The following is a 226,856-nucleotide window of genomic DNA, read 5'->3' as shown; positions in this document are numbered from 1 at the left end:
GCGAACACCAGGGTGTTGCGCGGCATCGGGAAACGGGAGAAGGCCTCCCGGGGCACCCCGGAGAGCGTGTACAGGGTGTACGACTCGCCGAACTGGTTGATCAGGTTGTAGAAGAAGGCGCCGAACGCCGCCCCGACGGCCGTGGTCGCCGCGTCGGTGGCCTCCTGCACGAGCTGGTCGATGTCGAGCTGCGCGGTCAGCCGCCGGCCCACGGACTGCAGGGCGTCGATCACGGCGGCCTCGGTGCGCAGCGCCGCGACGGCGCTGCGCAGCCCGCCGGTCGCGGTGACCACCGCCTCGGCCGCGACCAGGTGGGTGCGGTCGACCGGGACCCGGGTGATCAGCGCCGTCCCACCGCCGGCGCCCTCACGGTCGGCGACGACGAGCCCGGCCGTCGCCCCCGGGACCAGCGCGGCGAGCTGCGCGTCGTCGGGCACCAGGACACCCGAGCCGTCCGCGGCGGGCAGGCCGGCGAGCCGGTCCGGGCCGAGCGCCACCCGCTCGACGGGCACCCGCTCCCCGTCCGGCGCGGTGAACACCCTGGCGAGCGCCGTCAGCAGGGCGTCCGCGTCGGGCCCCGGGCCGTCGGTGCCGGGCGGCGTCGCGGTCATCCCGGCGTCACCGGGCGGCGAGGGCGTCGGCGAGGGTCGCGTGGATCGCGAGCTCGTCGGTGAGGCGGGTCAGCTCCAGCGGACGCAGGACGAGCCGCCCGGTCGCCACGACGCGGACCGTGATCTCGCCGTCGAGCTGCCGGTGGGTGCGGACGAGCTCGGCCATGCCGGAGGAGGCCAGGAACGTCACCGCCGTCAGGTCGAGCACCAGCAGGGCCGGACGCAGCCGGGTGGCCCGCTCGACGGTCCGCCGCACCGCCGGCGCGAGCGCGAGGTCGAGGGCCCCGGACACCGCCAGGACGATGCCCTCGGGCACCTGATCGAGGGCCACCGAGCCCGCAGGCTCGTCCTCGAACGGGTCCCCGTCCACCGATCCGCGCCCGGTCATGGCGTCATCCTCCCGTGAAGTGTCGACGCGCCGACACCGGCTCCGGCCGAGGGATCGCGCCCGCGGCCGAGGTGACGATGTGCACCTTTCCCGCGACCTGGTGTGCACCTCGGCCCGCGGTGGCGCACGGTGTCGGACGGCACGGTGTCGGACGGACGTGACCGGCAGACGTCCAGCGGAGACAGGAGCATCGGGTGGACGACGAGGCGATCGTGCTGGCCGCGCCGCTCGTCCGGACCGACCCGCACCGCCCCGACACCGAGACCTGGCTGGGCCGTCCGGTGCCCGAGGGCTACACCGACATGATCGACCAGGTCCGGGAGCTCCTCGACCGCCTCGCCGGGGCCGCCCCGAGCGCCGAGGTCGTGCGGTCCACGACGAAGACCGTCGCGGAGCTGGGCGCCGCCCTGGCCGCCTACGAGGTCGACGAGCCCGACCAGCTCTCCGGACGGCTCGGATCCGCCCCCGGCCGCGCGCAGGTGGCCGGTCCCGCGCTGCACGTGGACGAGGTCGACGACGAGCGGATGACCGGGCGGGTCCGGTTCGGCCGGCACTTCCTGGGCAGCAACGGCGTCGTCCACGGCGGCGCGATCCCCTACCTGTTCGACGACCTGCTCGGCCGGCTCGCCCTCGGCGGGGGACGCCCGCGCTCCCGGACCGCCTACCTGCACGTCGACTACCGCTCCGTCGCCCCGATCGACACCGAGCTGCGCGTCGCGGCCTCCTTCGACCGCGCGGAGGGGCGCAAGCACTTCCTGCGCGGCACGCTCCACGACGGCGACCGCCTGTGCGCGGAGGCCACGGCCCTCTTCGTCGCGCTCACTCCGGGTCAGACCTGACCCACCCGACGTCGGCGCGGACGCTCCCGGAGACGTAGAACGCGGGCGCCGTCACCGACGTCCCGCACGACGGGCAGCGCCGACGCTCGCGGCGCCCGCCGTCGACCAGGAAGCCCGGTGGGAACCGACGGATGCGACCTCGGCACCACTCACCCGGGCAGATCAGATCCTGGTGCCACACCAGGTGCTCGCCGTCCGCCATGACCGCCGAGTCTCACCGGTCCGCGAGGACCTCCGGAGCGCCTCGACGGCAATTACTTCCCGCATGCCGTCCCGACGATCTCGCCGCCCGTGCGACTGCTCCCCCGACTGCCCCGCCACGGGGTCGTGACGGCCCAGCGGTATCGCCCACTCGCGGCGTCACCCCGGCGACCGGCGCAATTCGTGGGGAATCCGCGCCGACCAGCACCGCCGCCTCGGTCGGACTCGTTGTGCCTGGAGACCGGCCGGGTTGCAGACGGACGACCCGGGCCGGCTCCTCGCACGCTCCCCCGGTATCGGAGAAACCTGTGATCATCCTCGGCATCATCCTCATCGTCGTGGGCTACGTGGCCCCCGTCCCGAGCATCATCGCCACCATCGGCTGGATCCTCCTGGTCGTCGGCCTGATCCTCACCCTGCTCGGCGCCGTCGGGCGCCCCGTCGGACGCAAGACCTACTTCTAGGCACTCCCGGGGACCCGCCGGCGGCCGCTCGCTCGAGGGCCGCCGGCGGGTCGCCCCGGAGTGGGCACGCGGTGGTGTGCCTACGGTGGTGCGGACACCCCGTACCGAGAGGACACCCATGGCGACAGCGTCCGGCTCGGTCGGGGCCCACCTGGCGACCCGGCTCGTCCAGCTCGGCGTCGGCCACCTGTTCGGCCTCCCCGGGGACTTCAACCTGGCGCTCCTCGACGAGATGCTGCCGGTACCCGGGCTGGAGTGGGTCGGGTCGACGAACGAGCTCAACGCCTCGTACACCGCCGACGGCTACGCGCGCGTCGGGCGCCGGGTCGGGGCATTCGTCACCACCTACGGCGTCGGGGAGCTCTCCGCGGTCAACGGCGTCGCGGGCAGCTACGCCGAGGACGTCCCCGTCGTCCACGTCGTCGGGATGCCCTCGCGCGCCGCCATGGCCGCCGGCGCCCCGCTGCACCACACCTTCCTCGACGGCGACTTCCGCCGCTTCGAGCGCGTGTTCCGCGAGGTGACCGCGGCCCAGACCGTGCTCGAGCCCCACGACGCCGTCGCCGAGATCGACCGGGTCCTGCGGGTGGCCCTCGAGACGAGCAAGCCGGTGTACATCGGGGTGCCCGCCGACGTGGCCACGGCCGCCCCGGGCGCCGGTGCGGTCGAGCCGCTGGTCGCCCCGGCCGGCGACCCGGCCGGCCTCGCACAGTTCCGCGCCGGGCTGGCGGCGCACCTGCAGGGCCACGACGACGTCTGCGTCCTGGCCGGTCCGCGCGTGCACCGCCGGGGCCTCGAGCACGTCGTCGCCGGGCTCGCCGAGCTGCCCGGGGTCCGGGTCGCCTCGCAGTCCGGGTCGAAGGCGCTCGTCGACGAGGAGCACCGCGCCAGCCTGGGCACCTACCTCGGCGCCACCACCCGCTCCGACGCCGCCCGCGCCGCCGTCGACGAGGCCCGGCTCCTGGTCATGGCCGGCACGGTCCACAGCGACTTCACGACGGGGTTCTTCACCCACCGCTACGACCGCGAGGCCGCCGTGGAGCTCGCGGTCGACCACGCCCGGATCGGGCGCGCCGTGTACCCCCGCGTACGCCTCGAGGACTCGCTGCAGGTCCTCCACGAGCTCGTCGAGGCGGCGGGGTTCCCGCCGGCGCCCCCGGTCGAGCTCGCCCCGTCCGGCCACGACGTGCCGGACGCGGACGACGAGCCGCTCGACCACGCCCGCTTCTGGAGCCGGGTGCAGGGCTGGATCGCCCCCCGCACCACCCTCATCGCCGAAGCGGGCACCGCCTTCTACGGCGCCCTCGACCTGTCCCTGCCCCCCGAGTCCGACCTGCTCGGCAGCCCGGTCTGGTCGTCGATCGGCTTCACGCTGCCGGCCACGCTCGGCGCCGCGCTCGCGCGCCCCGACCGACGTCCCGTGCTCGTGATCGGTGACGGCTCGGCGCAGCTCACCGCGCAGGAGCTCGGGACGCTCTACGCCCGCGCGCCGGACGCGATCGTGCTCCTGCTCAACAACGACGGCTACACCGTCGAGCGCGCCATCCAGAGCCCGGACGCCGTCTACCAGGACATCACCGCGTGGGACTGGACCCGTCTGCCCGCCGCCCTGGGTGCCCCGGACGTGCACGCGGTGTGTGCCCGGACCGTCGGCGAGCTCCGTGCCGCCCTCGACCACGCCGGGACGCCGGGTACCGCGGCGTTCATCGAGGTCGTCCTGCCGCCGAAGGACGCGCCCCGTCTCCTGCTCGAGCTGGCCCGGGGCCTGTCGGCCACCGGCCGGGCGGCCTTCGAGACGTCCTGACCCCGAGCATGGGCCCGGTCAGCATCGGCCCCGTCAGCCTCGGATCGACGGGCCGTGGTTGCCGCTCCCGGAACGCCGCACTCTCGAGTCACACCCCCGAGAGCCCAGGAGCGATCCCATGCCACGCACACACCCCGACATCACCGTCCCCGACCTGACGGGCAGGCGCGCCGTCGTGACGGGAGCGAGCGACGGCGTCGGCCTCGGCATCGCCGCACGGCTCGCCGCCGCCGGCGCCGAGGTGGTCCTGCCCGTGCGGAACCCCCGGAAGGGCGAGGCGGCGCTCGCCGCGATCGCGGACCGGACGCCGGGGGCGGACGTCTCGCTGCGCACCCTCGACCTGTCCTCGCTCGCCTCGGTCGCCGACCTCGGCGCATCGCTGCGCGAGGAGGGCCTGCCGATCCACATCCTGATCAACAACGCCGGCGTCATGACCCCTCCGGACCGCCAGAGCACCGCCGACGGGTTCGAGCTGCAGTTCGGCACCAACCACCTCGGGCACGTCGCGCTGGTGGCCCACCTGATGCCGCTGCTGCGTGCCGGGCAGGCCCGCGTGACCTCGCAGATCAGCGTCGCGGCCCGCTCCGGCACGATCAACTGGCAGGACCTGGACTGGGAGCGCTCCTACGACGGGATGCGCGCCTACAGCCAGTCGAAGATCGCGTTCGGGCTCTTCGGCCTCGAGCTCGACCGGCGCAGCCGGGCGAACGGCTGGGGCATCACCAGCAACCTATCGCACCCCGGCATCGCGCCGACGAACCTGCTCTCCGCCCGCAGCGAGGTCGGCCGCGACCGCCCCACCCTGGGGCGGCGGGTCATCGGCGCCCTCTCCGCGCGCGGCATCCTCGTCGGCACCGCCGAGTCGGCGGGCCTCCCCGCGCTCCACGCGGCCACGTCCCCCGAGGCCGGTGGCGGGCTGTTCTACGGGCCGGGCGGCCCCGGGAACCTCGGGGGCGCGCCCGCGGAGCAGAAGCTCTACCCGCCGCTGCGCAGCGCCGAGGAGGCCGAGCGTGTCTGGACGGTCTCCGAGGAGCTGGCTCGGGTGGGCCTGATGACCGGGTGACGGCGAGCGCTCTCGTCCCGCCGGACGTCCGTGCTCAGTGTCCGACGAGACGCCGGCGGTTGCCCGACACGGACTGGTGCACGGGGGCGAGGACCTTGCCCACGAACTGCGCGGTGTCCCGCGGCGGGTTCACCACCGCGGCGTATCCCGCCCGGCCGAACGCGCTCGCCTTCTCGGTGACCATCCGCTGCAGCTCACGGCGCTCCTTGGCGTTCGGGGGCCACCCGCCCAGCACGAGCTGCGCGGTCCGGTAGGAGATGACGATCGGGGTCGAGACCGTGATCTCGACCAGCTGCATCCACGGGCGCAGCCACCCCGACCCGGACGTCGTGCTCGTGGTGTTCATCCTGTCCACGGTACGGACGGGGCGCCGGGACGCCCGCCGACCGTGCGGTCCGTGCCCGTCAGCGCGCGGACGGCGCGGGCGTCCGCGCACGTCAGGGCGGCCGCGGCCAGGTCGCGGGCGGTTTCGAGGTCGACCGCCCGGACGGCCTCCTTGACCGTGGCGGCGGCGCCCGGGGCGACGCTGAGCTCGCGGACCCCGAGGCCGACCAGGATCGGGACGGCGGCCTCGTCGCCGGCGAGTTCGCCGCACACCGCGACCAGCACGTCGTCCCCGGCCCCGTCCACCGTGGCCGCGATCAGCGCGAGCACCCCGGGGTCGAGGGCGTCGGCGAGGGCGGCGAGCTGGTCGTTGCCCCGCTCGGCGGCGAGCGTGTACTGGGTGAGGTCGTTGGTGCCGATCGAGAAGAAGTCGACGTGCGGGGCGAACGCGGCGGCCTTGAGCGCCGCGGCCGGGACCTCGACCATGATCCCGACCCGCAGGTCGGCCGGACGCCCCCGGCCCACGGCCTCGACGGCCTCGACCAGGGCCCGGCGGGCCGCGGTGAGCTCCTCGATCGCCGCGATCATCGGGAACATGACGTCGACGGGGTGGTCGTGGGCGACCCGCACGATCGCCGTCAGCTGGTCGGCGAGGATCCGCGGGCGGGCCAGCGCCAGGCGGATGCCGCGGACCCCGAGGAACGGGTTGGCCTCGGGCGCAACGGGCAGGTAGTCCAGCGGCTTGTCGCCGCCGACGTCGAGGGTGCGCAGCGTGATCCGCCGGCCGTCCATGGCCTCCGCGATCGCGCGGTAGGACGCCTCCTGCTCGTCGACGGTCGGGGCCTCCCGCCGGTCGAGGAACCCGAACTCGGTGCGCACCAGCCCGGCGAGGTCGGCCCCGTGGGCGGCCCGGGCGTCGGCAGGAGACCCGAGGTTGGCGCCGACGAGCACGGTGGTCCCGTCGCGGGTGACGGCCGGTTCGTGCGCCCGGCGCCGCGCGTCGTCGCGGCGCCGGTCGAACGCCGCGGCCCGGTCGCGGAAGGCGGCCAGCGTGGGTTCGTCGGGGTCCACGACGACCTCGCCGGTACCCCCGTCCACGACGAGGAGCGCGGCCTCGCCGGCCCGGGCGGCGAGCGCGGCGCCGACCCCGACGACGGCGGGCACGCCGCGGGCGCGCAGCAGGATCGCGGCGTGCGCGGTGGGGCTGCTGCCGGCGAGGACGACCGCGGGCGTGCGCGCCGGGTCGAGCGCGGCGGCGTCGGCGGGGGTCAGGTCGTCGGCGACGAGGATCCCGTCCGGCGCGGTGTCCTGCTCCTCGGTGCCGCCGAGGGCGCGCAGCACCCGATCGCGCACGTCGCGCACATCGGCGGCGCGGGCGCGCAGGTACTCGTCCGCGGCGGCCGCGAACCCCCGCTCCACCTCGTCGAGGGCGTCCGCCCAGGCGCGCGCGGCGTCGGCGCCGCCGTCGATGCGGGCGGCGGCGTCGTCGAGCAGGTCGGGATCGTCGAGCAGCAGCACCTGGGCGTCGAAGATGGCGGCCTCGGCCTCGCCGATCTCGCGGGCGGCGGTGTCGCGGACGCCTCGCAGCTGGTCGCGGGCCCGGGTCCGCGCCTCGTCCAGGCGGCCGCGCTGCTCGTCCGGGGTGCCGGGCCGGGCGTCGGGGACGGTGACGGCGGCACGGCGCGCGATCCGCACGGGCCCGATCCCGATGCCGGGCGAGGCCGGGATCGGTCGGTGGCCGGTCCGGTTCTCGACGTCGTCCGGGGTCGGGGGCGGGGCCGGTGGCGGGCCCGCCTCGCCGAACCCGTCCTCCGCGAGCCCGAGGACCCGGCGCAGCGCCTCCGCCGCGTCGCCGCCCCGGGCCCGCACTTCGACCTCGTGGCCGTGCAGGGCGCCCAGGGTCGCGACCTTCGACAGGCTCGCCGCGGACACCTCCGGCCCGTCGAGCGTGACGTTGCGCAGCCGCACCTCGGCGTCGAGACCGTGCAGGGCCCGCACCAGCTGCGCCGCGGGCCGGGCGTGGAGCCCGTGCGGCATCGCGACGGTGAAGGACCCGCGCTCGTCGTCGCTGGACGGCGCGGTGCCGGCGGGCTCGTGCGGGGACGGGGACGGGGACGGGCCGAGATGGGCCGCCTTGGCCTCCAGGGCGTCGCCCGCCTCGGCGGCGACGGTCGCGGCCGGGGCGCCCCCGGCCGCGCTGACCGAGGCCAGCACGAGGCCCTCGACCAGCGGGGCGGGGGTGAGCACCACGCGCTCGCGGACGTCGTCGTCGACCATCTCGAGGGCCAGCTCGGCGGAGAGCACCGCGCTGCCCATGTCCATGAGCACGACCACCCCGTCGCCCTGGTCGGCGCGGGCGACGGCCTCGCTGATGGCGATCGCGTCGGTGCCGAAGCCGCCGCCGTCGAGGCCGGCGGCGATCTCGATCGGACCACGGCCGTCCTGCAGCATCTCCCCCGCCAGCGCCACCGCCGCCTCCGCGAGGGCCCGGCTGTGGGACACGACGACGATCCCGACGGTCACGCACCCTCCGCGGCGGCCTCGTCGGTCGCGCTGGCGGCCGCGGCGACCAGCAGGGCGGCCGACGTCGCGCCCGGGTCCTGGTGGCCCACGCTGCGCTCCCCGAGGTAGCTCGCGCGGCCCTTGCGGGCGGTCATCGGCGTGGTCGCGTCGCGCCCAGCGTCGGCGGCCCTCGACGCGGCGCGCAGGGCGGCCCTCAGGGGTTCGCCGTCGCCCAGCGAGGCGTCGAGCGCGTCCAGGGCCGGCCCGAGCGCGTCGTAGAGGGTCTTGTCGCCGAGCTCGGTCTTCCCGCGCGCGACCAGCCCCTCGACGCCCGCCCGCAGGGCCTTGGCGAACGTCTCGGGCCCCAGGGTGGTCTCGCCGCCGACGGCCGACGCCATGCGCAGGAACAACGTCCCGTACAGCGGCCCGCTCGTGCCGCCGACCGTGCGGATCAGCACCATGCCGGTCTGCTTGAACAGCGCCGCGGGGTCGGCGGGCGGCGTCGCGGCGAGCCCGTCGACGACCGCGGCCATCCCGCGGTGCATGTTCGCCCCGTGGTCGGCGTCGCCGATCGCGGCGTCGAGGGACGTGAGCTCCTCCTGGTGCTCGGCGACGGACGCGGCGTAGATCCGCAACCACCGCTCGAGGCCGTCGACGTCGAGACCCGCCATCACATCCCCCATCGCAGGCCGGAGGTGGCCACCGGCGCGTCCCAGAGCCGCAGCAGCTCGTCGTCGAGCTGCGTGATGCTGACCGAGCACCCGGCCATGTCCAGGCTGGTGACGTAGGGCCCGACCAGGGTGCGGACCGGGACGACGCCGGCCTTGTCCAGCAGGGCGGTGATCTCGCCGTACATCAGGTACAGCTCGAGCAGCGGTGTCGCGCCCGTGCCGTTGACGAACACGAGCACGCCGCCCCCACCGGTGAAGTCGCGGTCCGCGAGCACGGGGTCGACCAGCATCTGGGCGATCTCGCGCGCGGGCGCGAGCGGGACACGACGCCGGCCCGGCTCGCCGTGGATGCCGATCCCGATCTCGATCTCGTCGTCGGGGAGGTCGAAGGTGGGGCTGCCCTTGGCCGGGACGGTGCAGGACGTCAGAGCCATCCCCATGCTGCGGGAGTTGTCGTTGACGCGGCGGGCCAGGTCGGCGAGCTCGGAGAGGCTGCGCCCCTGCTCGGCGGCGGCGCCGACGATCTTCTCGACGGCGATGGCGGCACCGGTCCCGCGTCGCCCGGCGGTGAAGAGGCTGTCCTCGACGGCGACGTCGTCGTTCATCACCACGGCCTCGACCGTCGTGTCGGTCTCCGCGGCGGCGAGCTCGGCGGCCATGTCGAAGTTCATGACGTCGCCGGTGTAGTTCCAGACGAGGTGCAGCACGCCGGCGCCGCCGTCGATCTTCTTGGTGGCCTCGGCCATCTGGTCGGGCACGGGCGAGGTGAAGACCTCGCCGGCGCAGACCGCGTCGAGCATCCCGGGGCCGATGAACCCGGCATGCGCGGGCTCGTGGCCGCTGCCCCCGCCGGAGAGCAGCCCGACCTTGCCCGACACGGGCGCGTCGGCGCGGTAGATGATCCGGTTCTCGTGGTCGACACGCAGCTCGGGATGAGCGCGGTCCAGCCCGCGCAGGGACTCCGCGACGAGGTCGGCCGGGTCGTTGAGAAGCTTCTTCATGATTCGACTCCTGACGTAGAGCGCCGGGCCGACGATGGTCGTTCCGCCAGGTCCGGGCAAGGGTCCGGACGGCCGAGACGATCAGCGATCGGCCCGGGCGAGCCACCACGCCACGACATCTCTCTTGGTGTAGCCGACCGGTCGCGCGACGTCACCGGCTCCGGGGTCGTCCGGCGCGTCCATCGCCCGCCGCAGGCCGTCGGCCAGGCTCGCCACGTCGCCCGGGGTCGTGAGGGTGACGAGCGGGTGCCCGCGCAGGTCGTCGGCGAGGCCCGTCTCCGTCGTCGTCACCACGTGGCAGCCGTGCGTCAGCCCCTCCACCAGCGGCAGCCCGATCTGCTCGCGCCACCCCCGGAGCCGGACCGACGGCATGGCGACCACGGCGCTGGAGCGCAGGAGCGCGTGCACGACCTCCCGGGGCGGGCGCCGCCGGATCGACACCCCGGCCGGCAGGTCCGGCTCGCCCTCCCCGGCGGGGTCGCACACCACCATCCGCCAGCCCTGCTCGACCGCGCCCGCGCGTTCCCAGGCCTCCATGAGCACGGGGAACCCCTTGCGCGCGCCGGGGGCGCCCAGGACCAGGACGGTGCGGTCGCGGGGCGTCCCGGCCGGGGGCCCGCACACGCGGCAAGCGTCGAGCCGGGGCGTCAGGACGGTGTGACGCGCGCGTCGCAGCGACCACCCGAACGCCCGTCGATAGTTCTCCGCCGCGCCGGTCGTCCCGAAGACCACCGCGTCGAGCAGCAGCAGGGAGAGGCCGAGCCCGACGGTGGCGACCCGGGTCGCCGCCGCCCCCAGCACGGGCCGGCCGTCGAGGGACCGGAAGCTCAGCCGCTCTCGCGCGTCGAGGTTCTCGATGGCGTAGGTGGCGATCCGCACACGGCGCCGGCCCGGATGCACCGCGCGCAGCACCTTGACCAGGACGACGGAACGCAGGGCCCGGACCCACTCCCCGACCCACAGTGGCTCGGCGACCTCGAGGAGCTCCAGCTCGGGGTCCCGCACGGCCCGCAGCAACGCCGACCAGCTGAAGGGACGCACGTCCGGGTGCGCCAGCAGGGCGGGGTCGGCGTCCCCGAGCTCCGAGGTGACGAGCAGCACCTGGCCCGCCGGCATCTCCTCCACGACCGAGCTCCGCAGGTTCGGGACGATCCGCAGCGTCTGCACCGCAGCTGGTACCCCGCCGGCGCCGGACCAATCCGGCTGTCCGAGATGACGCCGTGGGCCGTCGAGGAGCTCGCCGTCGCGGGGTGAGCGTCGCGGGGTGAGCGTCGCGCGGTGAGCTCCGGCATGGCCCGCCGTGGCCCCTCACTGCGCTACCGTCGCTCCCTGCCCGGCCGCCGAGGACGGAGGCGCTGTGTCGCGGACGGGATGGCTCGGGGAGCGCGGCGCAGGCAGGTGGCGGCGCGTGGCCGTGGCGGCCGTGCTGCTGCTCGGGCTGGTGATCGAGGCGACCCACCAGATCACGACCGGCAACCACGCACCGGACCACACGATCGTCGACGTCTGGCTCCCTTCCGGACTCATCCTCGCCTCGAGTGCGGTCTGCGTGTGGGGCGCGCGCCACCGGCGGACGAGCCCGTCACGTCACGCGTGGTGGTGCTTCGCCGCGGCGCTGCTGCTCTTCGCCCTTGCGGAGATCCTGTGGGGGGCGCTGTACGGCGACGGCGGCGACGTGCCCACCCCGAACATCACCGACGCGCTCTACCTCGGGACCTACCCGCTGTTCATGGCGGGGCTCGTCCTGATGGTCCGGGCCCGGGTCACCGACGTCCCCTGGCACCGGTGGCTCGACGGCTTCGTCCTGGTGCTCCTCGTCGCGACCCCCGGCGTCCTGCTCGTGATCGTCCCGGTGCTGCAGAACGCCCCGATCGATCCCGCCGGGCAGTTCGTGAGCGTCGCCTATCCCCTCGGCGACGTGCTGCTCATCGGGGCGCTGCTCGGCACGCTCCCGCTGATGTCGTGGCGTCTGTACGGCAGCTGGCCGTGGGTCGGCCTCGGGCTCGTGTGCCTCACCGTCGCCGACTCCGCCTACAGCCTCACCGCCGCCGACGTCCTCGCCCACCGCGGCCCCTACGACTTCCTCTGGAGCGCCGGAGCCCTCGCGTTCGCCGTCGGCGCCACCCGGTTGCCCGGCCACCCGCGCCCGTCGCGGGAGATCACCGGCTGGCCCGCGATCGCCCTTCCGCTGTTCGCCCAGGCGGTCGCCGTCGCCACCCAGGTCTACGGGTGGTTCCGGCCGCTGCCCCCCGCCGAACGGCTGCTGACCATCGCCGTGCTGGTCCTCGGCATCGCCCAGATCATCGTGTCCCGCCCCCGCCCCCGGCCCCGCCCCCGGCCCCGGTCGTCGGACGAGACGGACGAGACGACCGGGGCGGGCCGCGACGGTGACTGATCAGGGCAGCATGCGTCGCTACGCGGCCTCGACCTTCGGCATGATGTCGTTCTTGATCCGCTTGAGGTCGTCGAGCGTCTTCGCCACCGGCACGTCGGTGAAGGGCGGCCAGATCAGCGGCATCGTCAGGCCGGCCTCCTTGTAGGCTTTGAGCCGGTCGGTGAGCTGCTTCTCGGTGCCCACCAGCAGGTTGGACGCGACGCCGTTGTCGGTCTGGTCGGTCTCCTCGTCGGTGATGACCGTCCAGATCATGCTGCAGATCTCGAGGTCCTTCGAGCGCTTCGGGCTCCCGATCTCCTCGAACTGCTGGTCGATGGCCGTGAGCCACTTCCCGAGGCTGTCCGGCGAGTCCTGGATGCCGATGAACCCGTCGAGGTCGTACTTCGAGATGCGCTTCGCCGCCCGCAGCGGGTCCTTGAGCCCGCTCATGAACATCGGCGGGCGCGGCTGCTGCAGGGGCTTCGCCCCGAAGCCGCAGCGGTCGAAGTCGGCGAACTCGCCGTGGTACTCGAAGTGCTCGTTGCCCCAGATGCCCTGCAGCACCTCGATCGTCTCGCGGACGTGCTTGTGCCGCTTCGGGAAGATGTGCGCGGCGCTCGCGGCCGCGAACTCCTCGGGCATCCACCCGGCTCCGAGGCCGACGTTCAGGCGGCCTCCGGCGAGGTGGTCGATGGTCGCGAGCTCCGCGGCGAGCACCCCGGGCGCGCGGAACGGGGTGTCGATGATGCTCATCCCGATGCGCACCGTCGACGTCTTCGCCGCGAGCCACGGGATCAGCGGGAAGCCCTGGAAGAAGCCTCCCGTCGAGGCCACGGGGAGGGCGTTGGGGAGCCCGTCCATCATGCCGAACGAGTACTGGAGCTCCCCACGGTCCGAGGCCTCCGGGACGACGATCCGGTCGAGCGTCCAGACGGAGTCGAACGCGAGCTCCTCGGCGAGGTCGGTCAGGTCCTCGAGCTCCTTGATGGTGACCTCGGTACGGAAGTTCGGCAGGTAGAGAGCGAGCTTCATCGGGGACGGTCTCCTTGCCCTCGGAGCGACGTGGATCACAGTGGCCGACGATGACGCTCCCGCACCTCCTGATCCAGGGCAAGCGTTGCGTCCAACCGGAGCACCTCCCGCGACACCGGCCCGGCTGGCATGATCCGCACTCCGATGACCACGACCTCCCGCCGTCCCGGGACCTTCGCCGAGCTCTGGCTGCGCGCCGTCGCCCGGCACGCCGACCGCCCGTTCCTCGTGTTCCGCAGCGAGGACGGCGAGATCGACACGTGGACCTACGACGAGTTCGACGGCCTCGTCCGCGACACCATGGCGCTGCTCGCAGCGCACGGCGTCGGCCGCGGGGACGCCGTGCACCTGTGCCTGCGCAACTGCCCCGGGTTCATCGCGCTCTGGCTCGCCACCACCGAGCTCGGGGCCTGGATGGTGCCCGTGGACCCGGCCTCGACGAGCCGCGACGTCGAGACCCAGGTCGCCCGCGTACGCCCGAAGATGGGCTTCTGCGCGAGGTCGCGGAAGGACATCTACCTCGCCGGCACGGAGGGCGCGGGCCTGCGGAGCATCGCCCTCGAGGAGACCGCCGCGGACGTGCGTCCGGGCGGGCGCCTGCGGGCCGGGGACGGCCGGACCGCCGAGGTGGAGGCCGTGGAGCCGGACACCCGGCTCGCCGTCATGTTCACCTCCGGCACGACGTCGCAGCCCAAGGGCGTCGTGCTGACCCAGGCCAACTACCGCCACGTCGCCGCGGGCATGGCCGACGCCGCGGACCTCGGTACCGAGAACCGGTGGCTGGTCACCCTGCCGCTGTTCCACGCGAACGCGCAGTTCTACTGCTTCGCCCCGGCGATCGAGGTCGGCGCCTCCGTCGCCCTCACCGCGACGTTCTCGGCGAGCCGGTGGGTCGCCACGGCGACCGAGCTCGGCGCCACCCACGCCAGCCTGTTCGCCGCGCCCGTGCGCATGATCCTGGCGCGGACCCCGGAGGGCACCCCGCCCGCCCGGCTGCGCCACGTCTGGTTCGCCCAGAGCCTGGGCCGGGACCACCACCGCGAGTTCTCCGAGCTCGTCGGCACCCTGCCGCGCCAGGTCTACGGGATGACCGAGACGACCACGGTCGTCACCGCCGACCGCGGCGATCCGCCGAGCCACGAGCTGATCGGGGAGCCGGTGCCCGGCCGCCGGGTCCGCCTCGTCGACCCGTCCACCCACGCCGACGTCGAGCCGGGCTCGCCCGGGATGATCATCGTGGCGGGCGAGCGGGGCGTCGACCTGTTCGCGGAGTACCTCGACGACCCCGCGGTCACCGACCGCACGTTCACGACCGACGCGGACGGCGTGACCTGGCTGGTCACCGGCGACCTCGCGGTGCAGGTCGACAGCCCGTCGTCAGGCCCCGGCGCGCTCCGGTTCGTCGGACGCGCCGACGACGTCATCAAGGTCGCCGGGGAGAACGTCAGCCTCACCGAGATCGAGGCGGTCCTCGCCCAGGCCCCGGGCGTGCTCGAGGTCGCGGTGGTCGCCCGCGCCGACGCGGTCCGCGACCAGGTGCCCGTCGCCTATGTCGTCGCCCGCGACCCGCACCGCGCCCCGACCGTCGACGAGCTCGCCACCTGGGCCGCCGGTCAGCTCACGCCGCAGGCCCGGCCGCGCGAGTGGCACCTCATCGACGGCCTGCCCCGCACCAGCGTCGGCAAGGTGCGCCGCTTCAAGATCGGCACCGACGACGCCTGAGCGGCGAATCTGCCGACGCCGGGCGTTTGTTGCTTTCCCGGTGCACCCCTCGGTGTGATGTGGGCCTCGCCCATGACCCTCGGGAGGTCGTCGATGGCCGACACCATGAAGGCGCTCGCATTCCTGGGCAGCGGGAAGGTCGGGCTCGTCGAACGTCCGATCCCCACCGCCGGGCCCGGTGATGCGGTCGTCCGGACGACGAAGGCACTCATCTGCACCTCCGACGTCCACACCGTCGCCGGGCTGCTGCCGGTCCCCGAGGGACGCCTGCTCGGGCACGAGAGCGTCGGCGTGGTCCACGAGATCGGCGAGGGCGTCACGTCGGTGCAGGTGGGCGACCGGGTCGCGGTCAACGCCGTCACCCCGGACGGCACGTGCGACAACTGCCAGGCCGGCTACACGTCGCAGTGCGGCGGCCCGCTCGGCGGCTACCGCTTCACCGTCCAGAAGGACGGCAACATGGCGGAGTACTTCCACGTCAACGACGCCGACTACAACCTCGCCCCGATCCCCGAGGGCCTCGCCGACGAGGTCGCGGTCTACGCCTGCGACATGCTCTCCACGGGGCTCATCGGCTCCGAGAACGCCAACATCCCGGTCGGCGGCTCCGTGGCGATCTTCGCCCAGGGCGCGGTGGGCCTCTCCGCGACGCTCGGCGCCAAGCTCCGGGGCGCCGGGCTGGTGATCACCGTCGAGGGCCTGGCGAACCGGCAGGCCGTGTCCCGGCAGTTCGGCGCCGACGTGGTGATCGACCCGGCGTCGGGCAACGTGGCCGAGCAGATCATCGAGATGACGAACGGCGGGGCGGACTCCACGGTGGAGGCCCTGGGCCACCAGGCCACCTTCGAGGGCGCGCTCTACGCGACGCGCCCCGGCGGGACGCTGTCGAACGTCGGGTACCACGGGGAGTCCGGCCCGACGGTCGTCATGCCGCTCGACGCGTGGGGCCTGGGCATGGCCGGCAAGAAGATCGTCACCGACCTGTGCCCCGGCGGTCGCCTGCGCATGGAGCGGCTGATGCGCCTGCTCTCCAACGGCAAGATCGACCCCACGCCGATGACCACCCACCAGATGGGCATCGACGACGTCGAGGAGGCCTTCGACATGATGACCCACAAGCGCGACGGCATCATCAAGCCGCTGATCACCTTCTGATCACCCCTCCGTCCCCCGGTCGGCCGGGCCGCCGCCCGGCGGCCGGGGGGCGTCGAGCCGGAAGCCGACGCCCACCAGGCGGACCACGAGGGCGGCGGCGGCGCCGACCAGCGTCCACACCAGGCCGCCGACGCCCGCCCGCGCGGCCAGCACGACGACCGCGGCGCCCAGCATCGCCGGGATCGCGTAGAGCTCGCTGCTCAGGACGCTGGGGACGCGGCGCACGAGGACGTCGCGGATCGTGCCCCCGCCCGCCGCGGTGATCGTGCCGAGCAGGATCGCCTGCCCGGTCCCCGCACCGTGGACGAGGGCCGTCGTCGCGCCCGTCACGGCGAACAGGCTCAGCCCGAGCGCGTCGAAGACCGTGATCGGCAGGCTGAGGCGCTCGAGCTGCCCGGCCGCCGCGAACGCGACCAGCCCGCCCGCGGTGGCCACCACGAGGTAGCGCCAGTCGCTGAACGTCGCCGGGGGCAGCGCGCCGAGCAGGACGTCGCGCAGGATGCCGCCGCCCAGGGCGGTGATCATCCCGAGCGTCACCACCCCCACGATGTCGAGGCGCGCGAACCGGATTCCGGTGAACGCGCCGTTCAGGGCGAACGCGAACGTCCCGGCGAGGTCCAGGACCAGCGCGGTCGTGACGGCTGCGGGCGATCCGGTCATGGTCCCGTCACTGCCCCATCAGTGCCCCCGGAACGCCTCGGCCAGCCACCAGGACGGGCCGTCGGAGGTCACCTTCGCGTCGAGCAGCAGCGGGCGGTCGCGAGGGCCGGCGAGCCACTCCCCCACGATCGCGAGGTCCGCGCCCGACCGGACCACGGTCGCGTCGCACCCGTAGCCGCGGGCGATCGCGGCGAGGTCGGTGTCGGGGAAGCGCACGGTCCCGTGGTCGGCGTCGGCGAAGTGGTGGAACTCGGCGCCGTAGCCCGCGTCGTCGTAGACCACGACGACCATCCCCAGCCTCAGCCGCACGGCCGTCTCGAGCTCGGCGATCCCCATGAGGAATCCGCCGTCGCCGCACGCCGCGACGGCGAGGCGGTCCGGACGGGCCAGCGCGGCCCCGAGGCCGGTGGCGAGGCCCAGCCCGATCGACTGGAAGGCCTGGGTGAAGCAGAAGCCGGCCGCGTCGGGGACGGCGAGGTAGCCCGCCGGGTAGCCCATGAAGTTGCCGGAGTCCACGGCGACGGTGCGCTCGGCGGGCAGCCGCTCGTCGAGCGCCGTCGACAGGGTCCGCGGGTCGATGCGGTCCGACCCCGCGACGTCCGCGGGCGCCGCGTGCCGGCCGTCGGAGGCCAGGCGTTCGGCGACGGCGTCGGTCCGGTACCCCGCCGAGGTCCCGACGTGCTCCCGCACGTCGCGGGCGGTCACGGCGACGTCGCCGAGCACGCCCAGGTCGACGGGGCGCTGCGCCCCGAGCGCGTCGGCGGTGTCGTCGACCTGCACCAGCGTGGCGTCGCCGAGCAGCGCCCCGTGCCGGGTGGTCCACATCGTCAGTGAGGCGCCCCAGGCGACGACGAGGTCGGCGCCGGTGATCAGCTCGGCGGCCGGCGGGGTGGAGAAGCCGCCGGAGATGCCGAGCGACCACGGGTGGCCGGCGAAGAGCCCGTGCGCCACCGCGGACGTCGCGAGCAGCGCACCGCAGGCGTCGGCGAGCGTCTCGAGCTCCGCGCGGGCCTGCCGTGCGCCGCGCCCGGCGACGAACACCGGGCGCTGCGCGCCGTCGAGCAGCGCGGCGAGCTCGGCCACCGCGCCGGGGTCGGGGCGGGGCGGGCGCCAGGTCGTGCGCGCCGGGGCGGGTGCCGGGTCCGCGGTCGCGGCCTGCACGTCGAGGGGCAGGTTGAGCACGACGGTGCGGCGCTGGTCGCGGCAGGTGCCGTAGGCGCGGACGACGTCCGCGGCCGCCGACGCCGGCGAGTGCACCCGCTCCGCGACGGCGCCGACGGAGCGCGCCACGGCGTCCTGGTCGATGCGGAAGTTCGACCGCACGGCCGCGCCGGCGGTCTCGGCCGCGAGCACCAGCAGCGGCGTGCGGCTCTTCGCCGCCTCGGCGATGCCGGTCAGCGCGTTGGTCAGCCCGCAGCCCTGGTGCAGGGTGACGACGGCGACCTCCCCCGAGGTCCGGGCGTAGGCGTCGGCCATCGTCGCCGCGCCGCCCTCGTGGCGGGCGGCCACGTACGGGACGCCGGCCGCGCGCAGCGCGTTGGTGACGTGGAAGTTCCCGCTGCCGACGACGCCGAACGCGTGCCCGACGCCCAGCTCCGCCAGCAGCGCGCCGATCTGGTCGGCGACCGTCACGCCTCCACCAGCGCCAGCACGCGCGTGGGGCTCCCCGACCCGCCGACGATCGGCAGCGGGCACACCACGAGCACCGCGCCGGTGGCGGGCAGCCGGCCGAGGTTGCGCAGGCTCGTGAGGCCCCACTTGTGCGCGCCCATGAGGAAGTGGTGGCACGCGAACGGCGGGTCGAAGCCGCCCGCGGCCCCCGCGTCGGTGCCCACGGTCTCGACGCCGAACCCGGCCAGCGGCGACTCCTGCGCGATCCAGCGCGCGCATTCGGCGGACACCCCCGGGGTGTGCGGGCCGGCCTCGTCGGCGTTCATGAACGCGTCCTGCGTCCCGCCGCGGGCATCCCACCCGGTGCGGTAGAGCAGCCACCCGCCCTCGGGCAGCGGGCCGTGCTCGGCCTGCCAGGCCTCGATGTGGGCGACCTCGAGCAGGAAGTCGGGGTCCCCCTCGACCTCTCGGCTCATGTCGATGACGACGACCGGTGCGACGAGCAGCCCCATCGGCGCCTGCGAGACGTCGACGCCGTCCCGGCCGGTGACCCAGTGGTTGGGGGCGTCGAGGTGGGTGCCGGTGTGCTCGCCGGTGTGGATGTCGTTCCAGTACCAGGCGGGGCCGCGGTCGTCGTAGCGCGAGAGCTCCTCGAGCCGGAACCGTGAGGTGTTCGCGAACGGCGCGGGCAGCTCGAGGATCGGCGTCGACTCCTGCAGCGGCGTCGTGAGGTCGATGACCTCGACGCTCCCGGAGCGGGTCGCGGTCACCAGGGCGGACAGGACGGACACGGGGTCTCCTCGGTGGGGCGTGCGGGGGCTCGGTGGATACGGCTCAGTAGATGCGGCGCAGGCGCGCGGCCAGCGGACGACCGTCGGGATCCAGCACCCTGCGGTACGCGGGACCCGTGATCCAGCGTTGCCGCCAGGTCTGGTCGACCTGCTCGTGCCCGGGGGCGTGGCGACGGAGGCGCCCGGGCGGTCGCGCACCGAGCGCCCCGCCGACGTGCCACGCGTCGAGCGCGGCGACCCGGTCGCGCACGGTGCGCGCGGCGGCGTCGGGGTCGAGCAGGACGGCGTCGTCGGACTCGAGGTGCTCGCACATCAGCTCGAGGCGCAGCCGGCGGGCGAAGCCCCGGGCCCCGTCGCCCAGGCCCCCCGGGTCCTCGGGGGCACGCCCGTCGCGCTCGGAGTCGAGGATCGCGGCCGCCAGCTCGGAGTCGTGGGTCCAGGACCGGGTGTTGAAGTTGTTGCTCCCGACCGTGGCCCAGACGTCGTCGACGACGCAGATCTTGGCGTGCACGTAGACCGGGCGCGCCTCGTCGTTCTCGACGTCGAGGATCTGCACGCGGTCGCCGCCCGCCTCGTGGACCATCGCGATCGCCTCGCGCTGCCCGACCGACGCCGGGGTCGGGCCGTCGTCGCGGTCGGGACGCGGGACGACGGCGATGAGGTGCAGCTGCGGGGCCCGGCGCAGCGCGGCGGCGAACACGCGCGCGACGTCGGCCGACCACAGGTACTGGTCCTCGACGTAGATCAGCCGCTGCGCCCGGCCCAGCACCTTGATGAACGCGCGGGCGAGGCTGCGCTCGCCGCGGGGGGCGAACGGGTGCGCGGGCCGCCGCTGCGGATAGGTGCGCAGGATCTGGATCGCGCACCCTCCGGCCCGCGGCGGGTCCGGCGCCGGGCCCGGGAGCGACGATCCCCGCCGGGGCAGGCCGTGGAGGAGGTCGGGGACGACGTGCCACGGCAGCCGGGCCAGCGGCGCGGGGTCGTCCCACCGCTCGGCGATGACGTCGTGCAGGTCCCGGACGACCGGTCCGCGCAGCTCCACCTGGGCGTCGTGGCGGGGGCTGCGGGTGTACTCGTCGCCGGACGCCGCCGACTGCGGGTCGCCGCGGTGGACGATGTCGTCGCGGGCGCCCAGGACGAGGTCGATGCCGCCGACGTAGGCGACGTCGTCGTCCGGGTCGCGGTGCCGGAGGACGACGATCTTCTGGTGGTGGCTGCCGAGCGGCCGGATCCGCTGGTCGAGCAGCACCTCGCCGCCGGCGGCGAGCACCGCCGCGGCGAGCCGGCGGTTCTGCGCGACGTGGTAGCCGAACACCTCGAGGTGCGAGCGCCACAGCAGCCCGCGCACCCGGGCCCCGCGGCGCGCCGCGCCCGTGAGGACCTCGGCCACCGTCGGTCCGCCGTCGCCGAGCTCCTGGTCGCCGTCGCCGCGCCAGCCGGCGAACAGCACCAGGTCGCCGTCGCCGGTCGCCGCCACGCGCTCGGTGAGCGCGCGGTAGTAGGCGCTCCCGTGCACCCGCAGGTGCACGGCGTTGCCCTCGGTCCAGGCCCGCAACCGGGTCGCCGGGTTGTCGCGCTCGGCACGCGTGAGGAACCAGTCCTCGATCCGCGGCGCGCCGCGCCTCGGGCCGATCCCCAGCGCCTCGCACAGCCCGGGCAGCAGCTCCTCGCCGTTCGGGGCCTCGACGACGGGCGGGCTGCCGTCGCCACCGGCGGACCGCCGGTCGTCGCCGAGATCGACGAGCCGGCGCAGCGCGATCACCGCGACCCGCCCCGGGTGGTCGCGGGCGAGGTCGGCGAAGAGCTGGGGGTCGTGGCCGGCGTCGTCACCCACGAGCACGAAGGTGGTGTCCGGGTGCCGGGTCAGCAGCCGCTCGAGCACGGCGCGCTTGCTCTCCAGGCCCGCGCCGAAGAACCAGCCCGTGAAGATGCCGCGCCCGGCCATCAGCACCGTGCCCGGCGGGTAGTGGTCGTGGCGCAGGATCCGCCGCAGCGGGCGGGCGAGCCGGATCGGCAGGGCCGTCAGGAAGAAGACGGAGCCCCCGGCCCCGCCCTCGACCAGCGTCCGCAGCACGCGCTGCATGCCGAGCTGCGAGCGGCGGTCCTGCGGGCCCCGGGTCGCCAGCGCACGCAGCCGGCCCCACTGCCGACGCAGCGGCGCGATCCGCAGGATGCCGTCGATGTCGTAGACCACTGCGAAGGTCGGCCCGGTGGTCACCGTGCGCATCGTCGCGGGCGGGCGGGCCGAGGACAAGCGTTGTCAGGCCCTCGCCGCGATCAGCCAGCAGGCGGCGGTGAAGGCCACCTCGTCCCCCCGGACGAACGGGGCAAGGGCCGGGCGGACGCGGTCGGCGACGCGGGCCCTGGTCGCCTCGTCCTGCCCGGCCAGCGCCCGGCCGACCGGGCCCATGAGGGTGAGGTAGGCCTCCAGCTCGCTCGCGGGGAAGGTGCACTCGCGGTCGACCGGCTCGACGGTGACCTCGCCCCACCCGGCGCCGCGGAGCATCGTCGCCGTGCGCTCCCCGTCGGCGAGGCCGAACTGGCCCGGGGCCCCGGGGACGGGCACGGGCACGTCGAGCAGGCCGGCGGCCGCCTCCGGCGCCGCGGTCATGAAGGGGTTCTCCCCGGGGGCACGCCAGACGATCGCGCGCAGCGCGCCGCCGGGGGACGCCGCCGCGCGCAGGTTGGCGAACGCCGCCGGGGGGTCGTCGAAGAACATCACCCCGAACCGCGAGGCGACCACGCGCGGACCGGGACCGAAGTCGTGACGCTGCGCGTCGGCGGCGACGAAGGGCACCTCCAGACCCGCGCGCGACACCCGCTCGCGGGCCGCGGTCAGCATGGGCTCGGAGACGTCCACCCCCGTCACGGCCGTCCCCGGGCCGAGCCGGCGCGCGAGGGCGAGGGTCGTGGCGCCCGTGCCGCACCCGACGTCGACCACCGAAGGGACGCCGGGCGCGGCGTCGGCGACGCGGTCGACCAGGAGCTCCTCCAGCGGGACGTACATGGCGTCGAGCACGTCCTGCAGACGCACCCACGCCCCGCCGGGTCCGTTCCACTGCGCCGCCTGCTCCGTCCCCATCCGCCCGCCTCCCGTCGCCGTGGGACGTGACCCTGCCGCGACGGCGCGATCTCCGCACCTGGTCCCCGCCCCGGCGGCTGGTCCGGGCCCGCGTGCTGGTGGACGCTGGGGTCCGTGGGCACGGAGCTGGGTCCCTATCGCCTGGGCCCGGTGCTGGGCAGGGGCGGGATGGGCGAGGTGTACCGGGCGTGGGACACGCGCCGCGGGCGCTGGGTGGCGCTCAAGCTGCTCAGCCCCCCGTTCGGCGCCGACCCGGCCTACCGGCGCCGGTTCCGGCGCGAGGCGGAGGCCGCGGCGGACCTGCGCGAGCCGCACGTCGTGCCGGTGCACGACTTCGGGGAGATCGACGGCCAGCTGTTCCTCGACATGCGCCTCATCGACGGCACCGATCTCGGCTCCGTCCTGGTCGAGGGCCCGCTGGCTCCCCCGCGCGCGGTCGACCTCATCACGCAGGTCGCCGCCGCGCTCGACGCCGCCCACGCCGCCGGACTGATCCACCGTGACGTCAAGCCGTCGAACGTGCTGGTGGGGCCGGGCGACTTCGCCCACCTGGCCGACTTCGGCATCGCCCGCTCCACGGGATCGGAGACCGCCGAGGGCTCGGTGATCGGGACGATGGCCTACATGGCCCCCGAGCGGCTGCGGGCCGAGCCCGCCGACGCGCGCTCCGACGTCTACTCCCTCGCCTGCCTGCTGCACGAGTGCCTCACCGGCTCGCCGCCCTTCGTCGCCGATGACCCGTCCGCGCTCGTCGACGCCCACCTGCGCCTGCCCCCGCCCGCCCTGACCGACGACACGATCCCGCCGGCGCTGCGACGCGTCATCGCCCGCGGCATGGCGAAGGAGCCCGGGGACCGGCCGGCCGGCGCCGGGGCGTTCGCCGCGGAGGCGAGGGCGGCCCTGCACGCGCGGACGACCGCGCGGCTCACCCCGGCCGCCCCGTCGGGCCGGCTCGTCCGCGGGTGGCGTCGATGGTGGCCGCGCCTCTCCGGCCGGTGGGGTCGGCGGATCCTCGGCCTGGCGCTCGCGGTCCTGCTCCTCGTCGTGGGGATCGCCGCGGTGCGCCGCTACGTCGGCGACGGGATCTCCATCGGGTACAGCCCGGTCGCGGTGGCCTTCAGCGCCGACGGCGGGGACGCCTTCATCGCCAACGCGGGCGACCGGTTCGTCTCGGTGTTCGACACCGGCCGGCGCGTCCGGGTCGGCGAGATCCTGCTCGAGGGCGACACCGTGGGCGCCGTCGCCGATCCCGCGGGCGAGCAGCTGTTCGTCACCACCTCCCGCGGCGACCGGCACGCCCTCTCCGTGATCGACATGCGCACCTCCGCCGTCGTCTCCGGCGTCGCCCTCCCCCGGCCCCCGGTCGCCGTGCCGGTGGTGAACGCCCGCCGGACGACGGCCTTCGTCCCGACGCCCCGGGGCATCGACGTCGTCGACCTGCGGGGACGGGGCGTCGTGGGCACCCTCAACCGGACGGCCACCGGGCTCGCGCCGAGCGCGGACGGCGCCCGCCTGCTCACCGTGGACGACCGCCGCGCGACCGCCGAGGTCGTCGACGTCGCCAGCCGCTCGACGGTGACGTCGATCCCGCTCGAGGCGCCGGCACGCAGCGCGGTCGCGTCGCCCGACGGCGCGACGGTCTACCTGGGCAGCGCGGACCCGCGGCACGCCCTGACCGTCATCGACCCCGGCGCGGGAGCCGTCGTCGACTCCGTGGCGCTGCCGGGTCCCGTCTCGGCGCTGACCGTCTCCCGCGACGGCCGCCGCACGTTCCTCGCCCTGGCCCCCGCCGACCGGCCGGTGCTCGCCGCCGTCGACACCGACGACCTCCGACCCCAGGTCGGCTGGTTCATGGAGGAGTTCACCGGCCGGGTCGCGCTCGCCGCCTCGCCGGACCGCCGGGAGGTCTACATCGTCAACACCGACCTCGGGACGTTGACCATCGACGACGTCACGCGCCGGCCGTGATCGCCGGAGGGGGTGAGCACCGGCGGGGTGACGTAGGACTGTTTGCGTTGTCGTTAGCGGTGCTATGGACTGGCGGTCATGCTCCGTGACAGCCGGGGTGGTTCCGTGACGGTGCCGCCGGTCGAGGACCCGCCAGAGGCTCCTCCCCGCCGCTGGCTCGTCCCCGTGCTGAGCGTGCTGTTCGTGCCGATCTACGCGTCCGGGTTCCTCGCCGGGAAGATCGCCACCGCGCACATGGCGGTGCCGACGGTGCTGCTGTGGCGGTTCCTCATCGCGCTGGCCGTGGTGCTCGTCGCCGTCGTCGTGATGCGGCCGGCGATGCCGCGCGGGCGGGCGTGGGTGCACCTCGTGGTCACCGCCCTGCTGCTGCAGGTCGGCCAGTTCAGCTTCGTCTACACCGGCCTCGCCGAGGGCGTCCCGGCCGGCGTCTCCAGCCTCATCCTCGGGATGGCGCCCCTGCTGGTCGGGCTGCTGACGCCGCTGGTGCTGGCCACGCGCCTCGGTGCGGCGCCCGTCGTCGGCCTGCTGATCGGGGCCTGCGGGGTCTACATCGTCCTGTCCGACCAGCTCGGCGGGGCGCTCGGCTCGGCGGTCGTGCTCCCGGTGCTCGGGATGCTCTCGATGGCCGCCGGCACGCTCTACCAGAAGCGGTTCAACGACGGCACGCCCGTCGCGACGAGCGTGGCCGTGCAGATGGCGGCGTCGCTGGTCGTGACCGTGGCCGCGATGCCCTTCCTCGGCGTCGGCTGGCTGCCCACCGACGCGGCCGGGTGGTGGGTGTCGCTCTGGCTCGGCGTCGTGAACTCGGCCGGCGCGTTCGCGCTCATGTTCCTGCTGCTGCAGTGGCGCTCGACGGTGCACGTGAGCGCCCTGCTCAACCTGGTGCCGGCGACGGTCGCGCTCGCCGCCGTGCCGATCCTGGGCGAGCCCCTGACCGTGAACGCCGTCATCGGGCTCGTCGTCGCCCTCGTCGGCATGTACGTGGGCCTCGGGCTCCTCGGCCGGCGGCGCCGAGCAGAATCCCTGCCATGAGGCGAGTGGTCTGCCGTGCCTTCGGGCCCGTCGAGGACCTCGAGACCGTCGAGGAATCCGACCCGGTGCCGGGGCCGGGCGAGGTGCTCGTGGAGGTCGAGGCCGCGGGGGTCGGCTTCGTCGACGCCCTGATCGTCCGGGGCGGCTACCAGCTGCGGCCCGACCTGCCGTTCACCCCGGGCACGACCCTGTGCGGCCGCGTGGCCGGCGTGGGGGCGGATGTCGGCAGCACCGCCGTCGGCAGCCCCGCCGTCGGCAGCCCCGCCGTCGGCCATCGTGTCGCGGCACTGGTCATGGACTTCGGGGCCCACACCTCGCACGTGACGCTGCCCGCCGGTCGAGTCGCCGCCGTCCCCGACGGCGTCGACCCCGCGATCGCGGCGACGGCTCTGGAGAGCTACAGCACGCTGCTGTTCGCGGTGACCCACCGCGTCCCCGTCGAGCCGGGCGACCACGTCGTCGTCCTGGGCGCGGGCGGCGGCATCGGGCTCGCGGCGGTCGACGTCGCCCGCAGCCGGGGCGCCCACGTCGTCGCGGTCGCCTCGAGCGAGGAGAAGCAGCGGGCCGCGCTCGCCGCGGGCGCCGAGCACGCCGTCGGGTACGAGGACCTCAAGAACGAGATCCGGCGCCTCACCGGGGGTGGCGCGCACCTGGTCGTCGACCCCGTCGGCGGCGCCGCCTCCGAGTCGGCCCTGCGCGCCCTGCGGCCCTACGGACGGTTCGCCGTCCTCGGTTTCACCTCCGGCGAGATCCCGAAGCTGCCCGCCAACGTCGTGCTGATCGGCAACCACGCGGTGGTCGGCGTGGACTGGGGCGACTGGGCGCGCACCGATCCCGACGCCGCCACCGCGCTGGTCGCCGACCTCCTCGCCCGGGTCGCCCGCGGCGAGCTCCGTCCGCCGCGCCCCGCGCTCCGGCGGCTCGACGAGGCCGGCGACGCGCTCGCCCTCTTCGCCCGGCGGGCCGTCACGGGGAAGATCGCTCTGGTGCCCGGCTGAGCGGGGCGTGCACATCCTGAGCCGATGTTGACGGTCGTCGCGCCACCTCACGACGATGCGCGGAGGCGACGACCTCATGACCTCGCCGACGACTCGAAGGAGCCCGCCGTGATCGTGATCAACATCGTCATGCCGATCCGTCCCGAGAAGACGGACGAGTGGCTGGCCCTCGCCGACTCCTACGCCAAGGACGTCAACTCCGAGGAGGGCTGCCTGTTCTTCAAGTTCTCCCGCAGCCTCACCGACGAGAACGAGTACGTCTGCATCGAGGGCTTCCGGGACGCCGACGCCGGCGCGACCCACGTCCAGCAGCCCTACGTGAAGCAGTTCTTCGACGCCGCCCCCGACCTCGTGTCGGCGCAGCCGCAGATCCTCTACATCGACACGCCCCACGACGGCTTCGGCCCGATGGGCGAGATCCAGCCCCGGTGAACCGTCGGTCCGCCCGGGGGCGTCACCGCGAGCCCTCGGCCGACATCGGCGCCACCACGGCGCGGAAGGTGTCGTCCGGGTCGACACGCCGCTTGACCTCAGCGAGCCGGTCGAGGTCGGTCTCCGAGTAGGCCGAGCGCACCTGCTCCTCGGTGACGTCGGGCCCGGCGAGGAAGTTCAGGCAGGCGCCGCCGGTTCCCCACGGCGCCACGGCCGCGTGCAGGCGGGCGAGCGCGGCGCGCAGGGCGTCCACACCGTCGTCGGTCACGGCCCCGCCGGAATAGAGGCAGAACCCGGCGTCGCGCCGCCCCAGGGCGCTCGGGACCGCACCGGGGCGTGCGGTCGCGCCACCGAGATGACGCAGCTCGACGAGGTAGGGCGCGTGCGCGTCGGGGCCGGCGAGCGCGAGCAACGTGTCGACGGTCCCGGTGTCGAGGGTGCGCAGCATCGAGTTCCGGGCGTGGAAGGCCACCGGCGCGGTGGGCTCGGCGTGGATCGTGCCGACCTCCCCGTACGGCATCACGCGGACGGTGTCGGTCAGCGGGCCGAGCGCACGGAACGGGGCGACCCACCGCTCGCCGTCGGCCGCGTCGCCGGTGAAGACGAACCGCACGTGGCTGACGTAGCGCCCGCGCAGCTCGTCGGGCAGGAACGGGAGATCCGGCATGCGGATCAGGAGGATCGACGACCCCATCTCCTCCGGCACCGTCCGGGTCCACTCGGCGTAGGCGTGCAGGACCTCAGCGGTCCTCTCCGTGGCGAAGTGCATGCCTCCGCCGTAGAGCCGGCGCACGGGATGGAGGGCGATCTCGAGGGCGACCACGACGCCGAACCGACCCTTCCCACCGCCACGCAGTGCCCAGAACAGCTCGGTGTCGGCGGTGGGGTTGGCCTCAGCCGTCACGCGCCGCAGGTGGCCGTCCGCGGTGACGATCTCCAGCGCACGGACGTGGTCGACGGCGTACCCGAACTGCCGACTCATGAGGGCGACCCCGCCACCGAGGTTTTACGAGACGACACCGACGTCCGGCGCCGAGCCGTTCAGGGGCGCCAGACCGTGCTCGGCGGCCGCGGCCACCAGGGCGCCCGAGCGGACGCCGGCCTCGACCCGGGCGGTCCGCGCCACCGGGTCCACCTCGATGCCGGTCATGCGCGAGGTGGTGATCAGGAGGGTGTCGTCGTCCGCGGGCACCGTGGGGCCGTGTCCGGTGGCCTGCACGGTGACGGCCAGGCCGTGCGCGGTCGCCCAGCGGACGGAGGCCACGACGTCGGCGACCCCCGCCGCGCCCACGATCAGCGCCGGGCGCTGGTCCACGGAGAGGTTGTAGCCACGCCGTTCGGCGTCGTAGCCCGCGTCGTCGGGGGCGAGGACCGGGCCCGCGGTCGCCGGTCGGGTGAGAGTGCGCATGGGAAGGACACTGCTCCCGGCGACGTGCGGGAACAACGACACAGCACGCACCGGCCGATAACGTGGACATGATGGAAAAGCGCGAGATCGAGATCTTTCTGGCGCTGTCCGAGGAGCTGCACTTCGGTCGCACGGCGGCCCGGCTGTTCGTGTCCCAGGCGCGGGTGAGCCAGACGATCGCGGCGCTCGAGCGCCGTTTCGGGGTCCGCCTGTTCGAGCGGACCAGCCGCCGTGTCGCGCTCACGCGGGTGGGCCGTCAGCTGGCGGCCGACGTCCGCGCCGGCCACGAGCGGATCCTCGCCGGGATCGCCACCGCCGTCGAGGCCGGACGGGGCGTCGACACCGTCGTCACCGTCGGGCTCGAGGCGCCCGCGGTTGCCGACCTCGCCGGCGAGGCGCTCGACCGTGTGCTGCGACGTCGTCCCGGCGTCGATCTCCGCTTCGTGGAGGCCGACTTCGCCGACCCGCTCGCGACACTGCTCCGTGGCGAGATCGACGTCCTGATCACCAACAGCCCGGTCGACGAGCCCGGCGTCGTGGCCGGTCCCGTCGTCGCGCAGGAGCCCGCGGTGCTCGCCGTCCCGGCGGGCCACCTCCTCGCCAACCGGTCCACCGTCTCCCTCGACGACCTCGGCGGACAGGTCGTCCTCCGGGCGGGGCGGCGCCCACCGCCCTACTGGCTGGACCCTCCCCGGGACTGGCTCACGGGATCCGGCGAGCCGGTGCGACGCGGCCCCGCGTTCGCCACGTTCCAGGACCTGTTCGGTGCCGTCGCGCGGGGCGAGGGCGTCTGCCCGGTCGCGGCGCACGCGGAGGACTACTTCTCGCGCCCGACCATCGTCTTCGTGCCGTTCGAGCCCGGCTCGCCCCCCGTGACCTGGTGTGCCGCCTGGCGGAGCGGGTCCACGAGCTACTCCGACGCGGGGCCGACCTGACTGATCGGGGCGGCAGGGGTGTGGTCGTCCGCGGAGCCCGGGTCCTGGAACACCAGGACCAGGCCGAGGACGCCGGCCGCGATCGCGAGGACCGCGCCGACGCGGTCCTTCGTGGAGGTCGCGACCGAGGGGATCACCGGCCCCTCGCGGGCGTACCCCCGCTCCGCCCGGAGCCAGGCGGCGAGGCGGGACGGCTGCGTGGACCAGGGCATGGGGTCCGCCCCGTCGACCCGGGTCGCGGCCCGGCGGGCGTTGCTCGTGCGGCGCTCGACGACGGCGGCGACCGCGTAGGCCACGGCCAGCGGGAAGAGCGCGACGGTCAGCAGGTCGAGCGGGGCGGCGACCACGCGGACCAGCCCCGCCAGCAGGCAGGCGGCCGAGATGACGACGCCGCCCTTCCAGCTCCTCAGCCAGGTGAGCACCCCGGATCACCCGCGGATCGCGTCGACCGCGGTCCACACCGCGAGCCCGACCATGATCGCGGCCGCCACGCGGGTCACCCACTTCACCGGGATGTAGCGGCGGACGCGCTCCCCGCCCCACACCGCGAGCGCGGAGACGACCCAGAGCCCGAGCAGGGCACCGATGCCGACGGCGACCGGGTCGCCGTACCGCGCGACCAGCGACGCGGCGACGATCTGCGACGGGTCAGCGAACTCCGAGAGCACCGTGATCCCGAAAGCGGTCAGGACCACGCTCCACGCCGTCCGCGGCGTCTCCTTCAGCGTGATCTCGTCGTCGTCATCGTCGTCCTCCTCGCCCTCGCGCCAGATCAGGAACGCCCCGACGAGGAAGATCAGGGCGAGGACGGCCTCGAGGGGCCGTTCGGGCAGCAGCGCCAGGAGGCTGCCGGCCGCGATCGCGACCCCGACGTGCACGAGCATCCCGGCGCAGACACCCACGAGCACCCACCGCGCCGGGAGGCGGCTGGCGAGCACGAGCGTGACCAGTCCGCTGGTGTCCGCCACCTCCGCCAGGAACACGAGCCCGAAGGTGATGGCAGCCACAGACACCGGGGGATCATCCAGTCCCGACGGCCCCGACCACAACCACCCCGGCCTTCCCGCGGGGCCACGCCCCGACAGGCGCGCTCCGCCGATGAGGAGAATGGTTGTAGCGACAACCACTTCACCGACCAAAGGACACCGATGACGGACGCCGGTCCCCGCCCCCTGCTGCAGATCATCGTCGCGAGCACCCGCCCCGGGCGGGTCGGTGAGCCGATCGCGCAGTGGTTCGCGTCGTACGCACGGCAGTACGAGGGGTTCGACGTCGAGATCGTCGACCTCGCCGACGTCGACCTGCCGATGTTCGCCGAGCCGGAGCACCCGCGGTTCGCGCGCTACGCCCTCGACTCGACGAAGGCCTTCAGCGCCACGATCGCCCGCGCCGACGCCTTCGCGATCGTCCACCCCGAGTACAACCACAGCTACAACGCCGCGCTGAAGAACGCGCTCGACCACCTCAACCAGGAGTGGGCGGGCAAGCCGGTCGCGCTGCTCGGCTACGGCGGCGTGGCGGCGGGTGCGCGGGCCACCGAGGCGCTCTGGCCGGTGCTGGTCGCCCTGCGCATGGTGCCGGTCGCGGCCACCGTGCCGATCCCGTTCGCCAGCAAGTTCGTCTCCGGCGAGGGCGACGCGCGGACCTTCACCCCGCCCGAGGAGACCGAGGCCGGCGCCAAGGCGGCCCTCGACGGCCTGGCCGGGTGGCTCGAGACCCTGGGGCTGCGCGGCACCCGCTGATCATCTCGTCCGGCGCCGGACGGCCCGCTTCTCCATGATGGTGCTGATCGCCCTCGCGGCCGGCACGGGCGCCCTGTTCGCCGTGCACGTCACCAGCAACACGTTCTGGCTGCTGCAGTCCCTGCTCGGCCAGTCGGTGCGGGGCGCGCTCAAGACCGTGTCGGTCGGGGTGTCCGTCGCCTCGGTCGTCGGGCTCGGGATGACGCTCGCGCTCAGCACCGTGCTGTAGCTCAGAGCGCCAGCCCCAGCCCCGCGGCGCCGAGCCCGGCGAGCACCGAGGCGACGACGTTGAACACCGCCGAGCTCCACGCGCCCTGCTCGGCGAGGCGGACGGTCTCGTAGCCGAGCGTGGACCACGTGCTCAGGGCCCCGCAGAAGCCGGTGCCGACCAGCACCGCCACCGCGGGCGGGCTGCCACCGGCCACCAGCCCCAGGACGAACGAGGCGACGACGTTGACCGTGAACGTCCCCCACGGGAAGCCGGTGCCGTGGGTGGACTGCAGCCACCGGTCGGTGAGGTAGCGAGCCGGGGCGCCGACGGCGGCGCCGAGGACGACCAGCAGGCCGGCGGTGGCGGTCACGCGCGGGCCGCCAGCCCGACGGCGCGGCGGGTGACCGTCAGTCCGAGCACGACCGCCACCAGGGCGGCGACGACGGTCAGGGCGAGGTAGAGGGCGGCCATCGGGAGGTGGGCGCCGCCGACGAGCTGCTGGGCCTCGACGGCGTAGCTGGAGAACGTCGTGAACCCGCCGAGGACGCCGGCGCCGAGGAACGGCCGCAGCATCGGGTGGGACTCGCGGGCCTCGGTGACGAGCACCACCAGCACGCCGATGAGCAGGCACCCGCCGACGTTGATCGCGAACGTCGTCGCCGGGAAGCCACCGGGCGGGGCGGGCCACGCGGACTCGAGAGCCCATCGGGCCAGAGCACCGAGCGCGCCGCCGGCCGCGACCGCGCCGGTGATCGCCACCTGGCTGCGCAGCACGTCGTCTCCCCCCGTCGTCGAACCCCGTCGTCGAACCCCGTCGTCGAACCCCGTCGTCGAACCCCGTCGTCGAACGCGGTACCGGCCGATGTCTAGTTTCGTCCGGTGCCGCCCAACATGGCGATCATGGTGCACGGGACGGTCGCCGTCCTCGGATCGGCCGCCGCCCTGGCCGCCCTGGCCGGTGTCGCGACGGCGAGCCCGCTGATGGCGCTCAACGCCGTCGGGTTCGTCGGCACCGGGGCGCTGTCGTCCGCCGCGGTCTTCTACTCGGTGGCGCTGCTGCGGATCGGGCTGAACAGCGCCCGGAAGGCCGCGACCACGCTGATCGCGGTGCTCGCCGGCTCCGCGGGGTTCATGACCCTCGTCCTCGTGCTGCTCCTCACCGAGGCGAGGTTCCGCGACGAGGCGTCACGCTTCGGGCTCCACTCGGTGGCGGGCATCGGCGTGCTGCTCGTGCTCGCCACGGCCCTCGCGGTCACCTGGCACGAGCGGTAGCCGGGCGGCGGATCAGGGCCACGGTCTCGCGCACGGCCATGACCAGTGCGAAGGCCGCGAAGACCAGACCGAGCACCACCGTGTCCAGCGCCAGACCCAGCAGTGCCCCGGCCACGACCCCGGGCGCCGACGTCAGGCCCAGCAGCCAGCCCCAGCGGGCGGACGCCGTGCCCTGGCGGATGTGCACCCAGGACCCGACGATCGAGTTGGGGATGAACATCAGCAGCGACGTCCCGGCCGCGACGTGCAGCTCGACCCCGAACAGCAGCACCATCGCCGGGACGGCGAGCAGCCCGCCGCCGAGGCCCATCGCGCCCGACCAGGCGCCGATGACGATCCCGACGACGAGGGTCGCCGGGACGACGAACCACAGGTCGGCGAGCAGGCCGGCCGGCAGCAGGGCGTGGGTCAGCAGCGGGAGCCCGAGCGCGTCCACCGAGAACTTGGCGGCCGTCAGCACCAGGATCACGACCAGCAGGACCCGCAGCAGCCGCTCCGACGCGCGGGCCAGGAGGCGCGGCCCGATGAGGGCCCCGAGGGTGCCGCCGACCAGCATCCCGGTGCCGATGCGCAGGTCGACCGCGCCGCCACCGAGCGCGTAGGCGGCGGAGCCGGCCACACAGACGCCGATGTTCGCGATCGTCGACGTGCCGTGCACGCGGGCCCGGGACATCGCCGTGAAGCGGTCGAGCCCCGCGACGAACAGCACCCCGCCGCCGCCGCCGATCAGGCCACCGACGACCCCGCCGACCACCCCGATGGCCGCGATCCCGCCGCGGGAGCCGCCCTCGGTCGGCTCGTCCCGCCGCGTCCGCACGGCTGTCACTGTCGCCGATGGCGACGGTGAGGGCCAGCTCGGTCCGCGGTGGGGACGGCCCTGTCGATCGGTACCGTCCGACCTGTCGATCCCGCCGGGGTCCGTTCGTGGGGAGGCATGAGCATCGACATCGAGTACCTGCCGCCCGCCCGCACCCTGCTCACCGGCCTGGCGATGGTGGAGTCGGCCCGCTGGCACGACGGGCGGCTCTGGTTCGCGCACTGGGGCGTGGGCGAGGTCGTGGCCGTCGACCTCGAGGGCAACGCCGAGGTGATGGCGCCCGGGCCGGCCTCCATGGGCTGGTCGATCGACTGGCTGCCCGACGGCCGCCTGGTCACCACGGGCGAGTCGGTCACCATGCGCGAGCCGGGAGGGCCGGCCACGACGCTGCGCGACCACGGCGCGAACGAGGTCGTCGTCGACCAGCGCGGCCACGTCTACGTCAACGGTGCCGACTTCGACTTCGCCGGCGGCGCGGCCCCGGAGCCCGGCTGGATCGACCTCGTCGCGCCGGACGGCTCGTCCCGCCGGGTCGCCGAGGACATCCAGTTCCCCAACGGCATGGTCGTGACACCGGACGGCGCCACGCTCGTGGTGTCCGAGTCGTTCGCGGGCCGGCTGTCCGCGTTCGACATCGGCGACGACGGCAGCCTCACCGGCCGGCGCGTGTGGCCCGACGGCATCGGCGTCGACGCCGAGGGGGCGGTCTGGGCCCAGACCGCCGACACGTTCGCCCACTCGCAGCGGCCGGACGCGCCCGGCGGGGCCTGCGTCCGCGTGCTCGACGGCGGGGAGATCACCCACCGGATCGACACCGAGCTGCCCTGCTTCTCGTGCGTCCTCGGCGGCCCGCAGGGCCGACACCTCTTCCTGCTCTGCAACGAGTTCGAGGGCATCGACAAGCTCGTCGAGGTCCAGGGCCGGCGGTCGTCCCGGATCCTCGTCACCGAGGTGCCGGCGATCAGCCCGGACGGGCGTGATCGATGATCGCCTCGAAGTCGACGCCGCGCAGCGTCCCGTAGCCGGGGCCCCATCCGGTGCCGAGCCGCGAGGTGACGAACGCGTCGGCGACGGCGGTCGGCGCGTGCTCGACGAGCAGCGCGGCCTGTGCCGCGAGCGCGAGCCGGGTGACCAGGTAGCGCGTGGTGTCCTCGGGCTCGTTCACCAGCTCCTCGATGTCGGCGAGGGCACCGGCGAGCAGCGGGTGTTCGGCGGCGGCCGGCCGGATGTCGTCGAGCACCGGCTCGAGCGCCTTCGGCTCGCGGGCCAGGACGCGTCCGACGTCCATGACCATCATGTTCGAGGTGCCCTCCCAGATCGCGTTGAGCGGCGCCTCGCGGTAGTACCGCGGCAGCGGGTGCTCCTCGATGTAGGCGTTGCCGCCGATGGACTGCATCACCTCCTCGGTGACCCCCGAGACCCGCCGGCAGTTCCAGAACTTGGCGACGGGCGTGAGCAGGCGGCTCACGAGCTGCTCGGACACGTCGTCCTGGTGGTCCTCGGCGCGCGCCACCCGGAACCCGAGGTGCGCCGCGCCCGCCCACTCCAGGGCCAGGTCGGCGAGCACGGGCGCCTGGATCGGCAGCTGCGAGAGCGGGGCGCCGAAGGCGGTGCGGTGATCGTTGAAGTGCAGGGCCTGGGAGAGCGCCGCGCGCATCAGGCCCGCGGACCCGACCGCGAAGTCCAGCCGGGTGTACTCGGCCGAGGACAGGATCGTCCGCACGCCCTTGCCCTCCTCGCCGACCAGGATCGCCTCGGCGTCGTGGTACTCGATCTCCGAGGAGGCGTTGGCGCGGTTGCCGAGCTTGTCCTTGAGCCGGTTGACCCGGATCCCGTTGAGGCTCCCGTCGGCGCGCCGCCGCGGGATGAGCAGGCAGGACACCCCGCCCTCGGTCTGCGCCACGGTGAGGTAGCAGTCGGCCATCGGGACCGAGGCGAACCACTTGTGCCCGTTGACCAGGTAGGTCTCCCCCGTCCCGCGCCGGCCCACCGGGCGGGCGACGGTGACGTTGGCCCGCAGGTCGGAGCCGCCGTGCTTCTCGGTCATGAAGTAGCCGATGGTGGCCGCGGACTTCGCGGTGACCGGCACGTCCGCGGGGTCGTAGCCCTCGACGACCACCTTCTCCGCCCACGGCGCGAGCTCGGGCCGGCTGCGCAGGATCGGGATCGACGCGTAGGCCATGCCCGTCGGGCACGCGGTGGACCCGTCGACCTGGTTCCAGAGGTACGACAGCACCGCGCGCGCCGAGTGCGCCCCCGGCTCGACCGCGGTCCACGCCAGCGAGTGCACCCCGGAGCCGAAGGCCAGCGACATCAGGTCGTGGTAGCTCGGATGGAAGTCGACGTCGAAGACCTCACGGCCCAGCCGGTCCAGCGGACGCAGCTCCGGGGTGTGGCGCTGGGCCTTGCGCGCGGTCTCGAGCACCGCCGGGTCCCAGACGCGCGACCCGAGGGCGGAGGCGCGCTCGCGGACCCACGGCGCGTACCGCTCGACGACCCCGGACGCGATCGCGTCGCCGGCGAAGGCGTCGACCCCGTGGAGGTCCGGGACCAGGTTGTCGTCGGGGATGGGGCGCGCACGGGAGAACGGGGTCTCGTCGACGAGGGTCACGGGGCCATCTGAGCCGCGGTTCACCACCCTCGTCAATCGCCGACCTGCGACCGGGGCTGCGACTCGGACCCGCCCGGCTCAGCGCCGGTCGAGGCCGTCGAGCAGCGGGATCAGCGCCGCGGCGAAGCGGTCCGGTTCGCCGAGCAGGGCCAGGTGGCGGGCGCCGGGGATCTCCTCGATCAGGGAGGTGCGCAGGCGCGCGGCGGTGGCCTGCGCTCGCTCAAGGATGTCGATCATGCTCGGCTGGCCCTCGGCGCGGTGCCGACGAGACAGCCGACCGCAGGCGGCAGCAGGGGGCACACCGCCGACCCTGCACGCACAGCCCACCGCTCTGCGCGGACAGGACATTCCGCCCGGACTCCCGCTGCCAGGTTGGGACGACCTGCTCGTCCTCGCGACGGCCTGAGAAAGGGACCCCGTCATGACGCACGCCGCCCGCCCGGCCCCCGACACCATCGTCCTCGTCCACGGCTTCTGGGTGACCCCACGCTCCTGGGAGCAGTGGATCGCCCACTACGAGGCCAAGGGCTACCGGGTGATCGCCCCGGCCTACCCCGGCTTCGAGGTCGAGGTCGAGGCCCTCAACGCCGATCCCTCGCCGGTCGAGGCGCTCACCGTCCCCGCGATCGTCGAGCACTTCGAATCGGTCCTGCGCGGGCTGGAGAGCCCGCCGATCATCATCGGGCACTCGGCGGGCGGGGCGTTCACCCAGATCCTGCTCGACCACGGGTTCGGGGCCGCCGGCATCGCGCTGAACTCGGCGCCCACCGAGGGCGTGCCGATCATCCCGCTCACCCAGGCCAGGGCCACGTTCCCGGTGCTCAAGAACCCGGCCAACCGGCACCGGGCGATCCGCTACGACTTCGAGCACTGGAACTACGCCTTCACCAACACCTTCCCCGAGGCCGAGGCCCGTGCGCTCTACGAGCGCTACGCGGTTCCGGTGTCCGGCGGCATCATCTTCGAGAGCGCGCTGGCCAACCTGACCCCGGGCCACAGCGGGACGTGGGTGAACTACCACAACGAGGACCGGGCGCCGCTGCTGTTCGTCGCCGGCAGCGAGGACAACATCATGCCGCCGAAGATCCAGTGGTCGAACGCCGGGCACTACAAGGGCGAGAAGACGATCACCGAGGTGGTCGAGTTCGGCAGCAAGCCCCACCTCCTGCCCGCCGCGCCCGGCTGGGAGGAGATCGCCGACTACGCCCTGGCCTGGGCCCTGCGCCACGCGACGACCCCGCCCGCGATCGTGCCCGCGCCGGCGGCCCCGGCCGAGCCGATGACCGTCTGACCCGCCCGCCCACGACCACGCGACGTGCCCACCGGTGTGCACGTCGTGGTGGTCGTTGACCCCGCCGTCCCGGGGGCCGACGCTGAACGGGACGACCCACGACACCGGGGAGCACCGTGCTCGTTCCCGAGCGGGCCACGAACGCCCCGGAGATCGCGCTGGTCCTCCCCACCGGCGACCCGGAGTCGTGCGCCCTCGTCCTCGTCGACCCGTCCGCGCCCTCCGTCGTCGGCCGACCCGCCGGCGCCCCGGGCGCCCTGCACGTCGACCTCGACGAGCTCGGCCTGCCCCTGCACGTCGTCCGGGCGGCCGCGGGCGAGCTGCGGTCCAGCCCGCTCTACCCCCTCGTCCGGGACCACGTCGTCCGCGTGACCACCCGGACGTGGGCGCTCGCCGACGGTGCCGCCGCCGCGGACCTCGGCCGGGCCTCGGTGCGGCTGGTGCGCGCCCTCGTCCTCTCCGCCGCCGAGCAGGCCCGGGCATTCGACGAGGAGGCGCCGGCGTCGACGGCGGACCGGGTCGACGCCTACGTGCGCACCCACCTCCGCGACCCCGACCTCGCTCCCGCGGAGATCGCCGCCGAGAACGGCATCTCGGTCCGCGCCCTCTACAGGATCTTCGAGGAGCGCGGCGTCGGCCTCGAGCGATCGATCATCCAGCGGCGACTGGAGGGCGCCCGGACCGACCTCGCGGCCCCCGGCCGTCGCCACCACTCGATCGCCACCGTGGCCCGCACCTGGGGCTTCGACAACCCGAGCTTCTTCTCGCGGCGCTTCCGCGCGGCGTTCGGCCTCACGCCCCGGCAGTGGCGGGACGGGACCGGCGCACCCACTCCGACGGCGTGAGCCCGTAGGCGCTGCGGAACCGTCGGCCGAAGTGACCGGCGTCGACGAACCCCCACCGGCGGGCCACGGCGAAGATCGTGACGTCGGACGGCAGGAACGTCAGCTCCCGGCGGACGCGTTCCAGCCGCTCCCGCAGGATCCACGCGGCGAGGGTCTCCTCCCGGTCGCCCCACACGGTGTAGAGCGTGCGGAGCGAGACGTGGTGCGCCGACGCGACGCGTGCCGGCGTGAGGTCGCGATCGCCCAGGTGGGCCCGGACGTGGGCGACCACCCGCGCGCGCAGCGTCTCCCCCAGGACCTCCCGTTCCCGGTGCCGGGCAACGGAGGCGACCAGGGCCCGGGTCAGGTCGGCCGTCGCCGCGCCCAGGTCCGCGGCCACGACGGGGCTCGCCGCGAGCTCGTCGATCGCGCCCGACATGTGCACGAGATGCGCCCGGACCAGGGGCAGCAGCTCGCTGTCGGCCAGCCGGGGGACGGCGGCCCGCACGACGTCGACGCCCAGGCCGAGGTCGGCGTGGGAGATGTGCGCGACGATCGAGCTCATGCGCGACCCGGCGTGGGAGAACGCGTACGGGCTGGTGAAGTCGACGAGCACCACGCCGTCGCGGCCCAGCCGCTGGTCGGTGCCGTGCGCCGAGTACGTGCACCCGCTGCGCGCCAGCGCGATCCCGACGAGCTCGGGAGCGTCGCGGCGCACGTCGCGCGCCGTCCGGGTCAGCGTCAACGCCGTGCCCACGGTGCGCAGGACCCCGGCGCTGCCGAGCTGCCACGCCTCGGCGCGGACGTCCACGGACTCGGCCGGCGCCTTCATCTCGACCCGACGTCGGACGCCGCTGCGGGCGATCACCTCCTGCACCAGCTCGGCCCGCTCGCCCGGTGGGTGGGCGGTGGACTCCAGGACGAGGGTCATGCCCGCTCCCTCCCGAGAGGCACACGCCCTTGTGACGCCCCGTCACCGACGACTCGTTCCGACAGGTGAGCATAGGGACGACACGGGCGAGTCGGAAGCACCGACGGTGACCTCGGGTCAGCGGACGGGCTGCGACCCGTCCTCGGCCTTCGGCACGAGCACCTCGCCCTCGAGGCCGTCGGGATCACGGAAGAACATGCTGAAGGCGGCGCCGAAGTCGTTGACCGTGCCGTCGGAGGCGCCTCGGGCCATCAGCCGCTCACGGATGGTCGCGAACGCCGGGTAGGACGCGGCGTGGAGCCCGAAGTGGTCCAGGCGTCCGCGGTGCCACATCGGCGTCTGTCGGTCGGCCTCGTCGCTGCTCGGCACGGTGAAGACGTTGAGCTCGGTGTGCGGCCCGATCCGCATCACCGTCATCGTCTCCTCGCCGTCCTGGCCGTGCGCGCGGGTGGGCCCGATCTCGGCGTCGAACACCGCCGCGTAGAACTCCCCCAGCCGCGCGGGGTCGTGGGTCAGGCACGCGATGTGGTCCACCCCGCGAAGAAGCACGTCGATCATCCCTTTCGTCACCGATCGTCCCCGGAGCAGGGCGTCGCGGCGGCTGGTGCGGAGCCGCGCCGAGCTGCCAGCATCCTCTCGTGGAGTCCGTGCAGGCCGGGTGCGCTCCGACCACGGGTCGTGCATGACGTCGGGCGAGCCGCCGTGGTTCACGCTCCCGGTCTCCCGCTGGTCGGCCCGGGCCGCCGTGGCGGGCCTCCAGGCCAGGGCGGGGGCCACGCGCCACGAGCTGATCCTGGCGGCCGCCCGCCGCTTCGCCTCCCAGGGCTACCACGCGACGTCGCTCGTCCAGGTGGTCGAGGACTGCGGCCGCACCAAGGGCGCGCTGTTCTTCCACTTCGGTTCCAAGAGCGCCCTCGGCTGGGCGGTCGTGGACGAGGTCCACGCCTCGTGGGAGGACCTCACCGAGCGCATCGCCGCCCGGCACCTCGATCCCCTGCAGACCCTGCTCGTCGTCTACGACGCACAGATCGCCCGCCTGATGCACGACCCCGTCGTCCAGGGCGGGGTGCGCGTGATGCGCGAGGACCCGGGCATGCAGGCCGACCGGCACAAGTGGGTCGAGGGCTGGCGGGCCGAGAGCGAGGTCCTGCTCGCGCGGGCCCGGGCCGACGGGCTGCTCACCGCCGACACCGACCCGGCGGCGGTCAGCACCACGCTGCTCGGCACCGTCGTCGGGCACCACTACCTCGCCGAGGCCCAGCCCGACGGCCCCACGACCTGGGAGCGCATGACCACGACGTGGGTCGGGCTCCTCCCGACCATCGCGGTGCACCCCTGGGTCGCGCGCTGGTCGGCCTCCGGCTGGTCGCAGCGGCCCGCGCCGACGGCCAAACCCTACGAGCGGGCCCGACGGGAGGGTGTGTCCGACGCGGGGCCGTGATCCCGGACACCGTGACCTCGGCGGGCGATCGGGGAGAGCGCCGTAGGGTCCTCGACGTGACGACCGGGGCGACGTGGGGCGATGTCTTCACGTCGTTGACCGATCGGTCCCACCTCGTCGTCGGTGAGGGCCTCTCGGCCATGATCGACGAGGCCGTCCGGCCCCTCGGGCTCCACGCCGACGTGCTGCTGATCGACCTCGGTCAGCGGGTGCTCACCTCGGTGCGGGTGGACCCCCCGGCGCCGCAGTCGGTGGACGGGACCCTCGCCGGGCGTGCGTTCCAGTACGGCGAGTTCGTCGCCGGCTTCAGCGACGACGGTCGCCGGATGCTGTGGGTCCCGATGCTCGACGGCACGGAGCGGGCCGGGGTGGTGAGCCTGGAGCTCGGGCCCGAGGTGGTCGACGACCTCGAGTTCCGCCGCCGGTGCTGGACCCTGTCCGGCCTGATGGGGCACATCGCGATCGCCAAGCTGCCCTACAGCGACCGCATCCGTCGCATCCGCGCCCCCCGACCGCTCACGGTGGCCGCCGAGCTCCTCTGGCAGCTGGTCCCGCCACGCACCTTCGCCACCGACAACGTCTGCGTCACGGCGCTGCTCGAGCCCTACGACCGGGTCGCGGGCGACGGCTACGACTACGTCGTGGACCTCGACACCGCCTACGTCGCGGTGTTCGACGGTGTCGGGCACGACCTCGCCGCGGGCAGTGCGACCGCCCTGGCGGTCAGCGCGATCCGCAACGCCCGCCGCCGGGGCGTCACCGACCTCGCGGCGCTCGCCGTCGAGGCCGACGTCCAGATGCAGGCGGCCGGGGTGCTCCCGCGGTTCGTGACCGCGATCCTGGCCCGGCTGGACCTGCGCACCGGCGAGCTGCGCTACCTCGTCGCCGGCCACCCCCACCCCCTGTTGCTGCGTCACGGGCACCTCGTCGGCGCGTTCGAGGCGACACCGCGGCCGCCGCTGGGGGTCGGCGAGCACGCCGCCCCGGTGGAGGAGGCCGTGGAGTGGCTCGAGCCCGGCGACCGGGTGGTCTTCTACTCCGACGGGATCACCGAGGCGCGCGGCGCCGACGGACGGTTCTTCGGCGAGCGTCGGCTGGTCGACCTCAGCGAACGCGCGGAGCTCGACGAGGTCTCGGCGCCCGAGACCCTGCGACGGCTCGCCGCCGCGGTCCTCGAGCACCAGGGCGGGCTGCTGCAGGACGATGCCACCCTGCTGATGGTGGACTGGTCGGCCACGGCGCACGAGCGCCTGCTGCCCTCGGTCGCCCGGGACGTCACGGCGTCGACCCCGCCGTCGCAGCGAGCGGAGAAGGTCCGGTCCGGCGCGGCCGGGGGCTTCCGCTCCCCCACGGCGTGAGTCAGAGGTAGCGGGTCAGGGCGAGGCTGGTACCCCACGGGCCGGCCTCGATGGCGACGTCGTCGACCAGCTCCCGCATCATGGTGAGCCCCCGGCCCCGGTGGCCGGTCTGGGCCTCCTCGAGCTGCCAGGACCCGTCGTCGGCGACGGTGATGACCAGCCGGTCGTCGGCCTGGGACGCGGTGAGCGTCATGGTGCCGGCGGCGTGACCGCTGGAGTAGGCGTGGTCGCAGCAGTTCTCGAGCGCCTCCGACGCGGCCAGGACGAGGTCCTCGATCACGTCCGCGTCGAGGTCGTCCCCGCCGAGCCACTGCGCGAGACGCCGCCGGAGCAGACGGACGTGGCCCCCCTGCGCCGACGTACTGACCTGCAGGGTGTCGGGCCATCGGGCGACGGCGGCGGCGCCGTGGGCGTCCGGGTTCGGCATGGTGCGTCCTGGGTGCCCGATCCGCGACGGGCCAACCCACCGATTCCGTGACGCATTCCTGAGAATGGCGGCCCTCCGCGTCACGGACGATCCTCGATGCACTCCAGAATGGTCACGATGCGATAGTGAACGCCATTCCTTGCTGGCGATTCTTGCCTGTGCTAAACCGAGCCGGGCCGTCCAGCCGCGGGCGGTCCATCATCGACAGAAGGGATCGTGGAGCCGGGATGAGCAGGTTCAACGGTGGCCGTCACGTTCTACCCGAGCCGGAGCAGCCGGCCGGGGTGGTCACCGCCCTCGGGATCGACGAACAATCCGAACCCTTCGAGCCGGTCCGTCCGACGGCCGCGCCCGAGGGAGCCCCGAATGTCGTGGTCGTGGTCCTCGACGATCTGGGGTTCGGCAGTTCCAGCGCCTTCGGGGGACCCTGTGACATGCCGACGGCCGATCGGCTGGCCGCCGACGGGCTGCGCTACACCCGCTTCCACGTGACCGCGCTGTGCTCGCCGACGCGCCAGGCGCTGATGACCGGGCGCAACCACCACTCGGTCGGCATGGGCGGCACCACCGAGATGGCCACGTCGGCCCCCGGGTACTCCGGCTTCCGCCCGCGCAGCGCGGCGACGATGGCCCGGACCCTGCAGGGCAACGGGTACTCGACGGCCGCGTTCGGCAAGTGGCACCAGACCCCGCCGTCGGAGATCAGCCCCGTCGGCCCGTTCGACCGCTGGCCCACCGGCGAGGGCTTCGACCACTTCTACGGCTTCATGGCCTGCGAGATGAACCACTGGTACCCCCTGCTCTACCAGGGCACCACGCCGGTCGAGCCCACCCGGCGGCCGGAGGAGGGCTACCACCTCTCCGAGGACCTCGTCGACCACGCCGTCGACTGGGTGCGCACCCAGCGCACCCTGACCCCGGACCGCCCCTTCTTCACCTACCTCGCCTTCGGCGCATCGCACGCGCCGCTGCACGTCCGGCCCGAGTGGCGGGACCGCTACCGCGGGCGGTTCGACCACGGCTGGGACCGGCAGCGCGAGCTGACGCTGGCCCGGCAGAAGGAGCTCGGGGTGATCCCCCAGGACGCCGAGCTCGCCCCGTGGGTCGAGGAGGTGCCGCACTGGGAAGAGCTCAGCGACGACCAGCGCGCGCTGGGGGCGCGGTTCATGGAGACCTTCGCCGGGTTCACCGAGCACGCCGACGCCGAGCTCGGGCGCTTCGTCGAGGAGCTGGACCAGCTCGGCGAGCTCGACAACACGATGATCGTCTACCTGATCGGCGACAACGGCGCCTCGGGCGAGGGCGGTCTCGAGGGCACGCTCAACGAGCATCGCCTCGGGCACGGGCTCGTCGACGACCCCACCGAGATGATCGGGCGCATCGACGAGATCGGCGGCGTCACGAGCTACCCGATCGCCCCGGTGGGCTGGGCGCTGGCGCAGAACACCCCGTTCCAGTGGACCAAGCAGGTGGCGTCCCACTTCGGCGGCACCCGCGACGGGCTGGTGATCCACTGGCCCCGGGGCATCACCGACGGCGGCGGCCTGCGCCACCAGTTCCACCACGTCATCGACGTGCTCCCGACCGTCCTGGACTGCGCGGGCATCCCCGCCCCGGTGTCGGTGGACGGGGTGACGCAGAAGCCCATCGAGGGCACGAGCATGCGGTACACGTTCGACGACGCCGCAGCGCCCGACCGCCGCCGGACCCAGTACTTCGAGATGTGCGGCAACCGCGGCATCTACCACGAGGGGTGGACCGCGGTGACCCGGCACGGCGTCCCGTGGGACATGGTGCCGAAGGCCGGGAAGTCGTTCCGCGACGACGTCTGGGAGCTCTACGACACCACCACCGACTGGAGCCAGGCCCACGACCTCGCCGCTCGCCACCCGGACAAGCTCGCCTCCCTGCGCGAGCTGTTCCTGATCGAGGCGGCGAAGTACCAGGTCTTCCCGCTGGACAACCGCGTCACCGAGCGGGAGAACCCGCGGATCGCGGGGCGGCTCGACCTGCTCGGCGACCGCCGCTCGGTGACCTACCACGGGCGGACGCGACGGCTGATCGAGGAGACGACGCCGAACATCAAGAACCGCTCCCACACGGTCATCGCCGACGTCGACACCGACGGCGCGCTGACCGACGGAGTGATCGTCGCCCAGGGCGGGCGCTTCGGGGGCTGGGCGCTCTACTGCCTGGGCGGGCGCGCCTGCTACGTCTACAACTACTTCGGGACCACGAGCCACGTCCTGCGCGCCGAGGACCCGATGCCCGCCGGGCGCCACGAGGTCCGGATGGACTTCCAGTACGACGGCGGCGGCCTCGGCCGCGGCGGTGTCGTCGTGCTCAGCGTGGACGACGTGAAGGTCGCCCACGGCACGGTGGACGCCACCATCCCGTACTACTTCTCGTTCGACGAGACCTTCGACGTCGGCGTCGACCTCGGGACGCCGGTGGGCACCGACTACCCGGTCGTCGGCAACGCGTTCACGGGCACGGTGCACACGGTGCGCATCGAGCTCGGGGACCCCGGCGACGAGGAAGGGACCTCCGAGCACGGGGGGCTCTACCGGCGGGTGATGGCCGCCCAGTGAGAGGTCAGGTGGCGCAGCGGAACCCGAGGTTCCCCGAGCTGGACTCCGGGGTGTTCGACGACCGCGCCGCCACCCGGAAGCGGTAGCAGTACGAGTCGTGGCAGAGGTACGAGCCGCCGCGCATCACCCGGCTCACGCCCTCCGCCGGCCCGACCGGGTCGGCGGAGGGCGACTCCCGGTAGGTGTCCGGGGAGAACCAGTCGGCGCACCACTCCCAGACGTTGCCCACCATCTGCCAGAGCCCGTGACCGTTGGGCCGGTAGGTCTTCACGGGCGCGGTCGTCAGGTAGCCGTCCTCCTCGGTGTTCTGGGTGGGGAAGCGGCCCTGCCAGATGTTCAGCGGCCAGCGACCGCGGGGCCGGAGCTCGTCGCCCCAGGGGAAGCGGGCGCCCTCGAGCCCGCCGCGCGCGGCGTACTCCCACTCCGCCTCGGTGGGCAGCCGCTTGCCCGCCCACGCGCAGTAGGCCTGCGCGTCGTTCCAGGACACGTGCACCACCGGGTGGTTGGCGCGGTCGCCCACCGACGAGCCCGGGCCCTCCGGTCGCCGCCAGCAGGCGCCCCGCACGCCGAGCCACCACCCGGCGCCGTCGACGCTGGTCAGGACGTCGGAGCGATCCCCCTCGAAGGCCAGGTGGAACACCGCCGACGACCCCCAGCGCTCCGCGTCGGTGACGTAGGAGGTGTCCTTGACGAACGTCGCGAACGCGGCGTTGGTGACCGCGGTGGCGTCGAGCCCGAACGGCGCCAGGGTGACCTCGTGCACCGGGTGCTCGCCGTCGTCGACGTAGCCCTCACCGAAGTGGTCGCCCATGGCGAAGCGCCCACCGGGCAGGGCCACCTGCCCCCGTGTGCTCACGCCCCGAGACTAGAGGTGGCCGGTGTTGAGGGGCTCGTCGCGACCACGCAGAGCCAGCCACGTCACCACGGCCATGAGGGCGGCGGCGACGCCGAGCACGGCGAGGGCGGGCTGGAGGCCGCCGACACCGACCCCGATGCCCGCGATGACCAGCGGGGCGAGGAACTCGCCGAGGAACAGCGACCCGGTCCACAGCCCCGTGCCCCGGCCGCGCTGCTCGAACGAGAGCCGGTTGACCGCCCAGGTCAGCAGGGTCGGCAGCAGCATGCCGGTGCCGAAGCCGGTGATCACGGCGCCGAGAGTGACGACGACGAGGGAGGTCGTGGCGAAGACGACGACCAGGCCGACGGCGGACAGGCCGAACGCGGTCGGCAGCAGGACCCGGGGCGAGAGCCGGGAGATCCGGCCGAACACGATGGCGCCGGCGGCCGTCGCCAGCGACATGACGGCGCTGATGCCGCCGATGACGGCGGTGGAGGTGACCCCGAGGCCGTTGAGGACGAACGAGAGCTCGACGATCAGCGCGTAGAAGACGGCGCCGCCGAACAGCGTCACCAGGCACGGCGCGGCCAGCAGCCGCCACGGCACGCCCGCGAGCCGGGCGCCGGTCCGGGCATCGGCGGCGGGACGGGCCGGCTGCCAGAGGAACCGCGCCATCGGGACGACGAGCAGGATCGCCGCGAAGTACAGCCAGAACGGCGTACGCCAGCCCGCGGCGCCGAGCGCTCCGCCGAGCCCGAGGAAGACCGTGGCGGAGAGGGTCGCGACCAGCGTCTGCAGCCCGAGGTAGCGGCTGCGCTGCTCGCCCGACCAGTAGTCGCCGATCAGCGTCGTCGCGCAGGTCATGATCGCGGCTTCGCAGACGCCGACCAGGACGCGGCTGCCGAGGATCGCGCCGAGCGAGCCGAGGTACAGCGGTGCGGTACCGAAGATCGTGTAGCCGACCATCGCGACGAGCAGCAGGCGCTTGCGGTCGAAGCGGTCGGCGATCGCGCCCGCGAACGGCGCCATCAGGCCGATGATCAGCGCGGGCACGGTGAGCACGATCGGGACGAGCACCTCGACGCCCGCCACCGCGGCGAACTCGGCCTGGATCTGCGGCAGGACCGGGGCGATGAGGACCGCGCCGAGCACGGACATGCAGCTCGCCGCGAGCAGCAGGATCAGCTGCGCGCGGCCGGCGGGACGGCCCGTGGCGGGGTCGACGACCGCGTCTCCCGCGATTTCGGCGGCCCCCGGGACGGGCGGCGTGGTGGGACTGGTGGTCATGGGTGGTTGGCTCCTCGGCCCTGAGGTGGCGCGACCGTTCGTGCTGGTCGGCGGGTTGCGGTGGCCGTCAGGGTGACGACGCTCTCAGGGGGCGAGGAAGCCCGAAGACCTGATGACGGGTATCGGGGCTGCCGATACTCGTGTCAGACCGTCTCGTGCCGGAGACGGTCGCGGACGCGGCCGAAGACGGTGCGCAGCCACTGGTGGCCGGTGTCGCGCTCGTAGACCGGGTGCCACCAGAGCGCCTCGACCAGCGGCGTCACCGGGAACGGGCACGGCAGGATCCGGACGTCCGCGGCGGCGGCGAGCCGGGCCGCGAGGCGCTGCTGGACGAGCGCGAAGCGGTCGGTGCCGGCCACGAGGAACGGCAATGCGAGGAAGCTCTCCGAGACCGCCACGACCCGCGGCTCGATGCCGACCATGTGGAGCTGCTTGACCGCGGGGGTGAACCGGGTGGGCTCGCGGTAGGTGACGGCCATCGGCAGCGTGTGCAGGTGCTCGAGGGTGAACGTGTCCCCCACGACCTCGTTCCCCGCGCCGACCATGCAGACCCACTGGTCGTCGTAGAGGTCCTGGTGGGGCAGGTCGGTGAGGTAGCCGTGCGGCAGCAGCAGGCCGTCGACCGCGCGGAGGCTCTCGGGCGCGGCGTCGACGGTCTCGGTGCGCATCTGCTGGAACCGCAGGCACACCGACGGCGCCTCCGCGGCGAGCAGCTCGCTCAGCGGCCCGCCCAGCACCGTGGCCGCGTAGTCGGAGACGACGACGGTGAACTCGCGGTCGGACACGGCCGGGTCGAACTCGGGCTGACCGGCGAAGACCCGCTCGAGGACACCCACTGCGCCGGTGACGCGCTCGACGAGGTCGGTGGCGAGCGGCGTGAGCTCGTAGCTGTTGCCGACGCGGGTCAGCAGCTCGTCGTCGAAGTGCCGCCGCAGCCGCGACAGGGCCGTGCTCAGGGTGGGCTGGCTCAGCCCGAGGCCGGCCGCCGCCCGGGTGACCGACCGCTCGCGGAGCAGCGCGTCGAGGGACACGAGCAAATTCAGGTCGAGGTTCTGCAACGCGACGCTGCGCCGCGCCCTCACCGCTCGCCCATCGGAAATCGCCATACCCCGCATCGCCAGGTTCGTGTTCCCGGATAGTGCTCGGGTCCCGCACGGTGAGGCAACACACACCGAGTCCTCGGGAGGGACCAGCAGTGCCGACTGAGCCGACCGGCGGCGACACCCGCGCCATCCTCGCGGCGGGCCTCGACCCGGCGAAGCCCGAGGACGCCATCGCCGCCACCGTCGCCCGCGTCTCGAACTGGGGCCGCTGGGGTGCCGACGACGTTCTGGGCACCCTGAACCTCCTCGACGACGCCAAGCGCGTCGAGGGCGCACGCCTCGTCCGCCGGGGTGCGGCGTTCTCGCTGTCGCAGCCGTTCGACATGGACGGGCCGCAGCGTGGGTGGCGGCGGCGCACCAACCCCGTGCACACGATGCTCGACACCGGTCGCGAGGCCCTCGACGGCGAGTTCCCGCACGGGCTCGGCGGCGCCGACGACGTCATCGCCATGCCGCTGCAGTGCTCGACCCAGTGGGACGGGCTCGGGCACATCTTCGACCACGGCCACGCCTGGAACGGCCGCGCCGCCGCGGACGTCGTCACCAGCGCGGGCGACCGCGTCACCGGTATCGAGACCGCCGCCGACCGCCTCGCCGGGCGCGGGGTGCTGCTCGACGTCGGCCGTGCCCTCGGCCCCACCACGGGCGCGGGCGCCGGCGAGCTGCCCGACGGCTTCGCGATCACCACCGAGCACCTCGAGCGGACCATCGCCGCCCAGGGCGTCACGGTCGGGCGCGGCGACATCGTCTGCGTGCGCACCGGCCAGTACGCGCGCACCCGCCGCGAGGGCTGGGGCACCTACGCCGGTGGGCCCGCCCCGGGCCTGTCGTTCACCACCGCCGATTGGCTGCACGACACCGAGATCGCGGCGATCGCCACCGACACCTGGGGCTTCGAGGTCCGGCCCAACGAGTTCGACGTCGCCTTCCAGCCCCTGCACCAGATCGCGATCCCGCACCTCGGGCTGTTCATCGGCGAGATGTGGGACCTCGAGGCACTGGCCGCCGACTGCGCGCCAGGAGGAGCAGGGGCCGGCGTCTACGACTTCTGGCTCACCGCCGCACCCCTGCGCATCACCGGGGCCGTCGGCTCCCCCCTCAACCCGCTCGCCGTCAAGTAGGAGGACCTCATGGCTGCGGTCCGATCCGTGCTCGTGGTCGGCGGCGGTGCCGCCGGCTGCGCCACGGCCATCCAGCTCGCCCGCGCCGGCGTCGCCGTCGACCTCGTCGAGGTCAAGAACGACGTCACGGCGGTGGGCTCGGGCATCACGCTGCAGGGCAATGCGCTGCGCGTGTTGCGCGATCTGGGCGTGTACGACCACGTGGCCGCCGTCGGCTACGGGTTCGACACCCTCGGATTGCGCGCGCCCGACGACACGGTGCTCGTCGAGATGCCGGACGCGAAGACGGGCGGTCCGGACCTGCCCGCCACCGTCGGCGCCCGGCGCGCCGATCTGGCGCGCGTGCTCGTCGGCCGCGCCCAGGAGGTGGGCGCGAAGCTGCGCTTCGGCACCACCGTCGAGACCCTCGCGCAGGACGGCGCCGGCGTCGACGTCGCGTTCTCCGACGGCAGCACCGGGCGCTACGACCTCGTCGTCGGCGCCGACGGCGTCCGGTCGCACGTGCGGTCGCTGATCGGGGTCGAGGTGGACGTCGCCCCGCTCGGGATGGGCATCTGGCGGGTGTTCACGCCCCGTCCGGCCGGCATCGAGCGGACCGACCTCTACTACCACGGCGCCTGCTACATCGCGGGGTACTGCCCGACGGGCGAGGACAGCATCTACGCCTACCTCGTCGAGGACGCGCAGGACCGTTCGGGGCTCTCGCCCGAGGAGCAGCTCGAGGTCATGCGCGGGCTCGCCGCGCAGTACCACGGGCCGTGGGACGACATCCGCGCGCTGATGACCGACGCCGCGCGCGTCAACTACACCTGGTTCGAGTGGCACGTCCTCGACCGACCGTGGCACCGCGGGCGCGTCGTGCTGATCGGCGACGCCGCGCACTCCTGCCCGCCCACCCTCGCCCAGGGCGCCGCCCAGGCCCTCGAGGACGCCGCCGTGCTCGCCGAGGTGCTCCTGGACGCCGACCGCCTCGACGGCTCGGTGCTCGACACCTTCACCGACCGCCGCCTCCCCCGCGCCCGCACCGTCGTCGAGAACTCCGTGCAGCTCTCGCGCTGGTTGCTCGACCACGTCACTGACGCCGACGTCCCCGGCCTCATGGGCCGCACCGCCGCGCTGCTCTCGCAGCGCCCTTGACAGGAGCGACATGGACCGCCTCATCACCCACCTCCGCCACGTCGACCTCGGCGTGCCCGACTTCGACCGCCAGCTCGCCTTCTACACCGACCTGTGGAAGCTCTCCCCGGAGACCACCGACACCGGGATCGCGTTCCTCGCCGCCGAGGGCTCGCCGGAGCAGTACCAGGTGCGCCTGCGCGCCGACGCCGAGAAGCGCGTCGACCTCATCGCCTTCGGGGCCGAGTCGGCCGCCGACGTCGACGCCCTGGCCGAGAAGCTGGGGCGCGAGGGCGTCACCCTCGTCAGCACCCCCGACAAGCTGCAGACCCCCGGCGGCGGCTACGGCTTCCGCTTCTTCGACCTCGAGGGCCGCACCGTCGAGGTGTCCTCGGACGTCGCGGTCCGTCAGCACCGCCGCGTCGAGGAGGGCGAGTCGGTGCCGGTGAAGCTCTCCCACGTCGTCATCAACTCGCCGCAGCCCGAGGCGCTCGTGGCCTGGTACGACCGCCACCTCGACTTCAAGCTCTCCGACACCCTGTACTCGCCGCACATGGGCGAGATGATGTGGTTCCTGCGCTGCAACCCCCAGCACCACTCGCTCGCGATCGCGCGCTGCCCGCACGTCTCGCTGCACCACGCCTCGTTCGAGCTGCGCGGCATCGACGAGTACATGCGCGGCACCGGCCGGCTGCTGCGGGCCGGGGTCGAGAAGGTGTGGGGTCCCGGGCGCCACATGGCCGGGAACAACACCTTCTCCTACTTCCTCGACCCGCAGGGCAACACCGTCGAGTACACGACGGAGCTGGAGAACCTCGACGAGGACACCTGGCACCCGAGCCTGCACGACTTCACCGACCCGATGGTCTCCGACCAGTGGGGCACCGCGAACCCGATGAGCGAGTTCGTCGCGAAGAAGTCGTTCAACGACCCCGACCGCGGCGTCTTCGTCGCGCCGCCGGTCTGATGCGCGTCGCTTCGGTGCTGCACGACGGCGTCGTGCGTGTGGGCGTCGTGCAGGGCGACGGGGTGCACCTCCTCGACCGCCCCGTCACCGTGCTCGACCTGCTGCGCTCCGGCGAGCTGACGGCGGCCGGGCGGGACGCGCTGCGCTCCCGCCCGGTCGCGCTCCGGGACGTGCGCCTGCTGGCGCCGCTCGAGCCGCCGACGGTGCGCGACTTCGTCGCGTTCGAGGAGCACGTCGAGGGCGTTCGCAAGTCGATCGACGGCGTGGGCGGCGTCGTGCCCGAGTGGTACGAGGCGCCGACGTTCTACTTCACCAACCCCTACGCGGTGATCGGACCGGACGACGACGTCCCGGTCCCGCCGGGGAGCGCGGTGCTCGACTTCGAGCTCGAGGTGGCCGCGGTGATCGGCCGCGAGGGCCGCCACCTGTCCCCGGAGCGGGCGCGCGAGCACATCGCCGGCTACACGATCTTCAACGACTGGTCCGCGCGCGACCTCCAGGCCCGCGAGATGAAGGTCAACCTGGGCCCGGCCAAGGGCAAGGACACCGCGACGACCCTCGGCCCGTGGCTGGTCACGGCCGACGAGCTCGAGCCCTACCGCGACGCCGACGGCTTCCTCGCGCTCGCCATGACCGCCGAGGTCAACGGCCGTGTCGTGGGCCGCGACCTGCTCTCGAACATGGGCTGGCCGTTCGAGGACCTGATCGCCTACGCGTCCCGGGGCACCCTCGTGCGCCCCGGCGACGTCCTGGGCTCGGGCACCTGCGGCAACGGCGGCTGCCTCGCCGAGCTCTGGGGCCGCGGCACCTCGCGAGACGATCTCCCGCCCCTGCAGCCCGGCGACGTCGTCACCCTGACCGTCGAGGGCCTGGGCACGATCGCCAACCGCGTCGTGCCGGGCGTCGAGCCGATCCCGGTCCCCGCCGCCCGCCCGCGCCCCCGCACCCGCCCGGTTGCGCCGGTCGGGTCATGACGAGTGTCAGCGGCGTGGCGCCGCAGACGTTGAGTGTCCGTCAAGACGAGCACGCCGATAGGGCCACGCAGACGACGGCGCGCACCATGATCGTCACCGGCGCCGCGCAGGGCATGGGCGCGGCGCTGGTGGCCCGGCTCGGCGCGGATCACCGCGTCGTCGGGCTCGACGTGCAGCCCGGCGACGGCGACGACGGGGCCGTCGAGCACCGCCGCTTCGACGTCGCGTCCCCCGACGACTGGGCCGCCCTGGCCGGCGATCTCGATCGCGTCGACGGGCTGGTCCTCAACGCCGGCACGACCTGGCGGGCCCGGCTCGGCGAGGTCGCCCTCGCCGACTGGGACCACGTGCAGGCCGTCAACACGACGGGCGCGCTGCTCGGCATCCAGGCCCTCGCGCCGCTGATGTCGCCCGGGGCGTCGATCGTGCTCGTCGGCTCCGTCGCGGGGCTGACCGGCCACTATCCGGTGGCCTACACGACCAGCAAGTGGGCGCTGCGCGGGCTCGCGAAGGCCGCGTGCCTGGAGCTCGGACCGCGCGGCATCCGCGTCAACGTCGTGCACCCCGGCTACATCGAGACCCCGATGACGGCCTCCGCGTCGCCCGCGTTCCGCGACGCCAACGTCGCCGAGACCCCGCTGGGGCGCACCGGCACCGTCGACGAGGTCGCCGCGCTCGTCGCGTTCCTGCTCTCCGACGCCGCCTCGTTCATCACCGGCGCCGAGATCCCCGTCGACGGCGGGATGACCGCCCATGGTGGCGTCAAGTCGATCTCCGACGCGCTGCGCTGACCCCGAATCCCGAGAGGACCCCGAAGTGTTCGAGTACTTCCCCGGCAACTACGTCTGGAACCTGGGCGTCGTCGCCACGCTCAACAGCGGCGGGCTCATCGACGAGGTCGACCGCGCGTGCCGCCCCATCAAGGAGGCCGCGGCCCAGGGTGAGGACGCCGGTACGCCGGACTTCCTGCGCGCCTGGACCGCGCTGACCGACCAGCTCGTCGGCCAGGCCGAGGAGGCCGAGAAGGCCGGGCACACCCGGACCGCCGGGCAGCTCTACTCCCGCGCCACCAACTACCTGTGCCAGGCCGAGCGGATGCTCGCCCATTCCGACGAGAACCGGGTCCCCACCTACCGCCGCGTGCTCGAGCTGGCGCAGAAGGCCTTCGACCTGCAGGACACGCGCATCACCCGCGTCGCGATCCCCTACGAGGGCACCACGCTGCCGGCGTACTTCAGCGCGGCCCCGGCGACCGACGCGGGGCCCGCGCCGGTGATCATCCTGGTCAACGGGCTCGACTCGGCCAAGGAGCACATGTACAGCTCCGGGCACTGGGCCGAGCTCGCCGCCCGCGGCATCTCCTGCCTCATGCTCGACCAGCCCGGCACCGGCGAGGCGCTGCGCCTGCAGGGCCTGACCGCGCGGATCGACACCGAGGTGTGGGCCGGCGCGGCCGTCGACTTCCTCGAGGCCCGCGACGACGTCGACGCCGACCGGATCGGCATCGTCGGCTGGTCGCTCGGTGGCTACTTCGCCCCTCGCGCCGCCGCGTTCGAGAAGCGCCTCGCCCTCTGCGTCGCCTGGGGCGCCAACCACAACTGGGGCGCGGTGCAGCGCCGGCGCCTCGAGCGCGAGGGCGAGCGGCCGGTGCCGCACTACTGGGAGCACGTGCTCTGGGTGTGGGGACACGACGACCTCGAGACGTTCATCGAGTTCGCCGACGGCGTGCACCTCGACGGCGTGGTCGAGCACATCACCGTCCCGTTCCTCGTCGCGCACGGCGAGAACGACCGGCAGATCCCGCTCGAGTACGCGCACCGCTCCCACGAGCAGGCGGTCAACAGCCCCCGGCGCGAGCTGCGGGTCTTCACCCCCGAGGAGGGCGCGACCGAGCACATCGGGCTCGACCACCTCCCGCACGTCAGCACCGTCGTCGCCGACTGGGTGGCCGACGTCTTCGCCGACCTCCTCACGCGGTCGCGGTCGTGAACACCGGCCACCCGATCTCGGTGCGCCACGCGGCGGGGTCGGCGGTGTCGCGGGGCCCCACCAGGTAGGTCTCGTGCACGGGGCCGTCGACGAGCAGGGCGTGCTCGGCGAGGTGGGCGCCGAGCGCGCCGTAGGTGACGTCGATGTCGTCGTGCGGGCCGGGGTGCACCGTGAGCGCGAGCTCGCGGGCCGGGAGGTCGACCGGGTGCACGCGCCCGGCCCGGACGTCGCGGTCGGTCGGGACGAACACCGTCGCGCGGCCCGCGCCGTCGGTGAACAGGGCGTTGTCGTAGTGCCCGGCCGGTGGGCCGGTCGCCCGGGCGCCGGCCGCATCGACCGCCGCCTCGATCTCGGCCATCGCCGCGGAGTACCAGTCCAGCACCCCGTCGAGACCGACATGGCCGACGACGGCCGTCACCCGACGGGCCGGCTCGCGACGGTGCTCCACCGGCAGGGGCCGCGGCTCGGCCGTGAGCAGGCGTTGCAACGCGCCGACGGCCTCGGTGGTGGCCGCGAGGCGCTGCTGGAGCCGGGCGAGGTGGTCGGTGATGAGCGTCGCGCGCTCGTCGACGTCCGCGGCGAGCAGGCGGGCGATCTCGCGGACCGGCATGTCCAGGTCGCGGAACCGGCGGATGACCTGCGCGGTGGGGACCTGGTCGGTGGAGTAGTAGCGGTACCCCGAGTGCGGGTCCACCTGGTCGGGCTCCAGCAGCCCGTCCTCGTGGTAACGGCGCAGCGTCTTCACGCTCAGGTGGGTCACCGTGGCGAACTCGCCGATGCTCAACAACGCGGTCACACGAGGAGCCTGGACCCTCCCCCGGGGGGAGAAGCCAGCGTGGTCGTCATGACCACCATCGACACCCGGATCGCGCACTACTTCGACCGCGCCGCCGACCCCGACCTCGAGGCCTACTTCGCGCAGTTCGCCGACGACGCCGTCGTCGAGGACGAGGGGCGGCTCCACCACGGCATCGACGCCGTCCGCGCGTGGCGGACCTCGGTGCCGGACGTGACCTACCGCGTCCTGACGATCGAGCCGGACGGCGACGGGCACCGGGCCCTCGCCGAGATCGCGGGTGACTTCCCCGGCAGCCCGGTCACCCTCGCCTTCGGCTTCGTCCTCACCGGCGACCGGATCCAGGAGCTGACGATCCGCCCGGTAGACGACTGAGGGCGTGTCGGGGTCGTCACGACGGGGAAGGTGCCCCACCCTCCGGGACGTTGACCACGACCATGGTCCCGACACTCCTCGCGCCGGACACCACCGTCGTCCTGAACAACGGCCTGCGCATGCCCCAGCTCGGCTTCGGGGTCTCCGAGGCCCGCGACGCCGAGGCGTCGGTCTCCGAGGCCCTCGAGCAGGGCTACCGCAGCATCGACACCGCCGCGGTCTACGGCAACGAGGAGGGCGTCGGCCGCGCGATCGCGGCGTCGGGCATCCCGCGCGACGAGCTGTTCGTCACCACCAAGGTGTGGCGCGGCCACGAGGGGTGCGCGCACGCCCGGGACTGCGCCGCCGGGAGCCTGGAGCGGCTCGGCCTGGACTTCGTCGACCTCCACCTCGTGCACTGGCCGACGGACGTGCTCGCCGAGAGCGTGCAGACCTGGGACGGGATGGAGCAGCTGCTCGCCGAGGGACGCACCCGGGCCATCGGTGTCTCCAACTTCCGCCCGGGCCACCTGCGGCGCCTGCTCGACCTCGGCGGCACCGTGCCCGCCGTCAACCAGATCGAGCTGCACCCGCACCTGCAGCAGCACGAGCTGCGCGCCCTGCACGCCGCCCTCGGCATCACCACCGAGGCCTGGAGCCCGCTGGGACGCGGCGCCGTCCTCGACGAGCCGACCCTCGTGGCCGTCGCCGACCGACTCGGGCGCACGCCGGCCCAGGTCGTGCTGCGCTGGCACCTCCAGCAGGGCACGGTCGTGATCCCGAAGTCCGACAGCCCCGAGCGCATCGCCGGGAACCACGCCCTCTTCGACTTCGCGTTGACCGACGAGGACATGCTGGCGATCGCCGACCTGCACGTCGCCGACGGCGGCGGGCGCATCGGGCCGGTCGCCGACGATCCGACCGGGGCCTGATCACGCCGCGGGCCGGGTCCGGCCGATGAGCGACGGGAAGCGGCGCGCCGCCACCGCGGCGTCACGGGACGCGCGCGGGCGAGCAGCACAAGCCCCGCGACCCCGACGGGCACGTTGACCAGGAACCCCCAGCGCCACCCCACGAGCTCCCCGCAGAGCCCCCCGACGAGCGGGCCGACCGTCGCGAAGCCCTGACCGACCCCGGTGTAGACGGCGAGCGCCCCGGCCCGCCGATCGTCGGGGTAGACCTCCGCGAGCACCGCGAGCCCCGCCGGCATCAGCAGCGCCGCCGCACCGCCGGCGATCCCCCGCCAGACGATGATCTCCGTGCCCGACCCCGAGAGCCCGATCCCGGCCGAGGCGATCGTGAAGCCGACCATGCCGATCGAGAACGCCCGCGCGGCACCCAGTGCGTCGCAGAGCCGACCGCCCAGGGGCAGCAGGACGGCCAGCGTGGCCAGGTAGATCCCGACGATCCAGGCCTGCGTCGCCGGCCCGACGTCCAGGTCGGTGCGGATGCTCGGCAGCAGGACCCCGACGATGCTGGAGTCCAGCACCAGCATCACCATCGCCGACGTCGTGGCGATCAGCGTGGCCCGCACGCCGGGGATCATCCACGCCGGAAGGATCCCGGAGGAGCGCCGGTCAGCGGCAGATGCAGCCGCGGTCCCAGCCGTGGTCGTGGGTGGCCGCACAGAACCGGCGGCCCAGCGCGTCGTGCTCCGACCAGGTGTGCGGGCAGGCGGAGCACGAGGGTTCGCCCGTCCCGTCCAGCACCTGGTCGATGGGATCCTGGACGACCGGGGCCTCGTGAGTGCCCATGGCGTGCCCTTCTCGAGCGGCTGGAGTGGCTCCGGACGCGAGAGGCGACAGCCCCGGCGGAGCAGGTACCGGACCTCGGCGACGCTACGCCGTGCCGTGGGGTGCGCGTAGGCTGAGGTCACTGACGGAGTTGGCCCCGGCACCCGGCGAGCCCCGTTCCCCTCCTGGTGGTCGGAGCTCCCATGGCGTCAGTCGGTCCGAACGTCGACGGTGATGTCCCTCCCGAGCGCATCCTCAAGAGCCATGAGGCCGAGGTCGCCGCGCACCACCTGGCCCGCCGCCGCGCCGTGCCCGTGATCGCCGGGCGCGCCATCGACGCCGACGACTGCCGCGAGCTGCTCCACATGCTGGGGCTCGCCGACGTGGCCGGGCTGCCGTCGATCGAGATCCCGCCGCGCCGCTGAGCCTCGTCACTCGAGGAAGCGCGCCCGGTACCGCGTCGCGACGACGAGCAGCGCCAGCTCGGCCACCACGGCGACCACCACGAGCTCCGCGTCGAGGTAGCCCAGCGCCACGTTGACGCCGGCGAGCGCCACGACGAGCCCGATCCGGCAGAGGCGGATGCCCGCGCGATCGCGACCGATCACCAGTGCCACCGCCGCGACCAGCAGCAGGACGCCGACGACGGCCTCGCCCGCCGAGGCGACGACGAGCATCGGCGGCCGAGTGCCCGGCGGCACCACCTGGTCGTCGAGGACGATCTGCGTGTCCGGGTGGCTGCTCCACAGGGCGACGAGCACGACGAGGCCGACCAGCGAGAGCAGGCCGAGCAGCGCCGAGCCCGCGGCGAGCGCGATCCGGTGCAGCCAGCGCGGAACGAGCGTCGCCTCCGCCCGGGCGAGGCCCGCGACCCAGGTGCGGGACCGGCTCGGCGCCTCCTCGAGCGGGGCGGCCTCGACGACCGGGCGCAGCGCCGCGGCGTAGGCGACGAGGTCGCGCCGTGACGTGTCGGCCTCCAGCGACGCGAGGTCGCGGAGCAGCGCGGCACGGTCGTGCGGGCGCAGGGCGCCGTCGGCGAGGTCCTTCGACCGGACGGCCACCGAGTAGGCGAGTGCCCGGGGCCGGTCGAGGCGGGCGTGGCGCGTCACCGTCGCCAGCCCGAGCACACCCAGGAAGACCACGTAGATGATCGGCGCCGCCAGCGGCGTGAAGTAGTCGTTCTGACGGGTGATGAACTTCCCGACCTCGTCGACGAAGAGCCCGGAGCCGACGCCGACGAGGACCGCGGTGGCCGGCGGCACCCAGCGGTTGCTCCACATCAGGGCGGCGAGCCCGCCGAGCAGCAGGAGCAGCCCGCCCCAGAGGGCGTGGGCGAGGTGGTAGGTCGCCCCGCCGATCTGGGGGTAGCCGGTGAGCGCGAGGTAGAGGCGGGTGACCACCACCGTGACCCCGAAGGCGACGGCCACCAGCCGGACGTTGCGGGCGGCGTCCTCCCGCGGCACGGGACCGCGGAGCCGGCGACGCGCGGGTACCCCGTCACCGGTCGACGCGGCCACCGCGGTCGTGGTCATGGATCACGACCGTAGTGACTCCGGGCGCACCGCGGGGGACGCCCGGCGCTCCGCCCGCCGGGGCGATTGCGAGCGCTCCACCGCGCAGGGGACCCTGTACGTGTGGGCGAACACCCGACGCACCTGGCACTCGACGACCTCGGCGTGGCCCGGGACCTCCCCCGGCCCGGCGGCAAGGACCAGATCCAAGGCGTCCCCTACCGACCGATCCAGTTCCTCGACGACGACCTCCCGACCGCCCTCGAGCGCTCGGCGACCTGGTTGCGGGAGGCCGAGCAGTGGCTCGGTGAGCCCCTCGACGTCATCGCCGTGCACCTCGACTACGACGACGCCAAGGGCTCGCCGTACTACGACCTCAAGCTCCTCTGCAACGAGGAGGACCTGGCGGGCGTGCCGATCGCGATGCGCAAGCGCGACAACCACACGGGGTAGGGCACACCGGCTAGCGGCTCCGGAGCCCGGACGCCTCCACCTGCCCGACGAAGTACCGCACCGACTCGGGCCGGGCGGTGACGCTGAAGTCCAGGTGGTCGGGCGCCTCCCGCCCGGGGAGGGCGCGCACGCCCGGGGCCAGCTCGTCGAACTCGACGCGCAGGGTGCCGGCGCCGACCGTGCCGACCTCGCGCAGCGCGGCGATCGGGAACTCCATGCGTCCGGAGTGCTCGCCGTCGAACGTCACCGCCATCGACGTCACGCACAGTAGGCCGCGGTCGGTGGTGTGGGGCTCGGTGATGACGGCGCTGAGGACGGCGCGGACCGAGGTCGTCTCCGGCACGGCGGCGAGCGCCTCCGCGAGGTGGCGCTTCGACCGGAGGCGCTCGGCGTCCTTGGCGTGCATGCCGTTCAGTGCCCGGCGCAGGTCCTCGCGCTCGGGCAGCGGCACGGGCGGGGTGCGGGAGAAGAGACCCATGGCGTGGACCCTAGGGACCAACGACGGGATTCTGAACGGACTCTTCCGCCGCGCGTCCGGCCCAACTCCGGTGGTGACCGTCTGAACCCTCCTGATCAGGGCATCTCGATCACATGGGTGCCGACGACACGGTCAAGAACCGCTCGAAGCAGGTCAAGGGGAAGGCCAAGGAGGTCACGGGCAAGGCCACCGGCAACAAGAAGCTCGAGCGGAGCGGCCAGAAGGACATGGTCGTCGGCGAGGTCAAGGAACGCGGCAACTCCTGACCGGCACCATCTGACCGGCCATCCGGGCGCCGCCTGACGGCGACCCGCCCTCGCCCCCATGATGGGGGGCGTGGCCACGCGGACGCAGGACACCGAGGTGATCCTCCGCCTGCCGTGCCTCGGTCCCGAGCCGATGCCGCTGACGCACGCGACGGCTGCTGTCGTCGGGTACGCCCGCGCCCGGCGCTGGCTGCGCTTCCGCTCGCCCGGTACCCCGGAGGGCCGGTGGGTCGAGGTGCCGGCGTTCGGCTGGGCACGGTTCGACGCGCGCCCCGCGAGCGGGGGGCTCGACGCCGACATCCTGCTCGCCGAGGGCCTTCACGGACGCCTCGACCAGGCCGGCTGGCACGCCGTGCACGACACCCTCGCGGGGATCGGCGGGCTCGTCGACGCCCTCGTCGCCCGGGCCGGCGGACGCCCGTTCTGGGAGCTGTCCGACGAGGAGCTCTCGGTGCTCGGCGAGCCCGGCACCGTCGGGGCGTATCTGCGCCGGATCGGGCAGGACTCGGGCGCGCACGCCGGGCACGTGCTGGCCGCCCTGCACCACCGGCACCCCGAGCTCGTCCCGCACCTGACCCGGACCACCCGCCGCGCGCTGCTCCCCCATCTCGAGGAGGGCGACAGCGGCGTCGAGGCCGTGGTGCGACGGGACCTGCGCGCCAACGCGGACGCGTTCGCCGCGCTGGAGGACGCCGTGGCGGCGGCGACGGGCGACGCCCGTCCGACCCGCCTGCGCCTGCACGACGTGCTGCTCTGGCTGTCGACGACGCTGCGCCTCGCGCACGCCGTCGCGGCCGGGGACCGGCTGCTCAGCGCGGCCGGCGATCCCGACTGCAGGTCGTGAGCGCCTCCAGCAGCGGAGCGAGGCGGCGGCCCTCGGCGGAGAGCGCGTACTCGGTGCGCGGTGGGCGCGCGTCGAGCACCCGCCGTTCGAGCAGCCCCGCCTCCTCGAGGTCGGCCAGGCGCGCCGCGAGCGTCGCGGGCGGCACCTGGCCGAGGGCCTGCTCGAACTCCGAGAACCGGACCGCACCGAGGTGCGCGGCGTAGAGCACCGAGAGCGACCAGCGTCGCTCCAGCAGTGCCGTCAGCGCGCGCACCTCGGGCGGTACCGGCTCCCGTGAGCACATGTCAGGCGGCCACCTCGAGGCTCTGCGGCACGGGCTCCAGGGCCACGTCGAGGACCTCACTGATCGTCATCGACGGGTGGAACTCCAGCTGCGCGGCCACGTCGGCGGGGACGTCGTCGAGGTCGGCGCGGTTGCGCTCCGGGACGACGATCTGCGTCAGGCCCGCCGCGTGCGCGGCCAGCACCTTCTGCTTCACCCCGCCGATCGGCAGGACCCGGCCCTGCAGCGTGAGCTCACCGGTCATCGCGACCGTGTGCCGCACCGGGCGTCCGGTCAGCAGCGACACCAGCGCCGTGGCCATGGTGACGCCGGCCGACGGGCCGTCCTTCGGGGTCGCGCCCGCGGGAACGTGCACGTGGAACGACCGTCCCGAGAACGCGTCCTCGGCGATGCCCAGCTCCGCGGCGTGCGAGCGCACCCACGACAGGGCGATCCGGGCCGACTCCTTCATGACGTCACCGAGCTGACCGGTGAGGATCAGGCCCTCCTCGCCCGCCATCCCGGCGGCCTCGATGAAGAGGACGTCACCGCCCGCGCCGGTCACGGCCATGCCGGTCGCGACGCCGGGGACCGCGGTCCGCTCGACGGCCTCGGTGAAGACCCGCTGCCGGCCGAGGTGCTTGCGCACGACCTCGGTGTCGACGACGACCTTCGGCGACCCCGACGCCACCTCGGTGGCGATCTTGCGGGTCAGCTTCCCGAGCGCCCGGTCGAGCTGCCGCACGCCGGACTCGCGGGTGTACTCGGACACCACGAGGCGCAGCGCGGACTCGTCGGCGCTCACGTCCCCGTCGACACCGCCCGTGAGGCCGGCGCTCGTGATCTGCCGCGGGAGCAGGTGGTCCCGGGCGATGGCGACCTTCTCCTCGACGGTGTAGCCGTCGAAGGAGATGACCTCCATGCGGTCGAGCAGCGGACCCGGGATGGTGTCCAACTGGTTGGCCGTCGCCAGGAACACGACCTGCGAGAGGTCGATCTCGACGTCGAGGTAGTGGTCGCGGAACGCGTGGTTCTGCGCCGGGTCGAGCACCTCGAGCAGCGCGGCGGACGGGTCGCCGCGCCAGTCGGCGCCGACCTTGTCCACCTCGTCGAGCAGGATCACCGGGTTCATCGTGCCCGCGTCGCGCAGGGCCCGCACCAGGCGGCCCGGCAGGGCGCCGACGTAGGTGCGGCGGTGACCGCGGATCTCGGCCTCGTCGCGGACGCCGCCGAGCGACATCCGGACGAACTCGCGGCCCATCGCGCGGGCCACGGACTCGCCGATCGAGGTCTTGCCGGTGCCGGGGGGACCGACGAGCGTCAGGATGGTCCCCTGGCCAGAGTTCGACCCGAGCCGGTCGGCCTCGACGCCGCGGTCGCGGCGCAGCTTGCGGACGGCCAGGTACTCGACGATGCGGTCCTTGACGTCCTCGAGGCCGGTGTGGTCGGCGTCGAGCACGGTGCGGGCCGCGGCCGGGTCGAGCTGCTCCTCGGAGACCTTCGACCACGGCAGGGCCAGCAGCCAGTCGAGGTAGGTCCGGATCATCGAGGACTCGCCGGACTGCTCGCCGCTGCGCTCGAGGCGGGCCAGCTCGCGCTCGGCCTGCTCGCGCACGGGGTCGGGCATCCCGGCCTCGGCGATCTTCGCGCGGTAGTCGTCCCCGCCGCCGGACTCGTCGCCCTCGCCGAGCTCCTTGCGGATGGACTCCAGCTGGCGGCGCAGCACGTACTCGCGCTGCTGCTTCGCCGCACCGGACTCGACGTCCTCGCGCAGCGTCTTGCGCACCTGCAGCTCGGCGAGCCGCTCGCGCTGCAGGCGCAGGGCCAGCTCCAGGCGCTCACGCACGTCGAGCGTCTCGAGCAGGGACACCTTCTCGTCGTAGGGGGTCTCGGGCGCCCAGCCGGCGGTGTCGGCCAGCGCGCCGGGCTCGTCGATGCCGCGCAGGAACGTCGACACGCGGCCGTCGTCACCACGCAGCTCGAGGATCTCCTCGACCACCACGCGGTACGTGCTCTCCAACTCGCGGATCCGGCCGTCGCGGTCCGTGCTGTCCTGGTACGGCGCCACGTCGACGCGCAGGTGACCTGCCTCGTCGGTGTTGCCCGTCCCGGCCCGGCCGCGGTGCACTCCGGTGAGCTGCACGGCGGTCACGCCGTTCGGGAGTCGGGTGCGGCCCGTGACGTCGGCGACCGTGCCCACCGTGGCGAAGCGACCCTCGTGGCGCGGGACGAGCAGGACCTGCTCGCCCTCCTCGGCACCGACCTCGGCGGCCGGGACCACGACGGTCATGCCCGGGAAGATCACGTTGTCGTCGACGGGGACCAGCAGCAGCTCGGTCATTCTCGTCACCCCATCACTCGTACTGATAGCAGCTACAAGTGTTGAAGTGGCTACGGTATTCCGGGCGCGTGCCCTCAGCCGAGCGCCGGCACGACGCCTGCCTTCTGCAACCAGCCGAGCCAGTCGCCGTGGTGCCAGATCTCGATCGGCGTGCCGTCCCGCCAGGCGATGAGGTGGCAGCCGGTGGCTTCTGTGGCCGCACCCGTGGGCGGCCCCGGCAGGAGCCCCGAGTCGCCGGTGAGCGTCCCGCGGCACGACCAGCGGTGGGCGCTGCGGTCGTCGGCGTCGAACGCGTCCTGGACCGTCAGCGAGAAGTCCGGGAAGGCGGCGTGGAAGGCGGACATGAACTGCTTCAGTCCGGCCCGGTCCATGTCGGGGAACGGGGCCAGGTGGTACACGACGTCGGCGGGCAGCAGCTCGTCGACGACGTCCACGTCGCCCGTCTCCCACACCTCGCCGAAGCGTTCGAACGTCGTGGCCGTGTCCGTCATGTCGCCCCTCCTGCCCGGTCACCTGGGCCGAGCAGCGTCCCACCGGCGCGGGACCGTCAGCGATACGCAGACCTACGTAGGGCTCAGCCGGCCGCTCAGGTGGTGCGGGGGCGACTGCCGCCGCGGGGGCGCATGGTGACGCCGGCGTCCATCAGGAGCCGCCGGACGTGGCCGAAGCTCCGACCGGTGTCCTGCGCGAGGCGCATGAGGCTCTCGCCGGCGGCGTAGCGCTCGACCAGGTACCTCGACAGCACCGCCCGCTCCGACCCGCGGAGCTGCTCACCCGTGTCCGGCACCCAGGTCCCCTTTCCTCGACTGTCGCGACCATAGGCAGGTTCAGGGACCTTCTCCGGGAACTGTCCGGGATTGAGACAGGCCACGTCTCAGCCCGTCACGGTGCTCGGGGGACGCGATCGCGACCAGGCGCGCGGCCCGCTCGGCGAGCCGGCACCCGCGCAGGTGGGCCACGCCGTGCTCGGTGACCACGAGGTCGACGTCGGCACGGGCGGTGGTCACGGGCCCGGACAAGGCCCCGACGACCGTCGAGCGCCCGCCCGCGGTCGCGCGCAGGGCGATGATCGACCGGGCCCCGGTGCGCGCCGCCGCGCCGGAGAAGTCGGCCTGGCCCCCGACCGCACCGAGCGCGCGGCCGTGCACGGACTCGGCGCCGACCTGGCCGGTGAGGTCGACCTCCAGCGCGGAGTTGATCGAGACCAGGCGGTGCAGCCGGGCGAGCACCTCCGGGGCGTGGGTGTAGCTCGCGGGTCGGAACACGACGGGCATGTCCAGGAGCCGGTCGTACAGCGCGGGGCCCCCGACCGCCGTGCCGGTCACGAGCACCCCGCGGTCGATCTCCTTGCGCGCCCCGGTGATCACGCCACGCTCGACGAGGCGGCGCACGCCATCGGTGAGCATCCCGGCGTGGAAGCCGAGGTCACGGTGCTCGCCGAGCCCCGCGAGGATCGCCGTCGGCAGCGCACCTACCCCGATCTGCACGGTGTCCCCGTCGTCGACCAGGCCGGCGACGTGCGCCGCGATCGCCTCGTCCACGGCGTCCGGCGCACGGTCGGGCACCGGTGCGAGCGGGCGGTCGGTCTCGATCACGGCGGCGAAGCGCTCGCGCGGGATGCCCGGCGTGCCGGTGGTGCGCGGCATCCGCTCGTTGATCTCCGCGAGCAGCACCCGGCTGTGTGCGACCGCGTCGGCGGCGTAGTCCGCGCCGATGCCCAGCGAGCACAGGCCGTCGCGGTCCGGCGGCGCGACCTGGACCAGCCCGACGTCGCCGGGCAGCAGGCGCTCGGCGAACAGCCGCGGCAGCGCCGAGTAGTGCGCGGGCACGACGTCGAGCCGGTCGGTGTTGCGCAGCTCCCCCAGCGCGCCGTACGACGTCAGCGACAGCTCCTTTGGGGGCGTGCGCAGCCGGGGGTTGACCGTGAGCCCGCAGAACGCCCGCACCGGCCCGATGGCGGGGAGTGCGTCGAGCAGCGCGTCCACCAGGGGCGTCGCCTCGGCGCCGGCCTGGCTCCACCACACGCCGTCGCCGGGTCGGACGTGGCGACCCACCTCGGGTCGGTCCAGGTCGGGCATCAGTAGGAGCGCTCGAGCCCGAGCACCGACTGCGCCAGGTAGTTCAGCGCCATCGCCTGGGGCAGCGGCGCCAGGCGCTGCAGGCGTGCCTCGCGGAAGTAGCGCTCGACGTGGAACTCCTGCGCGTACCCGAAACCGCCGTGGGTCTGCACCGCGGTGTCGGCGGCGAAGAAGCCGGCCTCCGCGGAGACGAACTTCGCGGTGTTCGCCGCCTCGCCGGCGGGCTCCCCGCGGTCGACGGTCCACGCCGCCTCCCGCACCACGAGCCCGGCGGCGTGCAGGCGGGCGTGGGCCTCCGCCAGCGGGTGCGCCACCGCCTGGTTCGCACCGATGCTGCGACCGAACACCCGGCGTTCCTTCGCGTAGGCCACCGCGCGCCGCAGCGCCGCCCGCCCGGTGCCCAGCGCCTCCGCGGCGATGAGCACCCGCTCGGCGTTGAGGCCGTCGAGCAGGTAGCGGAACCCGCGGCCCTCCTCCCCCACCAGGTCGTCGGCCGACACCTCGAGCCCGTCGTAGGAGACCTCGCAGGACGCGACGGCGTTGCGGCCCATCTTCGGGATCGGCGTGATCGTCACCGCGGGGTCCTGCAGGTCGGCCAGCAGCAGGCTGAGGCCCTCGGTGCGCGTCGCGCACTCCGCGGCCGGCGTGGTGCGCACCAGCAGCAGGACCTTCTCCGACTCGAGCGCCTTCGAGGTCCACACCTTGCGTCCGGTGACCCGGTAGAGGTCCCCGTCGCGGACGGCCCGGGTGGTGATGGCCGTGGTGTCGAGCCCGGCGTCGGGCTCGGTGACGCCGAACGCGACGTGCAGGTCGCCGGTCGCGATGCGCGGGAGGTAGCGCCGGCGCATCTCCTCGCTGCCGTGCCGCACCACCGGGTGCATGCCGAAGATCGACATGTGGATCGCGCTCGCGCCGTTCATGCAGGCCCCGGAGGCGGCGACCTCCTCCAGCACGATCGACGCGGCCTCGATGCCCTGGCCCCCGCCGCCGTAGGACTCGGGGACGGCGATCCCGACCCACCCGCCCGTCGCCATCGCGTCGTAGAAGGCCCACGGGAACGTGTGCGTGCTCTCGCACCCCGCCCAGTAGTCGTCGTCGAAGCGCGTGCAGACGTCGCGAACGGCCTCGCGGATCAGCCGGTGGTCCTCGGATTCGCTGAAGTCCATGCCCGATGCGTACCAGCGCTCCGGCCGGACCGTCAGCGCTGGAGCTCCGCCCGCACCAGCGCCGCCCCCTGCGCCATCGCCGCGAGCTTCGCCCGGGCGACGGGGCCGGTGAGGTGCCGCAGCCCGCAGTCGGGGTTGATCACCAGCCGGTCGGCGGGCACGAGGTCGAGGGCCCGGCGGATGCGGGTGGCGACGAGGTCGGGCGTCTCGACCTCGGCGCTCTTGACGTCGATGACGCCCAGCCCGATCGCGCGCTCCCAGCCGAACTTCTCGATCACGGGGAGGTCGTCGTCTCCCTTGCGCGCGAACTCCAGGACGAGCTGGTCGACCCGGGCGTCGAGGACGGCGGGGAACAGGAAGTCGTAGTGCCCCTCCCACAGCGGGCGGGCGTAGCGGTTGCCGTAACAGACGTGCAGCGCCCAGCGGGCGTCCACGCCCTCGGTGACCACGTTGACGGCCTCGACGGCCCCGCGCACCTGCTCGGGGTAGCCGGCGAGGAAGGGCTCGTCGATCTGCAGGAGCTCCGCGCCCTGCGCGGCGAGCGCGCGGGTCTCGGCGTTGAGCACCCGTGCGATCGCCAGCGCCAGCTCGTGGCGGTCGTCGTAGGCGAGGTTGCGGGCGCGGCGGGCCAGCGAGAACGGGCCGGTGAAGGAGAACTTCACCGGGGCGGCGGTCTGGGCGCGGGTGAACGCGAGGTCGTCGGCGAGCCCGAGCACCGGGGCGGCGGGGTAGGTGTCGGGGTCGGTGTCGGTGTCGGGGAACACGCGCGGGACGGTGACGTCGTAGTAGTCGGACGCGAAGTCCTTGACCGTCTCGGCGAGCTCGACCCCGGGCAGGCGGGCGAGGAGGTAGTCGATGTCGTTGTCCCGACGCAGTTCGCCGTCGGAGACGATGTCGACGCCCGCGTTCTCCTGGTCCCGCAGCGCGGCCTTGATCGCGGTCTCGTGGAGGTCGTCGAGCTGGGCCCGGCTCATGCGCCCGCGGTAGTAGTCGCTGGTCAGCCGCTCCATCCACTCGGGCACGGGGTAGGAGCCGACGACCGTGGTCGGGAGCACGGGAAGCCCGGTCATCAGTCCATCACCTGCGCCGACATCGTCACGATGTTGCCGCCGCTGCGGTGCGCGAACGGCGCGTACTGCACGTCGAAGCCCCGGCGTCGGGCGACGTGGGCGAGCAGCCGGCCGTTGACCCAGTTGACCACCGAACCGTCGTACTTCCCGGGCCCGCGGAAGTGCGTGCGGTAGGCCTGGGTCTCGGTGACGAACAGGTCGTGGCACACGAGCTTCCCGTAGGGGTGCAGCAGCGGGAGGGTGTCGACGAAGCTCGCCAGCGCGCCGTTGCTGACGTGCATCCGCAGGTCGGCGCCGGACTCCAGCAGCGGGCGCAGCATCTCGCCGCTCACGCCGGGCGCGAGCGCGTAGAGGTCGAGCCCGCCGAGCGGGACGTAGCGCTCCTCGAGGCGGATCTCCGCCCACACCCGGCGCCAGAAGGCGACGGCCGCGGCGAGGTCCGGGATGTGGGCGGGGGCGGCGTCGACGAGCAGCTCGGGACCGAGACGCAGCAGCTTGCGCACCAGGCCCGGGAGCTCGCACGGCTCGGCGCCCACCTGCGCGGCGATCTCCGCGGCGGGCGCGGCCGGCAGGTGCGCGCGGGTCTGCACGCAGTAGGTGCGGCCGCCGAGCTGGGCGACCTCGTCGGTGGGCAGGTTGTCGTAGACGTTGGAGATGTAGACGAGGAAGACCTTCACCGTCAGGAAGCCGAGCGAGGTCCGCGGCCGCGTGGCGTCGAGGACGAACGAGCTGACGTGGTCGCGGTGCCCGGCGACGGTCGCCCGCGCGAGGTCGAGGACGTGCTGCGAGTAGTCGCACATCAGGTAGTGCAGGCGCCGGTAGTAGCCGCGTCCGTGGGCCCGGTCGCGGGCGCGGAACTCGTCGAGGAACACCCTGGCCTGGCTGCCGTTGCCCACGCCGAGCTCGACGACGTAGAGCTGGTCGGGCAACGCGCCGGACGCCAGGAGGCCGTCCCACACCTCGAACAGGTCGTCGATCAGGGCCCGGGCACCGTCCCGGTTGCGCGCGTCGCTCTCCCCACCGGGCAGCGCTTGCTCGTAGCTCTGACCCGTGGCCTCCTCCCAGAGGCGCAGGTGCGACCAGTACAGGGCGTTGAAGTCCCAGATGCAGCTCCTGCTGCCCGGCCCCCAGTCCTCGAGGTGCACGCGCGCTCCGGGGTCGGCGCCGAGCCGGGCCGCGGTCAGCTCCTTGAGCGCGACACCGCCGCTGCGTCGCAGGTCGACGGCCACCTCGAGGTCGTCGTCACGCACGCTGATCGGCGTCGGGGTCGGGACGGAGCCCGAAGAACCGTCGCACGACAGGATCGGCCGCACGTCGACCACGTCGCGGAAGCTCTGCTTGTACTGCACCCAGTCGCAGACCACCCGGACCCGGTCCAGGTCCGCGTCGTCCTCGCCGAGCGCCTCGAGCACCGGGGTGACCGCGGTGGTGAGGTCCACCGGGGTCGTGCCGCGCAGGCGCGCGTGGGGTCGGAGGTCCACCAGCATGGCGTCAGCCCTCTCCGGGAACGGCGGACAACGCGCGCGGCGACGCGTCGTTGGCGGGCCCGCGGTCCGGCGAGAACCCGGCCGCGGCGAGGATGTCGGGGACGCCGCGCTCGTAGCCGAACGCCATGAGGTGCACGCCGGCGACGCCCGGCAGCTCGCGGAGCGCCTCGATCGTCTCGACGCACACGCGGATGCCCTCGGCGGCCACGCGGTCGGACGGGACGCCGCGCAGCCGGCGTTCCAGGTGGTCGGGGACGTGGATGCCCGGGACACCGGTGCGCAGGTACTCCAGCACGCGCAGGGAACGGACCGGGCCGACGCCCGCGAGCACCGCGCAGCGCTCCGGGAGCCCGAGGTCCCGGACGTCGGCCATCCAGCGGGCGAACCCGTCGACGTCGAACACGTACTGGGTCTGGGCGAACTCCGCGCCGGCGACGACCTTCTTCGCGAGCCGCCGCGCGCGGAACGACGCCGGCGGCGCGAACGGGTTCTCCACCGAACCGATGAGCCAGCCGGGCCGCCCGGCGAGCTCGCGCCCGGAGAGCAGCTCGCCCTCGTCGCGCAGGGTCCGGGCGGTCCACGTGAGCTGCACGCCGTCGAGGTCGAAGACGGGCATCGCGTCGGGGTGGTCGCCGTAGCGCGGGTGGTCGCCGGTGAGCAGCAGGACGTTGGGGATGCCGAGTGCGCCCGCGGAGAGCAGGTCGGACTGCAGCGCCATCCTGTTCCTGTCGCGGCAGGTCACCTGCATGATCGGCTCGACACCGGCGCGCTGGACCAGGACGCTCGCGCCGAGGCTGCCCATGCGCACGTGCGCGCCCTGGTTGTCGGTGACGTTCGCGGCGTCCACCCAGCCCCGCAGCATCTCGGCCTTGGCCTCCACGGCGCCGGCGTCGGCGCCCCGGGGTGGCCCGATCTCGGCGGTGACGGCGAAGCGGCCTGCGGCGAGGGTCGCGCGCAGGCCGTTCCCGGGACTCGTCCTCACCGCGGCGTCAGCCCGAGCTCGCGGCGCAGCAGCGGCCGGTCCTCGCGCGGCGCGGTCCAGAGGTCGGCGTCGCGTCCCTGCCAGTGGTCGAGCCAGGAGCTCTGGCCCCACCGGCGGTGGTCGAGCGGACGCTGCAGGCGGTCCAGGTCCTCACCGTGGCCAGACGCCTCGGCGCGCTCGTGGGCCGTGACCCAGACGCAGGTCATCTCCGGGTGCACCTCGCAGCGCCCCTCCGGCGAGACGCCCCCGCAGGGTCCGTTGCGCAGCTGCTTGGGGCAGGTCTGCGGGCACGCGTAGCCGGTGGCGGGCAGGGCGCACTGCCCGCACATCCGGCATCCGAAGAGCTGTTCCTTGCTGACGCGCTCGCCGCGGGTGAACGCCCGCTCGAGCCCCGGGTGGCGCTCGACGAACGACGCCAGCGCCCGGTAGACGCCGTTGCGGGCGAGGACGGCGTGGGCGGCGTAGCTCGCCCGCGCCGAGATCCGGGGAGTGCGCGGGCGGGGCCACGAGGTGTCCGGGACGGGGTCCACACGGGTCCTTCCTGACCACCGAGAGCCGTGGGTGTGACGCGCATCCCAGCCTGGCAGCCCGGCGGCGCCGATCCCTCGGGGCCGACACCAAGGTTCGGACGCGCGACCTTGTGGTGTCCGACAAGCGACCGGGCGCGGTTGGGCCTCCTGGAGCAGCACCGGGCCGGGGTCGACGTCCTACGGTCACGCCGTGGCGCGATCCGGGTCCGGCGAGTCGGTGCTCGAGCGCGTCGTGCGCATCCTCGAGGCCTTCACCCCGCGGTCCCCGGTGCTCACCGTCGGGGAGGTCGCCCGCCGCGCCGACCTCCCGGTGGCGACGGCGTCGCGGCTGATCGCGGAGCTCGTCGGGCACGGCCTGCTCTCCCGCGACGAGGACCGGCGCGTGCGCATCGGGACGCGGCTCTGGGAGCTCGGCTCGCGGGCGTCGCCGACGTCGTCGCTGCGCGAGCTCGCGATGCCGGTGCTCGAGGACCTCCTGCGGGTGGTCGGCCACCACGCGCAGCTCGGGGTGCTCGACGGCGAGGAGGTGCTGTTCGTCGAGCGGCTCTCCGCCGAGCACGCCGTCATCAACTACACCCGGATCGCGGCGCGCCTGCCGCTGCACGCGTCCTCGTCGGGCCTCGTCCTGCTCGCCTACGGCTCCGAGGTCCTCCAGGAGCGCATCCTCGCGGGGACGCTCGCGCGCTTCACGCCGATGACGGTCACCGACCCCGGCGAGCTGCGGCGCCGCCTCGCGGACGTGCGCCGCCAGGGGTTCGTGCTCTGCCCCGGCTTCCTCCACGTCGACGCGACGGGCATCGCGGTGCCGGTGCGCGACGAGACCGGCCACGTCGCGGCGGCGGTGTCGGTGATCGTGCCCAACGACGAGCACGCCCGCGGGTACGTGCCGGTGCTCACGGCCGGGGCCCGGCAGATCGAGCGCCGTCTCACGCAGGACCACCCCCGTGAGCGAAGTTCCCGCCAATAGCCGGGAACATCGCTCACGTGGGTCGTCTCATTGAATGAGAACGGCGTTCCGACCACGGCGGCGGCCTCGTCATGCTCGGCACATGGACAGCACCGCCGTCGACCGCCTCGTCGTCACCGGGAAGGCACCGGCCGCCGAGGGCGTCGCGGTCCTGGAGCTGGCGCGGCCGGACGGGCGCCGGCTGCCGGACTGGACGCCCGGCGCCCACATCGACGTCACCCTCGCGAACGGGGAGACCCGCCAGTACTCGCTCTGCGGGGACCGGTGGGACGCCCATCGCTACCGGGTCGCGGTGCTGCGCGAGGTCGACGGCCGGGGCGGCTCGGCCTACGTCCACGACGAGCTCGCGGCGGGCGACCCGGTGACGCTCGGCGGGCCGCGGAACAACTTCGCGATGGTGCCCTCGGCGCGCTACGTCTTCGTGGCCGGCGGCATCGGGATCACGCCGCTCCTGCCGATGGTCACGCAGGCCGAACGGGTCGGCGCGGAGTGGACGCTGCTCTACGGCGGGCGCCGACGCGCCTCGATGGCGTTCCTCGACGACCTCGCCCGGTACGGCGACCGCGTGCACGTGGTGCCCCAGGACGAGGCGGGGCTGCTGCCGCTGGCGTCCTGGCTCGGCGAGCCGCGCACCGACACCGTCGTCTACTGCTGCGGCCCGGCCCCGCTGCTCGCGGCGGTGGAGCAGACGGTCGCCGCGGCCGGCTGGGCGCCCCACCGGCTGCGCACCGAGCGGTTCACCGCCGCCGAGGTCGGCGCGCCCGTGCGGGACGCCCCGTTCACCGTCGAGCTCACCCGCACCGGCACGACCGTCACGGTCACCCCGCAGATCTCGGTGCTCGCGGCCGCCCGCGACGCCGGGGCGACGACCCTGTCGTCCTGCGAGAAGGGCACCTGCGGCACCTGCGAGACCACCGTGCTCGGCGGCGTGCCCGACCACCGCGACTCGATCCTCGCCGACCACGAGCGCGCGGCCGGGGACTGCATGTTCCCGTGCGTCTCCCGGTCCTGCACCGACCGTCTCGTCCTCGACCTCTGAGAGCGCCTCATGACCACCACCGTGACCAGCACCGCCCTGCCCGCGGTCGCCGCCGTCGACCCGTTCTCCCCCGAGGTGCTCGCCGATCCGCTGCCGTTCCAGGCGGCGCTGCGCGACGCCGGGCCCGTCGTCCCGCTGACCCGTTACGACGACCTGTACGGCATGGGCCGCTACGCCGACGTGCACGCCGCGCTCGTCGACTGGCAGCGGTTCTGCTCGTCGGCCGGGGTCGGCCTGTCGAACTTCCGCCGCGAGGCGCCGTGGCGTCCGCCGTCGCTGCTGCTCGAGGCCGACCCGCCGCACCACGACGCGCCGCGCCGGGTGCTCGCGCCGATCCTCGGCCCGCGGGCGCTGCGCCGGCTGCGCGAGCGGTGGTTCGCGGCGGCCGAGGAGCACGTCGACGCCCTGCTCGCGGGCGCAGGCCCGGTCGTCGAGGTCGACGCCATGCCCGCGCTGGCCGAGGCGTTCCCGCTGCGTGTGTTCCCCGACGCCGTGGGCATCCCTCGCGAAGGCCGCGAGCACCTGCTGCCCTACGGCGACCACCTGTTCAACGCCTTCGGCCCGCCGAACGACCTGGTGGCGAAGGGTGCGCCGCACGTCGCCGAGCACGCCGGGTGGGTCAACGCGCAGTGCGCCCGCGAGGTGCTCTCCGACGACGGCTTCGGCGCCGCGATCTGGGCCGCCGCCGACCGCGGCGACATCACCCACGACCAGGCGCCGCTGGTGGTGCGCTCGCTGCTCTCGGCCGGCGTCGACACCACGGTCCACGGCCTCGGGGCCGTCCTGCGCGCGATGGCCACCCATCCCGGGGCCTGGGACCGGCTGCGCGTCGACCCGACGCTGTCGCGGGTGGCGTTCGAGGAGGCGATCCGCTGGGAGTCGCCGGTCCAGACGTTCTTCCGTACCGCCGAGGTCGACGTGCCGGTCGGCGACACCGTCGTCCCCGAGGGCGCCAAGATCCTCATGTTCCTCGGGTCCGCCAACCACGACCCCCGCCACTGGGACGACCCCGATGCCTTCGACCTCGACCGCGACCCGTCGGGCCACGTCGGCTTCGGCATGGGCCTGCACCAGTGCGTCGGCCAGCACGTCGCCCGCCTCGAGGCCGAGGCGCTGCTGACCGCGCTGGCCGCCCGCGTCGCACGGATCGAGGTCGCGGAGGAGCCCACCCGCCACCTCAACAACACGATGCACGCCTTCGCGACCCAGCCCGTGCGGCTACACCTCGCGGGCCTGTGACCATTGACATGGCCGTACTGATTAGTAGGACTTCCGAGTAACCGCGGACCACCGGCACCGTGGAGTGCGGGCGTCGTCCACCACGGCGTGACCGCACCCTCGTGGAGGTCCCCCTCGTGCCGCCAGCCCCCATCGCCGCCCGTCCCGCCCCCGTGACGACCGGGGAACGACTGCTGGGACTGGGCGCGTACCGGCCGCGGCGCACGGTGGACAACGACGAGGTCTGCGCGCCGCTCGAGGACGTCGACCCGGACTGGGTGGTCGCGCGTTCCGGGATCCGGACGCGCCGGTTCGCCGGGGTCGACGAGACCGTCGTGGCCATGTCCACCGCCGCGGCCGGCGACGCCCTGACCGCCGCCGGTCTCACCGCCTCCGCCCTCGACGCCGTCCTCGTCGCGACGATGTCGCCCGACACCGCGTCCCCGCAGGTCTCCACCCGGGTCGCCGCCGAGCTCGGGACGACCGCGCCGGCATTCGACCTCGGCGCCGCGTGCTCCGGGTTCTGCTACGGCCTCGAGGTGGCGGCCTCGCTCATCCGCGGCGGCACCGCCCGCCACGTGCTCGTGATCGGCGTCGAGCGCATGAGCGATCTGCTCGACCCGCGCGACCGCGGCACCGCGTTCCTCTTCGGCGACGGGGCCGGGGCGGTCGTCGTCGGGCCCGCCGACGAGCCCGGCATCGGCCCCGTGGCCTGGGGCAGTGACGGGGGGCAGGCCGACCTCATCGTCCACTCCCCCACCTGGCAGGAGGCGGCGGGGGGCGCCGGGGACGGGGTGCCGGGCCTGCGCATGCAGGGCCCCGCGGTCTTCCGCTGGGCCAGCACCCAGATCGCCCCGCTCGCGGAGAAGGCCCTCGCCGCCGCCGGGGTGGGCGTCGACGACCTCGATGCCTTCGTGCCCCACCAGGCCAACAACCGGATCACCGACGGGATCGTGCGCGCGCTGGCCCTGCCCGACGGCGTCGCCGTGGCCCGCGACGTGGTGGACACCGGCAACACCTCGGCCGCCTCGGTGCCGCTGGCGATGCACGCGCTGCTGACGGGCGGCGAGGTCCGGGCGGGCGACCTCGCCCTGGTCTGCGGCTTCGGCGCCGGCCTGACCTACGCCGCCCAGGTGCTCACCCTGCCGCCGGTGGCGCCGTCGTCGGCGCCCCGGGAGGACTGACCGGCAGGCTCGCCACCTCGTGGCGCCAGGCGGTGTCGTGGGTGAAGCCGCCGCCGAGGTCGGGGAGCTCGGCGAGGTCCTCGGGCGGCAGGTCCACCGGGAGCCCGCCGGCGTGCGCCACGGCGAGCGTGAGCCCGGCGAGCGTGTCGACGCTGCGGGCGCGCAGCACCGCCTCGGGCACCGACGCGCCGGTGGCCGTGAGGCCGTGCCCGCGCAGGACGACGACGGGCCGGTCGCCCATCGCCGCGACCATCTCGGCGGCGAGCGCGCGGTTCCGGATCAGGACCGCCCGCGGGTACACGGGGACGCCGCCGGCGGCGAGGTGCGCGCCGGGGATGTCGAACGCGCCGGCGATCGGGCGCAGGGCCAGGCCCGCGAGGTCGGCGGCGACGGTGTCGGCCGGGTGGGCGTGGACGACGGCCTCGACGTCGGGGCGGGCGCGCAGCACCTCGGTGTGCAGCGGCAGCTCGTTCGGGACCGCGTAGCCGTCGTCGAGCTCGCCCGTCGCGCCCGGCTCGCCGTCGAGGGTCACGAGGCGGATGTCCTCGGCCGTCGTGAACGCGAGCCCGCGCTCGCGGGGGCCGCGGCAGCGCACGAGCAGCCGGTCGGGCCCGACCCGCAGGCCGACGTGCCCGAGCACGCCGGGGGCGAGGCCGCGGTGCGCGAGCACCCGGCAGGCCGTGGCGACGAGCTCGCGACTCACCCCTTCGCTCCCATCCCGCCGTCGGGGTGGGCCACGTCGCCGGTGATGCCCCGGGCCCGCTCCGAGGCGAGGAAGACGTAGCTCCACGCGTGGTCCTCGCCGGCGAGCGCCACCTGCAGCGGCACGCGCGCGGCGATCCCGGCGGCGCGCTCGGGGCCGTCGTCCAGGCGCTCGCCGTCCATCCCCAGACTCGCGGCGCCCCGCAGGTCGGTGTGCACGGTGCCGCCGGGGGCGACGGCGTTCACCCGCACCTCCGGGGCCAGCTCGTGGGCCAGGCTCGTCACCAGCCCCCGCACGGCGAACTTCGACGCCACGTAGAGCACGCCGCCGCGGCCCGGGTAGTACGCCGAGGTCGACGACGTGAGCACCACCGAGCCCCGGTGCGCGCGCAGCTCGGGCAGGGCGGCACGCACCCCGTGCAGGTGGCTCTTGACGTTCACCGCGAACACCTCGTCGAACGCGGCGTCGAGGACGCCGGCGTCGATGTCGCCGAGCCCGCGGTAGAAGTCGAAGATCCCGACGCAGCTGACGAACAGGTCGAGGCCGCCGAACGCCTCCACCGTCGCCGCGACCGCGCGCTCGTTGTCCTCGCGGGTGGTGGCGTCGCCGGTGACGACGGGGACGCCGTCGGTCCGCAGCGCCGCCGCCTTGTCGGCGTCCTTCTCCAGCACGGCCACCCGGGCGCCCTCGGCGCGGAACGCGTCGACCACCGCCCGGCCGATGCCGGAGCCGGCGCCGACCACCAGGGCGCGCCGGCCGGCGAGCCAGTCAGTCATCGGGCCCGATGTCGAGGGACCCGTACGGGTTGCCGACCATCGTCGAGAACACCTCGTCGGACTGCCAGGTCAGCGCCTCGAGCTCCAGCGGGCACAGCGCCACCCACTGTCCCGAGCGCGGGCACTCGATCATCAGCCGCGCACCGTTGCGCGTCTCGACCTTGCGGACGCGGATCTCGGCGAACTCGTTGGCGACGATGATCTCCTCCCCGCTCACAGGAAGATCGCCAGGTTCTGGGTCCGCAGCACGGACTCGTCGACGCTGATCGTCCGGCGGGCGAGCATCCAGTGCCCGGCCGAGGGCACGGTGCACGACGGGTCGCGGCGCAGCAGGTCCTCGCGGCCCGCCGAGATCAGCGACGGCTCGCGGACGTCGCCCCGGCTGCGGAAGAGCAGCACCGCGGACTCGACGATCACCTCGTCCTCGGTGCCGTCGACGGCGAACGTCCGGACGTTGCCGACGTGGTGGCGCAGGCGCGACGGCGGGTCCTCGGTCCACGCGTGCTCGGTGGCGAAGCGCGCGACACGGCGCGAGAGCGAGTAGTGGTCCTCGTCGAAGTGCGCCATCCCCGTCGCGGTGTCGAACCCGGCGCCGCGCGCGGTCGTCACACGCACCGGCATGAGGTAGCGGATGTCGGTGGTGAGCAGGGAGAGCCAGGTGTCGTAGTCCTGGGTGTCGAGCAGCGCGGCCTCGTCGACGACGAACTGGTGCGCCTCGAGGTGGCGGGGGTCGCCGAAGGGCAGGCAGCGCCCGAGGGTGCGGGGGGCGGGCGCGAGCGTCACGACACTCCTCCGAGGTCGACGGACCCGGGCTCGGCGACGGGGGTCTCCAGGCAGTCGGCCCACGCCCGCAGCATCGCGCGCTGGTTGTACTCGCCGAACCCGACGTAGGCGACGCCCGGCCCGGAGAAGTGGGCGAGCGGCGCCGACACCGGCTCGTCGTCGGCCAGCAGACCCATTCGGTTGTTCAGCTTCAGGCGTCGCGCCATCGAGCCCGCGGCCGTCGACGTGATCGACACCCAGTTCTCGACGTCGTCCTGCTCGAACATGCCGGTCGAGCCGAAGCACATGAGGTAGGCCTTGTAGGAGAGCTCCTTGAAGCGCTCCGGGGCGTTGCGGTCCACCGCGAACCACGACAGCACCTCGGTCTCGTCGGCCGAGACCGGCTGCCACTGGCGCAGGGAGATGAACGGGACGACGTCATCGGACTCCGTGTTCTCCACCTTCGGCCAGTTGTGCACGAGGCTGAGGTTTGGGAACACCGACGCCGCCGAGACCATGAAGCCGTCGTCGCCGACCATGCGCAGCTGTGTGTCGCTCCAGGTGGAGCGCATGCGCGCGATCATCTCGTCGGGGTAGCCGACGTAGCGCAGGCGCTCGTCGAGCGTGCCGGGCGGGAGCTTGTAGGTCGTCCCGCCGCCGCTGCCCGCCCAGTAGAGCGCGCCCTCCTTGCGCTTCGAGGCCTTCGGCTCCCGGAACAGCCCGATCTCCACGACGCTGGAGTGGGTGTGCGGCGTGTGGTAGCTGTCGCCGGCGAAGTTCTCGGCGCCGATCTTCCAGTTCGCCTTCACCCGCCAGCGCTGCGGGCCGACCAGCTCGATGCCCTCGGGGCTCTGCTGCGTGTAGAGGTCGAGGTAGAACGCGAAGTCGCCGAGGTACTCGCGCAGCGGGGGCGCGTGGGCGTCGAGGCTGATGAAGATCAGCCCGTTGTAGACGCCGAGCGACGGGGCCGGCAGGAGCGTCTGCCCCTTCTTGCGGAACCCCTCCTCGCCGCCGTAGGCCTCGCCGTGGAACGGCAGGCCGACGAGCCGACCGTCGTTCTTGTACGACCAGCCGTGGTACGGGCAGCGGAAGTGCGAGGCGTTGCCCACCTCGGCGCGGCAGACCTGCATACCGCGGTGCAGGCACATGTTGAACAGCGCCCGCACGACCCCCGACTCGTCGCGGCTGATGATGAAGGAGTCGTCGACGACCCGGCGCACCACGTAGTCGCCGGGCTGCGGGACCTCGGACTCGTGCGCGACGAAGATCCAGGAGCGCCCGAAGACGCGTTCCTTCTCGAGGGCGAAGAGCTCCTCGTCGTTGTAGATGTGCGCGGGCACCATGCCGCGCCGGACGTCCTCGAGGACGGCCCCGTGGTCGCTCATGGGAGAGCTCCCGTCTTCTGCTCCGCAGACAACGTTTCCTCTGAGGAGAGAGTGCGGTCCACGACCGGGTGCCGTCAAGACACCGGGTCACGCACGTCAGAGGAGGAGCGCGTCGATCTCGCGGGCGGCTTCGCGGACCGCGACGAGCATCGCGGACCAGCGCGGCTCGCCGAGGCGACTGACGGGTCCCGAGGCGTTGATCGCGTGGTGCGGCGTGCGGGCGGCGGTCAGGGCGACGGCGATCGAGCCGACGCCCTCCTCGCTCTCCTCGTGGCTGGTGGCGTAGCCGTCCCGGCGGATCGCGGCGAGCGCCGCGAAGAGCTCGGTGCGCGTGCCGATCGAGTGGTCGGTCATGCGGGCGAGCTGCTCGTGCGGGTAGAGCAGGGCCACCTCGTCGTCGGTGAGCGTCGCGAGCATGGCCTTGCCGTTCGACGTGCAGTGCGCCGGTACCGACCGCCCCAGCCGGCCCCCGACGCGCAGCGCCCGGCTGCTCTCCAGGGAGTCGATGAAGTGCACCTGGTCGCCCTCGAGCCGGCCCAGGTGCACGGTCTCCTCGAGGTCGGCGTTGAGCTTCTCGAGCACCGGGTGCGCGCGGGTGCGCACGTCGAGGCGCCGCAGGATCCCCATCGCGACGCCGTCCAGTGACGGGCCGGGCACGTAGCTGCGCGTGGCGGTGTCCTGCCGGACGAAGCCGCGGTACTGCAGCATCGCCAGCAGCCGGTGCGCGGTCGAGGAGGCGACGCCGAGGTAGTGGCTGACGTCGGTCAGGCGCAGCCGCGGCTGGTCGCCCATGAGCAGCAGGACCTTGAGCGCGTTGTCCACCGAGTCGATCGGGTACTGCGGCGGCGACCCGAACTCGGGGGCCGTCGCCGGCGAGGCGCGATCCATGGGCCGAGCCTACGGACCGTCTGCTCTGCAGAAGACGCGCCGACCGGGTGGACCCGCACCGCTCACGCGGCCGGCAGCACGAACGCGATCCACGTGACCACCGGCGCCACGACGATGAGGGTCAGGCCCCACCCGAGCAGCGTGCGGAACACCCGCGGCCGGCCCTCCTCGGGCACGTTCGCCAGCGTCAGCGCACCGACCGAGGAGAACGGTGTGGAGTCGACGACGGTGGCGGACACCGCGAGCGCGACGATCACGCCCGCCGCCCCGATCTGCCCGGCGACCAGGAACGGCGCGGCCAGCGGGATGAGCACGCCCAGGATCCCCGCGCTCGACGCGAACGCCGAGGTCGCGGCACCCACCAGGCAGAGCAGGAACGCCACGAGCAGCGGGACGCCGAGCCCGGAGATGCCGTCGCCGACCACGTCGATCGTGCCGTAGCGAGAGAGCGCCTCGACGTAGGTGACGACGCCGCAGATCAGCAGGACGACGCTCCACACGATGCGCTTGTCGGCGCCCGCGACCCGCTGCGGGAAGGCCAGGTGCAGCAGGGCCGCCGCGATCAGGGCGAGGAAGCCGATCTCGGCGCCGAACACCAGCGCGCCCACGGCCACCGCGAGGATCACGGTGAGCGTGATCCACTGGTCGGGACGGAGGGCTGTGCGTTCCGGCGCGTCGGCGACCACGACCGGTGTCGGGGTGGCCGCCGGCGCCGTGACCGTGCCGGACGTCCCCACGGGAGCACTCCCACCCCCGCCGTCGGGCTCCTCGGCCGGTCGCGGCGCGGGGACGTCCGCGCCGCCGGAGGTGCCCAGCCGGCTCTCGCGGACGAGCGTCAGGCCTCCGAAGATCAGGTAGGCGGCGACGCCGAGCGCCAGGTTGGCGGCGAGGTTGCCGAAGAACAGCTGGGCCGCCGAGACCTCGAGACCGTTGGCCGAGGCGGCGCGGTTGACGATCACGGCCAGGCCGTTGAGCGGGGAGAAGTTCCCGGCCGACGAGCCGTGGATGACCATCAGGGCCGACAGCCGGCGGTCGATGCCGTAGCGCTCGCCGAGCCCCATGCACAGCGGCGCGAGCATCGCGACGCCCGCCGGGCCGAGCGCGCCCGCCATGGTGGGGATCGCGGCGAACAGGAAGATCAGCCAGGGGACCAGGGGCGGTCGGTCGCCGAGCAGCCCGCAGGCGCGGTCGACGACCCAGGCCAGCGTGCCGTTCACCGTGGCGAGCCCGAAGAGGTACGTCACGCCCACGAGCAGCACGAACAGGTCCGGCGGGAAGCCCGACAGCAGCTCGTCGACGTCCTCCCCCGCCACCAGCGTGCCGATGAGGAACGTGGCGATCAGGGCGAGGACGCCGATGTTGACGGGGCGCAGCGTGCCGATCACGAAGATCAGCACGAGGCCCACGATCCCGATGACGTGGATGGACACGTGGCCTCCCGGGACTCCAGCAGAAGTGTTCTCTGCGGTGAAGAAGAGTGTCTGGCAGCCTCTCGTCGTGTCAACCGTCACAGCGCCCGAGCCGGGAGGACCGATGCCCGAGGAGTCCCCGCCGCCCCGCCCGGGCGCCGACCTGGTGGTCGACTGTCTGGCCGCCGAGGGCGTGGACCTGGTCGCCGGCGTCCCGGGGACGACGGTGATGGAGGTGATCGACGCGATCGCCCGCCACGACGGCGTGCGCTACCTGCACACCCGCCACGAGCAGGTGGCGGGCTTCCTCGCCGACGGCCTCTCGCGCGGCGGGCGCCTCGGCGTCTGCCTCGTCTCGCGCGGCCCGGGCGCCGCCAACGCCGCGATCGCGGTGCAGAACGCCTACGACGAGTCGGTGCCGATGCTGCTGCTGGTCGGCCAGGTCGCCGACCGGATCGTCGAGCGCCGCGCGTTCGAGGAGGCCGACGTCGTCGCCACCTTCCGGCCGATGAGCAAGTGGGCGGTCGAGGTACGCCGGGCCGACCGCATCCCCGAGCTGCTGCAGCGCGCGGTGCGCACCGCCGTCTCCGGACGGCCGGGGCCCGTCGTCGTGTCGCTGCCCCTCGACGTCCTGCAGGAGCCGGTCGACCCCGCCGTCGTCCCGGCGCCGCGCTGGCGCCCGCACCGCCCGGCGCCCGACCCCGACGGCGTCGCGGAGGCGGCGGCGCTGCTCGCCGCGGCCCGCCGTCCGGCGCTGATCGTCGGCGGCGGGGCCGCGGGCGCACCCGAGGCGATGACCGCGCTCGCCGATCGGGCCGGCGCGCCCCTGGTGACCACGTGGCTGCGGCAGGGGGCGGTGCCCCACGACCACCCGGCCTACGTCGGCGGACTCGGCTACGGCGTCCACGACGTCACCTGGCGGGCCGTGCACGAGGCCGACGTCGTCGTCGCGCTGGGCTGCCGGTTCTCCGAGTTCAGCACGCGGCGCTGGACCCTCCTGGCCGACGACGTCCGCCTCGTCCACGTCGACGTCGACCCCGTGGAGCTCGGGCGCGTGTACGTGCCCGCGGTGGGCCTGGTCGCCGACGCCACGGCCGCCGCCCGCGCGCTGACCGCGGCGCTGGTCGCCCCGTCCGAGGAGCGGGTGCGCCGCCGGGACGCGCTGCGCGCCGAGTACGCCGACGCCGCGTCGCCGGCCTCGCCGGTGCTCGACGCCGACGACCCGCGCGGCGGGGTGAGCAGCCGCGCCGCCCTCGCCGCGCTGGCCCCGCTCGCGGCCCGCGACGACGTGCTGCTCGTCCAGGACGCGCCGAGCTTCGGCCCGTGGACCCATCGCCACCTGCAACTGCCGGTGCCCGGGCGCTTCCTCGGGTCGGCCGGGGGCGCGATGGGCTGGGGGCTGCCGTCGGCGATGGGCGTGTCGCTGGCGTGTCCCCGCGAGCGCGTGGTCTGCGTCAGCGGGGACGGCAGCTTCTGGATGGTCGCCCAGGACCTCGAGACCTGCGTGCGCGAGGACATCCCGGTGATCAACGTCGTCATGAACAACAACGCCTACGGCAACACCCGCGACCGCCAGCGCCTCGCGCACGAGGGCCGCTACCTCGGGGTGTTCTACGGCAACGCCGACCTGGCCGGGTTTGCGACGTCACTGGGCGGGTTCGGGGTGCGCGTCGAGCGCGACGACGAGCTGGCGCCGGCCCTCGCCGCGGCGCTGGCCCAGGACCGGCCGGCGGTGATCGACGTGATCCAGGACCCCCTGTACGGCCTGCCCCCGGGCCTCGAGCCGCCGGCCACCCGATGAGCCGCGTCCCGGTCACCCTCGCCTGCTGGGACTACGACCGCACCCGCGCCCTGGAGGACGGCACCGTCGGCGTCGACGGCGTCGACCTGACCTACCTGCGCCTGCCGGTCGAGGAGACGTTCTTCCGGATGCTGCGCCACCGGGAGTTCGACGCGGCGGAGATGTCGCTGTCGTCGTACGTGACCCGGCTCGGGACCGGCGATTCGTCCTTCGTCGCGATCCCCGTCTTCCCCTCGCGCGCCTTCCGCCACCACGGGATCTACGTCCACACCGGCGCCGGCATCCGGGAGCCCGCGGACCTCGCGGGGCGCGTCGTCGGCGTGCCCGAGTACCAGCTGACGGCGTGCGTCTGGATCCGCGGGATCCTCGCCGACCACCACGACGTCCCCGTCGCCTCGGTGCGCTACCGCACCGGCGGCATGCACGCCCCCGGCCGCGTCGAGAAGCAGGCCCTCGATCTGCCGGCCGAGATCGACATCGCCCCGATCCCGGCGGACCGCACACTCGCGGACATGCTGGTCGGCGGCGAGATCGACGCGCTCTACGCGCCGCGCACCCCGCGGCCGCTGCGCGAGGGGCGCCCCGAGGTGGCCCGCCTGTTCGCCGACCCCCGCGCCGCCGAGGAGCAGTACGCCGCGGCGACCGGGATCTTCCCGATCATGCACGTCGTCGTGCTGCGCGCCGACGTCCACGCCCGGCACCCCTGGCTCGCGCGCTCGCTGCACGACGCGTTCGGGCGGGCGAAGGCCGTCACCGAGGACCGCTTCGACGAGGTCGCCGCGAACCCGACGATGCTCCCCTGGCTCTACGACGAGATCGAGCGCGTGCGGCGCGTCCTCGGTCGCGACTTCTGGCCCTACGGCCTCGAGGCCAACCGCGCGGTGCTCGCGACGTTCCTGCGCTACGCCCACGAGCAGGGGCTCACCGCGCGCCGTCTCGAGCCCGACGAGCTCTTCGTGCCCTCGACCCGCGAGGACCACGTGGTCTAGCGGTCGGGAAGGGCCTGCGTCGCCGCCACCGGCTCGTCGCCGGGACCTGCGGTCTGCCGCATGGCCGCCCGGAGCGCCACCCGGCGGAACACCTCGGGGTCCGAGGTCAGCGCCGCCACCCGCCTCCACCGGTCGAGCGTCGTGAAGAGCTCGACGAGGTCGCCGCTGGCCTTCGCGTCGTCCAGCGCCTGCGCGTAGGCCGCGTCGAACTCCGCCCGGTCCTCGGGGGCGAGCACGACGCGGATGGCCGCCGGCGACGCCCCCTTGGCCAGCGGGTGTCCGGGAACCGGCTGCTCGTCGACCGAGTACATCGCCTTCATCGCCCCGACCCTAGCCGCCGCCACCACCTCCGCGCCGCCACCGCACGACGGAGTCGCGATGTCGAGGTGTGTCGGGGGGCCTCGCTAGCCTCCGACCGAGGTGATGGCAATGACGACGGCACGCCCGGGTGAGGTGGGCGACCTGCCGCGGGCGATCGGCCGACCGGCCACCCGCGCGCTGGCCGACGCCGGCGTCACCACTCTCGCGCAGGTCGCCGCAATGCCGCGGGCGGAGCTGCTCGGCCTGCACGGTGTCGGGCCCAGGGCCGCCCGGGTGCTGGACGAGACGCTCGGCCGCGGTGAATCCTCGTGACGCCCCTCCCCCGCACCCTCCAGGAGCGATCACCGTGCGCGTGTCGACGCTGACCCGCTACCCCGTCAAGTCGATGCTCGGCCAGCCGCTCGAGGAGGCCCTGCTCGCCACCGCGGGGCTGCCGCTCGACCGCCGGTACGGGCTGCTCGACGCCACCACCGGGCTCGTCGCCACGGCGAAGCACCCGCGGCTGTGGCGTCGGCTGCTGCAGTACACGGCGTCGGTGGAGGACGACCGCGTGCGCGTCACCGCCCCCGACGGCCGCACCCTCGACGTCGACGACCCCCGGCTCTCCGACGAGCTCGCGGCCGACCTGGGCCGGGTCGTCACGATCGCCGCGGCGCGCCCTGGCGGCGCGGAGGTGGAGCGGCCCGACCCCGAGGACGTGCTCGAGCACGGCGTCGAGCACGAGGTCGCGGCGCCCACGCTGGAGATCTCGATGGGCAGCGCCGCGGACACGTTCGTCGACTACGCGCCGGTCCACCTGATCACCACCGCGACCCTCGACCACCTGGGCATGGACGCGCAGCGGTACCGGCCGAACCTCGTCGTCGAGTCCGACACCGAGCCCTTCGCCGAGACCGACTGGGTCGGTCGGGAGCTCACGGTCGGCGAGGCGACGCTGCGGATCGTGCTGCCGACGCCGCGCTGCTCGGTGCCGACGCTCGAGCACGGCGACCTGCCCCGGGCTCCCGAGGCGCTGCGCCCGTTGCTGTCCGGCAACCGCGTCGACGTCCCCGGGTTCGGGGTGCTCCCCTGCGCCGGCGTGTACGCGGAGGTCGTGCGCGGCGGCACCGTGCGGCGCGGGGACACGGTCGCCCTCGTCTAGGTGCCCGAGCGTGGAGGCCGTGCGATGACCATCGAGTTCACCGACGGGCAGGTCATCACCGTCGAGACCTCGGAGCCCGACTTCGTGTTCACCGCCGTCGTGCCGCCGCGGCACGACGGCCCGCCCGCCCATCGGCACCGCCGCGAGCGTGAGGTGTTCACCGTCGAGTCCGGGCTGCTGATGGTGCGGCTCGGCCGCGAGCGGCACCTGGTGCAGCCCGGCGAGACGGTGAGCGTGCCGCCGGGGACGACGCACGCGTTCGCCAACCCCTTCGACGAGCCGGTCCGGCTGCGGACGGTCGAGACCCCGGCGGGCCCGCTGCAGGCGCAGCTGCGGGCGATGGCGGCCACGACGGGCGCGCCGCCGCTGCGCGAGCTGGCCCGGATCAACGCCGAGCACGACTGGTCGTTCACCGTGGCCGGGCTCCCCGACCGCCCGCAACGGGTGCTGTGGCGACTGCTGGCGTGGTCCCCGTCCCGATGACCGCGATCCGCGTCGCCACCCGGGACCTCTGGTGGTCGTCGATCGGCACGCCACGACCCGCGAGTAGGGGACCGGTCTAGCCACCGGATCGGGGAGGGACCCGACGTGTGGCGCCGGATCGGGCCGGAGAACCATGGGCGCATGGCCGCGGACGATCCCGTCGGGCAACCGGCGGGCACCCCCGACGACGTCGTCGCCGCCTTCGAGGACATCCCCGCCGTGCTGTGGGCGTTCGAGGGCCCCGAGCACCGCGTCGTCGCCGCCAACCGCCTCGCCCGCGCGAGCATGGGCTTCCGCCCCGGGATCGTCGGGCGGCCCATCCGGGAGGTCGCGCCGGAGCTCGACGGCCAGCAGGTGTTCGAGACCCTCGACGAGGTCTGGGCGCGCGGCGAGCCGGTGATCGGCGACGAGCGGCGCATCCTCGTCGACCGCGACGGCGACGGCCGGCTCGAGGAGGACTGGTACTCGTACACGTTCGTCCCCACCCACCACCCGGACGGGTCGATGCGGGGTATGACGGTGCACATCGCGCGGGTCACCGACGAGGTGCTGCGCCGGCGGCAGGCCGAGCTCTCGGCCGCGGAGTCCGAGAAGCGCCGGCAGGCCGCGCAGGACGTCGTGCTGACCCTGCAGCGCTCGCTGCTGCCGGCCGGGCTGCCCGTGCTGCCGCAGGTCCGGCTCGCGGCGCGGTACGTGGTGGCCGGGCGGGAGCTCGCCGCGGGCGGCGACTGGTTCGACGCGGTGCCGCTGCCCGGCGGACGGGTGGCGGTCGTGGTCGGCGACGTCGTCGGCCACGGCGTCGCGGCCTCGGCGGCCATGGGCCGGCTGCGGGCCGTCGGGGCGAACGCGCTGGCCGGGGGCCGGGACGTCCTGGGCACCCTCGCCGAGCTCGACCGGTTCGCGGGCCGCGAGCGCGCCACCCGCGCGACCACCGTGTGCGTCGCCGTCCTCGACCCGCGCACCGGGGACCTCGACGTGGCCGCCGCCGCGCACCCGCCGCCGCTGGTGGTCACCGCGGAGGGCACCCCGCGCTGGGTCGAGGTGGCCGCCGGGGGACCACTCGGGACCGGCGCCGGGGCACCGCGGGTGACGTCCGACCGACTCGGGCCCGGCGACGTCCTCGTCCTCTACACCGACGGCCTCGTCGAGCGGCCGGGGCGCACGCTCGACGACAGCCTCGATGCCCTCGCCCGCACCGCGGTGGCGGCCGGCCACGAGACCGTGGAGGACGACGCGACCGTGCCCACCGCGCAGGTCGACCGGATCGCCGCGCTCACCGTCGAGCGGATGGGCTGGACCGGCGGCGGCCACACCGACGACGCCACCCTGCTCGCCGTGCAGCGCACGGCGGAGCCCCTGGCGCCGCTGACGCTCGAGGTCGCCCCCGACCCCCGACACCTCGGACGGATGCGCCGCGCGGTGGGGGCCTGGCTGGAGCACGCCGGCGTCGGCGAGGACGACGCGATGGCGCTGGTCCACGCGGTGGGCGAGGCCGTCACCAACGCCATCGAGCACGCCTACCCGGAGCCGCCCGCCGACGGCGTCGGCGCCCGCGTCCGGGCGGTGCTCGACGACGAGGGCCGGATGCACGTGACGGTGACCGACACGGGGCGCTGGCTCCCGGCCCCCGACGACCCGGGCGGTCGCGGACGCGGCCTGATGATGATGCGCGGGCTGGTGGAGCGCGTGGACGTCACGGCCGGGCCCGCCGGCACGACGGTGACCATGGTGGCGCCGGTGCACCGCGAGGTCTCGGTGGGCACCTACGCCGACGAGGCCGCGGTCTCGGGCCTGCGCGGCGTCGACCGCGAGCTCACCACCGCGGAGCCGGAGCCCGGCGTGCTCGCGGTGGCCGGGCCGATCGACACCGGGACCGTCGAGCGCTTCCGCCGCGGGCTGCTGGCCGCGGCCCGCGGCGGCGCACGCGGGCTCACCGTCGACCTCGACGCGGTGACCGTGTTCTCCAGCTCCGCCGTGCAGGCGATCCACGAGCTCCGCGGCGCGCTCCCGGGCCTGCGGCTGCGCGCAGGCCGGGGCAGCGTGGCCGGCCGGGTCCTCGACCTCACCGGCCTCTCCGACCCGATCGACGAGGTGCCCGACGGCGCCGCGATGGCCTGACGCCCGACACCCGCGTGACACGGACGGGGGCGCGACGGACAGCGAGCCCTCGTCGGTGGCGCGCCCGCCTCGTGTGACGATGGTCGGCCTGTCCTGCTGGACGCGGTGGAGAAGGAGTGCGTGTGGACGCCCGGGCCGACGATGCGGACGACCCGTCGACCGACGACGAGGTGGTCCACGAACCCGGCGAGATCACGTACGCGGAGCACCTCCATCCCGCCCGCCCGCGGGCGCTGCGCCACCGGGCCCGGGTCCGCTCCCCCTTCGAGCGCCGGTCCAGCGCGCGCGACGGCGAGCCGGTGGGCACCAACCCGACGTACGTCTCGTGGCTGCTCTCGGAGTCGATGCTGGCCGACGCCAACACGATCGCCCGCCAGTTCTCCGGGCAGGGCTCGATGTGGCAGAACCCCTACGCCGACCCCAACCCGCGCCTGGCCGTCGACACCGCGTCGGTGTGGTTCACCGCGTACCCGCTGTCGCTGATCACCCGCCCCGGCCAGTCGTTCCTCGCCGCGCTCGGCGAGGAGGAGCTCTGGTCGTCGTTCGCCGACATCGGCATCGAGGCCGTGCACACCGGCCCCGTCAAGCGCGCGGGCGGCATCTCCGGTTGGGGGCACACGCCCAGCGTCGACGGGCACTTCGACCGCATCTCCACGGTCATCGACCCCGCGTTCGGCTCCGAGCAGGAGTTCCGGGCGATGTGCGGGATGGCGACGTTCTACGGCGGCACGATCATCGACGACGTCGTGCCCGGCCACACCGGCAAGGGCGCGGACTTCCGGCTCGCCGAGATGGGCTTCGCCGACTACCCGGGCATCTACCACATGGTCGAGATCGAGCCCGACGACTGGCACTACCTGCCCGACGTCCCGGCCGGCCGCGACTCGATCAACCTCGACGCCGCCACCGAGGAGCGCCTGGAGAAGGCCGGCTACATCATCGGGCGCCTGCAGCGCGTCATCTTCCACGCGCCCGGGGTCAAGGAGACCAACTGGAGCGCGACGGCCGCGGTGGCCGGCGTCGACGGCATCGAGCGTCGGTGGGTGTACCTGCACTACTTCAAGGAGGGCCAGCCCTCGATCAACTGGCTCGACCCGTCGTTCGCGGGCATGCGCCTGACGATCGGCGACGCGCTGCACTCCCTGGCCGACCTCGGGTCGGGGGCCCTGCGCCTCGACGCCAACGGGTTCCTCGGCATCGAGAAGAGCGTGGCGGAGGGACCGGCCTGGTCGGAGGGCCACCCGCTCTCCGAGGCCGCCAACCACCTCATCGCCAGCATGGTCCGCAAGGTCGGCGGGTTCACCTTCCAGGAGCTGAACCTGACGATGGACGACATCCGCGAGGTCGGCGAGGCCGGCGCGGACCTGTCCTACGACTTCGTCACCCGGCCCGCCTACCACCACGCGCTGGCCACCGGCGACACCGACTTCCTGCGGCTGTGCCTACGCACGAGCCTCGAGACGGGCATCGACCCGGCCTCGCTCGTGCACGCCCTGCAGAACCACGACGAGATGACCTACGAGCTCGTCCACTGGTCCACCGGGCACCGCGACGACGTCTTCACCTTCCGCGGCGAGCCCGCCACCGGCGCCGAGATCGGCGACACGGTGCGCCGCGAGCTCGCGGCCGCGCTCGCCGGCGAGAACGCCCCCTACAACCTCGTGTTCACCACCAACGGGATCGCCTCCACCACGGCCACGGTGATCGCGGCCGCCCTCGGCATCCGGCGCCTCGACGACATCACCGACGCCGACGTCGTCGACATCCGCCGCGTGCACCTGCTGCTCGCGATGTACAACGCGATGCAGCCCGGCGTCTTCGCGCTCTCCGGCTGGGACCTCTGCGGGATGCTCACGCTGCCCCCCGAGCAGGTCTCCGACCTGCTCGCCGAGGGCGACACCCGCTGGATCCACCGCGCCGCGCACGACCTCATGGGCCACAACCCCGACGCGACCCGCTCCGCCGAGGGCATGCCGCGCGGGCGCAGCCTCTACGGCTCGGTGCCCGACCAGCTCGCCGACGAGGCGAGCTTCCTACGCCAGCTGCAGGCGATCCTCGGCGTGCGCAAGCACTACGGCATCGCCACCAGCCGTCAGGTGGACGTCCCCGACGTCAGCCACCGCAGCGTGCTCGTGCTGGTGCACGCTCTCGACACCGGTGAGCACCCCCGCCACGCACTGACGATCCTGAACTTCGGCGCCGACCCCGTGCCCGCCACCGTGCGCTCGACGGTGCTCCCGCCCGGCGGCACCGTGATCGACATGTTCACCCAGGAGACCGTGGGCGTCGTCGACGACCTGCACGCGGTGGGCATCGACCTCAACCCCCACCAGGGCGTCGCGATGCTGGTGCAGCCGCCGCCCGCTACTTGATCTTCTTCAGGGTGAGGTGCGAGTCGATCCGCGCCAGGCCCGAGGTGCGGGCGAGCCGGTCGGTCACGAACGCCTCGTAGGACTCGAGGTCGCGGGTGGCGACGCGCACGAAGTAGTCGGGCAGGCCGAACATGCGTCGAAGCTCGACCACCTCGTCGAACGCGGCCACCTCGGCCTCGAAGGCCAGGTACGCGTCGCGGTGCTTGCTGACGAGGTCGATGTTGACGAGCACCTCGAACCCCCGCCCCTCGACCGCGGGATCGATCTCGGTGCGGTAGCCGATGATGATGCCGTCGTCCTCGAGCCGCCGCACCCGACGCAGGCACGGCGCGGGCGTGAGCCCGACGCGTTCGGCGAGGTCGACGTTCGGGATGCGGCCGTCCCGGCGCAGCTCGTCGAGGATTGCGCGGTCGATGCTGTCCACGCACTGATGATGCCGAAGTTGCGACGCGTGCGCACCCACTTCGCCATCGGGTGGCGCGGCATTCGTCCTACCGTTGCCCCATGACACCGGTCGACCTCCGCGACGCGCTGCGGGACGTCGCCGCCGTGGGCCCGGGCATGGCCGTGCTGGGCACGAGCTTCGGGCTGCTCGTCGTCGGCTCGGGACTCGACTGGTGGTGGGCGCCGGTCTTCAGCGTGGTGGTGTTCGCCGGCTCGCTGGAGTTCCTGCTGGTCGCCCTCGCGGTGGCCGGCACGCCGCTGGCCGCGATCGCCGTCACGACGTTGCTGGTCAACGGCCGGCACGCGTTCTACGGCCTGTCGTTCCCGCTGCACCGGATCCGCAGCCGGGCGGGCCGCGTCTACGGCGTCCTCGCGCTCACCGACGAGGCGTACGCGCTGTACACGGGCCGTCCCGCCACCTCGCTGTCGGGACCGCGCATCCTGACCGGGCAGGCACTGATGCAGGCGTGCTGGGTGGGGGGCGGGACGGTCGGCGCCCTGGCCGGCAGCGGGTTCGGCCTGCACGTGCCCGCGCTGGAGTTCCTCTTCACCGCGCTGTTCGTCGTGCTCGCCACCGAGGCCACCGTCGCCGGGCGCGAGGCCACCGGGCCCCTGCTCGCCGTCGGGTGCGCGCTGGTCGCCCAACTCGTCGCGCCCGGCGAGATGCTGCTGGTGGCGATGGGGCTCTTCGTGTCATCAATGCTGGTCCGGCACCGCTCGGCATCGCGGGCCGCGCATGCCTGACACCGGCTACCCGGGCACGGGCTACCTCATCGCGGTCGTCGCGGTCGCCGCCGCGATCACCGTCGCGCTGCGGGCCGCGCCGTTCGCGATGACGGCGACGCTGCGCTCATCGGCCCTGGTCGCGGACCTCGGCCGCCAGATGCCCGCCGGGATCATGATCATCCTGGTGGTGCACCTGCTGGGCGACGTCCCCCTCGACAGCGCGCTCGTGGGGGTGCGCGAGCTCGTCCCGGTGGCGGTCACGGTCGCCGTCCACCTCTGGCGCCGGAACGCCCTGCTCAGCATGGCGACGGGCACCGCCTCCCACGCGGTGGCGCTGGCGCTCGTCCCGGGCTGACCGTGGCTCAGGGCAGGGCGACCTCGCGGCCGTCGACGACGAACCGCCCGCCCGGGCGCAGCGCCGCCGCGACCGCCGCGAGGGCCCGGCCGTGGTGCGCGGGGTGCCGGCCGTCGAGCACGCCGACCCGCACCGCGAAGGCGAGGTCGAACGGCTCCTCGCCGTCCTCCAGCACCAGGTCCTCCACCGCGACCTGCCGCACGCCCATCCGGCCGGCGGCGATCTCCGCGGCAGCGCCCTCGCGGGCCTGACGGACCGCGGTGGCGGACCGGTCGGTCGCCAGGACGAAGCCGGGGTCGATCTCCCGGTCGACCAGGGCGGCGACGGCCCGGGCGGCGGCGCCCGGCCCGCACCCGATCTCGAGCACCCGCATCCCCGGCGCGAGCGGCAGCGCGTCCACGACCGCCGCGAGCCGGGGGGACAGTCCGGTCGGCACGCGGTGACGGTAGCGCCGACGACACCTCCCCGGTGCCATGCTGTCGACCATGAGCGAGCCGGCCCCGAACTCCTCACCCCGCATCGGCACCGCCGAGCGCGAGGCGGCCATGGCGGATCTCGGCACGCACCTCGAAGCGGGGCGACTGGACCCCGAGGAGTACGGCGAGCGCAGCGCGAAGGTCACCGAGGCCCGCACCGCGGCCGACCTGGAGCCCCTCTTCGCCGACCTGCCCGAGCCCCGTCCGCAGGGCGGCCCGGGCACGGTGGCGGCCCCGGAGACGGGCGCCCCGCCCGCGTCCCGGCCCGGGGTCCCGAGCGCCCTCGCCCGCTGGGGACCGGCCGTGAGCGGGGCGCTGCCGATCATCGCGCTGATCCTCTTCTTCACGGTGCCGATCGCGAACTCCTGGGTGTTCTTCCTGCTCATCCCGCTCGGCGGCGCGCTCTTCGCGCAGAGCCGCCGTGCCGACGACGGGCGCGGCGACCGGGACGGGTGACCGTGACGACCTGGGTGAGCTGGTCGGGCGGCAAGGACGGTGCTCTCGCGCTGGCCGTGGCCCGGGAGCGCGGCCCCGTCGCCGGGCTCCACACCACCGTCCTCGCGGGCGGCGAGGTCGCCGCGAGCTACGTCCCGCGGGCGCTCGTCGAGGCGCAGGCGGCGGCGCTCGGGCTGCCCCTGGAGACCGTCGAGCTGCCCTCGCCGTGCCCGAACGAGGTCTACGAGGAGCGCACGCGTGCGTCGTGGGCGGCGCTGCGACGCCGGGGCGCGACCGAGGTCGTGTACGGCGACCTGTTCCTCGCCGACATCCGCTCCTTCCGCGAGCGCGCCCTCGCCGGGACCGGGCTCACCGCGCGCTTCCCGCTCTGGGAGCGTCCGACGGACGGGCTCGCCCGCGAGATGCTCGACCGCGGGGTGCGCGCGGTCGTGGTCTGCGTCGACCCCGCCCGCGTGCCGGCGGAGCTCGCCGGACGGGCGTGGGACGCCGACCTGCTGCGCGCGCTGCCCGAGGGCGTCGACCCGTGCGGCGAGAACGGGGAGTTCCACACCCTCGTCACCGACGGGCCGGGCTTCGCGCACCCCGTCCCCGCGACCGTCACCGGCACCGCCCTGCGCGACGGGTTCGTGACCGCGGTGCTCGGGACCTGACAGGCTCCTCCCATGGCAGCGCGCTTGCGGGAGATCGCCGACCGGGTGCACCTCGGCGCCCTGGCCCCGGCGGGGCTCCTGCAGACCGTCCTGCTCGAGGGCCCGGACGGCGACGTCGTCGTCGACGCCGGGTTCCCCTGGTCGGCGCGCCGGCTCGCCACCCTGCTGCGCGGTCGCCACGTCGTCGAGCACGCCGTCACCCACGCGCACGGCGACCACGTCGGCGCGAGCGCCTGGCTGTGCCGCCAGACCGGCGCGCCACTCGCGATGGGGGCCGCCGACGCCCCACTCTTCGAGAGCGGCCGCATCGACACGCACTCGGGGGCAGCCGGGCGCCTCGTGCTCGGCGGGCTGGCCCGGGAACGACGGCCGGTGGACCGCCGGTTGGTCGAGGGCGACCGCGTCGCGGGCTTCGAGGTGCTCGCCGTGCCGGGCCACAGCCCCGGCACCCTCGCGCTGTGGCGCGCCGCGGACGGCGTCCTCGTCGTCGGCGACGGCCCGGTGAACGTGTCGTCGGACCCGACCTCGCCGCGGTGGCTGCCGCTCCCCCGCGGCCTGCACGACGACCCGGCGGTCGCGGACGCGTCGCGTCGCCGGCTCGCCGCGCTGCGCCCGGCGCTCGTGGTCGCCCTGCACGGGCGGCCGGTGGCGTCCCCCGACGCCTGGGCCCGCGCGGTCGGCGCCTGACCCTCCCCGAGCACCCCGGCCGGGCGTAGCGTCGCACGATGGCCAAGGGGAAGAAGAAGCAGCAGACGAACGGCGTCGCGGTGGAGGACGTCGTGGCGGAGGCCCTGACGGCACCCGAGGCGCCCGTGGTGGCGACGACGACGGACGGCCCGAAACCCCCGACGGCCTCCCCGGTCACGCCGACCCCGGGCACCCCCACACCGCCCCCGGCCCACGATCACCACCAGGAGGGCGTCGTCGACACGGCGGTGGCCACCGCCTCGGAGGTCGCGCGGTTCGTGAACGGCGTCGTGCCGCAGCGTCTGCCCGCCTACCTCGGCGGCGCAGCGCTGCTGGTGCTCGGGGTCGTCGACCCGCCGCTGATCCTCGGCGGCGTCCTCGCCTACGAGGCGATCCGGCGCTGGGGTCCCGCGCCGCGGGCGTGACCAGCGGCATCCCGTCGACGGGCTGGACCCGGGTACTCCCCGGGCATGACCCCGCGCCGCGTCCTCGTCTCCGGAGCCGGCGTGGCCGGTCCCGCCCTCTCCTACTGGCTCGGCGTCCACGGGTGGTCGACCACCGTCGTCGAGCGCTCCGCGGAGCTGCGCGACGCCGGCCAGAACATCGACGTGCGCGGCGCCGGGCGCGAGGTGCTGCGGCGAGGTGATCGCGGGCTTCGACGCCGGCGAGAACGACTCCGACGGCGCCACCGCCGAGCTGGAGATCCTGCGCGGCGAGCTCGGCCGGCTGCTGCACGAGCGCACGCGCGACACCACCGAGTACGTCTTCGGTGACGAGATCACCGGCCTCGACGAGCACGCCGACGGCGTCACCGCCACCTTCCGGCACGGGGCACCGCGCACGTTCGACCTGGTGGTCGTCGCGGAGGGCCTGACGTCGCGGACCCGGTCGCTCGTCCTCCCCGAGGCCGACGTCCGCTCCCTCGGCCTGCTCATGGCCTACCTGACCGTGCCGCGGACGGCGGCCGACACCGACTGGTGGCGCATCCACCAGGCCTCCCAGGGGCGGGCGGTCACCCTGCGGCCCGACAACGTCGGGACGATCCGGGCGACGCTGTCGCTGCTCACCGACGTCCGCGGGATCGAGGACCTCGACCGGCCCGCCCAGGTGCACGTGCTGCGCCGGACGTTCGCCGACGCCGGCTGGGAGGTCCCGCGTGTCCTCGACGCACTCGACGACGCGCCCCTCTACGTCGACGCGGTCGGGCAGGTCCGGCTGCCGAGCTGGCACCGGGGACGGGTCGCGCTGCTCGGCGACGCCGCGCACTGCCCGTCACCGATCACCGGGATGGGCACCAGCCTGGCCCTCGTCGGCGCGTACGTCCTGGCCGGCGAGCTCGCCGGCACCCCCGACCACGAGCAGGCCCTCGCCGCGTACGAGACCCGGATGCGTCCCTACGTCGAGCGCGCCCAGCAGCTGCCCCCGGGCGCGCCGGGCCTCGTCCACCCGCGCACCCGCGCCGGCGTGCGCGCGCTGCGGGCGGCCGTCGGCGTCGCCGGCAGCGCCCCCGCGAAGCGGCTCGGGAGCCTGCTCGGAGCGGCTTCGTTCGCGTCCCCGCCCGCCGAGGCGATCGACCTGCCGCAGTACCCGGTGCCCGTGTCCGCCTGAGGACCGCGCTCAGCCGTTGCGGGGGAAGCCGAGGTCCAGACCCCCGGACTCGCCGCGCCGGGCCGGGTCGGTCCACCGGGTGGTGACGACCTTGCCGCGGGTGAAGAAGTGGACGCCCTCGGTGCCGTGGGCGTGGGTGTCGCCGAACAGCGAGTTCTTCCAGCCGCCGAAGCTGTAGTAGGCCATCGGGACCGGGACCGGCACGTTGACGCCGATCATCCCGACCTCCACCTCGTTCTGGAAACGGCGGGCCGCGCCGCCGTCGTTGGTGAAGATGGCGGTGCCGTTGCCGTAGGGGTTGGCGTTGATCAGGGCGACGGCCTCGTCGTAGGTCTCCACGCGGACCACCGACAGCACCGGCCCGAAGATCTCGTCGGTGTAGATCGACATGTCGGTCGTGACGTGGTCGAACAGCGTCGGGCCGACGAAGAAGCCCTCGCCCTCAGCATCGGGCTCCACCTCGCGGCCGTCGACCACCAGCGTCGCCCCCGCGGCCTCGCCGGCGTCGACGTAGCCGGAGACGCGGTCGCGCGCAGCCGCCGTCACCAGCGGGCCCATGTCCGCGCCGCGACGGCCGTCGCCGGTGACCAGGCCGCGGGCCCGCTCGGCGATCTTCTCCACGAGCACGTCGCCGGCCGCACCCACCGCGACCACCGCGGAGATCGCCATGCACCGCTCGCCCGCCGAACCGAAGCCGGCGTTGACGGCCTGGTCGGCGGCCATGTCGAGGTCGGCGTCGGGCAGCACGACGGCGTGGTTCTTCGCCCCGCCGAGGGCCTGCACGCGCTTGCCGTGGGCGGTGCCGGTCTCGTAGACGTGGCGGGCGATCGGCGTCGAGCCGACGAAGCTGATGCTCGTGACGTCGGGGTGGGTGAGCAGCCCGTCGACGGCGACCGCGTCGCCGTGCAGGACGTTGAACACCCCGTCGGGCAGGCCGGCCTCGCGCCACAGCTCGGCCATCCACTGCGCCGCCGAGGGCACCTTCTCCGAGGGCTTGAGCACCACGGTGTTGCCAGCGGCGATCGCGAGGGGGAAGAACCACATCGGCACCATCGCCGGGAAGTTGAACGGGCTGATGATCCCGACGACGCCGAGGGGCTGGCGGATCGAGGAGACGTCGATGCCCGTCGAGGCGTTCTCGGTGGCCGAGCCCTTGAGCAGGTGCGGGATGCCGCAGGCGAACTCGACGACCTCCTGACCGCGGGCGACCTCGCCGGCGGCGTCGGAGAGCACCTTGCCGTGCTCGGCGGTGATGATCGCGGCCAGCTCGTCGGCGCGGGCGTTGAGCAGCTCCCGGAACCGGAACAGGATCGGGGTGCGCCCGGACAGCGAGGTGTCGCGCCAGGCGGGGTAGGCCCGGACCGCCGCCCCGACGACCTGCTCGACGTCCGACTCCGAGGCGAGCGCGACCCGACGGGACACCTTGCCGGTGGCCGGGTCGAGGACGTCGCCGAAGCGGTCGCCCGCCGAGGTGAGGACCGCACCTGCGGCCCAGTGGTGGAGCGTCTCGGTCATGAGGACATCCTCCCGTGTACGGGCGGCCGATGCGGGCTGTCGGTGCGGCCTGTCGGTGCGGCCTGTCGACGGGCCTCAGACCCCCGCGGCCCGGAGCAGCTCGTCGAGCCACGCCGCGGTCTTGGTGCGCTGCTCCGGCACCGGGGCGGCGTCGTGGAGGGCGAGGAAGCGGGTGACGGCGCACGCGACGTCCGCCGCCTCGCCCGGCGCGCAGCGCGCCGAGAACTCCTCGAGCACCCCGCCCCCGGGGAAACGGCAGCGCTCGTGGCGGGCGTGCGGGAGCTGGCAGCGCGGACGCGGCACCGTGACCCGCTCGACGGCCAGCGGCCCGTGCGCGCCCAGCGTCGCCACCCCCGGAGCGGCCTCGTCGAGCAGCGCGCCCTGGGCCGCGGTGAGCACCTCGCGGGTGTCGAGCCGCCCGTCGCGGCAGGCGAGCGCGCGGTCGACGTCGACCACCTCGCGCAGCTCGGTGGAGTGGAAGGCGTGACCCGGCAGGACGTCGAGCTCCACCCGCGCGCCGCCGGGGCGGGGCAGGTCGGCCGCCGCGCCCTCGCCGCGCAGGCGGACGGTGACGTCCCAGCGGTCGCGGCCGCGGTCGCGCAGGCGGACGTGCACGCCCGCGCGGGCGAGGACGAGGTCCGGGGTGTCCATCAGGTAGAGCCGGCGCTGCCGCACCCGCGTGGCGTGCCGCACCGTGAAGCGCGCCCCCGTGCCGGGACCGGGCCGGAGCAGGACCTTGAGCTCGACGCTGTCGACACCGGAGCCGGCGACCCACGTCCAGAGGGCGTCGTCGGGCGGCGGGAACCCGACGGCTCCGGGGGAATCCCCCTGGGCCGTCCGGGCACGGTCGAGCATGCGGTCTCCCAGCGCGACGCTCGAGTGGCGGGCGTCGCCGGGTCGAGGACTCAGGTCGGCGCGGCACCGCTGCTGGACCGCGCTGCCCGACCGTAGGCGACCCCGGGTCCCGGGGACACCCCGATCGGGGGACGGACCGATCAGCGCGAACCGGACATCACGGACGTCGGGCACCGCCCGGGCCCACCGCCGCCGGGCCGGCCTTCGGCTTGCCCTCCCACAGCTCGCCGCCGGTGAGCACGTAGACGAAGGGCACGATCGGGACCAGGGCGAGCACCGCCCAGACGATCTTGGCGGTGGCGCTGAGCTCGGGGCGCACCACGAGGTTGAGCCACACGAGGATCACGGCGATGGGGTGCAGGAAGCAGACCAGGAGCTCCGCGAGCTTCTTCATCGACCGTCCCCGGGCTCGGTGACCGGGACGGTCACGCCGAACGCCGACGGTAGCGGGATCATCGGGCGTCACACCAGGCTTGCGGGCACGAGGGCGCGCAGGACCCGCTCGACGTCGGCGGTGGCCCACGCGCGGTCGTCGCACCAGCAGCGCAGGAACAGGCCGTCGACGCCCGCGGCGGCCGCGAGCCGCTGCGACGGGTCGGGCACGAGCGGGAGCAGCAGGGCGTCGAGCGCGGCCGTCCAGCGCTCCCACTCCCCGCGCAGCGCGGGACGGCGCCCCGCCTGCAGGAAGAGCTCGTACTCCGCGGCGACGGCCGGACCGCGGTCGGCGCCGCAGGCCGCGACGAAGCCGGCGAGGGCCCGCACCGGGTCGTCGTGCCGCGCGCACCGCTCCAGCGCGGCGACGTAGGCGTCGTTGACCGCGGCGAGCGTCGCCGACAGGAGCGCGTCGACCGTCGGGTAGTGGTAGCTGACGAGGCTCGGCGTGAGGCCCGCCTCGGCGGCGACGGACCGCTGCGTGACCGCGGCGACCCCGCCGTCGGCGATCCGCCGCATCGTCGCCTCGCGCAGCAGGCGGCGCCGCTCCTCGCCCTTGCGTCGCCGACCGTCGGTCGTGGGGGCCGACGCGGTGCTCACATCTGCGGTGTCCACGACGGCGGTGTCCACGTCGGCGGTGTTCACGTCGGTTGGGCCCCGAGCTCGAGGGCCAGCACCCCGGCGATGACCAGCCCGATCCCGCCGATCTGGACCCACGTCAGGGTCTCGCCGAGCAGCACCGTGCCGGCGATCGCGACGAGCGCGACCCCTGCGGCGGCCCACAGCCCGTAGGCGACGCTCACGCCGAGCCCCCGCGCCAGGGCCTGCGAGAGGAACCCGAACGCCGCGAGGTAGCCGATCACCACGACCACCGACGGGACGAGCCGCGTGAATCCCTCGGAGAGCTTGAGCGACACCGTCGCGACCACCTCGCAGGCGATCGCGAGGGCGAGGAGCACGTAGGACACGGGTCGGCCTTCCGGGGACGGGCAAACAAACTGGGTATCTGCCCAAATTGTACTCGAGTATGCGCTCACACGTGGCCGATCCGATGCCCCGTCCGCAATACTCGGTCGCGCACGATCGATCGGGAGGGTGAGGCATGGAGGGTGTGGCGACGCGGCCGGAGCCGGTCATGCGGTACCGCTGGGCGAGCACCGATCCGGACGCCGCGACCGAGTACCTCCGCGAGACCTACACCGACATGCGGCCCGGGCGGATCGATCCGCACGGGTTCTCGTTCTGGACCGAGGTCGCCGCCGCCGGTCCGGTCGTGATGGGGACGGTGCGCCACTCGGGTCCGGTCCACGCGTGGTGCGAACCCCCGGAGGCCCTGGTCGTGGTGCAGACCCTCGCCGGCGGTCCGCACCACGTCCGCGACGTGCGCGGCGAGGTCAGCGGGTCGCTCAAGCTCACCCCGACCTGGGGGCCGTACGAGACGGGCTGGGACGACGTCACCGTGCTCGCGACGGCGCTCGACCCCGTCGAGGTCGCCCGCGTCGGTGCCGGCCTCTCCGGGCTCGAACCCGGCGCGATCACCTTCACCTCGTCGACCCCGGTGTCGTCCTCGCTCGCCGGCTACTGGTCCCGGTTGAGCCACCACCTCCAGGACGAGGTCATCGCCTCCGACGCGCTCATGGCCGAACCGCTGGTGCGCGCCAACCTCGTGCAGCAGCTCGCCTCGGCCCTGCTGGCGGCCTTCCCGAACACCGCCCTCTCCGCGCTCACCGACCCGCTCGCGCACGGCGACGGGAACGGCGAGCCGGCCACGGTGCGCCGCGCGGTCGACTACATGGACGCCCACGCCCACCGGGACATCGGGCTCACCGAGATCGCCGAGGCCGCGCGGATCGGGGCGCGCTCGCTCCAGCTCGCCTTCCGCCGCCACCGGGACATGACGCCGCTCGAGTACCTGCGCCGCGTCAGGCTCGAGCACGCGCACCGCGACCTGCGCGACGGCGACCCCACGCGCGGCGACCGCGTCGAGGCGATTGCCGCGCGCTGGGGCTTCGCGCACCCCGGGCGGTTCTCGGTGGTCTACCGCGAGCACTACGGGCATTCGCCCAGCGCGACGCTGCGCCGGTAGCCGACGCTGTGCCGGTAGCCGACGCTGTGCCGCGGCGCGCTCACGTGGGGTCAGGCCTTCTCGACCGCGAAGATCTGGAGGTCGGACGGGGCGCCCTTGAGGTGGGTGTTCCAGCGCTTGCGGCGCACGCGCAGGCGGGACTCGTCGAGGCGGGCGAGCAGGTCGCCGCTGATCAGGATCTCGTCGGGCCCGGCCCGGTCGCCCAGGCGCGCCGCGGTGTTCACGGCGACGCCGAGGAAGTCGCCGCCGACGCGGCGCGGGCGTCCGATGTGCAGGCCCGCCCGCATCCTCGGCGTCCAGTCCGGGACGGTGAGCGCCGCGAGCCGCGTGCGGGCCTCGACCACGGCCTCGAGGGCGCTGGTCGGCTCGGCGAACGCGGCCATCATCCCGTCACCGAGGCGCTTGACGACGGTGCCCGCGCGGTCGGTGACCGGCTTCTCCCAGGCCTCGCTGACCTCGCGCAGCACGCGCTGGACCTCGTCGTCGCCGGCGCGCAGTGCCCAGCGGGAGAACTCGACGAGGTCGGTGAACACGAGCGTGACCTCGCGCTCGCCCACACCGCCGCCGAACCGCTCGAGCACCGACTGCCAGAGCTGCAGCCCGCCCAGGCTCACCTCGCGCGTGACGCCCGGCCGGTCCCCGGTCAGCCCGACCACGGCGCGCCCGGCGAACTCCGCGTGCCGCGCCCCGCCGAGGGACAGCGGATCGCCGAAGTGCGCGTCGCCGGGCAGCGCCCGACGCATCCGCGCAACGGCGGTGCGCAGGCCCTCCGACCGGTCCAGGTCGCGCGCCCGGCGTCCGGCCTGCGCCGCCGACGCGCGGAACCGCGCCCACCGACCGTCCTGCCCGTCGGTGCTCTCCTCCTCGGCCATGCCGGTGATCCTCGTCCGGGCGCCGGGAGTCGGCACGGGCGGGACGGTCCTCAGATGTCGGCGCGACGCTCGGCGAGCGTGGCGGCGACGTCGCGCAGCTTCACGTTGAGGTCCTGCGACGCCCGGCGCAGCACGTCGAACGCCTGGTCGGCGGGCAGACCCCGGCGCTCCATGAGGATGCCCTTCGCCTGGCCGATGACGTCGCGGGAGTCCAGGGCGGTCCGGAACTGCGTCTGGCGCAGCTCGGCGGCCTCGGTGGCCGTGACGTACGCGAGCGACGTCGAGACGTGGGCGGCGAGGAGCACCGCGGCCTCGCGGTCGGCCTGGCCGAAGCCGCCGGCGTCGCGACGGTAGAAGTTGAGCGCGCCGCGCAGCGGGCGCGGACCGCCGACCGGGAAGAGGCCCACCGAGAACACGCTGCCCACCCCGAGATCGGCGGCGGCCGGGCCGAAGCGCGGGAAGGTGGTGTCGTGCGCGAGGTCGTCGCTGCGGGCGACACCGAGCCCGCCGGCCTCCAGGGCCCGCACGCAGGGGCCCTCCTGCTGGTCGTACTGCACCTTGTCGAGCTGGACCGCCAGCTCGTCGGAGTACGCGGGCGTGGAGTAGCCGCCGTCGTCCTCGCGGCGCAGGGTCACGCTGGCGACGTCGGCGGCGGTGACCACGCGGGGTCCGAGGGCGACGACCCGCTCGAGCAGCTCGTTGACACCGCCGGTGAGCGGCGTGCCGAGCAGCGCCGCGGAGAGCTCGCCGACCGCTCCCGCGAGCATGCCGATCCGTGGTCCCCCGGCCGGCGCGGTCCCGTTGCTGGGGTACGCGTCGTTGCCCTTGAGACGCTCGGTCGCGTCCTCGGCCACGAAGGCCGAGCGCTCGGCGTCCCAGTCGACCTCGCTGCCCTGCCTCGTCACCCCACCCACTCCTCTCGCGTCGTTCCCGACCGTGTGCAAGCTCCGTGCTGCGTACCCGGTGGTCGGGAGGGGTACGCGTCAGGCCTCGTCCGGGCCGCCCGCCAGCGCCCGGGCCACCTCGGCGCCGAGCGCCACGTTGCCCCGGTAGACCGCGACGTTGACCTCCAGACTGCGGTCCTCGGTCGAGCGTCGCATGTGGTCGAGCAGGAACGGCGTCGTGTCGTGGCCCACGACACCCCGCGCGGCGGCCTCGGCGAGGGCCCGGTCGAGCACCGCGCGGTGCTCGTCGGGATCCAGCTGGGCCGACGCGGCGACGGGGTTCGCGAGCACCACCGCCGAGCGCAGGTCCAGCGCGTCGCGGGCCCGGACGACGGTCGCGACCTGCTGCGGGCTCTCGACCCGGGCGGGCACCGGCGACCCGGAGTCGCGCACGTAGAAGCCGGGGAACGCGTCGGTGCGGTACCCGAGCACCGTGACGTTGAGGGTCTCGAGGCGCTCCAGGGTGGCGGGGACGTCGAGGATCGACTTCACGCCCGCGGAGACCACGAGGATCGGGACGCCGGCGAGCGCGACCAGGTCGGCCGACTCGTCGAAGGTCGTCGACGCCCCGCGGTGCACGCCGCCGAGCCCGCCCGTCGCGAAGACGCCGATCCCGGCCCGGTGGGCGAGCAGCGCGGTCGCGGCCACCGTGGTGCCGCCGTCGGCGCCCCGCGCGGCCGCCACCGGGAGGTCGCGCACGCTGATCTTCGCGACGTCCGGCGTCTCGGCGAGGCGCGCGAGCTCGGCCCGCGACAGGCCCACGACGGGACGCCCGCCCGCGACCCCGACCGTCGCCGGCACCACGCCGGAGTCGCGGAGCAGCTCCTCGGCCTCGAGCGCCGTCGCGAGGTTGCGCGGGCGCGGGAGCCCGTGGGTGATGATCGTGGATTCGAGGGCGACGACCGGCCGACCTGCGGCGATCGCGTCCCGGACCTCGTCGGCCACGAGCACGGTGGCGGGTGGTGTCACCTCGCGAGTGTCGCCTGCCGTCCTCCGGTGAACGGCTGCTCACCCGATCAGCCGATGACTCCGGGCCTCGTTCCGCGCGACGGTACGGAGCGTGACCAACACGGCCGCCGACCGGGCAGGCTCGACCCCCGCGCCGCACCCCTCGGTGGAGCAGGTGGTGGCCGCCCTCGCCGCCGCCGGAGACCGCGTCGTCCTGCGCCACCCCGACGGCGAGACCACCGGCGCCGAGCTCCTCGCCGCGATCCACCGCTACGCGCGGGCCCTCGCCGGCCTGGGCATCGGCACCGGCGACCTCGTCGCGCAGTACGGGCCGAACCGGCCCGACGCGCTGGCGGTTCGCTACGCGACGCACCTCATCGACGCGGCCGCGGTGTACGTCTCGGCCCCATCCGGGGCGGAGCGCCGCGCGCAGCAGCTCGCGCAGATCGACCCGCGCCTCGTCGTCGTCTTCCCGCAGACCGCCCACCTGCTGCCGGAGACAGCCGCCCCCGTGGTCGCGGTCGGCCCCGTGGCGGGCGTCCCGCAGCGCCTCGACGAGCTCGCCGCCGCGCAGTCGTCCGCACCGCTCGCGTCACGGGCGCACCTGGCGGACCTCGGCACGGTCCTGTCCTCCGGCGGCACGACGGGGATCCCGAAGAGCAGCGTGCGGGACGTCGCCGCGTGGGCCGCGGCGGTTGCCACCCCGCACCGCCCCGAGCGACGCCAGCTCGCCTCGGGCCCCGAGGCCTACCTCACCCAGATCCTCGTCGCCCAGACCCTGATCGGCGGCGGCACGGTGGTGCTGCGCGACGACTCCGACCCCGCCGCCCTGCTGGCGTCGATCGAGGCCGACCGGATCACCGACCTGTTCCTCGTCGAGCCCCAGCTGGTCGCGCTGATGGACCACCCCGACGTGGCCCGCCGCGACCTGTCCTCGCTGCGGACGCTGACGCACATCGGCGCCTCCGCCCCGCCCACGCTGCGCCGGCGTGCCGTCGAGCGCCTCGGACCCGTGCTCCAGCACACCTACGGCGCCAGCGAGATCGGCATCGTCAGCGCCCTGCGGCCCGCCGACTACGACCCGTCCGATCCCGGGCGCGCCACCTGCGCCGGGACGGTCCTGCCCGGCGTCGAGGTCCGGTTCCGGCGCGAGGACGGCGCGCTCGACCCCGCGTACGGGTCGATCGAGGTCCGCTCCCCCGCCATGGCGCACGGGTACCGGAACCGGCCGGTCGAGCAGGCGGAGCACTTCGTCGACGGCTGGTACCGCACCGGCGACCTCGGGCGCCTCGGTGACGACGGCCGCCTGCACGTCCTCGGGCGCGCCGCCGACTGCACGGTCGTCGACGGCCGGCTGGTGACGCCGACGGGGATCGAGGACACGCTCATGTGCCGGCCCGACGTGCGCTACGCGGTGGTCGTGGCCGACCCGGGACGCGGCCGCCGGATCGCGGCGGTGCTCTCCTGGGGTGCGGGCCTCGACGTCCCCGCCGGCCGGGACGCCGTCGCCGCCGAGCACGGCCGGGCGGTCGCCGACACGCTGGTCGTCGTCGAGCCGGACGACCTCCCGCTCACCGAGCAGGGCAAACCCGACCGCGCCGCGATCATGGCCCTCGCCCCGCCGTGATGGGAGCCTGCCGCCCGTGAGCGGATACACCGTCGCCGACCACCTCGTCGACCGGCTGGCGGAGCTGGGCGTCGACCGCATCTTCGGCGTTCCCGGCGACTACAGCCTCGCGATGCTCGACCACGTGACCCACCACCCCACGGTCCGCTGGACGGGGTGCACCAACGAGCTCAACGCCGGCTACGCCGCCGACGGGTACGGGCGCCTGCGCGGGATCGCCGCGCTGTGCACGACGTTCGGGGTGGGCGAGCTCAGCGCCATCAACGCGATCGCGGGCAGCTACGCCGAGCACGTGCCGGTGGTGCACATCGTCGGCGCGCCCGCGCTGGCCTCGCAGGCCCTCCGGCGCCCGGTGCACCACACGCTCGGCGACGGGGTGTTCGGGCACTTCACGGCGATGCACGCCGACATCACGGTCGCGCGGGCGTCGCTCACCGAGGACGACGCGGTGGCCGAGATCGACCGGGTGCTGCGCGAGGTCCGCGACCGGCGTCTGCCCGGCTACCTCGTCGTCCCCGCCGACGTGGCCGCCGCGCCGGCCGAGAAGGCCGCAGCCGCACTGCCCGCGCCCGTCGACACCACCGACCCCGAGGCGCTCGAGGGCTTCGTCGAGGCCGCCCGCCGGTTGCTGGAGTCGGCCTCGTCGCCCGACGACGTCGCGGTGCTCGCCGGGCTGCAGGTGCACCGGCTCGGGGCGGCCGAGACGCTCGCCCGGCTGCTCGCCGCCGGTCCCCTGCCGCACGCGACGACGCCGTGGGCGAAGAGCCTCGTCGACGAGAGCGGACCCCGGTTCGCGGGCACCTACACCGGCGCCGCCAGCCCGCCCGCCACGCGCACGGCCGTCGAGGACGCGGCGGTGCTCGTGGTCGCCGGGGTGCAGTTCACCGACCTCAACAGCGGGATGTTCACCCAGCACATCACCCGCAGCCGCACCGTCGACGTCGGACCGCGCTCGGTGTCGGTCGGGGCCGCGACCTTCGCACCGGTCGAGCTGCCGACCGCCCTCGCGGCGCTCGAGCCGCCTGTGGCGGGAGGTGAGCGCGTTCCTGCGCAGCGGCGACATCGTGCTCGCCGACCAGGGCACGAGCTTCTACGGCATGGCGCCCCACCGCCTGCCCGCCGGCGTGACCTTCGTCGGCCAGCCGCTGTGGGCGTCGATCGGCTACACGATCCCCGCACTGCTCGGCACCTGTACCGCGAGGCCCGGACACCGCGGTGTGCTGCTCGTCGGCGACGGCGCCGCGCAGATGACCGCCACCGAGCTCGCGACCGTGCTGCGCGAGCGGATCCCGGCGGTGATCGTCGTCGTGGACAACGACGGCTACACCGTCGAGCGCGCCATCCACGGGCCCGACGAGTCGTACAACGACATCACGGCCTGGGACTGGCCGGCGCTCGCCCGGGCCCTCGGCGGGGGCGACCAGCTCGACGCCTCGCGCGTCAGGACCGTCGGCGACCTGCGCGCGGCCCTCGCCGGGGCGAGCGCGCACCCCGAGCGGGTCACGCTCGTGCAGGCCGTCGTGCCCCGCGACGACGTCCCGGACCTGCTGGCCGCGCTCACCCGCGTGCTGGGGAACCGGCCGGCGCCGGCGCACTGACCTGCTCGCGAGCCCGCGCCCGGCGCAGCTCCCGGCCGCCGCGGGCGTACCACCCGGCCATCAGGGCGACGGCGAGCGCGATCTCCACGGCGCTGCCGCCGTAGTACATGACCTGCGCGCCGAGCCGGAGCTCGTCGGGGCTGCCGGCGCCGGCGGGCAGGAGCCGCGCGTACATCAGCTTGGCCAGCACGTCGTGCCCGGCCGCCACGACCAGCAGGAGCACCAGCGAGCCGACGATCCCCGGGCGGTGCGGGAGCGGGTCGCGGCCGACGAGGACCACGCTGAGCAGGAGGCCCGCGAGCACCATGTGCAGGTGCACGAGGGCCATCAGCGCCGGGTGCGCGTGGGCCAGGGCGAACAGGTCGGTGAGGTAGAAGGCGTACATCCCGCCGAGCTCGAGGACGACGACGACGGGCGCCCACGTCAGCACCCGGGCGGGGCGGCTGTGCAGCACGGCGAGCAGCAGGCGGCGCCCGGTGGTGGGCAGTACGCGCAGGGCGAGCGTGACGGGCGCGGCCAGCGCCAGGAGCAGCGGCGCGACCATGGCCAGCAGGAGGTGGCCGACGACGTGCGCCACGAAATCGGGGCGGTCGCCCAGGGGTGGCAGCAGCGCGGCGGCCAGCGCCACGACGGCGCCGCCGGCGGCGGCCGACCGTGCGGGCGACCAGCGGTCGCCCCGCGACCGCAGCCGCAGGGCGCCGGCGGCGTAGAGCGCGGCGACGGCCAGGACCGGCAGGGCGGACACCCAGGCCCCGGGCCCGACCGGCGCGTGGTGGACCCCGTGCTCCACGGCGATCAGGCCCTGTCCCCGGCGATCGGACGCGCGGGGCCCAGGAGCAGCACGATCCCGATCACGGCGCCCACCGCGCCGGAGATGTTCCAGGCCAGGTCGTAGGGCAGCAGGTCGACCTCGTAGCGGATCTGGTGCAGCCCCAGCACCTTGTGCTGGAACAGGCCGTCGTAGACCTGGAACACGCCCCAGCCGAGGAAGCCCCCCGCCCAGACGCGCTTCGGCACCGTGGCGCGGCGGCGGTGGAGATCGGCGAAGAGGAACAGGCCGACGACGATCGCGAGCCAGCCGCCGGCGTGGAACAGGCCGTCGGAGACCAGCCCGGCCTCGAGCCCCGCGCCGTCGTAGAAGTGGTGCCAGTGCAGCAGCTGGTGGAAGACGGTCTCGTCGAGGAACGCCGCCACGCCCACCCCGATGAGCACCCCGGCGAGGACGGACCGACCCGTCGCCGCGCGCGTCGCTGTCGTGTCCATGCGGCGTGGTGCCCGGGGACGGCGCCGGCCGAACCCCTCAGGCCGGAGGGAGCGTGCGGTAGCCGGGGTGCACGCCCGGCGTGAGGCCACGGTCGGCGGCGAGCTTCGCGAGCAGCTCGTGCAGCCGCCTGCGCTCGTCCGGGTCGAGCGAGGCGAGGACGGCGCCTGCGCGCAGTGCGTCCCGAGTTGGGTGAGCAGGAAGGCGGAGCCCGCCGCCGGCTCGTCGCGACGATGTGCGCGGCCGTCGGCCTCGGCCTGGCGATCCTGCTCGTCCACGCCGGCCGGATGCTGCCGCTGGACGCCCTGGGACCGGCGGCGCTCGCGGTCCTCGCCGCGTGCGCCCTCGCCTGCTCGGCCGCGGCCGGCCTCGCCGTCGCCGCCGCCGCGCGCGCGAGTGCGTGGCGTTACGGACACTCAATGTCTGCGACGGCACTCCGCTGACACTCCCTCAGGCCTGAACCATGCGCTCGCCGACCGAGGCGTGATCACCCGAGGTGCGCGAGCACAGCCCGGTGATCGCTGCCGGGCAGGTCGAGCACGCGCGAGGACCGCACGGCGAGGCCGCCGCCGGCGAGGACGTGGTCGATGCGGAACCCGAGCCACCGCGGCCAGCGCCTCGGCCAGGTCGGCGGGCCCGGGACTCCGCCGTCGCCGAGCGCGGCGAGGGCGCGGTGCTCGACGGTGGTGTTGAGGTCGCCGGCGACGACGGTGGGGCCCGGGGCGGCCGCGCGCCACGCGGCGACGAGGTCGAGCTCGTCGGCCCACCGCTCGACGAGGCCGGGCACCGGGGCGACGGTGTGCGTGGCGAGGACCCGGGCATCGCCCAGCTCCCCGCCGGTGACCTCCAGCCAGCCGTACAGCCCGCCGGAGACCAGGCGCGCGACGCGGACGTCGCCGAGCGAGGGCGCCGTGAGCACCGTGGTCCACGGGCCGTCGCCGTGCTCCGGGACGTGGCGGTGCGGCCGGGGCGGCGGGGCGCAGTGCGCGGCGTAGCCGAGGTCGGGCTTGAGGCGGTCCTCGAGCCGGGCCCGGAACCGCTCGCCGGACTCGGGCAGGACGACGAGGGCGGGGCGCTCGGCCTCCACGATGGCGGCGAGCGCCTCGGGGTCCGCCCGGCCCTGCCAGACGTTGGCGACGAGGACGGTGAGCGTGACCGGGCCCGCCGACGTCGCCGCCGGTCGCCGGCCCGCGGCCAGCACGAGCCCGGCGACGCCCGCCGCGCCGAGCGACGCGGGCCGCGCCCGGGACGAGCTCGCCGCGAGCACCCCCGCGAGCACGCCGAGACCGCTCGCGAACGCGGGGCGCGCGGCGAGCAGGACCGGCCAGGGCGCCCGGCGCTCGAGCCCGAACACCTCGGGCACCAGGAGGGCCGTCGCCGCCGCGGCTCCTGTCACGAGTCCCGCGGGCCAGCGCGTCACACGATCCTCCTCGCCTCGGCAGCCGTCGCCGATGATCGTGGCGGGTCGGGGATCGGTTCGCCGTGATCGCGCCGGTCAGGCAGCCGGGCGGCGCGGCGCGAACGCCCCGTGGACGGCCGCGGCGAGGGCCGTGCGGCGTCGCTCGTGCTCCACCGGGTCGTCGTCCGTCGACGCCGCGACCGTCACGCTGGCCGGTGACCAGGCCATCGACAGGGCGATGACCATCGAGTACACGTCGGCGGGCGTGGGCTCGGGGTCGATCAGGCCCGCCTGCTGCGCGTCGGCGATCCGGGCGAGCTTCACCGCGACGTCGTCCGCGGCGACCGCGAGCAGGTCGCCGGTCGGGACGCGCTCGAGGCGCGCCCACGTCGCGAGCAGCACGACCTCGGGCCGGTCGAGGTAGGCGTCGTAGAGGCGCACCGCGTAGCCGGGGAGGTCGGTGGCGTCGAGGGGCACGAGGCCGACGATCAACGACAGGTGCTCGACGAACACCGCGTCGAACAGGCCGTCCTTCGACGAGAACCAGGCGTAGATCTGTGCCTTGTTGGCCTGCGCGGACGCGGCGATCCGGTCGACGCGGGCGCCGGCGATCCCGTACCGCGCGAACTCGGCGGTCGCCGCGTCCAGCAGCCGTCGCCGCGTCGCCTGTCCGTCGCCCACGACCGAGAGAATAACCAGTTGGTTTGCTTCTCGGCCACGCCCGTCCTACCGTGGCCGTCGAGTAACCAACCGGTTTGTTTTGCGGAGGCACCATGCACGAGGTCACGGGATGGGCGGCGCACACGCCGGGGGCGGCGCCGGCGCCGTGGACGTTCCAGCGCCGCGACCCGGGCGAGCGCGACGTCGTGGTGCGCGTGACGTACTGCGGGCTCTGCGCGACCGACCTGCACGCGATGCGCCACGGTGACCCCGCGGGCTTCCCGCTGGTCGCGGGACACGAGATGGTCGGTGAGGTGACCGCCGTCGGGGCGGGCGTCACGGGGTTCGCCGCCGGTGACGCGGTGGCCGTCGGCAACATCATCGGGTCCTGCGGGGTCTGCCGCGAGTGCCGCGCCGGGCGGGAGAACGACTGCCGGGAGTTCCCGACGCTCACCTACGGCGGCGTCGACCGGGTCTCCGGCGGGATCACCCAGGGCGGGTTCTCGCGGGAGATCGTCGTGGACGAGCACTTCGTCCACGCCTCCCCCGCCGGCCTCGACCCGGCCGGCGTCGCCCCGCTGCTGTGCGCGGGGGTCACCACGTGGTCGCCGCTGCGCCGGTTCGGCGCCGGGCCGGGGACGACCGTCGGCGTGGTCGGGGTCGGCGGCCTGGGACACCTCGCGATCCGCTTCGCCCACGCCCTGGGCGCGGAGACCGTCGCCTTCACCTCCTCGGCCACGAAGGCCGACGCCGCCCGGGGTCTCGGCGCCGACGACGTCGTCCTGTCCTCGGACAGCAAGGAGATGGACGCGCAGCACCGGCGCTGCGACATCGTCCTCGACACCACCGGCGCGAGCCTCGACCTCGCGCCCTACCTCGCCGCGCTCGCCGTGGACGGCACCTTCGTCCTCGCCGGCATCCCGACGCGCCCGCTGACCATCGACCCGATGAGCCTCGTGGTGGGCGAGAAGCGGATCGCCGGCACGGGGAGCGCCGGCGTACCCGACACGCGGGAGATGCTCGCGTTCTGCGGCGAGCACGGCATCACCGCCGACGTGGAGGTCGTGCCGGCCGAGCGGCTCGGCGAGGCGATGGACCGCCTCGCGCGCGGCGACGTCCGCTTCCGCTTCTCGGTGGACCTGGGCTGAAGCGCCCGCCCGTCCGATGCGTCCACGACGTGACCCGGGGACGGGTCCAGGATCGTCGCCATGACGACGCAGACCCGTCTCGTGACGACGACGATCGCGCGGCCCTGGCGCGAGGTGTACGCGTACGCGTCGGACCCCCGCCACCTCGTCGACTGGGCCGGTGGGCTGGCGAAGGCGCAAGTGGAGCCCGTCCCCGACCGGCCCGGCACGTGGGTCGCCGACTCGCCGATGGGGCGCGTCGAGGTGGAGTTCGTGCCGGAGAACGAGTTCGGCGTGCTCGACCACGTCGTGCGCCTGCCCGACGGGCTCGAGATGCCGAACCCGCTGCGGGTGGTCCCCCTCGGCGAGGGCGCCGAGGTGGTCTTCCACGTACGCCGGCGGACCGGGATGAGCGACGAGGAGTTCGCGGCGGACGCCGAGCACGTCGCCCGCGACCTCGAGACGCTGCGGCGGATCCTCGAGAGGAGCCAAAGTACGGCGGGCGACTGAGTCCTCGCGTCGCGGACCCACGGACGTCACTTTCTCCGACTACGGTCCCGTCACATGACCGACCGCGAGGTGGAGTCCGTCGCGTACCCCGGCCCCGGGTCGCGTCCCTTCCGCCGCGACCTCGACCCGATCGTCCCGCACGTCATCGTGCTGTTCGGCTGCACCGGTGACCTCGCCAAGCGCAAGCTCCTGCCGGGCCTGGCCTACCTCGCCGAGTCCGAGCTCGCCCCCGCGATCCGGATCGTCGGCACGGCGATGGAGGACATCGACACCGAGGCCTTCCGGGCGCTCGCGAAGGACGCGGTCCAGAACTACGGCATGCACCGGCTCAAGGACGAGGACTGGGAGGACTTCGCCGCGCGGCTGAGCTACGTCCCCCAGGGCGCGGGCCCCGAGGGTCTGACCTCGGCGGTCAAGGAGGCCCGGACGCAGCTCGGCGACGACGCGCGGCTGCTGCACTACCTCTCGGTGCCCCCGCGGGCCGCCCAGGCCGTCGTGGAGATGCTGCGCGACGCCGACCTCACCTCCGGCGCCCGCGTGATCATGGAGAAGCCGTTCGGGCACGACTTCGAGAGCGCGGTGAAGCTCAACGACTTCGTCCACCGCGTCTTCGACGAGTCGCAGGTCTTCCGCATCGACCACTTCCTGGGCAAGGAGGCGGCGCAGAACATCCTCGCGTTCCGCTTCGCCAACGGCCTGTTCGAGCCGATCTGGAACCGCAACTTCATCGACCACATCCAGATCGACATCCCCGAGGAGCTCGGGCTCGACACGCGGGCGAACTTCTACGAGGCCACAGGCGCCTACAAGGACATGGTCGTCACCCACCTCATGCAGGTGATGGCGTTCGTGGCGATGGAGCCGCCGACGGCCCTCGAGCCCCGGTCGATCAGCGAGGAGAAGAACAAGGTCTTCCGCTCGATGCTGCCGATCCACCCCTACGACGTCGTGCGCGGACAGTTCGGCGGCTACCGCGACCACCCCGACGTCGCGAGCGACTCCGACACCGAGACGTTCATCGCGCTGAAGGTCGGGCTCGACAACTGGCGCTGGGCGGGCACGCCCTTCTACCTGCGCACCGGCAAGCGCCTGGCCGAGGGCCAGCGGATCATCTCCATCGCGTTCAAGGAGGCCCCGCGCACGATGTTCCCGCCGGGCTCCGGCGTCGGCACCCAGGGCCCGGACCACCTGACCTTCGACCTCGCGGACTCCTCCCGGGTCTCGCTGTCGTTCTACGGCAAGCGACCCGGCCCGGGGATGCGGCTGCAGAAGCTCTCCATGCAGTTCTCCACCCAGGAGACGGGCGAGGCGTCCGACGTCCTCGAGGCCTACGAGCGCCTGATCCTCGACGCGATGCGCGGGGACCACACGCTGTTCACGACCTCCGAGGGCATCGAGTCGCTGTGGGAGCGCTCCATCCCGCTGCTCGCCGATCCCCCGCCGGTGAAGCCCTACCCCGTCGGCTCGTGGGGCCCGAACGCGATCCACCAGCTGATCGCGCCCAACGCCTGGCGCCTGCCGTTCGAGCGCGCCTGGCGGGAGAAGAAGTAGGAGCTCTCCAGATCGATCTCTCGAGAGTGTCGGGAGCGTTCGGACGCTGGCGGCACTCTCGAGAGATCGAAATGGAGAGGCCCCCTCAGGCCGGGGGCGTCGGCGAGCCTTGAGAGCAAGGGTGACGACGGCCGCGATGGCCGAGGCGGTCGATGACCTCCCCGCCGCCCCCATGAGAGAGAACGACAACGCTTCGGAAACCGAAGCATCTGCCGAGATACACCGACGCCTGGCCGGCGCGGCTCGGCTATCCGGCACCCGGTGCCGTGAGGGCCTCGTCGAGTTCGTCGGACGGGAACGGTGCGTCCCCTAGTCCGGGAGCATCGGCATCTCGAGCCCCTGCTCGCGGCCGAGGAGCGTCGCCCGCGTGACCGCGGAGAGGCCGTAGCGCTCGCGGACGTCGTCGACGGCGACGTCGAGCGCGAGGGGCGCGGCGTCCCCGGCGAACGGCAGCTCGAGCTGGTGGCTGCCGGTGTCGTCGAGGTTGCCGACGGCCACGCCGAGCATCGACAGCCCGCGCTCGAACATCATCGGGGCCGCGGTCTCGGCGAGCAGGCGGACCGCGCCGAGGATCGCGTCGGTCTCGGCCGTCGGCGTGGCGAGGGTGTGCGATCGGGTGGCGCGGCTGAAGTCGCCGAAGCGCAACCGGAGCGTCACCGTGCGACCCGTGCGCCCGGCGCGGCGCATCCGGCGGGTGACCCGGTCGACCAGGCCCATGAGCACCGCGTCGGTGCGCGCGGGCGAGACGGGCTCGCGACCGAGCGCCCGCTGCGCGCCGACCGAGCGTCGGCGGCGCCCGACCTGCACGCGGCGCGGGTCGCGCCCGTGGGCCAGGGCGTCGAGGTGCCGCCCGGCGGCCTTCCCGAGCAGCGACTCGAGACCCGGGCCGCCCATGGCCGCGAGGTCGCCGACGGTGGTGATGCCCTGGCCGCGCAGCGTGCGGCTGGTGACCTCGCCGACGCCCCACAGCACCTCGACGGCCAGCGGGTGCAGGAACTCGAGCTCGCCGCCGACCGGGACGACGAGCAGCCCGTCGGGCTTGGCGACGCGGCTGGCGACCTTGGCCAGGAACTTCGTGCTCGCCACCCCGACGGTGATCGGCAGCCCGACGTCGTCGGCCACCTCCCGCCGCAGGCGCGCCGCGATCTCCGGCGGTGGCCCGGCGATGCGCCGCAGCCCGCTGACGTCGAGGAACGCCTCGTCGATGGAGATGCCCTCCACCAGCGGCGTCACGGAGTGGAACACCGAGAAGACCGCCCTGCTCGCGCCGGTGTAGGCCTCCATGCGCGGCGGGACCACGACCACGTCCGGGCACAGCGCCCGCGCCATCCGCCCGCCCATGGCCGTGCGCACCCCGCGGGCCTTGGCCTCGTAGCTGCAGGCGAGGACGACGCCACCGCCGACGATCACCGGGCGTCCGCGCAGCGCGGGGTCGTCGCGCTGCTCCACCGAGGCGTAGAAGGCGTCGAGATCCGCGTGCAGGATCGTCGGCTCGCCGGACACGAACACACGTTCGCATGCCGCACCGACGGACGCGATCCTTCCGAAGCACTTGACGGAAACCTGTAGATGGAGCTATAACTATCTGCGTCAGGAACAACAGGTTTGCAGTGCGGCAACGGAAGGAGCTGACCGATCGTGCTGCTGAACTACGACCCCTTCGACCCGTTCCGTGCGCTCGAGCGCCTCGCCGGCTCGTCCCGGCAGCAGGCCGTCAGCGGTATGCCGATGGACGTCCACCGCGCCGGTGACCACTTCGTCGCCTCGTTCGACCTCCCCGGCGTCGACCCCGGCTCGATCGACGTGTCGGTCGAGGGCAACGCGCTGACCGTCACGGCGGCCCGGACCGCCCCGAGCGGCAACGGCGACTACCTCGTGGCCGAGCGGCCGCGTGGGCGCTACAGCCGCCAGCTCCTGCTCGGGCGCGACCTGGACACCGATCGCCTGCACGCGTCCTACACCGACGGCGTGCTGACGCTGACGATCCCGGTCACCGAGAAGGCCAAGCCGCGCCGCATCGAGATCGAGCACTCGGGCGCCACGACCAGCATCGAGGGCAGCATCGAGAGCCAGGCCCACGAGCAGCACGACACGGAGGAGGCGCCCACCTCCTGATCACCATCCGGACCGTCCCCCCAGCCGCGAGCACCCGCCGAGCCCCCCGGCGGGTGTTCGCGCACGTCCGCGCCCCGGCGGTCGGCGCACCGAGAGGAGGGCCACCATGGGCGTCGAACGCCTCGACGACCACGACTTCCCCGCCCTGACGATCGGTCAGGCCGCCGACCTCATCGGGGTCGCACCGGCGTTCCTGCGCAGCCTCGACGCCGCCGACCTGCTCCACCCCCACCGGTCGGACGGCGGGCAGCGGCGGTACTCACGGCGCCAGGTCGACTTCGCCGCACGCGTGCGCGAGCTCGCCGACGACGGCCACACCATCGCCGGCGCGGCGTCGATCCTCACCCTGCAGGGCGACCTCGCCGACGCCCGGCGCGACCTGCAGGACGCCCGGGCGGAACGCGACGAGGCCCGCGCCGAGCGCGACGAGGCCCGTGCGGACCTCGACCGGCTGCGCGACGCCCGGGCCTGATCAGTCCCGCAGCCGCAGGATGACCCGCTCGCCGGGCGCCCGACCCAGGAGCTGCGCCACGCGCCCGACCAGCCCGAGCACCGACACCAGACGCCACCGGACGCCGTACTTCGCCGCGAGCGCCCGGCGCGGACCCGCCTGCGCATCGGGATCGTCGACGACCTCCGCCCGCCCGTCGACGCTCGGGGCGTCCGGCGCGACGGCGCCCCGCCGGTCGCACGGCCGCAGGACGACGTGGGGGTCGCGGCGCACCCGCTTGACCTTCCCGCTGGCCCCGCCCGTGATGACGACGAGGACACTGGCGTCGTCGCCGTCCCGGGCCACCCACACCGGCGTCGACACGGCGTCACCGTTGCGGCGGTAGGTCGTCAGGGAGACGAAGGGCTCGTCGCCGAGGGCGGAGAGGTCCGTGGGCGCGCTCACCGATCCACTCCAGCACGGAGGACGTGGCACCGCGCGACAGGGGGAAGGAGTCCCGTGGCCAGGAGCACCACCGCACGGCCGGCCGACCTCGTCCTCGAGGGCGGCGGGGTGAAGGGCATCGGGCTCGCCGGGGCGGTCGCGGCGATGACCGACCGCGGCTGGGCGCCGCACCGCATCTCCGGCACCTCGGCGGGCGCGCTCGTCGGCGCGATGGCGGCCGCCGGCGCCCGCGGCGAGCAGCTGCGCGAGATCACGGCCCGGCTCAACTTCCGCGAGGTGGCCGACCCCAGCGGCCTCGGGCGCGTGCCGCTCGTGGGCCCGGCGCTGGCGTTCCTCGGCGGCCAGGGCCTCTACCAGGGTGAATGGCTGCACTCCTGGGTCGAGGAGGAGCTCGCCGCGCTCGGCGTCCGCACCTTCGGCGACCTGCGCATCGACGACCCGGCACTGCCGCGGTCGCAGCGCTACGGGCTGGTGGTGACGTGCTCGGACCTCACCCTCGGCCAGCTCGTGCGCCTGCCCTGGGACTACCGCTCGGTGTACGGGTTGGACCCCGACCGGCAGCCGGTGGCCGACGCGGTCCGGGCGTCGATGGCCATCCCGTTCCTGTTCAAGCCCACGACCCTGACGAACCCGCGCACGGACGTCACGTCCACGCTCGTCGACGGGGGTCTGCTCTCGAACTTCCCCATCGACTCGCTGGACCGCACCGACGGGCGCGAGCCCGCGTTCCCGACCTTCGGTGTCACGATCACCACCGCGCCCAAGCCGGGCATCGGCGACCGGGTGGCCCTGTTCCACTCGCGCTGGTTCGACATCCCCCAGCCGGCGCCGCTGCGCCTGCTCGAGCAGCTGATCACCACGATGTTGCTGGGTCGCGACCAGGCCGTGCTCAACCAGCCGTGGGTCGCCGCGCGCACCATCCACATCGACGCCGGCGCGGTGGGGCTCCTCGACTTCGGGATCACCCCCGAGCGCGCCCGCGCGCTGTACGACACGGGCTATGCGCAGGCCGCGGAGTTCCTCGAGCAGTTCGACTGGCGCTCCTACAAGCGTCGCTTCCGCCGGGACGCGCACGCCGCGGTCAGTGGCGCAGGCTGAGCAGCTGCTCGCAGAGTGGTGGCCCATGCCGGGCGTCCTGCCCGCAGGGCAGGATGACGGGCCATGAGCTTCACGCACGTCGTCACCTTCTCCTGGACCGGCGACGCGGCCGAGGACCCCGCGGTCGTCGACGGCATCGCCGACGCGCTGCGGCGGTTCATCGCCGACGCCGACCTGCCGGGGCTGCGGTCGTGGAGCTGCGGGCGCGACGCCGGGATCGCCACGGGCAACGCCGACTTCGCCGTCGTCGGGGTGTTCGACGACGTCGACGCCTTCGCCGTCTACCGCGACCACCCCGAGCACCGGCGGATCATCTCCGAACAGATCGCGCACAGGGTGGGCCAGCGCACGGCGGTCCAGTTCGCCGGGTAGGCGGCCCCCGGAGCAGGATCGGGGGATGACGGGCTTCGAGCTCGGGACCGACGGCCCCGGCACCATCCTCACCGCGGTCGACGGCTCCATCACCTCACTGCGGGCCGGCGCCTACGCCGCAGGCCTGGCCCGCCGACAGCACGCGCACCTGCTGGTGGTGACGGTGGCGGCCACGCCGGCGATGGCGGCGATGGCCCCCGGCGCGCTGGCCGTTCTCAGCGAGACCGCGCAGGATCTCGCGACGGACGTCCAGGCCCAGGCACGGAAGTACCTCGAGGACCTGTCGCTGACCGGGGAGCTCGTGCGGGTCGCGGGCGACCCGTACACCGAGATCGTGCGCCTGGCCGACGAGCGCCGGGTCGACGCCGTGGTGGTCGGTGCGTCGGCGAAGGCCGGGCACCGGATCGTCGGGTCGCTGGCGGGTCGCCTGGTGCGGGCCGGGAAGTGGCCGGTCACCGTCGTTCCCTAGCCGTTCGGCGCTGAATCACCCATCTGTACCAGCGATGCCGGCGACGCTTCACCTACAGTCATTCTGGTCGCTGCTCCAGCCCTGCCCTCGAGGTCGCCGTGACCACGCATCTCACGCCCGCCAGCCCGACCCACCTCGCCCCGTCGTACGCGACGCCGGCCTGGTTGCTGCGGGGCCTGACCAACGAGCCCGGGGTGCTGAGCCTCTACGCCGGTCGGCTGCGGCTGGTGACGGGCGAGGGCGTGGTGTTCGACGCCCCGCTCGGCGCCGTCGAGCGGCTGGCGTTCCCCTGGTACGAGGGCGCGGCCGGCCTGCGGGTCACCGTGGGCGGGCGCCGGCACCGCGTGTCGCTGCACCGCCCGCGCGGGTCCGCGCTACCGCCGGCCCGGCTGATGGGCCAGGACGTCGAGCCGGTGATCGGGGCAGGCCGCCCCGACGCCGACCGCGGCATCACCGTGCACTCGGTGCTGCAGGGACGCGGCGCCGGGCGGGTCTGGCGCACGCTGCTGCAGGCCTGATCCCGCCCGACGGCGGGGTTCAGCTCATGTTCGGCTGACCGTTCGAGGCGCCCAGCCCGCCGTCGACCGGGATGTGCGCGCCGTTGACGAAGCGCGCGTCGTGGCTCGCGAGGAACGCGATCACGTCGGCGACCTCCGCGGGCTCGGCCGGGCGGCCGATCGGGATGCGGGCGCGGAAGGCGGCCATGTTCTCGTCGTCGTCCCGGATGTCCTCGCTCATCTCGGTGGCGGTCAGGCTCGGGTGCACCGCGTTGACGCGGATGCCCTCCTGCCCGTGGTCGAGCGCCATGGCGTTGGTCAGGTTGGTGACCGCGCCCTTGGCGGCGTTGTAGGCGGCCATCCCCCAGTCGCCGGCGAGCCCGGACACCGAGCCGATGTTGACGATGCTCCCGCCGACCGCGCGCAGGTGGGGCAGGACGGCCTTCGAGGCGTGGAAGACGCCTTCGACGTCGATGGCCATGACCTCGCGGAAGGTCTCCACGTCGAGATCCTCGACCGTGCCGGGGCGCGCGATCGCGGCGTTGTTGACCAGGGTGTCGACGCGGCCGTACTCGCGGGCCACGTCGTCGATCAGGGCGGTGATCGCGGCGCCGTCGGAGGTGTCCGCGGCGCGCGCCACGAGCGTCGCGCCCTGCGGGGCGTCCGCGACGACCTTGTCGAGCTTCTCCTGCGTGCGCCCGGCGATCACCACCGTGGCGCCCTCGGCGCCGAAGCGGTGCGCGGTGGCGGCGCCGATGCCGGAGCCCCCGCCGGTGACGACGACGACCTTGCCCGTGAAGCGGCCCTCGGCCACGAGTCCTCCTGGAACGGTTGAACGCTGGACGAGACCCGGTTACCCGGTCGCCCGGCCGTGACCCGTGGTGTCGAGAGGCTCACGTCGAGTGGCGGGTCAGGCGTACCTAGGTCACGCTGACCTATGTGTGGGTGGACGTGCTGTTGCTGAGCCAGCTCGCCCGCCGCCCGTCGCACGGCTACGAGCTGCGCCGACGGGTGGAGGCGGCGACGGGGATCAAGCTGCACAACAACTCGCTCTATCCGGCGCTCAAGCGCTTCGGGGAGGCGGGCGCGGTGACGCGCACGCTCGAACCGCAGGACGGCCGACCCGCACGGCACGTCTACACGCTCACCGACGTCGGCCGCGAGCTCCTGCACGACCAGCTGGCCGACCTGCCCGACGAGCTCGCCGGCGACGAGGCGGAGTTCCTCGCGCGCCTGGCCGGCTTCGGCCGCCTGACGCCGTCCGAGCGCCGCGGCGTGCTCGCGGCCCGCAGCCGGGTGCTCGCGGAGCGCCGGACGCGGCTCGCGGGGCTGGCCGAGGCGACCGCACCGGCCGACACCACCGCCGGCGGGAGCGACCCCTGGGCCGCCCTCGTGCTCGACGAGGTCCTACGCCGCATCCGCGAGGAGCAGGGCTGGCTGGACCGCCTCACCCACCGCGCCGACGACCCCACCGAGGAGATGCCGTGACCACTGCGTCTACACACGAGCCGACCATCACCACCTCGACCGCGCACGACGACGACGCCGCGCTGCCGCAGCTCCCCTTCGCCCGCGAGGGCGTTCTGCGCATCTCGCCGCTCTACGAGCGCCTGCGCGCGGCCGGTCCGGTGACGCGGGTGCGCACGCCCGCGGGCGACGTCGTGTGGCTGGTGTCGCGGTACGAGGAGGCGCGCACCCTCTTCGCCGACAAGCGCCTCGGGCGCTCCCACCCGAAGCCGGAGGAGGCCGCGCGGGTCTCCGACGCCGGCGTCATGGCCGGCCCCAGCGGCGACCACGAGCACGAGGACGCCGACCACACCTCGATGCGCCGCCTGCTCACGCCTGCGTTCTCCGCGAAGCGCATGCGGCGCCTGCACGACCGGGTCGCCGAGCTCGCCGAGGGCCTCGTCGACGACCTCCTCGCCGCGCACGAGGCCGGCACCGACCCCGTGGACCTGCACGCCGGGTTCTCCGTGCCGCTCCCGATCTTCGTGATCTGCGAGCTGCTGGGCGTGCCGGTCGAGGACCGCGTCTACTTCAAGGGCCTCTCCGAGCGCATGGCGACGCTGACCGGCGACGACCCGGCCGTGGCGCGCGCCGAGTTCGAGCGCTACACCGCGCAGCTGGCCGAGGCGAAGCGCGCCGAGCCCGGCGAGGACGTCATCTCCGACCTCGTCGCCGCGCAGATGCACGACCCGCGGCTGACCGACGCGCGCCTGGCGGAGCTGACAGTCGGGCTGCTCTTCGCCGGGCACGAGACGACGGTCAACCGGCTCTCGCTCGGCGTGGTGCTGCTGCTGGTGAACCCCGAGGTGCGGGACCGGCTCGTCGCCGACCCCGACGCATCGGTCGACGCGGTCGTCGAGGAGGTCCTACGGCTCGCCGAGCCGGGCGGGATGGGGCTGCTGCGCTACGCGCACGAGGACGTCACGGTCGGCGAGGGCGACGAGGAGGTCACCATCGCGACCGGCGACGGCGTCGTCATCGTCACCAGCGCCGCCAACCGCGACGAGAGCGCCTTCGACGCCGCGGGCGCGTTCGACCCCGACCGCAGCCCGAACCCGCACCTGTCCTTCGGGCACGGGCCGCACTTCTGCATCGGCGCGAGCCTGGCGCGCACCGAGCTGCGCGTGGGCCTCGCGACGATCTTCCACCGGCTGCCCGGGCTGCGCCTCGCCGTCGAGCCCGGCGCCCTCACCCTGCACACCGAGCGCCTCACCGGCGGGCTCGAGGAGCTGCCGGTCACCTGGTGATGTGCCCTACAGCTCCGCCCGTCGGGCCACGAGGGTCTCGGCGACGTCACGGAGCTTGACGTTGAGGTCCTGCGACGTGCGGCGCAGCACGTCGAAGGCCTCGTCGGAGTCCAGACCGCGGCGCTCCATGAGCACGCCCTTGGCCTGACCGATCACGTCGCGGCTCCTCAGGGCCTCCTGGAGCTGGGACTCGCGCAGCTCGTGGGCCGTGCGGGCCTGCACCGCGGAGATCGCCGTCGCGGCGTGGGCCGCGAGGACGAGGGCCATGTCGCGGTCGACGTCGTCGAGGCCGCTGGGCGACCACGAGTAGAAGTTCAGGGCGCCGAAGCGCGGCGGCGCTCCCCCGGGGAACATGCCGGTGGAGAGCACCGCGTGGAGGCCGAGCTCGCCCGCGGCCCGCTCCGCGAACGCGGGCCACGACGGGTCGCCGCCGCTGAGGTACCCCGTGGCCGCACCGACCCCGGTGCTGTGCATCGCCGTGTGGCTGGGCCCCTCGCCGGCCTCGTCCTGCAGCCCGTCGGCCTTCTGCGCCGCCGGATGGCTGAACGCGACGGTGTCCAGCCGGCCGTCGGGCCCGCGCAGGACGGCCGAGACGACGTCGGCACCCGGCACGATCGACCGCGCGGCATCGATCACGCGCTCGACGACACCCACCACCCCGGCCTCGCGATCGACGGCGAACAGCGCGTCGGCGAGGCCGACGAACGCCGTCACCAGACCACCGTCGATCTCGCCGGAGTCCGACGGGCTGTCGATGGTCATCGCGGCACCTTCACGGGAGAGCAGCGTGGACGGGGTTCTGCGGCAGTATCCGCGACCCCGCGCTGCGCGCAACGCCCAGGCCCCACGCGGGGACCGGCCCGTGGGCACCGTCACGGGCCCTGCCCTCACCACCTCATCGGGCGATGAGTTGCCCCAGGCGCTTGGTGAGCTTGACGTTCTCCCGGTAGTCGACCGGCACGACGATCACCGACGGCTTGTCGCGACGGTCGAACGCCTCCTTGAGCGCCGGGCGGAACTCGTCGGCCGAGCCGATGCGCCGGGCGTGGCACCCCAGGCCCTCCGAGATCGTGACGAGGTCGGGGGTCGTGAACTCGGTGCCGAAGTGGTGGCCGAACTCGACCTCCTGCTTCCAGGAGATCAGCCCGTAGTCGTTGTCCTCCCACACCACGTTCACCGGGGCGACCCCCAGGCGCGTGGCGGTCGCGAGCTCCGCCATGTTCATCATGAAGCCGCCGTCGCCCGACAGCGCGACCACCCGGCGGTCCGGTGCGACCAGCGCCGCCGACACCCCGCCGGGCACCGCGATCCCCATCGAGCAGAAGCCGTTGGAGATGATGCAGGAGTTGGGCGTGTACGTCGGGTAGTGCCGCGCCACCCACATCTTGTGGGCGCCGACGTCACTGATCAGGATGTCCTCGTCGTCCATCTCGGAGCGCAGATCCGCCAGGATGCGCTGCGGCTTCATCGGGAAGGCGCCGCTCTCGGACTCGGCGCGGGCCCCCGCCTCGGTGATCTCCTCGGTGAGCGACTGGCGCACCCGGCGGTGCAGGTCGATGTCTGGGTAGTGGTGCTTCTCGGTGAGGCCCTCGTTGATGGCCCAGAGCGTGGCCGCGACGTCGCCGACGATCTCGACGGTGGGCCGGTAGGCGTCGTCGACCTCGGCCGGGTCGAAGTCGATGTGCAGCAGCCGCTTGGTGCGCCCGATGTTCCAGCGGGCGGGCGGCCACTCGACCATGTCGTAGCCGACGGCGATGACGAGGTCGGCGGCCTCGAACACCTCGGTGACGTAGTCGCGCGAGCCGAGGCCGACGGCGTAGAGGCTGCGCTCGTGGCGGTCGGACAGCGCGCCCTTGCCCATGAAGGTCATGCCGGCGTAGATGCCGGTGGACTCGACGAAGCGCTGCAGCTGGCGGCTCACGCGGGTGCGCACGCAGCCCTGGCCGACGAGCAGCACAGGGCGCTCGGCGCGGGCGATGAGGTCGAGGGCGGCCTGGATGCTCTTCTCGTCCGGCACGGGCCGGCGGACCTTCTCCGGCGGCACGATCGGCGCGGCGCCCTCGACCTCGTGCTTGGCGATGTCCTCGGGCAGCTCCACGTGCGTGGCGCCGGGCTTCTCGGCCACCGCCAGCTTGAACGCCTTGCGGATGACCTCGGGGATCGTCGACTCGTCGCGCAGCGACGTCGTCCACTTCGTGATCGGCGTGAACATGTTGACCACGTTCATCGCCTGGTGCGACTCCTTGTGCAGGCGCGTCGTCGCGCCCTGCCCGGTGATCGCCACGACCGGGGAGTTGTCCATGTTCGCGTTGGCGACACCGGTGACCAGGTTCGACGCGCCCGGCCCGAGCGTCGACAGGCACACGCCGGGGCGACCGGTCAGGCGGCCGTAGACGTCGGCCATGAACGCCGCGCCGGCCTCGTGGTGCGTCGGCACGAACCGCACCGAGGATTCGCGCATCGACATGAGGAGGTCGGCGTTCTCCTCACCGGGAACCCCGAAGACGTACTCGACGCCCTCGGCCTCGAGACAACGCATGAACAGATCGCTGGCCCTCATGGATTCGGTCCCACTCCCCGGTGTCTCGGCGCACATCGGACCGTGGTCAGGTGCCCGCAGGGCGCGTTCGGCACACTCACCCGGGCGATCGGGGCAGTTCGGACGGCCTCACGACGCCGCGGGTGGCGGTCGCGTCGGCGCCGGCCGAGCCCGTGGAGCCGGCCCCGGTGGACGCCGGCTCCGCCCGGGTACGCGTGCTGGTGCCCGTCCCGGCGCCGGTGTTGGACGCGTCGGTGCCGCCGTCGGCGTCCCCGGCCCGCGCGCCGCCCGGCCCGGACCCGCCGCCCGTCTCGGCGCCGGCGAGGCCCGACACCGACTCGAGCGTCTCGCCGATCTTGAGGTCGTTCAGGAAGATCGTCGCCGGCTCGGCGGGCCCGCCGGTGTGGCGATAGATCCCGGTCTTCAGGTAGTCGAACGAGTCGATCATCGTGCCGCGCGGCGGCCGGAAGTCCTGCAGCACCTGCCGCCCCCCGCGGTACACCGAGACCGAGCCGCCGCCCTCCTCGAACCGGATGTCCAGCTGGACGTCGAGGTTGCGGCCCGCCTGCACCGGGCCGAGGTCGCGCACGCGGTCGCCGACGTTGGCGAGCCACAGGTTGCCGTCGACGATCTCCAGCGCCACCGGCGGCGAGGTGTTCGTGCCGCCGTCGTGCAGCTGCCAGATGACCTGCCAGTCCGAGGTGTCGACCGGGAAGTCGGCCGGGAGGAACGCGCTGTAGCCGAAGAACAGGTGCTCGCCGGCGCGGATGTCCTGGGCCTCCTCGGGGCGGACCTCCGAGCGCTTGGCGCCCCCGGGCACCTCGAGCTTGACCACCTGCCGACCCGGCACGTTGGGGCTCTCGACCTCCTCCGGGTCCAGCCCGCCGCCCTCGACGTTGCCTCCGGTGGAGTCCTGGAAGCCCGCGAGGCCCGAGGTCAGCGACCACAGGGCGTCGGTGGCCTCGCCCGCGCTGCCGCCCCGCGCCCCACCGGCCTGCCCCGAGCTTCCGGCCTCGCCTGCTGCGTCGTCGTCGGCTGCGTCCTCGCCCGGCCGGTCGGGGTCGCCCCCTGCGTCGGACGGCGTGGTGCGGGTGGTGGTGGGCTCGGCGCCCACACCCCCGGAGCCCGATCCGTCGGCACCAGACGCTTCGGAATTCGAAGCATCCCCGCCGGGGTCCTCACCACCCGAGCCCGACGCGTCGGAGCCCGGAGCGCTTCCGGTGCGCTGGCCGGTGCTGCCCGTGCCGGTGCTGCCCGTCCCGCCGGTCCGCGGGAGCGTGGTGGCGGTCGGAGCCCGCGAGCCCGTCGGCGCGGAGCCCGAGCCGGTGCCGCCCGAGTCCGGCGCTGTCGTGGCCGTCGCCCCGCCCGAGCCACCGCCCGTGCCCGACCCCGTGCCCGGCGGGGTGGTGGGCGTCGCGGCGTCCGAGCCGGTGCCGGTGCCGGTGTCGGTGTCGGTGCCGGTGCCGGTGCCGGTGCTGGTGCCGGGGACCGTCGTGCCCGTCGGCGCAGCCGAGCTGGTGCCCGCGCCGCCCGTGGCCGCGGGGGCGTCGGATCCGTCGCCGTAGTCGTCCCCGCCCGCGGGCGCCTGGTCGGTCGGTGCAGCACTGCCCGGCGCCCTCGTCCCCGGCGCCGTCGTCCCCGCGGACGGAGTACCCGTGGCGGTACCGGCCGGCTGCCCGCCCGCGGGAGCCGTGCCGGGCGCCGGCAGCGAGGTGATGAGCCGGCCCAGCGACTCGGACGCCCAGGCCGTCGCAGGGGTGTCCGGAGCGACCGTGAGCTGGGGGTAGTCGATGTGCGCCGGGGCGGCGACGGCCTGCTCCAGGGGCGGCGGGGTGGCGCCCGCCGCGGTGGCGCACACCGGGTCCTGGGGCGCGCAGACCTCGATGGTGCGCGCGGCCAGCGCACCGAACCCGCCCTCGCGGGCCGGCAGCACGCCCTGTCCGGTGACGCCGTCGGGGACGGTGCGGACCCCGGCGCCGCGGGCGGGGTCGCCGAACAGCCCGACGGCGAGGACCCGGTCGGCGGGGACACGCGCGTCCTGACCGGCCCCGATGCGGGCGGCGACGTCGCCGGCGACGTGGGCGCCCTGGGAGTAGCCGAACAGCATGGCGCGGCTGCCCGGGCACGCGGCGAGCTGCGCGGCCACCTGGTCGGTGAGGGTGGTGACCGCCTGCTGCTCGCTCGCCTCGTACGACGCGCCGACCTCCGGCCCGGCGACGGCGACCACGGCGAGTCGCTCCCCCACCTGCTGCACGAGCGGGTCGGTGACCGCCGCGAGCGTCTCGCCACCCGCGGCGCCGCTGCCGTTGACGGCGAACAGCGTGACGTCCCGGCACTCGGCGGGCGCCGCGCTGGGGGCGGCCAGGGTGACGACGCCCGTCCCGACCGCGCCGACCAGCAACGTCGCGGCCAGCGTCCCCGCCACGGCGAGGACGCCCACCGGGCGCCGCCGCGGCCGGTCGGCCACCCCCGCGAGCACCGGCGCCCTCCGACGGGACCTCCGGCCGACGCCGTCCCACGCCTCGCCGGTGCCCGGCACCGGCGTCGCGCGGGGCGCCCGCGCGTCGTCGACCGCGCCGTCGGGGTGCACGACCAGCGGCCACGCGCTCCACCGCCCCGCCATCTCGACGCGGACGGGCCGCCCGAGGAGCGCCGCACGCCGGGCCGCGGCGGCGAGGCCGGCGCGGTGCGGGTCGGCGCCGCGACCCACGGGCACGGCGACGTCGTCGACGAGCAGCGGGACGCCTCCCGGCGTTCGGTCGACCCGCAGCCGCGCCACCGGCGCGGCGGGCACGGCGTGGCCGAACCGGTCGACGAGCTCGCCACCGCCCCGCACCGACCGCATCCACGCCCCTCCAGCCCGCGGGACCCGGCCGGGGCCGGGGCGGGGGCGGGACCGGTCACACGCCGCCGGATCGCCCTCGCGCGGTCAGCATCGGCGAGTGCGCCGGCGTGTGGGTGCGGTTTCGGACAAGTCGCCGAAGTCTTCCCGAGTGCAAAGCCGCGACTACCCCAGCGCGTCGCGCAGGAAGGCGACCTGCAGCAGGAGCAGGTTCTCGGCGACGACCTCCTGGGGCGTCATGTGCGTGACCCCCGACAGCGGCAGCACCGTGTGCGGGTGCCCCGCGGCGAGCAGGGCCGAGGAGAGCCGCAGGGTGTGCGCGGCGACGACGTTGTCGTCCGCGAGCCCGTGGACGAGCATGATCGGCCGCGCCGGAGCCGTCGTCCCGGGATCGTCGAGGATCGAGGAGCGTTCGTAGGCGTCCGGGCGCGTGTCCGGGTGGTCGAGGTAGCGCTCGGTGTAGTGGGTGTCGTAGAGGCGCCAGTCGGTCACCGGCGCGCCCGCGACCGCCGCGTGGAAGACGTCGGGCCTGCGGAGCACCGCCAGCGCGGCGAGGTACCCGCCGAAGGACCAGCCACGGATGGCGACGCGGTCCAGGTCGAGGTCGCCCACCTGCTCGGCCGCCGCGTGCAGCGCCGCGACCTGGTCGTCGAGCACCGGGGTCGCGAGGTCGCCGAACACCGCCCGCTCGTAGGCGGGCCCCCGCCCGGGGGTGCCGCGGCCGTCGGCGACGACGACGGCGAAGCCCTGGTCGGCGAACCACTGGCTGGTGAGGTACGCCCCGCGCGCCGCGACGACCCGCTGGGAGTGCGGCCCACCGTAGGGGTCGAGCAGCACCGGGAGCCGTCGGGACCCCGCCACGTGGTCGTGCGGGAGCAGCACCGCCACCGACGGTCCGCCGGGGTCCGTCGCGACCCGCCGCACCTGCGGGACGAGCCCCGGCGGCTGCGCGTGCGACACCACCCCGACCGAGCTGCCGTCCGCCCGCAGGACCGTGGTGCGGGTGCCGTCGGAGTCGAGGTCGGCGCCGGCGAGCACGGTGACCCCGCCCGCGCGGCGTCCCGACCACACGCCGTACTGCGGACTCAGCCGCACGGCCCCGTCCGCGCGCGACCACGTCCACACCGTGACGTCCTCGGGCCGCTCGGAGGCGGTGAACAGCACCGTGTCGCCGTCGACGTCCGCGACGCCCCGCACCTGCAGCCCGGCCTGCGTGACGGGCACGCCGTCGACCACCAGCCGGCGCGTGTCCCCCCGGTCGGCGCAGCGGACGAGCGCGCCGTCGGACAGGTGTGTGGGCACGCCGCCCACGAGGTCGACCCAGACGTCGTCGGTCTGCTCCACGGCCACCGTCGTCTCGCCGGTGTCCGGGTCGACGCGGCGGACGTCGACGCGGCGCTGGTCGCGCGTGGAGACGGTGACAAGCAGGTCGTGCACGCTCCACGCGACGTCGGCGAGGTACGCGGTGTCCGCCCCGAGGTCGACGGCGGTGCGCGTGCCGTCGAGGTCGATGAGGACGAGGTCGACGACGGCGTTGGCGGTGCCGGCCGCGGGGTAGGGCATCTCCGTCGGGCGGCGGTCGGGGTGCGCCGGGTCGGCGATCCACCACCGGCTCACCGGCGCGTCGTCGACGCGGGCGACGGCGAGCTGCGAGCCGTCGGGCGACCACCAGTACCCGCGGTAGCGGTTCATCTCCTCGGCGGCGATGAACTCCGCGAGCCCCCAGCTCACCCCGGGGCCGTCGCCGTCCTCGGGCCCGGCCAGGGCGTGGGTCGTGCCGGTCGCGCGCTCGTGGACGTACAGCGTGCCGGCGCGCACGAACGCGACGCGGGCGCCCGTCGGGTCCGGCCGCGGGTCGATCACGGGCCCGTCCACCGGCAGCGGCTCCGGGCTCGCCCCGGGCACCAGGTCGACGGTGAACGCCCGGCCCGACACCACGAAGACCGCCAGGCTGCCCGCGGCGTCGAGGGCGTACTCGACGATCCCGCCGGACTGCTCGCGGACCCGCTCGCGGCGGGCGCGCTCCTCCGGCGGCAGGTCCTCCTCGCCGGGGACGTCGAGGTCGCGCGGGTCGACGAGCAGGTGCTCCTGCCCGGACGGGACGTCGAGCAGCCACAGGCAGGTCACGGGGTCGTCGCCGGCGCGGCTGCGCAGCAGCACCACGCGGCGCCCGTCGGGCGAGACCGTGGGCCGGCGGGGAGCGCCGAGGGTGAACCGGCGCGTGGCGGCCTGGCGGCGCGAGAAGCTGGCCGTGGGATCGGAGGCGGCGGGGTCGGCGGTCACGCGGCCGAGTCTGCCTGCTGCCACCCCCTCGACGCCCGAACCCCGTCGCCCCCGCCCGTTAGGCTCGGCCCGTGGTGGAGACGCAGCGGCGCAAGATCGCCCTGACCGGGATCAAGCCCAGCGGCGAGCCGCACCTGGGCAACTACGTGGGGGCGATCCGGCCGGCGCTGGAGCTCGCCCGTACGGCCGACTTCGACTCGCGGTACTTCATCGCCGACCACCACGCGCTCACCGGCACGCCCGCGGCCGGCGACATCGCCGCGTGGACGCGGTCGGTGGCCGCGACCTGGATCGCGGCGGGCCTCGACCCCGAGCGCACGGTCTTCTACAAGCAGTCCGACGTGCCCGAGACCTTCGAGCTGACCTGGATCCTGTCCTGCGTCACCGGCAAGGGCCTGATGAACCGGGCGCACGCCTACAAGGCGGCCCGCGACCGCAACGTCGAGGCCGGCGAGGACCCGGACGCCGGGATCAACCTCGGGCTCTTCGACTACCCGGTGCTCATGGCCGCAGACATCCTGATCATGGAGTCCGACCTGGTGCCCGTCGGTCGCGACCAGCTCCAGCACGTCGAGATCGCCGCCGACGTCGCGGGCAGCTTCAACCACCGCTACGGCCAGGGCTTCCGGCTGCGCATCCCCGAGGCGGTGGTGCCGCCGGAGACGACGGGCCACACACTGCCCGGGCTCGACGGCCGCAAGATGAGCAAGTCCTACGACAACTACATCCCGCTCTTCCTGCCCGCGCCGAAGCTCAAGAAGATGGTGCGCCGCATCCCGACCGACTCCACGCCGGTCGAGGCACCGAAGGACCCGGACTCGTCGGCGGTGTTCCAGATCCTCGCCCAGTTCGCCGAACCCGACGTCGTGGCCGACACCCGCAAGCGGCTCGAGGCCGGCGGCGTGGGCTGGGGCGACCTGAAGAACCAGCTCGCCGACGTGCTCGAGGCGCAGCTCGGACCGCTGCGGGCGCGCTACGAGGAGCTGGTCGCGCCGGACAGCGAGCTCGACGCGATCCTGGCCCGCGGCGCCGAGGTGGCCCGCGACCAGGCGTCGCGCGTGCTGCGGGGCGTGCGGCGCGCCGTGGGCGTGGAGGTCTGAGCCCGGCTCGGCCGGACCCGACGCGTCAGCCGATGGTGGTGCGCTCGGCGATCCCGGCCGACTCGCGGCGGGGTGCCGGCAGACCGGCGACCAGCCCGTCCCAGCCGCCGCGCCGGCCCATCTCCTCGGGCGTCTCCGGGACCTCGGGCACCTCGCCCAGCCAGAGGCGCAGCGGCCCCGTGTCGAGCGGACGCAGCGCGCCGTCGGGGTCGGTGGCCTCCGCGCGCCGGCGCAGCCAGGTGCCGAGCGCGAGCGCCGTGACGATCGATGCGACACACCAGCCGGTCACCACGATCGCGACCCACATGAGGACCGGCACGAGCACCTCCGACGTCACAGGGAGCGCGGTGACCGAGCGTGCCCGGAGGACCACCGCGTGCGTTGCCCTGAGGATGACATCCCGCGTGGACCGACGGGTAGGGTCTCACTCGATCGGACGTCCGGACGCCAACCGTCGGGCGATCCGGGGGGACCGTCTGCGGGCATCTGCGACCGTTGGGCGTGCAGTGATGACCATTCGGCGCGTCAGCGGGACCGGCGACCCACGGTGAGAGTCATCCGGCTTCCAGAGCAGCAGCGATACGCCGAGCGACGGCAGATGACTCGTCCGGAGAGCCGTAGGGGTGGCGCGGCCCGAGGAAGAAGCGCAGCCCGTCCTTGGGCCGGCGCGGGATCACGTGCAGGTGCAGGTGCGGCACCGACTGGCTGATCACGTTGTTGATCAGGACGAGCGAGCCGGGGGCGTCCATGGCGCCCTCCACCGCCCGCTCGAGGCGCTGGGCGAGCGTGAAGAACGCCGGGAGCTCGTCGGGGGGCAGGTCCGCGAGGGTGGTGACGTGGGTCCGCGGGACGAGCAGGACGTGACCCGGGAAGACCGGCTTCGTGTCCAGGAACGCCACCGTCGTGGGGCCGGAGTGGACGACGTCGGCCGGCGCGTCACCGGCGACGACCGCACAGAAGGCGCAGGGCTTGGTCACGGGTCGCAGCGTGTCAGGGTCACCGGATGGATCGACGCACCCGGGGCGTTGGGACCACCATGGACTCGGACGTGGACCCGGCTGTGGACTCCCCGACCCTCCTCGTGATCGGCCACGAGACGGACACCGACACCGTGCCCGTGCTGGCCGGGACCCTGACCACCTGGGCGGCGGACCGCGGCGTCACCGTCGTGCCCGCCGTCGCCGGGGGCCCGATGCCCGATCCCGCCGACGTGGACGCGGTCGCCGTCCTCGGCTCGGCACAGGGCGCGTGGGACGACGACGTGCCGTGGCTCGCCTCCGAGATCGACCACCTCGAGGCGGCGATCGCCGCCCGCACCCCGGTGCTCGGCATCTGCTTCGGCGGCCAGCTGCTCGCGCGCGTGCTCGGCGGCCGGGCCGAGCCCGCGTCGGGGCGCCGCGAGAACGGGTGGCAGGAGATCCTCACCACCGCCCCGGACGTGGTGCCCGCCGGTCCGTGGATGGAGTTCCACTTCGACACGTTCACCGCGCCCCCGTCGTCGGAGGTGCTCGCCACCTCGCCGCGCTGCGACCAGGCGTTCCGCGAGGGCCCGCACCTGGGCCTGCAGTTCCACCCCGAGGTCACCCCCGAGGAGTTCGATCTCTGGATGCGCCGGCTGTCGGCGGAGCGCCTGATCGAGCTCGGCATCGACCCCGCGGCCCTGCGCGCGGAGACCGTCGCGCGTGCCGAGGAGTCGCGCCTGGCGAGCTGGGGCCTGTTCGACGCGTTCGCCGAGCGGGCGGGACTGGTGCACCGCACAGTGGCCCGATGAGCAGTGCCCAGACGACGAGTGACCCGATGAAGGTCCGGGTCGGCATCGGCGCCGGGCCCTCGCGCGACGACCCCGCCGCGGCCACGCTCGAGCTCGTCGACGGCTGCGAGGCGCGGGGCATCGACTCGGTGTGGTTCCCCGACCGCATCGCCGCGCCCGCCATCGAGCCGCTCGTGGCGATGGGCTGGGCCGTCGCCCGCACCGGCTCGCTGAAGGTCGGCAGCGGCGTGATCGTCCTGCCGGGCCGCAACCCGGCCGTCGTCGCGGCCCAGCTGGCCTCCCTCGCCGCATTGGCACCGAAGCGGATCCTGCCGGTCTTCGGCCTGCGCCCGGCCACCGCGGCCGAGCGCACGGCCTACCCGGTCGCGGGGCCGCGCGCCGCGGTGTTCGAGGAGGCCCTGACGGTGGTGCGACGCCTGCTCACCGAGGAGTCGGTGACGTTCCACGGGTCGTTCTTCGTGCTCGACGACGCCGTCGTGGCGCCGCGCCCGGCCCGCCCGCTCGACCTCTGGCTCGGTGGCCTCGTCCCGGCTGCCCTGCGCCGGGTCGGACGGCTGGCCGACGGGTGGCTCGCCTCGTTCGTCACCCCCGCCGAGGCGGGCGAGGCACGTCGCACGATCGCCGCCGCGGCGGACGAGGCGGGCCGCGAGGTCGAGGACGACCACTACGGCACGAACCTGCTCGTCCTGCCGCCCGGGACGTCCGCGGAGGACGCGGACCGGGCGAGGGCGTCCTCCGCGCACCGGCGTCCCGAGATCGACCCGGACGAGCTCCTCGTCGACGGCTGGGACGCCGCGCGCCGTCAGGTGCAGCGGTTCGTCGACGAGGGCATCACGAAGTTCGTCGTCCGCCCGGCCGTGGCGCCGGCCTCGTGGCCGGGGTTCCTCGACGAGTTCGCGGAGCACCTCGTCCCGCTCGAGACCTGATCAGCGGCTACCCATCACGCGGGTGAGCGCGATCTCCAGGACCACGCGCCTCGGGTTCTCCCGCGGGACGCGGTAGCGCTGCGCGTAGCGGTGCTCACCGTCGGCCACCGACTCCGGATCGTCCCGGACCACCGCCAGCCCCTCGAGCGTCGACCACCGGCCGCGGTCGACCTGGCTGACCGCGACCCGCGCGCCGCCCTCCCCCGCCGCGCGCACCTGGCGGGCCTTGGCGCTGGTGCCCGACGTGATGACCCGCGCGACCGCGGTGTCCAGGTCGAGGGTGACGCCGACGGGCACGACGTGCGGCGAGCCGTCGCGGCGCAGGGTCGTCAGCGTGCAGAGGTGGTACTCGGACCAGAACTGCGCGAACTCCTCGCCGCGCGCGTGCAGGTCGGCCGGTGTCACGGTCACGGCCGTCGATGGTGCCCTGCCGGGTGAGCCGGCGGTCACCCGCCCTGCGGCGGCGGCGGTGATGCCGACCGGGTGACGGTGTCGGCGAGCCACGCCCAGAAGCGCGGGTCCATCGGCGACGTGGTCGGGATGACCAGCTGGGGCTCCACCTCGGCCGCGCTGGTCGACGTCCGGTCCGAGGAACTGCTCGAGCTGTCGGAGCTGTCGGAGCTGTCCGAACTGTCGGAGTCCGAGCTGTCGGAGCTGCGGGAGCTCTCCGAGCTGGACCCACCCGGGTCGCTGTCCCCGGTGGCCACCGTGCGCCGCGAGGTCGGGCCCCCGGTGGCCGAGCTGCGGGTGGTCGGGGCGTCGTCGGCCGTGGCCCGGGTGCTGGCGCGGGACGAAGTCTCCGACGACGCGTCCGAGTCGTCCGACGACCCCGACGACTCCGGGGCCCGGGTGGTCGTCCGGGGCCGCGTCGCGGTGACCGGCTCGTCGCCCGCGGACGCGGAGGCCTCCCCGTCCGAGGCCGACGCCGACGCACCCCCGGCCGTGGCCTCGGCCCCGTCGGCCGACGCCGAGGCGGACGGGCGGGCGGACCGCGACGCGGTCGAGGTGGCGTCGGCCTCGGTGGTGTCCGGAGCGGACGCCTCCTCGTCGGACCCCGAGTCGCTGTCGGCCGGCGCGCTCGTGCGGGTGGTCAGCGAGGCCCCGGTGGTGGGGTCGACGGTGGTGGTGGTGCCCCGCTCCGGATCGGTGGTCGTGGTGACCCCGGTGGACGGGTCGGTGGTCGTGGTGGGCGCCGCCGAGCTCTCCGACGCGTCGTCGTCCGGCGCGACCGTGGCGTCGCTCGGGAGCGGCCAGCCCTCGGGCGTCGTGGTGGGCAGCGATCGCTCGGCGTTGCCCCCCGGCGTCGACTCCGGGGCGCTGCTGTCGGCGTCCGCACTCTCCGTGGGCTGCCCGTAGGTCGGCCGGCCCTCGGGCGTGGTCGCCACGGTGCGGGAGCCGGTGGGCAGCTCGAGGGTGGGGTCGTCGACCGTGGTCGCCGGCGGGGCGGTGGGCGCCCCGCCGGGTCGGTCGGCGGGGGTCTCCGCCGGCGTCCGGGCCGGCGTCCCGGTGGGCGAGGACGGCTCGTCGCCGCCGCTGGGCAGCAGGTCGGGCAGACGGCCGCCGCCCTCGCCCCGGCCAGGCTCGTCACCGTCACCGCGGTCGCCGCCGCGGCCGCCACCGTTGCCCTCGCCCCGGCCACCGTCATCCCGGCCACCGTCGCCCCGGCCACCCTCGTCCCGGCCGCTGTTGTCGCCGGGCGAGCCGGTGGGCTCGTCGCGTGTGGGGTCGGGCAGGAGCGGGAGGTCGAGGACCGGCCCCGCGTCGTCGTCGGCCGTCTCCCGCGGCCCGGTGGCCCGGGGCACGGTCTCCCGCGGGACGGTCCCCGCCGCCGTCTCCCGCGGCACCGTCTCCGGCGGCGAGGTGGGCGCCGGACCTCCCGTGTCGAGCGGGATGCTCGGGTCGAGGGGCGGCTCGATGAGGTCGGGCGAGCTGTCGGCACCGGGCAGGGGCACGGGGTCGAGCTCGGGCGCGAGCTGGTCGAAGCCCGGGGGCGGCGTGACGGGCTGCTCGGAACCGGGATACGCGGGCTCGCCCGCCGGGGCCGACGGCGTCCCGAGCGGCCGCGAGCCGGGTAGCGGGATGGGCGTCAACGGCGGGGCGACGTCGTCGGGCAGGGAGCCGTCGGGCAGGGAGCCGTCGGGCAGGGCCTGGGGGTCGCCGGTGGACGGGGCGGGTGCGTCGGGCGCGTCGGTGGCCGGCTCGCCGGAGCCCGGCTCGCCCTCGGAGGGATCGCCGACCGTCTCGGAGGTGGTGGGGGCGTCCGACGCGCTGCCGGCGAGGCCGGTGGCGTCGTCGCGGGGGCCCGCCGGGACGACCGCCGTGCCCACGCCGAACAGCGCGGCGACGAGGGCGACCGTGAACAACGTGGTGACCACGATGTTGCGCGGAGTGCGGAACGGCCACGGTCGCGGACGCGGCGCCGGGTTCCACCCTCGGGACGAGGTGGACGGCATTCAACCCCCATCGATTCCAGCGTCGATTCCAGCGTCGAATCCAGCCCGCCCCCGACAGCGGTCCGCGGCCCCACGACCTCGGAGATCTGTACGGTACGCCGCTCCCGTGGGCCGGGTCAGCCGTTTCGTGGTTCTCCCGGCTTCTCCGCGGGCACGATGGAGGGCGTGGGTGCCGAGCTCGGTGCGCGCGACGTCGCGCGCCCTCCGACCGTCGAGACGACGTCCCCCCGACTCGACCTGGACCTGGCCGTCGTGCGCGGCGCCTATCGCACGATGCGTGGCCTGCTGCCCGACGTGGAGCTCTGCTACGCGGTCAAGGCCAACCCGCAGCCCGAGGTCCTGGCCCTGCTCGTCGCCGAGGACGCCTCGTTCGACCTGGCGAGCGTCGGCGAGCTCGACCTCTGCCTGCTCGCCGGCGCCCGCCCCGGCAGGCTGTCCTGGGGCAACCCGGTGAAGAAGGTCACCGACGTCCGGGCCGCCCGCGCCGCCGGCGTCGCCCGGTTCACCACCGACGCCCCCGCCGACGTCGACCTGCTCGCCCGCGAGGCCCCCGGCGCGACCGTGGGTGTGCGGCTCGCGGTCGGCGACGACGGCGCGGCGACGCCCTTCGCGGGCAAGTTCGGCGCGGGCGAGGACGAGGCCGTGGTGCTCCTGGGTCGCGCCCGGGCGGCGGGTCTCGACGCCGCCGGCATCGGGTTCCACGTCGGCAGCCAGCAGCGCGACCCCCGTGCCTGGGCGCGCGCGATCGACGTCGCCGCCCGGGTCGCCGCACGCCTCGGCGAGGACGCAGCGACGGAGCTGAACCTCGGCGGCGGCTTCCCCACCACGCACGCCGGCGGCCCGACGCCCGACCTCGCCGCCTGCGCCGCCGCGGTCCGCGAGGCCCTCGCCCGTCACGCCGACCGGTGGCGTCCCCGCCTCGTGGCCGAGCCGGGCCGGGCGCTGGTGGCCGACGCCGGGACGCTGCACGCCGAGGTGGTGCTCGTCGCCGAGCGCGCCGGCCGGCGGTGGGTCTACCTCGACGTCGGCCGCTACCAGGGGCTCGCCGAGACCGAGGGCGAGATGATCGTCTACCGGCTCCGGACCCCCGGGCGCACCGGCGGGACCGGCCCCGTCGTGTTGGCCGGCCCCACCTGCGACGGCGACGACGTCCTCTACCGCCACGCCGACGTCCGCCTGCCCCTCGACCTCGCTGCCGGCGACGTCGTCGAGTTCCTCGGCGCCGGTGCCTACACGGCCAGCTACGCCTCGGTGGGCTTCAACGGCCTGCCGCCCCTGCCCACGTACGTGCACGAGACCCCGGAGGAAGGTGGGAATTGACGACCACGACCCCGACCACACACCGGACGGACCCCGCGTCGTTCGCGGGCCGCCATGTGCTCGCCGAGCTGCGCGGTGTCGATCCCGCCGTGCTCGGCGACGAGCACGCCGTGGCGGACGCCCTGCGTCGCGCGCTCGACGAGGGCGGCGCGACGGTGCTCGACGTCGTCACGCACCGGTTCGAGCCCCAGGGCACCACCGTGATGGCGCTGCTGGCGGAGTCGCATGCGTCGGTGCACGCGTACCCGGAGGCCTCCGCGGCGTTCGTGGACGTGTTCACCTGTGGCGTTCAGGCCGATCCCGAGCTCGTCGTCGACGCCCTGGGCCGTGAGCTGGGGGCGACGGAGGTGCGCGCGCAGGTCGTCGCCCGGGGTGCCGGCCTCGCGCCCGCGGGCGGCGGCCGGGAGGTCGACGAGCCCCTCGCGGCCGGGATGCGCCGGCGCTGGCGGCTCGACGAGGTTCTCTGGCGGGGTCGTACGGAGTGGCAGGACATGATGGTCGCGCGCACCGCGCAGGGCATCTCGCTGTTCTGCGACGGCGAGCGCCAGTCCACCGAGCAGAGCCAGCTCGTCTACCACGAGGCGCTCGCCGTTCCCCCGATGCTGCTGGCCGACGAGCTGCGCTCGGTGCTCGTCGTCGGATCGTCCGAGGGCGTCGTCTCACAGCTCGCGCTGGCGGCCGGGGCGACCCGTGTCGACCACGTCGACATCGACACCGAGTGCGTCCGCCGGTGCGCCGAGCTGCTCCCCTACGGCTACACCCCCGCCGAGCTGGCCGCCGCCGAGGCCGGCGACGGCCCGGTGGGCATGCACTACGCCGACGGCTGGCAGTTCCTCGCCGACGCCGCCGCGCGCGGCGACCGCTGGGACGTCGTGATCGTCGACCTGCCCGACGAGCCGGTCGAGGTGACCGACCCCGCCCAGCACGCCCGGCTCTACGGCGCGGAGTTCCTGCGCCGGTGCGCCGACGTCCTCTCCCCCGGCGGGGTCGTGTGCTCGCAGGCGGGCTGTCCGACCCTGTGGCGCAACGACACGCTGCAGCGGATGACCGACCGTTTCGACGACGTGTTCGCGACGGTGCTGCCCTACTGCTCCGACGAGCACGAGTGGGCCTACCTCAGCGGCCGCGTGCAGCCGGTGGACGACCCGGTCGCGCTCGCGATCTCGCGCCTGGACCGCTTCCCGGAGCTGACCTCGATCGACGCCGACGCCCTGCGCCGCGGCGCGATCCTGCCGTTCGCGCTCCGTGCTCGTGAGGGCGTGCCCGTGTCCTGACACGGACGTCCGCGAACAGGGGCGCAGCGCGCACGTCATGATCGGCGCGTGGGCGTCGCGCTGAGCGTTCTCTGGGCGATCCTCGGGCTGCTGTGGCTGGTCACGGCGCCGGGTGTCCTGGTCGCGTTCGCCGCGGTCGGGGACCCGCCGCCCGGGTTCCTGCCGGGGTGGGTGATCGCGTTCCTGGGCTGGCTGTCGGTGCCCGTGACCGTGGTCCTGGCCCTGGTCGCGATCGCCGGCGACGGGGCGGTCGGCGTCCGGCCGTGGCTGCCGGTGGCGTCGCTGCTCGTCGTCCCCGCCGGCTACCTGGTCGGGCTCGTGAGCGTCCGGGTGGTCGCCGGGCTGCGACGCGAGCCGCCGACACCGCCGTCTCCCCCGGCGCCCCCGCGGCGCCTCCGTCCCGGGGACCTCGACGCCCTCGACGACGATGCCCTCGCCGCCCACCAGCTCGACGTCGTCGGGGCGGCCGTCGCCCGGTGGTTCGCGGACGAGACGTCGGGCCTCGACCCCGCGTTCCCCCGCCTCGTGCTCGACAGCATCCGGCGCGGCGACGACGGCGAGGCCGTCCGGCGGGCGCTCGACGACCACCGCGACCTCGAACGGGGCCGGCGGACCCTCACCCCGCCCGCGCGCCAGCACGCCCTCTGGGCGCTGCTCATGCTCGCCCGCCTGCGCGGGGTGCGCGGACCCCACCGTCCCCCGCACCGCGACGAACCCATGCACCAGGAGCTGCTCGACCACGCCCACGACGCGCTCGAGAACGACTGACGAGACGTCAGCCCAGAGCCTCCGCCAGCTCGTCGGGGATGCCGGAGGCCTTGCTCCAGTCGCCGGTCTCGGGGTCACGCACCACGACGACGTAGACGTTGCGGCCGACCACGGCCACCTCGTCCGCCGACCGGTAGACCGTGAAGCCCAGCGTGAAGCTCGTCGTCCCCCGGCGCTCGCAGGTGACCTCGACGCGGGCGTCGTCGCGCCAGCGCACCGAGCCCCCGTAGTCGAGCTCGGAGTGCACGACCATCACGTCGACCCCCGAGGCGATCAGCTTCGGGTAGGGCAGGCCGACGTGGTCGAGGAAGCCGGTGAAGGCCTCGTCGAACCAGGTCAGGTAGTGGCCGTTGAACACCACGCCCTGCTGGTCGATCTCCGCGTAGCGCGGGACGACGGCGAACGAGTAGGTCACTGGCGCAGCTCGGGGAAGTCCTCGTCCCGGTACTCGCCGTCCGGGGCCGCCGCGTCTGGGCTCGGACGCAGCTCGTCCTCCCGGCCGCGGAGCTCGACGCGGCGGATCTTCCCGGAGATCGTCTTGGGCAGCTCGGAGAACTCCAGGCGGCGCACGCGCTTGTAGGCCGGCAGGTTCTCGCGGGCGTGGCGCAGGATCGCCAGCGCCGTCTCGCGCGAGGCCTCGTAGCGGGTCGAGAGCACGATGTAGGCCTTGGGGACGGCCAGGCGCAGCGGGTCGGGTGACGGGACGACGGCGGCCTCGGCGACCGCGTCGTGCTCGATGAGCACGCTCTCCAGCTCGAACGGGCTGATGCGGTAGTCCGACGCCTTGAACACGTCGTCGGAGCGCCCGACGTAGGTGATGTAGCCGTCCGCGTCGCGGGAGCCGACGTCCCCGGTGTGGTAGAGGCCGTCGCGCATGACCTCGTCGTTGCGCTCCGCGTCGTCCTTGTAGCCGACCATCAGCCCGAGCGGACGGTCGGCGAGGTCGATGCAGATTTCGCCCTCGTCGCCGCGCTCGCCGGTGACCGGGTCGACGAGCACGATCGGGTAGCCCGGCAGCGGGCGGCCCATCGAGCCGTCCTTGACCGGCTGCCCGGGCGGGTTGCCGATCTGCAGCGTCGACTCGGTCTGGCCGAAGCCGTCGCGGATGGTCATGCCCCAGGCCTCGCGGACCTGCTCGATGACCTCGGGGTTGAGGGGCTCGCCGGCGCCGACGAGCTCGCGCACCGGCACCTGCACGCGCGTCAGGTCCGCCTGGATCAGCATCCGCCACACCGTCGGCGGCGCGCAGAACGTGCTGACGCCCTTCTCGACGATCACGTCGAGCAGCTTGTCGGCGTCGAACTTGGTGTAGTTGTAGATGAAGATCGTCGCCTCGGCGATCCACGGGGCGAAGACGTTCGACCACGCGTGCTTGGCCCAGCCCGGCGAGGCGACGTTGAGGTGCACGTCGCCCGGTTGCAGGCCGATCCAGTACATCGTCGACAGGTGGCCGACGGGGTAGCTCGTGTGCGTGTGCTCGACGAGCTTGGGCTTCGACGTCGTGCCCGAGGTGAAGTAGAGCAGCAGGGTGTCGCTGCCCTTGGTCGGTCCGTCGGGCGTGAACTCGGCCGGCGCGTCGTACGCGGCGGAGAAGTCGAGCCAGGGCTCGGTGATGCGGTCACCCACGGCGATCTTCGTGTAGTCGCCGGGGACGTCGTCGAACTTGTCGACGTCGGCGTCACGGACGACGACGTGCTTCGCGTTGCCGCGGTCGATGCGGTCGCGCAGGTCGGCGGCGCCGAGCATCGGCGTCGACGGGATGAGGATCGCGCCGAGCTTCATCACCGCGAGGATGGTCTCCCACAGCTCGACCTGGTTGGCGAGCATGAGGATGACCCGGTCGCCGCGGCCCACGCCCTGCGCCCGCAGCCAGTTGGCGACGCGGTTCGAGCGCTCGCTCATGTCGGCGAACGAGTACTTCGTCTCCCGCCCGTCCTCCTCGACGACCCACAGCGCCGGACGCTGCGAGGTGCCGGGGTCGGAGCCGATGGCGTCGAAGTGCTCGAGGGCCCAGTTGAACTCGTCGAGCTGCGGCCACGCGAAGTCGCGCAGCGCGGCGTCGAGGTCCTCACGCCGCTCCAGCAGGAGATCCCGCGCCCGGCGGAACTCGGTCGCGGCCTTGCTGAGCTCCGACACGATGGGCCCTTCCCTCGAGACGCCGATGGCCGAGGCGGTTCTACCACCTCGGCCATCGGACCCGGGAGACGCTGCGTCCCCCGCTACTTGAACAGCTTCCGCAGGATCACGAGCCCCACCAGTGCGCCGGCGGCGTAGACGGCGTACTTGATCCTCGGGTCGGCCCACTTCTGGGCGGCCATCTCCTTGCCCTGCTCCGAGAGGCGCTGGGGGCTGGCCTTCTCGGAGAGCTCGTCGAGGGCTCCGGCCAGCGCCTCGCGCGCCTGCTGGATCTCCTTCTCGATGGCGTCCGTGTCCCGTGCCACGACACCTCCCGTGTGGTCGTCGGTCGCGCTGACCGTCGCTGGTTCGCGACCGGCCGGTGGTCGGCGGCTATCCTGCCCGCCCGTGACCGCCGATACCCGCTTGACCCCCGGTCAACCCGCGCCGGACTTCTCGCTGACCTCCGATCAGGGGTCGACGGTGTCGCTCGCCGACCACCGCGGGCACCGCGTCCTCGTCTACTTCTACCCGGCCGCCATGACCCCGGGGTGCACGAAGGAGGCCTGCGACTTCCGCGACAACCTGGCCTCGTTCAACGACGCCGACGTCGCGGTCCTCGGGATCTCGCCCGACAAGCCGGAGAAGCTCGCGAAGTTCCGCGACAAGGAGGGGCTGACCTTCCCGCTGCTCTCCGACCCGGACAAGTCGACCCTCGCGGCCTATGGCGCCTACGGCGAGAAGACGATGTACGGGAAGACCACGGTGGGCGTCATCCGCTCGACGTTCCTCATCGACGCGGAGGGCAACATCGAGGACGCGCAGTACGGCGTCAAGGCCACCGGCCACGTGGGCCGGTTGCTGCGCGATCTGAGGCTGTAGGGGGTGCCGGCGGCGGGATTCGAACCCGCACTGGACGGCATCTAAGGCCGCTCGCTCTGCCGTTGGCGTACGCCGGCTACGTCTTTCGTCGCACCTGCCGTCCGCGCCCACACCATGTGTCGGTCTGCGAGTGGCAGTTGCCACGGAGACTACGGAGGTTCTCCAGCCGGTTGTCGGTGTGGTCGCCGTTGACGTGATCGAGCTGCCGTGGCAGCGGCCCGCCCTGCCAGCTCCTACAGCAGCGCCCGCACCGCCGCCGCGACCTCGTTCGCCGCCTCGAGCGGCACGAAGTGCCCCACGTCCTCGAGGTGGTGCACGCCGCGCAGGTCGGTGAACGCCCGCTCCAGCCCCTCGGCGAGCCGGGGCGGGAAGAGCGGGTCCTGGTCGCCCCAGAGCACCGTGGTCGGCACGGCCACCGGCGCCGGCGGCTCCTGCCCGCGCATCGCGAGCGCGGTGGCCAGGGTCGCCGACCCCGAGCGGTACCAGTTCAGGGACGTCGTGAAGGCGCCCGGGCGCGCGTAGGCCTCGACCAGCTCGTCGGTCACCGAGGCGATCGCCCGGTGTCCCCAGTGCGACCAGAAGTGCTCCAGGTAGGTCCGCACGGCGGGAGCGGACCCGTCCACCAGCCGCGACGCGAGCGCGAGCTGGTGGAAGTCCTGGTACCAGAACTCGGCGCGGTGGTCGTCGTCGAGCGAGGCCGCCGCCGAGCCGGGGTGGATCGCGTTGCCCAGCACCAGGGCCCGGACGCGCTCGGGACGGGTCCGCGCGAGGTGCGCCGCCGTCGTCGAGCCCACGTCGTACCCGACCAGGACCGCGTCGTCGAAGCCCAGGTGGTCCATCAGCTCGATCACGGCGGCGGCCTGGGCGTCGTGGCCGAAGTCCGTCGCCGGCCGGTCCACGTCGGACGGCCTGTAGGAGGCACCGAAGCCGAGAAGCTCGGGCACGACGACCTGGGCGTCGCGCTCGAGCAGCGGCAGGAGCGCGCGGTAGTCGGACGCCGCCCCGGGCCAGCCGTGCAGGCAGACGACGGGGACGCCGTTGCCCTCGTGCGCGTAGGAGATCACGCCACGGTCTCCGATCTCTCGACGGCAAGCACCCGGAACCCCGCGTTCGACGACAGCCGGGTCGTCGGGTGGCCCTGCTCGGCGAGCCAGCGGGCGAGGGAGTCCGAGCCCAGGTTCTTGCTCACGACGAGGTAGGACGGCCCGTCGACGCGCGGCAGCCAGCGCAGCAGCAGCTCGTGCAGCGCGGCCTTGCCCGAGCGGATCGGCGGGTTGGACCAGAGCTGGGCGAACCGCACGTCGTCGGGCACCTCGTCGGGCCGGCAGACGCGGACGTTGGACAGGCGCGCCGCCGCCGCGTTGGCCCGCACGAGGTCCAGGGCACGGTCGTTGACGTCCACGGCCCAGACCGTCGCGCCCGGCTGCCGCGCGGCGAGCCAGAGCGCGATCGGCCCGTAGCCGCAGCCGAGGTCGAGCAGGTCGCCCTCGGCGGGCTCGGGGGCGTGCGCGAGGAGCACCCGGGTGCCCTTGTCGAGGCGGCCGCGCGAGAACACCCCGGCGTCGGTGGTGAGGTCGAGCGCGACCCCGCCGACCTCGAGACGGAACGACACCGGGTCCGACGCCGACCCGGGCTGCTCCGAGAAGTACTGGTCGGTCACGTGCTAGCCCAGCTCCGACAACCGGGGCAGCAGCGCCCGCAGGGCCTGCGAGCGGTGGGAGACCGCGTCCTTCTCCTCCGGCGCCATCTCCGCCGAGGTGCGCGACTCGCCCTCGGGCACGAACGCCGGGTCGTAGCCGAAGCCGTTCGTGCCCCGCGCCAGGCGGATCAGGGTGCCGGGCCAGCGTTCGACGACGACGACCTCGCGCCCGTCGGGGTGGGCGGCGGCCGCGGCGCAGACGAACGCCGCGCCGCGCCGCTCCTCGGGGACGTCGGCCATCTGGTCGAGGACGAGCGCCAGGTTCGCGGCGTCGCGCTCGGTCCGTGCGCCGCTGCGCCCCGACCAGCGCGCCGAGAGCACCCCGGGCATCCCGTTCAGCGCGTCCACGGTGAGCCCGGAGTCGTCGGCGACGGCCACGAGCCCCGTCGCCGCGGCGGCGTCACGGGCCTTGGCCAGCGCGTTCTCCTCGAACGTCGCGCCGGTCTCGGGCGCTTCGGGGAACTCGGGGACGTCGTCGAGCCCCTTGATCTCCAAGCCCTCGATCCCCTGCGCGTCGACGAGCCGGCGCAGCTCCGCGAGCTTGGCGTCGTTGCGGGTGGCCAGCAGGATCTTCACGGCAGCTCCCCCGGGTAGGGCGCGGCGAGCGCGGCGGACTGGAGCTCGGTGAGCCGCGCGCAGCCGGCGAGCGCCGAGTCGAGCATCGCGTCGAGCGTGGCGCGGGTGTAGGTGGCGCCCTCGCCGGTGCCCTGGACCTCGACGAGCGTGCCGGTGTCGGTGGCGACGACGTTCATGTCGACCTCGGCCCGCGAGTCCTCCTCGTAGGGCAGGTCGAGGCGCACGCGCCCGTCGACCACACCCACGGAGACCGCGGCGATCGAGCACGACAACGGCTGCGGGTCGGCGAGGCGCTTGTGGGCGCGCAGCCAGGTGACGGCGTCGGCGAGGGCGACGTAGGCACCGGTGATCGCCGCCGTCCGGGTGCCGCCGTCGGCCTGCAGGACGTCGCAGTCGAGCTGGATGGTGTTCTCGCCGAGCGCGCGCAGGTCGATCGCCGCGCGCAGCGACCGGCCGACCAGACGGCTGATCTCGTGCGTGCGCCCGCCGACGCGGCCCTTCACCGACTCCCGGTCGCTGCGGGTGTGCGTCGCCGACGGGAGCATCGCGTACTCGGCGGTGAGCCAGCCGAGCCCGCTGCCCTGGCGCCAGCGCGGGACGCCCTCGGTGACGCTCGCCGCGCACAGCACCGTCGTCTGCCCGAACGAGACGAGCACCGATCCCGCGGGGTGCTGCTGGAACCCGCGCCGGATGCTGATCTCGCGGAGCTCGTCGTCCGCCCTGCCATCGCTGCGTGCCACGAGCGACCACCCTAGGAGCCACCCGGCACGCGACGGTTCGTCGGGCTAACTTCGACGGTCGTGCGTACCGACGGCCGGACCGGGCTCGTGCTGCTCGCGAGCTGCCTCGCCCAGTTCATGGTGGTCCTCGACGTCTCGGTCGTGAACGTCGCGCTGCCCGCGATGCGCACCGCGCTCGGGTTCGACGCCGAGGGGCTCGCCTGGGTCGTCAACGCCTACACGCTGGCGTTCGCGGGGTTCCTGCTGCTGGGCGGGCGGGCGGCGGACTACTTCGGGCGACGCCGCATGTTCCTCGTCGGGCTCGGGATCTTCGGCTTCGCCAGCCTCGTCGGCGGGCTCGCCAACGACCCGGCGCTGCTGCTCGCCGCCCGCGCGGCCCAGGGCCTGGGCGGGGCGGTGCTCTCCCCCGCGTCGCTGGTCATCCTGCAGACGACGTACGCCGAGGGCGCGGCGCGCGCGAAGGCGTTCGGCTGGTGGTCGGCGATGGGCGGCGTCGGCGGCGCCGCGGGCGGGCTGGCCGGCGGCGTGCTCGTGGGCCTGCTGAGCTGGCGCTGGATCTTCCTGGTCAACGTGCCCGTCGTCGCCCTGACCGCGCTGCTGACGCTCGCCGTGGTCCGGGAGACGCGTGCCGAGCAGCGGCCGGGGCTCGACGTCGCCGGCGCCGTCCTGGTCACCGGAGGTCTGGTCGCCCTGGTCTACGGGGTGGTGTCGCTGGAGTCCTCGCCGTGGACCTCGGCGCGCGTACTGGGGAGCGCGGCGGGCGCGGTCGTGCTGCTCACGGCGTTCGTGATGGTCCAGCGCCGCAGCCGTCAGCCGCTGGTGCCGCTCTGGGTGTTCCGCATCCGCGCGGTGAGCACCGCGAACGTCGTCATCCTGCTCATCACGTCCGCGATGTTCTCGATGTGGTTCTTCGTCTCGCTGCACATGCAGGGCGTCCTGGGCTTCGACGCGCTGACCGCGGGTCTGGCGTTCCTGCCGCAGTCCGCGTCGGTGGTGGTCGGCTCGCAGATCTCCTCGCGGCTGGTGTCCCGGCTCGGCCCCCGCGCGATGATCGTCGCGGGGGCGACGCTGACCGCCGTGGGCTTCGCGTGGTTCTCGCTGCTGACCCCGACCACGAGCTGGGCGGCCGGCATCCTCGGCCCGGGCATCGCGGTGTCGCTCGGCATGGGCATCGTCTTCCCCGCCGTGACGACGGCGGCGACGAGCGGCGTCGACGGCAGCCTCGCGGGCCTGGTCAGCGGGCTCGTCACCACCTCGCGCCAGATCGGTGGCGCCGTCGGCCTCTCGGTGCTCTCGACGCTGGCCGCCGCGCGCACGGCCACGCTGACCGCCGAGGGCGCGTCCGCGCCCGTCGCCTCGACGTCGGGCACGACGGCCGCGTTCACCGTCGCGGCCGTCGTCGTCGCGATCGCGGCGCTGGTCGCGCTCCTCGTCCCGGCCCCGCAGCGGGCGCGGACGCCGGAGCCGGCGCAGGTGTAGCTAGATCTCGTAACGCCCGTCGGGCACGACGAGCTCGACCGGGCCCGGGTACTCCTCCTTGGCCTCGGCGAGCAGGGCCTGCCCGTCGGCCCAGGACGGGACGTGGGTGAGCAGCAGGCGCTTGACGCCGGCCTGGCGCGCGGTGCGCCCAGCCTGCTTGCCCGACAGGTGCACCCCTCGCGGCCGCTCCGGACCGTCGCTCCACGTCGACTCGCACAGCAGCACGTCGGCATCGCGGGCGAGCTCGACGAGCTCGCGGCACGGCCCGGTGTCGCCGGAGTAGACGAGCGTCCGGCCCTCGTGCTCGAACCGGGTGCCGTAGGCCTCACAGGGGTGGTCGACGGGGGCGCTCGTGAGCGCGATCGGCCCGATGGCGGCCGGCCCGAGCGCGAACGGGCGGTGGACGAAGACGTCGGTGAGGTCGGTCGCGACACGCTCGTCCGACGACGGCGCGTAGGCGACGGCCAGGCGCACCTCGGACTCGGTCGGCCCGTGCAACGGCACGATCTTGCCGGGCCCGTCGGGGTGGTAACGCCGGTGGACGATCAGCCCGGAGATGTCCGCACAGTGGTCGGGATGCAGGTGGGACAGGACCACCGCGTCGATGTCGAACGGGTCGATGTGCCGCTGGAGCACCCCGAACGCACCGTTGCCGAGATCGAGGACGATGGACGTGTCGCCCGCGCGGACGAGGTAGCTCGAGGCCGCGGAGTGCGGGCCGGCGCCGCTGCCGGAGCACCCCAGGACGGTCAGTTCCACGAGCGCACCCTACGGGCCTGACCTCTCCGAACGCACAGGCCAGGGAGCACCACCCTGGTCACGGAACGAACACGGACACCCGACCGTCACGGCACCGCGGGCGTGGTCGGCCCCGGCCGTCGACGATCGGCGGCGACGGTGAACCGGGCCGCGATGACCCCGCCGACCGCCCCGCACAGGTGCGCCTGCCAGGAGATGCCGGGGTTGCTCGGCAGCACGCCGAACAGCAGGGAGCCGTAGATCAGGAACAGGACGACGGCGAGCACGATCTGCCCCACCGAGCGCGCGAAGAAGCCGCGGACCAGCAGGAACGCGAACCAGCCGAAGATGATGCCCGAGGCGCCGATCGTCGAGCCCGGGCTGCCGGTGAGCCAGGTGCCGACGCCGCTGACCACCCAGATCACCGCGGTGACGGCGAGGAACTGGCCGAGCCCGCCGGCGAGGACGAGGAACCCGAACACCAGCAGCGGCACGGTGTTGCTCGCGAGGTGCTCGAAGCCGCCGTGCAGGAACGGCGCCCACAGGATGCCGCCGAGGCCCTCGAAGGAGCGCGGGATGATGCCGTCGTCGTCGAGACCCTGCGGCGGGTCGATCGCGACGAACACCGTCCGGTCGAGGATCTCGAGCACCCACAGGAGCGCGACGATCGCGGTGATCGTCACCGCCGCGCGCAGCGGCTGGGCGGGCCAGATGCGAGGAGTCGGTCGCGCCGGACTGGTCACGCGCACGACAGTACGGGCGCACGTGACGGATCCGCGTGGGTTCCGACCCCGAGCTTCCTCAGGGGTGGCCCTGGACGTCGCGCCGGCGGGTCGCGACGACGCCGAGCCGGCGCGCCGGCGGCTTGGGGCGACACTACGCCCAGAGCTGGCCCTCGAGCGCCTCGGCGGCCTCCTCGAGGGTGCCGGAGTAGGCGCCGGTGGAGAGGTACTTCCACCCGCCGTCGCAGACCACCATGACGATGTCGGCGTCGTCGTCGCCCCCCGCGGCCTTCTCGGCCTGGGCGAGGGCGGCGTGGAGGATCCCGCCGGTCGAGATGCCCGCGAAGATCCCCTCCTGCTCGACGAGCTGGCGGGTGCGGCGCAGCGCGTCGAAGGCGCCGACCGAGTACCGCCCGGTGAGCACGTCGGGGTCGTAGAGCTCGGGCACGAAGCCCTCGGCGATGTTGCGCAGCCCGTAGACCAGCTCGCCGTAGCGGGGCTCGGCCGCGATGATCTGGCAGTCCGGCTTGTGCTCGCGCAGGTAGCGGCCGGTGCCGACGAGCGTCCCGGTGGTGCCGAGGCCCGCGACGAAGTGCGTGATCGTCGGCATGTCGCGGAGGACCTCGGGCCCGGTGCCCTCGTAGTGCGCCAGCGCGTTGGCCGGGTTGCCGTACTGGTAGAGCATCACCCAGTCCTCGTTCTGGGCGGCGATCTCCTTGGCCGTCGCGACGGCCTGGTTCGACCCGCCGGCAGCCGGCGAGAAGATGATCTTGGCGCCGTACATCTCGAGGAGCTGGCGACGCTCGGCCGAGGTGTTCTCGGGCATGACGCAGACCAGCTCGTAGCCCTTGAGCTTGGCCGCCATCGCCAGCGAGATGCCGGTGTTGCCTGAGGTCGGCTCCAGGAGCGTGCACCCCGGGGTGAGCCGACCGTCCGCCTCGGCCTGTTCGATCATCCGCAGCGCCGGCCGGTCCTTGATCGAACCCGTCGGGTTGCGGTCCTCCAGCTTGGCCCAGAGCCGCACGTGCGGCGCCGGGGAGAAGGACGGCAGCCCCACCAGGGGCGTCTCCCCCAGGGCGTGGATCAGGGACTCGTACCGGGCCATCGTCGTCTCCTCAGAGCGCTCCTAGCGCGAGCCGCCCGCCACCGCGGGAAGGATCGTCACGGTGCCGCCGTCGGGGACCTGCGCGTCGAGGCCCCCGGTGAAGCGCACGTCCTCGTCGTTGACGTAGACGTTGACGAACCGGTGCAGCGCGCCGTCGGTCACAAGCCGGTCCCTGATGCCGGGGTGGTTGGCCTCGAGGTCGGTGATGACCTCCTGCAGGGTCGTGCCCTCGGCCTTGACCTGCTTCTCGCCCCCGGTATGGGTGCGCAGGATGGTCGGGATCGAGACGGTGGCGGACACGGGTTCCCTCCGGATCGGGGTGGGCTGGTGGTGAGACAGCGTGGTGGGGACAGCGTCGCACGGCCTCGCGACATTCCGCGGTCCGATGGGTACCGCCGGATACCCGCGGAGGGCCTGCGGCAACGCCGGCAGCGACGTCAGGGCCGCGCGGGGTCCGCCTGGTCGGGGACGTCGGAGGCGCCGGTGTGGCTGAACATGTAGTTCTCCACCACCTGCACCTCCTCCTCGGCGACCTCGCCGTCGACGATCCGGTACGAGCGCAGCTCGTGCTCCTCGGGATCGCGGGTGCCGACGAGCACGTAGTGGGCGAACGGCTCCTGCGCCAGCGAGATGTCGGTGCGCGACGGGTACGGCTCCGTGGCGGTGTGCGAGTGGTAGACGACGACGGGGATCTCGTCGTTCGCGTCCATCGCCTTGTAGACCTTCAGCTGCTCCATCGAGTCGAAGCGGTAGAAGGTCGGCGACCGCTCGGCGTTCTCCATCGGCACGAAGCGCTCGGGCCGGTCGGAGCCGTCGTCGGGGCCCGCGAGGATGCCGCAGGCCTCGTCCGGGTGGTCCCGGCGGGCGTGCGCGACCATCTGCTCGACGAGGTCGGCCCGGATCACCAGCACGCCGCCAGTCTACGGAAGACCGCCGAACCGCGTCGGACCTCAGCCCGTCAGCGTCATCACCAACGAGTCCTGCAACCAGGTCAACCAGTGGTACACGGGCAGGTGGTCGGCGCGGGGATCGTCGGCGGGCAGCTGCTCGGGCATGTCCTCGGTCACCTCGAGCGCGACGCCCAGGGCGAGGCGCACGTCGTTGATCGCCGCCAGCCACTCCTCGGCCTGCGACGGCGCCAGCTCCACACGCCCGCCACCGGCCGGGCAGGTGGCGAGCACCGTCGCGATGGCCGCCCGCTTGGCCTCGATCAGCTCGGGCTCGCGCATCGAGCGCAGCGCCGACGAGAGGTCGTCGGCGTCCTTCTCGTCCGACGAGGCGAAGTCGGGCAGCAGGCGCGCGAGCACCGGGTCCTCGGGCGGTGTGGACGGGCCGGTGCGGATGCCGGTGAGGGCGGCGAGCTCGTCGTCGGGCGCCTCGGCGCCTCGGCCGGTGAGCATCTGCTCGATCTGGCCCATGAGGCCCCGCAGCACCGACGCCTCGGGCCGCTCGAGCACCGCGACGTAGCGCACGCGGTCACCACGGCCCTGCCGTCTCCAGGCCTTCACCCGCGCTAGCTCGCCCGCTGCATGGTCGCCCAGAGACCCGCCGCGTGGAGGCGGGACACGTCGCCCTCGACCTTCTCGCGGCTGCCCGACGACACGGTGGCGCGGCCCTTGTGGTGCACGTCGAGCATCAGCGCGGTGGCCTTGGCCTTGTCGTAGCCGAAGAGCTTCTGGAGCACGTAGGTGACGTACGACATGAGGTTGACGGGATCGTTCCAGACGATGGTCTGCCACGGCGTGTCGGCGAGGGTGGCCTCGTCGGCGGCCTCCTCGGTGCGCTCGTCGATCTCCGGCTCGGCCGGAGCGGACAGACGGACGTCGAGCGGCACGACGCGCGGCGGAGCTGCCGCACCGGGGGCCGGAGACATGCGTCCATCGTGACACCCCGGACGCCCGGGCCGCACGGGGACCGGCCGCTCCCGCCTACCCTGACCCCGTGACGTTCCCGGGGCCGAGCACCGCGCTCCTCACCGACCAGTACGAGCTCACGATGCTCGACGCCGCCCTCGCCGACGGCACCGCGCAGCGGCGGTGCACGTTCGAGGTGTTCGCGCGGAGCCTGCCCCACGGCCGCCGCTACGGCGTCGTGGCCGGGGTCCCGCGGCTGCTGGACGGGCTGGCGCGGTTCACGTTCGACGACGCCGAGCTCGCGGTCCTCCACAGCGCCGGCTCCGTCAACGACCGGACCGCGGAGTTCCTGTCAGGACACCGCTTCGGTGGCGACATCACCGGCTACCCGGAGGGCGAGCTGTACTTCCCGGGCTCGCCGGTGCTCTCGGTGACCGGGACCTTCGCCGAGTGCGTGCTGCTCGAGACCCTCGTGCTCTCGGTGCTCAACCACGACTGCGCCGTGGCCTCGGCCGCCGCGCGCATGACGACGGCGGCCAACAACCGCCCGCTGATCGAGATGGGGTCGCGCCGCACGCACGAGGAGGCGGCGGTCGCGTCGGCGCGGGCGGCCTACCTCGCCGGCTTCGCCGCCACCTCGAACCTCGAGGCCCACCGCCGCTGGGGGGTGCCGACGACGGGCACGAGCGCGCACGCGTTCACGCTGCTGCACGACACGGAGGCCGACGCGTTCCGCGCGCAGGTCGAGGCACTGGGCGTCGGCACCACGCTGCTCGTCGACACCTACGACATCACCCAGGGGATCGCGACCGCGATCGAGGTCGCGGGCACCGGGCTCGGCGCGGTCCGCATCGACTCCGGGGACATCGGTGTGCTCGCCCAGAGCGCGCGCGACCAGCTCGACCAGCTCGGGGCGACCCGCACCCGCGTCGTCATCTCCGGCGACCTCGACGAGCACTCGATCGCCGCCCTGCGCGCCGAGCCCGTCGACGCCTACGGCGTGGGCACCTCGGTGGTCACCGGCTCGGGGGCGCCCGCCGCCGGGATGGTCTACAAGCTCGTCGAGGTCGAGGGCCGGCCCGTCGCCAAGCGCAGCTCGTCGAAGGAGTCGCGAGGCGGGGCGAAGTCGGCGCTGCGCCGCCACAAGCCGACCGGCACGGCCGTCGAGGAGGTCGTGCACCGCCTCGACGCCGACGTCGAGCGCGGCGAGCACGACCGCGTCGTCCCCGTCCCGCTGCTGGTCAAGGGCGAGCCGACCGGCGACCAGCCGACCCTCGACGAGTCCCGCGAGCGCCTGCGGCGCGGCCTGGTCGCCGTCCCGTGGGAGGGGCTGAAGCTCTCCCGCGGCGAACCGGCGATCCCGACGACCTTCGTTCCCTGAGTGCAAGCCCTGCGTCCACGCTGGCACTCAACGCCAGTGAATCCGCTTCGATCACGAACGCGCCGGGCGCTCAGGACGCCGGGAACAGCGGCGTTCCCGGCTCCGCGGCCGCGACCAGCGACCACGGCAGGTGGCAGCGGGGCGCCGACTCGCCCAGCACGCGCTCGGCACCCCGGTAGGCCTCCAGGACGCGGCCCGGGATGCCGGTGGCGTCGACGGGCCCGACGGCGCCGCGAGCGGCAGGGATAGCGGGGCCGGCGAAGCGGGCGTGCCGGTCACCACCGGCGCGGCAGCCGCCACCGCGGACGGTCGGGGTAGCGGCTCCGGGTCGGGCGCGGTCACCAGCACCGCGAGGAGCGCCAGCACCGGTACCGCCAGCACGCTGGACACCAGCATCGCCGCCCGGCGGCGCTCGCTGACCGGCGGGTCGGTGAGGTCGAGCTCCTCCGGCGGGCGGTCGAGGTCGGGCGGCAGGGGCCGCCGGTCGGTCGAGATCGTCACCACGGGGCCTCAGCCGGCGACGACGTCGCCGGGCGGCGTCCCGAACGTCGCGTCCATCGGCCTACCCCCGTCGCCGTCCGACCCGTGCCACGCCCTTGAAGCATGTTGTGACGTTCAGTAGCCAGATGTGACGGTAGGGAGACCAGTGAGTGGGGGCCACCGGCGTCACCGGTCCGGGCGCGCAGCTCCACCCGACCGTGCAAGCCCTGCGTCCACGCTGGCGTTCAACGCCAGGAAAGCCGCGTCGATCACCGAGCACGCGCGCCTACGCTCGGGGTCATGACGACCGCGCTGATCGTGGTGGACGTGCAGCTGGACTTCTGCGAGGGCGGCTCGATGGGCGTCGACGGCGGGGCCGCGACCGCCGCCGCGATCAGCCGGTTCCTCGCGACCGAGGGCCGCGGGTTCGCGCACGTCGTCGCCAGCCGCGACTACCACGAGGACCCGGGCGACCACTTCTCGTCGACACCCGACTTCGTCGACACCTGGCCGGCGCACTGCCGCGTCGGGCACCCGGGCGCAGCGTTCCACCCCGACCTCGACGTCCACCGCCTCGAGGAGGTCTTCTCGAAGGGCCAGTTCGTGGCGGCCTACTCGGCGTTCGAGGGACACGCCACCGACGGACAGCCGCTGGCGCCGTGGTTGCGCGCCCGGGGTGTCGACGCCGTCGAGGTCGTCGGCATCGCCACCGACCACTGCGTGCGGGCGACGGCGCTCGACGCGGTGCGCGCGGGCTTCACGACCACCGTGCGCCTCGACCTCACCGCCGGCGTCCTGCCGCGCACCACCGCCCGCGCGCAGGAGGAGATGGCCGGCGCCGGGGTCGCGCTCACCGGGACGCCGCGCTGACCCCCGACGACCGGCTGTTGTGGGAGCCGGGTCCGTGAATCCGGTGCGTCCCGAGGGAACCGATCGGCCCGGCTCGTAGTCTGAACCGTCGTGGGGCAGACGAGCACGGCGACGGGCCCGCCCCCGGTGGCCGAGCTGCTCGCCGCAGCGGTGTCGGCCCTGGGCGGCAGCGAGCGCGAGGGCCAGCAGCAGATGGCGGGCGCGGTGGAACGGTCGCTGCGCACGGGCGAGCACCTGGCGGTGCAGGCCGGGACGGGCACGGGGAAGTCCCTGGCCTACCTCGTGCCGGCGATCCGGCACGCGCTCGAGTCCGAGCAGGCGGTTGTCGTGTCGACGGCGACGATCGCCCTGCAGACCCAGCTCGTCGACCGCGACCTCCCCCGCCTGACCAAGGCCCTCCAGCCGGTGCTCGGGCGCGAGCCGACGTTCGCGATCCTCAAGGGCCGGGCCAACTACCTCTGCAAGCACAAGATCGAGAGCGGGGCCCAGGCGGCCGCGGACGACCCCGGCGACGAGCAGCTGTTCGACCCGTTCCAGGTCTCCGCGCTGGGGCGCCAGGTCACCCGGCTGCACGAGTGGGCCGAGCAGACGACCACCGGCGACCGCGACGAGCTGGTCCCCGGCGTCCCCGACCGCGCGTGGCGCCAGGTCTCGGTGTCCGCCCGCGAGTGCCTCGGCGCCTCGCGCTGCCCCGTCGCGGAGGACTGCTTCTCCGAGCACGCGCGCCGCGCCGCCGGCAGCGCCGACGTCGTCGTCACCAACCACGCGATGCTCGCGATCGACGCCATCGAGGGGCGCGCGGTGCTGCCGGACCACGACGTGGTCGTCGTCGACGAGGCGCACAACCTCGTCGACCGCGTGACCTCCGTGGCCACCGGCGAGCTCACCGCCGCCGCCGTGAGCGCTGCCGCCCGCCGGTGCGGGAAGCTCGTCGACCAGGCGTTGTCCGACGCGCTGCTCGACGCGGGCGAGGGTCTCGACACCGTGCTCGCCGAGGTCGTCCCGGGACGTTGGGAGCGGCTGCCCGAGGGCGTCGGGCGGATGCTGACGGGGATCCGCGACGCGTCCTGGTCGTGCCGCCAGGCGCTCGGTCCCGACCGGGAGAAGGGCGGCCGGGACGACGACGCCACCGCGCGGAAGTTCGCGCTGGCGCTGGTGGAGGAGGTGCACGACGTCGCCGGGCGCCTGCTCACCGCGTTCGACCGCGAGGACCCCGCGACGCGCCCCGACGTCGTGTGGTGTTCCGAGACCGAGCGCAACTCCACACGGACGCGCGCGCTGCACGTCGCACCGCTCTCGGTGGCGGGGCTGCTCGCGAGCCGGCTGTTCGGGCGCTCGACGGTGGTGCTGACGTCGGCGACGCTCGCGCTCGGGGGCTCGTTCGACGCCCTGGCGCGGCAGTGGGGTCTGCCGGCCGGGGGTCCGGCGAAGATCCAGGAACCGATCCCCGACGACGGATCGGGGCACGATCCAGCACAGCACGCCGATAGGGACCCCGCGACCAACCTCGTCTGGCACGGCCTCGACGTCGGCTCGCCGTTCGCGCACGGCAAGGCCGGCATCCTCTACGTGGCGCGGCACCTGCCGCCGCCGGGGCGCGACGGGCTGTCGCCCGCGTGCCTCGACGAGATCGAGGCCCTCGTGCGCGCCGCGGGCGGCCGGGCGCTGGGGCTGTTCTCGTCGATGCGCGCCGCGAAGCAGGCCGCCGAGGACCTGCGCACCCGCTGGGACGGCACCGTGCTCTGCCAGGGCGACGACGCGACGGGCACGCTCGTGACGAAGTTCGCCGCCGACGTGGAGAGCGTGCTGTTCGGGACGCTGTCGCTGTGGCAGGGCGTCGACGTGCCCGGTGAGTCGCTGCAGCTCGTCATGATCGACCGCATCCCGTTCCCCCGACCCGACGACCCGCTCGTCTCGGCACGCCAGCGGGCCGTGGACGCGCGGGGCGGCAACGGCTTCCTCACCGTCTCGGCCACCCATGCCGCGCTGCTGCTCGCCCAGGGCGCGGGCCGCCTGCTGCGCGGGACCGGCGACCGGGGCGTGGTCGCGCTGCTCGATTCGCGCGTGGCGACCAAGCAGTACGGGGGCTTCCTGCGCGGCTCGCTGCCGCCGTTCTGGAGCACGCAGGACCCGGCGGTCGTGCGCGGGGCGCTGGAGCGGCTGCGCGGCGCCTGAGCCCGGCGAGTGATCGAAGCGGCTTTCCTGGCGTTCAGTGCCAGCGTGGACGCAGGGCTTGCACTCAGAGTGCGGCGAGGAGGGCGTCGGCGAGGCGTTCCGGGGCACCCGGGGCGCGGCGGAGGAACAGCTCGGGCTCGATGAGCTCGAGCTCCATCACCACCGGCTCGCCCTCGAGGCGCACCAGGTCGACGCGGGCGGCGACGAGGGCGTCCGGGGTCACCGGCGCGCACGCCAGGGCCGCCTCGGCGACCTCGACCTCGCGGCTGGTCGGGGTGTGGTCCTCGAGCACGCCGCCGTGCTTCTCGTGGACGAGGAAGCCGCCGGCGGCCGGGAGCTTGCGCACCGCGTGCAACCACGTCGCCCCGATCCGGATCAGCGACACCTCGCCGTCGCGCCCGATGCTCTCGACGGCGGGCTGGACGAGGACGTCGCCGCCCGCGAGCAGCTCGGCGACCCTGTCGTGCAGGTCCGCGGCGGTCCCCAGGTGCGTGCCGCGACCTCCCGCGGAGACCGCGGGCTTGACGACGAGGGCCCCGGCCCCGAGGTCGTCGGGCACCGCGGAGCCGGCGTCGAGCAGGGTCGTCGGCACCACCGGCACCCCGGCGTCGGCGAGCTCGGCGAGGTAGCGCTTGTGGCTGTTCCAGGTGAGCACGGCGAGCGGGTTGACCAGCCGGGCCGCCGCGTCGACGCCACCCGCCCAGGCCAGGAAGTCGTCGCGGCGCTCGGTGTAGTCCCAGGTGGTGCGCACGGCGACGAGGTCGGCGCCCGCCCAGTCGACGGCGTCGTCGTCCCACGGCGCGTCGGTGGCCTCGACACCCCGGGCGGCGAGCGCGTCGACCAGCGGGCGGGTCTCGATCTCGGAGCGCTCGCTGCGCACCCGGGAGCCCGCGACGAGGATCCGGGTCACCGGACCGCCACGCACGTCACCGTGCCCGGCGCGACCTCGGTGAACCCGGCGTCGCGCACCGGCGCCACGCCGTACTCGTCCCACGCCGTGCGGCCGTCGGGGTCGGCGGCGAGCGCCTCGGTCCAGCGCGCCCAGTCCTCCCGCGAGGCCGGGCGCACCGCCGCGTCGAGTGCCCGGGCGGGGTCGGAGCCCTCGGCCGCGAGCACCGTCGCGAGGATCATGCTCGCGTGGCCCACCTGGGCGGCGGCCTTGCCGACGGTCTGCTCGACCTCCGGGCTCAGCCAGATCACGGGCCCGGCAGAAGGGGAGCACGCCGATAGGGGTGGGCCGGGCTCGTCGCCCGGGAGGTCGGTGCCGCCGATCTGGAGCCTGCGGACCTCGTGGGGCACGTCGTCGACCGGCCCGGGGACCAGCGCGCGCACCAGCTCACCCACCGTCACGCCGTCGATCTCCTGGACCGCCCGCCAGTGCGCCGTGCGGGCGCGCCGGGAGAGCTTGCGGATGCGCCCGGCGCCGGCCCACGCGGTGACGGCGTCGAACCACGGCCCGTCGGGCCCGGCGCGCTCGTCGAGGCACAGCGCGAGCGCGGCGGCGGCCGCCGACTCGAGCACCGCCGTCCGGGTCGGCGCGTCGCGCTCGAGGCGCAGGATCAGGGTCATCGCGCGGACGACACCGTCCTCGGGCTCGTCCTGGTCGGGAGCGACGGTGTCGACGAGCCAGGGGCACACCCGCGCCGCCAGCGGGGCGAGCGCCGGGGTCAGCGCCACCGACGTCACAGAGGCACCCGGCGCAGCAGCCCCTCGGCGGCGTCGGCGAACTCGATCTCGTCACGGGTGACGCCCAGGATGAACAGGACGGCGTCCAGGTACGGGTAGGACAGCGCGGTGTCGGCGGCCGCGGCCACCACCGGCTTGGCGTTGAACGCCACACCGAGGCCGGCCGCCGCCAGCATGTCGAGGTCGTTGGCGCCGTCGCCGACCGCCACGGTCTGCTCGATCGGCACACCGGCCTCCTGCGCGAAGCGCTCCAGCGCCGTCGCCTTGCCCGCGCGGTCGATCACCTCGCCGATCACCCGGCCGGTGATCCGGCCGTCCTCCACCTCGAGCTCGTTCGCCGCGGCGAAGTCGAGCCCGAGGTCCTCGACGAGACGGTCGATGATCGTGGTGAAGCCGCCGGACACCACGCCGCAGCGGTACCCGAGGCGCTTGAGGGTGCGCACCGTCGTCCGCGCACCGGGCGTGAGCTCCAGCTCGGCGGCGACGTCGTCGAGCGCGCTCGCCGGTAGGCCCGCCAGCGTCTGCACGCGCTTGTGCAGGGACTCCGCGAAGTCGATCTCACCGCGCATCGCCGCCTCGGTGATCGCGCGGACCTCGTCCTCGCACCCGGCCCGGGCGGCGAGCATCTCGATGACCTCGCCCTGGATCAGGGTCGAGTCGACGTCGAACACGATGAGGCGCTTCGCCCGCTGGGCGAGCCCGACCCGCTGCACCGCGACGTCGCACTTGGCCCGGCGGGCCGCCGCGGCGAGGGCCTGGCGCAGCGCCGTGTCGCTGGGCGGGTCGTCGGCCGGCAGCGACACCCGCAGCTCGAGCCCGGTGACCGGGTAGTCGGCGATGCGCCGCACACGGTCGATGTTCACGCGCAGGGCCGCGAGGCCGCGAGCGACCTCCGCGAAGTTCGCCGCGGTGATCGGGCGCCCGAGCACCAGCACGACGTGGGACGAGAACGGGTGGACCGCCGACGCGTCGCCGCCGATCTCGACCGTCACCGAGAGCCCCAGCGACGGCATCGTCAGATCGAGCGCCGACTGCAGCCGCGCCGGATCCCCGGGCAGCGTGACCAGCGCGCTCAGCGTGATGCGCCGGTGGATCGTCGCCTGCTGGACGTCGAGCATCGCGGCCTCGTGCTCGGCCAGCACGGCGAACAGGGCGGCGTTGACCCCCGGGAAGTCCGGCCCGGTGACGGTCACGAGGACCGGCACCGGGTCGGGCCCGGCCTCGCCCTGCGCGGAGAGCACGACCGAGGGCTCCGGGAAGTCGTCGCCGGGCTGGTCGTCGGGGAGCGCCCGGGTCACTTGTTCCGGGGGTCGCTGCCGGGGATGTGCTCCTGGCCGGTCTGCCCGGCCGCCGCCTCACCGATGCTCTCGCGACCACCGATGTGCGCCTCGAGCCGGATGCGTTCGGTGAGGTGCGGATAGTGCAGCTCGAACGCGGGCCGCTCGGAGCGGATGCGGGGCAGCTCGGTGAAGTTGTGCCGCGGCGGCGGGCAGGACGTCGCCCACTCCAGGGAGTTGCCGTGACCCCAGGGGTCGTCGACCTCCACCGGGCGCCCGTAGCGGTAGCTGTGGAACGCGTTCCACAGGAACGGCAGCGTCGAGGCCCCGAGGATGAACGCCCCGATCGTGGAGATCGTGTTGAGCACGGTGAACCCGTCGGTGGCCGCGTAGTCGGCGTACCGGCGCGGCATGCCCTCGTTGCCCAGCCAGTGCTGCACCAGGAACGTCATGTGGAAGCCGATGAACGTCAGCCAGAAGTGCACCTTGCCGATGCGCTCGTCCATCATCCGGCCGGTCATCTTCGGGAACCAGAAGTAGATGCCGGCGTAGGTGGCGAACACGATCGTGCCGAAGAGCACGTAGTGGAAGTGCGCCACGACGAAGTACGAGTCCGAGACGTGGAAGTCCAGCGGCGGGCTGGCCAGCAGGACGCCGGTGAGGCCGCCGAAGAGGAACGTCACGAGGAAGCCGATCGAGAACAGCATCGGCGTCTCGAAGGTCAGCTGCCCCTTCCACATGGTGCCGATCCAGTTGAAGAACTTGATGCCGGTGGGCACGGCGATGAGGAACGTGGTGAACGAGAAGAACGGCAGCAGCACGGCGCCGGTGGCGTACATGTGGTGCGCCCAGACGGCGACCGACAGCGCCCCGATCGCCAGCGTCGCGTAGATCAGCGTCTTGTAACCGAAGATCGGTTTGCGGCTGAACACCGGGAAGATCTCGGTGACGATGCCGAAGAAGGGCAGGGCGACGATGTAGACCTCGGGGTGACCGAAGAACCAGAACAGGTGCTGCCAGAGGATCACGCCGCCGGACTCGGGCGCGAAGAGCTGCGCACCCAGGTGGCGGTCGGCGGCCAGGCCGAGCAGCGCCGCGGTGAGGATCGGGAACGCCAGCAGCACGAGGATGACCGTCACCAGGATGTTCCAGGTGAAGATCGGCATCCGGAACATCGTCATACCCGGAGCGCGCATGCAGACGATCGTCGTCACGAAGTTGACGCCACCGAGGATGGTGCCGAGACCGGAGACGACCAGGCCGACGATCCAGACGTCGGCGCCGAGACCCGGCGAGTGCACGACGTCGGACAGCGGGGTGTAGGCGAACCAGCCGAACGCGGCGGCGCCGTCGGGGGTGAAGAACCCGGAGACGACGATGATGCCGCCGAAGAGGAACAGCCAGTACGAGAAGGCGTTGAGGCGCGGGAACGCGACGTCCGGGGCGCCGATCTGCAGCGGCACGATGTAGTTGGCGAAGCCGAAGAGGATCGGCGTCGCGTACAGCAGCAGCATGATCGTGCCGTGCATGGTGAACAGCTGGTTGTACTGGTCCACCGACAGGAACTGCAGGCCCGGCTGGGCCAGCTCGGCGCGCATCAGCAGCGCCATGAGCCCGCCGACCAGGAAGAACCCGAACGACGTGACCAGGTACAGGATCGCGATGTCCTTGGGGTCCGTCGTCTTGAGCATCCGCCCGACGAACGACCCGCGCTTCGACTCCCGCGCCGGGTACGGCGTGGTCGCGATCGGCTTGGGTGCGACGGCGGTCACGAGGGCCTCCTGCTCACGATGGGTCTCCTCCACCCCGGCGGCCGTCCGGCCGCTCGTGCGGACGTCAAGGATCGTAACCGCCGTACGGCCCCGTGGCTCGCCGGGTGAGCCCTTCAACGACGATCGGTCGTAGACCAGCCACGACGTGGCCCGGGGTCAGGGCCGTGCGCGGTCCGGGGCCGTGCCCCGGTCGGTCTCGGGCCGCTCGCCGGTGCGGATCACCGGCAGTCTCTCGACGACGCCCGACGCGCCGGCCAGCGCGTCGTCGAGGGCGGTCAGGACCCCGTCCGCGCGTCCGCCGAGGGCCTCCCCCACCTGCTGGAGCCGGTCGCGGGCGCGGTCGAGGACCGTCAGCGGCAGCGCGGAGAGGACCTGGCCCGGCGGGCGCCGCGACACGACGGGGTGCGGGCGCGTGGGCGAGGTCAGGCGCAGGAGGCCCCACTGCAGCCCGAGCGCTCGCAGCTGCCACGGGGCGAGCTCCTGCTGCAGGCGCGGGAGCAGGTCGTCCTCCTCGCTCCGCACGTCCTCGTCGAGGGCGGCGAACGTCCGCTCCATCAGCTCGGCGTGCTCGGGGTCGGACGGGCTCGAGCGCTCCAGCCTGCTGACGAGCTCGTCCACCTCCTGGTGCTCCTGCTCGATGTGCAGGCTCAGCGGGTCCCCCTCGGGCAGGACCCGGCGCGCGGCCGGGAAGAGCACCGCCTCCTCGGCGAAGGCGTGGGTGAACACGAGCCGGGCGAGGGCGCGCAGGGCCACCTCGTGCTCGACCCCGCCGGTGGCGAGCGTCAGGCGGGCACGGTCCATCAGCCGGTCCAGCCGCTGGTGGTCGCGGCGCTGCAGGGTCAGGATGCTCAGCGGCGCGCCCGTGCGGGCGGTGTCCTGGTGGGCGATCGAGGTCGTCACGCGTCCTCCTCGGGCAACGGCGCGCAGCGAGGAGGCATCCCGGGGTCGCTGCGGCGATCGGTGCACGGACGGCTCGGGCTCGACACGTTCCGGCGCGGAGCCCTGGCGATACCCGATCGCACGCGGCCGCGAACGGCCGCCGGGCACGACGCACGAGAAAGGGCCGTCGCCCTGCGGCGACGGCCCTCGGTCCTGCGCTGATGTGTGCCGGTGATCGGCGTGGGTGGAGCTGAGGGGACTCGAACCCCTGACCCTCACACTGCCAGTGTGATGCGCTACCAGCTGCGCCACAGCCCCAACGCGAAGGAACGGTACACGCCGGTGACGTCGCCCGACGCCGGGGGGTGGCGGCGTCAGAAGTCGGTGCGGCCGTGCTCCTGCTCGAGGACGGCCTCGAGGTCCTTGAGCCGGTCCATGGTCGCCACCGACCGGGCGGTGCGCTGGTTGGCCCGCAGCAGGTCCTGGTGGCGGTGCACGAACTGCCAGTAGCCGGCGGTGAAAGGGCAGGCCTTCTCCCCCACCCGCACCTTGGGGTCGAAGACGCAGTCGCCGCAGTGGTCGCTCATCTTGTTGATGTAGGCGCCGCCCGAGGAGTACGGCTTCGTGGCGAGCTTCCCGCCGTCGGCGTGCTGGCTCATGCCGACGACGTTGGGCGGCATCACCCACGCGAAGCCGTCGACGAACGACGTCGTGAACCACTCGGACAGGGCGCCCGGCCGGTACTCGCGCTGGAGGGCGTGGTTGCCCAGCACCATGAGCCGCGGGATGTGGTGCACCCAGCCGCGGTCGCGCACGCCCTTGAGGGTCTCCGAGAGGCACGCCGCGTTGACGGCGTCGCCGTCGAGCTCGGTCCACCACGTCGGCAGCGCCGTGCGGTGGTCCATCTCGTTGCGCGTCGAGTAGCCCTTGCCGAAGTGCCAGTACAGGTGCCAGATGTATTCGCGCCACCCGAGGATCTGGCGCACGAACCCCTCGACGGAGTTCAGGCGCGCCTCGCCGTCGCGGTACGCCTGCTCGGCGGCGTGCACGGCCTCGAGGGGGTGCAGCACGCCGAGGTTCTGGGGCACCGAGAGCAGCGAGTGCGCCATCCACGGGTCGCCGGAGAGGATCGCGTCCTCGTAGGGCCCGAACGGATCGAGCCGGTGCTCGACGAAGTGGCGCAGGGCCGTGCGGGCCTCGTCGGGCGTCACCGCGAACAGCCGCGGCCCGTCGGCCCCGACGGTCGGCAGGTCCATCCCGTCGAGGTCGTCGCGGACCTGAGCGTCGATCTCGTCCTCGGTCGGCCACCAGGGGTCCGTCACCCCCAGGGTCCGCGCGCCCTTCGGCGGCGACTCCCGGTTGTCGTGGTCGAGGTTCCACTTCCCCCCGACCGGCGACTCGCCCTCCATGAGCACGTCGAAACGCCGCCGCTGGTTGCGGTAGAAGTTCTCCATCGTGAACGACGAGTCGTCACCGGCCCACGACTCGAACTCCGCGCGGGGCCGCGCGAACGTCGTGGCCGGGAGCACCGCCTCGACCAGCCCCTCCGCGCGCAGGCTCTCGACGAACTCGACGGCGGTGTGCGACGTCGGCTGGTGGACGACCACCGGTCGGCCGACCTTCTCCAGCGCCTCGCGGTAGGTCGTCGTGCGGTGGTGGGTGGACCGGTCGCCGAGCTCGTCGTCGAGGTGGCGCATGCCCGAGAGCAGCAGGTGCAGCTTCTGGCGGTGGTAGCGCCGGCGGCGCAGGACCGCCGACGACTCGACGAGGACGACCTCGCGCTCGGCGTGCTGGGGCAGCCCGTGCACCGCGGGGCCGAGCTGGTCGCCGAACACCCACAGCGGCGCCGTGGGGTCGACACCCTCGAGGGCGGCGTCGATCCCGGGGGCGTGGGTGTCGGTCACACCATCTGGGACGCCGTCCGTCACGTCCCCGGCGCGGCGGGTCATGCGCGGCGGGTGCCCGCGTCCTCCCCCGACGAACCGCCGGCCGGATCGCCCGCCGGATCGCCCGCCGCACCGCTCCCCGACGGCACCCGGGCCCACACGACGAGGGCGACGAGGGCGATCGACGCGCTGAGCACGAAGGCCCCGCCGAACGACGCGTTCTCCGCCAGCGCGCCGGCCGCGACCGGCCCGACGATCGACCCGACGTCGGCGGCCATCTGGAATCCCGAGAGCGCGGGGCCCCCGGAGCGCCGCGACCCGACGATGTCGGCCACGGCGGCGCCCTGCGCGGGCTGGAGCAGGCCGGCCCCGGCGCCCGCGACGGCCGAGGCCGCGAGCAGCACGACGAGCCCCGCGGTGCCCGGCAGCGTGGCCAGGGCGAGCGAGGCGGTGCCCACGGCCACGAGCGCGAGCCCGGCGATCACCACGGGGCGCCGGCCCCGGCGGTCGGACAGGCCGCTGGTGGCGAGCAGGACCAGCCCGTCGCCCACCGCGAACACCGTGAGCGCGATCCCCGCCCACAGTGGCTCGCGGCCCAGGGCGACGGCCACGAAGAGCGGGAGCAGGCCGACGCGCACGCCCTGCACGGCCCAGCCGGTGGCGAGGCTCGAGACGAGCGCTGCGCGGTAGGTCGGCCTACGCAGCGCCGCGCTGATCGTCAGCGGGGTCGCGTCGGGATCCGGGGGCCGCGCGCCGACGTGCGTGGAGCGGGCCAGCAGCGTGCCGACGACGAGCGTCGCGAGCACCAGGGCCAGCGCGTAGACGATGAAGGGCGCGCGCAGGTCGACGGTGACCAGCACGCCCCCGAACGCCGGGCCGGTGACCCCGCCGAGCAGGAACGCGCCGGTGAACAGCCCGCTCGCCTGCCCGCGGCGTCCGTCGGGGGCGAGCCGGAACATCAGCGAGAACGCCGAGACCGTGAACATCGTCGACCCGATGCCGCCGAGCCCGCGGAAGATCAGCAGCTGGGTGTAGCTGGTGGCCAGCGCGCAGGCGCCGGTCGACGCGGCGACGACGAGCAGGCCCGTGAGGTACATGGTGCGCTCACCGGTGCGGGCCACCAGACGCCCCGACACCGGCGCGAACACCAGGCGCATCACCGGCAGGGCGCTGACCACCGCCGACGCCGCGGTGACCCCGACCCCGAAGCTCTGCGCGAACACCGGCAGGGCCGGCGCGACGATGCCGTACCCCGCCGCGACCAGGAAGCTGCCCGCCAGCAGGGCCCAGACCTCCCAGGGCAACGATGGTTTCGCTGCGGACGAGGCGGCGTCGTCGGGGGTCGGGTCCTCGGGGGTGCGGTTCCGCTGCGGTGCGGCACCCATGGGGCTGGGGAGCTCCCTCGCTGCTCGGGGACACGGGACCACGGGGTGGCCCTGTGGCCAAGTGTGCCCTCGAACCAGTGTGCCCTCGACCAGTGTCCTGCGCTCAGGGGCGGGCGCCGGGGATCAGGGCGCGGCGAGGGTGACGGGGGTGCCCGCGGTGCGGGGCGCGACCGACGTCGTGGTGGTGCTGGTCGGGCCCGTGGTCGGGCCGGTCGTGGGACCCGTGGTGGAGGTGGTCGTCGGCGGCACCGTCGGGGGCACCGTGGGCGGCACGGACGGGGGCACCACCGGCGGGACGACGGGCGGGGCCGGCAGCGTCGTGACGTCGCTGGAGATGGGGTCGGGGCCGGGCGACGAGGTCTCGCGCACGGTGGTGTCCTCGCCGTCGTCGTCCTGCGAGGTGGACGCCTCCGACGACCCCGAGCCGTCGGGGCCCGACGAGCCCGGCGGGGCGACCGCGACCGGCGGTGCCACGGGCCGTGTCGGCGTCGTCAGGTCGGACACCCCGGCCTCGCGCGGCGTCCCCGGGTCCTCGGCGACCCAGAGGAAGAGCCCGGACGCCGCGGCGACCGTCAGCGCGGCGCCACCGAGGGCCGCGAGCTGGACGCCGCGCCCGGCCAGGCGTGCGCGCCGGCCGGACCGCGCGGGGACGCGCTCCGGGTCCCGCGGCGCGGGCACCTGCGGGGAGGCGGGCGCCTCGGTCACGACGGCGGCCACGGCCGGCGAGGCGGCCACGAGCGGGACGATGCCGGTCTCGTCGTCGTCGACGTGGCGCAGCGCCTCGGCGACGCGGGCGAGGGTCTCGGCGGCGGTGCGGGCGGCGATCTTCCCCGCGGCCATGTCGCCGAGCGCGTGCTCGAGGGCCGGCGCCGCGGGCGCGGCCGGGTCGAGGACGGCGCCGAGCGTGCGGCCGAGGGCGGCGACGTCGTCGGCCGGGTGGGGCGGCGTCTCGCCGACCCCGGGGTCGAGGGGCGGCGCGGGACGCAGCGCCGCGGTGAAGCCGGTGAGCCAGGCGTGCGGGGCGCCGACGATGCCGCCGAGCACCACGCTGGCGAGCCCGATCCGGCCGTGCACCACCCCGCGCGCGTGGGCGTGGGCGAGCCCGGAGGCGAGCTGGGCGCCCACCTCGGCGACGGTGATCGGGGCCCAGCGCGAGCGGTCGGAGGCCGGGTCGAGGGGACGGCCGTCGACGCTCTGGAGCACCAGGGTGCTCTCGGTGCCCTCGGCGAGGCCGTCGACGTCGAACACCTCGACGAGGTGGCCGTGGTGCAGGCCCGCGAGGCGGCGGACCTGCTCGGTGCGCACGACGAGGTCCTCGCCGCGCACCGGGGGCAGCGTCACCATCGCGACCTCGCGGCCCAGGACCGCGTCGAGTCCCCGCGTGGCGGCGTCGACCGCGCCCGGACCGGCGTCCGGGGCGGGGGTGGGCGCCTCTTCCGGCTCCGTCGCCCTCACCCCCTTCGTCGGTGCACGTCCGTCCGAACAAGCTCCTCCGGACGAGTGAGCTTGTGTGGCCCACGGTAGCGCCCGAGGTGACGCTGAGTCGACCGGTCCATCGGACAGAGCCGACCGGCCGAAGGGACGAGGAGGGCCCGCCCGAACGACCCCCGAACGACCCCCGAACGACCTCGGGCCCGGAGAGCGGGTGCTCTCCGGGCCCGAGGTGTGAGGGGGGTGGAGGTGCCGGGAATCGAACCCGGGTCCTCCGATCAGCAATCAGGACTTCTCCGTGCGCAGTCCGCGACGTCTCTACTCGGATCCACCGGTCTTGCGAACGAGCCGGTGTGACGATCCCAGTCGCTGTCTGGTGTCCCGCCGAGCTCCGCGACCGAGCCCGACGGTGAGACCCCTAGCTGATGCCGGCGACCGGGCCGGGGACGAACCCGGGCCGACAGACTTCCCTACTCGCTGTCAGGCAGCGAGCTGGAAGTCGCGCTGAGAACTCTCGGCGCTTAATTCATTGCAACGCATGGTTAACGAGATCATCGTTGCCTTCCTCGGCACGCTTCTCCTGATGAACCACTCGGAGTCGAAACCAGTCACCCCCTCGGGCCCGCACTCTGCGGACGGCCACCGATCATAACGCGCGCCGGTGCCTGATTCATCCCGCCGTCCCGTCGTCGACCCCCAGCAACCGGGCCGGCGCGTCGTGCAGCACCGAGCGCAGGAACGGGGCGCCCAGCCGGTCGTCGGCGGCGGCCCACGAGGCGATCGCCGCCAGCTGCTCGGCGTAGGCGTACGGGATGTTCGGGAAGTCGGTGCCGAGCGCGACGCGGTCGGCCACGCCGACCAGCCGCGCCGGCCAGTCGCGCGGCAGCGGGGCGAACTGCTCGGTGTAGGCCGTGCCCACCATCGTCGTGTCGAGGTGCACCCGCGGGAAGCGCTCGAGCAGGCCCAGCGCGCGCTCGTACTCGGGCAGACCGGCGTGGGCGAGCACCGCGGTCAGCCGCGGGTGGCGCTCGAGGACCTCGGCGAAGATCCCCATGCCGGTGTGGGCGCCGGGGATCGGGCCGTCGCCGCAGTGCACGATCGCCGCCACGCCCGCCTCGGCGATCAGGCCCCAGGCGCGGTCGAGCAGCGGGTCCCGCGGGTCGTACCCGCCGACCTGGACGTGCACCTTGACCGCCCGGGCGCCCGCGTCGAGCGCGTCGCCGAGGTAGGTCGTCACCGACTCCTCGGGGAAGAGCGTCGCGGTCGGCACCGCCTCGGGGACCTCCGTCGCCCACTGCAGCGCCCACGACGTCAGCCACTCCGCCATCCCCGGCTTGTGCGGGTAGACCAGCGGCGCGAACGTGCGCACCCCGAACCCGCGCAGGAGGTCGATCCGCGTCTGCTCGGGCTCGCGGTAGTGGATCGGCCAGGCCCGCCCGTAGTGCGTCTCGGCCTGGTCGAAGTAGGCCCACACCTTCTGCAGCATGCGGTCGGGCAGGAAGTGGACGTGCAGGTCGACCAACCCGTCGACCCCGGTGGCGGCCACCCAGGCCGGCACGTCGACGTCGTCCACCGGCGGCGTCGCCAGCGGGTCGCGGGCGGGACTCACCACGCCCGCCTCACCACCCCTTGATCCGCCGACCGACGATCCGCTCGGCCTCGCGCTTCGCGTCGCGCTCGGCCATCGCCTCGCGCTTGTCGTGCTTGGCCTTGCCACGCACGAGGGCGAGCTCGACCTTGCACAGGCCGCCGGAGAAGTAGAGCGACAGCGGGACGAGCGTGTGGCCCGTCTCGCGCGTCTTGCCCACGAGCCGCGCGATCTCCGACTTGTGCAGCAGCAGCTTGCGGACGCGCCGGGGCTCGTGGTTGGTCCACGAGCCGAAGTCGTACTCCTGGATGTGCAGCCCGCGCAGGAAGACCTCGCCGTCGGTGACGAGCGCGAACGCGTCGTTCAGCGACACGTGCCCGGCCCGCAGGCTCTTGACCTCGGTGCCCTGCAACGCGATGCCGGCCTCGTAGACGTCGAGGATCTCGTAGTCGTACTTCGCCTTGCGGTTCGTCGCGACGATCTTGCGGCGTTCCTCGGGGCGGTTGCTGCTGGCCTTCTTCGGAGCCGTCTTCGGTGCCATCAGCCCTCCTCCGCTCCGTCTCTCACGTGCGTACGTACAGCCGCAGGGTCACGTACCCCGTGGCGGTGGCGATCACTGCACCGACGACCACCAACACCGGTCCAACGTCACCGAGCACGTCGCTCATCCCGATCGGCGGGATCGTGTTGGCCAGCAGCCGTCCGGACATCAGACGGTCGAGGAAGAAGAGCTTCCCGAGCACCAGCCCGCCGGTGGCCAGCACCGCCCCGACGACGCCGGTGACCACCGCCTCGATGAGGAACGGCACCTGGGTGTACCAGCGCGTGGCGCCGACCAGCCGCATGATCCCGACCTCGGTCCGCCGGGTGAACGCCGAGAGCTGGATGGTGTTGGAGATCAGCAGCAGCGCGGCGAGGGCCTGGACGACCGCCAGCCCGAACGTCGCGTTGCGCACGCTGCCGAGGAACGAGAAGAGGTCCGCGACGGTGCTGCGCTGGTCGACGACGTTGCGCACCCCGGGCCGCCCCGTGTACTGCGTGACGATCTCCTCCCCGCGCAGCGGATCGGCCATCGTCACCCGCAGCGTCGCGGGCAGGCTCTGGGGCCGCACGAGCTGCAGGATCGACTGCCCGGCGTAGATCCGCTGGAAGCGGGCGAAGGCGTCGTCGCGGCTCTCGTACTCCACCGACGCCACCAGCGGGTTCGCCTCGAGCTCGCCGCGCAGCCCCGTGCAGACGGGGCTCGAGCAGTCGCGGTCGTCGGCGCTGGTCGGCTCGTCGAGGGCGACCTGCACGGCGATGAGCGAGTAGTAGAGGTCCTCGGTGCGGTCGATCGTGCGCACCGCGAGCAGGCCGGCGCCCAGCAGACCCAGCGAGATCGCCGTGGTGATCACCATCGCGATCGACATCGTCAGGTTGCGCCGCAGCCCCGCGAAGGCCTCGCGCCAGACGAACATCATCTAGCGGGCCACCCCGTAGACGCCCCGGGCGTCGTCGCGCGCGAGCCTGCCCGCGGAGAGCTCGACCACCCGGCGGCGCATGCTGTCGACGATCTGGCGGTCGTGGGTGGCCATGAGCACGGTGGTCCCGGTCCGGTTGATCCGCTCGAGCAACGTCATGATCCCGGTGGACGTCTCGGGGTCGAGGTTGCCGGTGGGCTCGTCGGCCAGCAGGACCAGCGGCCGGTTGACGAACGCCCGGGCGATCGCGACCCGCTGGGCCTCGCCACCCGAGAGCTCCGAGGGCATGCGGTCGGCCTTCCCGGCCAGGTCGACCAGGTCGAGCACCTCGGGCACGACCGTGCGGATCGTGTGCCGCGGCTTGCCGATCACCTCGAGGGCGAACGCCACGTTCTCGGCCACGGTCTTGTTCGGCAGCAGCCGGAAGTCCTGGAAGACGCAGCCCATCCGCTGGCGCAGCCGCGGCACCCGGCGACCGGCCAGCCCACCGACGTTCCAGTTGGCCACCCAGACCGTGCCGGAGCTCGGCACGTCCTCGCGGATCAGCAGCCGCAGGAGCGTCGACTTCCCCGACCCCGAGGGACCGATGAGGAAGGCGAACTCGCCCCGCTCGACCTCCACGCTGACGTCGTCGAGCGCCGGCCGCGCGGAGGTCGGGTAGACCTTCGAGACGTTCTCCAGCCGGATCACGGCCGGGAATGCTACTGCGCCGAAGATCCGCCGCTCGTCACGCGGCGGCTTCGCTCTGCTTGCGCCAGCGGATGCCGGCGTCGAGGAAGTCGTCGATGAAGCCGTCGAGCACCTGGGAGGTCTGCGACGTCTCGTGATTCGTCCGCAGGTCCTTCACCATCTGGTACGGGTGCAGGACGTAGGAGCGCATCTGGTTGCCCCAGCTCGACCCGGAGTCCTTGAGGGAGTCGAGCAGGGCACGCTCCTCCTCCTTGCGCCGGGCCAGGAGCTTCGCGGCGAGCACGGCCATCGCCGACGCCTTGTTCTGCAGCTGCGAGCGCTCGTTCTGGCAGGACACCACGATGCCGGTGGGCAGGTGGGTCAGGCGGACCGCGGAGTCGGTGGTGTTGACACCCTGACCGCCGGGCCCCGACGAGCGGTAGACGTCGACGCGCAGGTCCTTCTCGTCGATCTCGACGTGGTCGGTCGACTCGACGACAGGTGCCACCTCGACGCCGGCGAACGAGGTCTGGCGGCGGCCCTGGTTGTCGAACGGCGAGATCCGGACCAGGCGGTGGGTGCCCTGCTCGACCGAGAGGGTGCCGTAGGCGTACGGCGCGGAGACCTTGAACGTGGCCGACTTGATGCCGGCCTCCTCGGCGTACGACGTGTCGTAGACCTCGGTCGGGTAGCCGTGACGCTCCGCCCAGCGCAGGTACATGCGCATGAGCATCTCGGCGAAGTCCGCGGCGTCGACGCCGCCCGCCTCGGCCCGGACGGTCACCAGCGCGTCGCGCTCGTCGTACTCGCCGGAGAGCAGCGTGCGCACCTCGAAGGCCGCGACGTCGGCGAGCAGCGCAGCACGCTCGGTGTCGGCCTCGGCGCGCAGGTCGGTGGAGTCCTGACCCGCCTCCTCGTCGGCCATCTCGTAGAGCGTGCCGAGGTCGTCGAGACGCGAGCGCAGCGACTCGGCCCGCTTGAGGTCGGCCTGCTTGTGCGTGAACGCGCTGGTCAGCTTCTGTGCGGTCGCGACGTCGTCCCACAGATCGGGTGCCTGGACCTGCTGCTCGAGCTCGGCCACCTCACGCCGCAGACCGTCGAGGTCCATCGCCGCCTCGACACTGTCCAGGGAGGCGGCGAGGTCCTTCAGCTCGGTCGCGGTCGTGTCATCCACTCCCCCAGCGTAATCGCCCGGCCTGCCGGCACCCCCGTGACGGCGTCTCCGAAACGAGAGCACTGCTCTTGCATTTCTCGTGGCGACGGTGCATGCTCGATACCGAGAGCACCGCTCTCGCTTCGCGGATCGCTCCTCAGGAGGCAGCCATGCACCCCACCGTCCTCGTCACAGGCGCCACGGGCGCCACCGGCACCGCCCTGCTCACCGCGCTCGAGGGCCGCGACGTCACCCCGCGGGTGATGGTCCGCGACCCCGGGCAGGCGGCGCGGTTCACCGGGGACGTCGCGGTGGCGGACCTCGACGACGGGGCCGCGGTGGCCCGCGCGCTCGACGGCGTCGAGGCCGCCTACCTCGTCACCCCGTCCTCGGAGCAGGCCGCGGAGCGCCAGAACCGGTTCGCCGACGCGGCCGTGGCGGCGGGGGTGCGACGCCTCGTCGTGCTCTCCCAGTTCGCCGCGCGCCCGGACTCGCCGGTGCGCTTCCTGCGCTGGCACGCCGAGGTCGAGACCCACCTGGCGACCCTGCCGATCGAGCGGGTGGTCCTGCGTCCCAACCTCTTCCTCCAGGGCCTGCTCGCCTTCGCCGGGCAGATCGCGCGGACCGGGCGCTTCGCCGCCCCGATCGGCGACGCCGCGATCAGCGCCGTCGACGTCCGCGACATCGGCGCGGTCGCCGCCGCGACCCTGGTCGGGCCGGGACACGCCGGCGCGACGTACACGCTCACCGGGCCCCGCGCGGTGACCCACCCGGAGATCGCCGCCGCGCTGTCGGCCGCGACGGGGCGCCCGGTCTCGTTCGACGACGTGACGCCGGCCGCGTTCGCCGAGGCCCTGGGGTGGTTCCTGCCGCCGTGGGGGCTCGCGGGGCTCGTCGAGGACTACGCCCACTACGCGCGGGGCGAGGCCGCGGTCGTGGACCCGGCGATCGAGCAGATCACGGGATGCCCGGCACGAGACGTCACCGACTTCGCCCGCGACCACGCCGGCGCGTTCACCGGTGCCGGCGCGGCCTGATCACGTCCCGACCACGAACGCCTCCCGCTCCGCCGCCGTCCCCTCGCGCATCGCGAGGACGGCGGCGAGCGTGATCAGGCAGACGACGACCATGTACACCGACACCGACAGCGACGTCCCCGTCGCGCCGATCAGCGCCTGGGCGATCAGCGGTGCGAAGCCACCGCCGAGCACTGCGCCGATCGCGTAGGCGAAGGAGGCGCCGCTGTAGCGCACGTCGACCGGGAAGAGCTCGGCGTACGCCGCGGCCTGCGGGCCGTAGGTCAGCCCGAGCCCGACGCCGAGCACGGCCACCGCGAGCAGCATCAGCGGCAATGACGCCGTGTCGAGCAGCAGGAAGAACGGGAACGACCAGACGAGCAGGGCGATGGTGCCGATGAGGTAGACGCGCCGCCGCCCGACCCGGTCCGACCACGCGCCGGACCAGACGATCGCGACGCCCCAGACGACCGCGCCCACGATCCCGACGGCGAGCATCGTCGAGCTCGGGAGCATGAGGACGCGGGTGCCGTACGACGTGATGAAGGCGATCAGCAGGTAGCCGATCATGTTGTTGGCGATGAACAGCCCGATCGCGACGAGCAGGGCGCGGGGCTGGTTGCGCAGCACCGTGAGCATCGGCGCCGACCGGCGGGCGCGCTGCGCGCGCAGCTTCGCGAACACCGGGCTCTCGTCCACCCGGGCCCGGACGAAGAGGCCCACGCCGATCAGCACCACCGAGAGCAGGAACGGGATGCGCCAGCCCCAGGACAGGAACTGCTCCCTGGTGGTCGACGCCGACACCACGAGGAACACCAGGTTGGCGAGGATCAGCCCGATCGGCACGCCGACCTGCGGGTACGTGCCGAAGAACCCGCGCCGGCCCGGCGGGGCGTGCTCGACGGCCATGAGCGCGGCGCCGCCCCACTCGCCGCCGGCGGAGAGGCCCTGCAGGAGGCGCAGCACGAGCAGCAGGATCGGGGCGGCGACCCCGATGCTCGCGTAGGTGGGCAGCAGACCGACGCCCACCGTCGACAGCCCCATGATCAGCAGGGTGGCGACGAGCATGCGCTTGCGCCCGAGCCGGTCGCCGAGGTGGCCCGCGATCACCCCGCCCAGCGGGCGGGCGACGAAGCTGACGCCGATGGTCGCGAACGACGCGAGCAGCGCGGTGGTCGGGTCGAGCGCGGTGAAGAACAGCTGGCTGAACACCAGCCCCGCCGCGCTGGCGTAGATGAAGAAGTCGTACCACTCGACGGTGGTGCCGACGAGGCTCGCGAGCGCGACCCGGCGTACCGCAGCGGGGTCCTCGGTGGACGTCGGTGGGCTCTGCGTCATCGCGGGCTCCCTCTCGGTCGGTGCGCCGGGAGGGTAGTCAGCCGAACGGACGTTCGGAAAGCCCTCGGTCGCTACCCCCCGACCGGCTCGTAGCGGCTGAAGCGCCGGGTGAAGGACGCCGTCCCCGAGGTCAGGGCGCGCAGGTCCACCGCGTAGCGCAGGAGGGCCTGCTCGGGGACCTCGGCGCGCACGTGGGTGCACCCCGGCTCGCCCGGCTCGGTGCCGACGACGCGCCCGTGCCGCGAGGCGAGGTCGCCGAGGACCGCGCCGAGCTGGGCGTCGTCCACGGTGACCTCGACCTCGTAGAGCCGCTCCATGACCACCGTGCCCGCCGCCGCCACCGCCTCCCGGATCGCGAGCGCGCCCGCCGTCTGGAACGCCTGGTCCGACGAGTCGACGCTGTGGGCCTTGCCGTCGACCAGGGTCACCCGCAGGTCGACGACGGGCCGGCCCGGTGTGACCCCGGCGTCGAGCTGGGCGCGGACCCCCTTCTCGACGCCAGGGATGTAGGCCCGCGGGATCGCTCCCCCGACGATCCGGTCGACGAACTCCACGCCCGACCCGCGCGGCAGCGGCTCGATCTCGATGCGGCAGACGGCGAACTGGCCGTGCCCGCCCGACTGCTTGACGTGCCGCCCGAGACCGGTGGCGGGGCCGGCGACGGTCTCGCGCTCGGGCACCGCGACGTCGGTGACCTCGACGTTCGCCCCCGACGCCCGCAGCCGGGCGAGCACGACGTCGGCGTGGGCCTCGCCCGTGCACCACAGCACGATCTGGTGGGTGTCCTCGTTGCGCTCGACGCGCAGCGTGGTCTCCGTGGCGGCCAGGCGGGAGAGCCCGCGGGCCATCGCGTCCTGCGCCGACCGGTCGGCCGCGGTCACCGCGACCGGCAGCAGCGCCTCGGGCAGCTCCCAGCCGTCGAGGCCGACGGGGTCCTCGGCGGCGCACAGGGTGTCGCCGGTGCCCACGGGGCCGAGCCTCGTCAGCGCGCAGAGGTCGCCGGCGACACACCAGGGCACCTCGCGCAGCGTCGCCCCCAGCGGGGCGTAGACCCGGTTGACGCGCACGGTCTCGCCGCCCGACCGCGCCTCGGCGCCGGTGGGGTCCTCACCCTCGCGCGGGGCGGGGATGCGCAGCGGGTCCGCGCACACGGTCAGGGCGGTGTCGGGGCGCAGCCGGCCGGAGAACACGCGCACGAGCGAGACGCGGCTGCCCTGCGCGTCGGTGCCGGTGTGCACGACCTCGGCGACGAGCGGGCCGTCGGGGTCGGGGTCGACGGGGTCGTGGCCGGCGCCGTCGGGGGCGTGCGCGGGCAGCGGCGGGTGGGCGGTCGGGGGCGGCACGGCGTCGACGACGAGGTCGAGCAGGGCGTCGAGCCCCGCGCCGGTCGGGGCGCACACGCCGGCCACGGGCACGAGGGAGCGGCGCGCGACGGCCGTGGCCAGGTCGGCGCGCAGGGCGTCGAGGGCGACCGGCTCACCGCCGATCCAGCTCTCGAGCAGCGCCTCGTCCTCGCTCTGCTCGATGAGGGTCTCGACGAGCTCGCGGCGCAGGTCGTCGGGCTCCTCGGCGGTCGGGTCGTCGCCGGCCAGCAACGGGTGGACGGTGACCGTGCCGTCGGGCGCGCGCTCGGAGCGCGTCACGGGGACGAGCACCTCGCCCGACCCGGCGGCGACCTCCCGGCACGTGGCGAGAGCGGCGTCCTCGTCGGCGCGGGCGTGGTCGAGGCGGCTGAGCACGAGCACGGCGGGCAGCCCGGCGCGGCGGCACTCGGCGAGCAGGGCGGACGTCGGGGCGGCGACGCCGTCCGCGGCGTCCGCGGTCCCGACGACGAACAGCACCGCGTCCGCGGCGCGCAGGCCCGCGCGGACCTCGGCGAGGAAGTCGGGGCAGCCCGGGGTGTCGATCAGATTGATCTTGATGTCACGGTGCACGAGCGACGCGACGGCCGGGGCCACCGACCGCTGCTGACGCCGGGCGTCGGGGTCGTGGTCGGTGACGGTCGTGCCCGCGGCCACCGAGCCGGCCCGCGGGATCGCGCCGGCCGCGGCCAGCAGCTCTTCGACCAGCGTCGTCTTGCCCGCGGCCATCGGCCCGACGATCGCGACCGAGCGCACGGCGGCCGGATCGTCCGGCGCGAGCTCTCCCGCACGCCCGCCCCGACCTCTCCGGGCGCTGTCGGCCTTCGATCCGCCCATGACGACCACCCCGACTCCGTCGACCTCGGCGCACCACCGCGCCGACACCGTCAGTCCACCGGAGTGACCGAGATCACGACAAGGGTTCGGGCCGGGTCGAGACCGGAACGGTCCGCGGGCTCAGACCTGCGCGACACCGCCGTCGACGGCGAGGGTGGAGCCGTTGACGTAGCTCGACGCGTCCGAGGCCAGGAACACGGCCGCGGCCGCGATCTCCTCGGGGGTGCCGTGCCGACCCAGGGGGATGACGTCCTCGGCCTGCGACCGGACCTCGGCGGGGACGAGGTCGAGCAGGCCCGGCGTCGGCACCATCCCGGGCGCGAGCACGTTGACGCGGAAGCCGTACCGACGCGAGCTGTGGGCCCAGCCGCGGACCAGGTTGTGCACCGCGGCCTTGGTCGCCCCGTAGACCTCGAGGCCGGGCTGCGGCCGGGTCGCGGCCGTCGAGCCGGTCACGATGATCGACGCCTCGGGCCGCAGCAGCGGTAGCGCTCCCTGGACGGTGAGGATCGTGCCCTTGACGTTGGTGGCGAACTGGGCGTCGATCTGCTCCTCGGTCACCTCGCCGAACGCCGCGTCGATGCCGATCCCGGCGTTGGCGACCACGACGTCGACGTGTCCGGCCTGCTCGCGGACGGTCGTGTAGAGCGCGTCGAGGTCGGCGGGCACGGCGGAGTCGCAGACCACCGCGGTCACGTCCTCCCCGAGCTCGGCGACGGCCTTGTCGAGCGCTTCCCGGCGTCGACCGGTGATGACCACCGTCGCGCCCTCCTCGCGGAAGGCCCGCGCGATCGCGAGCCCGATCCCGCTGCTGCCCCCGGTGACCACGGCGACCTTGCCCGTGAGAACGGCCATGCCGCCCACCTCCTCGAATTGTTGACCGTACCGTCCAGAACACCCTCCCCGATCTGGACCGCGCGGTCAACATCTCGGAGGATCGGTTCTGGCCTGTCGGGTCCAGAACTCGTACCGTCGAGGGGTGCCACGCCCCCGGGAGTTCGACGAGGACCGCGTCGTCCTCGCCGTCCGCGACGCGTTCTGGGACCAGGGCTACGCGGCGACCTCGATGGACGACCTGCTGCGCGTGAGCGGGCTGGGCAAGGGCAGCCTCTACGGCGCCTTCGGCGACAAGCGCCGCCTGTTCCTGCGGGTGCTGCGCGAGTACGACGACGCGAACCTGCGCGGGCTGCGCGAGCGCCTGGGGTCGGCCGTACGGGGGGTCGACATGGTGCGCGAGTTCGTGCTCGGCATGGCCGACGACCCGACCGGGGCCGCCGCGCGACGCGGCTGCCTGCTGGCCAACAGCACCGCCGAGCTCGCCACCAGCTCCCCGGACGTCGCCACCGAGGCCCGCCGCAGCTACGACGCGATCACCGCCATCCTCACCGAGGCGCTCGAGCGCGCTCAGCGGGAGGGCGACGTCGATCCCGACGCCGACGCCGACGAGGTCGCCCGCGCGGTCCTCGCCGCCCAGCTCGGGGTGGTGGCGCTGGGGCGGACCGGGATGGAGGTCGCGGTGCTCACCGAGGTGGCGCGGTCGGCCCTGGCGCGGCTGCTGCCCGCGCCGGCGCCGTAGCGCCGCTCAGTCCATCGTGAGGGCGGCCAGTCGCGCGCGGTGCTCGTCGGCGGAGCCGAACAGCGGGGCGCGGCGGCGGGCGCGCTTGTAGAAGAAGTGCGCCTCGTGCTCCCAGGTGAAGCCGATGCCGCCGAAGAACTGGATCATCGCGCCGGTGGCGGCCCACGCGGCGTCGGCGGCCTTCGCCTTCGCGACGGCGACCGCGACGTCGACGCCGGGGTCCTCGGTGCTCCCCAGATCCTGGTCGTCGACGGCGTGGGCCGCGAAGAGCACGGCGTGCTCGGCCATCGTCACGGCGACGTGCAGGTCGGCCATCGTGTGCTTGATCGCCTGGAACGACCCGACGGGGACGCCGAACTGCTTGCGCTCGCGGTCGTAGTCGACGGTGCGGGTGAGCGCCTCGCGGGCGACGCCGACGAGGTCCGCCGCCGTGAGCACCGCGCCGCGGGCCATGAGGGCGGCCACGGCGTCGGCGCCCGGGAGCGAGCCGCCGGTCAGGGCCTCGGCCGGGGTGTCGGCGAGCTCGACCGCGCCCACGCGGGCGGTGCCGTCGTAGGTCTCCTGGTCGCGGATCGCGAGCCCGGAGGCCCCGCTCTCCACGAGGAACAGGCCCGGCGACCCGGACGGGTCGGTGGCCGCGACGACGATCAGCCCGGCGACCGACGGGTAGTCGACCGGCGACGCCGTGCCCGAGAGCCGACTGACACCCCCATCCTGGCCGGCCGCGTCGACGGTGATGCCCCGGCCGTCCCACGACCCCGCCTCGCCGCGCAGGGCGACGGTGCCGATGGTCTCGCCGGCGGCGAGGCCCGGCAGCCAGGCGGCCTGCTGCTCGGGCGAGCCGGCGAGGCGCAGGGCCTCGGCGGCGAGCACGGTGGCCGTCCACGGGCCGGGCGCGACGCCGCGGCCGAGCTCGCGGGCCACGACCTGCGCGTCGAGCAGGCCGAGCCCGAGGCCGTCGTGCTCCTCGGGGACGAGGACGGCGAGCGCGCCCTGGTCGGCGAGGCCCTTCCACAGGCTGACGGGGTGCCCGTCGCCGTGCGGGTCCTCGACGACGCCGCGGACGGCGTCGAGATCGAACCGGTCGGCCAGGAACTCGCGGACCGTGGTCGCGAACGCCTGCTGGTCGTCGGTGAGCGCGAAGAACACCTGCGAGCTCCTCAGCGGGGGAGGCCGAGCACGCGCTCGGCGACGATGTTGCGCTGGACCTGGGACGAGCCGCCCCAGATGGTGACCGACCGCGACCACATCGCCTGGTGCTGGAACGGCGTGAGGTCGACGTCGGGGCGCGGCCGGGCGAGGCTCGCCTCCGGGCCGAGGACGTCGTCGAACGCCTCCCAGAGGTCCTGGAAGGTCTCCGACCACTGGAGCTTGGTCATCGACGACTCGGAGCCCAGGTCACGGCCCTGCTCGACCTGCGTGAGGATGTGCATCGCGTGGTAGCGCAGGCACTCCAGCTCCACCAGGCAGTTCGCCAGCTTCTGGCGGGCCACCGGGTCGTCCGAGCGCCCGAAGCGCCGGGCCTCGGCGACGATCTCGTCGTACTGGCGGCGGAACTCGGTGTACTGGCCGACGCCGGACGCGCCGCGCTCGAAGGAGAGCAGCAGCATCGCGGTGCGCCAGCCCGCCCCGATCTCGCCGAGGCAGTCCTTCGCGGGCACCCGCGCGTCGGTGAAGAAGACCTCGCCGAACTCGCTGGCCCCGCTCATCTGCTTGAGCGGACGGGCCTCGACGCCCGGCTGGTCCATGTCGATGAGCATCATCGACAGGCCCTTGTGGCGCTCCGAGCCCGGCTCGGTGCGCACGATCGTGAAGATCTTGTCGCCGTGCATCGCGTTCGTGGTCCAGATCTTCTGGCCGTTGACGACGTAGTCGTCACCGTCGCGCACGCCGCGCGTCGCCACCGCCGCGAGGTCGGATCCCGCACCGGGCTCGGAGAAGCCCTGGCACCAGATCACCTCGTTGCGCAGCATCGGCCCGATGATCTCGGCCTTCTGCTCCGGCGTGCCGATCGCCATGATCGTCGGGGCGAGGAAGGTGAGCCCCAGCACGTTGACGGTCTGGGGCGCGCGGGCGCGGACCATCTCCTCGTCGTAGATGGCCTTCATGCCCGGCGTGCCACCGCGGCCGCCGTACTCCGTCGGCCACTCGATGCCCGAGAAGCCCGCGGCGGTCTTGGAGGCCTCCCAGTCCCGCCGCAGCCGGAACGACTCGTCGTCGTCGAGGGCGCGCCAGAAGCCCGGCTGCGTCCACTCGTCGGGGATGTTGGCCGCGAGCCAGGTCCGCAGCTCCTCGCGGAACTGCTCCTCCTCGGCCGTGTAGCTCAGGTCCACGGGCGTCACTCTGGCAGAACCCCCCGACCCTCCGCAGGATCGGACTACCCGCCAGTAGGACTCCGGGCCCGGCGATTACTGGCTGGTATCGCTCGCTGGGCGAGCGATACCAGCGGTGACGGCGTCACGGGGCGCAGCGGAGGATCCCGCGGTCCGACTTCAGCGTCAGGACGCGGCGCGCGCTCTCCTCGAGGCGGCGGGCGAACGCCGGGTCGTCGTCGGCCTCCGCCGTGAGCGCCTCGACCATGGGACCCAGGTCGGACGCCTCGATCGTCAGCACCTGGTCGCCGCCCGCGGCCACGAAACGGGTCGCCCGCTGGCCGACCGGCACATCGGTCACCGCGGCGGCCGCGCCGACGTCGTCGGTCGACACCACACCGTCGAAGCCCAGGCGCCCGCGCAGCAGGTCGGTGATCACCGCGCGGCTGAACAGGGCGCGGTTGTCGGGGTCGATCCGCTCGTAGACCGCCGACGACATCATCACCACGGGCGCGCCGGCCGCGATCCCGGCGCGGAACGACGCGAGCCCGGGGTCGTCGACGCCGGTGCGGGTGTCCGCGGCGCCGGCGAAGTCGGTGTTCTCGCGCACCCGCCCGAGGCCCGGGAAGTGCTTGAGCGTCGCGTGCACCCCGCCCTGGTCCAGGCCCTCGACGAAGGCGGTCACGGCGTCGGAGACCCGCGCGGGGTCGGTGCCGAAGCCGCGGTCGAGGGCGCCGACCGGCTCGTTGGCCTCGCCCAGGTCCGGGTCGACGACGTCGGCCACCGGAGCGAGGTCGAGCGTCACCCCGGCGCCGGACATCTCCTCTCCCCACCCCCGGGCGTCGGCGCGCAGGCCGGCCGGGTCACGGCCCTGCGTCACGGCCGCGGGGATGCGCGTGAAGCCGTCGCCCTTGAGGTCCTGGACCTTGCCGCCCTCCTGGTCGACGGCGACCGTCACGGGGACGCGGGCGGTGTCCTGCACCTCGCGCGTGGTGGCCGTGACCTGCGCGCGGGAGGCCTCGCCCCCGGCGGCGTCGGTGAGGATCACGCCGCCGGCCCCCTCGCCGAGCGCCTCGCGCCCGGCTGCGGTGAGCCCGTCGGCGGGCACGCCGACCATCACCAGCTGGGCGGCGCGCTCGCGGGTGTCCATGTTCCCGACGACACTGTCCACGCAGGCGGCGGCCGGATCGGCCGGGGCCTGAGCCGACGGGGCCGTGGCGGCGCGGGGGCTCGGCGCCTCGCTCACGGGTGCCGGGGGCGGCCCCGCGGGCTCCCCGGCGCAGGCGGTGGGGCCGAGCACCAGCACCGCGGTCACGGCGACGAGCACGCGGACGGGGACGCGACGGGCACCGGGCATCGCGGGAAGTGTGCCCTACGGACGTGGACGCGCTCGGCGCCCTCCGGCGGTGGGCCGCCGTCTCCGCGCCCGGGACACGGATGAGCACGCACGGGCCCGGGGCGACAGGATGGCGCCCGATGACCGCCACGCGCCGCACGCGCACCCTGCACGGGCAACGGATGTCGTACGTCGAGGCGTGCCCCGACGCGGTACCGGGCGCCGAGGGTCGCACGGCCGACCCCGAGGTCGTCGTCCTCGTGCACGGCATCGCCGGCAGCGCCGAGACCTGGACGCCGGTGCTGCAGGCGTTCGAGCGCACCGGCTGCGACCGGCTCCTGCTGGCCCCGGAGCTGCTCGGGCACGGCGAGTCCGCGGGCGTGGGCGGCGACTTCTCGCTCGGCGCCTACGCCAACGGGCTGCGCGACCTGCTCGCGGTGCTCGGGCACCGCCGGGTCACCGTCGTCGGGCACTCGCTCGGCGGCGGGGTGGCGATGCAGTTCGCCTACCAGTTCCCGGAGATGTGCTCGCGGCTCGTGCTCGTCTCCTCCGGGGGCCTGGGGCGCGGCGTGAGCCCGTTCCTGCGCCTCGCGGCCCTCCCCGGCGCGGAGTGGGTACTGCCCGTGCTGGCCTCCACCGGGCTGCTCGGGCTCGGCGCCCGCGGGCTGCGCCTGGCCGCCTCGCTGCCGACCATGGGCCCCGGGGCGGTGGGGCTGCGCGAGGCGGCCCGGCACGCCGCCTCCCTGACCGAGCGCGCCCACCTCGACGCGTTCGTCGACACCGTCCGGTCGGTCATCGGCCCCGGCGGGCAGCGGGTCAGCGGCACCGACCGGCTCTACCTCACCGAGGGCCTGCCCACCCTCGTCGTGTGGGGCGACCGCGACCCCGTCATCCCGGTCGGGCACGCGCGCCGGGCGGGCGAGCTCATCCCGCACGGGCGGCTGGAGATCTTCGAGGGCGCCGGCCACTTCCCGCACTGCGACGAGCCGGAGCGGTTCGCGGCCCTGCTCACCGAGTTCTGCAACGCCAACGCGCCCGCCGAGATCGACGTCGCGAGCCTCGGCCCGCGGGTGGCGTCGCGCGGGGCATGAGCCCCTAGCGGGGGTTCCGGCACTGGTAGGCCAGCGCCGGGGGCAGGTTGCGCCACACCGTCGGGGTCACCCGCACCTCGCCGAACTCGCTCTCCAGCACGCCGCGGAACCGGCGCTGGGTGGGCAGCCGCGTGACGTGGCTGTAGGCGAAGGTCGTGAACGGCGCGCCGGGGGCGAGCACCTTCGTGACCTGGTCGATGATGCCGCGCTGCGCCGACTCCGGGAACAGCGTCCAGGGCAGGCCGCTGATCGCGGCGTCGACCTGGTCGACCCCGATGTCGGCGAGCAGCTTCTGCAGATCGGCCGCGTCGCCCTCGACGACCTCGAGCCACGGCCGGGTGCGCCGCAGGTGCTCCACCATGCCGGGGTCGATCTCCACGGCGATGTGACGCGCGCCCTCGGGCAGGCGCCGCCGCAGCGCGGCGCTGACCACACCCGTGCCGGGGCCGAGCTCGACGACCACGGGCTGCCCCTCGGCGGGGGCCACGGAGGCGAGCAGGTCGGAGAGCGCCCGCCCGCTGGGCGCCACGGCACCGATGACGGCCGGGGAGCGCACGGCCGAGGAGACGAAGGTGACGAGGTCTCGGACAGGACTCACGGGGACCACAGTGTCAGCTCCCCGCGCTGGTCGCCCACTCGGGAGACGTGGCGCGCGCCTCTCCCGTCCTGCGGGTTCGCGCAGTGGTCCCTCCGGCTCAGCGCGGGTCGACCACTCGCATCAGGATGAACGTCACGAGCAGCAGGATCATGATCGACAGGTCGAGGCTGACGTTGCCGATGCGCACCTGCGGGATGATGCGGCGCAGCAGTTTCACCGGTGGGTCGGTGACCATGAAGAGCACCTCGAGGCCCGCCGCCGTGCTCCCGGCGGGACGCCAGTCGCGGGCGAAGCTGCGCACGATCTCGACGACGAGCCGCCCCACGATGAACAGCCACAGCAGGAAGAGCGCGTAGTAGACGAGCAGCAGGGCGAGCTCCATGCCTCCAGAGTGCCTGACCGTCCGGGGAGACGGAGACCCGCCTGCCGGTTCCCCGATCGATTGGCTACGGTCGATGACCGCCGTCGGAACGCAGGACAGGAGGTCGCGTGGTCGTCCTGGTGCCTGTCGACGAGCGGCTCACGGGCCCGGGTGCGCCCGGGCTCGCCGAGCTGTGCGCCGACGGCGTGGAACCGCTGGTGGAGGCCGTGCTGCGCTCCGAGATCGACGTGGCGCCGTCGGCCGAGACCACCGGCCCGATCCCCCACGGCGGCATCGAGGCCGACGTGCACCCCCGGACGTTCCTGTCCGTCGACCCCCGCGACCGCCAGGTCGTGGGTACCTGCGGCTTCCGCGGGCCCGTCCGCGGCGGACGCGTCGAGATCGCGTTCTGGACGTTCCCGCCGTTCGAGGGCCGCGGGTGGGCGACGGCCATGACCCGCACGCTCGTCGCGCGCGCCTTCGAGGACCCGTCGGTGCACACCGTCGTGGCCCACACCCTGCCCGAGCGCGCTCCGGCCGCGAGCGTCCTGACGGCGAACGGGCTGGTGCGCGTGCAGTCGCGCCGGCGCGACGAGTCGGGCCCGGGCGGGGCGGTGCGCGGGACGGTGTGGCGGTGGGAGACCCACCGGCCGACACGGGCGAACGCCGCCCCGAGCCCGCCGCTGAGCGGCCGGACGGCGCCGTGATCCTGCACCTGTGCACCCGCGAGGAGCTCGCCGCGGCACGGGCGGAGGGGGCCCGCAGGCCGCCGTCGCTCGACGAGGTCGGGTTCGTCCACCTCTCGGACCCGGGGACCGTGCACCTGCCCGCCTCGCGGCTCTACGCGGGCCGCGACGACGTGGTGGTGCTCGTCGTCGATCCCGCCCGCCTGGCCGCCCACGGCGTGCCGGTGCGCTGGGAGCCCGGAGTGGGCCCGCAGGGCACCGAGGACGCGCGGGGGCCGTGGTTCCCCCACGCCTACGGCGCGCTGCCCATGGACGCCGTGGTGGCCGTGCACGACCTCGTCGCCGAGCAGGACGGGAGCTTCCGGCCGCCGCCGCCCGTCGCCGACGCCGCGACGCCGGGATCCTGAGCCGGGGTGCCGGGCGAGGTACCGCGCGAAGGGCACCATCAGCCGACTAGAGCGGCGGTGGGCGCCCTTCGCCGGAACGGCCGCCGGCGACCGGCGACCCGCGACCCGGCGGCCGGCGACCCCGGAAACGAGAACGGCCCCCGACCTGGTGGTCGGGGGCCGTCGTCGCGCGTAGCGGGGACAGGATTCGAACCTGTGACCTCTGGGTTATGAGCCCAGCGAGCTACCGAGCTGCTCCACCCCGCGTCGTGCCCGTGGCCCTGGGCCGGGGATCCCGGCGTCCGGAACGATCTCCGGAACCGGTGTCGTAGCGGGGACAGGATTCGAACCTGTGACCTCTGGGTTATGAGCCCAGCGAGCTACCGAGCTGCTCCACCCCGCGCTGCGTTCTGTCCGTAACGGTACACCGGCGCCCACCCCACCCCGCCGAGGGGGTGGGGTGGGGCCGGTGACCGTCAGCCGCCTGCGGTGGCCGGCGTGGCGGCGGCCGGCGTGGCTCCGGTGGCGGCCCGGAACCGCTGGATCGCGGCGTCCAGGGCGGCCTCCGCCTCACCGATCCCCTGGAAGTCGCGGGCCGACTGGGCCTGGGCGAGCTGGTCGAGGGCAGCGTTCATCCCCGTCACGGCTTCGGAGAGCTCCGGGCTCAGCGTCTGCCCCGCTGCGCCCGAGGGCAGCGGGCCACCGCCGGTGTTGGCGCCCGGGGCGGGTGTCGGCGACTGCTGAACGCCGCCGAGCCCCGGAACCGTGAGCCCCTGGGGCAGCGGAACGCCCTGGAACGCCGCCTGCAGCGCCCCCTGCAGCGTCGGCGCATAACCGATGTCGCCGTTGTTGAAGCGGGCGATCACGCCGAACAGCTGCGGGAACGACGTCTGCGCGTTCCGCTCGACGTAGATCGGTTCGACGTAGAGCAGTCCGCCCGCCACGGGCAGCGTGAGCAGGTTGCCGTACTGCACCTGGACCGGCGTCCCCGACTGGCGCAGGGGGAACAGGCCCTGGTTCACCGAGTTGCTGGTCAGGAGCTCGGCCTGGACCTGCTGCGGACCCTGCGGGCCCCGCTGGTCGCCGGTGAGCTGGGCCGGCAGCTCGAGCACCGTCATCTGACCGTAGGTCTCGGGTTCCGAGCTCACCGACAGATAGGCCGAGAGGTTCGGGCGCGACAGCGCGAGCAGCGTGCTGGTCATCTGGAACTGGGTGTCCGGCGCCGCGCCCGGCCGCGGGTCACCCGCGAGCAGGTAGTACGGCGGGATCGACGCGTTGGCCTCCCGCGTCGGGTCCTCCGGGATCGTCCAGAAGTTCTGGGTGGAGAAGAAGTCGCGCGGGTTCTCGACGTGGTAGCGCGTCAGCAGGTCGCGCTGGACCTTGAAGATGTCCTCCGGGTACCGGAGGTGCGCCCGCAGGCTCGGCGTGATCTCCGAGCCCGGACGCACGACGCCGGGGAAGACGCCCATCCACGTCTGCAGGACCGGGTCCTGGTCGTCGATCTGGTAGAGCTTCACCTCGCCGCTGTACGCGTCGACGGTGGCCTTCACCGAGTTCCGCATGTACCCGGCGGAGCCCGCGGGCGTGGCCGGGCGCAGGGAGTCGCTGGTGGCCTGTCCGAGGTCGACCTGCTGGGCGTAGGGGTAGCGCGGCAGGGTCGTGTAGCCGTCGACGATCCACTGGAGGCGCCCGTCCACCACCGCGGGGTAGGGGTCGACGTCGGTGCGCAGCCACGGCGCGACCTTCTCGACACGCTCGATGGGCGTGCGGTTGTACATGATGCGGGAGTCGGAGCCGATCGAGCCGTTGAACAGGATGTTCCGCTCGCCGTAGGCCGCGGCGAAGATCAGGCGCGACGCCCAGTTGCCCAACGGGACGCCGCCGGGACCGGTGTAGGCGTTCGCCGCGCGGCCCGGGCCGTCGTACTCACGCGGGGCCGAGCCGGGGTTGCCGCCGACGATCGCGTAGTCGTCGGCGCCGCCGAGGAACTCACCGTAGTAGATGCGCGCACCGTCGGGGCTCAGGCCGAACGGCCCGGGGTTGGACGAGTCGCTGACCTCGAACGCCGGCAGGCCACCCTGGCTGGCCTCGGCGTTGCTGGGCACGTTCACCCGATCCGCCGGCGCCGAGACGATCCCCTGGCCGTGGGTGTAGACGAGGTGACGGTTGATCCAGTCCTGCTGGTTGCCGATGAGCGCGTCCGGGTTGATCTCACGGGCGGCCAGCACGAAGTCCTGGCGCTGACCGCCGACCGTGTACCGGTCGATGTCGAGCTGCGGCGCGAAGGCGTAGAAGTTCGTCAGCTGCTGCTGGACCGCGAAGGTCCGGTTCAGGCGCGACGGGTCCTGGATGCGGATGTTGTTCAGCGTCGCCTGGCTGTTGGCCACGTCCTGCGGGGGGACGGCGGCGTTCCCGGCGGCCGACGCGACCTGCGGGGCGTACGGGATGACGCCGACGTTGTTGAGCGCGAACGCCTGGCGGGTGGCCGCGATGTTCCGCGAGATCGACTCCGCCTCGCGGTCGATGGCGTTGGGGCGCACCGAGAACTGCTCGAGCACCGCGGGCCACGCCGCCCCGACCAGGACGCTGGAGAGCACGAGCAGCGCCAGCGCGATCGCGGGGATCTGGAGGTTGCGGAGCACCACCGCGGAGAAGAAGGCCGCGGCGCAGATCACCGCGATGATCAGCAGGATCAGCTTCGCCGGCATCGCGGCGTTGAGGTCGGTGTAGGTGGCGCCGAAGAAGTTGGCGCCCCCCTCGGCCGCCTTGCGGTCGGAGAACAGCAGCTCGTAGCGGTCGAAGAAGTAGGCCACGGCCTTGAACAGCACGAACGTGCCCGCCAGGACCGCGAGGTGGGCGCGGGCCGGCGGGGCGACCGCGCCGTTGCGCCCGGCCAGGCGGATGCCGCCGAAGAGGTAGTGCGCGACCAGCGCGGCGACGAAGCTCACGGCGATCGCGACGAACAACCAGCTCAGCAGCCAGCGGTAGAACGGCAGCTGGAAGACGTAGAACGAGATGTCGTGGCCGAACACCGGGTCGGCGACACCGAACGGCGTGGAGTTCAGGAAGAGCTGCACGGTCTGCCAGTCGGCCTGCGCCGAGAGGCCGGCGATGAGCGCGACGACCGCGGGGATGCCGATCGCGAACCAGCGGGGGCGCGCGAGCACGACCGTGCGGTACCGGGCGACGGGGTCCTCGGCGGCCGCCCCGGCCACGGGGACGAACACCGGCCGCACCCGGTAGGCGATCACCAGGTTGAGGGCGAGCAGGCCGCCCATGAGCACGGCGGCGACGACGAACTGCAGCACCCGGGTCCACAGGATGGTCGTGAAGACGCCGCGGAAGCCGACCTCGCCGAACCAGGCCCAGTCGACGTACACGTCGACCAGGCGGGCGCCGCCGAGGAGCACGACGAGCGCCACCGCGCCGACGATCAGCAGCGTCTTCGTCCGTCGCGACAGCTGGGGGGTCGCCGTCGGGGGCCGGTTGGCCACGGGGTCACTCTCCTGATAGCGGGGGGCCGGACGCGCAATCGTGGCCGGGCGTGCGTGTATCTCAGGGCGCCACTCTACGAATACCGTGTGGGGTCGACGTGGCCCGGCATGTCCGGATCCCCTCCCGCCCTGCTCCGGAGGCGGTGGGCCCGCTCACCTGGGGCGCCGGGACCTCAGCAGGGTGTCGGCGCGCGCCCCGCGCGGATCGCCTCGAGCGCGGCGATCCCTTCGCTCAGCGTCCCGACCCTGGCGAGCTGCAGCCCGTCGGGGACGTCCGTGACGGCCTCCGCGCAGTTGCCCGCGGGAACGAGGAACACCTGCGCGCCGTCGTGGCGGGCGGCGTCCATCTTGAAGCGGATGCCGCCGATGTCGCCGACGCGGCCGGTGGCGTCGATCGTCCCGGTGCCGGCCACGACCCGTCCCCCGACGAGGTCGCCCGGCGTGAGCTTGTCGACGATCGCCGAGGCGAAGACCAGTCCGGCCGAGGGCCCGCCGATGTCGCCGAGGCTGATCCGCACGTCGACCGGCGAGTCGACGATGTTCGTCGGCGTCACGCCCAGGAAGCCGCGCGGGTCGCCGTCGGGACGGGCCGCGGCGACGACGGCGACGTCGGTGCGCGGGCCCGGCGCCCCGAGCGGGCCGCGCTGCACGGTCACCGTCACCGTCTGGCCCGGCCGGGTCGGCGCCAGGGCGTCGACGACCTCCTGCGGCGTCGTCACCGGGCGGCCGTCGACCGCGACGATGCGATCGCCGGGCGCGAGGCGGCCCGCGGACGGGGAGTTGTCGAGCACCGAGCCGACCTGCACGGCGGTCGGGTAGCCGAGATAGCGCAGGGCCGCGGCCTCCGCGTCGGTCTCCGACTGCGCGAACTGCCGGGTGTTCTCCTGGTCGACCTGCTCGCTGGAGCGCCCCGGCGGGTAGACCGACTCGCGCGGGAGCACCTGCTCCTCGCCCGAGGCCCACATCGCCATCGCGCCGAAGAGCGTCACCTGCGTCGTCACCGCGACCGTCGTCATCCGCAGCTGGCCGGTGGTCGGGTAGACGGGGACCGGGCCGCTGACGTCCACCACCGTGCGCCCGTCCGCGCCGGCGCCGAGGACGTCGAACGTCGGGCCGTCGCCGAGCGCCACGAACGGCACCCGCACCGTGGCGCCGAGCAGGCCCAGGACCCCGGCCAGTACGAGTCCGAGCGCCAGGGTCGCGCGCAGCCGGGTCACGGACGGTCAGGGTAGTGATTGCTCGGACACGACCGATCCGCACCCGTAGGCGGGGTCCGGCCCGTGCGCCGGCTGGGAAGTTCCTGGGCGTTCGCCGTGGGCGTGCGCTCAGGGCCCACGCGGGTGTCCGGGCCGCGTACCGTCGGCACCATGAGTGACCTGCCCTTCGGCTTCGGGCCGTCCGACTCCGACGACGAGTCCCGCCGCTCCGGATCCGGTGGCTCCGGCGGCTCCGGTCCCGGGGGTCCCGGCGGCCCCATGGGCTTCGGCCTGCCCGGTATGGGGGGCGCCGGCGGCCCCGGTGGCCCCGGCGGCTTCGACATGGGCCAGCTCGGGCAGATGCTCACGCAGCTCGGGCAGATGCTGAGCCAGTCGTCCGGCCCGGGCGCCGACGGCCCCGTGAACTACAAGCTGGCCGCGCAGATGGCGCACCAGCAGCTCGGCGCCGAGGGCAGCGCCAAGCCGACGAGCGAGCAGCAGCGTGCGGCCGAGGAGTCGGTGCGTCTCGCCGAGCTGTGGCTCGAGGACGCGACGACCCTGCCGTCGGGCACCTCGCACGTCGCGGTCTGGTCGCCGGCGCAGTGGGTGGACACGACGATGCCCACCTGGCAGCGCCTGTGCGACCCCGTGGCGCAGCGCGTCGCGGGCGCCTGGGTCGAGGGCCTGCCCGAGGAGGCCCGCCAGATGGCGGGCCCGATGCTCGGGATGATCTCCCAGGTCGGCGGCATGGCCTTCGGCTCGCAGCTCGGCGCCGGGCTCGCCCAGCTCGCCAAGGAGGTGCTCACCTCCTCGGAGGTCGGTCTGCCCCTCGGCCCGGAGGGCACCGCCGCGCTCCTGCCGGCCGCGATCACCACCTTCACCGAGGGCATCGACCGCCCGGCGGGCGAGGTGCTCGTCTTCCTCGCCGCCCGCGAGGCCGCGCACCAGCGCCTGTTCGGGCACGTGCCGTGGCTGCGCCAGCGGCTGCTCGCGACCGTCGAGGAGTTCGCCCACGGCATCTCCATCGACACCTCGCGCATGGAGGAGCTCGCGCGCGACGTCGACCCGATGAACCCCGAGTCCCTGCAGCAGCTCATGAGCTCGGGGATGTTCGAGCCGCAGACCACCGAGTCGCAGAAGGTCGCGCTGCGCCGCCTCGAGACCCTGCTCGCGCTCGTCGAGGGCTGGGTCGACGTGGTGGTCGCCGACGCCGTGGGCGAGCGCCTGCCCGGTGCTTCCGCGCTCGGGGAGACGCTGCGTCGCCGCCGCGCCTCCGGCGGGCCCGCGGAGCAGACCTTCGCCACCCTCGTCGGGCTGGAGCTGCGTCCGCGCCGGCTCCGCGACGCCGCCGCGCTGTGGCGGGCGCTCACCGACGAGCGCGGCATCGAGGGCCGCGACGCGGTCTGGTCGCACCCCGACCTCATGCCGACCGCCGACGACCTCGACGACCCGGCCGCCTTCGTGGGCGGCACGAAGACCGTCACCGGTGGCGGGACGGGCGCCGAGGGTTCGGCGGAGAGCTTCACCGACCTCGACGACCCGCTGGCGCGCCTGGAGGCCGAGATGAAGGCCGAGCAGGAGGCGAAGGACGCCGAGAAGGATCCGACGAAGGAGGACGAGCCCGGGGAGGGCGAGGGTCCGTCGTCCTAGGACTCAGTTCTCGTCTGGGGCCTGGGCGGGGACCTCGTCCGGTTCACCGTCGGTCTCGGTGATCGGGAGTCCGGCGCCGGCGGCCAGGCCCTCGAGGTAGCCGATCGCGCGTTCGCTGCGCGGGTACGCGGCCTCGAGCGCCCGGAACGCCGGGCCGTGCCGGGGCTCGCGCAGGTGGACGAGCTCGTGCACCAGCACGTGGTCGAGCACCCACCCGGGCACCTCGCGGAGCTTCTCGCTGACGCGGATCGTCGCGTCGGCGGGCGTGCACGACGCCCAGCGGGTGCGCATCGGCCTCGTCCAGCGCACCGACGCCGGCCGCGGCCAGGCACCGTCGGGGGCGACCGGATCCAGGTGGGCACGCGCCAGGGCGTCGGCGCGGTCACCGAGGTCCGCGTCCCCCGCCCGGCGGCCCGGGCGGCGGCGGGCGTCCGCGCGCTCCAGGCGCTGGAGCATCTCCTCGACCCAGTGCCGCTCCTGCGCCCGTGACATGGACGCGGGGATGTTCACCACGACGGTCGAGCCCTCGCGGTGGGCGTCCACCGTCCGCCGACGCCGGGCGCTGCGACGCACCTCGACGTCGGGACGCGATTCGACCATGGCGTCGAGCCTAGAAGGCGGGATCCGGACGGCCCTCCGCTGCGTCGAACCAGGTGTGCTCCCGGCTCCCGTGCTCTCCCCCGTCCCCGCCGTCCCACGCTCTGCCCTACCCGACCGGCCGCGTCTGCGCCACGCGGCCCTGCACCGCGCACCCGACGTCCTGCAGTTCGGCGCCGACCCGTGCGCGGCCCTGGTCGTCGACGGCCTGACGCCGCCGCTCGTGCGCATGGTCGACGCCCTCGACGGCACCCGTTCCCGGGCGCGCGTGCTGGCCGAGGCCGTGGCCGCCGGCGCGGCCCCGGCCGCCGCCGGCGAGCTCCTCGCCCACCTGCACGCGGAGGGCCTGCTCGTCGGGGCCCCGCGGCCCGATGCCCTGGCCGAGCGCCGGGTGGTGGTGCACGGGTCGGGTCGGATCGCGGTGTCCGCGGCCTGCCTGCTCGCCGCGGCGGGCGTCGGGCGGGTGCTCGTCGAGGCCGCGGGCACGGTGGTGCGCGATGACGTCGGCACCGGTCTGCTCCCCGGCGACGTCGGGCGCCCCGCCCGGTGGGCGGCCGCGGACGCGGTGGCCCGCGCATCGGGCGGGGCCCCGCCTCCGGGCGAGGGGCCGGGGCGCCGCTGGCTCACGGCCCACGCCGATCTCGTCGTCCTCGCCGACGGCGCCCGTCCCGATCCGGTGGCGGCGTCGGAGCTCGTGGTCGCAGGCCGGGCCCACCTCCCGGTGGGCGTCCTCGACGGCGTCGGCGAGGCGGGGCCGCTCGTCGTGCCGGGGGCGACGCCGTGCCTGCGGTGCGAGGACCTCCGGCGCACCGACGTGGACCCCGCCTGGCCGCGGGTCGCCGCCGAGCTGGCGGGCCGTCGTGTCGCCGTGCCCGTGGCCCTCGCCGCGGCGACCGCCGCGCTCGCCGCCGCGCAGGCGCTCGCCCATCTCGAGGGCGACGTCCCCGCGGCGCGCGGCGCGGCGCTCGTGCTCGACCCGGACGGCACCCACCGGCCCCGACCGGCACGGCATCACCCGGAGTGCGGGTGCCGGGCCCTCACCGTGCGTCCGGGCACGGACCGCACCCCGGTGGCCGCAGCGTGACGACCGGAACACGGGCTGCACATCACACCGTGCGTTAGACGATCGAGGCGGTCGGCGAACCTCCCGGTGAACCTCGAGAAGGAGACGGCCATGGCTCCCACCATGACGCGGCCCGCGGCGATCGACACCCGCGGCCACGACCCCCTGATCACCGTGTTCGGCGCCGAGGGCGCGACCTACAGCTGCCCTGACCTGCAGTCGGTCGATGCGCACCTCGCGAGGCTGTGCGACCGGCTCGGACACGCGACCCCGCGGTTCCCCGCGCTGATCGCGCTGTTCCGGTCGGAGATCGACCGCCTGCTCGACCGCCGCCGGTGGCTGGAGCTCGACGCCATGGTCGCCGACACGCTCTAGAGGACGGCTCGGCGACGCCGACGCGAGCCAACCTGGGCGCGCCGTCACGGAGCGCGCGAGGGACAATCGGATCCGTGACCGATGACATCCCCCGACGGTCGGTCCAGCGGTCGGCCCGGCTGGCCTCGCTGCCGCTCGGATTCGCCTCCCGCACCGCGGCGGGCTGGGGTCGGCGGCTGGCCGGCGGCGACCAGGGCGAGATCACCGCGGACGTCGCCCGCCGCGGCGCCGAGCAGCTCTTCGCGGTGCTCGGCGAGCTCAAGGGCGGGGCCATGAAGTTCGGCCAGGCCCTCAGCGTCTTCGAGGCCGCCGTCCCCGACGAGCTGGCCGAGCCCTACCGCGAGGCGCTCACCCGGCTCCAGACCGCGGCGCCGCCGATGCCGGTCGCGCGCACCCACCGGGTGATGGCGGAGCAGTTCGGCCGCGGCTGGCGCGAGCGCTTCCGCGAGTTCGACGACACCCCGGCCGCCGCCGCGAGCATCGGGCAGGTGCACCGCGCGGTCTGGCACGACGGCCGGGACGTCGCGGTCAAGGTGCAGTACCCGGGCGCCGAGGAGGCCGTGATGGCCGACCTGCGCCAGCTCCAGCGCTTCAGCCGCCTGGTCCAGCCGCTGGTGCCCGGGATGGAGATCAAGCCGCTGCTCACCGAGCTGCGGGACCGCATGGCCGAGGAGCTCGACTACCGCGACGAGGCCGACGCCCAGCGCGCGTTCGCGGCCGCGTACGAGGGCGACGAGCACGTCGTCGTGCCCCGGGTGGTGGCGTCGGCGCCGAAGGCGATGGTCTCCGAGTGGGTCACCGGCACGCCGCTGTCGGCGATCATCCGGTCCGGCGAGCCCGAGGAGCGCGACCGCGTCGGCCTGCTGCTCTCGCGCTTCCACTTCTCGTCGCCCGCGCGCGTGGGTCTGCTGCACGCCGACCCGCACCCCGGCAACTTCCAGCTGCTGCCCGACGGGCGCCTGTGCGTCATCGATTTCGGGGCCGTGGCGAAGCTGCCCGACGGCCTGCCGCGCGAGCTGGGGCACATGCTGCGCCTGGCGGTCGAGGACCGCTCCGACGAGCTCCTGGAGCTGCTCAAGCAGCTGAACTTCGTGCTGCCCGGCGTCGACATGGGCTCGGACGAGGCGATCGCGTACCTCGGCCCGCTCACCGACCCGCTGCGTACCGAGAAGTTCCACTTCACGCGGTCGTGGCTGCGCGGGCAGGCCGACCGCCTGGGCGACCTGCGCCGCCCCGAGTTCACCACCGGCCGCGGGCTCAACCTGCCGCCGCAGTACCTGCTGGTGCACCGCGTGACGCTCGCGTCGGTGGCGGTGCTCTGCCAGCTCGACGCCGAGATCCCGCTGCGGGGCGTCTTCGAGCAGTGGCAGCCGGGCTTCGCCGCCTGAGCGGTTCAACGACACGACCGTCCGGGGGTCCCGGGGTGCGCGGAGCGAGGGTCACCCTCGCTGCCTCGGGGGCATCCAGGGTGACCCTCGCTCGCGGCCGGGTGGGGTCAGGCGACCCCGATCGCGGCGCGGGCGGCGGCGAGCTCCGCGTCCCGGGCGAGGTCGGCCTTGGACGGCCGGCCCCGGGGCCGCTTCCGGGCGATCACGGCACCCCGGTCGAAGATCTCCCCACCCCACACCCCGCAGTACTCCCGCCGCTCGAGCGCGCCGGCGAGGCACGCCCGCCGGATCGGGCAGGCACCGCAGAGGCCCTTGGCCCGCTCGAGGTCGGCCGGTGCCTCGGAGAACCAGAGGTCCTCCTCGGCGAGCCGGCAGGGGAGCTCGACGGAGGTCAGGGCGTCGAAGAGGTCGGGGAACCCGGGACCGGGGTCGGGGGCGGTCGGGCGTTCGAGTAGTCCGGCGGGGGACACGGTGCTACCTCCGGTGGGCGGGTCGGCGGGGCCGGGAGCCGCGGAGGTGTCATCGACAGACGACGAAGGCCGCGGTCCCTGGAGCGGGTCCGCGGCCTCGTGTGTTCCGGTGGGTCCTGAAGGTCAGGGGCCCCACCGACGGGGCGCGGACGTCCGCTGCGGGTCGAAGGTCGGGAGGTTCGCGAGATCGCGCTCACGCACGACGGGACGCTGCTGCTGTCCCCTCGGCCCGCACACGGCGATGCCCGAGGGCATCAAGGCCGTGGAGCAACGCCAGCTCGCGACGTGGCGACCGGTGCCCGCGATGGTGACGATGTCCATGTCTGCGAGCCCCCTTCGGTGTCCCACGTGCGGCGAACCGCCCGACCGGCAGCCTCGTGCGCCGGTGTGTGATCGACCGTAGGGCGGTCCCGCGCGGGAGGGCAACGTATTTTCGAGAACTTTTCCGGCGATCGCCGGACCGGGCACCGACGGCCTCCTACGAGGCGTGCTCCCGCAGCAGGGTGAGCACCTCGGTGCCGTACCGCTCGAGCTTCGACGAGCCGATCCCGGGGATGCCCACGAGCCCCGACGGGTCGGCGGGCCGCTGCTCGGCGAGCGCGATGAGCGTGGCGTCGGTGAACACCACGTAGGCGGGCACGGACCGGGACTTCGCCTCCGCGGAGCGCCACGTCCGGAGTGCCTCGAGGAGCTCCTCGTCGACGTCCGACGGATGGGTGCTGCAGCGCCCGAGCTTCGCGGACGCGGGGTCCGGCAACGGCTTGCCGCAGAGCCGGCAGGTCGGCTTGCCCCGCGAGCCGCCGTTCTCGCCGCGGCCGGTGGGCACCCGGGCGGCCGGGTGCTCCTCGGGCACGAGGCCGTAGAGGAAGCGGCTGCGGCGCCGTGAGCGCCGTCCCCCGGCGTTGCGCGACAGCGCCCAGGACAAGCGGAGGTGCACGCGGGCACGGGTGACGCCGACGTAGAACAGCCGGCGCTCCTCCTCGACCGCGTCGTCGTCGCCGTCCGCGTGCTGGATGGGCATCGTGCCGTCGGTGAGCCCGACGAGGAACACGGCGTCCCACTCGAGGCCCTTCGCGGCGTGCAGGGACGCGAGCGTCACGCCCTGCACGGTCGGCGGGTGCTGGGCCTGCGCGCGGGCGTTCAGCTCGGTGAGGAAGGCGCCGAGGTCGGCCTCCGGGACGGTGGTGACGAGCTCCTCGGCGAGCTCGGCCAGCGCGCGCAGCGACTCCCAGCGCTGGCGGGCGGCACCCTCGCCCGCGGACCCGGCGGGCGGGGCCTCGGTCAGCCCCTGCTCGCCCAGGACCGCGCGCACCAGCGACACCATGTTGTCGCCGGTGGCGTCGTCCGGGGCGCGCGTCGCGGCGGTGCGCAGGGCGGCGATCGCGTTGCGGACCTCGGTGCGCTGGAAGAAGCGCTCGCCGCCGCGCACCTGGTAGGCGATCCCGGCGTCGCCGAGCGCCTTCTCGTAGGCCTCGGACTGGGCGTTCACGCGGTAGAGCACGGCGATCTCGGCCGGCGGGATGCCCTGCTCGACCAGCTCGGCGATCGCGGCCGCGACCGCCGTGGCCTCGGCGGGCTCGTCGTCGTGCTCGGCGAAGTCGGGCTCCGGGCCGGGCGGGCGCTGCCCCTCGAGGCGCAGGCGCGATCCGGCGGCGCGCCCCCGGGCCGCCCCGATGACGGTGTTGGCCGCCGAGACGACCTGCGGGGTGGAGCGGTAGTCGCGTACGAGGCGCACGACCGTCGCCTCGGGGAAGACGCGCGGGAAATCGAGCAGGTAGGACGGGCTGGCGCCGGCGAACGAGTAGATCGTCTGGTTCGCGTCGCCGACCACGGTCAGGTCGTCGCGCCCGCCGAGCCAGGCCCGCAGCAGGCGGTGCTGGGCCGGGGTGACGTCCTGGAACTCGTCGACCACGAAGCAGCGGTAGCGCTCGTGGAACTCGTGGGCGACCTCCGGGTGCTCCTCGAGCGCCGCGGACGTGTGGAGCAGGAGGTCGTCGAAGTCGAGCTGCTCGGCGCGGTTCTTCAGCGTCTCGTAGGTCTCGTAGACCTTCGCGACCTGCTCGACCGGGCCCGGGACGTCGCGGGCAACCCGGGCGGCCGCCGCCGCGTAGTCGTCCGGGGCCACCAGCGAGGCCTTGGCCCACTCGATCTCGCCGGCGAGGTCGCGCAGCGACTCGCGGGTGGTCGGCGCCCCGGTGCGCTGGGCGGCCTGCCCGACGAAGCGCAGCTTGCCCTCGAGCACCTCCCACGGCGACCCGCCGACCACGCGCGGCCAGAAGTAGCGCAGCTGGCGCAGCGCCGCGGCGTGGAAGGTGCGCGCCTGGACCGGCGGGCGGCCCGGCCCGTCGACGCCCAGCGCGCGCAGCCGCGTGCGCATCTCGCCGGCCGCGCGGGCCGTGAACGTCACCGCGAGGACCTGGCCGGAGGAGACGTGACCGCTGCCGACCAGGTGCGCGATGCGGCGGGTGATCGTCCGGGTCTTGCCCGTCCCGGCCCCGGCCAGCACGCACACCGGGCCCCGCGGCGCGAGCACCGCCGCACGCTGCTCGGGGTCGAGCCCCGCCACCGCGTCCGACCCCGCCCCGTCCTCGCCGCTGCCCGCTGTACCGCCCACGAGGCTCATGCTCTCAACCCCCGCCGACGGCCGGGGGCGGGACCGGCCGGATCAGCTGCTGGGTCCGAAATCTCCACGACGGCTGTCGGACCCCTCTGACACGGTGGTGGAGTGCCACCTGCCATCGAGGCCGACGGTCTCGTCAAGCGCTTCGGCGCCACCACCGCGCTCGCGGGCGCGAGCCTCTCCGCCGCCGAGGGCACCGTGCTGGGGGTGCTGGGGCCCAACGGCGCCGGCAAGACCACCGCGACCCGGGTGCTCGCCACGCTGCTCGCGCCGGACGAGGGGCGTGCCGTCGTCGGCGGCTACGACGTGATCACCGAGCCGCACCGCGTGCGCTCGCTCATCGGGCTCACGGGGCAGTACGCGGGGGTCGACGAGGCGCTCACCGGCACCGAGAACCTCGTGCTCATCGCCCGGCTCCTCGGGCAGGGGCGCGCCGCGGCGAAGGCCCGGGCCGCCGATCTCCTCGGGCAGTTCGGGCTCGGCGACGCGGCCGGGCGCGCCGCGCGCACCTACTCCGGGGGCATGCGCCGCCGGCTCGACCTCGCGGCGTCGCTGGTCGGGCGCCCCCGCATCCTCTTCCTCGACGAGCCCACCACCGGGCTCGACCCGGCCAGCCGCAACGAGCTGTGGGGCATGGTCCGCAGGCTCACCGACGACGGCGTGACGGTGCTGCTCACCACGCAGTACCTCGAGGAGGCCGATCAGCTCGCCGACGACATCGTCGTCATCGACCACGGCGCGGTGGTCGCCACCGGCACCCCCGACGACCTCAAGGCCCGCGCCGGGGCCACCGTCCTGCAGATGCGCCCCACCGACGCCGGGCAGGTGGCGGTCGTGACGCGGATCGCGGGCGAGCTCGCCGGCAGCACACCGACGGTCGACCAGGACACGGTCTCGGTCCCTGCGAGCGACGACGCGCTCATGCCCGCCGTCGTCCGCCGCCTCGACGACGTCGGCGTGCGCCTCGCCGAGCTGACGCTGCGGCGGGCCACCCTCGACGAGGTCTTCCTCGCGCTCACCGGCCGCCGCGCGGTCGACGACTCCGACAGCACGACCGACCGGGAGCTGGTGTGACCCTCGACCGCACGCTGGCGGGGCCGCCCGCCGCCGACCTCCCCGCCGCGCCGCCGCCCCCGCCCCGGCACGCGACACCCGCCCAGTGGGCGAGCCAGTCGCTCACCATGGCCTGGCGCAGCCTCGTCCAGATCAAGCACAACCCCTCCGAGCTGCTCGACCTGTCGATCCAGCCGATTATGTTCGTGCTGCTGTTCACGTTCGTGTTCGGCGGGGCGATCGGCGGCTCCACCGACGCCTACCTGCAGTTCTCGCTCGGCGGGCTGATCGCGCAGAACGCGCTGTTCCTCACCGTCTACACGGCGACCGGGCTGGCCACCGACCTGCAGAAGGGCACCTTCGACCGCTTCCGCAGCCTGCCGATCGCCCGGTCGGCACCGCTGTCCGGACGGATCATGGGCGACGTGGTGCGCCAGCTCTGGTCGCTGGTGGTGCTGCTCGCGGTCGGGGTGGTGCTCGGGTTCCGCATCACCACCAGCCCGCTCGCGGTGCTCGCCGCGTTCGGGCTGCTCGTCGCGTTCACCGTCGCGTTCTCGTGGACCTCGGTGCTGCTCGGGGTCCTGGCGCGCGATCCGGAGAAGGTGCAGATCTACGGGTTCACCGTGCTGTTCCCGCTGACCTTCGCGAGCAACGCCTTCGCGCCCACCCAGACGATGCCGGACTGGTTGCAGGCCTGGGTGTCGATCAACCCCGTGACGCGGCTGGCCGACGCTCTGCGCGGGCTCCTGGTCGGCGGGCCGGTGGCGGCCAACGCCGTCGCCACGCTGCTCTGGGGCGTGGCCTTCGCGGCGGTGTTCGGGCCGCTCGCGGTCTGGGCGCTCCGCACGCGCGTCTGAGCCCTACCGAGCCCGGCGCCGGTACTGGCCCGGCGTCTCGCCGGCGAGGCGGGCGAACTGCCGGGTGAAGGCCGGCTGATCGTGGAAGCCGCAGGCGGCGGCGATCTCGGCCAGCGGGGTGGCGGTGCCCGTGAGCAGGGCACGGGCGTGGTCGATGCGCGTGCGCAGCACGAACTGCGTGGGCGCGAGGCCGAACACCCGCCGCATCCGCCGCTCGAGCACCGAGGTCGAGCAGCCCGCCGCCAGGGCCATCTCCTCCACCCGCGGCGGACGGTCGGGGCGGCTCGCGACGAGCTCGACGGCGCGGGCGAGGGCGGGCAGGGACGGGTCGGAGTCCTCGGGGGCGCGGAGATCCTCGGAGACGCTGACGACGCCGACCACGGTGTCGCCGGCCTCGCTGTCGTGCACGGGGAGCTTCGTCGTCACGTACCAGCCGGCGACGCCGTTCCCGCGGCGGATGAGCTCGAGCTCGTGGCGCAGCGGGCGCCCGGAGGCCAGCACGGCCGCGTCCTGCTCCTCGTAGCGCTCGGCGAGGGCCGGGACGAACAGGTCGCGCGCCCGCCGGCCCAGCACCGCCGCGCGGGTGCGCTCCCGGGTGCGCCGCACGAAGGCGTCGTTGACCTCGGTGTAGCGGCCGTCGGCGTCCTTGGCGCAGAACATCACGCCGGTGAGCTCGGCGAAGAGCTCGAGCAGCGCGTCGACTCCCGGCGGGGTGGGCACGGCCCGAGGATGCCCCGGCGCGTGGTGTCGATCCGGCGCCGGGGCCGTCGAATCCGGACAAGACCCCGACGGCGGATCGGGCCACGATGGAGCCATGACCGAGCAGCTCGCGCCGACCACCCACGGGGCCGCCGGCGGTATCCCCGACGAGCTCGTCGAGCGGGCCGTCGCCCGGGCCGACCAGTGGGCGCGGGCCGGCGCCGTCGGGGGGGCCACCGGAGCCTCGGCGCAGCTCGCCGCCCTCATGCACGACCCGACCGGGGTCGACTTCACCCTGCGCTTCGTCGACCGCGTCGCCCGCCCGGCCGACGACCACGTCGCGGCCCGGGAGCTCGCGCGCCTGGCCGGCCCGGACGCGCCGCTGCCGGACTTCATCGGCGGGGCCGACCGGGCGCTGCTGCGCACCGGAGCGAGGCTCGCTCCGCGGGCACCCCGGGTCGTGGTGCCGCTCGCGCGGCGCCGGCTCCGGGCCCTCGTCGGCCACCTGATCGTCGACGCCGACGGCCGCGGGCTGGAGCGCCGCCTGGAGGAGGCCCGCGCCGAGGGCTTCCGGCTGAACCTCAACCTGCTCGGCGAGGCGGTGCTCGGCGAGGAGGAGGCGGACCGTCGGCTCGCCCGCACGATGGACCTGTTGCGCCGCGGCGACGTCGACTACGTCTCGGTGAAGGCGTCGTCGGTGGCGAGCCAGCTCGTGCCGTGGGACCTCGAGGGCAGCCGCGACCGGCTCGTCGAGCGCCTGACCCCGCTGTTCCGGCTCGCGCGCGAGACCGGCTCCTTCGTGAACCTCGACATGGAGGAGTACAAGGACCTCGACCTCACCGTCGCCCTGTTCACGGCCCTGCTGGACCGCCCGGAGTTCACCGGGCTGGAGGCCGGGATCGTGCTGCAGGCCTACCTCCCCGACGCCCTCGGCGCCCTGGAGGAGCTGGCCGCGTTCGCCCGCCGCCGGGTCGCGGCGGGGGGCGCGCCGATCAAGGTCCGGCTGGTCAAGGGCGCGAACCTCGCCATGGAGAAGGTCGACGCCGAGGTGCACGACTGGCCGCAGGCGCCGTACACGACGAAGGCCGAGGTCGACGCGAACTACGTGCGCCTGCTCGACCGGGCGATCGGGGGCGACCTCGTCGACGCGCTGCGCCTCGGCGTCGCCAGCCACCACCTCCACCACGTCGCGCTGGCCGTCGAGCTCGCCGCCGCCCGCGACGCCGAGCGCCAGATCGACGTCGAGATGCTGCAGGGCATGGCGCCGGCGCAGGCGAAGGTAGTGGCGCGCGACGTCCGGGAGCAGCTCGTGCTCTACACGCCGGTGGTGCACACCGGCGACTTCGACGCCGCCGTCTCCTACCTCGTGCGCCGGCTCGAGGAGAACGCCTCGCCGGAGAACTACCTCTACGCGCTGTTCTCCGACGCCGGGCCCGCCTCCTACACCGACCGCTTCCGGGCCTCGGTGCGCGACCGCGATGCGGTGCCGGCGACGCCGAGGCGCTCCGCGCACGTGAGTGATCCGGGTCGTCCTGGCGACCCGAATCAGTCACGAGCGAAGCATTTCGTCAACGAGCCCGACACCGACCCCTCGCTGGCCGCGAACCGCGAGTGGGCGCTGCGGGCGATCGCCGCCCCAGGGCCGGGGGTGCGCGAGCCCGAGCTGACCGACCCGGACGCCGTGGACGCGGTGGTCGACCGGGCCACCGCCTCGTCGTGGGGCCGGCGATCGGGTTCGGAGCGGGCCGCGGTTCTCCGCGAGGCCGCCCGCGCCCTCGCCGCGGCGCGCGGGGACCTGCTCACCGTGATGGTCGACGAGGCCGGCAAGACGATCGCCGAGGCGGACCCGGAGATCTCCGAGGCGATCGACTTCGCGGCGTACTACGCGGACCGGGCCGAAGAGCTGGAGGGCGCGCCGTTCACCCCGGACCGGGTCGTCGTCGTGACCCCGCCCTGGAACTTCCCGATCGCCATCCCGCTCGGCGGCTGCGTCGCGGCCCTGGCCGCCGGGGCGTCGGTGGTGATCAAGCCGGCGCCTCAGGTACGGGCCTGCGCCGAGGTCGGTGTCGCCGCCCTGCACCGCGGCGGCATCCCGGCCGACGCCCTGCAGCTCGTGCACACCGACGAGGGGGACGCCGGGCGACGGCTGGTCACACACCCGGCCGTCGACCACGTGGTGCTCACCGGGGCGTCGCAGACCGCGGAGCTGTTCCGGTCGTGGCGCCCCGACCTGCGCCTGGTCGCCGAGACCAGCGGCAAGAACGCGCTGGTCATCATGCCCAGCGCCGACCCGGACCTCGCCGTCGCCGACCTCGTGCGCTCGGCGTTCGGGCACGCCGGGCAGAAGTGCTCGGCGGCGTCGCTCGCGATCCTCGTCGGCTCGATGCGGTCGCCACGCACGGCGGCTGGGTCGCGGTTCCACCGCCAGCTCGCCGACGCCGTCCGCACCCTGCGCGTCGGGCACGGCAGCGACCCGTCGACGACGATGGGCCCCCTCATCGGGCCGCCGGACGAGAAGCTCGAGCGGGCGTTGACCCGCCTCGACCGGGGCGAGACGTGGCTGGTCGAGCCCCGCAGGCTCAGCGCGTCGCTCTGGACACCGGGGGTGAAGGCGCCGGTGGCGCCCGGCTCGTGGTTCCACGTCACCGAGTGCTTCGGGCCGGTGCTCGGCCTCATGCACGCGGCGGACCTCGACGAGGCGATCGCGCTGCAGAACGCGACGGGCTACGGGCTCACCGGCGGCCTGCACGCCCTCGACCCGGACGAGATCGCCCACTGGAGCGAGCACGTCGAGGTCGGCAACGCCTACGTCAACCGCCACATCACGGGCGCGATCGTGCAGCGCCAGTCGTTCGGCGGCTGGAAGGGCTCCGTGGTGGGGCCGGGCGCGAAGCCCGGCGGCCCGAACTACGTCGCCCAGTTCGGGACGTGGCACGACGGCCCGGTCGAGGAGCTCCCCTCGGCGCCGCTCGCGCCGCCGGTGGCGGAGCTGTTGGCGGACGAGGCGCCGCGCTGGGGCGCCGAGGACCTCGCGTGGCTGCGCGCCGCCGCCGGGTCGGACGCCGCCGCCTGGCGGGACGAGTTCTCCGTCGAGCACGACCCGACGGGCCTGCGCGCCGAGGCCAACGTCTTCCGCTACCGGCCGCTGCCCGCGCTGCGGCTCGTGATCGGCTCTGACGCCACCGCGCGAGACGTGCTGCGGGTCCGCCTCGCGGCGGCGTGCGCCGGGGTGCCGGTGACGGAGTTCGCGGGCCCACCCGAGGCGGGCGAGCGGCTGCGGGTGGTGGGGACGGTGCCCGCCGGCCACCAGTGGGCCGCGGCCTCGGTCGGCGCGTCCCTCGTCGACGCCCCGGTGGTGGCCGACGGGCGGCGCGAGATGCTCACGGTGCTGCGTGAGCAGGCGATCAGCCGTACGCGGCACCGCTTCGGTCACGTCGAGGACTGAATCCGGCCCTCGACGCGTTGCACCGGGCGTGGCACAGATGACGATGTACACGACCAGCTGGTGCGGGTTCTGTCGGCGCCTCAAGACCCAGCTCGACCGCGAGGGCATCGGGTACGAGGAGGTCGACATCGAGCGCGTCCCGGACGCCGCCGAGATCGTCACCAAGGTCAACGGCGGCAACCGCACCGTGCCGACGGTCGTCTACCCCGACGGCAGCGCGGCGACGAACCCCAGCTTCGCCGACGTCAAGGAGACGCTGGCGCGCGTCGAGGCCGCGTCCTGAGCGTCTGACCTGTTTGGAACGAACGCGCTGTTCGCTGCGCTAGACGCAGCGAACGGCGCGTTCGTTGCGTCCGGGCGTCGGCGCCCCGCGACGCGAACGGGGACTTCGCGCGCGTAGAAGCAGCGAACATCCAGCTGAGCACGCAGATAGGGCGTTCGCTGCGAAAACCCACGTCAGCCCGCGGCGGCCCAGGCCTCGAGCATGGCGCGGGCGATGGAGACGCCGCCGGGCAGGATGAGCTCGCGCCCGGCGCCCGCCTCGAACGCCGTGCCGCCGACGCCCTGGGCGCCGCGAGAGCTCCCGTCCCGATGCGACCACTCCCCCGCATCGAGGGCCTCGCGGAGCTCGGCGCGGGTGACCCAGCGGGCACCCTCGATCTCGCCCTCCTGCAGCCTGATCGGCTGGTCGGGGTCGGCGACGGCCGAGAAGCCGATCATCAGCGAGCGCGGGAACGGCCAGGGCTGCGACCCGAGGTACGAGATCGTGTGGACATCCACGCCGACCTCCTCGGCACACTCGCGCGCGACGCACGCCTCCAGTGACTCACCGGCCTCGACGAAGCCGGCGAGCACCGAGTAGCGCCCCGCCGGCCAGATCGGCTGGCGCGCGAGCAGCACCTGGTCGGCTCCGTCGTGCACCAGGCAGATCATCGACGGGTCGGTGCGCGGGTACTCCTCGTGCCCGTGCGCGGCGCACAGGCGCGCCCAGCCCGCCTTGACCGCGTACATCTCCGACCCGTCGCGGGCGCAGAAGCGGCTGCGGTCGTGCCAGTTGAGCAGGGCCACCGCGGTGGTGAGCAGGCCGGCGCCCCGCGCGTCGAGGTCGGCGCCCGATGTGCGTAGGTCGGTCCAGTTCTCGTGGTCCGGGCCCCCGCCCGCGCGCGCCCACTGCTCGGCGGTCATGAAGCCCGAGCCCGCGTCGTTCGCGTGCGCCTCGGCCGGGTCGGGCACGCGGACGGCCCAGTACGCCGTCCCGTCCTCCTCGCCGAGCAGCACGGCGTCGTCGGGCGTCTCGTCGCCGAGGGTGCTGGTCGGCGCCATCAGCAGCGTCACGGCACCGCCCTCGCCCCGCTCGACCGGTGTCCGGCCGTGCGGGTCGACGAGCACGACGCGGGCGGCGGGCCACAGCGCGCGGCTGTGCGCGGGGTCGACGCGCAGCTGCTCGCGGCGGTCCACCGTCGAGCGCGACAGCGACGGGTCCTCGTCGAGGTGGAAGGCGGCCCGCAGGTCGGGCCCCGCGGTCCCTGACGTCACGGAATCTCCACTCCACCGAGGGCGCGGAGCCCGGGACCGGTCCGCGCGGCGTCGGCCACCACGACCCCGGTGAACCTCGTCGGCGCGAAGAACTCCGCCGCGGCCGCCGCGACCTCGTCGGTGGTGACGGCCTCGAGGCGCGCCGGGTGCTCGCGCACCCACGCCGACGAGAGCCCGTGCGCGGCGAGCGCCGCGACCGTCGAGGCGTAGCCGGCCTGGGTCGTCATCGAGATCAGCAGCGAGCCCACGAGGTAGCGCCGCGCCGACTCGACCTCGTCGTCGGTCGGCGGCACCACCGCGAGCCGGCCCAGCTCGTAGCGCGCCTCGAGCAGCGCCGGGGCGGTGACCTCGGAAGCGACGTCGGTCTCCACCGCCAGCACCGCGCCGTGCGGATCGAGCTCGAGGCTCGACGACGCGTGGTAGGTGTAGCCCTTGTCCTCGCGCAGGTTCTCCACCAGGCGCGACGAGAAGTAGCCGCCGAGCGCCAGGTTCGCCAGCTGCAGCGCCGGATAGCGCGCGTCGGTTCGCCCGACCGCCGGCGCGGAGAGCCTCAGCTGCGACTGCACGGCGCCCGGCCGGTCGACGAGCAGCAGGTCGCGGGCCCGGAGCTCCGGCAGCGCCGGCAACGGGGCGGCCTGCCCGCCCGACCAGCCCGCGAGCGCCTTGTCCACGCGCGCGACGGCGTCGGTCGGGTCGAGGTCGCCGACGAGCACGAGCACCGAGCCGCCGGGCAGCAGGGCCGAGGCCTGCAGCGACCGCACGGCGTCGGCCGTCACCGCGGTGACCTCCTCGGGGCGAGGCATCTCGCGCGTGACCGGGTGCGCGCCGTAGCGGCGCTCCTGCAGCGCGCGGCGGGCGATCACCGACGGCTGCGCGGACGCCAGCTCGATCCGCTCGACGAGGCGCTCCCGCTCGCGGGCGAGCTCGTCGTCGGGGTGCGTCGCCGCGAGCACGAGGTCGGCGAGCACGTCGAGCAGGGTGTCGAGGCCGTCGGCCAGCGCGTGCCCGGAGACCGAGAGGCGCTCGGGGTCGACGGAGAACCCCATCTCGCCACCGACGCCGGCCAGGTCGTCGTCGATGCCGACGCGGCTGCGCGTCGAGGTGCCGGACAGGATCGTCGTCGCGAGGACCTCGGAGACGGCGGCGTGGGCCGAGTCGTCGTGTCCGCTGGTGTCGGCGAACGGCACCCGCAGGCGCAGCTCGACCATCGGGACGTCGGGGCGACGCACGGCGACGACGCGCAGGCCCGAGCCGAGGACGGTGTCGACCTCCTCGGGCGCGGGCACCGAGCGCTGCGGGCCCAGCGGGGGCAGGGCGCGGGGCCCCGTGGGGGTGCTGCCGATCTCCTCGGCGCTGCGGCGCTCGGTCATGCCGCACCTCCCGGCGTGACGGTGAGGACGGCGCGCTGGTCGGGACGCAGGGACCCGGCGGCGGCCGCGACGGCCGACGGCTCGACCGCGGCGATGAGGCCGGGCAGCTCGTCGGCGAGCTCGGCGCGGCCCTGGACCAGCTCGGCCGAACCGAGGGCGAGCATGCGGCTCATCAGGCGGTCGTGCTCCCGGTGCAGCGAGGAGGCCCAGCGGGCGGTGATCCGGCGCAGCTCGTCGGGGTCGGGCCCGTCGGCGGCGAGGGTCGCGAGCTCGTCGTCGACCGCGCCGCTGATCCGCTGTGGGTCGACCGTGCCGGGGTGCACGGCGGTGATCGTGAACGTGTCGGGGTCGCGGGCGTCCAGCGGGGCGCCCATGAGCCCGCAGGAGGCGGAGACGTCGGTGACCAGCTCGTCGCCGTACACCAGGCGCTGGGTCAGCCGCGCGGCCTCGCCGTCGGTGAGCAGGCTCGCCAGCACGGCGTGCGCGAGGTACCCGGACAGGTCGGCCTGCGGGTCGGGCAGGCGGTACCCCAGGGCCAGGGCCGGCAGCGGGGCGTTCACGTCGACCACCGACTCCCGGCGCTCGCCGTCGGGCGGGGACTCGGCGAAGCTCGGGCGCGTCGGCACCGGGCGGGCGGGGATGTCGCCGAAGTGCTTGTCGACGAGCGCCGCCGTCTCGTCCGGGTCGAGGTCCCCGACGAGGGTGAGCACCGCGTTGCCCGGCGCGTAGTAGGCGTCGAAGAACGCGGCGGCGTCGTCGAGGGAGGCCTGCTCGAGGTCGGTGAAGTCGCCGTACCCGTTGTGGGCGTTCGGGTAGGTGTCGTAGAGCACCGGCGGCAGCAGGATCCAGGGGAAGCCGCCGTAGGGCCGGTTGAGGACGTTGAGGCGGATCTCCTCCTTGACCACGTCCACCTGGTTGCGCAGGTTCTCCTGCGTCAGGCGCGGGGCGCGCAGCCGGTCGGCCTCGAGGAACAGCGCCCGCTCCAGCGCCGCCGACGGCAGGACCTCGAAGTAGTTCGTGTAGTCCTGGTGCGTCGAGCCGTTGAAGACCCCGCCCGACGACTGCACGTGCCGGAAGTGGGCGAGCTTCTCGAGGCTCTCCGAGCCCTGGAACATCAGGTGCTCGAAGAGGTGGGCGAACCCGGTGCGGCCCTCGGGCTCGGAGCGGAAGCCGACGTCCACGTGGACGGCGACGCCCACGACAGGGGCGGCCGGGTCGGGCACCAGGAGCACGCGCAGCCCGTTGTCGAGCACACGTCGGTGCAGCCCCCGTGCGGGGGCGGTCGCGCTGGAGGTCACATGACCAACCTAACGGCGGTGCGGACCGGCGGCCGGGCGACGCGACCCGCCGCCGGTCCCCCGGTCCGTGCCCCGGCTCCGCGCGCGGCCCTCGCCGCTCGCGGTGACCCGGCGCGCGGTGCCCCCGCGGGGTGCCGGGACGCGACGCCCGGCGTCGAGCGCGGCGGGCCGTCCGGCCTTCGCCGACCGGCCGGGACGCGACGCGGGGCGGTGGACGGTGCCCCGGTCGGCGGCCCGGTCGACAGCTGGGCGGGGGGCGGCCGTGGTCGTGGTGGTCCGCGTCGGGCGCGCCGGCGGGGCCGTCGTACGGGCGGCGGGCCGGCGGGAGCGCTCGCGCACCACGGCGACGAGCAGGCCGGGCATCCCGAGCCCGGCGACGCCGGTGAGCAGGATCGCCAGGCGGCCCGTGAGCGGCGACTCGGCGGGCTCGGTCGCGGCGAGCGCCGCCGAGGACCCGGTGCCGAGCACGCGGGCCGGCGTACCGGCAGCCGGCTCGGTGCCGACGAACGCCATCCGGACCGTGAGCTTCGAGCCGACGGGGGTCCCGCACCCGTCGAGCGGCATGAGCCGCCGCCCACCGGGGCCCTCGACGGCGACGACGTCGCGCGGGTCGTCGGCGATGCAGGAGTTGCTGGTGATGACGACCGCCGGACCGACGGTCTCGACGGCGGCCGGGGTGTCCGGGACCCCGGCGGCACCGTCCTCCGCGCGAGCCCCGACCGGGTGCGCCGCGAGGATCAGCCACAGCGCGAGCCCGGCACCCAGGGCGAGCGCGAGGAGCACGCCGAGGACCGCACCGCGCCGTTCCCGGCGCACCGTGGTGCGCGCTGATCGACTCCCGCCCCGCACCAGGTGGGAACGATCCAGATGCGACCTCGCCGTGGTCCCCGTGAACGACACGAACGGGATTCAAACACCTCCCGCCGTCCCACGATCGAGGTATCCACGACGTCCACGATCCGGCGTCTGCTAGCGCGATCCGGGCACGTGCATCGGACCTTGAGTCGCCGTTCACGGCAGATTCCGGCGCATCGCGGCGCCGGAGAGCGACCGCCGACGAGCCCTCCTGCGCCGGGCGGGTGATCGCCCCCGTCGACCCGACACGCCGCCCGTGACCGTCACACCTTCGGTGGACGTCGTACCGGGCACGGGTGGCCGCGCCGCGAGCCGTCAGGCGAAGGCGTCCACACCCGTCCGCTCGGCCGAGACGGCCCAGAGACGGGCCGCGGCGTCGGCGTCGAGGGCGTAGTCGCGGACCCCGTGGGCGCCGGGTTCGTGGGTTAGCCCGGCGACCTCGCAGTCCTCGAGGTAGAGCCCGCCGCTGCCGGCGAGCTGCGGCGACGTGGCCGCCCAGACCTCGGTGGCCGCCCCGGCCTCGGGGGTCTTGAATCCTGCGGCCGCCTCGGGGGTCGGGTCGCCGTTCTCGTCGAGCCACCCGAGCGCGACCATCTCCTCGCGCGGCAGGTGGCGCTGCAGCGGCGTCATGATCCCGCCGGGGTGCAGCGAGAAGGCGCGGACGCCGCGGTCGGCCGCGAGCGCGTCGAGCTGCACGGCGAAGAGGACGTTGGCGGTCTTCGACTGCCCGTAGGCCGCCCACTTGTCGTAGGGCTCGGCGCGCCAGTCGAGGTCGTCGAAGCGCACCGGCGAGCGGTGGTGGCCACGCGAGGACACCGACACCACCCGCGCGTCGCGGCCGCGCTCGATCGCCGGCCACAGCCGGTTGACCAGCGCGAAGTGGCCGAGGTGGTTGGTGGCGAACTGGGCCTCCCAGCCCGGGCCCACCCGTGTCTCCGGGGTCGCCATGATCCCGGCGTTGTCGATCATCATGTCGATCGCGCGCCCGGAGTCCAGGAAGTCGCGGGCGAAGGCGGCGACGCTGTCGAGGTCACCGAGGTCGAGGGTGGCGAGCTCGACGTCGTCGATGCCGTCGAGCGCTTCCTTCGCCGCGTCCGGGCGGCGGGCGGGGACGACGACGTGGGCGCCGGCCGCGGTGAGCGCGCGCGTCGCCTCGAGGCCGAGTCCCGAGTAGCCGCCGGTGACGACCGCGAGGCGGCCGGTGAGGTCGATGCCGTCCAGCACCTCGCGGGCGGTGGTCGCCGCGCCGAATCCGGATCCGATGGGGGTCTGTGCCGTGGTCATGTGTTGGACGCTAGGACTTCGAGCGCGCTCGAACGCAAGCTCAGACCCCGCGCTCCCCCAGCAGCCGCCAGAGGTGGGCGGTGGCCTCGGCGCCGGCGAGCAGGAGCGGCAGGACCGCGCGCTCGTCGGGGGCGTGGATGCGGTCGGACGGCAGCATGACGCCGAGGAAGGCCAGCGGGGCCGCGAGCTCGGTCGACAGGAGCGCCTCGGGGCCGCTGCCGCCCTCCCGCGCGGGCAGCACCTCGGCGCCGAGCGCGGCGCCCATCGCCTCGCGGATCGTGGTGACGAGCACCGAGTCGACGTCGCAGATCAAGGGCTCGACGCCGGGGCCGGTGGCCGACACCTCGGCCTCGATCCCGGCCGGGGTGTGCGCGGCGACGAAGTCGCGGACAGCGGCGAGGACGCGCGCCGGGTCCTGGTCGGCGACCAGCCGGAACGTCAGCTTGGCGGTCGCCGCGTGCGGCACGATCGTCTTGTGCCCGGGGCCGGCGTAGCCGCCGTGCAGGCCGTTGACCTCGGCGGTCGGGCGCGCCCAGAGCCGCTCGTAGGTGGTCCAGCCCGCCTCGCCGGCGGTGCCGCGCGCGCCGGCGGCGGAGGTGGCGAGCCACGCCGACTCGTCGAAGGGCAGGGCGGCCCAGGCGTCGCGCTCGGTCTGCGTGGGCGGGCGCACGTCGTCGTAGAAGCCCGGGACCTGGACGCGCCCCTGGTCGTCGTGCAGCGCGGCGACGAGGCGCGCGAGCTCGGTGACCGGGTTCGGGACGGCCCCGCCGAACTGGCCCGAGTGCAGGTCGACCGAGGCGCCGCGGAAGACGATCTCGGTGTCGACCATCCCGCGCATGCCGGTGCAGACGGTCGGGGCGTCGCGGCCGACCATGCCGGTGTCGGTGACGACGATCGCGTCGCAGGCCAGCGCGTCGCGGTGCGCCGTGAGCAGGGACGCGAGGTGCGCCGAGCCGGACTCCTCCTCGCCCTCGGCCAGGAACTTGAGGTGCACGGCGGGACCGTCGGCACCCGTCGCGGCGAGGTGCGCGGCGAGGCCGAGCCGCACCATCGCCAGGTGCCCCTTGTCGTCGGAGGCACCGCGCCCGCGCAGCTCCTCCCCCACGACCTCGGGCTCGAACGGCGCGAACGACCAGCCGTCGGAGAGATCCGCGGGCTGGACGTCGTGGTGGCCGTAGACGAGGACGGTGGGTGCGGCCGGATCGGCGGCGGGCCACGACGCGAAGACCGCCGGCAGCGCGTCGGTGTCGTCCCACACCTCGACCTGCGGCCAGCCCTCGGCGCGCAGCCGCTCGGCGAGCCACGCCGCGGAGCGGGCCACGTCGCCGTGGTGGCCGGGGTCGGCGGAGATCGACGGGATGCGCAGCCAGGTCTGCAGATCCTCGACGAACGCCTCGACGCGGGCGGCCACCTCGCGGGCCTCGGTGCTGGTCATGGATCCACGCTAGCCACGCACGACACCGCCCGGCCGTCGCAGGGGGCGACGACCGGGCGGGGAGACCAGGGGGTTCAGCGCTCGAGCACCCGGGGGATCTCGGCGCGGCGCACCCAGGCGACGACGCCGAGCAGGACACCGAGGATCACCGGCGTGTACCAGAAGCCCTCGCTGAGGAAGAACAGCTGCGAGACCGTGGCGCCGACCATGAGCGCGACCAGGCAGGAGGCGGCGAGCCCGGCCAGGCGCGGGACGAGCAGCCCGATCCCGCCGGCGACCTCGAGCACGCCGACGACGACCCGCAGCCACTGGCCGGTCCCGAGGTCCTCGAAGATCTGCACCGCGTAGGCCTCGCCGAAGAGCTTCGGCGCGCCCGACCCGACGATGAACATCAGGCCGAGCAGGACCTGCAGCGTCCACAGCGCGATGGTGGCGGGACGGGAGCGGGTGCCGGCGCTCGGGACGGGAGCGGTGGTCGTCATCGGGGCCTCCTGGTGCCGTGTGCGATGGGAGAAGCCTGGCTCAGGATGCACTCCTACGTCAATACTTTCTCGTTGCTATCTCGTACTCCTCTTCCGTCGACGCCGTCGGATCGGCTTCGCTGACACGGTGACGCCCCCGGGATGGACACCGCCGCCGGAGTTCACCACGCGACCGGTGCTGGAGGGCACCGTCGGGATGGCGGCGGGGACCCACTGGGCAGCCGCCGCCACCGCGATGGGCATCCTCGAGCGCGGCGGCTCCGCCTTCGACGCCGCCGTCGCGGGTGCGTTCGTGCTGCACGTCGTGGAGCCGCACCTCAACGGGCCCGGCGGCGACATGACGGCCGTGTTCGCCACCGCCGACGACCCGACGCCCCGGGTGCTCGACGGCCAGGGCCCGGCCCCGGCCGGGGCGTCCGCGGCGGCGTACCGCGCGCAGGGTCTCGACCGGGTGCCGGGATCGGGCGCGCTGGCCGCGGCGATCCCCGGCGCCGTCGACGCCTGGTTCCTGCTGCTGCGCGACCACGGCACGTGGGAGGTCGGCGACGTGCTCGCGCCGGCGATCGGCTACGCCCGCGACGGGGTGCCCGCCGTCCCGCGGCTGGCGAGCACCGTCGCCGCGGTCGCCGACCTCTTCCGCGAGCACTGGCCGACCTCGGCCTCGCTGTGGCTGCCCGGTGGCCGGCCGCCGCGGGCGGGCGAGGTCCTGCGCAACCCGGCGTGGGCGCAGACGCTGGAACGCCTCGCCGGCGCGGCGCAGGGCCCCGACCGCGCCGCCCGGATCGACGCGGTGCGCACCGTCTGGGCCGAGGGCTTCGTGGCCGAGGCGATGGCCGCGTCGTGCCGCACGCCCCACCGGCACTCGTCGGGCACCGACCACGTGGGCGTGCTCACCGTCGCGGACACGGCCGGCTTCCGGGCGCGGGTGGTCGACGCCGCCGTCGGGGAATTCCGCAGCCGCCGGATCGCCAAGACGCCCGCCTGGGGGCAGGGCCCGGCGCTGCTCGCCGCGCTGGCCGCCCTCGACGGCTACGACGACGCCGAGCTCGACCCGTCGAGCGAGCGCGGCGCGCACCTCGTGCTCGAGACCACCAAGCTCGCGATGGCGGACCGCGAGGCGTGGTTCGGCGACGCCGGCGACCCCCTCGACGTCGCCGCCCTGCTGGCTCCCGCCTACGTCGCCGAGCGACGCGCCCTCATCGTCGACACCGCCTCGCCCGACCTGCGCCCCGGGCGCCTCGGGGGCCGCGAGCCGCGGCTGGCCGACCTCGCCGTCGACGACTCGGCGTCCCGGGTGACCTCGGACGGCACGATCGGCGAGCCCACCGTGGTGCTCTCGGGCGAGACGAAGGGCGACACCTGCCACCTCGACGTCGTCGACCGCGCGGGCAACATCGTCTCGGCCACCCCGTCGGGCGGGTGGCTGCAGTCGTCCCCGACGATCCCCGAGCTCGGGATGGCCCTGGGCACACGGCTGCAGATGAGCTGGCTGCAGGAGGGCCTGCCGTCGACGCTGACGCCGGGACGCCGGCCGCGGACCACCCTCACCCCCACCCTCGTGCTCGACGACGACGGCCCCGTCGCCGCGCTCGGGACGCCCGGGGGTGACCAGCAGGACCAGTGGCAGCTCCTGTACCTGCTGCGCACCCTCGTCGGCGGCTACGACCCCCAGCAGGCGATCGACGCGCCCGCCCTGCACTCGACGTCGTCGCCCAGCTCGTTCTGGCCGCGGGGCCGCGCGCCGGGGGGCGCCGTGGTCGAGGACCGCCTGCCCGACGGCGTCGTCGACGGCCTCGAGCGGCGCGGACACCGGGTGACCCGCAGCGGCCCGTGGTCGCTGGGCCGGCTCTCGGCCGTCGGGATCGACCGGGCCCGCGGACTCCTCTGGGCCGCCGCGAACCCCCGGGGCATGCAGGGTTACGCGGTCGGGCGCTGACGGGGCGGTTCTGCCAGGGTGCGGCGCGTGCGCCGTTCGCGATCGACCGCTCCCACCGCCGTGCTCGCGGGCGGGCTGATGACGATGGGCGTGCTGCACGGGGTGGCGCCGCAGCCGTTCGACACGATCGTGCCGCCGTGGCTGCCGGGCACCGCACGGTTCTGGACCTACGCGAGCGGCGTCGCCGAGCTCGCCGTGGGCGCCGCCGTCGCCGCACCGCGCACCCGCCGGCTCGGCGCGCTGGCGGCCGCCGCCCTGTTCGTCGCCGTCTTGCCGGCGAACGTGCAGATGGCGTGGGACTGGCGCCGGCGGCCCTGGCCGTACCGCGCGATCGCGTTCGGGCGCCTACCGCTGCAGGCGCCGATGGTCGCGCACGCGCTGCGGGTGCGGCGTAAGGCCGGCTGACGCTCAGGCCGGGTTGCCGCGCGGCTTGATCGTCGCGTGCGGCAGGGCGGGCGCCGGGAGGCGTGCGTCGGCGCCGCGCCGGCCGTCGCGGCCGACGTAGCCCTCGACCTGCCCGAACCGCTCGCTCCCGGCCTCCCAGTCGGCGCGGAAGGCGACGATCTCGTCGTGGGTGCGGGCGACGAAGTTCCACCACATGACGATCTGCTCGCCGAAGGGTGGGCCGCCGAGCAGGACGAGGCGGGCGGGCTCGTCGCCCGCGACGATCTCCAGCGTCGACGGGCCGGGGTCGACGACGCCGAGCTCGGCGCGCTCCACCGGGCGTCCCTGGAGGGTGGCGCGGCCGCGGTCGACGAGCAGGCCGTGCTCGAAGGTGGGGTCGACGGCGAGCTCGACGTGCACGCCCGGGTCGAGGAGCAGCTCCGCACCGAGCAGCGGGGTCGCGGTGACCACCGGCGACGTCGACCCGGCCAGCGTGCCGAGGAAGACGCGGGCGACGGCGCCGCCTCCGAGATCCGTCGCGGCGGGGACGTGGTGGGCGAAGTCGCGGGGCTGGTCGCGGGCGTCGTCGGGCAGCGCGACCCAGAGCTGCACGCCGTGCAGCAGGGTGGTGTCCGGCGTGCTGACCTCGGAGTGCGCGACCCCGTGTCCGCCGGTCATGAGGTTGAGCTCGCCGGGGCGGACCATCGCGTGGGTGCCGAGGCTGTCGCGGTGCTCGACCTCGCCGGTGAACAGCCAGCTGACCGTCGCGAGCCCCGTGTGCGGGTGGGGCGGGACGTCCATGCCGCCGGAGCTCGCGGTGTCGTCGGGCCCGTAGTGGTCGACGAAGCACCAGGCACCGATCAGCGAGCGCTGCCGCTGGGGCAGGGTGCGGCGCACGGTCATCGCGCGGGGCCCGCCGAGGGGCACGTCGCGCGGGGTCAGGACCTCGACACGCCCCGGCGACCCACCGGGCTCGCACTGCACCTCGGCGGGCGCGGTCTCGGTGTTGCTCACTCCTCGATTCTGCTCCTCGGTGGCGACTGCTCGGGGCGACTGCCCGGGTCGGCTGCCCGGGGCCGGCTGCTCGGGGTCATCAGCGGGGCTCGGGGTCCACGTCCTCGCCCGGGCCCTCGTCCGCGTCCGGGTCGGTGTCGTCGGGGCCCGCGAACGACGGGGCCTGCGGATCGCCCTCCGGGACGCGCTGCTCCTCCGGCACGGTGGCGACGAGCGCGCGCAGGCCGGCGGCGTCGAGCAGGTCGGCGGGGCTCTTGGTCACGTCGTCGCGGACGTAGTGCAGCGCCGCGCGCACCCGCTCGACGGGGATCCCGGAGAGCGCCGACCAGGCCAGCCGGTACGCCGCGAGCTGCACGGCGAGCGCCGGCATCGCGTCGTCGGACGGCACCCGCCCGGTCTTCCAGTCGACCACCGTGGCGCCGCCGTCGTCGTCGGCGAACACCGCGTCGATCCGGCCGCGCACGAGGGTGCCCGCGACCTCGGTCTCGAACGGGACCTCCACCGCCACCGGCGTGCGGTTGGCCCAGCGGCTGGCGGTGAAGCGCTCGCGCAGCTCGGCGGCATCGGCGGCGCCCGCCGGGTCGGCGGCCGCGTCGGCGTCCTCGTCAGCCGCGCCGGGGAGCTCGTCGAACTCCAACAGCTCGGTGGCCGAGAACCAGCGCTCGAGCCACGCGTGGAACTCGGTGCCGCGGCGCGCCCGCGGGTCGGGGGGACGCGGCACCGGGCGCCGCAGCCGCCGGGCCAGCGCGTCCGGGTCGGCGGCGAGGTCGACGAGCTGGCTGACCGACAGCTGCGGCGGCAGGAGCACCCGCGCGTGCCGGTGGCGGGCCGCCGCCCGCTCGGCGAGCAGGACCTCGATGTCGGCGGCCCAGCCCTCGGGGTCCTCCTGCGCCTCGGGCTCCTCGTCCGGCTCCTCCGCGCGCTGCGTGAGCGCCGCCCGGACCAGCGCCGCCCCCTCGTCGACCGCGGCGCGCCGGGAGCCCAGCGGGTCGACCGGCCAGGCGGTCTCGTGGACCGCCGACGCCATCGGGTTGGCGACGCCCTCCTCGGGCGGCTCGGCCCACGCCTCGACGACCCCGCAGCGCCCGCCACCCGCGGCGGCCAGCTCCCCGACCTCGGCGAGCAGGTCCGACGGCCCCCGCGGCGACTCGCCGGTCTCCCCCCACCAGTGCCCGGACACCAGCAGCGCGTGCTCGGCGCGGGTGAGCGCGACGTAGAACAGGCGCCGCTCCTCGATGAGACGGCGGTCGTCGAAGGCCCGCTCGTGCTCGTCGAGCCGCTCCTGGATCTCCTTGCGGTCCGCGGCCCCGTCGAGCTCGAGCCCGGGGAGATCCGGCCGGTCGCCGCGCAGGTGCACGGGCAACGACGCGACCGACGTCAGCCACGATCCCGACCGCTTCCCCGCCGGGAACACCTTCTCGACGACGTGTGGCAGCACCACCAGCTCCCACTCGAGGCCCTTGGCCGCGTGCACGGTGAGGACCTGCACGCGCGTCCCGCCGGTGGCCGGGTCGGCAGTGGTCACGGGGTCGACCTCGCCGGGCGTCAGCCCGTCCTCGGCCTCCTCGGCCGCGTCGAGGTAGGCCAGCAGCGCGGTGACCGTCGCGGTGCCGCCCGACGAAGCGGCGCCGGCCGAGAAGTCGGCCACGACCTCGGCGAACGCGTCGAGGTGCGCGCGGCCCGTCGGACCGGGCCGCGCGGCGGTCTCGACGTCGAGGAGCAGGACGCGCTCCACGTCGGCGACGAGGTCGACCAGCGGGGCGGTGACGCGGCGGCGCAGCATCGCGAGCTCGTGCGCGAGGTGCTTGAGCCGCTCGAACCCGACGGCGGAGTAGCGCGCCGCGGGCCCCGGGTCGTCGAGGGCGTCGACCAGGCCCGCCCGCTCGGCGTGCTCGCCGGGCAGCGCGGCGGCGACGGGGTCGGGGACCTCTCGGCTGACCGTGCTGGCCACGTCGGTGCCCGGGGCCGGCGCCGCCAGCTCGCGGGCACGCCGCCAGAGCGCGGCGAGATCGGCGCCGCCGATGCGCCAGCGCGCGCCCGTGAGCAGCCGCACCGCCGCGCCGCCGGCCAGGGGATCGACCACGAGCCGCAGCGCCGACACGACGTCGCGCACCTCGGGCTCGTCGAGCAGCCCGCCGAGGCCGACGACCTCGACGGGCAGGTCGCGGGCGCGGAGCGCGGCGGCCAGCGCACTCATGTCGGCGCGGCGGCGCACGAGCACCGCGGTGGTGGGCGGCTCGGTGTCCGCGTCGGCCGCGGCCCGCCACCGGTCGGCCACGGCGTCGGCGAGCCACGCCCGCTCGGCCTCGACGTCGTCGTGCAGGGCGACGCGCACGTCGCCGGCCGGGGCGCCGGGACGGGGCCGCAGCTCGTCGACCGGGACGCCGCCCGCCCGCAGGGGTTCGGCGATGCCGTTGGCGAGGGCGAGCACCTCGGGCGGGTTGCGGAAGCTGGTCAGCAGGCCGTGGCGGGCGGCCGCGACGGTTTCGCCGTCGGGATCGACGCGCGGGAAGTCGGTGACGAACCGCGGAAGGTTCGCCGCGCTCGCACCGCGCCAGCCGTAGATCGACTGGAAGGGGTCGCCGACCGCGGTGACCGAGGTGCCCTCGTCGTTCGCGAACAGCGAGCGCAGCATGATCCGCTGCGCGTGCCCGGTGTCCTGGTACTCGTCGAGCAGCACCGCGCGGAACGCCTCGCGCTCGGCGGCCCCGACCTCGTCGTGGGTCTCGGCGAGGCGGGCGGCCGCGGCCATCTGGTCGGCGAAGTCGAGGCAGCGCTCGGCGCGCTTGCGCTCGGCCAGCTCGCTGACCAGCGGGAGCAGCGCCGCCCGGAACCGCTGCGCGGCGACCTTGTTGGCCAGCGCCACCGGCAGCGCCGCCTTCTGGCCCTTGGCGCGCGGGGCGTCCTCGACCGCGCGGGCGAAGCGCTCGGCGTGGAGCGCCAGCGTGCTGGCGTCGGCGAGGTGCTCGCCGAGCTCGCCCGCCAGCGACTGCACGAGCGCGGTGACCGTGGAGGGCACGCGGTCGGTGTCGAGGTCCGCGGCCCAGGTGGACACGATGCGGTGCGCGAGCTGCCACGACGCGGTGGGCGAGAGCAGGCGCGCGCCGGGGTCGACGGGCAGGCGCAGGCCGTGCTCGGCGAGCAGGCGCCCGGCGTAGGCGTGGTACGTCGAGATCGTCGGCTCGCCGGCGCGGGCCGCCAGGCGCCGGTCGCCGGTGGGGTCGAGCTCGTCGAGCAGGCTCGAGGACCCGAGCACCCGGAGCCGGCGCCGCACGCGGTCGGCGAGCTGGCCTGCGGCCTTGCGCGTGAACGTCAGCCCCAGCACCTGCTCGGGGCGGACCAGCCCGTTGGCGACCAGCCACACCACGCGCGCGGCCATCGTCTCGGTCTTGCCCGACCCGGCGCCCGCCGTGACGAGCGCGGGCTCCGAGGGCGCGCCGATGACGGCCGCCTGCTCCTCGGTGGGCCGGCGCAGGCCCAGGCGTTCGGCGAGCTCGACGGGGTCGATGAGCTCGGTGCCGTCGAGCCTCCGGGCGGGGGCGATCGTCGTCACGGGACCTGCCTCCCCGAGACGTGGACCGGGCACGCGGTGCGCACCGGGCAGCGCGGGCAGGAGTCGTTCTCGCGGCCCACGAAGACCGGGCCCTCGGTGGCGCGGGCGGCCGCGCTCACGTGGTCGCGCCACGCGGCCAGGCCCTCGTCGTCGAGGGGCTCCTGCGCGCGTTCCTTCGCCGCGCCACCGGCTCGCGACAGGTACACCAGGCGGGCGCCGCCCGGGGCGCTGCGCGCGGCCGTGCGGTCGGGGCCCGCGAGCGTCTCGGCGAAGGCGCCGAGCGCGGTGGCGAGCTGGTAGACCGCGAGCTGCGGGTGCTCCTGCGCGGCGGCGTGGGAGATCGGCGTCTTGCCCGTCTTCACGTCGACGATGACGGGCCGGCCGTGGGTGTCGATCTCGAGGCGGTCGACCCGTCCGCGCACCCGCACGCCCTCGGCCACTGCGACCTCCATCTCGCGCTCCACCGCGGCCTCGGTGAGGTGCGCGCGGGTCTGGTCGCGCCACGCGAGGAACGACGCCAGCATTCGCCGGGTGCCGGCGAGCTCGCGGCGCGAGAACCACGGCGCGCCGGCGTCGACCGAGGCCCAGGCGACGTCGAGGGCGTCCTGGAGCTCGCGCTCGTCGGCGCCCTCCGCCGCCCGCTGGACCAGCGCGTGGACGAGCGAGCCCGTGACCGACGCCAGCGAGTCGCTGTCGTCGCCGCCGTGGGCCTGCAGCGCCCAGCGCAACGGGCAGGTCAGGATCGTCTCGACCGCGCTGGGGCTGACCGCGACGGGGGCGGTCGCCGGGCGCAGCGGCGCCTCGGTGGACGGGGCGAGCAGGCCGTACCAGTCGTCGGGGTCGGCCCCCGGCACGCCGGCCTCGGCGAGGCGCGCGAGACCGGCGGCCGCGCGCTCGCGGCGCTGTCGGGAGGTGTCCGGGTCGGTGACCGCGCGCCGCAGCTCGCCGACGAGCTCGGCGAGCACGAGCGCCCGGCCCGGGCGGCTGCGCGGGCGGTTCGCCTCCGCCGGGTCGTCGGTGACGGGACCCCCGTCGACGTCGTCGAGGAACCGCGACGGCGTGACGTCCTCGGCCTCCACGGCGCTGACGTGCACCGCGCGTCGTGCCCGGGAGAGCGCGACAGCAAAGAGGCGCCGCTCCTCGGCCAGCAGGGGCGCCTGCGCGGAGACCGCGGGGTCGTCGGGGAGACCGGCGAGGACGTCGACGAGGCGTTCGACGCCCAGGAGCGTGCCCCGTCGGCGCAGGTCGGGCCAGACACCCTCCTGGACGTCGGGGACGATCACGACGTCCCACTCGCGTCCCCGGGAGGCGTGGGCGGTGAGGACCGCGACCGCCTCGCCGTCGGGGGCGCGCGGGGCGAGGGTGTCGGCGCGGATGCGCTGGTCGTCGGCCTGCGCGACGAACCCCGCGACGGTGCCGCCGGGGAGGTCCTCGACGTAGCGGGCGGCGCGCTCGACCAGGGCGACGACGGCGTCGAGGTCGCGGTCGGCCTGCGCGCCCGTGACGCCCCCGCGCTCGCTCGCGGCCACCCAGCGGCGCTGCAGCCCGCTCCGCTCCCACACCGCCCACAGGACGTCGGGCACCGAGGCGGCCTTCTCGATCGCCGCAGCGGCCGCGGCCAGGAGCTCGCCGATCCGGGCGAGCGGGGCGGCCTCCGAGGTGCTGAGCAGCGCGAGGGGGTTCTTCGCCTGCGTGATGTGGTCGGTCAGCGCGTCGACGATGAGCGCGTCGCTCGGGGTGTCCGCCGCTCCCCCGCCGGCCTCGTGGCGGCGCAGCAGGCCGCGGCGCAGGCGGCGCAGGGCCAGCGGGTCGGCGCCGCCCAGCGGGGAGGCGAGCAGGGCGAGGGCGGTGTCGGCGTCGAGGCGCGCCGGGTCGGCGGCGCAGCGCAGCACCGTGAGCAGCGGGGCGACGGCCGGGAGCGCCGCGAGCGGGGTGTCGTCGGCCGGGACCGCGAGCGGCACCCCGGACGCGAGCAGGGCGCGCCGCAGCGGCGGCAGCGACCCGGACACCGACCGCACGATCACCGCCATCCGCGACCACGGCACCCCGTCCTGCAGGTGCGCGCGGCGCAGCCGGTCGGCGGCCGCGGCGGCCTGGCGCCCGGTGGTGGCGAAGACGTCGACGGTGACTCTGCCCGGGTCCTCGGTCCGTTCCTCGGTCGGCGCCGCCCGCGTCCGTCCCGGCCCGGCGCCGGGCAGCGCGGCGACGACGCGGGCGACGGCCCCGCGCAGGGCGGGGCGGCTGCGGTGGTCGGTGCGCAGGACGACCGTGGCCAGGCCCCCGGGGTCGGCGTCGCGCAGCAGCTCCGGAGCGGCCCCGCGGAAGCCGAGGACCGAGGAGTCGGGGTCGCCCGCGAGCACCCAGTCGTCGGCGGCGGCGCCGAGCGCGCGGGCGAGCTCGATCTGCTGGGGGTCCATGTCCTGGACGTCGTCGACGACGAGGTGGCGCACGGCGGCGCGCTCGGCCTCGAGGAGGTCCGGGTCGGTGACGAAGGCGTCGAGCACCGCCGCGACCAGCTCGGCGGCGTCGAGCGGGGGCGCCGAGGCCAGCGGGTTGGCCGAGCCCGCCGCCGCCCGCAGGAGCGTGACCTCCTCGTACGTGCGATAGAAGCGTCCGGCCGCGATCCACGCAGGCACGCCGTGGCGCTTGCCGAGGTCCGCGAGCTCGCGCGGCCCGAGGCCGCGCTCGGCGGCGCGCAGCAGCAGGTCGCGCACCTCGCCGGCGAACGCGGGCGCCTCGAGCGCGGGCTGCATGCGCAGCGGCCAGCCCGACGGCGCGCCGACGCCCGCGATCTCGCCTGCGAGCAGCTCGCGGACCATGGCGTCCTGCTGGGCGCCGGGCAGCAGGCGCGGCGGTGCCTCGCTGCGGCGCGTGGCGTGGCGTCGCAGGACGGCGAAGGCGTAGGAGTGCACGCTGCGCACGAGCGGCTCGGCGGCCGCCGACGCGCCGCGGTCCGGCCCGTCGAGCACCCGGCGGCGGGCGGCGATGCGCTCGCGGAGGGCGGCCGCGGCCCGCCGGTCGCCGACGAGCACCAGCGGGCGGGCGTCCGGGCGCTCGTGCAGCAGGCGCGCGACCCGCTCGGCCAGAAGCGTCGTCTTGCCCGTGCCGGGCCCGCCCAGCACGCGCAGGAAGCCCGCGTCGTGCTCGACGACCCGCCGCGCGGCGTCGTCGAGCACCAGCTCGCCCGGCACCCAGGCCGCGGCACGCCGCAGCTCGGGGGCACGCTCCTCACTCACGCCGTTCACTTCACCACGACCCCCCGACAGTTCCGGCGCGGAGGTGGGCGTGTCGTGCAGGCCCTGCGTCCACGCTGGCACTCAACGCCAGGAAATCCGCGTCGATCACGGAGCCCGGGGTGCCCGCCACCCTCGTCGCCGTGCTGGACTCCCAGCCGTGGACGAGGCGCGCCACGAGCGCATCCGGGCGGCGGTGCGGGCGATCCCGGAGGGTCGGGTGTCCACGTACGGCGACGTCGCCGCGGCGGCCGGCGAGCGCTCCGCGCGCGTGGTCGGCTGGGTGCTGCGCGACGACGGCGCCGACCTGCCGTGGCACCGGGTCCTGCGCGCCGACGGGTCGAGCGCGCCCCACATCGCCGACGAGCAGCACGCGCGCCTGCGCGAGGAGGGCGTCGAGATCCGCGACGGGCGGGTGGTGCTCGCGAACCACCGTGTCTCGAGCGGGGGGATTTCCTGACCGTATCGGCGTGCTGTGTTGGATTGTCAGCGTGGCCCCCAGGCTGGCACTCACCTCGCCGAACTCCGCGCCGCGACGAAGCGGATTTCCTGGCGTTGAGTGCCAGCGAGACCGCAGGGCTTGCACTCAGCGAGTGCACTCAGCGCCGGTACAGGGCGAGGTGCGCCTCGGCGGCGGCGTCCCAGGTGTGCGCGGCGGCCAGGGCGCGGCCGACGGTCGCGTGGGCGGGGTCGAGGTCCGGGTCGGTCCCCTCGAGCACGCCCGCGATCTCGCGCGCGAAGCCCTCCGGGCCGTCGGCGAAGCGCGCCGCGCCGGCGAACACCTCGCGCAGCACCGGCAGGTCGCGGGTCACGAGCGGGACCCCGGCCGCCAGCGCCTCCATCGCCGCCAGCCCGAAGCCCTCCTTGGTCGACGGGAACGCGAACACCGCGGCGCCCGCCACCAGACCCGGCAGCTCGGCGTCGTCGACCGGGCCGAGCACCACGGGCTCCACGCCCAGCGCCGCCGCGCGCGCGAACACCTCGTCGCGATACCCCCGGTAGTCGAACAGCGTGTCCCCGCCGGCGACGAGCAGCGGCACGGGCGGGTGGGCGGGCGCCAGACGCGCCATCGCCTCGACCAGCTCCAGCGACCCCTTGCGGGGCTCGATCCCCCCGACGGCGAGCACGTAGCGCCCGTACCGCGCGCGCCACGGCTCCCCCGCCCCGGCCTCGGCCGCGCGGGCGAAGCGCGCCGCGTCCACCCCGTTGGGGATCACCGCGGGCAACCGGCCCCAGCCCGCCCGGACCTCGCCCGCCACTGCCCCCGACACGCACACCAGCGACGACGGCTCCACCAGCGCCCGCTCGTGGCAGGCGGCGAGCTCGGGCGTCGTGAACGCGTCGAGGTGGTGCACGGTCCGCCACAGACGCTCGTACCCCCGCGCGCGGCCCACCGCGTTCGCCGTCAGGCAGTCCTGCGCGTGCACCACGTCGAACGATCCCTCGAACGCCGACGCCAGCAGCGCGATCGAGCGCAGGATCCGCTCCCCGACCGTCTCGCCCTCGACCTCCTCGACGGGCACGAGCCGGACGCTGACCGCGGCGTCGACGGGTCGGAAGAAGCCCGCGTCCCCGCCCCGCGCCAGCGCCCACACCGTCACGTCGTGCCCGGCACGGGCGAACGCCTCGGCCAGCGCGAGCGTGTGCACCACACCGCCGCGCGGCTTCGTCGAGTACGTCAGCAGGGCGATCCGCACGATCAACCGTAGGTCTCCGGACGACGCTCGGCGAGGTGGTGCAGCACCGTGCGGGCCGCCCCGAGCAGGTCCGGGAGGTCGACCTCCGCCACCGCCAGCCCGCCCTTCGACCACGTGCGCGCGAGGATCTCCCCACCCGGCCCGACGACCTTCGCCCGGCCCAGGAAGTGCAGCGCGCCGCAGCGCCCGCTCTGGTTCGACGACAGCCAGACGACCTGGTTCTCGGCGGCGCGCGCCTGGTCGTAGAGGTCGAACAGCCGCGCCTGCCGGTCCTGCGCCATCCGCGGCGCGCGGTTGGTCAACGAGGTCGGCCAGGCCGAGAGGCACGCGATGATCTCGGCGCCGTCGACGGCCAGGGCGCGCGCCGCCTCCGGGAAGGTCTTGTCGTGGTCGATGAGCAGGCCCATCCGGCCCACCGGGGTGTCGAACGCGCGGAACCCGTCGCCGGCCGCGAACAGCGGCGCGATGCCGGCGGGCAGGTGGACCTTGCGGTGCCGCCCGAGGATGCCGTCGCCGGAGAGGCAGACCGCCGCGTCGTAGCGGACCAGCCCGTTCCCCTCGTCGAGGGCCCGCTCGCTGTACCCGAGGCACACCACCATGTCGCCGGCGAAGTCGATCACCGACCGGACCTCGTCGCCGTTCGGCTCCAGCAGCGGCGGCAGGTCGTCCTCGTCGGGTCCGCGCAGGTCCGTGAGGTACCCGCCGAGCGCGCCGTCGGGTAGCGCCAACAGGGAGACCCCGGCGTCCCGCGCGTGCGAGATGATCATCTTGATGCGGTCGAGGTCGAACCCGATGTCCCGCGTGAAGTGGGCCGCGGCGGCGGCGAGACGGACCACCCGCGCCCGCCTAGCTGGCGCGCGCCGCGACGGCGGGGACGACGGGCGGCGCGTCGTCCGGCGTGCCGAGGTACGACGCGGGCCGCCGGTCGCGCAGGTGGCCCATGAAACGGCGAGCGGCGTCCACGGCGTCGTCGACGTCGACCGACGCCACCGCGAGGCCGGCCTCGGTGCCGGTGGTGTCGAGGACCTCCCCGCCCGGGTCGACGATCTTCGCGCTCGCGACGAGCTGCATGTCACCGAACGTCCCGGCCTGGTTCGCCGAGACCCAGACGATCTGGTTCTCCAGCGCACGGGCCCGGTCGAAGAGGTCGAAGCGACGCGTCCAGCGGTCGTCGGCGAGCACCGGCGCCTGGTTGGTACGCGACGCCGGCCACGCCGACATGCACACCACGATCCGGGCCCCGTCGACCGCCAGGGCGCGCGCGGCCTCGGGGAAGGCCTTGTCGTAACAGATCATCATGCCCATCCGGCCGACGGGAGTGTCGAACGCGGCGAAGCGGTCGCCCGCGGCGTACGAGTTGTTCTCGTTGAGCGGCTGGTGGACCTTGCGGTGGTGACCGAGCACGCCGTCGCCGGTCACCGCGACGCAGCTGTTGTACGGGCGGTGGCCCGACGCCGCGTCCCCGCGCTCGCAGAAGCCGACCGTGACGACCATGTCCCCGGCCAGCGCCATCAGCCGGCGGATCTCGGGGCCGTCGACGTCGAGCTGGGGCGGCACGTCAGCCGGATCGTTGGTGGCTGCATCGTCGTGCAGCGACGACAGGTAGCCCCCCAGCGCGGCCTCGGGCAGGGCCAGCACGTCGGCCCCCGCCGCCCGCGCCCGCTCGAGCAGCGACGAGATCGTCGCGAAGCTCTCGTCCAGGTCGCGGCCGAAGCCGGCGGCCGCGGCGGCGAACGTCCTCACGCTCACGGGTGGTTCCCTTCGCTGGTCCGGGCGCTGCCCAGTCCGGTGACGCCCCCGGCGACGGCCTCGGTGACCTCGCCGTCGGGCCAGCGCAGGGCGACCCCGGCCGGTCCGATCGCCGCATCCGTGAGCTCCCCGCACACCGCGCTCGTGGCGGGACCCGCCGACGGGGCGGGGGCGCCGGACGCGTCGGCGGTGAGCAGGGCGAAGCCGGGGAAGCAGGTCAGCCAGTCGGCGACGCTCGCGCCGACCGGACGCGGGACCGCCGCGACGTCGAGCACCGCACCGGTGCCCGAGGCCTCGGCGAGCATGCCGAGCGTCCCGACGACCCCCGCCATCGAGACGTCCTTGGCGGCCGCGGGCCGGGTGCCCGGATTTCTCGCGACCGCGTCCGGCCCGATCGCCGCGACCATCGCGCGCAGGTCACCCGACGCGCGCGTCGAGGTGGAGTCCCACTGACGACCGGTGTAGCCCGGGCGCCAGGTGCCGGCGAGGTCGGCGGTCAGCCGGACCTCCATGCCCGCCCGTCCGCCGGCGGCGGGGACGGGAGCGGCCGTCCGCCCCAGCGCCGTGACGGCGAGCGAGGCGGGCACCTCGAGCTGGGTGTGCCCGCCGATCACCGGCACCCCGTAGGCGTCGGCGGCGGCGCGCAGCCCGGTGAGGACGCGGTGGGCGAACGACGCGTCGCGGGCACCGACGGCGTCGAGCAGCGCGGTGGGCTCGGCCCCCATCGCGGCGAGGTCGTTGACGTTGACGAGCACCCCGCACCAGCCCGCCCACTCGGGGTCGCGCTCGACCATCGCCGGCAGGATCGCGTCGCACGCCGCGACGAGGTCGCTGCCCGGCACGGGCGCGCCGTCGTCACCGACGTGCAGGCCCGAGCCCGCCAGGCCGGCGACGAGCTCGCCGAGCGGGGCCTTGGTCGCGGCGACGAGGTCGGCGAAGCGGCCCATCGGACGGCGCATGCGCACGTGCGGGCGGCCCACGACCGTCGTGACCCGGAGCCGCTGCCAGCCGAGACGCGCGAACAGCCTCTCGTTGGCGGCCTGGACCTCGGCCTCGAACCGCAGCACGCCGGCGGCCTCGGCGCGGGCGCACGCGGCACGGACGAGCGCGGCCCCCACCCGGATGCCGGCCCGTCGGCGGGCCGTCGGAGCGACGACGAGGCGGCTGCCCGTCCACCAGCCGAGGTCGGGACGCGACGCGTCGGGGTCGACCGGGGCGAGGCGGACCCCGCCGAGCACGCCGCCGGCGCCGTCGCGGGCGACGAGCACGATCGCGCGCGGGTCGCAGTCGTGCCCGTCGAGGTCGCCGGCGGCCCCGATCATCGAGTCGCGGAACAATCCCTGCTCGTCGACGAAGACCGCGCGCCGCAGCGCCCGGTGGGCGACGACGTCGGGGTGTCGGGCGTCGATCGCCGGCGCCTCGGAGATCGTGACGTCGTGGGGACGGCGGCGCGCCCGGCCGCCGAGGATCTCGTCGGCGGCGCCCAGTCCGAACGCGTGGTGGTCGAGGATCGACACGGACCTCAGCCCCCCGCCGCGGACAGTGCCGAGCACGCGCCGCACGCGGCGCACCCGGCGGCCTGGTCGGCGCCGCGCATGCCGGCGGCCACGAGGACCTTGGCGACGCGGGCGGTGACCTCGGCGAGCAGCTCGGGATCCGGCGCGGGGTCGCCGTCGGCGAACGCCAGGGTGCCCGGGATCGGGCGGTAGGGGACGACGAACGGGTACACGCCGCGGTCGACGAGCTCGGCGGCGCCGGTGACCAGCTCGTCGGGGTCCTCGCCGAGGCCGACGATGAGATAGGTCGAGACGGCGTTCGCGCCGAAGAGGCGGACGCTCTCGTCCCAGGCCAGCCGGTACTGGGACAGCGGGACGGACGCCTTGCCCGGCATCCAGCGCGCACGCACGTCGTCGTCGAGCGACTCGACGTGGATGCCGATGGCATCGGCGCCGGCGTCGCGGAGCTCCTGCAGGGCCGCGAGGTCGGAGGGCGCGGGCGGCTCGCACTGCACCTGGATCGGCAGGCCCGGCACCACCGCCCTGATCGCCTGGACGCAGCGGGCGAGGTGCCGGGCGCCGCGGTCACGGCCGTTGCTCGTCCCGGTGGTCAGGACCATCTGCCGCACGCCGTCGAGGCGGACCGCGGCCTCGGCGACCTCCGCGAGCTGCTCGGGCGTCTTCACCGCGGTGGTGGCGCCGGTGTGCAGCGACTGCTCGATGGCGCAGAACCGGCAGCGGTCCTGCTCGCCGTAGCGCACACAGGTCTGGACGACCGTCGTCGCGAGGACGTCGTCGCCGTGCAGGCGGGCGATCTTCTCGTAGGGCACGCCGTCGGCCGTCGTGAGGTCGTAGAACGCGGGACGGGCGACGGTGGCGACCTCGACGCCCAGGTCGGTGACCCCGCCGTCGGGGCCGGTGCGCACGAGGCGCCCGTCGCGCAGCCGGTAGGGGCTCGCCGGGTTGATCGGGATCGTGGTCCTGAGGCCGTCGACGAGCACGTGGCCGTCGGCGGACGGTCCGGCGCCACCGGGCCGGCGCAAGGGGATCGTCGACCCGAGGTCGGTGGTGGTCGTCGGGCCGGACAACGTGTCGGGGAGGTCGAGCGCCACACCGCGGACGGCCACTTCGGAACGGGCGGACAGGCCCAGATCGGACTGCGGGGACGACATCAACGGACCTCCAGGGCGCTCGACTCGGGGTGTCACGGGCGCGGTGCGGGGACGGGCGTGCCGCCCCCGCACCGGGCCGTGCGCGTCAGAGCTGGTAGGTCGAGTTGATGATCGCGCCCTTGCGGGCGAAGTGGATGAGCGCGTCCTGTACGTCGAGCGGGTGCGTGGGGATGACGCCCTCGATGAGGTCCTCCTCGCGGGCACCGTGCAGCGACAGTCCGAAGCGGCAGCAGTAGACCTTGCCGCCCTCGCCCATGAACGTCTTGAGCTGGTCGTTGATGTTGTGCTCGCCCGGGAACGCCGAGGTGCCCGTGGTGGGGAAGCCGCGCGTGGCCAGGCAGTTCAGCGAGCCCGGGCCGTAGAAGTACATGGCCGACTCGAAGCCCTTGCGCAGCGCCCGGGTGGCCT

The 226,856-nt window shown here is 74.5% G+C and carries 226 protein-coding genes, 4 tRNA genes, 1 other RNA gene and 2 pseudogenes (2 of these 233 only partly in view); 94 read left to right on the top strand and 139 right to left on the bottom strand.

Annotated features, from left to right (window positions below; translation table 11 throughout):
• A protein-coding gene (locus OG774_RS28545; protein ID WP_328305697.1) for a PP2C family protein-serine/threonine phosphatase crosses the window boundary here: on the bottom strand, positions 1-611 show its 5' end (the start). 991 nt of this gene lie to the left of the window's left edge; only the first 611 of its 1,602 coding nucleotides appear in the window; it begins with the start codon at positions 609-611; the stop codon falls past the left edge of the window.
• 7 nt (positions 612-618) lie between these two features.
• Positions 619-999 carry an STAS domain-containing protein gene (locus OG774_RS28540; RefSeq protein ID WP_328305696.1) on the bottom strand — a complete coding sequence of 127 codons (381 nt, stop codon included), beginning with the start codon at positions 997-999 and terminating at the stop codon, positions 619-621.
• A gap of 194 nt (positions 1,000-1,193) precedes the next feature.
• Here OG774_RS28540 and OG774_RS28535 point away from each other — a divergent pair, with 194 nt between their 5' ends.
• The 4 genes from OG774_RS28535 (at position 1,194) to OG774_RS28520 (ending at position 5,370) form a co-directional block, all read left to right on the top strand.
• On the top strand, positions 1,194-1,838 hold the full coding sequence (locus OG774_RS28535) for a PaaI family thioesterase (RefSeq protein WP_328305695.1): 645 nt from the start codon (positions 1,194-1,196) through the stop codon (positions 1,836-1,838).
• A 509-nt stretch (positions 1,839-2,347) separates the two neighbouring features.
• Positions 2,348-2,503: a DUF6131 family protein gene (locus OG774_RS28530; RefSeq protein ID WP_274191524.1), complete on the top strand. Its 156-nt coding sequence runs from the start codon at positions 2,348-2,350 to the stop codon at positions 2,501-2,503.
• Positions 2,504-2,621: 118 nt separating this feature from the next.
• Positions 2,622-4,307, top strand: coding sequence for an alpha-keto acid decarboxylase family protein (locus tag OG774_RS28525; protein WP_328305694.1), 1,686 nt, complete (start codon positions 2,622-2,624; stop codon positions 4,305-4,307).
• 118 nt (positions 4,308-4,425) lie between these two features.
• Positions 4,426-5,370, top strand: a complete 945-nt coding sequence (locus tag OG774_RS28520; protein ID WP_328305693.1) for an SDR family oxidoreductase — start codon at positions 4,426-4,428, stop codon at positions 5,368-5,370.
• A gap of 34 nt (positions 5,371-5,404) precedes the next feature.
• Here the strand turns inward: OG774_RS28520 and OG774_RS28515 are convergent, their stop codons facing one another.
• The 5 genes from OG774_RS28515 to OG774_RS28495 all read right to left on the bottom strand — a co-directional run bounded on the left by OG774_RS28515 (position 5,405) and on the right by OG774_RS28495 (position 10,984).
• Positions 5,405-5,716 carry a hypothetical protein gene (locus OG774_RS28515; protein WP_328305692.1) on the bottom strand — a complete coding sequence of 104 codons (312 nt, stop codon included), beginning with the start codon at positions 5,714-5,716 and terminating at the stop codon, positions 5,405-5,407.
• A complete protein-coding gene (gene ptsP, locus OG774_RS28510) occupies positions 5,713-8,217 on the bottom strand; it encodes a phosphoenolpyruvate--protein phosphotransferase (protein ID WP_328305691.1) in 2,505 nt (834 codons plus the stop codon). The genes OG774_RS28515 and ptsP overlap by 4 nt, the downstream gene beginning before the upstream one ends.
• Positions 8,214-8,867 (bottom strand): dihydroxyacetone kinase subunit DhaL, encoded by a 654-nt coding sequence (gene dhaL, locus OG774_RS28505; RefSeq protein WP_328305690.1) that lies wholly within the window; start codon positions 8,865-8,867, stop codon positions 8,214-8,216. The genes ptsP and dhaL overlap by 4 nt, the downstream gene beginning before the upstream one ends.
• On the bottom strand, positions 8,867-9,868 hold the full coding sequence (dhaK, locus tag OG774_RS28500) for a dihydroxyacetone kinase subunit DhaK (protein ID WP_328305689.1): 1,002 nt from the start codon (positions 9,866-9,868) through the stop codon (positions 8,867-8,869). The genes dhaL and dhaK overlap by 1 nt, the downstream gene beginning before the upstream one ends.
• A gap of 81 nt (positions 9,869-9,949) precedes the next feature.
• Positions 9,950-10,984 (bottom strand): glycosyltransferase, encoded by a 1,035-nt coding sequence (locus OG774_RS28495; RefSeq protein ID WP_328311194.1) that lies wholly within the window; start codon positions 10,982-10,984, stop codon positions 9,950-9,952.
• A 292-nt stretch (positions 10,985-11,276) separates the two neighbouring features.
• On the opposite strand from OG774_RS28495, the gene OG774_RS28490 reads away from it, so the two are divergent.
• Positions 11,277-12,263 carry a hypothetical protein gene (locus OG774_RS28490; RefSeq protein ID WP_328305688.1) on the top strand — a complete coding sequence of 329 codons (987 nt, stop codon included), beginning with the start codon at positions 11,277-11,279 and terminating at the stop codon, positions 12,261-12,263.
• A gap of 18 nt (positions 12,264-12,281) precedes the next feature.
• Here the strand turns inward: OG774_RS28490 and OG774_RS28485 are convergent, their stop codons facing one another.
• A complete protein-coding gene (locus OG774_RS28485; protein ID WP_328305687.1) occupies positions 12,282-13,274 on the bottom strand; it encodes an LLM class flavin-dependent oxidoreductase in 993 nt (330 codons plus the stop codon).
• A gap of 144 nt (positions 13,275-13,418) precedes the next feature.
• On the opposite strand from OG774_RS28485, the gene OG774_RS28480 reads away from it, so the two are divergent.
• Both OG774_RS28480 and OG774_RS28475 read left to right on the top strand, forming a co-directional pair.
• Entirely contained in the window at positions 13,419-14,996 is a 1,578-nt protein-coding gene (locus OG774_RS28480; protein WP_328305686.1) for a class I adenylate-forming enzyme family protein, read from the top strand.
• A 93-nt stretch (positions 14,997-15,089) separates the two neighbouring features.
• Positions 15,090-16,151: an alcohol dehydrogenase catalytic domain-containing protein gene (locus OG774_RS28475; RefSeq protein ID WP_328305685.1), complete on the top strand. Its 1,062-nt coding sequence runs from the start codon at positions 15,090-15,092 to the stop codon at positions 16,149-16,151.
• Here the strand turns inward: OG774_RS28475 and OG774_RS28470 are convergent, their stop codons facing one another.
• Genes OG774_RS28470 through OG774_RS28450 form a run of 5 tightly spaced genes read right to left on the bottom strand, consistent with a single transcriptional unit; the run spans position 16,152 to position 22,295 of the window.
• Entirely contained in the window at positions 16,152-16,811 is a 660-nt protein-coding gene (locus OG774_RS28470) for a trimeric intracellular cation channel family protein (RefSeq protein ID WP_328305684.1), read from the bottom strand. It abuts the gene before it with no gap.
• Positions 16,812-16,829: 18 nt separating this feature from the next.
• The gene (locus tag OG774_RS28465; protein ID WP_328305683.1) at positions 16,830-18,443 is read right to left on the bottom strand and encodes a thiamine pyrophosphate-binding protein; all 1,614 of its coding nucleotides are present in this window, start codon (positions 18,441-18,443) and stop codon (positions 16,830-16,832) included.
• The gene (locus OG774_RS28460) at positions 18,440-19,213 is read right to left on the bottom strand and encodes a cyclase family protein (protein ID WP_328305682.1); all 774 of its coding nucleotides are present in this window, start codon (positions 19,211-19,213) and stop codon (positions 18,440-18,442) included. The genes OG774_RS28465 and OG774_RS28460 overlap by 4 nt, the downstream gene beginning before the upstream one ends.
• A 43-nt stretch (positions 19,214-19,256) precedes the next feature.
• Positions 19,257-21,431, bottom strand: coding sequence for a phosphatase domain-containing protein (locus OG774_RS28455; protein ID WP_328305681.1), 2,175 nt, complete (start codon positions 21,429-21,431; stop codon positions 19,257-19,259).
• A gap of 42 nt (positions 21,432-21,473) precedes the next feature.
• Positions 21,474-22,295 (bottom strand): class I SAM-dependent methyltransferase, encoded by an 822-nt coding sequence (locus OG774_RS28450; RefSeq protein ID WP_328305680.1) that lies wholly within the window; start codon positions 22,293-22,295, stop codon positions 21,474-21,476.
• 114 nt (positions 22,296-22,409) lie between these two features.
• On the opposite strand from OG774_RS28450, the gene OG774_RS28445 reads away from it, so the two are divergent.
• From OG774_RS28445 to OG774_RS28430, 4 genes are all read left to right on the top strand, one after another.
• Positions 22,410-24,263 carry a serine/threonine-protein kinase gene (locus OG774_RS28445; protein WP_328305679.1) on the top strand — a complete coding sequence of 618 codons (1,854 nt, stop codon included), beginning with the start codon at positions 22,410-22,412 and terminating at the stop codon, positions 24,261-24,263.
• Between the two features lie 105 nt (positions 24,264-24,368).
• Entirely contained in the window at positions 24,369-25,295 is a 927-nt protein-coding gene (locus OG774_RS28440; RefSeq protein ID WP_328305678.1) for a DMT family transporter, read from the top strand.
• A complete protein-coding gene (locus OG774_RS28435) occupies positions 25,292-26,293 on the top strand; it encodes a zinc-binding dehydrogenase (protein ID WP_328305677.1) in 1,002 nt (333 codons plus the stop codon). Before OG774_RS28440 ends, OG774_RS28435 begins: the two co-directional genes overlap by 4 nt.
• A gap of 108 nt (positions 26,294-26,401) precedes the next feature.
• Positions 26,402-26,725: a putative quinol monooxygenase gene (locus OG774_RS28430; RefSeq protein ID WP_274198145.1), complete on the top strand. Its 324-nt coding sequence runs from the start codon at positions 26,402-26,404 to the stop codon at positions 26,723-26,725.
• Between the two features lie 22 nt (positions 26,726-26,747).
• Here OG774_RS28430 and OG774_RS28425 read toward each other — a convergent pair whose 3' ends face one another.
• Entirely contained in the window at positions 26,748-27,707 is a 960-nt protein-coding gene (locus OG774_RS28425) for an FAD-binding oxidoreductase (protein ID WP_328305676.1), read from the bottom strand.
• 24 nt (positions 27,708-27,731) lie between these two features.
• A complete protein-coding gene (locus OG774_RS28420; protein ID WP_328305675.1) occupies positions 27,732-28,133 on the bottom strand; it encodes an FAD-binding oxidoreductase in 402 nt (133 codons plus the stop codon).
• Positions 28,134-28,204: 71 nt separating this feature from the next.
• Here OG774_RS28420 and OG774_RS28415 point away from each other — a divergent pair, with 71 nt between their 5' ends.
• A complete protein-coding gene (locus OG774_RS28415; protein ID WP_328305674.1) occupies positions 28,205-29,068 on the top strand; it encodes a LysR family transcriptional regulator in 864 nt (287 codons plus the stop codon).
• Here OG774_RS28415 and OG774_RS28410 read toward each other — a convergent pair.
• Positions 29,044-29,490 carry a hypothetical protein gene (locus OG774_RS28410; protein ID WP_328305673.1) on the bottom strand — a complete coding sequence of 149 codons (447 nt, stop codon included), beginning with the start codon at positions 29,488-29,490 and terminating at the stop codon, positions 29,044-29,046. The genes OG774_RS28415 and OG774_RS28410 overlap by 25 nt on opposite strands.
• Before the next feature lie 6 nt (positions 29,491-29,496).
• On the bottom strand, positions 29,497-30,081 hold the full coding sequence (locus tag OG774_RS28405; RefSeq protein ID WP_328305672.1) for a TMEM165/GDT1 family protein: 585 nt from the start codon (positions 30,079-30,081) through the stop codon (positions 29,497-29,499).
• Positions 30,082-30,216: 135 nt separating this feature from the next.
• Between OG774_RS28405 and OG774_RS28400 the strand changes: the two genes are divergently transcribed.
• The gene (locus OG774_RS28400) at positions 30,217-30,810 is read left to right on the top strand and encodes an NADPH-dependent FMN reductase (protein WP_328305671.1); all 594 of its coding nucleotides are present in this window, start codon (positions 30,217-30,219) and stop codon (positions 30,808-30,810) included.
• A 34-nt stretch (positions 30,811-30,844) separates the two neighbouring features.
• The gene (locus OG774_RS28395) at positions 30,845-31,039 is read left to right on the top strand and encodes a GntT/GntP/DsdX family permease (RefSeq protein ID WP_328305670.1); all 195 of its coding nucleotides are present in this window, start codon (positions 30,845-30,847) and stop codon (positions 31,037-31,039) included.
• Position 31,040: 1 nt separating this feature from the next.
• Here OG774_RS28395 and OG774_RS28390 read toward each other — a convergent pair whose 3' ends face one another.
• Both OG774_RS28390 and OG774_RS28385 read right to left on the bottom strand, forming a co-directional pair.
• A complete protein-coding gene (locus OG774_RS28390) occupies positions 31,041-31,391 on the bottom strand; it encodes a fluoride efflux transporter FluC (RefSeq protein WP_328305668.1) in 351 nt (116 codons plus the stop codon).
• A complete protein-coding gene (locus OG774_RS28385) occupies positions 31,388-31,795 on the bottom strand; it encodes a FluC/FEX family fluoride channel (RefSeq protein WP_328305667.1) in 408 nt (135 codons plus the stop codon). Before OG774_RS28385 ends, OG774_RS28390 begins: the two co-directional genes overlap by 4 nt.
• 105 nt (positions 31,796-31,900) lie before the next feature.
• Between OG774_RS28385 and OG774_RS28380 the strand changes: the two genes are divergently transcribed.
• Positions 31,901-32,293, top strand: coding sequence for a hypothetical protein (locus OG774_RS28380; protein WP_328305666.1), 393 nt, complete (start codon positions 31,901-31,903; stop codon positions 32,291-32,293).
• Here OG774_RS28380 and OG774_RS28375 read toward each other — a convergent pair.
• Positions 32,274-33,110, bottom strand: a complete 837-nt coding sequence (locus OG774_RS28375; protein ID WP_328305665.1) for a sulfite exporter TauE/SafE family protein — start codon at positions 33,108-33,110, stop codon at positions 32,274-32,276. The two genes, OG774_RS28380 and OG774_RS28375, sit on opposite strands and share 20 nt — an antisense overlap.
• 117 nt (positions 33,111-33,227) lie before the next feature.
• On the opposite strand from OG774_RS28375, the gene OG774_RS28370 reads away from it, so the two are divergent.
• Positions 33,228-34,097: an SMP-30/gluconolactonase/LRE family protein gene (locus OG774_RS28370; RefSeq protein ID WP_328305664.1), complete on the top strand. Its 870-nt coding sequence runs from the start codon at positions 33,228-33,230 to the stop codon at positions 34,095-34,097.
• Here OG774_RS28370 and OG774_RS28365 read toward each other — a convergent pair.
• Together OG774_RS28365 and OG774_RS28360 are read right to left on the bottom strand one after the other, a co-directional pair.
• A complete protein-coding gene (locus OG774_RS28365; protein WP_328305663.1) occupies positions 34,072-35,721 on the bottom strand; it encodes an acyl-CoA dehydrogenase family protein in 1,650 nt (549 codons plus the stop codon). The two genes, OG774_RS28370 and OG774_RS28365, sit on opposite strands and share 26 nt — an antisense overlap.
• 78 nt (positions 35,722-35,799) lie before the next feature.
• The gene (locus OG774_RS28360; RefSeq protein ID WP_328305662.1) at positions 35,800-35,958 is read right to left on the bottom strand and encodes a hypothetical protein; all 159 of its coding nucleotides are present in this window, start codon (positions 35,956-35,958) and stop codon (positions 35,800-35,802) included.
• Between the two features lie 184 nt (positions 35,959-36,142).
• Between OG774_RS28360 and OG774_RS28355 the strand changes: the two genes are divergently transcribed.
• On the top strand, positions 36,143-37,012 hold the full coding sequence (locus OG774_RS28355) for an alpha/beta hydrolase (RefSeq protein WP_328305661.1): 870 nt from the start codon (positions 36,143-36,145) through the stop codon (positions 37,010-37,012).
• Between the two features lie 116 nt (positions 37,013-37,128).
• Complete coding sequence (locus tag OG774_RS28350) at positions 37,129-37,857, top strand: helix-turn-helix domain-containing protein (protein WP_328305660.1); 729 nt, start codon at positions 37,129-37,131, stop codon at positions 37,855-37,857.
• On the opposite strand, the gene OG774_RS28345 is transcribed toward OG774_RS28350, so the two are convergent.
• Both OG774_RS28345 and OG774_RS28340 read right to left on the bottom strand, forming a co-directional pair.
• Complete coding sequence (locus tag OG774_RS28345) at positions 37,805-38,767, bottom strand: helix-turn-helix domain-containing protein (protein ID WP_328305659.1); 963 nt, start codon at positions 38,765-38,767, stop codon at positions 37,805-37,807. The two genes, OG774_RS28350 and OG774_RS28345, sit on opposite strands and share 53 nt — an antisense overlap.
• A 117-nt stretch (positions 38,768-38,884) precedes the next feature.
• Positions 38,885-39,337, bottom strand: a complete 453-nt coding sequence (locus OG774_RS28340; RefSeq protein WP_328305658.1) for a VOC family protein — start codon at positions 39,335-39,337, stop codon at positions 38,885-38,887.
• A gap of 112 nt (positions 39,338-39,449) precedes the next feature.
• Between OG774_RS28340 and OG774_RS28335 the strand changes: the two genes are divergently transcribed.
• Both OG774_RS28335 and OG774_RS28330 read left to right on the top strand, forming a co-directional pair.
• Positions 39,450-40,208 (top strand): TetR/AcrR family transcriptional regulator, encoded by a 759-nt coding sequence (locus OG774_RS28335; protein ID WP_328305657.1) that lies wholly within the window; start codon positions 39,450-39,452, stop codon positions 40,206-40,208.
• A 56-nt stretch (positions 40,209-40,264) separates the two neighbouring features.
• Entirely contained in the window at positions 40,265-41,566 is a 1,302-nt protein-coding gene (locus tag OG774_RS28330; RefSeq protein ID WP_328305656.1) for a PP2C family protein-serine/threonine phosphatase, read from the top strand.
• A gap of 1 nt (position 41,567) precedes the next feature.
• On the opposite strand, the gene OG774_RS28325 is transcribed toward OG774_RS28330, so the two are convergent.
• Positions 41,568-41,993 carry an ATP-binding protein gene (locus OG774_RS28325; RefSeq protein WP_328305655.1) on the bottom strand — a complete coding sequence of 142 codons (426 nt, stop codon included), beginning with the start codon at positions 41,991-41,993 and terminating at the stop codon, positions 41,568-41,570.
• A 227-nt stretch (positions 41,994-42,220) separates the two neighbouring features.
• Between OG774_RS28325 and OG774_RS28320 the strand changes: the two genes are divergently transcribed.
• Positions 42,221-44,584, top strand: coding sequence for an arylsulfatase (locus tag OG774_RS28320; RefSeq protein WP_328305654.1), 2,364 nt, complete (start codon positions 42,221-42,223; stop codon positions 44,582-44,584).
• Between the two features lie 4 nt (positions 44,585-44,588).
• Here the strand turns inward: OG774_RS28320 and OG774_RS28315 are convergent, their stop codons facing one another.
• The 3 genes from OG774_RS28315 to OG774_RS28305 all read right to left on the bottom strand — a co-directional run bounded on the left by OG774_RS28315 (position 44,589) and on the right by OG774_RS28305 (position 47,791).
• Positions 44,589-45,440 (bottom strand): formylglycine-generating enzyme family protein, encoded by an 852-nt coding sequence (locus tag OG774_RS28315; RefSeq protein WP_328305653.1) that lies wholly within the window; start codon positions 45,438-45,440, stop codon positions 44,589-44,591.
• Between the two features lie 9 nt (positions 45,441-45,449).
• Positions 45,450-46,709, bottom strand: coding sequence for an MFS transporter (locus tag OG774_RS28310; RefSeq protein WP_328305652.1), 1,260 nt, complete (start codon positions 46,707-46,709; stop codon positions 45,450-45,452).
• A gap of 143 nt (positions 46,710-46,852) precedes the next feature.
• Positions 46,853-47,791 (bottom strand): LysR family transcriptional regulator, encoded by a 939-nt coding sequence (locus OG774_RS28305; protein WP_328305651.1) that lies wholly within the window; start codon positions 47,789-47,791, stop codon positions 46,853-46,855.
• A 113-nt stretch (positions 47,792-47,904) separates the two neighbouring features.
• On the opposite strand from OG774_RS28305, the gene OG774_RS28300 reads away from it, so the two are divergent.
• The 6 genes from OG774_RS28300 to OG774_RS28275 are packed head-to-tail and all read left to right on the top strand — an operon-like array spanning position 47,905 to position 53,979.
• Entirely contained in the window at positions 47,905-48,933 is a 1,029-nt protein-coding gene (locus OG774_RS28300) for a cyclase family protein (protein ID WP_328305650.1), read from the top strand.
• A 9-nt stretch (positions 48,934-48,942) separates the two neighbouring features.
• Complete coding sequence (locus tag OG774_RS28295; RefSeq protein ID WP_328305649.1) at positions 48,943-50,070, top strand: FAD-dependent monooxygenase; 1,128 nt, start codon at positions 48,943-48,945, stop codon at positions 50,068-50,070.
• A gap of 10 nt (positions 50,071-50,080) precedes the next feature.
• The gene (locus OG774_RS28290; RefSeq protein WP_328305648.1) at positions 50,081-51,016 is read left to right on the top strand and encodes a VOC family protein; all 936 of its coding nucleotides are present in this window, start codon (positions 50,081-50,083) and stop codon (positions 51,014-51,016) included.
• Entirely contained in the window at positions 51,016-51,990 is a 975-nt protein-coding gene (locus OG774_RS28285) for a fumarylacetoacetate hydrolase family protein (RefSeq protein WP_328305647.1), read from the top strand. Before OG774_RS28290 ends, OG774_RS28285 begins: the two co-directional genes overlap by 1 nt.
• Positions 51,987-52,781 carry an SDR family NAD(P)-dependent oxidoreductase gene (locus OG774_RS28280; protein WP_328305646.1) on the top strand — a complete coding sequence of 265 codons (795 nt, stop codon included), beginning with the start codon at positions 51,987-51,989 and terminating at the stop codon, positions 52,779-52,781. Before OG774_RS28285 ends, OG774_RS28280 begins: the two co-directional genes overlap by 4 nt.
• Before the next feature lie 25 nt (positions 52,782-52,806).
• Positions 52,807-53,979, top strand: a complete 1,173-nt coding sequence (locus tag OG774_RS28275) for an alpha/beta hydrolase family protein (RefSeq protein WP_328305645.1) — start codon at positions 52,807-52,809, stop codon at positions 53,977-53,979.
• Here OG774_RS28275 and OG774_RS28270 read toward each other — a convergent pair.
• Entirely contained in the window at positions 53,960-54,775 is an 816-nt protein-coding gene (locus tag OG774_RS28270) for a MerR family transcriptional regulator (RefSeq protein WP_328305644.1), read from the bottom strand. The two genes, OG774_RS28275 and OG774_RS28270, sit on opposite strands and share 20 nt — an antisense overlap.
• Positions 54,776-54,823: 48 nt before the next feature.
• On the opposite strand from OG774_RS28270, the gene OG774_RS28265 reads away from it, so the two are divergent.
• Both OG774_RS28265 and OG774_RS28260 read left to right on the top strand, forming a co-directional pair.
• On the top strand, positions 54,824-55,150 hold the full coding sequence (locus tag OG774_RS28265; RefSeq protein WP_328305643.1) for a nuclear transport factor 2 family protein: 327 nt from the start codon (positions 54,824-54,826) through the stop codon (positions 55,148-55,150).
• A 62-nt stretch (positions 55,151-55,212) separates the two neighbouring features.
• A complete protein-coding gene (locus OG774_RS28260) occupies positions 55,213-56,061 on the top strand; it encodes an aldo/keto reductase (RefSeq protein ID WP_328311192.1) in 849 nt (282 codons plus the stop codon).
• Between the two features lie 11 nt (positions 56,062-56,072).
• Here OG774_RS28260 and OG774_RS29930 read toward each other — a convergent pair.
• Both OG774_RS29930 and OG774_RS28255 read right to left on the bottom strand, forming a co-directional pair.
• A pseudogene (locus tag OG774_RS29930) lies at positions 56,073-56,624 on the bottom strand (MFS transporter); the annotation flags it as partial.
• Positions 56,625-56,706: 82 nt separating this feature from the next.
• A complete protein-coding gene (locus tag OG774_RS28255) occupies positions 56,707-56,883 on the bottom strand; it encodes an RGCVC family protein (protein WP_328305642.1) in 177 nt (58 codons plus the stop codon).
• Between the two features lie 182 nt (positions 56,884-57,065).
• Here OG774_RS28255 and OG774_RS28250 point away from each other — a divergent pair, with 182 nt between their 5' ends.
• The gene (locus tag OG774_RS28250; RefSeq protein ID WP_328305641.1) at positions 57,066-57,287 is read left to right on the top strand and encodes a hypothetical protein; all 222 of its coding nucleotides are present in this window, start codon (positions 57,066-57,068) and stop codon (positions 57,285-57,287) included.
• A gap of 6 nt (positions 57,288-57,293) precedes the next feature.
• Here the strand turns inward: OG774_RS28250 and OG774_RS28245 are convergent, their stop codons facing one another.
• A complete protein-coding gene (locus OG774_RS28245; RefSeq protein WP_328305640.1) occupies positions 57,294-58,394 on the bottom strand; it encodes a hypothetical protein in 1,101 nt (366 codons plus the stop codon).
• Positions 58,395-58,496: 102 nt separating this feature from the next.
• On the opposite strand from OG774_RS28245, the gene OG774_RS28240 reads away from it, so the two are divergent.
• Positions 58,497-58,826 (top strand): hypothetical protein, encoded by a 330-nt coding sequence (locus OG774_RS28240; RefSeq protein ID WP_274198111.1) that lies wholly within the window; start codon positions 58,497-58,499, stop codon positions 58,824-58,826.
• A 10-nt stretch (positions 58,827-58,836) separates the two neighbouring features.
• On the opposite strand, the gene OG774_RS28235 is transcribed toward OG774_RS28240, so the two are convergent.
• The gene (locus OG774_RS28235; protein WP_328305639.1) at positions 58,837-59,304 is read right to left on the bottom strand and encodes a hypothetical protein; all 468 of its coding nucleotides are present in this window, start codon (positions 59,302-59,304) and stop codon (positions 58,837-58,839) included.
• Between the two features lie 113 nt (positions 59,305-59,417).
• Here OG774_RS28235 and OG774_RS28230 point away from each other — a divergent pair, with 113 nt between their 5' ends.
• On the top strand, positions 59,418-59,570 hold the full coding sequence (locus OG774_RS28230) for a CsbD family protein (RefSeq protein ID WP_328305638.1): 153 nt from the start codon (positions 59,418-59,420) through the stop codon (positions 59,568-59,570).
• A gap of 70 nt (positions 59,571-59,640) precedes the next feature.
• The gene (locus tag OG774_RS28225; RefSeq protein ID WP_328305637.1) at positions 59,641-60,414 is read left to right on the top strand and encodes a hypothetical protein; all 774 of its coding nucleotides are present in this window, start codon (positions 59,641-59,643) and stop codon (positions 60,412-60,414) included.
• Here the strand turns inward: OG774_RS28225 and OG774_RS28220 are convergent.
• From OG774_RS28220 to OG774_RS28175, 10 genes are all read right to left on the bottom strand, one after another.
• On the bottom strand, positions 60,380-60,697 hold the full coding sequence (locus OG774_RS28220; protein ID WP_328305636.1) for a winged helix-turn-helix transcriptional regulator: 318 nt from the start codon (positions 60,695-60,697) through the stop codon (positions 60,380-60,382). The genes OG774_RS28225 and OG774_RS28220 overlap by 35 nt on opposite strands.
• Position 60,698: 1 nt before the next feature.
• Positions 60,699-63,017, bottom strand: coding sequence for an endopeptidase La (gene lon / locus OG774_RS28215; protein ID WP_328305635.1), 2,319 nt, complete (start codon positions 63,015-63,017; stop codon positions 60,699-60,701).
• A gap of 74 nt (positions 63,018-63,091) precedes the next feature.
• On the bottom strand, positions 63,092-63,508 hold the full coding sequence (locus OG774_RS28210; RefSeq protein WP_328305634.1) for an ester cyclase: 417 nt from the start codon (positions 63,506-63,508) through the stop codon (positions 63,092-63,094).
• Between the two features lie 95 nt (positions 63,509-63,603).
• On the bottom strand, positions 63,604-63,804 hold the full coding sequence (locus tag OG774_RS28205) for a helix-turn-helix domain-containing protein (protein WP_274191466.1): 201 nt from the start codon (positions 63,802-63,804) through the stop codon (positions 63,604-63,606).
• Positions 63,805-63,844: 40 nt separating this feature from the next.
• Complete coding sequence (locus tag OG774_RS28200; protein WP_328305633.1) at positions 63,845-65,095, bottom strand: acetyl-CoA hydrolase/transferase family protein; 1,251 nt, start codon at positions 65,093-65,095, stop codon at positions 63,845-63,847.
• Entirely contained in the window at positions 65,095-66,261 is a 1,167-nt protein-coding gene (locus OG774_RS28195) for an acyl-CoA dehydrogenase family protein (protein WP_328305632.1), read from the bottom strand. The genes OG774_RS28200 and OG774_RS28195 overlap by 1 nt, the downstream gene beginning before the upstream one ends.
• Positions 66,262-66,293: 32 nt before the next feature.
• Positions 66,294-67,331: a hypothetical protein gene (locus OG774_RS28190; protein ID WP_328305631.1), complete on the bottom strand. Its 1,038-nt coding sequence runs from the start codon at positions 67,329-67,331 to the stop codon at positions 66,294-66,296.
• The gene (locus tag OG774_RS28185) at positions 67,331-68,818 is read right to left on the bottom strand and encodes a hypothetical protein (protein ID WP_328305630.1); all 1,488 of its coding nucleotides are present in this window, start codon (positions 68,816-68,818) and stop codon (positions 67,331-67,333) included. The genes OG774_RS28190 and OG774_RS28185 overlap by 1 nt, the downstream gene beginning before the upstream one ends.
• A 4-nt stretch (positions 68,819-68,822) precedes the next feature.
• A complete protein-coding gene (locus OG774_RS28180) occupies positions 68,823-69,800 on the bottom strand; it encodes a methylenetetrahydrofolate reductase (RefSeq protein ID WP_328305628.1) in 978 nt (325 codons plus the stop codon).
• Entirely contained in the window at positions 69,797-70,330 is a 534-nt protein-coding gene (locus OG774_RS28175; RefSeq protein ID WP_328305627.1) for a methylenetetrahydrofolate reductase C-terminal domain-containing protein, read from the bottom strand. Before OG774_RS28175 ends, OG774_RS28180 begins: the two co-directional genes overlap by 4 nt.
• Before the next feature lie 190 nt (positions 70,331-70,520).
• Here OG774_RS28175 and OG774_RS28170 point away from each other — a divergent pair, with 190 nt between their 5' ends.
• From OG774_RS28170 to OG774_RS28155, 4 genes are all read left to right on the top strand, one after another.
• A complete protein-coding gene (locus tag OG774_RS28170; RefSeq protein ID WP_328305626.1) occupies positions 70,521-71,297 on the top strand; it encodes an IclR family transcriptional regulator in 777 nt (258 codons plus the stop codon).
• Positions 71,298-71,379: 82 nt separating this feature from the next.
• Positions 71,380-72,336 (top strand): PDR/VanB family oxidoreductase, encoded by a 957-nt coding sequence (locus OG774_RS28165; RefSeq protein WP_328305625.1) that lies wholly within the window; start codon positions 71,380-71,382, stop codon positions 72,334-72,336.
• Positions 72,337-72,345: 9 nt separating this feature from the next.
• Entirely contained in the window at positions 72,346-73,575 is a 1,230-nt protein-coding gene (locus OG774_RS28160) for a cytochrome P450 (RefSeq protein WP_328305624.1), read from the top strand.
• 116 nt (positions 73,576-73,691) lie between these two features.
• Positions 73,692-74,738: a beta-ketoacyl-ACP synthase III gene (locus OG774_RS28155; protein ID WP_328305623.1), complete on the top strand. Its 1,047-nt coding sequence runs from the start codon at positions 73,692-73,694 to the stop codon at positions 74,736-74,738.
• On the opposite strand, the gene OG774_RS28150 is transcribed toward OG774_RS28155, so the two are convergent.
• From OG774_RS28150 to OG774_RS28120, 7 genes are all read right to left on the bottom strand, one after another.
• Positions 74,692-75,441, bottom strand: coding sequence for a class II aldolase/adducin family protein (locus OG774_RS28150; RefSeq protein ID WP_328305622.1), 750 nt, complete (start codon positions 75,439-75,441; stop codon positions 74,692-74,694). The two genes, OG774_RS28155 and OG774_RS28150, sit on opposite strands and share 47 nt — an antisense overlap.
• Complete coding sequence (gene hcaB / locus OG774_RS28145; protein ID WP_328305621.1) at positions 75,438-76,217, bottom strand: 3-(cis-5,6-dihydroxycyclohexa-1,3-dien-1-yl)propanoate dehydrogenase; 780 nt, start codon at positions 76,215-76,217, stop codon at positions 75,438-75,440. The genes OG774_RS28150 and hcaB overlap by 4 nt, the downstream gene beginning before the upstream one ends.
• Entirely contained in the window at positions 76,210-76,434 is a 225-nt protein-coding gene (locus OG774_RS28140; protein ID WP_328305620.1) for a hypothetical protein, read from the bottom strand. Before OG774_RS28140 ends, hcaB begins: the two co-directional genes overlap by 8 nt.
• A complete protein-coding gene (locus tag OG774_RS28135; protein ID WP_328305619.1) occupies positions 76,431-77,000 on the bottom strand; it encodes a 3-phenylpropionate/cinnamic acid dioxygenase subunit beta in 570 nt (189 codons plus the stop codon). The genes OG774_RS28140 and OG774_RS28135 overlap by 4 nt, the downstream gene beginning before the upstream one ends.
• On the bottom strand, positions 76,997-78,364 hold the full coding sequence (locus OG774_RS28130; RefSeq protein WP_328305618.1) for an aromatic ring-hydroxylating dioxygenase subunit alpha: 1,368 nt from the start codon (positions 78,362-78,364) through the stop codon (positions 76,997-76,999). Before OG774_RS28130 ends, OG774_RS28135 begins: the two co-directional genes overlap by 4 nt.
• A gap of 96 nt (positions 78,365-78,460) precedes the next feature.
• Complete coding sequence (locus OG774_RS28125) at positions 78,461-79,252, bottom strand: IclR family transcriptional regulator (RefSeq protein WP_328305617.1); 792 nt, start codon at positions 79,250-79,252, stop codon at positions 78,461-78,463.
• A gap of 62 nt (positions 79,253-79,314) precedes the next feature.
• Positions 79,315-80,682 (bottom strand): SLC13 family permease, encoded by a 1,368-nt coding sequence (locus OG774_RS28120; protein WP_328305616.1) that lies wholly within the window; start codon positions 80,680-80,682, stop codon positions 79,315-79,317.
• A gap of 103 nt (positions 80,683-80,785) precedes the next feature.
• Here OG774_RS28120 and OG774_RS28115 point away from each other — a divergent pair, with 103 nt between their 5' ends.
• Together OG774_RS28115 and OG774_RS28110 are read left to right on the top strand one after the other, a co-directional pair.
• On the top strand, positions 80,786-82,462 hold the full coding sequence (locus tag OG774_RS28115; protein WP_328305615.1) for a thiamine pyrophosphate-binding protein: 1,677 nt from the start codon (positions 80,786-80,788) through the stop codon (positions 82,460-82,462).
• On the top strand, positions 82,459-83,451 hold the full coding sequence (locus OG774_RS28110; RefSeq protein ID WP_328305614.1) for an ABC transporter substrate-binding protein: 993 nt from the start codon (positions 82,459-82,461) through the stop codon (positions 83,449-83,451). The genes OG774_RS28115 and OG774_RS28110 overlap by 4 nt, the downstream gene beginning before the upstream one ends.
• On the opposite strand, the gene OG774_RS28105 is transcribed toward OG774_RS28110, so the two are convergent.
• Complete coding sequence (locus OG774_RS28105) at positions 83,448-83,771, bottom strand: DUF6247 family protein (RefSeq protein WP_328305613.1); 324 nt, start codon at positions 83,769-83,771, stop codon at positions 83,448-83,450. The two genes, OG774_RS28110 and OG774_RS28105, sit on opposite strands and share 4 nt — an antisense overlap.
• A 109-nt stretch (positions 83,772-83,880) precedes the next feature.
• Between OG774_RS28105 and OG774_RS28100 the strand changes: the two genes are divergently transcribed.
• The 5 genes from OG774_RS28100 (at position 83,881) to treS (ending at position 89,886) form a co-directional block, all read left to right on the top strand.
• Complete coding sequence (locus OG774_RS28100; protein WP_328305612.1) at positions 83,881-84,084, top strand: DNA-binding protein; 204 nt, start codon at positions 83,881-83,883, stop codon at positions 84,082-84,084.
• 34 nt (positions 84,085-84,118) lie between these two features.
• On the top strand, positions 84,119-84,913 hold the full coding sequence (locus OG774_RS28095; protein ID WP_328305611.1) for an MOSC domain-containing protein: 795 nt from the start codon (positions 84,119-84,121) through the stop codon (positions 84,911-84,913).
• 24 nt (positions 84,914-84,937) lie between these two features.
• Positions 84,938-85,396, top strand: coding sequence for a cupin domain-containing protein (locus OG774_RS28090; RefSeq protein ID WP_328305610.1), 459 nt, complete (start codon positions 84,938-84,940; stop codon positions 85,394-85,396).
• 141 nt (positions 85,397-85,537) lie between these two features.
• On the top strand, positions 85,538-87,514 hold the full coding sequence (locus OG774_RS28085) for a SpoIIE family protein phosphatase (protein WP_328305609.1): 1,977 nt from the start codon (positions 85,538-85,540) through the stop codon (positions 87,512-87,514).
• Between the two features lie 122 nt (positions 87,515-87,636).
• The gene (gene treS, locus OG774_RS28080; RefSeq protein ID WP_328305608.1) at positions 87,637-89,886 is read left to right on the top strand and encodes a maltose alpha-D-glucosyltransferase; all 2,250 of its coding nucleotides are present in this window, start codon (positions 87,637-87,639) and stop codon (positions 89,884-89,886) included.
• Here treS and OG774_RS28075 read toward each other — a convergent pair.
• Positions 89,879-90,310, bottom strand: a complete 432-nt coding sequence (locus tag OG774_RS28075) for an Lrp/AsnC family transcriptional regulator (RefSeq protein ID WP_328305607.1) — start codon at positions 90,308-90,310, stop codon at positions 89,879-89,881. The genes treS and OG774_RS28075 overlap by 8 nt on opposite strands.
• A gap of 80 nt (positions 90,311-90,390) precedes the next feature.
• Between OG774_RS28075 and OG774_RS28070 the strand changes: the two genes are divergently transcribed.
• A complete protein-coding gene (locus OG774_RS28070) occupies positions 90,391-91,074 on the top strand; it encodes an AzlC family ABC transporter permease (protein WP_328305606.1) in 684 nt (227 codons plus the stop codon).
• On the top strand, positions 91,067-91,411 hold the full coding sequence (locus OG774_RS28065; protein WP_328305605.1) for a branched-chain amino acid transporter permease: 345 nt from the start codon (positions 91,067-91,069) through the stop codon (positions 91,409-91,411). Before OG774_RS28070 ends, OG774_RS28065 begins: the two co-directional genes overlap by 8 nt.
• A gap of 7 nt (positions 91,412-91,418) precedes the next feature.
• Here the strand turns inward: OG774_RS28065 and OG774_RS28060 are convergent, their stop codons facing one another.
• The gene (locus tag OG774_RS28060; RefSeq protein WP_328305604.1) at positions 91,419-91,847 is read right to left on the bottom strand and encodes a methyltransferase domain-containing protein; all 429 of its coding nucleotides are present in this window, start codon (positions 91,845-91,847) and stop codon (positions 91,419-91,421) included.
• 49 nt (positions 91,848-91,896) lie between these two features.
• Between OG774_RS28060 and OG774_RS28055 the strand changes: the two genes are divergently transcribed.
• The 5 genes from OG774_RS28055 (at position 91,897) to OG774_RS28035 (ending at position 95,288) form a co-directional block, all read left to right on the top strand.
• Positions 91,897-92,343: a DUF1707 SHOCT-like domain-containing protein gene (locus OG774_RS28055; RefSeq protein ID WP_328305603.1), complete on the top strand. Its 447-nt coding sequence runs from the start codon at positions 91,897-91,899 to the stop codon at positions 92,341-92,343.
• A 2-nt stretch (positions 92,344-92,345) separates the two neighbouring features.
• A complete protein-coding gene (locus tag OG774_RS28050; RefSeq protein WP_328305602.1) occupies positions 92,346-92,993 on the top strand; it encodes an ATP-binding protein in 648 nt (215 codons plus the stop codon).
• Positions 92,994-93,005: 12 nt separating this feature from the next.
• The gene (locus OG774_RS28045) at positions 93,006-93,680 is read left to right on the top strand and encodes an MBL fold metallo-hydrolase (protein ID WP_328305601.1); all 675 of its coding nucleotides are present in this window, start codon (positions 93,006-93,008) and stop codon (positions 93,678-93,680) included.
• 38 nt (positions 93,681-93,718) lie between these two features.
• On the top strand, positions 93,719-94,105 hold the full coding sequence (locus tag OG774_RS28040) for a hypothetical protein (RefSeq protein ID WP_328305600.1): 387 nt from the start codon (positions 93,719-93,721) through the stop codon (positions 94,103-94,105).
• Positions 94,106-94,322: 217 nt separating this feature from the next.
• Positions 94,323-95,288: an FAD-dependent monooxygenase gene (locus OG774_RS28035; RefSeq protein WP_328305599.1), complete on the top strand. Its 966-nt coding sequence runs from the start codon at positions 94,323-94,325 to the stop codon at positions 95,286-95,288.
• Between the two features lie 9 nt (positions 95,289-95,297).
• On the opposite strand, the gene OG774_RS28030 is transcribed toward OG774_RS28035, so the two are convergent.
• The 5 genes from OG774_RS28030 to OG774_RS28010 form a co-directional block, all read right to left on the bottom strand.
• Positions 95,298-96,803 carry a CoA-acylating methylmalonate-semialdehyde dehydrogenase gene (locus OG774_RS28030; RefSeq protein ID WP_328305598.1) on the bottom strand — a complete coding sequence of 502 codons (1,506 nt, stop codon included), beginning with the start codon at positions 96,801-96,803 and terminating at the stop codon, positions 95,298-95,300.
• 75 nt (positions 96,804-96,878) lie between these two features.
• Positions 96,879-97,658 carry a hypothetical protein gene (locus OG774_RS28025; protein WP_328305597.1) on the bottom strand — a complete coding sequence of 260 codons (780 nt, stop codon included), beginning with the start codon at positions 97,656-97,658 and terminating at the stop codon, positions 96,879-96,881.
• A gap of 157 nt (positions 97,659-97,815) precedes the next feature.
• A complete protein-coding gene (locus OG774_RS28020; protein ID WP_274193720.1) occupies positions 97,816-98,052 on the bottom strand; it encodes a hypothetical protein in 237 nt (78 codons plus the stop codon).
• Between the two features lie 68 nt (positions 98,053-98,120).
• Positions 98,121-98,690, bottom strand: coding sequence for a TetR/AcrR family transcriptional regulator (locus tag OG774_RS28015; protein ID WP_328305596.1), 570 nt, complete (start codon positions 98,688-98,690; stop codon positions 98,121-98,123).
• A 41-nt stretch (positions 98,691-98,731) separates the two neighbouring features.
• On the bottom strand, positions 98,732-99,058 hold the full coding sequence (locus tag OG774_RS28010; protein ID WP_328305595.1) for a DMT family transporter: 327 nt from the start codon (positions 99,056-99,058) through the stop codon (positions 98,732-98,734).
• Between the two features lie 134 nt (positions 99,059-99,192).
• Here OG774_RS28010 and OG774_RS28005 point away from each other — a divergent pair, with 134 nt between their 5' ends.
• On the top strand, positions 99,193-100,176 hold the full coding sequence (locus OG774_RS28005) for a helix-turn-helix transcriptional regulator (protein ID WP_328305594.1): 984 nt from the start codon (positions 99,193-99,195) through the stop codon (positions 100,174-100,176).
• A 50-nt stretch (positions 100,177-100,226) separates the two neighbouring features.
• Here the strand turns inward: OG774_RS28005 and OG774_RS28000 are convergent, their stop codons facing one another.
• From OG774_RS28000 to OG774_RS27990, 3 genes are all read right to left on the bottom strand, one after another.
• Positions 100,227-101,084 carry an adenylate/guanylate cyclase domain-containing protein gene (locus OG774_RS28000; RefSeq protein WP_328305593.1) on the bottom strand — a complete coding sequence of 286 codons (858 nt, stop codon included), beginning with the start codon at positions 101,082-101,084 and terminating at the stop codon, positions 100,227-100,229.
• A 14-nt stretch (positions 101,085-101,098) separates the two neighbouring features.
• The gene (locus OG774_RS27995; RefSeq protein ID WP_328305592.1) at positions 101,099-101,953 is read right to left on the bottom strand and encodes a GAF and ANTAR domain-containing protein; all 855 of its coding nucleotides are present in this window, start codon (positions 101,951-101,953) and stop codon (positions 101,099-101,101) included.
• Positions 101,954-102,031: 78 nt separating this feature from the next.
• A complete protein-coding gene (locus OG774_RS27990) occupies positions 102,032-102,961 on the bottom strand; it encodes a pseudouridine-5'-phosphate glycosidase (protein ID WP_328305591.1) in 930 nt (309 codons plus the stop codon).
• Between the two features lie 91 nt (positions 102,962-103,052).
• Between OG774_RS27990 and OG774_RS27985 the strand changes: the two genes are divergently transcribed.
• The 3 genes and pseudogenes from OG774_RS27985 (at position 103,053) to OG774_RS27975 (ending at position 106,165) form a co-directional block, all read left to right on the top strand.
• Entirely contained in the window at positions 103,053-104,567 is a 1,515-nt protein-coding gene (locus tag OG774_RS27985; protein WP_328305590.1) for a class I adenylate-forming enzyme family protein, read from the top strand.
• A gap of 16 nt (positions 104,568-104,583) precedes the next feature.
• Positions 104,584-105,480 (top strand): annotated as a pseudogene (locus OG774_RS27980) (thiamine pyrophosphate-binding protein); the annotation flags it as partial.
• Positions 105,481-105,601: 121 nt separating this feature from the next.
• Positions 105,602-106,165: a thiamine pyrophosphate-dependent enzyme gene (locus OG774_RS27975; protein ID WP_328305589.1), complete on the top strand. Its 564-nt coding sequence runs from the start codon at positions 105,602-105,604 to the stop codon at positions 106,163-106,165.
• On the opposite strand, the gene OG774_RS27970 is transcribed toward OG774_RS27975, so the two are convergent.
• The gene (locus OG774_RS27970) at positions 106,125-106,955 is read right to left on the bottom strand and encodes a cytochrome c oxidase assembly protein (RefSeq protein ID WP_328305588.1); all 831 of its coding nucleotides are present in this window, start codon (positions 106,953-106,955) and stop codon (positions 106,125-106,127) included. The genes OG774_RS27975 and OG774_RS27970 overlap by 41 nt on opposite strands.
• Positions 106,956-106,960: 5 nt before the next feature.
• Positions 106,961-107,428: a DUF2243 domain-containing protein gene (locus OG774_RS27965; RefSeq protein ID WP_328305587.1), complete on the bottom strand. Its 468-nt coding sequence runs from the start codon at positions 107,426-107,428 to the stop codon at positions 106,961-106,963.
• Between the two features lie 186 nt (positions 107,429-107,614).
• On the opposite strand from OG774_RS27965, the gene OG774_RS27960 reads away from it, so the two are divergent.
• Positions 107,615-107,869, top strand: a complete 255-nt coding sequence (locus OG774_RS27960) for a hypothetical protein (RefSeq protein WP_328305586.1) — start codon at positions 107,615-107,617, stop codon at positions 107,867-107,869.
• Positions 107,870-107,913: 44 nt separating this feature from the next.
• On the opposite strand, the gene OG774_RS27955 is transcribed toward OG774_RS27960, so the two are convergent.
• Both OG774_RS27955 and OG774_RS27950 read right to left on the bottom strand, forming a co-directional pair.
• On the bottom strand, positions 107,914-108,846 hold the full coding sequence (locus OG774_RS27955; RefSeq protein WP_328305585.1) for an endonuclease/exonuclease/phosphatase family protein: 933 nt from the start codon (positions 108,844-108,846) through the stop codon (positions 107,914-107,916).
• Between the two features lie 75 nt (positions 108,847-108,921).
• A complete protein-coding gene (locus OG774_RS27950; RefSeq protein ID WP_328305584.1) occupies positions 108,922-109,506 on the bottom strand; it encodes a TetR family transcriptional regulator in 585 nt (194 codons plus the stop codon).
• A 92-nt stretch (positions 109,507-109,598) separates the two neighbouring features.
• Here OG774_RS27950 and OG774_RS27945 point away from each other — a divergent pair, with 92 nt between their 5' ends.
• Genes OG774_RS27945 through zwf form a run of 3 tightly spaced genes read left to right on the top strand, consistent with a single transcriptional unit; the run spans position 109,599 to position 112,673 of the window.
• Positions 109,599-110,633 (top strand): NAD(P)-dependent alcohol dehydrogenase, encoded by a 1,035-nt coding sequence (locus OG774_RS27945; RefSeq protein ID WP_328305583.1) that lies wholly within the window; start codon positions 109,599-109,601, stop codon positions 110,631-110,633.
• A 60-nt stretch (positions 110,634-110,693) separates the two neighbouring features.
• Positions 110,694-111,122 carry an SRPBCC family protein gene (locus OG774_RS27940; protein WP_328305582.1) on the top strand — a complete coding sequence of 143 codons (429 nt, stop codon included), beginning with the start codon at positions 110,694-110,696 and terminating at the stop codon, positions 111,120-111,122.
• Positions 111,123-111,176: 54 nt separating this feature from the next.
• On the top strand, positions 111,177-112,673 hold the full coding sequence (gene zwf, locus OG774_RS27935; RefSeq protein WP_328305581.1) for a glucose-6-phosphate dehydrogenase: 1,497 nt from the start codon (positions 111,177-111,179) through the stop codon (positions 112,671-112,673).
• A 309-nt stretch (positions 112,674-112,982) separates the two neighbouring features.
• On the opposite strand, the gene dinB is transcribed toward zwf, so the two are convergent.
• Positions 112,983-114,182 carry a DNA polymerase IV gene (gene dinB, locus OG774_RS27930; protein ID WP_328305580.1) on the bottom strand — a complete coding sequence of 400 codons (1,200 nt, stop codon included), beginning with the start codon at positions 114,180-114,182 and terminating at the stop codon, positions 112,983-112,985.
• Between the two features lie 129 nt (positions 114,183-114,311).
• Between dinB and OG774_RS27925 the strand changes: the two genes are divergently transcribed.
• Complete coding sequence (locus OG774_RS27925) at positions 114,312-114,788, top strand: Hsp20/alpha crystallin family protein (protein WP_328305579.1); 477 nt, start codon at positions 114,312-114,314, stop codon at positions 114,786-114,788.
• 106 nt (positions 114,789-114,894) lie between these two features.
• Positions 114,895-115,260, top strand: coding sequence for a MerR family transcriptional regulator (locus OG774_RS27920; protein ID WP_328305578.1), 366 nt, complete (start codon positions 114,895-114,897; stop codon positions 115,258-115,260).
• On the opposite strand, the gene OG774_RS27915 is transcribed toward OG774_RS27920, so the two are convergent.
• On the bottom strand, positions 115,261-115,683 hold the full coding sequence (locus OG774_RS27915) for a PPOX class F420-dependent oxidoreductase (RefSeq protein WP_328305577.1): 423 nt from the start codon (positions 115,681-115,683) through the stop codon (positions 115,261-115,263).
• A gap of 54 nt (positions 115,684-115,737) precedes the next feature.
• Here OG774_RS27915 and OG774_RS27910 point away from each other — a divergent pair, with 54 nt between their 5' ends.
• From OG774_RS27910 to OG774_RS27895, 4 genes are all read left to right on the top strand, one after another.
• Positions 115,738-116,781, top strand: a complete 1,044-nt coding sequence (locus OG774_RS27910) for a patatin-like phospholipase family protein (protein WP_328305576.1) — start codon at positions 115,738-115,740, stop codon at positions 116,779-116,781.
• A gap of 63 nt (positions 116,782-116,844) precedes the next feature.
• Positions 116,845-117,153, top strand: a complete 309-nt coding sequence (locus tag OG774_RS27905; protein ID WP_328305574.1) for a Dabb family protein — start codon at positions 116,845-116,847, stop codon at positions 117,151-117,153.
• Positions 117,154-117,178: 25 nt separating this feature from the next.
• Positions 117,179-117,622, top strand: coding sequence for a universal stress protein (locus OG774_RS27900; RefSeq protein WP_328305573.1), 444 nt, complete (start codon positions 117,179-117,181; stop codon positions 117,620-117,622).
• A gap of 98 nt (positions 117,623-117,720) precedes the next feature.
• A complete protein-coding gene (locus OG774_RS27895) occupies positions 117,721-118,140 on the top strand; it encodes a hypothetical protein (protein WP_328305572.1) in 420 nt (139 codons plus the stop codon).
• 19 nt (positions 118,141-118,159) lie between these two features.
• Here the strand turns inward: OG774_RS27895 and OG774_RS27890 are convergent, their stop codons facing one another.
• Positions 118,160-118,933, bottom strand: a complete 774-nt coding sequence (locus OG774_RS27890) for an SDR family NAD(P)-dependent oxidoreductase (protein ID WP_328305571.1) — start codon at positions 118,931-118,933, stop codon at positions 118,160-118,162.
• 131 nt (positions 118,934-119,064) lie between these two features.
• Between OG774_RS27890 and OG774_RS27885 the strand changes: the two genes are divergently transcribed.
• Both OG774_RS27885 and OG774_RS27880 read left to right on the top strand, forming a co-directional pair.
• Positions 119,065-119,607 (top strand): PadR family transcriptional regulator, encoded by a 543-nt coding sequence (locus OG774_RS27885; protein ID WP_328305570.1) that lies wholly within the window; start codon positions 119,065-119,067, stop codon positions 119,605-119,607.
• Positions 119,604-120,872 carry a cytochrome P450 gene (locus OG774_RS27880; protein WP_328305569.1) on the top strand — a complete coding sequence of 423 codons (1,269 nt, stop codon included), beginning with the start codon at positions 119,604-119,606 and terminating at the stop codon, positions 120,870-120,872. Before OG774_RS27885 ends, OG774_RS27880 begins: the two co-directional genes overlap by 4 nt.
• A 6-nt stretch (positions 120,873-120,878) precedes the next feature.
• Here the strand turns inward: OG774_RS27880 and OG774_RS27875 are convergent, their stop codons facing one another.
• From OG774_RS27875 to OG774_RS27860, 4 genes are all read right to left on the bottom strand, one after another.
• On the bottom strand, positions 120,879-121,634 hold the full coding sequence (locus tag OG774_RS27875) for an ANTAR domain-containing protein (protein WP_328305568.1): 756 nt from the start codon (positions 121,632-121,634) through the stop codon (positions 120,879-120,881).
• A gap of 133 nt (positions 121,635-121,767) precedes the next feature.
• Complete coding sequence (locus OG774_RS27870; RefSeq protein WP_328305567.1) at positions 121,768-123,432, bottom strand: acetolactate synthase large subunit; 1,665 nt, start codon at positions 123,430-123,432, stop codon at positions 121,768-121,770.
• Between the two features lie 76 nt (positions 123,433-123,508).
• Complete coding sequence (locus OG774_RS27865; protein ID WP_328305566.1) at positions 123,509-126,256, bottom strand: cutinase family protein; 2,748 nt, start codon at positions 126,254-126,256, stop codon at positions 123,509-123,511.
• Positions 126,257-126,418: 162 nt separating this feature from the next.
• A complete protein-coding gene (locus OG774_RS27860; RefSeq protein ID WP_328305565.1) occupies positions 126,419-128,536 on the bottom strand; it encodes a prolyl oligopeptidase family serine peptidase in 2,118 nt (705 codons plus the stop codon).
• A gap of 74 nt (positions 128,537-128,610) precedes the next feature.
• Between OG774_RS27860 and OG774_RS27855 the strand changes: the two genes are divergently transcribed.
• The gene (locus tag OG774_RS27855) at positions 128,611-129,636 is read left to right on the top strand and encodes a tryptophan--tRNA ligase (protein WP_328311190.1); all 1,026 of its coding nucleotides are present in this window, start codon (positions 128,611-128,613) and stop codon (positions 129,634-129,636) included.
• Between the two features lie 25 nt (positions 129,637-129,661).
• Here the strand turns inward: OG774_RS27855 and OG774_RS27850 are convergent, their stop codons facing one another.
• Both OG774_RS27850 and OG774_RS27845 read right to left on the bottom strand, forming a co-directional pair.
• Entirely contained in the window at positions 129,662-129,973 is a 312-nt protein-coding gene (locus OG774_RS27850; RefSeq protein ID WP_328305564.1) for a hypothetical protein, read from the bottom strand.
• A 217-nt stretch (positions 129,974-130,190) separates the two neighbouring features.
• A complete protein-coding gene (locus OG774_RS27845; RefSeq protein ID WP_328305563.1) occupies positions 130,191-130,613 on the bottom strand; it encodes an HIT family protein in 423 nt (140 codons plus the stop codon).
• A 71-nt stretch (positions 130,614-130,684) separates the two neighbouring features.
• Between OG774_RS27845 and OG774_RS27840 the strand changes: the two genes are divergently transcribed.
• Both OG774_RS27840 and OG774_RS27835 read left to right on the top strand, forming a co-directional pair.
• Positions 130,685-131,407: a type 1 glutamine amidotransferase gene (locus tag OG774_RS27840; RefSeq protein WP_328305562.1), complete on the top strand. Its 723-nt coding sequence runs from the start codon at positions 130,685-130,687 to the stop codon at positions 131,405-131,407.
• The gene (locus tag OG774_RS27835; protein ID WP_328305561.1) at positions 131,404-132,333 is read left to right on the top strand and encodes a TIGR03854 family LLM class F420-dependent oxidoreductase; all 930 of its coding nucleotides are present in this window, start codon (positions 131,404-131,406) and stop codon (positions 132,331-132,333) included. The genes OG774_RS27840 and OG774_RS27835 overlap by 4 nt, the downstream gene beginning before the upstream one ends.
• Here the strand turns inward: OG774_RS27835 and OG774_RS27830 are convergent, their stop codons facing one another.
• Together OG774_RS27830 and OG774_RS27825 are read right to left on the bottom strand one after the other, a co-directional pair.
• Positions 132,334-132,744, bottom strand: a complete 411-nt coding sequence (locus OG774_RS27830) for a TIGR03618 family F420-dependent PPOX class oxidoreductase (RefSeq protein ID WP_328305560.1) — start codon at positions 132,742-132,744, stop codon at positions 132,334-132,336.
• A gap of 35 nt (positions 132,745-132,779) precedes the next feature.
• Positions 132,780-134,708 carry a hypothetical protein gene (locus OG774_RS27825; RefSeq protein ID WP_328305559.1) on the bottom strand — a complete coding sequence of 643 codons (1,929 nt, stop codon included), beginning with the start codon at positions 134,706-134,708 and terminating at the stop codon, positions 132,780-132,782.
• 234 nt (positions 134,709-134,942) lie between these two features.
• On the opposite strand from OG774_RS27825, the gene OG774_RS27820 reads away from it, so the two are divergent.
• Genes OG774_RS27820 through OG774_RS27810 form a run of 3 tightly spaced genes read left to right on the top strand, consistent with a single transcriptional unit; the run spans position 134,943 to position 138,148 of the window.
• Positions 134,943-136,106: a type III PLP-dependent enzyme gene (locus OG774_RS27820; protein WP_442873920.1), complete on the top strand. Its 1,164-nt coding sequence runs from the start codon at positions 134,943-134,945 to the stop codon at positions 136,104-136,106.
• The gene (gene speD / locus OG774_RS27815; RefSeq protein ID WP_328305557.1) at positions 136,103-137,380 is read left to right on the top strand and encodes an adenosylmethionine decarboxylase; all 1,278 of its coding nucleotides are present in this window, start codon (positions 136,103-136,105) and stop codon (positions 137,378-137,380) included. Before OG774_RS27820 ends, speD begins: the two co-directional genes overlap by 4 nt.
• A gap of 48 nt (positions 137,381-137,428) precedes the next feature.
• Positions 137,429-138,148, top strand: a complete 720-nt coding sequence (locus OG774_RS27810) for a hypothetical protein (protein ID WP_328305556.1) — start codon at positions 137,429-137,431, stop codon at positions 138,146-138,148.
• Positions 138,149-138,155: 7 nt separating this feature from the next.
• Here OG774_RS27810 and OG774_RS27805 read toward each other — a convergent pair whose 3' ends face one another.
• The 3 genes from OG774_RS27805 to OG774_RS27795 form a co-directional block, all read right to left on the bottom strand.
• Positions 138,156-138,563: an acyl-CoA thioesterase gene (locus OG774_RS27805; RefSeq protein WP_328305555.1), complete on the bottom strand. Its 408-nt coding sequence runs from the start codon at positions 138,561-138,563 to the stop codon at positions 138,156-138,158.
• The gene (locus tag OG774_RS27800) at positions 138,560-140,287 is read right to left on the bottom strand and encodes an AMP-binding protein (RefSeq protein ID WP_442874019.1); all 1,728 of its coding nucleotides are present in this window, start codon (positions 140,285-140,287) and stop codon (positions 138,560-138,562) included. The genes OG774_RS27805 and OG774_RS27800 overlap by 4 nt, the downstream gene beginning before the upstream one ends.
• 80 nt (positions 140,288-140,367) lie before the next feature.
• Positions 140,368-140,589: a DUF3618 domain-containing protein gene (locus OG774_RS27795; protein ID WP_274193767.1), complete on the bottom strand. Its 222-nt coding sequence runs from the start codon at positions 140,587-140,589 to the stop codon at positions 140,368-140,370.
• Positions 140,590-140,671: 82 nt separating this feature from the next.
• Between OG774_RS27795 and bcp the strand changes: the two genes are divergently transcribed.
• Complete coding sequence (gene bcp / locus OG774_RS27790; protein ID WP_328305553.1) at positions 140,672-141,145, top strand: thioredoxin-dependent thiol peroxidase; 474 nt, start codon at positions 140,672-140,674, stop codon at positions 141,143-141,145.
• Between the two features lie 4 nt (positions 141,146-141,149).
• Here the strand turns inward: bcp and OG774_RS27785 are convergent.
• From OG774_RS27785 to rph, 5 genes are all read right to left on the bottom strand, one after another.
• Positions 141,150-141,222: transfer RNA gene (locus tag OG774_RS27785), tRNA-Leu, on the bottom strand.
• A gap of 156 nt (positions 141,223-141,378) precedes the next feature.
• Positions 141,379-142,209, bottom strand: a complete 831-nt coding sequence (locus OG774_RS27780) for an alpha/beta fold hydrolase (protein ID WP_328305552.1) — start codon at positions 142,207-142,209, stop codon at positions 141,379-141,381.
• Entirely contained in the window at positions 142,206-142,805 is a 600-nt protein-coding gene (locus OG774_RS27775; protein ID WP_328305551.1) for a class I SAM-dependent methyltransferase, read from the bottom strand. Before OG774_RS27775 ends, OG774_RS27780 begins: the two co-directional genes overlap by 4 nt.
• A 3-nt stretch (positions 142,806-142,808) precedes the next feature.
• Entirely contained in the window at positions 142,809-143,420 is a 612-nt protein-coding gene (rdgB, locus tag OG774_RS27770; protein WP_328305550.1) for an RdgB/HAM1 family non-canonical purine NTP pyrophosphatase, read from the bottom strand.
• On the bottom strand, positions 143,417-144,160 hold the full coding sequence (gene rph, locus OG774_RS27765; protein WP_328305549.1) for a ribonuclease PH: 744 nt from the start codon (positions 144,158-144,160) through the stop codon (positions 143,417-143,419). The genes rdgB and rph overlap by 4 nt, the downstream gene beginning before the upstream one ends.
• Before the next feature lie 60 nt (positions 144,161-144,220).
• Between rph and OG774_RS27760 the strand changes: the two genes are divergently transcribed.
• Positions 144,221-145,639: an MFS transporter gene (locus tag OG774_RS27760; protein WP_328305548.1), complete on the top strand. Its 1,419-nt coding sequence runs from the start codon at positions 144,221-144,223 to the stop codon at positions 145,637-145,639.
• On the opposite strand, the gene OG774_RS27755 is transcribed toward OG774_RS27760, so the two are convergent.
• From OG774_RS27755 to clpS, 7 genes are all read right to left on the bottom strand, one after another.
• On the bottom strand, positions 145,640-146,398 hold the full coding sequence (locus OG774_RS27755; protein ID WP_328305547.1) for an MBL fold metallo-hydrolase: 759 nt from the start codon (positions 146,396-146,398) through the stop codon (positions 145,640-145,642).
• 86 nt (positions 146,399-146,484) lie between these two features.
• The gene (locus OG774_RS27750) at positions 146,485-147,120 is read right to left on the bottom strand and encodes a rhomboid family intramembrane serine protease (protein WP_328305546.1); all 636 of its coding nucleotides are present in this window, start codon (positions 147,118-147,120) and stop codon (positions 146,485-146,487) included.
• Between the two features lie 133 nt (positions 147,121-147,253).
• Entirely contained in the window at positions 147,254-148,204 is a 951-nt protein-coding gene (locus OG774_RS27745) for a PLP-dependent cysteine synthase family protein (RefSeq protein WP_328305545.1), read from the bottom strand.
• A gap of 21 nt (positions 148,205-148,225) precedes the next feature.
• Positions 148,226-148,504: a MoaD/ThiS family protein gene (locus OG774_RS27740; protein WP_328305544.1), complete on the bottom strand. Its 279-nt coding sequence runs from the start codon at positions 148,502-148,504 to the stop codon at positions 148,226-148,228.
• 137 nt (positions 148,505-148,641) lie between these two features.
• On the bottom strand, positions 148,642-149,115 hold the full coding sequence (locus OG774_RS27735) for a M67 family metallopeptidase (RefSeq protein WP_328305543.1): 474 nt from the start codon (positions 149,113-149,115) through the stop codon (positions 148,642-148,644).
• A gap of 39 nt (positions 149,116-149,154) precedes the next feature.
• Positions 149,155-149,712 (bottom strand): DUF2017 domain-containing protein, encoded by a 558-nt coding sequence (locus tag OG774_RS27730; RefSeq protein WP_328305542.1) that lies wholly within the window; start codon positions 149,710-149,712, stop codon positions 149,155-149,157.
• A 5-nt stretch (positions 149,713-149,717) separates the two neighbouring features.
• Complete coding sequence (gene clpS, locus OG774_RS27725) at positions 149,718-150,077, bottom strand: ATP-dependent Clp protease adapter ClpS (protein WP_328305541.1); 360 nt, start codon at positions 150,075-150,077, stop codon at positions 149,718-149,720.
• Between the two features lie 122 nt (positions 150,078-150,199).
• Between clpS and OG774_RS27720 the strand changes: the two genes are divergently transcribed.
• The 3 genes from OG774_RS27720 to OG774_RS27710 all read left to right on the top strand — a co-directional run bounded on the left by OG774_RS27720 (position 150,200) and on the right by OG774_RS27710 (position 154,963).
• Positions 150,200-151,438, top strand: coding sequence for a nicotinate phosphoribosyltransferase (locus OG774_RS27720; protein WP_442874018.1), 1,239 nt, complete (start codon positions 150,200-150,202; stop codon positions 151,436-151,438).
• Between the two features lie 780 nt (positions 151,439-152,218).
• Entirely contained in the window at positions 152,219-152,788 is a 570-nt protein-coding gene (locus tag OG774_RS27715; protein ID WP_328305539.1) for an isochorismatase family protein, read from the top strand.
• 90 nt (positions 152,789-152,878) lie between these two features.
• Positions 152,879-154,963 (top strand): ATP-dependent DNA helicase, encoded by a 2,085-nt coding sequence (locus OG774_RS27710; protein WP_328305538.1) that lies wholly within the window; start codon positions 152,879-152,881, stop codon positions 154,961-154,963.
• 64 nt (positions 154,964-155,027) lie between these two features.
• Here OG774_RS27710 and OG774_RS27705 read toward each other — a convergent pair whose 3' ends face one another.
• From OG774_RS27705 to prfB, 15 genes are all read right to left on the bottom strand, one after another.
• Complete coding sequence (locus OG774_RS27705) at positions 155,028-155,873, bottom strand: ATP-grasp domain-containing protein (RefSeq protein WP_328305537.1); 846 nt, start codon at positions 155,871-155,873, stop codon at positions 155,028-155,030.
• A complete protein-coding gene (locus OG774_RS27700) occupies positions 155,870-156,649 on the bottom strand; it encodes a peptidyl-tRNA hydrolase (RefSeq protein ID WP_328305536.1) in 780 nt (259 codons plus the stop codon). Before OG774_RS27700 ends, OG774_RS27705 begins: the two co-directional genes overlap by 4 nt.
• Positions 156,646-157,890 (bottom strand): phosphoserine phosphatase SerB, encoded by a 1,245-nt coding sequence (gene serB / locus OG774_RS27695; RefSeq protein ID WP_442874017.1) that lies wholly within the window; start codon positions 157,888-157,890, stop codon positions 156,646-156,648. The genes OG774_RS27700 and serB overlap by 4 nt, the downstream gene beginning before the upstream one ends.
• Positions 157,891-157,943: 53 nt before the next feature.
• Positions 157,944-159,698: an aa3-type cytochrome oxidase subunit I gene (gene ctaD, locus OG774_RS27690; protein ID WP_328305535.1), complete on the bottom strand. Its 1,755-nt coding sequence runs from the start codon at positions 159,696-159,698 to the stop codon at positions 157,944-157,946.
• Between the two features lie 156 nt (positions 159,699-159,854).
• Positions 159,855-160,598: a hemerythrin domain-containing protein gene (locus OG774_RS27685; protein ID WP_328305534.1), complete on the bottom strand. Its 744-nt coding sequence runs from the start codon at positions 160,596-160,598 to the stop codon at positions 159,855-159,857.
• Between the two features lie 224 nt (positions 160,599-160,822).
• Positions 160,823-160,895 (bottom strand) — tRNA-Ala (locus OG774_RS27680).
• Between the two features lie 56 nt (positions 160,896-160,951).
• Positions 160,952-162,481 carry a cryptochrome/photolyase family protein gene (locus OG774_RS27675; protein WP_328305533.1) on the bottom strand — a complete coding sequence of 510 codons (1,530 nt, stop codon included), beginning with the start codon at positions 162,479-162,481 and terminating at the stop codon, positions 160,952-160,954.
• Between the two features lie 41 nt (positions 162,482-162,522).
• Positions 162,523-163,848, bottom strand: coding sequence for an MFS transporter (locus tag OG774_RS27670; RefSeq protein ID WP_328305532.1), 1,326 nt, complete (start codon positions 163,846-163,848; stop codon positions 162,523-162,525).
• A 123-nt stretch (positions 163,849-163,971) separates the two neighbouring features.
• Positions 163,972-165,303: a hypothetical protein gene (locus OG774_RS27665; RefSeq protein ID WP_328305531.1), complete on the bottom strand. Its 1,332-nt coding sequence runs from the start codon at positions 165,301-165,303 to the stop codon at positions 163,972-163,974.
• Positions 165,304-165,520: 217 nt separating this feature from the next.
• Positions 165,521-165,895, bottom strand: a transfer-messenger RNA (tmRNA) gene (gene ssrA, locus OG774_RS27660).
• Between the two features lie 54 nt (positions 165,896-165,949).
• Positions 165,950-166,888, bottom strand: coding sequence for an amidohydrolase family protein (locus OG774_RS27655; protein WP_442874016.1), 939 nt, complete (start codon positions 166,886-166,888; stop codon positions 165,950-165,952).
• A gap of 10 nt (positions 166,889-166,898) precedes the next feature.
• Positions 166,899-167,408, bottom strand: coding sequence for an SsrA-binding protein SmpB (smpB, locus tag OG774_RS27650; RefSeq protein ID WP_328305529.1), 510 nt, complete (start codon positions 167,406-167,408; stop codon positions 166,899-166,901).
• Between the two features lie 22 nt (positions 167,409-167,430).
• Positions 167,431-168,327, bottom strand: coding sequence for a permease-like cell division protein FtsX (gene ftsX / locus OG774_RS27645; RefSeq protein WP_328305528.1), 897 nt, complete (start codon positions 168,325-168,327; stop codon positions 167,431-167,433).
• Positions 168,328-169,017: a cell division ATP-binding protein FtsE gene (gene ftsE, locus OG774_RS27640; protein WP_328305527.1), complete on the bottom strand. Its 690-nt coding sequence runs from the start codon at positions 169,015-169,017 to the stop codon at positions 168,328-168,330.
• A gap of 37 nt (positions 169,018-169,054) precedes the next feature.
• Positions 169,055-170,170, bottom strand: coding sequence for a peptide chain release factor 2 (prfB, locus tag OG774_RS27635; RefSeq protein WP_274188283.1), 1,116 nt, complete (start codon positions 170,168-170,170; stop codon positions 169,055-169,057).
• Positions 170,171-170,319: 149 nt separating this feature from the next.
• Between prfB and OG774_RS27630 the strand changes: the two genes are divergently transcribed.
• Positions 170,320-171,186, top strand: coding sequence for an NmrA family NAD(P)-binding protein (locus OG774_RS27630; RefSeq protein ID WP_328305526.1), 867 nt, complete (start codon positions 170,320-170,322; stop codon positions 171,184-171,186).
• On the opposite strand, the gene OG774_RS27625 is transcribed toward OG774_RS27630, so the two are convergent.
• The 3 genes from OG774_RS27625 to OG774_RS27615 all read right to left on the bottom strand — a co-directional run bounded on the left by OG774_RS27625 (position 171,187) and on the right by OG774_RS27615 (position 175,556).
• A complete protein-coding gene (locus OG774_RS27625) occupies positions 171,187-172,503 on the bottom strand; it encodes an MFS transporter (protein ID WP_328305525.1) in 1,317 nt (438 codons plus the stop codon).
• 71 nt (positions 172,504-172,574) lie between these two features.
• Entirely contained in the window at positions 172,575-174,701 is a 2,127-nt protein-coding gene (locus OG774_RS27620) for an elongation factor G (protein WP_328305524.1), read from the bottom strand.
• A 120-nt stretch (positions 174,702-174,821) separates the two neighbouring features.
• A complete protein-coding gene (locus tag OG774_RS27615) occupies positions 174,822-175,556 on the bottom strand; it encodes an SDR family NAD(P)-dependent oxidoreductase (RefSeq protein ID WP_328305523.1) in 735 nt (244 codons plus the stop codon).
• Between the two features lie 124 nt (positions 175,557-175,680).
• Between OG774_RS27615 and OG774_RS27610 the strand changes: the two genes are divergently transcribed.
• A complete protein-coding gene (locus OG774_RS27610) occupies positions 175,681-176,277 on the top strand; it encodes a TetR/AcrR family transcriptional regulator (protein ID WP_328305522.1) in 597 nt (198 codons plus the stop codon).
• Between the two features lie 6 nt (positions 176,278-176,283).
• Here the strand turns inward: OG774_RS27610 and OG774_RS27605 are convergent, their stop codons facing one another.
• The 3 genes from OG774_RS27605 to OG774_RS27595 all read right to left on the bottom strand — a co-directional run bounded on the left by OG774_RS27605 (position 176,284) and on the right by OG774_RS27595 (position 179,946).
• Entirely contained in the window at positions 176,284-177,426 is a 1,143-nt protein-coding gene (locus OG774_RS27605) for an acyl-CoA dehydrogenase family protein (protein WP_328305521.1), read from the bottom strand.
• Positions 177,427-177,437: 11 nt separating this feature from the next.
• Positions 177,438-178,610: an acyl-CoA dehydrogenase family protein gene (locus tag OG774_RS27600; RefSeq protein WP_328305520.1), complete on the bottom strand. Its 1,173-nt coding sequence runs from the start codon at positions 178,608-178,610 to the stop codon at positions 177,438-177,440.
• A 124-nt stretch (positions 178,611-178,734) separates the two neighbouring features.
• A complete protein-coding gene (locus OG774_RS27595) occupies positions 178,735-179,946 on the bottom strand; it encodes a glycoside hydrolase family 3 N-terminal domain-containing protein (protein WP_328305519.1) in 1,212 nt (403 codons plus the stop codon).
• Positions 179,947-180,065: 119 nt separating this feature from the next.
• On the opposite strand from OG774_RS27595, the gene OG774_RS27590 reads away from it, so the two are divergent.
• Entirely contained in the window at positions 180,066-181,016 is a 951-nt protein-coding gene (locus tag OG774_RS27590; protein ID WP_328305518.1) for an alpha/beta fold hydrolase, read from the top strand.
• A gap of 4 nt (positions 181,017-181,020) precedes the next feature.
• Here OG774_RS27590 and OG774_RS27585 read toward each other — a convergent pair whose 3' ends face one another.
• Together OG774_RS27585 and OG774_RS27580 are read right to left on the bottom strand one after the other, a co-directional pair.
• Positions 181,021-181,614 (bottom strand): class I SAM-dependent methyltransferase, encoded by a 594-nt coding sequence (locus tag OG774_RS27585; protein WP_328305517.1) that lies wholly within the window; start codon positions 181,612-181,614, stop codon positions 181,021-181,023.
• A gap of 97 nt (positions 181,615-181,711) precedes the next feature.
• Complete coding sequence (locus OG774_RS27580; protein WP_274188273.1) at positions 181,712-181,996, bottom strand: YggT family protein; 285 nt, start codon at positions 181,994-181,996, stop codon at positions 181,712-181,714.
• Positions 181,997-182,103: 107 nt separating this feature from the next.
• Between OG774_RS27580 and OG774_RS27575 the strand changes: the two genes are divergently transcribed.
• Positions 182,104-182,682, top strand: a complete 579-nt coding sequence (locus OG774_RS27575; RefSeq protein WP_328305516.1) for a GNAT family N-acetyltransferase — start codon at positions 182,104-182,106, stop codon at positions 182,680-182,682.
• Positions 182,679-183,068 carry a DUF952 domain-containing protein gene (locus OG774_RS27570; RefSeq protein ID WP_328305515.1) on the top strand — a complete coding sequence of 130 codons (390 nt, stop codon included), beginning with the start codon at positions 182,679-182,681 and terminating at the stop codon, positions 183,066-183,068. Before OG774_RS27575 ends, OG774_RS27570 begins: the two co-directional genes overlap by 4 nt.
• Before the next feature lie 172 nt (positions 183,069-183,240).
• Here the strand turns inward: OG774_RS27570 and OG774_RS27565 are convergent.
• From OG774_RS27565 to OG774_RS27550, 4 genes are all read right to left on the bottom strand, one after another.
• Positions 183,241-183,314: transfer RNA gene (locus OG774_RS27565), tRNA-Met, on the bottom strand.
• 62 nt (positions 183,315-183,376) lie between these two features.
• Positions 183,377-183,450, bottom strand: a tRNA-Met gene (locus OG774_RS27560).
• A gap of 73 nt (positions 183,451-183,523) precedes the next feature.
• Positions 183,524-186,541 (bottom strand): UPF0182 family membrane protein, encoded by a 3,018-nt coding sequence (locus tag OG774_RS27555; protein ID WP_328305514.1) that lies wholly within the window; start codon positions 186,539-186,541, stop codon positions 183,524-183,526.
• Between the two features lie 173 nt (positions 186,542-186,714).
• Complete coding sequence (locus OG774_RS27550; RefSeq protein ID WP_328305513.1) at positions 186,715-187,758, bottom strand: YlbL family protein; 1,044 nt, start codon at positions 187,756-187,758, stop codon at positions 186,715-186,717.
• A 150-nt stretch (positions 187,759-187,908) separates the two neighbouring features.
• Here OG774_RS27550 and OG774_RS27545 point away from each other — a divergent pair, with 150 nt between their 5' ends.
• Positions 187,909-189,387 (top strand): zinc-dependent metalloprotease, encoded by a 1,479-nt coding sequence (locus tag OG774_RS27545; protein WP_328305512.1) that lies wholly within the window; start codon positions 187,909-187,911, stop codon positions 189,385-189,387.
• Positions 189,388-189,390: 3 nt separating this feature from the next.
• On the opposite strand, the gene OG774_RS27540 is transcribed toward OG774_RS27545, so the two are convergent.
• Positions 189,391-189,987, bottom strand: coding sequence for a M48 metallopeptidase family protein (locus OG774_RS27540; RefSeq protein ID WP_328305511.1), 597 nt, complete (start codon positions 189,985-189,987; stop codon positions 189,391-189,393).
• Positions 189,988-190,057: 70 nt separating this feature from the next.
• Between OG774_RS27540 and OG774_RS27535 the strand changes: the two genes are divergently transcribed.
• From OG774_RS27535 to OG774_RS27525, 3 genes are all read left to right on the top strand, one after another.
• The gene (locus OG774_RS27535; RefSeq protein ID WP_328305510.1) at positions 190,058-191,068 is read left to right on the top strand and encodes a hypothetical protein; all 1,011 of its coding nucleotides are present in this window, start codon (positions 190,058-190,060) and stop codon (positions 191,066-191,068) included.
• Between the two features lie 90 nt (positions 191,069-191,158).
• Positions 191,159-191,422, top strand: coding sequence for a hypothetical protein (locus OG774_RS27530; protein WP_328305509.1), 264 nt, complete (start codon positions 191,159-191,161; stop codon positions 191,420-191,422).
• Positions 191,423-191,496: 74 nt separating this feature from the next.
• Entirely contained in the window at positions 191,497-192,810 is a 1,314-nt protein-coding gene (locus OG774_RS27525) for an ABC1 kinase family protein (protein WP_328305508.1), read from the top strand.
• A gap of 107 nt (positions 192,811-192,917) precedes the next feature.
• On the opposite strand, the gene OG774_RS27520 is transcribed toward OG774_RS27525, so the two are convergent.
• From OG774_RS27520 to OG774_RS27510, 3 genes are all read right to left on the bottom strand, one after another.
• Positions 192,918-193,280, bottom strand: a complete 363-nt coding sequence (locus OG774_RS27520) for a WhiB family transcriptional regulator (RefSeq protein WP_442873919.1) — start codon at positions 193,278-193,280, stop codon at positions 192,918-192,920.
• A gap of 123 nt (positions 193,281-193,403) precedes the next feature.
• On the bottom strand, positions 193,404-193,601 hold the full coding sequence (locus tag OG774_RS27515) for a hypothetical protein (RefSeq protein WP_328305507.1): 198 nt from the start codon (positions 193,599-193,601) through the stop codon (positions 193,404-193,406).
• A 157-nt stretch (positions 193,602-193,758) separates the two neighbouring features.
• Positions 193,759-195,903: an ATP-dependent DNA helicase UvrD2 gene (locus tag OG774_RS27510; RefSeq protein WP_328305506.1), complete on the bottom strand. Its 2,145-nt coding sequence runs from the start codon at positions 195,901-195,903 to the stop codon at positions 193,759-193,761.
• Between the two features lie 102 nt (positions 195,904-196,005).
• On the opposite strand from OG774_RS27510, the gene OG774_RS27505 reads away from it, so the two are divergent.
• Complete coding sequence (locus tag OG774_RS27505) at positions 196,006-196,974, top strand: ATP-binding cassette domain-containing protein (protein ID WP_328305505.1); 969 nt, start codon at positions 196,006-196,008, stop codon at positions 196,972-196,974.
• Positions 196,971-197,810: an ABC transporter permease gene (locus OG774_RS27500; RefSeq protein ID WP_328305504.1), complete on the top strand. Its 840-nt coding sequence runs from the start codon at positions 196,971-196,973 to the stop codon at positions 197,808-197,810. Before OG774_RS27505 ends, OG774_RS27500 begins: the two co-directional genes overlap by 4 nt.
• A 3-nt stretch (positions 197,811-197,813) precedes the next feature.
• Here OG774_RS27500 and OG774_RS27495 read toward each other — a convergent pair whose 3' ends face one another.
• Positions 197,814-198,530, bottom strand: coding sequence for a helix-turn-helix domain-containing protein (locus OG774_RS27495; protein WP_328305503.1), 717 nt, complete (start codon positions 198,528-198,530; stop codon positions 197,814-197,816).
• A 94-nt stretch (positions 198,531-198,624) separates the two neighbouring features.
• Here OG774_RS27495 and OG774_RS27490 point away from each other — a divergent pair, with 94 nt between their 5' ends.
• On the top strand, positions 198,625-201,954 hold the full coding sequence (locus tag OG774_RS27490; RefSeq protein WP_328305502.1) for a bifunctional proline dehydrogenase/L-glutamate gamma-semialdehyde dehydrogenase: 3,330 nt from the start codon (positions 198,625-198,627) through the stop codon (positions 201,952-201,954).
• 37 nt (positions 201,955-201,991) lie between these two features.
• Positions 201,992-202,237 carry a mycoredoxin gene (locus tag OG774_RS27485; protein WP_328305501.1) on the top strand — a complete coding sequence of 82 codons (246 nt, stop codon included), beginning with the start codon at positions 201,992-201,994 and terminating at the stop codon, positions 202,235-202,237.
• Positions 202,238-202,410: 173 nt separating this feature from the next.
• Here OG774_RS27485 and nudC read toward each other — a convergent pair whose 3' ends face one another.
• The 7 genes from nudC to OG774_RS27450 form a co-directional block, all read right to left on the bottom strand.
• Positions 202,411-203,490, bottom strand: a complete 1,080-nt coding sequence (nudC, locus tag OG774_RS27480) for an NAD(+) diphosphatase (protein ID WP_328305500.1) — start codon at positions 203,488-203,490, stop codon at positions 202,411-202,413.
• Positions 203,487-204,860, bottom strand: coding sequence for a M16 family metallopeptidase (locus tag OG774_RS27475; protein WP_328305499.1), 1,374 nt, complete (start codon positions 204,858-204,860; stop codon positions 203,487-203,489). The genes nudC and OG774_RS27475 overlap by 4 nt, the downstream gene beginning before the upstream one ends.
• The gene (locus OG774_RS27470) at positions 204,857-206,158 is read right to left on the bottom strand and encodes a M16 family metallopeptidase (protein ID WP_328305498.1); all 1,302 of its coding nucleotides are present in this window, start codon (positions 206,156-206,158) and stop codon (positions 204,857-204,859) included. Before OG774_RS27470 ends, OG774_RS27475 begins: the two co-directional genes overlap by 4 nt.
• Before the next feature lie 9 nt (positions 206,159-206,167).
• Positions 206,168-206,941: a hypothetical protein gene (locus OG774_RS27465; RefSeq protein WP_328305497.1), complete on the bottom strand. Its 774-nt coding sequence runs from the start codon at positions 206,939-206,941 to the stop codon at positions 206,168-206,170.
• Positions 206,942-207,328: 387 nt separating this feature from the next.
• On the bottom strand, positions 207,329-208,297 hold the full coding sequence (locus OG774_RS27460) for an SDR family NAD(P)-dependent oxidoreductase (RefSeq protein WP_328305496.1): 969 nt from the start codon (positions 208,295-208,297) through the stop codon (positions 207,329-207,331).
• Positions 208,298-208,337: 40 nt separating this feature from the next.
• Complete coding sequence (locus tag OG774_RS27455) at positions 208,338-209,732, bottom strand: M20/M25/M40 family metallo-hydrolase (RefSeq protein WP_328305495.1); 1,395 nt, start codon at positions 209,730-209,732, stop codon at positions 208,338-208,340.
• Between the two features lie 74 nt (positions 209,733-209,806).
• Positions 209,807-210,214 carry a DoxX family protein gene (locus OG774_RS27450; protein ID WP_328305494.1) on the bottom strand — a complete coding sequence of 136 codons (408 nt, stop codon included), beginning with the start codon at positions 210,212-210,214 and terminating at the stop codon, positions 209,807-209,809.
• Positions 210,215-210,410: 196 nt separating this feature from the next.
• Here OG774_RS27450 and OG774_RS27445 point away from each other — a divergent pair, with 196 nt between their 5' ends.
• The gene (locus OG774_RS27445) at positions 210,411-212,150 is read left to right on the top strand and encodes a gamma-glutamyltransferase family protein (RefSeq protein WP_328311184.1); all 1,740 of its coding nucleotides are present in this window, start codon (positions 210,411-210,413) and stop codon (positions 212,148-212,150) included.
• Between the two features lie 78 nt (positions 212,151-212,228).
• Positions 212,229-212,555, top strand: a complete 327-nt coding sequence (locus OG774_RS27440; protein ID WP_328311182.1) for a DoxX family protein — start codon at positions 212,229-212,231, stop codon at positions 212,553-212,555.
• A gap of 3 nt (positions 212,556-212,558) precedes the next feature.
• Here the strand turns inward: OG774_RS27440 and OG774_RS27435 are convergent, their stop codons facing one another.
• The 3 genes from OG774_RS27435 to OG774_RS27425 all read right to left on the bottom strand — a co-directional run bounded on the left by OG774_RS27435 (position 212,559) and on the right by OG774_RS27425 (position 220,337).
• The gene (locus OG774_RS27435) at positions 212,559-213,548 is read right to left on the bottom strand and encodes a pirin family protein (protein WP_328305493.1); all 990 of its coding nucleotides are present in this window, start codon (positions 213,546-213,548) and stop codon (positions 212,559-212,561) included.
• 79 nt (positions 213,549-213,627) lie between these two features.
• The gene (locus OG774_RS27430; protein WP_328305492.1) at positions 213,628-217,101 is read right to left on the bottom strand and encodes an ATP-dependent helicase; all 3,474 of its coding nucleotides are present in this window, start codon (positions 217,099-217,101) and stop codon (positions 213,628-213,630) included.
• Positions 217,098-220,337 carry an ATP-dependent helicase gene (locus OG774_RS27425; RefSeq protein WP_328305491.1) on the bottom strand — a complete coding sequence of 1,080 codons (3,240 nt, stop codon included), beginning with the start codon at positions 220,335-220,337 and terminating at the stop codon, positions 217,098-217,100. Before OG774_RS27425 ends, OG774_RS27430 begins: the two co-directional genes overlap by 4 nt.
• A gap of 157 nt (positions 220,338-220,494) precedes the next feature.
• Here OG774_RS27425 and OG774_RS27420 point away from each other — a divergent pair, with 157 nt between their 5' ends.
• A complete protein-coding gene (locus tag OG774_RS27420; protein ID WP_328305490.1) occupies positions 220,495-220,794 on the top strand; it encodes an MGMT family protein in 300 nt (99 codons plus the stop codon).
• Positions 220,795-220,933: 139 nt separating this feature from the next.
• Here OG774_RS27420 and OG774_RS27415 read toward each other — a convergent pair whose 3' ends face one another.
• From OG774_RS27415 to OG774_RS27390, 6 genes are all read right to left on the bottom strand, one after another.
• Positions 220,934-222,031 carry an MSMEG_0565 family glycosyltransferase gene (locus OG774_RS27415; RefSeq protein WP_328305489.1) on the bottom strand — a complete coding sequence of 366 codons (1,098 nt, stop codon included), beginning with the start codon at positions 222,029-222,031 and terminating at the stop codon, positions 220,934-220,936.
• A 2-nt stretch (positions 222,032-222,033) separates the two neighbouring features.
• Entirely contained in the window at positions 222,034-222,867 is an 834-nt protein-coding gene (locus OG774_RS27410; protein WP_328305488.1) for a carbon-nitrogen hydrolase family protein, read from the bottom strand.
• Positions 222,868-222,877: 10 nt separating this feature from the next.
• Complete coding sequence (locus tag OG774_RS27405; protein ID WP_328305487.1) at positions 222,878-223,780, bottom strand: carbon-nitrogen hydrolase family protein; 903 nt, start codon at positions 223,778-223,780, stop codon at positions 222,878-222,880.
• Complete coding sequence (locus OG774_RS27400) at positions 223,777-225,297, bottom strand: MSMEG_0567/sll0787 family protein (protein WP_328305486.1); 1,521 nt, start codon at positions 225,295-225,297, stop codon at positions 223,777-223,779. Before OG774_RS27400 ends, OG774_RS27405 begins: the two co-directional genes overlap by 4 nt.
• A 5-nt stretch (positions 225,298-225,302) precedes the next feature.
• Positions 225,303-226,448, bottom strand: coding sequence for an MSMEG_0568 family radical SAM protein (locus tag OG774_RS27395; RefSeq protein WP_328305485.1), 1,146 nt, complete (start codon positions 226,446-226,448; stop codon positions 225,303-225,305).
• 85 nt (positions 226,449-226,533) lie between these two features.
• Positions 226,534-226,856: the 3' portion of an MSMEG_0572/Sll0783 family nitrogen starvation response protein gene (locus OG774_RS27390; RefSeq protein WP_328305484.1), read on the bottom strand. It continues 196 nt past the right edge of the window; 323 of the gene's 519 nt are visible here — the last part of the coding sequence; its start codon lies beyond the right edge, outside the window — the gene reads right to left on this strand; its stop codon occupies positions 226,534-226,536.

The organism is Actinomycetospora sp. NBC_00405 (genome assembly GCF_036044095.1).
Lineage (GTDB): Bacteria > Actinomycetota > Actinomycetes > Mycobacteriales > Pseudonocardiaceae > Actinomycetospora > Actinomycetospora callitridis.
The sequence above is the reverse complement of the archived record's forward strand: the minus strand, read 5'-3'. Positions and strand labels throughout refer to the sequence as shown.

Coding starts and splice junctions, on each gene's coding strand:
- OG774_RS28420 (WP_328305675.1), bottom strand. CDS start 28,133: ATGCGCACTCTCACCCGACCGGCGACCGCGGGCCCGGTCCTCGCCCCC.
- OG774_RS28235 (WP_328305639.1), bottom strand. CDS start 59,304: ATGGGTCTCTTCTCCCGCACCCCGCCCGTGCCGCTGCCCGAGCGCGAG.
- OG774_RS28425 (WP_328305676.1), bottom strand. CDS start 27,707: ATGAGTCGGCAGTTCGGGTACGCCGTCGACCACGTCCGTGCGCTGGAG.
- OG774_RS28210 (WP_328305634.1), bottom strand. CDS start 63,508: ATGACGGACACGGCCACGACGTTCGAACGCTTCGGCGAGGTGTGGGAG.
- OG774_RS27545 (WP_328305512.1), top strand. CDS start 187,909: ATGAGTGACCTGCCCTTCGGCTTCGGGCCGTCCGACTCCGACGACGAG.
- OG774_RS27920 (WP_328305578.1), top strand. CDS start 114,895: ATGGGCGTCGAACGCCTCGACGACCACGACTTCCCCGCCCTGACGATC.
- OG774_RS27835 (WP_328305561.1), top strand. CDS start 131,404: ATGAGCAGTGCCCAGACGACGAGTGACCCGATGAAGGTCCGGGTCGGC.
- OG774_RS28100 (WP_328305612.1), top strand. CDS start 83,881: ATGACGACGGCACGCCCGGGTGAGGTGGGCGACCTGCCGCGGGCGATC.
- OG774_RS28280 (WP_328305646.1), top strand. CDS start 51,987: ATGACGAGTGTCAGCGGCGTGGCGCCGCAGACGTTGAGTGTCCGTCAA.
- OG774_RS28435 (WP_328305677.1), top strand. CDS start 25,292: ATGAGGCGAGTGGTCTGCCGTGCCTTCGGGCCCGTCGAGGACCTCGAG.
- OG774_RS27945 (WP_328305583.1), top strand. CDS start 109,599: ATGCACGAGGTCACGGGATGGGCGGCGCACACGCCGGGGGCGGCGCCG.
- OG774_RS28160 (WP_328305624.1), top strand. CDS start 72,346: ATGACCACCACCGTGACCAGCACCGCCCTGCCCGCGGTCGCCGCCGTC.
- OG774_RS28040 (WP_328305600.1), top strand. CDS start 93,719: ATGGCCAAGGGGAAGAAGAAGCAGCAGACGAACGGCGTCGCGGTGGAG.
- OG774_RS27490 (WP_328305502.1), top strand. CDS start 198,625: ATGACCGAGCAGCTCGCGCCGACCACCCACGGGGCCGCCGGCGGTATC.
- OG774_RS27820 (WP_442873920.1), top strand. CDS start 134,943: ATGGAGGGCGTGGGTGCCGAGCTCGGTGCGCGCGACGTCGCGCGCCCT.
- clpS (WP_328305541.1), bottom strand. CDS start 150,077: ATGTCTCCGGCCCCCGGTGCGGCAGCTCCGCCGCGCGTCGTGCCGCTC.
- OG774_RS27580 (WP_274188273.1), bottom strand. CDS start 181,996: ATGGAGCTCGCCCTGCTGCTCGTCTACTACGCGCTCTTCCTGCTGTGG.
- OG774_RS28190 (WP_328305631.1), bottom strand. CDS start 67,331: ATGACCGGGCTTCCCGTGCTCCCGACCACGGTCGTCGGCTCCTACCCC.
- OG774_RS27615 (WP_328305523.1), bottom strand. CDS start 175,556: ATGGCCGTTCTCACGGGCAAGGTCGCCGTGGTCACCGGGGGCAGCAGC.
- OG774_RS28070 (WP_328305606.1), top strand. CDS start 90,391: ATGACACCGGTCGACCTCCGCGACGCGCTGCGGGACGTCGCCGCCGTG.
- OG774_RS28185 (WP_328305630.1), bottom strand. CDS start 68,818: ATGCTGGTGGACCTCCGACCCCACGCGCGCCTGCGCGGCACGACCCCG.
- OG774_RS28355 (WP_328305661.1), top strand. CDS start 36,143: ATGACGCACGCCGCCCGCCCGGCCCCCGACACCATCGTCCTCGTCCAC.
- OG774_RS28005 (WP_328305594.1), top strand. CDS start 99,193: ATGGAGGGTGTGGCGACGCGGCCGGAGCCGGTCATGCGGTACCGCTGG.
- OG774_RS28310 (WP_328305652.1), bottom strand. CDS start 46,709: ATGACCACCAGTCCCACCACGCCGCCCGTCCCGGGGGCCGCCGAAATC.
- OG774_RS27510 (WP_328305506.1), bottom strand. CDS start 195,903: ATGAGCCTCGTGGGCGGTACAGCGGGCAGCGGCGAGGACGGGGCGGGG.
- OG774_RS28290 (WP_328305648.1), top strand. CDS start 50,081: ATGGACCGCCTCATCACCCACCTCCGCCACGTCGACCTCGGCGTGCCC.
- OG774_RS28360 (WP_328305662.1), bottom strand. CDS start 35,958: ATGATCGACATCCTTGAGCGAGCGCAGGCCACCGCCGCGCGCCTGCGC.
- OG774_RS28230 (WP_328305638.1), top strand. CDS start 59,418: ATGGGTGCCGACGACACGGTCAAGAACCGCTCGAAGCAGGTCAAGGGG.
- OG774_RS27445 (WP_328311184.1), top strand. CDS start 210,411: ATGGCGGCGGGGACCCACTGGGCAGCCGCCGCCACCGCGATGGGCATC.
- OG774_RS28115 (WP_328305615.1), top strand. CDS start 80,786: ATGCCCGAGGAGTCCCCGCCGCCCCGCCCGGGCGCCGACCTGGTGGTC.
- OG774_RS28105 (WP_328305613.1), bottom strand. CDS start 83,771: ATGAAGGCGATGTACTCGGTCGACGAGCAGCCGGTTCCCGGACACCCG.
- OG774_RS27900 (WP_328305573.1), top strand. CDS start 117,179: ATGACGGGCTTCGAGCTCGGGACCGACGGCCCCGGCACCATCCTCACC.
- OG774_RS27720 (WP_442874018.1), top strand. CDS start 150,200: ATGCTCGACGCCGCCCTCGCCGACGGCACCGCGCAGCGGCGGTGCACG.
- OG774_RS28470 (WP_328305684.1), bottom strand. CDS start 16,811: ATGACCGGATCGCCCGCAGCCGTCACGACCGCGCTGGTCCTGGACCTC.
- OG774_RS28220 (WP_328305636.1), bottom strand. CDS start 60,697: ATGTGCTCACGGGAGCCGGTACCGCCCGAGGTGCGCGCGCTGACGGCA.
- OG774_RS27460 (WP_328305496.1), bottom strand. CDS start 208,297: ATGACCACGGCACAGACCCCCATCGGATCCGGATTCGGCGCGGCGACC.
- OG774_RS27630 (WP_328305526.1), top strand. CDS start 170,320: ATGCACCCCACCGTCCTCGTCACAGGCGCCACGGGCGCCACCGGCACC.
- OG774_RS28475 (WP_328305685.1), top strand. CDS start 15,090: ATGGCCGACACCATGAAGGCGCTCGCATTCCTGGGCAGCGGGAAGGTC.
- OG774_RS27865 (WP_328305566.1), bottom strand. CDS start 126,256: ATGCGGTCGGTGCGGGGCGGTGGCGAGCTCGTCGACCGGTTCGGCCAC.
- OG774_RS28025 (WP_328305597.1), bottom strand. CDS start 97,658: ATGCTCGACCGTGCCCGGACGGCCCAGGGGGATTCCCCCGGAGCCGTC.
- OG774_RS28245 (WP_328305640.1), bottom strand. CDS start 58,394: ATGACCACGACCGCGGTGGCCGCGTCGACCGGTGACGGGGTACCCGCG.
- OG774_RS28480 (WP_328305686.1), top strand. CDS start 13,419: ATGACCACGACCTCCCGCCGTCCCGGGACCTTCGCCGAGCTCTGGCTG.
- hcaB (WP_328305621.1), bottom strand. CDS start 76,217: ATGACTGACTGGCTCGCCGGCCGGCGCGCCCTGGTGGTCGGCGCCGGC.
- OG774_RS28295 (WP_328305649.1), top strand. CDS start 48,943: ATGGCTGCGGTCCGATCCGTGCTCGTGGTCGGCGGCGGTGCCGCCGGC.
- OG774_RS28130 (WP_328305618.1), bottom strand. CDS start 78,364: ATGAGCGACCACGGGGCCGTCCTCGAGGACGTCCGGCGCGGCATGGTG.
- zwf (WP_328305581.1), top strand. CDS start 111,177: ATGACCGACCGCGAGGTGGAGTCCGTCGCGTACCCCGGCCCCGGGTCG.
- OG774_RS27455 (WP_328305495.1), bottom strand. CDS start 209,732: ATGACCAGCACCGAGGCCCGCGAGGTGGCCGCCCGCGTCGAGGCGTTC.
- OG774_RS27530 (WP_328305509.1), top strand. CDS start 191,159: ATGGCTCCCACCATGACGCGGCCCGCGGCGATCGACACCCGCGGCCAC.
- OG774_RS27715 (WP_328305539.1), top strand. CDS start 152,219: ATGACGACCGCGCTGATCGTGGTGGACGTGCAGCTGGACTTCTGCGAG.
- OG774_RS28260 (WP_328311192.1), top strand. CDS start 55,213: ATGGTCCCGACACTCCTCGCGCCGGACACCACCGTCGTCCTGAACAAC.
- OG774_RS28525 (WP_328305694.1), top strand. CDS start 2,622: ATGGCGACAGCGTCCGGCTCGGTCGGGGCCCACCTGGCGACCCGGCTC.
- OG774_RS27745 (WP_328305545.1), bottom strand. CDS start 148,204: ATGGCCCGGTACGAGTCCCTGATCCACGCCCTGGGGGAGACGCCCCTG.
- OG774_RS28125 (WP_328305617.1), bottom strand. CDS start 79,252: ATGGATCGCGCCTCGCCGGCGACGGCCCCCGAGTTCGGGTCGCCGCCG.
- OG774_RS27475 (WP_328305499.1), bottom strand. CDS start 204,860: ATGACCGAGCGCCGCAGCGCCGAGGAGATCGGCAGCACCCCCACGGGG.
- dhaK (WP_328305689.1), bottom strand. CDS start 9,868: ATGAAGAAGCTTCTCAACGACCCGGCCGACCTCGTCGCGGAGTCCCTG.
- OG774_RS28285 (WP_328305647.1), top strand. CDS start 51,016: ATGCGCGTCGCTTCGGTGCTGCACGACGGCGTCGTGCGTGTGGGCGTC.
- OG774_RS27540 (WP_328305511.1), bottom strand. CDS start 189,987: ATGGTCGAATCGCGTCCCGACGTCGAGGTGCGTCGCAGCGCCCGGCGT.
- OG774_RS28370 (WP_328305664.1), top strand. CDS start 33,228: ATGAGCATCGACATCGAGTACCTGCCGCCCGCCCGCACCCTGCTCACC.
- OG774_RS28485 (WP_328305687.1), bottom strand. CDS start 13,274: ATGAAGCTCGCTCTCTACCTGCCGAACTTCCGTACCGAGGTCACCATC.
- OG774_RS28325 (WP_328305655.1), bottom strand. CDS start 41,993: ATGCCGAACCCGGACGCCCACGGCGCCGCCGCCGTCGCCCGATGGCCC.
- OG774_RS28495 (WP_328311194.1), bottom strand. CDS start 10,984: ATGCCGGCGGGCCAGGTGCTGCTCGTCACCTCGGAGCTCGGGGACGCC.
- ftsX (WP_328305528.1), bottom strand. CDS start 168,327: ATGATGTTCGTCTGGCGCGAGGCCTTCGCGGGGCTGCGGCGCAACCTG.
- OG774_RS27875 (WP_328305568.1), bottom strand. CDS start 121,634: ATGACCATCGACAGCCCGTCGGACTCCGGCGAGATCGACGGTGGTCTG.
- OG774_RS27625 (WP_328305525.1), bottom strand. CDS start 172,503: ATGACGCAGAGCCCACCGACGTCCACCGAGGACCCCGCTGCGGTACGC.
- OG774_RS27870 (WP_328305567.1), bottom strand. CDS start 123,432: ATGAGGGCCAGCGATCTGTTCATGCGTTGTCTCGAGGCCGAGGGCGTC.
- OG774_RS28030 (WP_328305598.1), bottom strand. CDS start 96,803: ATGACCGAGACGCTCCACCACTGGGCCGCAGGTGCGGTCCTCACCTCG.
- OG774_RS27440 (WP_328311182.1), top strand. CDS start 212,229: ATGACGATGGGCGTGCTGCACGGGGTGGCGCCGCAGCCGTTCGACACG.
- OG774_RS28085 (WP_328305609.1), top strand. CDS start 85,538: ATGGCCGCGGACGATCCCGTCGGGCAACCGGCGGGCACCCCCGACGAC.
- OG774_RS28520 (WP_328305693.1), top strand. CDS start 4,426: ATGCCACGCACACACCCCGACATCACCGTCCCCGACCTGACGGGCAGG.
- OG774_RS28020 (WP_274193720.1), bottom strand. CDS start 98,052: ATGAAGAAGCTCGCGGAGCTCCTGGTCTGCTTCCTGCACCCCATCGCC.
- lon (WP_328305635.1), bottom strand. CDS start 63,017: ATGACCGAGCTGCTGCTGGTCCCCGTCGACGACAACGTGATCTTCCCG.
- OG774_RS28065 (WP_328305605.1), top strand. CDS start 91,067: ATGCCTGACACCGGCTACCCGGGCACGGGCTACCTCATCGCGGTCGTC.
- OG774_RS28090 (WP_328305610.1), top strand. CDS start 84,938: ATGACCATCGAGTTCACCGACGGGCAGGTCATCACCGTCGAGACCTCG.
- OG774_RS27395 (WP_328305485.1), bottom strand. CDS start 226,448: ATGTCGTCCCCGCAGTCCGATCTGGGCCTGTCCGCCCGTTCCGAAGTG.
- OG774_RS28195 (WP_328305632.1), bottom strand. CDS start 66,261: ATGGACTTCAGCGAATCCGAGGACCACCGGCTGATCCGCGAGGCCGTT.
- OG774_RS27515 (WP_328305507.1), bottom strand. CDS start 193,601: ATGGACATCGTCACCATCGCGGGCACCGGTCGCCACGTCGCGAGCTGG.
- OG774_RS27485 (WP_328305501.1), top strand. CDS start 201,992: ATGACGATGTACACGACCAGCTGGTGCGGGTTCTGTCGGCGCCTCAAG.
- OG774_RS28400 (WP_328305671.1), top strand. CDS start 30,217: ATGACGGACGCCGGTCCCCGCCCCCTGCTGCAGATCATCGTCGCGAGC.
- OG774_RS27965 (WP_328305587.1), bottom strand. CDS start 107,428: ATGGACACGACAGCGACGCGCGCGGCGACGGGTCGGTCCGTCCTCGCC.
- OG774_RS27940 (WP_328305582.1), top strand. CDS start 110,694: ATGACGACGCAGACCCGTCTCGTGACGACGACGATCGCGCGGCCCTGG.
- OG774_RS28415 (WP_328305674.1), top strand. CDS start 28,205: ATGGAAAAGCGCGAGATCGAGATCTTTCTGGCGCTGTCCGAGGAGCTG.
- OG774_RS28265 (WP_328305643.1), top strand. CDS start 54,824: ATGACCACCATCGACACCCGGATCGCGCACTACTTCGACCGCGCCGCC.
- OG774_RS28200 (WP_328305633.1), bottom strand. CDS start 65,095: ATGCCCGACCTGGACCGACCCGAGGTGGGTCGCCACGTCCGACCCGGC.
- OG774_RS27450 (WP_328305494.1), bottom strand. CDS start 210,214: ATGACGACCACCGCTCCCGTCCCGAGCGCCGGCACCCGCTCCCGTCCC.
- OG774_RS27670 (WP_328305532.1), bottom strand. CDS start 163,848: ATGGGTGCCGCACCGCAGCGGAACCGCACCCCCGAGGACCCGACCCCC.
- dhaL (WP_328305690.1), bottom strand. CDS start 8,867: ATGGCGGGTCTCGACGTCGACGGCCTCGAGCGGTGGTTGCGGATCTAC.
- OG774_RS27595 (WP_328305519.1), bottom strand. CDS start 179,946: ATGCCCGGTGCCCGTCGCGTCCCCGTCCGCGTGCTCGTCGCCGTGACC.
- OG774_RS28540 (WP_328305696.1), bottom strand. CDS start 999: ATGACCGGGCGCGGATCGGTGGACGGGGACCCGTTCGAGGACGAGCCT.
- OG774_RS28335 (WP_328305657.1), top strand. CDS start 39,450: ATGACGTCGGGCGAGCCGCCGTGGTTCACGCTCCCGGTCTCCCGCTGG.
- OG774_RS27590 (WP_328305518.1), top strand. CDS start 180,066: ATGACCGCCACGCGCCGCACGCGCACCCTGCACGGGCAACGGATGTCG.
- OG774_RS28165 (WP_328305625.1), top strand. CDS start 71,380: ATGGACAGCACCGCCGTCGACCGCCTCGTCGTCACCGGGAAGGCACCG.
- OG774_RS28320 (WP_328305654.1), top strand. CDS start 42,221: ATGAGCAGGTTCAACGGTGGCCGTCACGTTCTACCCGAGCCGGAGCAG.
- OG774_RS28055 (WP_328305603.1), top strand. CDS start 91,897: ATGAGCGAGCCGGCCCCGAACTCCTCACCCCGCATCGGCACCGCCGAG.
- OG774_RS28450 (WP_328305680.1), bottom strand. CDS start 22,295: ATGGGGACGGAGCAGGCGGCGCAGTGGAACGGACCCGGCGGGGCGTGG.
- OG774_RS28250 (WP_328305641.1), top strand. CDS start 57,066: ATGGCGTCAGTCGGTCCGAACGTCGACGGTGATGTCCCTCCCGAGCGC.
- OG774_RS27905 (WP_328305574.1), top strand. CDS start 116,845: ATGAGCTTCACGCACGTCGTCACCTTCTCCTGGACCGGCGACGCGGCC.
- OG774_RS28515 (WP_328305692.1), bottom strand. CDS start 5,716: ATGAACACCACGAGCACGACGTCCGGGTCGGGGTGGCTGCGCCCGTGG.
- smpB (WP_328305529.1), bottom strand. CDS start 167,408: ATGGCACCGAAGACGGCTCCGAAGAAGGCCAGCAGCAACCGCCCCGAG.
- OG774_RS28110 (WP_328305614.1), top strand. CDS start 82,459: ATGAGCCGCGTCCCGGTCACCCTCGCCTGCTGGGACTACGACCGCACC.
- OG774_RS27620 (WP_328305524.1), bottom strand. CDS start 174,701: ATGGGCGGATCGAAGGCCGACAGCGCCCGGAGAGGTCGGGGCGGGCGT.
- OG774_RS28045 (WP_328305601.1), top strand. CDS start 93,006: ATGGCAGCGCGCTTGCGGGAGATCGCCGACCGGGTGCACCTCGGCGCC.
- OG774_RS28345 (WP_328305659.1), bottom strand. CDS start 38,767: ATGACCCTCGTCCTGGAGTCCACCGCCCACCCACCGGGCGAGCGGGCC.
- OG774_RS28255 (WP_328305642.1), bottom strand. CDS start 56,883: ATGGGCACTCACGAGGCCCCGGTCGTCCAGGATCCCATCGACCAGGTG.
- OG774_RS28395 (WP_328305670.1), top strand. CDS start 30,845: ATGATGGTGCTGATCGCCCTCGCGGCCGGCACGGGCGCCCTGTTCGCC.